Here is a 215927-nt window from a genome sequence, read left to right on the forward strand (position 1 = left end):
CTGACCCGCGTTGCTGCCGTCCGGGTCGCCGAGCAGGGCGTCACGGATGTAGGCGCGGCCGGAGGGGGACGACATCTCGTCGAGGAACTGTTCGGCCCAGGCCGTCAGGTCGGACAGCAGGTCGCCGTGGTTCTCCGGCTCGGTGTCGGGCCGCAGGCGCTCCACCGCGACGTCCGACAGCAGCTCCTGAAGGTCACCCCAGCGGCGGTAGATCGTCGAGGGGGTGACTCCGGCGCGCTGGGCGACCAGCGGGACGGTCACCGCGTCGCGGCCCCGCTCCGACAGGATTTCGCGGACAGCGGTATGCACCGAAGCCTGGACCCGTGCACTGCGCCCGCCGGGGCGCACCATCGGCTTACGACTCATGACTCCACCTTAAAGCACGGTTTTTGCGTTTAGGAGGAGCATGTCGGCCAGGGAGGACAGGCACACGGAGGCGTCGGGACCCCCATAAAAGCTAACAGTTTGCTTTAACCCGGCCAGCGGGCCTACGGTCGAGCTAAAGCGAATATGTTGCATTTACGGAAGGGGTCCTATGCCTGGCGTCATCTCCGACGCACCCGCGCACGTCGCTCACCAGGCCACCCGCACCTGTACCCGTACCCGTACCCGTATGAAGAGGCGAACGGCTTCTTTCGCCCTCGACGTGTCGATACTCGCGGCCCTCCTGGCCGCGTCCAGCGCTCCGACCCCGCTCTACCCTCTCTACCAGGACCAGTGGGGTCTCTCCGCGCTCGCCGTCACCGTGGTCTTCAGCGCGTACGCCCTGGCCCTGTTGCCGGCCCTGCTCACCACCGGAGCGCTCTCCGACCACCTGGGGCGACGCCCCGTCCTGGCAGGCGCCCTCCTCATGGCAGCCGCCTCCATGGTCCTCCTGGCCTCAGCGGACGGCGCGGGCTCCCTGACCATCGCCCGGGTCCTGCAAGGAGCGGCCACCGGCGCGGCCACCAGCGCCGCGGGTGCGGCGCTCGTCGACCTGGAGAACCCCCGGCGCCCGGGCCGGTCCGCCCTGGCCAACAGCGTCACCCCGGTCGCCGGCATGGCCACCGGCGTGCTCGTCTCCACCCTGCTCGTCCGTTTCGCCCCCGCCCCCACTGCCACCGTCTACGTACTGCTGGCGGCGTTGTTTCTCGCCCAGGCGATCGCGGCCACCTTCACCACGGAGACGGCCCACCGCCACACGGGAGCGCTGCGGTCGCTGCACCCGCGGGTCAGCGTCCCGCCCCCGGCCCGCCGCGCCCTGCTGGCCGCGGGCGCCGCTGTCGGCACCGTCTGGGCGCTGGGCGGCTTCTACTCCTCCCTCGGCCCGGCCCTCGTACACCTGGTGGCCCCCGACGCCCCGCAAGCAGCCCGCGGCATGGTCTTCTTCACCCTCAGCGCCACGGCCGCGCTCACCGTATGGGCGCTGCGGCGCAGGCCGCCCCGCGCCACGGCGATCGGCGGCTGCCTGTCCGTCCTGCCCGCCGCGGCCCTGACCCTGAGCGGTCTGCACGGCGCCGGGCTGCCCGCTGTCTACGGCGGCGCGGTGCTGGCCGGCATCGCCTTCGGCGCCGTTTCCCAGGGGGCACTGCGTATGCTCCTCGGCTCGCTCGACGAGCGGGACCGCGCCGCGACACTGGCCGCCTACTACATCCTCAGCTACCTCTCCATGAGCCTGCCCGCCGTCGCCGCGGGCGCCGCCACCCAGCGCTACGGGCTGGGGACCACCTCACACGCGTACGTCATCGCCGCCGCGCTCCTCGCCCTGGCGGCCCTGGTGGCACTCACCGCGTCACGACGAGAACAAGGGAAACGACACACCATGCACACCTCACCCGCCGCCAACCCCAACCCTTCCTGGACCGTGGGAGGCGTCACCGTCCACCGCATCGACGAAGCCGCCCTGCCGCCCGCGACCGGGCCCTGGCTGCTGCCCGACGCCACCCCCGAGGTGGTGACCGCCCAGGACTGGCTGCACCCCCACTTCGCCGGCCAGGACGGGACTCTGCACATCGACAGCCACAGCTTCGCGTTCGTCGTGAACGGGCTGCGCGTTCTCGTCGACACCGGCATCGGCAACGGCAAGGCGCGGGCCAACCCGGCCTGGCACAACCTGCGGACCGACTTCCTGGAGCACCTCACCGCCGCCGGTTTCCCCCCGGACTCCGTCGACCTGGTGATCCTCACTCACCTGCACGCCGATCACGTCGGCTGGAACACACGGCAGGTGAACGGCGAATGGGTCCCCACCTTCCCCAACGCCCGCCACCTCACCTCCCGCGCCGAGCGGGAGTTCTGGGCCACGTACGACATGGAGGAGGCACGCGAACAGATGTTCCGCGACTCCGTGATCCCGGTCGAACAGGCGGGTCTGCTGAGCACGGTCGATGTCCCGCACAAGGGGGCCGAGATCTCCCCCGGCCTGCGCCTGATCCCGACACCCGGTCACACCCCCGGCCACGTCGCCGTGGAACTGACCAGCCAGGGGGAGACGGCGCTGATCTCCGGCGACTGCGTCCACCACCCCGTCCAGCTCGCCCACCCCGTCATCGGCGCCTGCGTCGACATCGACCCGCGGCAGTCCGAAGCCACCCGCCGCGAGCTGCTCGGCTCCCTCGCGGGCACGGACACCCTCCTCCTCGGCACCCACTTCGCACCGCCCACCGCCGGCCGCGTGGTCGCGCACGGGGACGCCTACCGGCTGGAGCCCGTCCCAAGCTCGTGAGACAGCGAGAGGTGTCCCCTGAATGAGACATACGGGCGAGCGATCATGCCTGTTTGATGTGCTCCTTCATCTCTTCGAGTCGGGTCAGGACCGGATAGCCGTCCACGCTCAGCGCGTTGCCGTGCCCGGTCTGATGGATGTCGAACGCCGACTGCAACGCCGAGTAGAAGCCCTGCACATCGAGTGTCTGGTTCACCGCCCGCTTGGCCTGCCGCAGCCCGAACGCCGGCATCCGCGCGATGCGCTCCGCCAGCTCCCGCGTCGCCGCGTCCAACTCCCCCAGCGGGACCACCCTGTTCACCATCCCGACCTGCTCCGCCTCCGTCGCCGTCAGTGCCCGTCCGGTGAACAGGATCTCCTTCGCCTTGCGCGCACCCAACTCCCATGTGTGACCGTGGTACTCCACCCCACCGATCCCCATCCGCACCACCGGATCCGAGAACTCCGCGTTCTCCGCCGCGACGATCAGATCGCACGGCCAGCACAGCATCAGCCCCGCTGCTATGCACTTGCCCTGCACCGCCGCGATCGACGGCTTGGGCACGTTCCGCCACCGCAGCGAATAGCCCAAGTAGCGCCGCGCCTCGGTGTTGTTGATCCACTCCAGAGTCAGGTCCTTCGGTGCCGGCCAGCGGTCCTTGAGGTCGTGGCCGGCCGAGAAGTGCTTTCCGTTGGCGCGCAGCACGATCACCCGCACCGCGTCGTCCTCGGCAGCGCGCGTCCAGGCGGCGTCGAGTTCATCGAGCAGCGCCATCGTCTGGGCGTTGGCCGCCTCGGGGCGGTTGAGCGTGATGGCGGCGATGCCGTCGCTCACCTCGTACAGGATCTGGTCCATGGGCGTCCTCACTTCGATACGGGCGATCTCGTGGCACATGGGATTCCCCGGCATGGGGAGTGTCATCCTGGCCGTCCGGCCGCAGCCGGTGCTCGCTCAGCCGCGCGGCAGGCCGAGCACCCGCTGGGCGATGATGCCGCGCTGGATCTCGGACGTACCGCCCGCGATGGTGCCGCTGAAGCTGCGCGCGTAGCGGTGGAACCAGCCGGCGGAGGCGTCGTCGTAGCCCATGTGGTAGTACGGCGCGGTACGCGCGGGGTGGATGAGCCCCTCGGGCCCGGCTGCCTCAAGGGCCCGGTCCAGCGCCTCCTGCAAGGCCTCCGAGCCGAGCACCTTCAGCACGGACAGCGAGGGTACGTCCGTCTCACCGCGGGCGGCGCGGGCCAGTGCGGCCACCCCGAGCAGGGTCAGTGCCTGCCGGTCCATGACCAGGGTGGCGTACCAGTCCTTCTCCAGCGGTGTGGAGGGGCGGAAGTCCCGCAGCAGATCGGTCATCCGCTCGGCGTCGCCCAGCCACATCAGGGTGCGCTCGTGGCCGAGCGAGCCGTTGGCCACGCGCCAGCCCTCGTTGAGCGGGCCGACGAGGTTCTCGGCGGGAACCCGCACGTCCTCGAAGAAGACCTCGTTGAAGTCCTTGTCCTCCGGGCTGGTGTAGGAGGCGAAGGGGCGCCGGGTCACACCTGGGGTGTCGGTGGGGATCAGCAGCACGCTGATCCCTTTGTGCTTGGGGGCGTCGGGGTCGGTGCGTACGAAGGTGAGCAGGACGTCGGCGTCGTGGGCGCCGGAGGTCCACACCTTCTGACCGTTGACCTTGAAGTGGGTGCCGTCGTCGGAGAGTTGGGCGCGGGTACGCAGCGAGGCGAGGTCGCTTCCCGCGCCGGGCTCGCTCATGCCGAGGGCCGCGGTGATCTCCGCTCGCAGGATCGGCACGGCCCAGCGGTGCTGCTGCTCGCCGGTGCCGAAGGAGAGCAGGGAGGCGGCGATGATGCCGACGCCCTGCGGGTTGAAGCTGTGGAAGATACGGCGTCGGCCGAGCTCCTCCAGGTGCACGTACTGCTGCACCACGGTGGCGTTGCGCCCGCCGAACTCGGGTGGGTTTCCGGGCAGCAGCCAGCCCGCGTCGAACTGGGTTCGCTGCCAGCGGCGGGCCCACTCGGGCAGGTGGCTGGAGGAGCGGGAGCGTTCGACGGCCTCGGCCTCGGTCGGCAGATGCGCGTCCAGGAACGCCGCGAACTCGGCCCGGAAGGAGTCGACTTCGTCGTCAAAGGTCAGTCGCATGGCCGTCCCTCACGATGTCGGCGATGCGGGCCCGGTGCTCGGCCGCTCCGCCGAGCAGCAGTTCGCCGGCCTTGGCCCGCTTGAGCGCGAACTGCAGATCGTTCTCCCAGGTGCTCCCCATCGCCCCGAACAGCTGGACGCCGTGCCGGAACACCAGGGCCTGGCACTCCCCCGCCGACGCCTTGGCCATGGCCGCGGCCAGGTGGCGACGCGGGTCGTCGGCCGCGATCGTCATCATCGCGAAGTAGGCCAGCGCACGGGCCCGTTCGATCGCCACGTGCATGTCGGCCGCCTTGTGCTGGACGGCCTGGAAGGAACCGATCGGAGCGTCGAACTGGCGGCGGCCCCGGACGTGTTCAAGGGTCAGGTCGAGGATCCGGCGGCACGCGCCGACCATCGTCATCGCCAGTCCGGCGAGCGCCAGGTGGTGGGCGCGCTCCGGGTCGGCCGTGCTGCGCGCGTCCTCACCGACCCGCACTCCGTCGAACGTCACCTCGGCGACGTGCAGCAGTGGGTCGAACACCGGCAAGGGGGTGACGGTGACCCGATCGGCGGGCACCACGAAGACGCCCTCGCCGGTGACGACGGCGAACCGCTCCGCCCGGTCTCCGTCGAGCACGTACCTGCCGGTGCCGGTGAGGGTCACGGCGCCTTCGGCCCGGGAGGCGTCCACCCCGGTGAAGACCGCGGTGCCGCACTGCCCGTCTCCCGCCGCCGCAGGGGCGAGCGGGGCGAACTGGGTCATGGTCGCCAGGTACGGCGTCGGATCGACCGCGTGCCCCAACTCCTCAAGGACGATGCCGAGTTCGACGGCGTCCGACGGATCGGTGAACTCGGTCCAGCCCAGCTTCCGATAGGTGCGCCACAGCGGCGCGGGATCGATCCCGTCGTCCGAGACCGACCGGACGAGGGCGGGCGTGCACTCCTTGGAGACGGCCTCCCGGACGGTCCGTTGCCACAGTCGCTGATCCGGGTCGAACTCGAAGAGCATCTCGGCCTCCCTGCCTGCGCTCCCTCACACATCCAGGGAGAATATCATTCTCACTGAACGGAAGTAATGGTCTCGCACTGCCGATCGCCCGTTAGCCGCCCATTGGCCGCCCGCCTGCGTGTGCAAGCGGTCGCCGGCCTTCATACCCGCTTCTCCTTGCGCCTGGTGCGGGCGATACGGGGACGAAGAGCGGCCGTCGAGCGGCCCTTGAGCGCGGAGAGCCACACACCGCTGCCGTAGGCGAGGTCGTCGAGACGGCGGGCGGCGGCGTAGCGGACGGGGTCGAGCCGGGTGGGGGCCGAGCGCCGGTCGAGTGATTCCAGGGCGATGTCGGTGACCGCCGCGACGGCCGTGGCCCGGCGCAGCCGTCGCGATGCCATACAGCCCACGACCGTCAGCGGCCACCAGTGCCGGGTCAGCAGGGCCGCGCCCTGGGTGAAGGACGACACGGCGCCCAGGCCGGTGAGGCGGGCGGCGTGCCACCACGGGCGCTCGATGCCCTTCAGCCTGGCGGCGTTGCGGGCGGTGGCGACGGCTGCGACGCCCCCGGCGACCGGCAGGGACCAGCGGCGCTGCGCGAGCAGGGCGACGAGGAGCGCCGCGCTCCACGGCGCGAGCACGGCGGGGGCGATGTTGGCCGGGTGGCGCCGGGCGAGGGGGTGGGCGCCGGTGCCGTAGACGGCCTTGCGCCGGAACCAGTCGGCGAGATCGACCCGATGTTCGTGGGCGGCCCGCACGGAGGGTTCGTAGCGGATGCGTCCGCCGGCCGCGATCAGCCGCCAGCACAGATCGACGTCCTCGCCCACGCGCATCGTGGCGTCGAATCCGCCCGCGTCGGCGAGCACTTCGGTACGCAGCACCATGCAGGCGCTGGGCACCCAGGAGACGGGGGTGCCGGGGCGGACGGCGGCCGGGTGACCGCCCAGGTCGAGCGAGGAGCGGGCGTTCTCGTAGCGGCCGAGCCAGCGGTCGGAGCCGGCGCCCGGCAGTCCGGTGATCCGGGGCACGGACATCACGACGCCGGGGTCGGCGAAGTGCCGCAGCAGCGTGGGCACCGTGTCGGGCGCGAGCACGATGTCGGAGTCGACACAGGCCACGTACGGCGTGCTGACCGCGCGCAGCCCGGCGTTGCGGGCGCCCGCCGGGCCGAGGTTGTCGGCGAGCGGGATCACGCGGGCGCCGTGGCGCGCGGCGACGGCGGCGACGCGGTCGGGGTGGTGCGAGGCGTCGTCGACGACGATCACCGGGTCGTCCGTCGCGGCCCGGATGCTCGTCAGGAGCCGGTCGAGCTGCTCGGGACGGTCGCGGACCGGGATGACGTAACTGCACACCGGGGCGCCGCCGTCGACCGTGTCGGGCACGGGTGGCAGGGCGGTGACGACGGGGTGGGCGATGCCGGTGTCGAGCAGCCGGCCGGCGAGGACGGCGCCCGCCCGGCCGCGTACACGCAGTGTGCGCGCGGCCAGCAGCCGGCGGGCCCGTGGGGTCAGCCGCAGCAGGCGGGTCGGATGCCCGCCGAGGAGCGCGCGCCCGCCGTCGAGGACGCGGGTGTGCCGGTCGAGGGTGACGACATAGCCGTACGGGAGTGTCACGCCTCCCCCGCTCCCTGCCTGGCGGCCGTGCGGGACGGGTCGGCGAGGCGGCCCCGGGAGTCCGCGAGGTCGGCGGTGACGAGGCGTACGGCCCTCGACACCATCATCTCGACCAGGGCGCGCCCCTCCTCGGCGGTGGCGCCGGCCGGGTCGCCGAGGACGCCGTTCGGGGAGACGGCCCGCACGCCGTGGGCCATGAGGAGGGGCAGCAGTTCGGGCAGGGGGCGCGTGTCGCCGGGGGCCGCCTCGGACATCCGTACGTCGTCCGGGGCGAGGTGCAGCATGACGGAGGTCTCGGTGCGGCCCGCGTGGGCGTCGCCGCCGGGTGGGTCGCAGCCGAGCCAGGACACGTCGTGCCCCTCGTCGCGGAGTTGGGCGCAGGCCGCGTCCAGGGAGGCGACGTTGCCGCCGTGACCGTTGACGAACACGACACGGCCCGCCCACAGGGACAGTGACCGTACCGTCTCCACCAGGACGGCCCGCAGCGCCTCGTGGCCGATGGAGAGGGTGCCGGGGAAACCGGCGTGCTCACCGCTCGCGCCGTAGGCGATGGTGGGCGCCAACACACCTTCGCGACCGGGGAGTTGACTCAGCGTCGCGCGTGCCACGGATGCGGCGACCGTGCTGTCCGTGTGGAGGGGCAGATGCGGCCCGTGCTGTTCGGTGGAGCCGACGGGTACGAGGACCAGGGCGCTCTCGGGCACCGTCGGCCACACCCTGCGCGCCAGTTCCACCGGTTCAGCGCGGGGCACGCGGCACGCCGAGGGTGCGGGTGAAGCCGTCCGGGATCACCAGGTCGTCGGGGCCGAGGTCGTGGACGGACGCGTGTCCCAGGCCGAGCACGGCGGAGTCGAGGCCGCCGCGCAGGATGTCCAGGACGTTCTCCACGCCTGCCTGCCCGTTCGCGGCCAGACCCCACAGGTAGGCGCGGCCGACGAGGACGGCGCGGGCGCCGAGGGCGAGGGCCTTGGCGACGTCGCCGCCGCGCCGGACGCCGCCGTCCAGAAGCACCTCGATCTCATGACCGACCGCCTCGGCGATGGACGGCAGCAGCCGGATCGTCGCGGGGGTCGTGTCCAGGTTGTTGCCGCCGTGGTTGGAGACCGAGATACCGGCGACTCCCGCGTCGACGGCCCGCTTGGCGTCGTCGACCCGTGACACTCCCTTGAGCAGGAGCGGGCCGCCCCACTCCGTGCGCAGCCACTTCACATCGTCCCAGGTGGGCGGCGGCGTCTGCATCCACTCGCCGTAGGCGCCGAAGAAGGTGGGCGCGGCGCCGCCCGGCTCCTGGAGGTTGGGGGCGGTGAGGTCGGGGATGCGCCGCGCCCGGGCGAACGCCAGGAGCCAGCGCGGGTGCGGCAGCACGTCCGGCGCGAACCGCAGCGCCGTCCTGACGTCGACGCGCTCCGGGACGGGCGGGCTGCCCCAGTCACGGCCGTTGGAGAACGACCAGTCCAGGGTGACGATGAGCGCCTTGGCTCCGGCGGCCCTGGCCCGCTCCATGCGCTGGACCATGAGGTCGCGGGTGCCCATCCAGTACATCTGGTAGAAGGTGCTCGCGCCGGTCCCGACGACCTCCTCGACGGGCTTGCTCGCGAACGAGCTGAGGCCCATGACCACACCCCGGTTCGCGGCGGCGCGGGCGACGGCCACCTCGCCGTCGGGGTGGACCGCCTGCACTCCGGTGGGTGAGATGAGGACCGGCATCGAGGACTCCACGCCGAGCACGGTCGTGGACAGGTTCCGTTCGGCCTGGTGGCCCACCACCCTTGGGGCGAAGCCGAGTTCGGCGAACGCGCCGATGTTGTCGGCGATGGTGCGGCCACGCTCGGAGCCGGCCACGAGGGAGCCGTAGACCGTGCTCGGCAGATACTTCTTCGCGCGGCGCTGCGCTTCCGCGACGGTTTCGAACCAGGGGTTTCTTCCCATGAGGCGGCTCTTTCTCGATCAGGTCTTTCTCGATCAGGGGCGGCCGAGACCTACGACCGGCCGGCCGGGGCCGTACGTCGAGGCAGGGCCGTACGTCGAGGCAGGGCTCTACGTCGAGACAGCGCCCCGCGTCAGGTCCAGGCCCGCCAGGGGGTCCTCGTGGCAGTCGGCGACCGGCGGCCGGTCGAGGTCGGGGCGCCGGGTGAGGACGAGGTCGACGGGACCGGTGCCGGTGCCGGTACGGGCGGCGCGGGGCGATGTGCGGTGGGAGTGGTCGCCGGACGGTTTGGGCACGGTGTCGCCGCGCTCGGCGAGCAGCCGCTCGCCGTGGCCCTGAACACACTCCGGGTCGGGGCCGTCCAGCGGCAGTCCGGTGAAGAACTTGGCGGCCATGCAGCCGCCCTTGCAGGTGTCGTAGAACGCGCAGGAGGTGCAGGCCCCGCCCTGCTGCGGCTCGCGCAGCCGCCGGAACAGCGGTGCCTCTCGCCATACGTCCTTGAAGCCGCCGAGGTCGCGGACGCTGCCCGCGAGGAACTCGTCGTGGATGGCGAACGGGCAGGCGTACACGTCACCGACCGGGTCGATCAGGCACACCACACGGCCCGCTCCGCACAGGTTGAGCCCGGGCAGGGCCTGTCCGTAGGCGGACAGGTGGAAGAAGGAGTCGCCGGTGAGGACCTGCTCGCCGTGCGCCAACAGCCAGTCGTAGAGCTGTCGTTGCTGCTCGGGCAGTGGATGCAGGTCGTCCCACACGTCGGCGCCCCGGCCGGAGGGGCGAAGACGTGTCAGCCGCAACTGGGCGCCGTACCGGTCGGCGAGGACCTTGAAGTCGTCCAGCTGCGGGATGTTGTGCCGGGTGCAGACGACGGAGAGTTTGAAGTTCTTCATGCCCGCGTCGGCGAGGTGCCCCATGGCACGCAGCGCGATGTCGTACGAACCGTCCCCGCGCACCGCGTCGTTGACCTCGGTGGTCGCGCCGTCGAGGGAGATCTGTACGTCGACGTAGTCGTTCGCGGCGAGTCGCCGGGCCACGTCCGGGGTGATGCGCACGCCGTTGGTGGAGAACTTGACGCCGACGCGGTGGGCGGTGGCGTAGTCGAGCAGCTCGAAGAAGTCGGGGCGGACGGTGGGTTCGCCGCCGCCGATGTTGACGTAGAAGACCTGCATGGCCTCCAGTTCGTCGATGACGGCCTTGGCCTCGGCGGTCGTCAGCTCGCGCGGGTCGCGCCGTCCCGAGCTGGACAGACAGTGGCTGCAGGACAGGTTGCAGGCGTAGGTGAGTTCCCAGGTGAGGCAGATCGGGGCGTCCAGACCGAGCTCGAAGAGGTCCACGAGACGCTCAGCGGGCTTGGTCCGCACGGGAGTTGAGGTCGTTGAGGTCATGGGGTCGGTGTCCTTTCGACCAGCATCGACGACCGGGCCAGGGTCGCCAGGGACCGCGCGTAGCGCGCCGCGTCCTCGTCGTCGGCTCCGGCGGCCGTGCAGGCGGCGCGTGCGGTGGGCGCCGTCGCGAGTGCCTGGACGACCGCGAGCAGACCGCGGTCCTTGAGGAAGGACAGCTTGCGGGTGCCGAAGTGATAGAGCAGCGCGCCGAAGGGTTCCGGTCGGACCGAGACCTGCGGGTGCAGGTCCCAGGCGCGGTCCAGGTCGAGGGTAGGCATCGGGGCGGTCAGTAGACGCCGCACATGCCGTCGATCGAGACCTCCTCGACCAGTTCGTCGGCCTCGATGACGGGTTCGATGACAGGTTCGTCGGCCGCCGCCGTCTCGGTGGCGGGGCGCGCTTCGGTGGTGGTGATGGTGGGGTCGAACTCGTTCATTGCGGATCTCCCTTGTAGATGCGGGCGGTTGGGGCCCACGGGCGGAGACGCGGTCGCGAACGATGGTATTGGCATGGGATGCCAATAGGAAGATATCGGAAACGAGATTCTCAATCTGGGAGACGAGGGCTTGCGCGCAGGCCTGGAGCGGGCTTGGATCGCGGCCCATGAAGCGTCTCCAGCGCCCCGATGTCGTCGTGGTCGGCGGAGGTGGCTCCGGTGCCGTGCTCGCGGCGCGGCTGAGCGAGGACGCGGACCGCACCGTGCTGCTCCTTGAGGCGGGTGCGGTGCCCAGCGGAGCCGCCGGGTTCGGTCCGGCGCTGCTCGACGCACGCCGCGTGCCGGGCGCCCAGCCCGATCACCCCGCGACCCGCGCCCACGCCGTCCGGCTCACCCCAGGGCGTCCGTGGCAGGTCCCGCGTGGACATGTCCTCGGCGGCTCCACGACGGTCAACGGCGGCTACTTCGTCCGCGCCCGCCGGGCCGACTTCGACCGGTGGGCCGGCGCGGGCAACCCCGCCTGGGCCTACGACCGCGTACTGCCGCTGCTGCGCGCCCTGGAGACCGACCTCGACCTCGGCCCGAGCGCCGCGCACGGGGACCGTGGCCCGATGCGGGTCACGCGCGGGCGCCTCGACCATCAGGCCGCCGCCGCCTTCCGCGATGCCGCCCGCACCCTCGGCTTTCCCTCGGAGCCCGACAAGAACGGTGACGCGGCGCCCGGTTTCGGCCCCGTCCCCGGCAACACCGTCGACGGCGTCCGCCGCAACACCGGGCTCGACTATCTGTCGCCCGAGGTGCGGGAGCGCCCCAACCTGACGGTTCTGGGCGGCTGTTCGGCCCGCCGGGTGGTCGTCGAGCGCGGGCGTGCCACGGGGGTCGAGGTCGAGCGTGACGGCGCGCGGGCCACCATCAGGGCGGGCGCCGTGGTGCTCAGCGCGGGGGCGCTCGCCACGCCCCACCTCCTGCTGCTCTCCGGCATCGGGCCCCGCGCGGACCTCGAACGCTGCGGCATCCCGGTCGTCCGGGACGCCCCGGCCGTCGGCGCCCGCCTCGGCGACCATCCCCAACTCGCCCTGGACTGGCCGCTTCACGAGGACCTCCCCGCTCCCGCCGACAGCTGGCTCGGCGGCTGTCTGCACCTGTCGTCCGATGCCTCGGGCGGACCCGGTGACGTGGAGATCCTCCAGTCGCTGATCCCCATGGCCGGGCTTGGCGTCGGCGCCGTGCGCGTCCCCGGCGCTCCGCTCGCCTTCCTCGCCTCGGTGCAGACGCCCCGGCCCACCGGCCGACTGCGCCTGCGGTCGAGCGACCCGGCGGTGCCGTTGAGCGTCGACTACGACTACCTGAGCGACCCCGAGGTCCTTCGCCGGCTGCGTACGGCGGTCCGCGTCACCGCCGACCTCGTCGGCACGCCGCCCTTCACCGAACTCTCCCCCGGCCTGGCGGCGCCGCTCCGTACCGTCCTCGACGACGACCGCGCGCTCGACGACTGGATCGGCGATCACCTCGGTACGGCCCAGCACACCTGCGGCACCGTCCCGATGGGCCCCGCCGACGCCCCGGAGCCTGGCGCGGTCGATCAGTTCGGGCGGGTGCACGGGGTGCGCGGGCTGCGCGTCGCGGACACGTCCATGCTCCCCCACACACCGCACCGGGGTCCGGCGGCGACCGCCGTCCTCATCGGGGAACTCGTCGCCGACGCCATCCGGCACGACCGGCCCTGATCCGGCCGGACGCTACCCGGCCGGGGGTGCGGCGACCGCTCCGAGCCCGTCGTCGAGTCGCCGGATCGCCCGGTCGAGGAGGGCGCTCAACTCGGCGTCCTCGCAGGCCAGCCAGTGCTCGTAGGCGGTGACGGCCGCGGCGAGGACCGCGTGCCCGAAGAGCCGGGGCAGCACGTCGGACACCGGCAGGCCGAGGCGCCGCGCAACGAACTCGGTGACGATCGCGCGCCAGGACGCGTAGCGCAGGGTGGCGTCGGCCTGGAGGGTGGGCACGGTCAGGATGAGGTCCATGCGCTGGCGATGCCAGGGAACCACGGTGGCGTCGAACCGGTTGAACTCCACGACTGCCTCGCGCAGTGCCGCCATGACCGGGACGTCCGGGTCCGCGCCGTTCAACAGCGCCCGGAATCCGGTCAGTTGCTGCTCGAAGTCGCCCCACACCAGATCGGTCTTGGAGGCGAAGTAGCGGAAGAAGGTGCGTCGGCCGATGCCTGCCGCCGCGGCGATGTCGTCGACCGTGGTGGCGTCGAAGCCCTGCCGCGCGAACAGTTCGAAGCCGAACCGCTCCAGGTCGGCCCGTGACGTGGCGCGCGGGCGACCGACCCTGGCCGGCCGGGTGGCGACGTCGCTGGGCGGTGACTCCACATCCGCTCCTTCCCCCGGCGCCCCAACATACCGCCGCCCGCCGATGCCGATGCCTCGAACAGGATCCTCGCGAGAACAGGGTTCTCCTCATAGAGAAATGCAGATACCATCCAGACGTTCGCGCGCCCTCCCGCCCATCGAAGGAGAGGCCCCAGGCCATGACCGGATACATCCTCCACGTCGAGTCCCGGCCCGTCGGCGACGAGGTCCTGGACGAGTTCAACCGCTGGTACGAGGAGGTCCACCTGCCCGAGGTGGTGGCGCTCGACGGCTTCGTGTCGGCCGTCCGCTACGCCCCGGTGAAGAGGGGCGGGCCCTACATCACCCACTACGCCATCGAGGGCGACCCCGAGCTGGCGGTCAAGAACGTCACCGCCGCCGCGGCCGACGGCAGGCTGCGGATGTCCGACACCGTGAGCATGGATCCGGTGCCGCGCGTGCAGATCATGAAAGTCGCCGTCGAGTACCGCCCCTGACGCGGACTCGACCCACCGGAAACCGACTCCGCCGCAGGCAAGGGGGCAGAATGCCACGCCAACTCATAGACGGACGGCTCGTGGAGGCCGACGAGAGGTACGCCTCGCTCAACCCGGCCACCGGGGAGGTGCTCGGGCACGCGCCCGACGCCACCGACGAGCAGGCACGGGAGGCGGTCGCCGCCGCCCGCAAGGCCTTCGACACCACGGCGTGGGCCACCGACACGGACCTGCGCCGCCGGTGCCTGGACCAGCTGCACAACGCGCTGGTCGAACACCGCGAGGAATTCCGCGAGTTGACGATCGCGGACGCCGGATCACCACGCATGCTGACCTACGCCGCGCAGCTGGACGAACCGATCGAGCTGGTGCGCTACTACGCGGACCTGCTCAAGAACCACTCCTTCGTCGACGACCTGGGCGTGGTCGAGTACCAGGGGCAGCGGCACCACCGCTGGGTGGAGTGGGAGGCCGGCGGGGTCGCCGCGGCGATCATCCCGTACAACTACCCCAACCAGCTGGCCTTCGCGAAGCTCGCGCCCGCACTCGCCGCAGGGTGCACGGTGGTGCTCAAGGCCGCGCCGGACACCCCGCTGGTGACCTTGGCGCTCGGCGAACTCATCGCGGAGCACACCGACATCCCGGCGGGCGTGGTGAACGTGCTCTCGTCGTCGCGGGCCTCGGTCGGTGAGATCCTCACCACCCACCCCGACGTCGACCTGGTGACCTTCACCGGGGCCAGCCAGACCGGGCGGCGCATCATGGCGGCGGCGAGCGACACGGTCAAGCGGGTCTCCCTCGAACTCGGCGGCAAGTCCGCCCTGGTGGTGCTCGACGACGCCGACTTCAAGGGCACGGCGGTGTACGCGGCGTACATGATCTGCCTGCACTCCGGACAGGCCTGCGCGATCACCTCGCGGATGCTGGTGCCGCGCCGCCACCACGACGCCATCGTGGAGCAGGTCGCCAAGCGGATGGAGCGGGTACGCGTCGGCGACCCGAACGACCCCAAGACGTACATGGGCCCGCTCATCAGCGAGCGGCAGCGCGACAAGGTCGACGGCATGGTGCAGCGGGCCGTGGCCGCCGGTGCCACGCTCGTCACCGGCGGCCGGAAGATCGACCCCGGCTTCTTCTACGCGCCGACGCTGCTCACCGGTGTCGACCCGGACAGCGAGATCGCCCAGGAGGAGGTGTTCGGTCCGGTCCTCGCGGTGATCCCGTACGACGACGATGACGACGCGGTGCGCATCGCGAACAACTCCGTCTACGGGCTCTCCGGGGCGGTGCAGAGCGCCGACCGGGAGCGGGCCCTCGCGGTGGCGCGGCGGATCCGCACCGGCACCTTCAGCATCAACGGCGGCAACTACTTCTTCTCCGACGCCCCGTTCGGCGGCTACAAGCAGTCGGGCATCGGTCGGGAGAAGGGCGTCGCCGGGCTCGAAGAGTTCCTTGAGCGCAAGACCTTCGGCGAAGTCGTGGACTGAGACGCCGAGTTGAGGAGGCCATCGCGTGAGCTCAACCGTACGACGTACAGCACTGGTCACCGGCGGAGGCTCGGGCATAGGGCGGGCCATCGCCCTGCGGCTCGCCGCTGACGGGTTCGCCACCGCCGTCCTCGACCTCAACAAGGAGAGCGCCGCGGCGGTGGCCGAGGAGGCCCGCGCGAGCGGGCACGAGGCGATCGCCGTCGGCGGGGTCGACGTCTGCGACCGGGCGCAGGTCAATGCCGCGGTCGAGGAGGTCCGGGGCGCGCTCGGACCCGTCCTGGTGCTGGTCAACAACGCCGGGAAGACGGGCTTCAAGGATTTCCTGAACATCACCGACGACTCGTGGGACCACATGATGGCGGTGAACCTGAAAGGCCCGTTCTACTGCTGCCAGGCCGTCATCCCCGGCATGGTCGACGCCGGCTGGGGCCGCATCGTCAACATCTCGTCGTCCAGCGCGCAGTCGGGCCAGCAGTACATGACGCACTACGTCGCGTCGAAGTCGGGCCTGGTCGGCCTCACCAAGTCCCTGGCCCTGGAGTTCGGCCCGGCGGGCATCACGGTCAACACCGTCCCGCCCGGCTTCGTGGACACCCCGATGCTGCGCGGCTCGGAGAAGCGGGGGCTGCTCGGCAGCAAGGTCGAGGACATCGCGGCGGTCACTCCGGTACGGCGGGCCGGCCGCCCGGAGGACATCGCGGCGGCCTGCGCGTTCCTGGTGTCCGACGAGGCCGGGTACGTCACGGGGCAGAGCATCGGGGTCAACGGGGGCCGCAACACCTGACGCACCGCCCGCGAAGGGGCGCCGGTCTCAGGGCCGGTGCCCCTTCAGCACGTCCGGCGGCACCTGGTTGGCCCAGCCGGTGCCGGGCCAGTTGAACCAGCCCGCGGAGGCGTGCGTGCCGCCGTCCGGGTGGAGGGTGGTGCCGGTGACGTACGAGGAGAGCGCCGAGGCGAGGAAGACGACGCAGCCGGACACGTCCTGCGGGCGGCCCGCGCGTCCCGTGGGGATGGCGGCGGCGAGTGCTTCGGGGGTGGCGAGCGGCGCGTCCTCGTGGCTCGCGAGCTGTCGCAGACTCGGCGTGGGCACGTAGTCGGGGGCGACGTTGTTGACGCGGATGCCGTCGGGGGCGAGTTCGACGGCGAGGGTGCGGGCGAACTGTTCGACGGCGGCCTTCGCGGCGGCGTACACGGCGAACCCGGGGGCGGCGCGGTGCGCCTCGATGGTGGTGAGGTTGACGATGCTGCCGCCTCGGCCGCCGGCCTGGATGCGCGGCACGGCGAGGTGGCAGGCGTGCAGGACGTGGCTGAGGTTGGCGCGGATCAGCGCGTCCCATCCCTTGGGGCGGGTGGCGGTGAAGGGGGCGCGGAAGGTGCCGCCGACGACGTTGACGAGGATGTCGAGGCGGCCCCACCGCTCCTCGGCAGCCATGAACAGGCGTTCCAGGTCGGCCGGTTCACGGGCGTCGCCGATGTGTACGAGGGTGTCGTGCCCCGTGTCCTCCAGAGCGTCTCGCAGTGCGTGCGCGGCGTCCGTGTCACGGTCCAGGACGGCGGTGCGCACGCCGACGGCGGCCAGGTCGCGGACGATCGCCCCGCCGAGCGTGCCCGCGCCGCCGGTGATCACGGCGACGGTGTCGGCGAGGCCCGCCCGGCCGGTGAACCAGTCGTCCGTCATCGGACCTCCCGGGATTGATGACCCTGGCGGAATGCGGAATGTGGCCCGGTGTCAGATGACCAGGCCACCGTCGACCGGCAGGACCTGGCCGGTGACGAAGGACGCGGCGTCGGAGGCGAGGAACACGAAGGCCGGTGCCACCTCGTCCGGTTCGGCCCAGCGGCCCAGCGGAATACGGGCGAGCATGCCGGGGGCGAACTTCTCGTTGGTGCGGATGGTGCTGGTCATGGGCGTCGCCGCGAGGGGGGCGAGCGCGTTGACCAGGATGTTCCTGCGGGCCAGCTCGCGGGCCAGGGACTTGGTCAGGCCGATGATGCCGGCCTTGGCCGCGGAGTAGTTGACCTGGCCGAGGGTGCCGGTGAGGCCCGCCGACGAGGTGACGTTGATGATGCGTCCGGTGCCGTCGTCGGGGAGGTGGGCAAGTGCGGCCTGCGAGCATCGGAAGGCGCCCAGGACATGGATGTCGATCAGCTTGCGGACGCTGTCCTCGGTGAGCTTGGGGAACATGGCGGGCTCGGTGATCCCGGCGTTGTTCACCAGGATGTGCAGGGTGCCGTCCGCGAGTGCGGCAGCCTGGGCCACGGCCTCGTCCGCCGCCGCACGGTCGCGTACGTCGAGCGCCGCGCTGTCGGCCTTGCCGCCGTCCGTGCGGATCGCGGCCGCGGTGTCCGCCGCCGCGTCGCCGTCGATGTCGGTGACGAGGACGGCGGCACCGGCCACGGCCAGCGCCCGCGCCACGGCGGCACCGATGCCTCCGGCGGCGCCGGCGCCCGTGATCAGGGCCGAGCGGCCGGTCAGGTCGAACGGGCCTTTGGATGTGGGCATGCGTGATCCTTGGGGTTGGCTTCGGCTGGGATGCTCCACCGCGGGTCCACCGGTTCGGCGTGCCATGCGCCGGGAAGTCCACCGCGATCCGTGCCCGGGCGTGCCCCTCGGCGGAGCCGCTGATCGACACGGCCCCGCGCCCCTGCGGGCGCGGGGTGTGACGCGGTCACTTGGCGGCCGCGGTCGCCGCCTTCGCCCGCTGCCGGAACGACTCCAGCTTCGCCGCCGGGGCGACGACCTGCCTGCTGCGCGGCTGGACGGAGACGTCGTGGCCCGCCGCGCGCCGGCGCAGCGCGCCGACCGTGGCGTCCTCCTTCTTGATGTGCTCGAAGGGGTCGAAGGAGTACCAGCGCATGGCGTTCTGGTACGTCATCTTGTTCGTGTCCTCGTCGGACACGCCGTGGGCGGTGAGGACACCGTGCAGTTCCTCGGGGGCGTAGGGCCACATCGAGTCGCTGTGCGGGTAGTCCGCCTCCCAGCAGATGTTGTCGATGCCGATCTCGTGGCGCAGCTTCACGCCGATGGGGTCGCTGATGAAACACGTGAGGAAGTGCTCACGGAACACCTCGCTGGGCAGCTTGCCGCCGAAGTCCTGGAGGGTCCAGGTGGCGTGCATCTCGAAGGTGCGGTCGATGCGCTCCAGGAAGTAGGGGATCCAGCCGGTGCCGCCCTCGGACAGCGCGATCTTCAGCGGGTACTCCTTGACCGGACGCGACCAGATCAGGTCGGCGGCGGCCTGCACCAGGTTGAGCGGCTGCAGCGTGATCATCGTGTCCGGCGGGGAGTCCGCGGACGGGATGGCGAGCCGCCCGGACGAACCGATGTGCAGGTTCATCACCATGTCGGTGTCGCACAGGGCGGCCCACAGCGGGTTCCAGTACTCGTCGTGGAAGCTGGGGAAGCCCATGGCGGCCGGGTTCTCGGTGAAGGTCAGCGAGTGGCAGCCCTTCTCGGCGACCCGGCGGACCTCCTTGACGCAGGCGTCGACGTCCCAGATGGCGGGCAGCGCCATGGGGATGAACCGGCCGGGATAGGCCGCACACCACTCGTCGATGTGCCAGTCGTTGTAGGCGCGCACCAGCGCGTACGAGAGGTCGCTGTCCTCGGTCTCGAAGAGGCGGGCGGCGAAGCCGGGGAACGAGGGGAAGTTCATCTGGGCGAGGACTCCGCCGGCGTCCATGTCCTTGACGCGTTCGTGGACGTCGTAGCAGCCGGGCCGGATCTCGTCGAGACCCTGGGGCTCCAGGCCGTACTCCTCCTTGGGCCGCCCCGCCACGGCGTTGAGGGCGACGTTGGGCAGGACGGAGTCGCGGAACCGCCACACGTCGGTGCCGTCCTCGCGGTGCTCGATCCGGGGAGCGTCGTCCCGGTACTTGGCCGGTAGGTGGTTCACGAACATGTCGGGCGGCTCGATGATGTGGTCGTCGACGCTGATGAGTATGAGGTCGTCCTGGTGCATGGCCCGGTGCCTTCCGTCCGAGAGGTCAGTGCGTCGGTCTCAGTCCGACGCGGGCAGTGCCTTGGCCGCCTTGCGGCTCATCTGGGTGCCGTCACAGCTGAGTTCGCCGACTCCGGAGGCGGTGCAGAGCAGTTCGACCGTGCCGTCCGCGTCCACGTACCGCTTTCCGATGAGGGTGACGGGCTTGGCGGACGGGTCGCCGGACGCCGGTGCCGCGGTGTCGGCCGCGACCATGGGTTCGCCCCCGCAGGTGATCTGGGGGGTGCGGTCGGCCGGTGCTCGGACCACGATCACTCGAACTCCGCAGACGGCACTGGCCAGTTGAAGGCCGGGGCGCAGTTCCCGGACAGCTGACGTCATCGACGGCTCCTCACGGCTGGCTCCTGATGCTCTCCATCAGAATGGAAACTATCTTCTCCGATATCGGTAATCAAGATTTCATACGGAAGTGGGACGCCGGGCCCTCTACGGCGCCGGGACCTCGATCACCACGGCCGAGCCCATGCCTCCGCCCGCGCACATGGCGGCCACACCGATCCCGCCACCCCTGCGGCGCAGTTCGTGGACGAGGGTGACGAGCATGCGTCCGCCGGTGGCGGCCACGGGGTGGCCCAGGGAGCAGCCGCTGCCGTTGACGTTGACCTTGTCTGGGTCGAGGCCGAGGCGGCGGACGACGGCGACGCACATCGACGCGAACGCCTCGTTGATCTCGTACAGGTCGACGTCGTCGACGCCGAGGCCGGCACGCCCGAGGGCCTTGGGGATGGCCTGTACCGGGGCCAGTCCGGTGTCGGCGGGGTCGACCCCGACCGAGGCCCAGGCCCTCACCGTCGCCAGGGCGGGCAGGCCGAGCCGGTCGCTGACGACGGCGAGGGCCGCCGCGGCGTCGTTGCCGCCGGCCGCGTTGCCCGCGGTGATGCTGAAACCCTCGATCTCCGGGTGCAGCGGCTTGAGCCCGGCGAGCTTCTCCAACGACGTGTCGCGGCGCGGGTGTTCGTCGACGGCGAAGAGGCCGTACGGGGTCTCGACGGGCACGATCTCGTCCTTGAAGCGGCCCTCGTCGATGGCGCGGATCGCGTTGCGGTGCGAGCGCAGCGCCCAGGTGTCCATCTCCTCGCGGCCGACCCCGCCGGCCACGGCGGCGTTCCAGCCGACCGTGATCGACATGTCGGTGTTGGGGGCGTCGGGGCGGTCGGGGTGGGTGGGCGGGAACCAGGTGTCGTCCCACTCCTCGCCCTGCCGGAAGCGGAAACGGGGCGAGGTGGACGCGGAGTTGACGCCGCCCGCGATGACCACCTCGTCCATGCCGGCGCGGATGGTGGCGGCGGCGGACTGCACGGCGGCCAGCGAGGCGGCGCAGTGCCGGTTGTGGGCGAGGCCGGGCACGGTGGTCAGGCCCGCGGTGAGTGCGGCGTACCGGGCGATGACCCCGCCGCCGTACAGGCCCTCGGCGAGCATGACGTCGTCCACGCGGTCGGCCCCGACGCCGAGTTCGGCCAGCCGGTCCGCGGTGGCCCGGACGACGAGGTCGGCGAGCGCGTAGGCGTCGGTGTCGCGCAGAGTGCCCTTGCGGGCGGTGCCCACGGGGGTGCGCAGGGCGGAGACGATCACGGCTTCAGGCATGGGAACTCTCCAGGCTCTCCGGACTCTCGGGGTTTTCCGGACTCTCCGCGTCCTCCGCGTCCTCCGCGTCCTCCGGGTTCTGCAACTCGGCGACGAGGGTCCGGCGCAGCGGCTTTCCGGTGCTCGTGCGGGGCAGGTCGGCGCGGAAGACGATGATGTCGGGGGTCTTGGAGGTACGCAGGCGGCTCTTCACCCAGAGCCGGATCTCCTCCGGCTCGCCGGTCCCGACGAGCACGGCGACGATCCGCTGTCCCCACTCCTCGTCCGGGACGCCGACGACGACCGCCTCGCGTACGCCCGGGTGGGCGAGGAGGACGTCCTCGATCTCGGCGGGGGCGATGTTCTCGCCGCCTCGGATGATGGTGTCGTCGGCCCGGCCCTCGACGAAGAGATAGCCGTCGGCGTCGAGCCGGCCGAGGTCCCCGGTCGGGAACCAGCCGTCCTCGTCCAGGGCGCTGCGTCCCTTGTACTCGCCGGAGATCTGTTCACCCCTGACATGCACCAGGCCGGTGCCGTCCGGCGGGCACGGCTCGCCCGAGGTGGTGCGCAGCCGGATCTCGATGCCGGGCAGCGGCCGGCCGACGGAGGTGAGCCGGTCGCGGACGGCCGGGTCGGTGGAGGCGAGTGCGGCGCGGTGGTCGTCGGGTCCGAGCAGCGCGATCGACGAGGCGGTCTCGGTGAGGCCGTAGGCGTTGACGAAGCCGGTCTCGGGGAAGGCCCGCAGCGCCCGCTCGATGACGGTGCGCGGGGTACGGGCACCGCCGTAGGCGAGGCTGCGCAGGGTGGGCGCCTGCGCCCCCGATCCGTCGACGACGTGGTCGACGTCGTCTATGTGGTCCATGTGGTCGACGACACGGGCGAGCATCGTCGGCACCAGCATCGCGTGGGTGACCCGCTCCCGGCGCACCGTGGCGAGCCACTGCGCGGCGTCGAACGACGGGAGGTACACCACGCGGCGCCCGGTGTAGAGGTTGGACATCAGGTTGGTGAGGCCCGCGATGTGGTACGGCGGGACGACGACGAGCGCGGCGTCGTCCTCGTCCGCCGAGCCGAACTCCAGGGTGTTCAACACGTAGGCGAGCAGGTGCCGGTGGCGCAGCAGGGCCGCCTTGGGGGCTGCGGTGGTGCCGCTGGTGTACAGGATGACGGCCACCGCGTCCTCGTCCCACGGCGGCTGCGCGTCCTCGTCCGGGGCCGGTCCCGTCTCGTCGAGAAGCGCGGCCAGGCCCTCGGGGCCGAGCCGCACGGCACCGGGGTGCCGTTCCTCGATCCGCGCCAGCTGTTCGGCGCCGAGGCGGTAGTTGAGGGGGACGAAGGGCACGCCCGCGAGGGCGCAGCCGAAGAGCGCCACCGGGTAGGCGAGGTCGTTGGGCGCGCGGTAGAGCACCGCCGGCGCCCCTCGGAAGCGCTCGGCGGCGCGGCGCGCGAGGGCGAGGATCCGGGCGGCCGACAGGGAGCGGCCGTCGAGGGTGACCGAGGGCCGCTCCCCGGCCGATGCGGCCATTTCAAGAGTCATCACAATGTTCATGAGAGTGGTATTCTCGCTCCAGTAGAGCGGTACTTTCAAGAGTGGCGTCCCCTGAATACCCCTTGGAGCACGAGCCGTTCAAGAGCGGGGAGTACAGATGGAGATCACCGGGAGCTCAGCGATCGTGGTGGGCGGCACCGGCGGCCTCGGCGAGGCCACGGTGCGCCGACTGCACGCCGCGGGCGCCAAGGTCGTGGCCGCCGATGTCAACGACGAGAAGGGCAAGGCCCTGGAGGCCGAGCTCGGCGTGCGCTATGTGCGCACCGACGCGACCGACGAGGACAGCGTCAACGCGGCGATCGCCGAGGCCGAGCGCGCGGGCCCGCTGCGGATCGTGGTCGATGTGCACGGCGGCCCCGCGGGCGGCGGCCGTCTGGTCGGCAAGGACGGCAGCCCGCTGCCTCTGGACGCGTTCCGCACCACGATCGAGTACTACCTGACCTCGGTGTTCAACGTGCTGCGCCTCGGCGCCGCCGCCCTGGCCCGGCAGGAGCCGCTGGAGGAGGGTGGCCGGGGCGTCATCGTCACGACCGCGTCCATCGCCGCGTTCGAGGGACAGATCGGCCAACTCCCGTACGCCGCTGCGAAGGGCGGCGTCGCGAGCATGACGCTGGTCGCCGCGCGCGACCTGTCCCCGCTGGGCATCCGGGTCACCACCATCGCCCCCGGCACCATCAACACCCCCGCGTACGGCAAGGCCGGCGAGCAGCTGGAGGCGTACTGGGGGCCGCAGGTCCCGTTCCCCAAGCGCATGGGGCGCAGCGAGGAGTACGCGGCGCTGGTCCAGGCCCTGTGCGAGAACGACTACCTGAACGGCGAGGTCGTGCGTCTGGACGGCGCGCTGCGCTTCCCGCCCAAGTAGCGGCGCCGTACCCGACACCCTCGTCGACCTCGTCGACACGACCCCAGGGACACCGCACCAGGAGGATGCCCCCATGCCGAGCTCCCCGCTGTTCCGGCGCGCGAGCGTGACGCGGATCGTCCAGGAGACCGCCGACACCCGCACGTTCACGCTCGCCCCGCTGGAGGGACCGCTCTCGTACGAGGCCGGGCAGTACTGCATCTTCAGGATCACGGTCGACGGGCGGCCGGCGCCGCGCGCGTACTCGTTCTCCAGCGCCCCCGGCTTCGACGACGAGATCACCACGACCGTCAAGCGGGTCCCGGGCGGCGCCGCGTCCAACTGGCTGCACGATCACGTCCGTGAGGGCGACGAGCTCGAACTCACCGTGCCGCGCGGCAAGTTCGTCCTGCGCCCCGCCGACACCCCGCTCCTGGGGTTCTGCGGCGGCAGCGGGATCACGCCGGTGCTGTCCCTGGCCAAGAGCGCGCTCGCGGCAGGCGACCGCCGTGTCCGGCTGCTGTGCGCCGACCGGAACCGCGGCCAGGCGATCTTCCACGACACGCTCGACGAACTGACGGCGCGCTTCCCCGGCCGGCTTGAGGTGGTGCGTCACCTCGACGACGTACGCGGCTATCTCACCGCGACGGACGTCAAGGAGTTCGCCGGGGCCGACGCGGGCGCCGACGCGTATGTGTGCGGGCCCGAACCCTTCATGGAGCTGGTCGAGTCGGCGCTGGCCGGCACGGGGCGGGTGTTCAGCGAGCGGTTCGGGGGCGGCGAGGTTCCCGCACCCCGGGCCGAGCCCGCCCCGGCTCCCGCGCCGGCCCGGGAGCCGGGCACCGTCACGATCCTCATGAACAACCGGCGCGAGACGATCGGCCGTCGTCCCGGGGAGACCCTGCTGCAGAGCGCGCGCCGGGCCGGGTTCGCCCCGCCGTTCTCCTGCGAGGCGGGCAACTGCGCGACCTGCATGGCGATCGTGCGCGAGGGCAGCGCGACCATGCGGGCGAACGACGCGCTCATGGACGACGAAGTCGCCGAGGGGTACGTACTGACCTGCCAGGCGGTGCCGGACGAGGATCCGCCGTCCCTGGTGGTCGAGTACGAGTGAGGCGCGCGTGACACATGACTGAGGCGCCACCCTCCAGAATGGGGCGGCGCCTCAGCCGTGTTCCGGTCTTCAGTGGCTTCAGGACTGTTCGTGGCCGGGGTCGCACAGCACGACGATCGCGCGGGCGACGAGTTCGCTGCCGCTGCCGAGCTGCTCGCTGTACCGCGTGATGGTGTCCCGGACCGCTCCGGTGAACGAGGGGTCGATCCCGCGGGGCCCGGTCGGCGCCGGGAGTTCGCGCACCATGGCGCGACGACGGCGCAGCAGCTCGATGATCTCGTCGTCCAGCTGCCGCAGGTCGCCGCAGGACGGCGCCTCGGCGGGGTCCGCGAGCGGGGAGGCGAAGTTGATGTCCACGGCCGATCTCCGTTCGTCGCTGTATCGCTGAATGTGCAGAGCCTCCAAGCCCTTCACGTGGTGCCCCTCTCGTACTCGAAGCGCCGGACCACAGCACGATATCAATAATCTCCGATTACGAGAATGGCGTTTCCGTACGCGATGCCCCCGGCCTGCCCGTCACCGAGGTCCGACGCTCGTCCATCACCCCATGGGCGAGCAGATCCCACAACGCCTCGGCCTGCTCGCTCCCTTCGGCGTCGGGTCGCACGAAAGCACCGCTGATGGCGAGGGCGAACGAGTTGAACATGATGGCCTGCAGCATCGCCCCGGCCGCCGCGCGCCGGTCGAGCCCGGCACGCACCGAACCCTCGGCGGCCGCCTCGTCGAGGATCTCCTCAAGCAGCGCGAGCATCGGGGCGAAGGCCCGGGACGCCTCCTGGGGGTCGTCGGTCAGCAGCTGCTGCGCGAAGTCGGCCATGCCGAGGATCTCGACGGACCTCGGGGAGCGCGCCTCGGTCGGCGGCCGGCACAGCCGGTGGTACTCGACGGTGAAGCACCGCAGCCGGCTCAGCGCGTCCGGCTCCCGCTCGACGGTCCCGCGCAGCCGGCGTGCGGTGCCGTGGACCGACTCCTCAAGGAGAGCGAGCAGCAGCTCGTGCTTGCCGCCGAAGTTCTGGTAGAAGCTGCGCAGCGATTGCCCCGACTTCTTCACGACCTCCTGGACCGTGAAGTCCTTGCCCGATTCGCCGACGATCAGTTCGAGCGCGGCATCGAGAAACCTCTGCACCCGCTTCTCGGCCCGCGCCCGCACCGGGTCGACCGAACGGGCGACGGCCTGTTCCCGCCAACTCGCCATGCGAGTCCCCCTGTCAGCCGACCCCGCCGAGGTCGTCGTCGAGTACCACCCCGAAGGTCCTGAAGGCCATGGCGATCGTGTCGTACGCGCCGACGCTGAACACCAGGTCCATCAACTGCCGCTCGTCCAGCACCTCGGCCAGCTCCCGCCAGGTGCCGTCGGCGATCCGTGCGTCCGTGATCAGCTCGTCCACGGCCCGCAGCAGCGCGCGCTCCTCGTCGCTCCAGCCGGGGGCGTCGGGCCCCTCGGCGACCCGCGCGATCTCCTCGTCCGTCATACCGGCCTCGTGCCGTGCGATCCACACGTGCTGCTTCCACTGGTACGGGGACTCGCGCAGCGCGCTGATCCGCAGGACGAGGAGCTCGCGCTGGCGGATCTTCAGGCTGGTGGCGAAGAGCAGATGGCCGTTGAAGACGTTGAAGGCGCGGGTCAGTTCCGGGTAGCGGGCCAGGACACCGAGCGCGTTGAGGCCCTTGGGGCGGTCGGCTCCCTTGCCGGGCACCGGATGCCGGGGCGCCGGAGGGACGAGAGCGGCCAGGGCCTCGCGCATCTGCGGCGGCCACTGCCCCACCGGCAGGGGCGCGATGCGGGGCTCGGTCGGCCCGGCCTCGGGCGTGGTGGTCATGACCGTGCATCTCCTGTTTGCATGATTGGAGAATACGATTCTCTCAACTTCCGGGCAACAGGCCCAGCGGAGCGCACGGGACCACGGACGCCCCGGAGAAAGTCGCTGACGACACCTTCCGTGAACCCATGGGCGAGATTACAGTTCTCGCGAAATGAAAGGGGAATTCTTGTGGCGCGCGGCTCACCCGTGAAGCGGCTGGGGTTCATCGGTGCGGGACGTATGGGGCTGCCCATGGTGCGCCGCCTGGTGGCGGCCGGCCACGAGGTGTGTGCCCTGGGCCGCACGCCGGAGCGGCGCACCGCGCTGGCCGGTGAGGGCGTCAGCACGGCCGACCGCGCCGAGGACGCGGTGCGCGAGGCCGACGCGGCCCTGGTTTGCGTGTTCGACGACCAGCAGGTACGCACGGTCTGCCTCGACGGCGGGCTGCTCGACGCGCTGGCGGAGGGCACCGCGCTGATCGTCCACACCACCGTCGGCCCACGCACCGTCCAGGAGATCGCCGAGCGGGCCGGGGCGCGCGGCATCGCGGTGCTCGACGCGCCGGTGAGCGGCGGGCCGCACGACATCGCGGCGGGCCGGCTGACCGTCTTCGCGGGCGGCGACGAGGCCACCGTCGACCGGCTGCGGCCGGTGCTCGCGACCTACGCGGACCCGGTGCTCGCGGTGGGACCGGTGGGCGCGGGACAGAGCGTGAAGCTCGTGAACAACGCGCTGTTCGCGGCCCAGTTGGGGCTGGTCTCGGAGGCGACGCGGCTGGGCCGCGACCTCGGCGTCGAGGAGGGCGCGCTCCTGTCGGCGCTCGGTCACGGCAGCGCGGCGAGCCGGGCCCTGGCGGGGGCGGCTTCGCGCGGTTCGGCGGGCCGATTCATCACCGACGTACGGGAGTTCCTGGACAAGGACGTGGCGGTCGTCCGGCAGGTCGCGGACCGGCTCGGCGTACGGCTCGGCTCTCTTGAGCCGGCGCTCGCCGCGCTGGACCGTGCCGGGCCCCCCACCGCCACGTGACCGGAGCACACCCGGTTCCGCGGCGGCGCACAGCAACAAGATTCGCGTTCGGCACACCGCCGACGGCACGGAAAGACGACAAGGGGAAGCGGCATGGGGCGAGTCGAAGGAAAGGTCGCGTTCATCACCGGCGCGGCACGCGGCCAGGGGCGCAGTCACGCGGTGCGGCTCGCGGAGGAGGGCGCCGACATCGTCGCGATCGACCTGTGTCGCGACTACGAGACGGTCGACTATCCGATGGCGACGCCGGAGGACCTGAAGGAGACGGCGCGGCTCGTGGAGAAGCTGGGCCGCAGGGTCCTTCCGATCCAGGCCGATGTACGCAGCATCGACGCGATGCGGGACGCCGTGGATCGCACGGTGGCCGCGTTCGGCGGGATCGACATCGTCGTCGCGCAGGCCGGGATCGCGCCCCTGCACGGCTCTCCACCGTTGCAGGCGTGGGCCGACGCCGTCGATGTCGACCTGATCGGCAGCATCAACGCCATCCAGGCTGCCCTGCCGCAGCTGCGCGAGGGCGCGTCCGTGATCGCCACCGCCTCGACGGCCGCCCTCATGGAACACGGCATCGTGGACAACCCCGGCTCCAACCCGGGCGGCGCCGGCTACGCGTACGCCAAGCGGGCCCTCGCGGAGTACGTACACGAACTGGCCCGCAACCTCGCCCCGTTGAAGCAGCGCGCCAATGTCGTGCACCCCACGAACTGCAACACCCAGATGCTCCAGAGCGAGCCGATGTACAAGTCGTTCCGCCCCGACCTGGAGCACCCGACCCGGCAGGACGCCGAGCCCTCGTTCGCCACGCAGCAGGCGATGCCCATCCCGTTCGTGGAGCCCATCGACATCAGCAACGCGGTGCTGTTCCTCGCCTCCGACGAGGCCCGGTACATCACCGGCGTGCAGCTGCGCGTGGACGCGGGCGGCTATCTGAAGTGGTACGACTGGCGCCGCTGACGGGACGTCAGAAGAACGGAACGAAAGGGCTGTTCATGAAGGTCAGCGTCGACGAGGACCGCTGTCAGGGGCACACCCTCTGCGCCATGATCGCGCCGAAGGTTTTCCAGCTCAGTGAGATCGACGGGCATTCGTCGCCGGTAGGCGAGGACGTCCCGGCGGGCGAGGAGGCGGCAGCCGCCGAGGCGGTGCGCTCCTGCCCGGAACGGGCCATATCCCTCACCGAAACCAGCACCGCCGACGGGCCCACCCACACAGGGAGCAACGGAGCAACATCGTGAACGCACACGACGCGCCCGACGCCGCCGAACAGGCACGCAAGAACCGTCGGTACGAGTTCGACCGGCACGCCCCCGACTACCGCGAGCGGTTCGTCGAGATCACCGAGGAGATGCAGGGCGGCTGCCCGCTGGCCTGGTCCGACACGCACGGCGGGCACTTCGTGGCCGCCGGGCACCAGACCGTCTTCGACCTCGCCCGGTCCGCCGACAAGCTCTCCAACGACCACGACGTGACCGGCGAACGCAACGGCTACGTCGGCATCAGCATCCCCGCTCCGAACCGCAACCGGGGCTTTCGCGGCGGGTTCCTGGAGATGGACCCGCCGGAGCAGCGCTACTACCGCCAGGCCCTCAACCCGTATCTCTCACCGGCCGCGGTGCAGCGCTGGATCCCGTTCCTGGACGAACTGATCCGCGCCTGTCTCGACGAGCGGATCGAGTCGGGCCGTATCGACTTCGTGGAGGATCTCGCCAACCCGGTGCCCGCGGTGTTCACCCTGGCCATGATGGGGATCCCGCTGAAGAACTGGCAGATCTACAACGAGCCCTCGCACGCCGGGGTCTACACCCCGCCCGACTCCCCCGACATGGCGCGGGTACGTGACCTGCACCTCGCGATGATGCAGGACCTCGGGCGGCAGATGCAGACGATCCGCACCGAGCCCCGGGCCGGGCTCGTGGACGCCGTCGTCAACGCCAAGATCGGCGACACCGAGCCGTCCGACATGGACCTCATCGGGGTCCTCGCCCTGCTCATCGGGGGCGGCTTCGACACGACCACGGCACTGACCGGCCGTTCGATCGAGTGGCTGTCGCAGCACCCCGAGGAGCGCGCGCGGCTCAGCCGGGAACGCGACACGCTCCTCGACCCCGCCACGGAGGAGTTCCTGCGCTACTTCACCCCGGCCGTGGGCAACGGCCGTACCGTCTCCGTCGACTGCGAGATGGCCGGACAGGAGTTCCGGGAGGGCGACCGGCTCTGGCTGTCGTGGGCGATGGCCAACCGCGACCCGGCGGTCTTCCCCGACCCGAACAACGTCGACCTGGAACGCAAGGGCAACCGCCACCAGGCGTTCGGCCTCGGCATCCACCGCTGCATCGGCTCCAACGTGGCGCGGGTGGTGTTCAAGCGCATGATCGCCCACGTCATGGACCGGATGCCGGACTACGCGTGCGACGCGGAGGGGACCGTGTACTACGACTCCGTCGGCGTCATCAACGGCATGCGCCATCTGCCCGCCACCTTCACGCCGGGCCCACGGCTCGGCCCGGGCCTCGACGAGACCCTGGACAAGCTGCAGAAAGCCTGCGACGAGCAGGGCCTCGCCGCCCCGGTGACCACGCGCGGCGAGCGGGCCGACATCCGCTGACCCCCACGGCCCTCCCCCGCCCGCACCGGACGGGGGAGGTGCCCGTAGCGCTTCCCAAGGAGATCCTGTGGCCCGGCGCCCCCTGCCCCTGCTGACGGACGAGACCGAGTTCTTCTGGACGTCCGGCGCGGACGGCCGCCTCCGCTTCCAGCGGTGCGAGGGCTGCTCGGCGCTGATCCATCCACCCCAGCCGGTCTGCCGGTACTGCCGCGGCCACGCACTGACCGTCACCGAGGTCGCGGGCACGGCCACCCTGGTCTCCTTCACCGTCAACGAACGCTTCTCCTCGCCCGGCCTCGAACCGCCGTACGTGGTGGCCCGGGTGACCATCGACGAGGACCCGCGGGTGCGGCTCACCACCGGCATCGTCGGCTGCGAACCGTCCGAACTGCGGCTCGGCATGCGCCTGGAGGTCGCCTTCGAGCAGGTCGAGGACGTCTGGCTGCCGCTGTTCCGGCCCGCCGCCGAGCAGCCGGACGAGCCCGGCGCGCTGCCACCGGACGACCCGGCCCCCGAACGGATCCGAGCTCTCGTGCGTCCCCCGCTCGGCACCGAACGCTTCGAGCACAAGGCCGCGCTCACCGGCACCGGAGCCTCCCGCATCGGCCGCCGCCTGGGCGTGCCGCCGCTCGCGCTCGCCGTCGAGGCGTGCGAGAAGGCCGTCGCGGACGCCGGGCTGCCCCTCGACGACATCGACGGCCTGGCCACCTACCCGGGCGCCGGCGTCACCGCCGGGTTCGGCGAGGGCGGGGTCAACGCCCTGGAGAACGCCCTCGGCATCCGCCCGACCTGGCACAACGGCGGGATGGAGACCTTCGGCCCCACCGGCTCGGTGATCGCCGCGATGCTCGCCGTCGCGGGCGGTCTGGCCCGGCACGTCCTGTGCTTCCGCACCGTGTGGGAGACCACCCACACCCAGCAGCTGCGCGCGGGCAGACGGCCCGCCACCTCGCCCGACCGGGTGACGGACGGCGCCCAGTGGACCGCCCCGTTCGGCGCGGTCTCCGCCGCCCACGCCCTCGCGCAGAACGCGCAGCGCCACTTCCACGCGTACGGCACCACCCGCGAGACGCTGGGCTGGATAGCCCTCAACCAGCGTGCGGGCGCCGCCCTCAACCCCGAGGCGATCTACCGCGAGCCGCTCACCATGGACGACTATCTGTCGGCCCGCCCCATCACCAGCCCCTTCGGCCTCTACGACTGCGACGTGCCCTGCGACGCGTCGATCGCGGTGGTGGTCTCGGCCGTGGACGCCGCGCGCGAGCTGCCGAAGCCGGCCGTGCTCGTGGAGGCGGTGGGCACCCAGCTGGTCGAGCGCCTCGAATGGGACCAGTCGACCTCCACGCACGAGCCACAGGTGCTCGGGCAGGCCGCCCACCTGTGGACCCGCACCGAGCTGCGCCCCGCCGATGTCGACGTGGCGCTGCTGTACGACGGCTTCACCATGAACTGCCTTTCCTGGATAGAGGCGTTGGGCTTCTGCGGCATCGGCGAGGCCAAGGACTTCCTGGACGGCGGCAAGAACATCGCCCGCGACGGGGTGCTGCCCGTCAACCCGCACGGCGGGCAGCTCTCACACGGTCGTACCCACGGCATGGGCCTGCTCCGCGAGGCGATCACCCAGTTGCGCGGCGAGGGCGGCGCCCGGCAGATCGGCGGCGCCCGCACCGCGGTGGTCGCCACGGGCGGCCTCACACCGAGCGGTGTCATGCTGCTGCGAGCGGACGTATGACGGTGCCCGGCCGCCTGGAGGCGGCCCTCGACGGCGGTGCCACGCCGAGCGTGCACACCGCGACCGTCCGGGTGGACGGCCTCCCGCTGTCCGCCCGCGTCTGCTCGGCGCCGTCGCCCCGCGCGGTGATCCTCGCACTGCACGGCGGCGGCACCACCTCGCTGTACTTCGACTGCCCCGGCCGGCCCGAACTGTCCCTGTTGCGCGCCGGAGCCGCGCTCGGCTACGCGGTCGTCGCCATGGACCGGCCCGGCTACGGGATCTCCGCACCCCATGCCGAGCACTACCGCGATCCACAGCGCCGCGTCGACACCGCGTACGCGGCGCTCGATCGCTTCCTGGACCAGCTTCCGGGCCGCCCCGCCGTGTTCCTGGCCGCGCACTCCGCGGGCTGCGAGCTCGCGACGCGCATGGCGGCCGACCCCCGAGGGCGCCGACTGCTCGGCCTGGAGATCGCGGGCACCGGCCTGCGGCACCAGCCCGACACCATGCGCGCGCTGGACGAGGGTGATGCGGCCCATCGGCGCAACGGCCGACGTCCCGCCGGCATCCGAGCGGCGCTGTGGGGGCCGGCCGAACTGTACGCGCGGGACGTGTGGAACACCCCGTACATCGCCTCGGGCACCCCCGCCTACGAGGGAACCGCGCGCAGGTGGGTGGAGCGCGACTTCGCCCCGCTCGCCGCCGAGGTACGGATTCCGGTGCAGTTCAGCCTCGGCGACCACGAGGGGGTCTGGGAGTCGGGGCCCGCGGCACTGGCCGAGATCACCGGGCTCTTCACCGCGTCGCCCCTCGTCCGGTCCAATGAACAGGCCGGCTGCGGCCACAACCTGAGCCTGGGCTTCGCCGCCCGCAGCTATCACCTGCGGGTCCTCGCGTTCGCCGAGGAGTGCGCGGTCCGGCGCGAACGCGACGGGGCGGACGAGGCCGACAGGATCGACAAGGCTGACAGGGCCGACACGACGGAAGGAGAGGTCGCATGAGTGACGCCGAGGCGTTCGCCGTGCTCCTGCTGCGCCTGGTGATCGGCGCGACGATGGCCGTGCACGGCCTGAACCACTGGCGCGGTGGTGGGCGCATCGCGGGCACCGCGGGCTGGTTCGAGAGCCTGGGGCTGCGCAACGGGCGGCTGCAGGCGTGGATGAGCGTGATCACGGAGATCGGCGCCGGGGTGCTGCTCGCCGCCGGTTTCCTGACGCCACTGGCCTGCGCGGCGGTGATCTCCGTGATGCTCGTGGCAGGCCTGCTCGCCCATCGCGCCAACGGCTTCTTCGTCTTCAAGGACGGCTACGAGTACGTCCTCGTCCTGGGCGTGAGCTGTCTGGCCCTCGCCGTGATCGGGCCCGGCCCCTGGTCCCTCGACGAGGCGTTCGGCATCGAGGTGACCGGCTGGGCCGGCGGCGCCGTCGCTCTCGGGGTCGGCGTCGCGGCGACGGGCGGCCTGCTCGCCACCTTCTGGCGGCCCGAGAAGCCCAAGCAGCCCACGAGTCCCGAGACACCCGAGATACCCGCGATGCCTGGGAAACCTGAGCCTCAGACCTCCGAACAGGCCTGAGAAAACCCTTCCGTTGGAGGTCTTGTGACACACGCCGGGACACACGCCGGATTCATCGGCCTGGGCAGTCAGGGTGCTCCCATGGCCCAGCGCGTCCTGGACGCCGGGCTCCCCCTGACCCTGTGGGCGCGCAGCCCCGCGTCCCTGGCGGCGTTCGCGGGCACGAAGGCCGAACTCGCCGCCACACCGGCCGAGTTGGCGTCCGTCTGTGACGTGGTGGGCGTGTGCGTGGTGGCGGACGCCGATGTCGAGGAGGTGGTCCTCGGTCCGTCCGGCGTCATGGCGGGTCTGCGCCCCGGCGCCGTGCTCGCCGTGCACAGCACCGTCCACCCCGACACCTGCCGCCGGCTGGGCGCGCTCGCCGCCGAGCGGGGCGCGCAGGTCGTGGACGCCCCGGTCAGCGGCGGCGGTCCGGCGGCGGCCGCGGGAAAGCTGCTCGTCATGGTGGGCGGCGAGAGCGAGGCGGTGGAGCGCTGCCGCCCGGTCTTCGAGACGTACGGCGACCCGGTCGTGCACCTGGGGCCGCTCGGCGCGGGACAGGTCACCAAGCTCCTCAACAACACCCTGTTCACCGCCAACTTCGGGATCGCCGCCAGCGCCCTGGCACTGGGGCAGCAGCTGGGTGTCGAGCCGGAGCGCTTCGCCGAGGTCGCGGGCCACGGCAGCGCCGCCAGCTTCGCGCTCGGCCGACTCGCCGCATCGGGCTGTGATCCGGCACGCCTGGGCTCCATGGCGGGCGGGCTGCTCGGCAAGGACGTCCGGCTGATGGGCGCCCTCGTCGACGGCACCCCCGCCGAGGCGGTGCTCGCACAGGCCCGTACCGCCCTGGACCGGATGGGCACTCCGCTCGACGGACTCGACGCAGTCAACGCCGCAAAGGAGTGACCGTACCCACGGCGGCACTGCCCGTAGGGCCCGAACTCCCCTTGGCTACATGACCGTTCACTTTCGCGGCAGCTCAGTTTCGCGGCAGTTCAGTTTCGCAGGAGGCGCACAGCAGATGACCGACACAGCCCCCGACCGGCGGCTACTGATAGACGGCCGGCTCACCACCGCCACGACCACGTTCGCCTCCATCGACCCGGCCACGGGTGCCGTCGTCGGCCATGCCCCCGACGCGGGCCCCGCCGAGGCCGAGACCGCCGTCGCCGCCGCCCGCCGGGCCTTCGACACCACCAGTTGGGCCACCGACCGGGACTTCCGCGCGCACTGTCTCGACCAGCTGCACCGCACACTCGTCGCGCACACGGAGGAACTGCGGGCCCTGACCATCGCGGAGGTCGGCGCCCCGCGCCAACTCACCGCGGGCGCCCAGCTGGAGGAGCCGATCGGCGTCGTCCGCTGGTACGCCGACCTGCTGCCGGCCTACGAGTTCAGCCGCGACCTCGGGGTCGTCGAGGCCCGTGGCGCACGGCACCGCCGCTGGGTCGAGAAGGAGGCGGCCGGGGTGGTCGCGGCCATCATCCCGTACAACTACCCGAACCAGATCGCCCTGGGGAAGATCACCCCTGCCCTCGCCGCAGGCTGCACCGTCGTCCTCAAGGGCTCGCCGGACACCCCGCTGATCACCCTGGCGCTCGGTGAACTGATCGCCGAGCACACCGACATCCCGGCCGGCGTCGTCAACATCCTGTCCTCCTCGGGCGCGGCGGCCGGCGAGGTGCTGACCACCCATCCGGACGTCGACGTGGTCACGTTCACCGGCTCGACCGCCACGGGACGCCGCATCATGGCCGCCGCGTCCGGCACGGTGAAACGCGTCTTCCTCGAACTCGGCGGCAAGTCCGCCATGGTGCTGCTCGACGACGCCGACTTCCAGGCCGCGTCGATGATGGCGGCGTACATGGCCTGCAGCCACGCCGGGCAGGGCTGCGCGATCTGCACCCGCCTCCTGGTGCCACGCGAGCGGCACGACGAGGTCGTCGAGGCGGTCGCGCGGGCCATGTCCCACATCCCGGTCGGTGACCCCGCCGACCCGGGCACGTACATGGGGCCGCTCATCAGTGAGCGCCAGCGCGACAAGGTGGACGCCATGGTGCGGCGTGCCGTGGCCGACGGGGCGAAGCTGGTGTGCGGCGGCGAGCGGACGGACCCCGGCTTCTTCTACCGGCCCACGCTCCTGGCCGGGGTCGACCCGGACAGCGAGATCGCGCAGGAGGAGGTCTTCGGCCCGGTCCTGTCGGTCATCCCGTACGACGCCGAGGACAACGGCGACGGCGACGCCGCCGACGCCGTGCGCATCGCCAACAACTCCGTGTACGGCCTGTCCGGTGCCGTGTTCTCGGCGTCGGAGGAGCGCGCGGTGAACGTGGCGCGGCGCATCCGCAGCGGCACGTTCAGCATCAACGGCGGCAACTACTTCGCGCCGGACAGCCCCTTCGGCGGCTACAAGCAGTCGGGGGTCGGCCGCGAGTACGGGCTCGAAGGGCTCGCGGAATTCCTGGAGACCAAGACGTTCGGGGCGGTGGCGAAGTGAAGCCTCTTGAGGGAATCAAGGTCATCGAGGTCGCGATGTACGGTTTCGTGCCCTCGGCCGGTGCCGTGCTCGCCGACTGGGGCGCGGACGTCGTCAAGATCGAGCACGCCGTGCACGGAGACCCGCAGCGCGGTCTGCGGCGCACGGGCGCCTTCGTCGTCGAGGAGGGCGACCCGAACCCCAACATCGAGCACGCCAACCGTGGGAAGCGCAGCCTGGGCCTGGACATCTCCAAGCCGGAGGGGATGGCGGTGCTGCGTGAACTGGTCGCGGGCGCCGATGTGTTCCTGACCAGTTTCCTGCCTTCGGCGCGCATCCGCTTCGGCATCGAGCCCGAGGACATCCGCGCGATCAGGGCGGACATCGTGTACGCCCGTGGCAGCGCGTTCGGCCCCAGCGGCCCGGAGGCCGGCAAGGGCGGCTACGACATGACCGCTTTCTGGGCGCGTTCGTCGACGGCGGCCAGCATCACCCCGGAAGGCATGGAGGGCATCCTCTCGCCGCCGGTACCCGCGTACGGGGACACCATCTCCGGGACGAACCTCGCGGGCGGCGTCGCGGCGGCGCTGCTGCACCGGGAGCGTACGGGCGAGGGCTCCGTCGTGGACGTGTCCCTGCTCGGCAGCGGTGTGTGGGCCATGGGGCACGGCATCGCCCTGGCCCGCGCGCAGAAGAAGCCGTGGGTGATGGCGGCGCCGGGCGGCCCCAACGCGATGTCCAACCCGCTCAGCGGTATCTACCGCACGGCCGACGACCGGCATGTGTGCCTGGTGATGCTGCAGCCGCAGAAGTACTGGGCGGACGTGTGCCGGCACGTCGACCGGCCGGACCTCGCCGACGACCCGCGCTTCGCGACCGCCGAACTCATCGCCGAGCATGTGGAGGTGGGGGTGGAGCTGCTGCGCGAGGCCATCGCCGCCCGGCCGCTCGCGGAGTGGGCCGAACGCTTCGTCACCCTGTCCGGGCCCTGGGCCCCTGTGCAGGACTCCGTCCAGGTCGGCGAGGACGTACAGGTCCGCGCCAACAAGTACGTCACCCAGGCCGGGGAACTCGAACTGGCCGCGAGCCCCGTGCAGTTCGACACCGAACCGGTCGATCTCGAACCCGCGCCGGAGTTCGCCGCCCACACCGAACAGATCCTGCTCGAACTCGGCATGGACTGGGAGCGCATCCTCGCCCTGAAGGAGGCGGGCGCGGTCACCTGAACAATCACGCGAGAACGGAGGAGCGGGCGTGGGGGACGAGCTGGGCACGGCCGGACTGCGCTTCGAACGGGACGGCGTCATCGCCTGGTGCCGCATCGACCGGCCCAAGGCGCGCAACGCGCTGACTCCGGCGATGTACTTCGGCATCAGGCGGGCGGTGCGCGTGGTCAACGCCGATCCGGAGCTGGCCGCGCTGATCGTCACGGGCACGGGGGACGTGTTCGCTCCGGGCGGGGACCTGGGCGGACGTGACCGGGAGGGTGACGGCGTACCCCCGGACATCGGTCACGAGTTCCTGCCGTTCACCGCCATCCGGGAGAGCCGGGCCCCGGTGATCGCCGCCGTGAACGGCATCTGCCAGGCCGGCGGGCTGCTGATCGCGATGATGGCCGACATCGCGGTCGCCAGTGACCGGGCGACGTTCCGGGTGCCGGAGCTGCTGCGGGGCATCCCGGACGCCACGTTCGCCGCCGCGCTGCCCGCCCATGTGGGTGTGGCGGTCGCCCGTGACCTGCTCCTGTCTGCGCGCCGCTTCGACGCGGCCGAGGCCCTGCGCCTCGGCCTGATCGCCCGCGTGGTGCCGCACGACACGCTGCGCGCGGCGGCCCTTCAGGCGGCCCGCGAGATCCTGCGGACCGCGCCGACGGCCCGGATGCACGTCAAACGCATGCTCAACGCGCGGTACGGGGTCGTCGACCACCAGACGATGTTCTGGGCGCTGGAGGAGTCGCCCGAACCGCGCGAGGGCATGCGGGCGTTCATGGAGAAGCGGGAGCCGAACTGGGTACCTCGGGAAGGTCGGGAAGGCCCGGGTCAGATGACGTAGCCGCCGTCGACCGGCAGCGCCACCCCCGTCACGAACGACGAGGCGTCGCCCGCGAGGAAGAGCACGGCGGCGGCCAGTTCGGTCGGCAGGCCCCAGCGGTGCATGGGCTGGACCTTGAGCACCGCGTCGGGCGGCGGCAGGGGGTTGTCCGCGTCGGCGCCGGCGAGCCCGGTCCAGGTCATGCCGGGGCAGACGGCGTTGACCCGGATGCCCTGGGTCGCGTAGTCGAGGGCGGCGCACTTGGTCAGCTGGACGACGCCGCCCTTGGCCGCCGCGTACACGGAGTGCTTCTTCCAGCCGGTGAGCGCGGCGGACGAGGCGGTGTTCACGATCGAGCCGCCGCCGGTGCGAAGCATGGAGGTGATTCCGTACTTCATGCCCAGGAAGACGCCTTTGAGGTTGACCGCGATGACGTCGTCGAAGGTGGCCTCGTCCTGTTCCGCGAGGGGTTTGCGGGGGCCGCCGAAGCCGGCGTTGTTGAACAGCACGTCCAGCCGGCCGAAGTGTTCCTCGGCCGCGCCGATCATGCGCCGGACGTCGGCGGCGACCGCCACGTCGACGTCCACGGCCACGGCGGCGCCGTCCCCGATCTCCTTGGCGACGGCGTGCTGCTCGCCGCTGCGGTCGGCGCAGACGACCTTGGCGCCCTCCTCGGCGAACAGCAGGGCGGTGGCCCTGCCGATGCCCGATCCGGCGCCGGTGACGACGGCGACCTTCCCGGCGAGACTGCCGGCTGCACTGGTCATGGGACTCCTTGAGGTCAGTCGGTGGCACCCGCTCCCCGCGGAGACGTGGCGTGGACCGTGGTGCGGTGGTTGGCCTGGCCGGCGAGGTCCGGGTCCTGCTCGGCGATGATCTGGCGGACGCGGACCTCGGCGAGCGGCCCCAACGTGTCGTAGATCTGGACGAACACGGCGCGCGCCCGATGGCCCGGCCAGTCGCCGGGCAGCAGGTGGGCGGGGAGTTCCGGGTCGGTGCTGACCATCCGCAGCCACTCCTCCTTGACCTCGATCCGCGCGGTCAGGGCTTCGGCGGAGCCCACCTGCCCGGCGGCCGTCCGGCTCGCGAGGTCGCCGTACCGCGAGATGAACCCGGTGTACGAGGCTCCGATGGCGTCCAGGTCCCAGGAGGTCAGCGGGTCGCCGTCGCCCTGGGAGTGGGTGAGGGTGGAGCGCAGCACGGTGGAGCTGCGCACCCCCACGCTCTCCAGGAGTTCGGCGGTCTGTTCGTGGTCGGCGCGCGGCGACATCCATACGCCGTCGAACACGGCGGCGTAGCCGAGGAACCGCAGCCGCTGGCGGATGACGTGGCGCAGGTCGCGCTGTTCGTCGGGGACGGAGAAGACCACGGTGGTCCACAGGCCGTCCCAGGGCCGGTCCGGAGCACCGAACTCCATCATGCGCCGCTGGGTCTGTTCCAGGACGCGGGCGGTGCCCGGGGTCATCCGGTAGTACGTGCGTCGTCCGCGCTTGTCCGCCTCCAGGACCCCCCGGCGCGCAAGTCGGCCGATGGCCGCCCGTGCGCTGACCGGGGTGATGCCGAAGTCGCTCAGGAGCGCCACCAGGGCGGCGGACGGCAGGGGTTCACCGGTCGCGGACCAGTGGTCGGTGAACAGGCCGAGTACCAGATGCTGGGGGTTCGCTCCGACCTGGGCCCGCGGCAGGTCGACATCGGCCAGTGTCTGCGCGTTCATCCGCGTGAGCGTAGCCGCCCCGCTGCGGGCCCTGCTCACACGGCCGGTTCGACGAGGGTGTCGAAGAACGCCGCGCCCGCGTCGGGGATGCTGGGCTGCTCGAACACGTTGACCGCGTACGAGACGAGGATCATCGAGAACAGCAGGCGCAGCAGCCGCAGTTCGGGCTCGGGCAGGGCGTCCAGGTCCAGCGTGTCGAGGTGCGCGATGGCCTCCTCGGCACGCGGCGCGATCACGTCGTAGAACGCGCCGAGTTCCGTCATGTTCTTCGCCAGGCGCATGTCGTAGCGCTCCTGGCGGGTGGGCTTCGCCCAGTCGTCGACGTACGGTTCGAGCTCGGTGAATCCTGCGGGCAGGAGCCGTTCGGCGGTGGTCATCAGGCCTCCTCGTGGGCGGCGACGGTGTCGCGGACGGTCTTGTGGAAGTGCCGGATGAGAAGTTCCTGGTCGCTGAGGTGGAACTCCTTGTTGGCGCGGCTCTTGAGGCCGGAGTGGGTGGCCTCGATGGTGTTCACGTCCTGCATGGCGAACTCGATGGTGCTGTCGACGATGAGTTCCTGCGCCAGGCGGTCCTGGGCGTTCTTCGGCGGCACGAAGTACAGGTCGATGTCGTAGATGTGCGAGTCGACGCTCTCGGGCCAGTACGTGTACGTGATGTAGAAGCCGCGGGCCCAGATCTGCACGGAGAGGTTGGGGAAGAGCCAGAACTGGTCGTTGCCCCAGGACTTGATCCGTCCCTTGTTGAGGAACTCGGGCAGCGGGCCGAGGTCGGGCACGTCGTCGGGGCCGAACAGGCCGGCGCGGAAGAGGCGGTAGACCCACTTCTGGTCGTTGGACGCGGGGCCGAGCGCGCCGGGCTCACGGGCCGGCAGCGGCGGCGGTCCCGGCACGGAGGTGAGCATGTGCGGGGTGAACAGGTCGTAGTGGTAGGAGTCGATGGGCGGCACCATCTTCTCGGCCTTGGCGACGTCCTTGTCGATGAACCGGGCGTGCACGTACGGCGGGTGGTACCACTCGCACACCGAGTCCACGGCGAGCTTCCAGTTCCCCTTGATGTGGGCGCGGAAGCCGTAGCGCTGCGTCATCTTCTCGAACGGGTACTGCTCCAGTTCGAGGAGGCGCTCACCGAGGTAGCTGCGCAGCGGCACCGGGTCCTCGGCGAGGTTCACGAAGATGAACCCGGCGAACTCCTCGCAGTGCACGGTCGGCATCTTCAGCCGCTTCTTGTCCAGGTCGAAGAACTCCTGCTCGTTCGTGACGTGCGTGACCTGTCCGTCGAGTCCGTAGCGCCAGCCGTGGTACTTGCAGTGGAACTGGCGGCACAGGCCCGAGCTCTCCTCCTGCGGGTGCTCCTGCCAGACGACCTTGTTGCCGCGGTGCGCGCAGACGTTGTGGAACGCGTGCACCTGGTCGTCCGTGCCGCGAGTGACCACGATCGACGCGAGGCTGCCGGGAAGTTCCCGGGTGAAGTACGCGCCGCGCTTCTCCACCTGCTCGGAGCGGCCGACGTAGAGCCAGGACCGCTCGAAGACCGCCGCGCGCTCCGCCTCGAAGAACTCGGGCGATACGCAGTCCTCGTACGAGACGGGACCGGTGCCGAGCTCCGGGTAGTCCGGCGTGAACTTGCCTTTGCCGGTGGCCAGTCGTTCCTGAAGTTCCGTCATGGGCCATGTCCTCTCGTTCGATCGTCACCGTGGACCAACAGTATTCAGTTTTACGCGGATGCGCCATAAAACTGTCACCTATTTATGAACCGCTCAGGTCCACGGCTCGTCGTCGTAGGCCCGGTCGAGGGGGGCCATGCCGCCACCGAACGGGAAGAACTCCTGCTGGGCGTACGTCTCGCGGCCCAGCCCGTGGCCGAGTTCGTCGAGGAAGGCACGCTTGAGGTTCTGCGTGAAGAGCTGCCGGGTGTAGCGCAGAACCAGGTACGGGCGCTTGGCGAGCTCGCGCGCCAGCTCCCAGGCGCGGTCCAGGACCGCGTCCTTGGCGAGCACCTCGGAGACGGCGCCCCACTCCTTGGCCTCCTGCGCGCCGAGCTGCTTGCCGGTCAGCAGCAGATAGCTGGCTCGTTGACGACCGACCAGGAAGGGCCAGATGACGTGCTGCCCGTCGCCCGGGACCTGACCGCGCGGAAAGTGCGACACGTCCTGGAAGTACGCGTCCTCGGAGGCCAGCACGATGTCGCCCATCAGCGGGACCTCGGAGTGGATGTTGCACGGGCCGTTGACCACGCTGATCATCGGGACGTCGACATCGAGGACGTTCCACATCAGGTTGCGGTTGTACCAGGCCTTCTCGTCGAGTTTGAGCAGTCCGCGGACGCCCGGCATGGCGTCGTACATCGGCGTCTCGGGCAGTTCGCCGTTCGGCAGCCGGCCCCAGTCCGCGTTGTAGTTGGCGCCCGTGCCGGTGTGGATGAGCACCTTGATCTCACGGTCCCCCGCCACGTCGGCGAAGGCGTCGGCCATGTCGTCGTGTGCCTTCCAGTCCCACACCAGGCTCTCGCCCTCGGTGTGGCACTGCATCAGCAGGATCCCCTCCTCGCTCAGCTCGAAGCGGTAGTTGCGGTACCGGTCCTGGTACTCGGCGAAGCGTGCGCGCTTGACCACGGCGTCCTCCCGTTCGTCACCGCCAGGGCATGGCGCCCTAACTGCATGACAGTTATCTTGAGTTGCGTGACAAGTCTGCAGCCATTTAGGTTCGCCGTCCAGGCGACGAAGGCAACATCCGCGAAGGAATGGCGTGACACCGCGCGATCCGTGCAGGATCTCGGCTACAGCACGCTCTTTCTGGCCGACCACTATCTGGGCCCGGGTCCGGCGCAGCGCGAGGCCCGTTGGCCGGCGCAGCATCTGGCGCCCGTGGCCGCGCTGGCCACGGCCGCGGCGGTCACGGAGACGCTCCGGGTCGGCTGCCGGGTGTTCTGCGTCGACTACCACGTGCCCAACGTCCTCGCGAAGGAGGCCGCGACGATCGACCTGCTCTCCGACGGCCGCCTCGAATTCGGCATCGGCGCCGGCTGGAGCGAGCCCGAATACCGTGCCATGGGCCTGGAGTTCGCGCCCGCGGGGCGGCGCGTGGACAAGTTGTGCGAGGTCGTCGCGCTGGTCAAGGCGCAGTGGGGCGGTGAGCCGCTGGAGCTGCGGGGCGAGCATGTGACCGCGGTCGGCCACTCGGGGCTGCCGCTGCCGGCGCAGCGCCCGCGTCCGCCGATCATGATCGGCGGCTCCCGGCGCCGCGTCCTGACGCTGGCGGCACGCGAGGCCGACATCGTCAGCCTCGCGAACGTACCTTTCGACGCCCGCAACGCCGCGGGGCGCACGCCCACCGAGGAGGCCGAGCACCGCTACGGCCTGGTGCGGGACGCGGCGGGGAACCGTATCTCGGTCCTGGAGGTGGAGAGTTCACCGTTCTTCGCCAGGATCACCGACGACGCCACCTCCAGCGCCGAACGCGTCGCGCGCACCCTGGGCGTTCCGCCCGACGGCCTCCTCGACCACCCGAACGTGCTGATCGGCACGGAGGACGAGGTGGTCAACCGCCTCCGGGAACGACGCGAGCGGTTCGGGGCCAACTACATCACCGTGCAGCAGAACGAGGCGGAGCGTTTCGCGCCCGTCGTCGCTCGGCTCACCGGGAACTGAGGAGGCGACCATGACCCACGGCCCTCTGCACGGTCTGCGCGTGGTAGAGATCGCCACCCTCGCCGCGGGCCCCACCGTGGCGACGACACTCGGCGAGTTCGGCGCGGAGGTCGTCAAGGTGGAACAGCCGGGTTCCGGCGACCCGATGCGCACCTGGGGCGACCGCCGGGACGGCATCGGCCTGCTGTGGAAGAGCATCGCCCGCAACAAACGGTGCACGACACTCGACCTGCGCACCCCCGCGGGCCAGGACCTCCTGCACCGGCTCCTGGAGGTGAGCGACGTCCTGGTGGCGGGCAACAGGCCCAGCGCGCTGGCCCGTTGGGGCCTGGACTACGAGTCCGTCCACTCGGCGCACCCGCACATCGTGATGGCCCACATCACCGGTTACGGGGCCGGCGGCCCGAAGAGCGACCGCCCCGGCTACGGCACGCTCGCCGAGGCGATGAGCGGCTTCGCGCACCAGACGGGCCAGGCGGACGGGCCGCCCACGCTGCCGCCGTTCATGCTCGCCGACGGGGTGGCCGGCATCGCGGCGACGTACGCCGTGATGATGGCGCTCTACCACCGTGACGTGCACGGGGCGCAGGGACAGCTGGTCGACGTCAGCCTCGTCGAACCGCTCACCCGGCTCCTGGAGTCGGGAACGCTGGCGTACGACCAGCTCGGCGTGGTCAAGGGCAGGTCGGGCAACATGCTGCCGGCCAGCGCCCCGCGCAACACCTACCGCACCGCCGACGGCCGGTGGCTGGCGATCTCCAGCGCCTCACCCAGCATCGCCGCGCGCGTCTTCCGCGCCGTCGGCCGCGCGGACATGGCGGAGGACCCCGCGTACATGGATCCCGTACGACGTCAGGAGCGGGCCGCCGAGGTCGACGAGGCGGTGGCGGAGTGGGTCGGCCGCCACACCCTCGACGAGGCGCTGACCACGTTCGAGGCGGCCGAGGCGACCGCCGCCGCGGTGTACGACGCCCCCGCGCTGCTCGCGGACGAACACCTACGGGCCCGGGGGACGTTCCTCCAGGTCCCGGACCCCGACTTCGAGCAGGTCACCGTCCAGGCACCGGTGGCCCGCCTGAGCGAGACCCCGGGCCAGGTCAGCCACCTGGGAAGGGCGCTGGGCGCCGACAACGACGCCGTCTACGGAGGACTGCTCGGCCTCTCCCCCGACAAGCTCGACGAACTGCGCGCCGAAGGGACCATCTGATGGGTACGCACGCACACCGGCCCCGCCGCTCCGAACTGGCCACGCCCGCGAGCAGCGAGCGCATGTGCGCCAAGGCCCCGTCCTCCGGAGCCGATCTGGTCTTCCTCGACCTGGAGGACGCGTGCGCTCCCGCGGTCAAGGAATCCGCCCGCGCCATCGCCGTCGCCGCCCTCACGGGACAGGACTGGGGCACCACGCTGCGCGCGGTCCGCGTGAACGGCCTGGACACCCCCTGGTGCCACGACGACATCATCGAGGTCGTCACGGGCGCGCGGGACGCGCTGGACGTGCTGATCGTGCCGAAGGTGCGGACCGCGCGCGACGTCTGGTGGGTCGACGTGCTGCTCTCCCAGCTGGAGCAGAAACTGCGCCTGCCGCGGCCGATCGCCCTGGAGGTGCTCATCGAGGAGGCGGAAGGGCTCGCGAACGCCCTGGAGATCGCCCGCGCCAGCCCCCGCGTGGAGGCGCTGATCTTCGGTGCGGGCGACCTCTCGGTCTCCCTCCGGGCCCGTGTCGACGGCAACTTCGATCCGCTCGGCCCCTATCCCGGAGACTTCTGGCACTTCGCCCGCACCCAGGTGCTCACGGCGGCCCGGGCCGCCGGCATCGCCGCCGTCGACGCGCCGTTCCCGGCGTACGGCGATCCGGACGCCTACCGGGTGTCCGCCGAACAGGCCGCGCTGCTCGGCTTCGACGGCAAGTGGGCCATCCATCCCAGTCAGGTCCCCTTGGCCAACGAGGTGTTCACACCGACCAAGGAGGAGGTCGCCGCCGCCAAGGACCTCATCGCGCGCTACCGCAGCGCCGAGGCCGAGGGCACGGGCGCGATCGGACACGACGGCCGTCTCGTGGACGCGGCGCACATCAAGCTGGCGACGAATGTGCTCGACCGGGCGGGGTAGCACCGGCCGGCCGGGGGTGACCGGCCACGACGCCGGCCCAAGAAATGAGAACGGCGTTTACGGAAAACGGTAAGTCCATTGACACCTGTTCGGGGGGCCCATAGCGTGAGCGGCGCGCGGGTCGCAGCCACTCTGCGGTCGTCTGTGCGCCTTCCGATCAGGATTCCTGCCGAGGAGGTTTCATGGGCGGCGAGAGCCCCGTCCTGACCGTGACAGCCGAGAAGGATGTCCGTGTCGTCACACTCAACCGGCCCGATCAACTCAACGGCGTGTCCGCCGAGTTGCACCGCCGGCTCGCCGAGGTCTGGGACGAGCTCGCGGCCGACGAGGACGCCCGGGCCGTGGTCCTCACCGGCGCCGGCCGGGCGTTCAGCGCCGGCGGGGACTTCCAGCACCTGCTGCGCCACCACAGCGACGCCGCGTTGCGCGAGCGTTCCATCCGGCTCGACCGGGCGATCCAGACGGCGATGATCCGGTTCCCGCTGCCGGTGGTCGCGGCGGTCAACGGGCCCGCCGTGGGCCTCGGTTGTTCGCTCGCGCTCGGCTGCGATCTCGTACTGATGGCCGACGACGCGTATCTGGCCGACCCGCATGTGTCGGTCGGTCTGGTCGCCGGGGACGGCGGGGTCACGCTGTGGCCGCTGCTGACGAGTCTCCTGCGTGCCAAGGAGTACCTGTTCACCGGAGACCGCATCCCGGCCGCGAAGGCGGTGGAGTTCGGGCTCGCCAACCGGGTCGTACCGGCCGCCGAACTCACCGAGCAGGCCATGGCGTTGGCGCACCGGCTCGCGGCCCAGCCTCCGCAGGCACTGCGTGCGACGAAGGCGGCCCTCGCCGTGGTGGTCGAGCAGATGTCGCGCGGCGGCATGGAGGCGGCCCTCATGGCCGAGCAGTCCACCATGACCAGCCCGGACTATCTGCGGATCGTCACGGCGCTCGCCGAAAGAGGCACCGGGAACGACAGGCGCTCGCGCGGCGACCGGAAGGAGTGAGCGTGGAGGCGGAGGAGTTCCGGCTGGTCCGCGAGGCACTGGAGGCCTTCGCCGCCGACCACCGGTGTACGTCGGCCGAGCCCGCGCCGGCGCGGCGGGCCGAGGCACAGAAGGCGCTCGACGGTCTCGGACTCGCCGAACTGCGGCGCGGAGCAAGGCCGTTGGCATCGGCACAGGAGTGCGCGCTGCTCGCCGAGGACTACGGTCGGCAGCCGATGGCGGCCTCGTTCCTCGGCCCCTCGCTGCTCGCCCCGGAGGTGCTGCGCCTGGTCGAGGCGGCCGGCGCGGCCGTGTCGTACGAGGGCACGCCCACCATCGCGCTCGGCCGCGATCTGCGGTTCGCCGACGGCGGTGACGGCAACGACGAAGCGTTCGTGGCCTGGGACGCCGAGGGCGCCGACAGGGCGCTGTGCGTCCGCGCCGACGGGACCGTGCGCTCTCTCGGGCTCGGCGCTCCGGCACCCACCACGGACCTGCTGCGTACCGTCCGCACGGCCGACACGGACAGCACAGAGGGCACGGACGGCACAGACAGCACGCAGATCGTCGGCCGACTCGACCCTCAGGCCATGCGCGCCTGGCAGGCCTGGGCGTTGGTCATGGTGAGCAGCGAACTCGTGGGCGCCGCCCGGTCGTTCGTCGAGCAGAGTGCCGCCTACGCACGCGACCGCGTCCAGTACGGGCGGCCCATCGGCTCCTATCAGTCGGTCCAGCATCTGCTGGCCGACGCGACCGTTGCCGTAGAGGCGTGCACCAGCGCCACCCGTTACGCCGCCTGGTGTCTCGACCACGCCGGTCCCGACGCCGCGCTGACCGCCGCCCGCGTCGCCAAGGCCGAGGTGGACGTGTCCGCCCTGGACGCGGTGTACGCGGGAATGCAGGTGTTCGGCGGGATCGCGCAGACCTGGGAGCACATCGCGCATCTGTATCTGCGCCGGGTCCGCGTCGGCGCCACGGTCCTCACCGGCACGGCGCGGTTGCTGACCGCGCTCGCGCTGCCGGATTCCGACTCGAAGGACCGGGCGGACCGGCTGGACCGGACGGACCGGACGGAGGCAGCGTGAGCGGGTTCGACATGCCGTTGGACTTCGGTGATCCGGCCGGCCTCGAAACGCTCCGCGAGGAGCTGCGGGCCTGGCTCGCCGAGCACCCACTTCCCGAGCGCCGCCCGGACGAGGAGCCGGCCGAGTTCCTTGTCCGCTGGCACCGCATGCTGTACTCCGGCGGCTGGGTGGGGCTCGACGTACCCGAGGAGTACGGCGGCCGGGGTCTCACCGCGCTCCATCAGGTGGCGGTCAGCGACGAGCTGGGCGCCGGCCGGGCCCCCGGGGTGCCCCGGATCGGCTATCTCGCCCACGCCCTCCTGGAGTTCGCGTCCGAGGAGCAGCGGACCCGGCTGCTGCCGCCCATGCTCGCCGGTGACAACGTGTGGTGCCAGGGCTTCAGCGAGCCCGGCGCCGGCTCGGACCTGGCGGGCATGACGACGTACGCACGACGCGACGACGACGGGCGGGGCTACACCGTCAACGGGCAGAAGCTGTGGACCAGTTACGCCCAGTACTCCGACTACTGCCTGCTGCTCGCCCGCACCGACCGCGACGCCCCCGCCCACGCGTCGATCACCGCGTTCGCGCTGCCGCTCGACCGGGCCGGGGTGACCGTGCGACCGCTCAGGGCAGCCAACGGGGACGACGAGTTCTGCGAGCTGTTCCTCGACGACGTGACGCTCTCGGCACACGAGCGGATCGGCGCGGAAGGCGACGGCTGGCGGCTCGCCATGACCACCGTCAACTACGAGCGCAACGCCCTCGACACCGGCCATCTCTCCAAGTACGGGCTGCTGTTGGAACGGCTGAAGCACGAACTACGCGACCGACAGGGCGAGTTGGACGACGGACTCGTCTCCGCCGTGGGGCGGTGCGTCGTCGACTACCAGGTCCTCGTCGCACACGCCCGCCGCCGCACCGCCGAGCGACTCGCCGGACGCGCGGCGGGCCCCGAGTCCTCCGTCGACAAGCTGCTGATGACACGGGCCGAGCAACGGCTCTACGAGACCGCCCTGCGGGTGCTGCCGGACCAACTCGCGCGGGACGGCGGGGCGGTGTACGGCGAGTACCTCTACTCCCGTGCGGCGTCCGTCTACGGCGGCACCTCCCAGATCCAGCGGAACATCATCGCCAAGCGGCTGCTGCGGCTGCCGTCGGCGTCACGAACGTCGTGAAAGGAGCCCGTGATGCGATACGACCAGGAGCTTCGCAGCATCCCCCACGTCGTGCGCCGGGCCGCCGCGGCCTACGGTGACCGGCCCGCGCTCGTCGACGGCGACCTGCGCTGGAGTTTCCGCGACCTTGAGCGGCACATGACGCAGGCGGTGCGTGCCGCGATCGCGCTCGGCATCTCCCCCGGCGACCGCGTCGGCGTCTGCGCGCCCAACTGTGCCGAGTGGATCTGCGCGGCCCTCGCGGTGCAGGGCGCGGGCGGCATCGTCGTCCCCCTCAACACCCGTTTCAAGGCCGCCGAGCTCGCGTACATCCTGCGCAGGTCCGGGGCGAAGGCGCTGTTCGCGGCCCCGTTCCTCGGCACCGACTACATCGCCGAACTACGCAAACACGAACCGGAGTTGACTGCCCTGCAGTCCACTGTGTCGCTCCGCGACGAGCGCGGCGACGCGGACCTCGGCTGGGAAGACTTCCTGGCGAAGGGCGCGGCCGTCGACGAGAGCACCGCGCACGCGGCCATCGACCGGATCACACCCGACAGTGTCTCCGACATCATGTTCACCTCCGGGACCACCGGACACCCCAAGGGCGTGGTCCTCACCCACGGACAGTCGCTGCGCGCGTACGGCTGGATGGCCGAGGAGTACACGTTCCGCGCCGGGGACGTCTTCCTCGTCGTGCCGCCGTTCTTCCACTGCTTCGGGTACAAGGCGGGCTGGCTCGCCTCGTTCCTGCACGGTGTGACGGTGGTCCCGATGGCGGTGTTCGACGCGGCCCGCGCCCTGGAACTCATCGAGCGGGAGCGGGTGTCCATCATGCTGGGGCCGCCGACCATCTTCTCCGACCTGATCGCCGCCCCGGCCCGGGCCCGCCACGACACGTCGTCGCTGCGGATCTCCATGACCGGCGGCACCACGATCCCGGAACCGCTGATCCACGCGATGAAGGACGAGCTGTCGTTCGACATCGTGATGAGCGCGTACGGACTCACCGAGGCCTCCGCGCTCGCCACCACCACCCGCCTCGGCGACACCCCGGCGACCGTGGCCCGCACCAACGGGCGGCAGATCCCCGACGTGGAGGTCCGCATCGCCGACGAGGCGGGGCGCGCCCTGCCTGCGGGCGAGGCGGGCGAGATCCAGGTGCGCGGCTACACCGTCACCAGCGGCTACTGGGACGACCCCGAGGCCACCACCGCCGCGATCGGCGCCGACGGCTGGCTGCGCACCGGCGACATCGGGCACCTGGACGCCGACGGCAACCTCGCGGTCGTCGACCGCAAGAAGGACATGTTCATCGTCGGCGGGTTCAACGCCTATCCGGCCGAGATCGAACGTCTCCTCCTCGACTACGCACCGGTCGCGGAGGCCGCCGTCATCGGTGTGCCCGACGACCGACTCGGCGAGGTCGGCTGCGCCTACCTGGTACTGAAGCCGGGCGCGCAAACGACGGCACCGGACGTGATCGCCTGGTCGCGTGCCAACATGGCGAACTTCAAGGTGCCCCGGCACGTCCGCTTCGTCGACCACCTGCCGCGCAACGCCAGCCGCAAGATACTCAAGCACGAACTGCGCGCCGCGTACGAGGAGAAGACGTCCGAGCAGAAGACGTACGAGGAGCAGGCGTGAGCGGCGCAGGCGTGAGCGATGAGGACGGGAGCGGCGACGGTCCGCTGGCGGGAGTCACCGTGGTCTCGGTCGAGCAGGCGGTGTCGGCGCCGCTGTGCACCCGGGCGCTCGGCGATCTCGGTGCCCGGGTCATCAAGGTGGAGGCCCCCGGCGGCGACTTCACGCGCTACTACGACGACGTGGTGCACGGCCTCTCCGCCCACTTCGTGTGGGCCAACCGCGGCAAGGAGTCCCTGGTCCTCGACCTGAAGTCGGCGCACGGCTCGCACGTGCTGCACCGGCTCCTGGACCGGGCCGATGTCTTCGTGTCGAACCTGGCGCCGGGCGCGGCCGACAGACTCGGCATCGCCGCGGGCCAGTTGGCAGCCCGGCACCCCGAGCTGATCACCATGGAGATCGACGGCTACGGTCCCGGCGGCCCGCTCTCCCACAAGCGCGCCTACGACCTGCTCGTACAGGCGGAGGCGGGCGCGTGCTCGATCACCGGTCTGCCCGGTGAACCGGCGAAGCCGGGGCCGCCGGTGGCCGATGTGTGCACAGGCCTGTACGCGGCCCTTTCGATCACGGCGCTGCTGGCCGAGCGCGGGAGGACCGGCGGGACGAAGGGTCCTGCCGCCGTCTCGGTGAGCATGTTCGACATCATGACGGAGGTGATGGGGTACGCGCTCACGTACACCCGGCACACCGGTGTCGACCAGCAGCCGGTGGGCATGGGCTCGCCGGCGGTGGCGCCCTACGGCGCGTACGCCACCGCCGACGGCCACACGGTGGTGCTCGGCACCACCAACGACCGCGAGTGGCAGCGCTACGCCCGCGAGCTCCTCGGCCGGCCGGACCTGGCCGACGACCCGAAACTCGCCACCACGGCCGACCGGGTCGCCGCACGCGAGCGCCTGGACGCCGAGATCGCCGGCTGGTGCGCGGCACGCACCCTGCACGACATCCAGGCTGCGGCCGACAAGGCAGGCATCGGCAACGCCAAGCTCAACACCCCCAGCGAGGTGCTCACCCACCCGCAGCACACCGCCCGCGACCGCTGGCGCGAGATCGACACCCCGGGCGGTCCGACCCTGGCGCCGCTGCCGCCGCCGGTCTTCGAGGGCCGCACGGCCCCCATGGGCGACGTGCCCGCTCTCGGTCGGCACACCGAGGCCATTCTGCGTGAACTGGGGTTCGCCGACGAGGACTTGACCGAGAAGCTGACCGAGAACCCGATCAAGGAGAGGGCAGACAGTGACACGTGAGGCCGTGATCGTGGAGGCCGTCCGCACCCCCGTCGGCAAGCGTGGCGGCTCGCTCGCCGGCGTCCACCCCGGCGACCTGTCCGCGCACGTCCTGGGCCAACTCGTCGCCCGTACCGGTATCGATCCAGCCGATGTCGACGACGTGATCTGGGGCTGTGTCTCGCAGATCGGCGACCAGTCCGGAAACATCGGAAGGTACGCGGTGCTGGCGGCCGGCTGGCCGGACTCCGTTCCGGCGACGACGGTGAACCGGGCCTGCGGCTCCAGTCAGCAGGCCCTCGACTTCGCCGCGCAGGCCGTGCTGTCCGGCCAGTACGACATGGTGGTCGCGGGCGGCGTCGAGGCGATGAGCCGGGTGCCGCTGGGCGCGGCCCGCACCGGCGGCACGCCCTGGTCACCGTCCGTCCTGGAGCGCTACGACCACTTCGCCTTCAACCAGGGCGAGTCGGCGGAGAAGATCGCCCACAAGTGGGGTTTCTCCCGGCTTCAGCTCGACGAATTCGCCTCGCGCTCCCACGAGTTGGCCGCCGCCGCGCAGGACTCCGGCGCCTTCGACGCCCAGCTCGCCCCGCTGCCCGGCAACCCGCTGAAGGCGGACGAGGGGGTGCGTCGCGGTACGACACCCGAGACGCTCGCCCGTCTGAAGACGCCGTTCCAGGAGGACGGCGTGATCCACGCGGGCAACGCCTCGCAGATCTCCGACGGCGCCGCCGCCCTGCTCGTCACCACGCCGGAGCGGGCCGACGCGCTCGGTCTGAGGCCGCTGGTGCGCTACCGGGCGGGCGCGGTCACCGGCTCCGATCCGGTCCTGATGCTGACCGGCCCGATCCCCGCGACCGCACAGGTGCTGAAGCGGGCCGGGCTCGCCCTCTCCGACATCGGCGCCTACGAGGTCAACGAGGCCTTCGCGCCCGTACCGCTGGCCTGGCTCGCCGAGACCGGCGCCGACCCGGAACGCCTCAACCCGCTCGGCGGCGCGATCGCGCTCGGCCACCCGCTGGGCGCGTCCGGCGCGATCCTGATGACGCGCCTGATCCATCACATGCGCGACCAGAGTGTCCGTTACGGACTGCAGACCATGTGCGAGGGTGGCGGTACGGCCAATGCCACCGTCGTGGAACTCATCGACTGATCAGTGGAGTTGAGGGTGCGCCGAGACATCTACACCGCCGACCACGAGGCTTTCAGGGAGCTGGTGCGGGACTTCGTCCAGCGCGAGGTCGTACCCGCCTACGAGGAGTGGGAGAAGGCGGGCCGGATGCCCCGCCACATCTTCGAACAGCTCGGTGACATCGGTGTGATGGGCCTGGCGATCCCCGAGGAGTACGGCGGCGCGGGCACCGACGACTACCGCTACCAGGTGATCCTCCAGGAGGAGGCGTCCCGCGCCCTGGTCACGCTGGGCACCGTCCGCACCCAACTCGACGTGATCCTCCCGTACTTCCTCGGCTACGCGAACAAGGAGCAGCGCGAGCGCTGGTTCCCGTCGCTCGCCGCGGGCCGGCTGCTCACCGCGATCGCCATGACGGAGCCCGGCACCGGTTCCGACCTCGCGGGGATCCGCACCACGGCGGTGCGCGACGGCGACGACTACGTCCTGAACGGCGCCAAGACGTTCATCACCGGCGGGCTCCTGGCCGACCTGGTGATCGTGGTGGCACGCACTTCCTCGGCCCCGGACGACCGGCGGGCCGGCCTGACCCTGCTGGTCGTCGAGGACGGCATGCCCGGCTTCACCAAGGGCCGGGAGCTCGACAAGATCGGCATCCGCGTGCAGGACACGGTGGAGCTGGCCTTCGACGACGTACGGGTGCCGGTGGCCAACCGGCTCGGCGAGGAGGGCGAGGCGTTCTCCTACCTGGGCCGGAACCTGCCGCAGGAGCGGATGACGGTCGCGGTCGGCTCGGTGGCACAGTCCCGGGCGGCGCTCGACACGACGCTCGTGTACGCCAAGGACCGCAAGGTCTTCGGGAACACGCTGGCCTCGTTCCAGAACACCAAGTTCGAACTCGCCGCGGTGGCCACGGAGGTGGAGGCCGCGCAGGCCATGCTGGACCGGGCGATCCTGGAACTGGTGGAGGGACGGCTGTCCGGGGCGGACGCGGCCAAGGTCAAGCTGTTCTGCACGGAGGTCCAGGCCCGGTGCGTGGACCGTTGTCTCCAACTCTTCGGCGGATACGGCTATATACGCGAGTACCCGATAGCCCGCCTGTACGCGGACGCCCGGATCACCCGGATCTACGCGGGAACGAGCGAGGTCATGAAGGTGATCATCGCGAAGTCACTCGGTTTGTAAGGGAGTTGCGGCGTTGACGACGGATCGAAATCGGAATCAGGATCAGGATCAAGGTCAGGGTCAGGACTTCTCCGGCAGCAAGGGTGCCGCCCTCGTCGCGGGCGGCACCGGCGCCATCGGCGCGGCGATCGTCCGCACCCTGGCGCGGCGGGGCAGCACGGTGCTGTTCACCTACCGCTCGAACGAGACGGCGGCCGACGCGCTCACCGCCGAACTGGGCGCCGAGGGTGCGCGGGTGCACAGCGTGCGGGCCGACCTCACGGACGAGGGCGAGGCCGCGGGCGCGATCCGGGCAGCGGTCGACCGGTTCGGCGCACTGCACACACTTGTCTACGCGGCCGGTCCGCACGTGCCGATGACGCACCTGAGCCAGGTCCCGCCGACGCGGTACCGCGAGCAGCTGCACGCCGACACGCTCGCCTTCTACCACCTGGTGCATCCGGCGCTCGTCCCGCTGCGGGAGAGCGCCGGAAGCGTCGTCGCGGTCACCACCGCGGCCACCCACCGCTACCCCGTACGGGACGGTCTGTCCTCGGGGACCAAGGGCGCGGTGGAGGCGGTGGTCCGCGCCCTCGCGGCCGAGGAGGGCCGCTACGGCGTGCGGTTCAACTGCGTCGGCCCCGGCATGCTCACCGACGGGATCGCCGCCCGGCTGATCGAGGACGGGGAACTCGACGAGGCCGCCCTGCGGGTGACCCGCCGCAACATCCCGCTGCGCCGCTTCGGGAACGCGCAGGACATCGCGGAGGCGGTCGCGTTCCTCGTGTCGGGCCGGGCCGGGTTCATCACCGGGCAGCATCTGGCGGTCGACGGCGGGTACACGGTCTGAGCGTACGGACCTGGGGCGCTCGTACGTACCGGGGGCGCTGACGCGCCGCGCCCCCGTTCAGCGCCCCGGGACTGCGCCGTGGCGGTCCTCAGGGACTCGGAACCACCTTGACGCCGTCCACCTTGGCCCCGTCCACCTTGACTCCATCCACCTTCGTGCCGTCCACGAGCCGGTCCCCCAGCGCCGACAGGTCGTAGGACTGATGGGCCAGCCAGAACCGCAGGAACCCGGTGAGCGAGTAGCGCAGGTACACCACGCCGCCCACGACCGCGCACACCACTCCCGTCAGGCCGATGGCGAGCGCGTCGCGCTGGGCGAGGGGATCGTCGGTGGCGTGCGCGAGGGGGTAGGCGAGCAGGCCCAGGACGAGGCCCGCGAGGAGCAGGACGCCGCCCGTCCGCAGCCACAGGACGTGGCGGGCGGCGGCCGGGTCGGGAATCTTCAGTGCGGCCAGGTCCCGGACGAACCGGTCGGCGCGGTGAGGTGTCTCGTCGGTGGAGGTGGCGGTGGGCGTAGAGGTCGACGTGGCGGTGGACGTGGCGGATTGCGTTGTCATGCGGCACTCCCCAGGTAGTAGGAGGACAGTTCGGCGTGCAGGGAGCTGTCGGGGTGGCCCTGCCACTGGATGCTGCCGCGCACCAGCACGGCCGCATGGTCGGCGATCTTGAGGACAGCGGTGGCGAACTGCTCGACGACCAGGATCGCGACACCCTGCCGGGCCAGTTCGGCGACGTGTTCGTACAGCTGCCCGACGACCAGTGGGGCGAGCCCCATCGACAGTTCGTCCAGGAGCAGCACGGCGGGGTCGGTGGCCAGGCCGCGGGCGAGGGCGAGCATCTGCTGCTCTCCGCCGGAGAGGGTGCCGGCCGCCTGACGGGTGCGTTTGCCGAGGACCGGGAAGCGCGCGTAGGCGATCTCCTCGATCTCGGCCCGGTCGCGGCCGGTGAAGGTCATCATGCGGAGGTTGTCGCGCACGGAGAGGTTGGGGAAGACGCCCCGTCCCTCCGGGATCAGGCAGACCCCGCTCCGGGCGAGATCCCGCGGGTGGGCGCCGGTGACGTCGCGGCCGCCGAGCAGCAGGCTTCCGGCGCTGGGCCGGTGGGCTCCGGCGGCGACGTTCAGGGTTGTCGTCTTGCCGGCGCCGTTGGGTCCGAGCAGGGCGACGACCTGTCCGGCGGCGACGCTCAGGTCGACGCCGTGCAGCACGGTGATGCGGTCGTAGGCGGCTTGTACGCCGCTTAGTTCGAGCAAGGGCATGCTGCTCAGGCCTCCCCCAGATAGGCGGCCAGGACCGTCTGGTCCTGCTGGATGTCCGCGGGCGGCCCGCAGGCCACGATCTTGCCGAGGTCGAGGACGTACACCTGGTCGCAGACGCTCATCACGAGGCCCATGTCGTGTTCGACGAGGACGACCGCGCAGCCGTCGGCGGCGACGTCGCGCAGCAGGGCGGCGAAAGCGCGGGTCTCGTCGGCGTCCTGTCCCGCGGCGGGTTCGTCGAGGAGCAGGACGCGGGGCCGCCCGGCGAGGGCCCGGCCGACCTCCAGGAGGCGGGCGGCGCCGGTGGGCAGCGCGTCGGCGGCGGTGTCGGCAACGGCGGACAGGCCGATGGATTCCAGGACACGGTCGGCGGTACGGGCCGACTCGCGTCCGTGGGAGCCGAGTTCGGCTGCGACGAGGAGGTTGTCGCGGACGGTGAGCCGCCCGAACAGTTCCAGGCGCTGGAAGGTACGGGCCATGCCGCGCCGGGCACGCCGGGCGGGGGTGGCGCGGGTGATGTCCTCGCCGTCGAGGGTGACGACCCCGGACTGGGGCCTGAGCAGGCCGGAGACGACGTCGAACAGAGTGGATTTTCCTGCCCCGTTGGGGCCGATGAGGCCGGTGACGCAACCTGCCTCGGCCTCGAATCCGGCGTCGTCCAGGGCCCGGTTCCCGCCGAAGACGACGGTCACCCCGTCAGCTCGCAGCGATGCCACGGGCGATCACCTCCCGGTCCTCGGTCCGCCAGGGCCGGCGGATGCCCCACCATTCGACGGGGTCTGGTTCGAGACGCGGTCCGGCCTGCCGTGCGGCGGCCCGGACGCGCAGTGCGGTCGCGGCGACGATCAAGGTGACGAGGAACAGCGCACCGCCGATCAGGTGGGCCGCGTACAGGGCCCACAGCAGGGCGAGCACTGCTCCGGTGACGGGGAACAGCAGCCGGTCGCGCGCCAGCACGGCCCAGTCGCCGCGCAGTTGCGGCACGATGCCGCCGGGGCTCTTCGCGAGGCCCATTCCGGCGAGTGCGATCATCAGGGTGGACACGTCGTGGGCCCAGTCGCCGAAGTGGCCGAGCAGTTGGGGCGGCGCCAGGTAGGACACACCGGTGAACAGGCCGGTGCCGACCGCGCCGAGGCCGCCGATGACGGCGATCAGGAACACCGGCAGGTTCGCGACAAGACTGAACTGCTCTGCGGTGATCGTGCCTTGGACCATGCCGTACAGGGCCCCGCCGAGTCCGGCGATCGCGGCGGACAGCGCGAACACGGCGACCTTCGCACCCAGCGGTCTGCCTCCGAGCGTGGCGTAGGCGGCCTCGCTGTCACGCAGTGCGATCAGCGCGCGGCCGAACCTGCCGCGCCGCAGCCAGGCCACGCCGAGCGACATCAGGGCGAGCATGACGGCGGAGAACAGCAGGAGTTCGCGCCCCGATGAGAGCTGCCAGCCGAAGAGATCGGGCCCGTGCACCTCGACGGAGCCCTGGTCGAACAGGGCGACGCGGACACCGAGGATCTCGAAGGACGGCAGGGTGAACACCCATCGGTCGAGGACGACGGCGAACGCGGCGGTGCCCAGGGCGAGATAGATGCCGGACAGCCGCAGCGCGGGTACCGCGATGAGAGCGCCGACCGCGGCGGCGACCAGCACCGCGACCGGCAGCGCCCACAACTGCCCCTGCCCGCCCAGGTGTCCCCACACGATCGCGCCGATGCCGGCGATGCTCAGCTGGCACAGCGAGATCTGCCCCGCGTAGCCGGCCAGCGGCACGTAGGAGAGGGCGACGATGCCGAGCGCGAACAGCGGCCCGTACGAGATGAGTCCCTCGCTGTCCAGGACGGTCACCAGGAACACGGCGAACAGCAGCACGCTTCCGGCGAACACGAGCGTGCCGCGCGCGGTGGGCAGCGGCACCTGGACGAGGCGCCGCTCACGGCCCCTCAGCCGCCGGTGCGGGAAGACGATCAGCGCGAGGAGGAGCAGCAGGGCGGGGGCGGCCAGGCGCAGCCCCGGCAGATAGTCGTTCTGCGGAAGATAGCCGGTGAGGAAGCTCTCCAGACAGCCGACCACGAGCGCGCCGAGGAAGGTGAGCGGCAGGCTGCGCAGGCGGCCGAAGACGGCGGCGGTGTACGCGGAGACGATGAGGAGGGAGAGCTGCTGGGCGTCGAGGGCGACGGTCGGCGCGATCAGAATGCCGCCGATGGCGGCGAGTTGGGTACCGAGCACCCAGGCGAGCCGGGCCGCGCGCTGCGGCGACGCCCCGGTGAGCCCGGCGAGCGCACGGTCGTCCACGCAGGCCCGCATCTCGGTGCCCGCGCGGGTGTGGGCGAGAAGGAACCAGAGCCCCACCGCGACGAGCACGGCGACGACCAGAGTGAGGATCTGGTGCCAGGTGACCGCGGCGGGGCCGAAGTGGAGGGCCGGCTCGTCGACGAAGAAGGGGCGCAGCGGCCGGGCCACGCTGGGGTTCCAGATCCAGCGGGCCAGGGAGATGCAGCCGGTGAGCAGGGCCACGGCCATCACGAGCCGCTCCGCCTCCCCGAGCGACTGCACGGGACGCATCAGGACCCGCTCGACGAGCAGCCCGAAGCCGGGCGCGAGCACGAGGAGCACGAAGGCGAGGGCGAGCGGAACCGGCCACCCCCAGCCGAACGCCAACTGCCAGTAGGCGAAGGCGGAGAGCATGCCGGCCGCGCCGTGCGCGAAGTTGAACACGCCGGCGGTCGTGTACGTCAGGACGAGGCCGCTGCCGACGATCGCGTAGATCGCGGCGCTGGTCAGGCCGACCACGCCGAAGGTGAGGAACTGTTCCATCAGGCGACCGTCCCTGCTCGGACGGGCCACGCGGCGAGCCCGGCTGCGGATGACACCTGTATCGCGGGATTCATGGGATTCACGGGATTTCCTCCTCGGTGCTCTCCCCCATCCCCGCGTGAGCGGGGTGTGGTGGGCGCCTCCCAGGGGTGGAAACTAACTTCTCATTGACGGAGAATCAACCATCCGGACACGGGATGCCGCATATCCGTTCCGAACCCGCGGCACTCCGTGACAACTCGTGACACCTCGTGACACCTGAATCAGGAAGGGCGGTACCACCGTTGACCCCACAGCACTCGGATCCGGGCATCAGCACGTATGACGACCTGGCCGACATCCAGCAGCTGCTCGCCCGCTACGCCGTCGCCATGACACAGGGCGACACGGACCGCGTCCTCGCCGTCTTCACCCCGGACGGCAGCTACAGCGCGTTCGGCGACACCTACCGGCTCGACGACTTCCCGGCCCTGATCGCCGCCGCGCCCAAGGGCCTGTTCATGACGGGAACGCCGGTCGTGGAGTTCGCCGAGGACGGCGGGACGGCCACCGGCACCCAGCCCCTGTGCTTCGTCGAACACTCGGCCCACGCCATGCGCATCGGCTACTACAACGACACCTACCGGCGAACCGCGGACGGCTGGCGACTGCACACCCGCGCCATGACGTTCATCCGCCGCAGCGGCGACCACGACTCGGGCCGCCCGCACGCCTTCGAGCAGACCCGCACGTGACCCCCATGGACACCGCCACCTTCCGTACGCGACTGTCCGCGTGGCTCGACACGCATGACCTCACCCCCGACCCGGCGGACGACTCGCTCGACGCTCATGTCGCCCAACTCAACCGTGTCCGCCGGGAGTTGTGGGAGGCCGGGTGGATGCGGCACGGCTGGCCCGAGGCGGTCGGCGGGGTCGGAGGGCCGAGCGTGCTGCGGGCCGTGCTCGGCGAGGAGGTCGCCACGCGCCAACTCGCCGAGCCCGGCCCGTACTCGATGGTCGAGGTCCTCGTCCCCACCCTGATCTCGTACGCGTCCCCGGCGCTGGCCGCCGAGATGGTGCCGCGGCTGCTCGGCGGGCGCGAGCAGTGGTGCCAGGGCTTCTCCGAACCGGGCTCCGGCAGCGACCTCGCCTCCCTGTCCACCCGGGCCGTCCCGGACGCCGACGGCCGCGGCTGGGTGATCACCGGCCAGAAGGTGTGGACGAGCCTGGCCCAGTACGCGACCCGTTGCGTACTGCTCGCCCGCACCGGACCCGATCCCGGGCACGCCGGCATCAGCGCGTTCTTCCTCGACATGGACTCCCCCGGCATCACGGTCCGGCCGCTGCGCACCATGCACGGCGTCGACGAGTTCGCCGAGGTGTTCCTCGACGAGGTGCATGTGCCGGGCGACCGGCTCCTCGGCGCGGTGGGCGACGGCTGGAAGCTGGCCATGGACCTGCTGCCGCACGAGCGCTCCACCTGCTTCTGGCACCGCGTCGCCCACCTCTACACCCGCCTCGACCGCCTGATCGAGCAGCGGGAGAAGCCCGAGGACGAGGCGGCGGCGCTCGGCGAGGCGTACCTGGCGCTGCACATGGTGCGCTGCCGCTCGCACGCGACCCAGCGCAGGCTCGCGGCCTCGGGGCGGCTCGGCCCGGAGACCTCGGTGGACAAGATCCTGCTGGCCACCGCCGAGCAGCAGCTCTTCGACACGGCACGGGATCTGCTGCCGGGATCGGTCGAGCTGACGGATCCGGCCTGGCGCACCGAGTACCTGTACTCGCGGGCCGCCACCATCTACGGCGGCACCGCCGAGGTCCAGCGCAACATCGTGGCCCGGCGCCTGCTCGGCCTGGGCAAGGAGTGAGGAGCCGCCCGCATGAACGCCATGAACGCTACGGATGCCATGAACACCATGGACGACCGTGAACGGGAACTGCTCGAAGAGACGCTGCGCAAGGCGATGGCGGCACCGGCCCCCGAGCGGGGCTCCCTCGACGGCGCGCTCACCGACCTGGGCTGGCCGGAGATGCTCGCCGAGGACCCGGCCACCGCGGTCCGGTCCGTCTTCCGCCTCCTCGGCGAGACCGGCGCCCACGCCCCGGTCCTCAACGACGTCCTGCTGCACGAGACGGGCCGCCCCGTCGGCGGCACCGTGCCCATGCCGTACGCGGGCGGGTTGTGGGTGCGCTGGGAACGCGGGGCCGGGGCGGAGTCCGGCGCGATCGACCCCGACCTGCCGCTGCGCACGCTGCCCGCGCCGGGCGCCCTCGTACCACTCGCCCTGGGCAGGCAGGCGCTCGGCTGGTGGCTCGTGGGCACCGGGCACGCGATGCTGACCCTTGCCCGCCAACACGTCCTCGACCGCCACCAGTTCGGGCGCCCGCTGGCGTCCTTCCAGGCGCTGCGCCACAAGCTCGCCGAGACCCTGGTGGCCCTGGAGGGCGCCGAGGCGACCCTGATCGCCGCCGACGGCGACCTCAGCTCCCTGCTCGCCAAGGCGGCGGCGGGCCGGGCCGCGCTGACCGCCGCCCGCCACTGCCAGCAGTCCCTGGGTGGCATCGGATTCACCGCCGAACACGAACTCCACCGGCACGTCAAACGCGCACTCGCCCTCGACGGCCTGCTCGGCAGCGCCCGCGAACTCACCCGGGAAGCCGGGATGTTGATCGCGTCGCGCGGCAGCGCACCCCGTCTCGTACAGCTGTGACCCCCGCCGGGAGACAACCGCAGGAGTGGCCATGACCGATCAGTGGAACGACCTGCTCGACTGCCTCGACCCCAAACCGCTCGGCGAGGGCGTGTACGAAGCGCGCTCCCAACAGCTCGCGTACCACCGCCTGTTCGGCGGCCAGCTCCTCGCCCAGAGCGCCCGGGTCGCCGAACTCGCCTGCCCCGACAAGTCCGTGAAGTCACTGCACATGCTGTTTCCGCGAGAGGGCAGGGGCGGCGAGCCCGTGCGCTACGAGACGGACTGTGTGCAGCGCGGGCGGACCTACGCCGCCGTGCAGATCCAGGCACGGCAGGAGCACGGGATCGTCGCCGTGGCGACGGTGAGCCTGCACACCTGGGAGGGCGGACCGCAGCGGCAGACCGTCGAGGCGGTGGGCGCACCACCCGGCGAGGAGGGGCGGATCGAGCTTGAGCTGCTGCCGTGGGAGACCCGCGCCGCGATCGACCTGGACTCCCCCGGCAGCGAGCCGCCCGTCTACGAACTGTGGACGCGCACCCCGCCGGTCGCCGCGGAACTGGGCGCCGCACTGCTCGCCTACACCACCGACCTGACACTCATCGGCACCGCGCTGCGCCCGGTGGAGGGGGTGACCCAGCACGACGCGGGACAGGCCTTCGCCTCCGCCGTGACCTCGCACACCCTCTGGTTCCACCAGCCGGTGCGCAGCGACGCCTGGCTCGTGCTGCGCCAGCACAGCCCGGTCTCGGCGCACGGCCGGTGCCACGGGCGCGGCGACGTCCTCACGCAGCGGGGCGAGCTCGTCGCCTCGTACGCGCAGGACGCGCTGTTGCGGTTCGGGCGGCGGTGACACGCACCGGCCGGCGCTACCCCTTCGCCGCGGGCACCGGCGAGGGGGGCGGCGCCGGCTGGGTTCCGAGCAGCAGCACCGCCAGCGCGTCGCGCACGGTGTCCTGGTAGCGCTCGTCGTCGCAGTCGACCACCCACTGCTGCTGTATGCCTTCGAAGAGAGCCATCAGGGCGGTGGCCGCGGTGCCGGGCGTCAGACCGCTCGGCAGCCGCTCGCCGAAGCGTCCCGCAAGGTCCTTGGTGATCGTCTCGATCAGCTCGCGGTACCGTTCGCGCGCGAATCCACGGGCCGGCTCCTGCCCCGTGGCGGCCTCCGCCATCACCACGCTGTGCACCTGGGCGAGCGAGGGCATGCCCTGGTCGAAGGCGAGCGCCTCCGCCAGCCTGGCCGGCATGTCGGGGTCGTTCCAGTCGGAGTGCATGTGCTGCCGGTTGAGGTCGTCGCGCAGGTGCAGCAGGGCGAACAGCAGCCGCTTCCTGCTCGGGTAGTAGTGCAGCACACCCTGCCGGGTCAGCCCCGCACGCTCCGCCACCGCGTCGATCGACGCCCCGCGGTAGCCGCGCTCGGCGAACACCTCCAACGCCGCCCGGAGTATCTCCTCACGCCGCGCCGAGACCATCGCCCCACCCACCTTCTGCCGTAAGGAACGTTCCCGCGCTGTCACCCTACGTACGTGCCGTGCGGTGCGGGAGGGGTGCGGCCCGGCACGGAGGGGTTCGCCTCCGTGCCGGGCCGCCGGTGCGGGCGCCTCACTTGAAGTCCGACATCGACTTCCCGACATCGGCGAGCGTGACGGGCTTGGTGTACTTGCCCTTGAACTTCAGCATCGGCGCGTCACAGCGGTAGGCACCGTCGTCCGGCTCGAAGTCGGCCGGCTTCCAGCCCTTGGGGGTCGCCTCGACGATGGAGTAGCACTTGCCCGGCTGGTTCGCCTTGGACAGGTCGAACGGCGCCTGGATCCCGCCGGCCGTCCAGTCGGTGATCTTGGTGGCGTTGTCGTAGACGCACTTGCGGGTCAGCTCGGCGCAGTCGCGGGCCGAGGTGGCGAACAGCAGCCAGGCGGAGAAGGCGCGCAGCGACAGATAGCCGACCGGCGAGTCCGGCGAGTACTTGGCGTACAGCTGCTTGATCCTGTCCACGGCGGGCGACGACGTCTCCAGGGGCTGCGTGCCGAAGAGTTCGGCGTAGTTGTGCTGGGTGCCCAGGGCCGCTCCGGCGAGCTCCAGGAAGGGGGCGCCGTAGGAGTTGCTGTTGGAGTCGACCCAGTCGAGGGTGTAGTCGAGGCTGGTGAGGGACTGCTCCAGCTTGGCCAGGGAGCCGAAGTCGCCGAGGAAGACGAGGCCCTTGACCTTCTTGTTCTTGATGGACTGTGCGTACGCCGTCCAGTCCGAGACTCCGGTGGCGGGGTAGAGCTCGGTGTAGGAGACCTTGCCGCCGAGTTGGGTGATGCCCTCCTGGAACTGCTTGGAGATGGTCTTGGTGACCGGGCTGTCACCGGAGATGATGCCGACGTTCTTGGCCGACGCCGGGTACTTCTCGGTCAGCAGCCACTTGTAGAGACCGGCGTACGGGAAGTAGTCCGCGTACGGTCCCGAGGCGATCACCTGTAGGGCGGAGCCGACGGCGGGCGCCATGCTCGACTGGGCGGGGAAGGCGGGGAGCAGGCAGTTCACCCGGTCCTTGGCACCGAGACCGTCGAGCCCGGTCGCCCCGCCGACCAGCGCGAAGTCCTCCTTGCAGGCCTCCTGCATCCGCTGGCGCACCTCGACGCCCTTCGCGTCGTGGATGACGGGGGTGAGCTTGCGCCCGTTGATGCCGCCGTTGTCGTTGCACCAGGAGGTGAACACCTTGGCGGCGTTCACGAAGTCGGGGATCTTGTTCCAGCCGACGTCGGTGAAGACGCCGGTCTTGATGTCGTCGGCGGTGACGCCTTGCGCGCCCCCGGCCCCGGCCGCACCTTTGCCGCACACGTCCTTCAGCGTCCCGAAGTCCGCGCCACCGGCCATCGGCGACGTGCTCGCCGTGGCGGGCGCCGACTCCTCGGCGCCGGCGTTCTTCGAGTCCGAGCGGGTGGAACATCCTGCGAGCAGCACCGCGAACACGGTGACCACGCCGATGAGTAGCCTTCGCAACGGTCCTCCTCAGGGGGTGTACCTCCACTTCCGGCGGAAACTACATTCTCCGTTACAGCGAGGCAACTATTCAGACAGGAGAATCTAGATGGATCCATTCACATCAAATATTCACCAAAGTGGGAGAAGAATCCATTCCGCCGTATGAGATCATGGATCTCCCCTCCTGCGATGGGTGATTCGGTAGGGGGATGACACGCGCTTTTCACATGCGTGGAGTATCGTTCTGCAGATGAACGCCGTCCCCGCCGAACCCGCCCCGCCCGCCTGGCGTCAACGCGCCGTCGAGCGGTCCACCCGTGCCGCCAAGCTCCGCGCCGAGCAGCGGATCGAGCGCTTCCTGGACGGGGCCCAGGCGCTGATCACCGAGAAGGGCACCACCGACTTCACCGTGCAGGAGGTGGTCGAGCGCTCGAAGCAGTCGCTGCGCAGCTTCTACCAGCACTTCGACGGCAAACACGAGCTCCTGCTCGCCCTGTTCGAGGACTCGCTGTCGCGATGCGCCGAGGAGATCCGCACGGCCACCGCGGCCAAGAAGAAGCCGCTGGAGCGGCTCCGGGTCGCGGTGGAGCTGCTCTACAAGGAGTCGCAGCCGCGCCCGAACAAGCAGAGCGCGCTGTTCACCGACTTCGCCATGCAGCTGCTCGCGTCCCACCCCGCCCAGGTGACCGCGGCCCACATCCCGTTGCTCGACGTGTTCACCGAACTGGTCGAGCAGGCAGTCGAGTCGGGGGACGCGCACGCGGCCAAGCCGCGCCGGCTCGCCGCCCTCCTGATGCAGACCGCGATGTTCACCGCCCAGACTCCGGGCGTCCCGGCCGACAGCAACGCCACCTCCGTCACCGCCAAGGAGGTCTGGGAGTTCTGCCTGGGCGGACTGGTCGGCGCCGGCGTCAGGTAGTCCCGAGAGTCGGAACGCAGCAGTGTGGGCCGGGTGATGACCCGGCCCACACTGCTGTGCGGCCGCCCCGCCGCGCGCTCCCGAGGGGCACCCACTCCATGAACACGAGGCCGAGGCCCGGTCAGAGCGCGACTCTATTTTTACGAGAATGACACTTCCCAAAATAAATAGTGTGCCTCTACTGTGGCTACCGCCGGGCCGCCTCGGGCCGCGGCGGACGGGAGACGCTCGATGGGGAGCGAAGCGTTCGACGGAATACGCGTGATCGAACTGGCCCAGTGGGTGTTCGTGCCGGTCGCGGGCGCCCTGCTGGCCGACTGGGGCGCGGACGTCATCCGGGTCGAGCGGCCCGAGGGTGACCCCTACCGGGCACTCGCGACCCAGCGGATCGGAACCGACGGCGGCGGCGTGAACCTGTCGGTGGCGCTCGCCAACCGCGGCAAGCGATCCGTCGCGCTCGACCTGCGCCACGAGGAGGGACGTCGGCTGCTCGACCAACTCCTGGAGACGGCGGACGTGTTCCTCACCAACCTGCGGCCCGGCGCCCTGGACCGCCTCGGGCTCGGCGCCGAGGAACTCGCCCGGCGCTTCCCCCGGCTCGTCTACGCACGGGGCCACGGCTACGGCGTCCGCGGCCCCGACGCCGACCGGGCCGGGTACGACTCGTCCGCGTTCTGGGCCCAGGGCGGGATGGCCCACGTACTGACGCCGCCGGAGCGCGAGTACCCGATCAGCCAGCGCGGCGCGATGGGCGACCGCAACGGCGCCATGGCGCTCGCGTTCGGGGTGGCCGGTGCGCTGCTGCGGCGCGAGCGCACCGGCGAGGGGTCCGTGGTGGATGTGTCCCTGCTCGCCACCGCGATGTGGATGCTGTCGTCCGACGTGCTCTCGGCGCTCTCCGGCGGGCAACCGCGCGGCGTCTCCGGGCGCGGCGGTTCGGTCAACCCGCTGGTGGGCGCGTACCGGACCAGCGACGGGCGCCACATCCAGCTGGTCTTCCTCCAAGGGGACCGCTACTGGCGGGAGTTCTGCGAACTCGTCGGCCGCGGTGACCTCGCCGTGGATCCGCGCTTCGTCGATCTGCGGGCCCGCGGTGAGAACCGGGAGGCGTGCGTCGCCGAGCTGGAGGCGGAGTTCGCGCTGCGCACCTTCGCGGAGTGGAAGGACCTCCTGGCCCGGATCGACGCGCCCTGGGCGCCCGTCCAGGCCGTGGAGGAACTGCTGACGGACCCTCAGGTACTCGCCAACGACTACCTCGGCGAGGTGGAGCTGGAGGACGGCGAATCGTATGCGATGCCCACCGTCCCCGTGCAGTTCGACGAACGTCCGCCTGCCCTGCGGCGGGCGCCCGAACACGGTGAGCACACCGAGGCCGTGCTGCTCGAACTCGGCTACGAATGGGCGGACATCGTCGGCCTCAGGGACGCGGGGGCGATCACATGAGCGCGCGTCCCGTACCCGTGCCCGACGCGGCTTCGGCACCCTATTGGGAGTCGGCCGCCCGGCATGTGCTGGCCCTGGCTCGCTGCGCCCGCTGCGGCGCCTTCGCGGTGCCGCCCGACCAGACCTGCCCGCACTGCCACACCACGGACCCGGACTTCACGTACCAGCCGGTGAGCGGCCGGGGCACGGTGCGGTCCTGGACCGTGGTCCGGCAGTCGCCACTGCCCGGGCTGTCGCAGGAGGTCCCCTTCGTCCTCGTCGACGTCGAACTCGACGAGCAGGCCGGGCTGCGGATGATCGGACGGCTGCTCGACGGCCCCGACGCCGCGTGGCGGGCCGGCGATCGCGTGCGGGTGGCCTTCGAGGACGTCGGCTCGGGTGTTTCCGTGCCCGCGTTCGTGCTGGGTGACGGGTCATGAGCGGGCGGTTCGCGAGCGGTGGACAGGTGGCGATCGCCGGGTACGCGCACAGCGCCGTCCGCCGGCACGACGACCGGTCCCTGGGCGCGCTCGCCGTCTCCGTCGCCCGCGAGGCGATCGCAGACGCGGGTCTCACACCGCAGGCCGTGGACGGCTTCGTCGGCTCGGCGCTGTTCCCCACCTCCGGGGACCACACCGCCGAGGACGGCGTCAGCACCGTGACGCCCGCATGGCTGGCCGGGCATCTGGGCGCCGATCCCGGCTACGTCGCCGGGTTCCAGGGCATCGGGCAGATCCCCGGCTCGGTGGCGATGGCGGTCAACGCGATCGCGAGCGGCGCCGCCGACCACGTCCTCGTCCACCGCGCCCTGCACAATCCGCGCACCCGCTATCACGACACCACGGTGCGGGAGTTCGGCGGAGCGCAGCAGTGGACGGCGCCGCAGGGCTTCTTCGGGCCGCTGCCGATGATCGGGCTCGCGTACAACGAATACCTGCAGCGTTACGGGGCGGGCCGGGAGGCGATGGCGGCGGTCCTGGTCGAGGCGCGCAAGAACGGGGCGCGGATCCCGTGGTCGTACTGGCACGAACGGCCGCTGACCGCCGAGGAGTACCTCGCGGCGCCCATGGTCAACGACCCGATCTGCCGCTACGACTGCGACATCCCGGTCGACGGCGTCGCGGCCTTCGTGCTCACGTCGGCCGCCCGGGCGCACGACCTGCCGCACAAGCCCGTGTACGTCGCCGGGTACGCGGGCAGCGCGCCGGGCCCGCGCCGCCTGCCGCTGCACTGGCCGCTCGACGACATCATGGCCGGCGGTGCCGGGACCGTCCGGCGGCTGTGGGAGCACGCGGGCGTCAAGCCCGCCGACATCGACGTACCGCAGCTGTACGACGGGTTCTCGCCGTTCGTGTACTTCTGGCTGGAGGCCCTGGGCTACTGCCCGGTCGGCGAGGCGCACCGCTTCGTCCTGGACGGGGGCATCGACAGCGACGTCCCGGGGGCGCTGCCCGTGCTCAGCGGCGGGGGTTCCCTCGGCAACGGGCGCATGCACGGGATTCCCCAGATGCTGGAGTGCTACCTCCAGTTGTCGGGCCGGGCCGGTGAACGGCAGCGCGCACAGGCGGAGTTCGGCCTCGCGTGCCACTCCTCGCCCCATTTCGGGGGCGCCGTCGTGTACAGCGCCCAGCCCTGGTGATCCAGGGCCCGCACACCCGAACGACACGGAAAACAGCGCTGCTTCGAGGCGCGAAAGGGGCGAGAGCGTGAGTGACATCATCGCGGAACGGCGCTCGTACGTGGCCGGAAAATGGATCGAGGGCGAGGAGTGGCTCGCGGTCGAGAACCCCGCCGACGAGTCCCGCGTGGCCGACGTGTCGGTGACGCCGCTTCCCGAGATCGAGCGCGCCGTCGTCGAGGCGCGCGGCAGCTTCGAACGTGGCGTGTGGTCGGACGTACCGGCCGCCGAGCGTGCCCGGATCCTGTACGCCTTCCTCGACCATGTCGAGGCCTCCCGGGACGCCCTGGTCGCCACGATGGTCGCCGAGGCGGGGCAGCCGACCGCGTTCGCCGAACGCGCCCAGTTGCAGGGCGGGTTGGCGGTGGCACGCGGGGCGATCGACCTGTATCTGTCGATGCCGCACGAGGCGGCGACCCCGGTGCCCGTCGACGAGCTGGTGCGCGGCCGGGTCGCGCTCAGCGTCCTGCGGCACGAGCCGGTCGGCGTGGTCGCGGCCATCACGCCGTACAACGCGGCGATCGTGATGGCGCTCCAGAAGATCGTCCCGGCCCTGATCGCGGGCAACTCCGTGATCCTGCGGCCCAGCCCGCTGACGCCGCTCTCGTCCCTCGTGTTCGGCGCCGCGGCGGACGCGGCCGGACTGCCGCCCGGTGTCCTGAGCGTGGTGGTGGAGGGCGGCTCGGCGGGCGCGGAACTCCTGACCAGCCACCCGGCCGTCGACATGGTCTCGTTCACCGGGTCCACCGCGGTCGGCCGCCGCATCCTCGCGCAGGCCGCCCCGACGGTGAAGCGGGTGGCCCTGGAACTCGGCGGCAAGTCGGCGCAGATCTACCTCGACGACGCCGTGGACAGGGCCGCCGCCGGCGCGGTCGCCGTGGTGGCGGCCACCGCGGGCCAGGCCTGTGTCGCGGCCACCCGCATGCTCGTACCAGAGCACCGCAAGGCCGAAGTCCTCGACGCCGTCGGCGACGCGTACGCAGGCCTCGTCGTCGGCGACCCGACCGACCCGCGCACCACGCTGGGGCCCGTGATCAGCGCGGCCCAACTGGAGCGCTGCGAACGGTTCGTCGCGCTCGCCACCGGGTCCGGCGGCAGGGTGGTCAGCGGCGGCGTCCGCCCGGAGGGGCTCAAGGCCGGCCACTACTTCGAGCCGACCGTCCTCGACCTGCCCGGCAACGACAACCCCGCCGCCCAGGAGGAGATCTTCGGCCCCGTCATCGCGGTGCTCGGCTACCGGGACCTCGACGACGCCGTACGCATCGCCAACGACACCCCCTACGGCCTCTCCGGCCAGGTGTACGGGGCCGACACCGCGGCGGCGACCGCGGTGGCCCGCCGCCTGCGCACCGGCGCTGTCAACGTCAACACCGCGGCGTTCAGCGCCTACGCCCCCAGCGGCGGCTACAAGCAGAGCGGCCTCGGCCGCGAGCGCGGACCCGACGGCATCCGCGCGTTCCAGGAGGTCAAGCATCTGGTGATCGGCGAACTCCGCTGACACCGCCCGCCGTTGACCACTTCCCGACGCTGACCACTGCCCGACCTGTACGCGTACCACCCGACGTGAAGGAGCACTCGTGTCCACAGACATCGCACCCGCCGTCGCGCCCGACAGCGCGCCCGACCTCGCGCTCGACTGGCTGATCTCCGTCGACGACCACATCCTTGAACCGCCCCATCTGTGGGTGGACCGCGTCCCGAAGGCCGACCGCGACCGGGCTCCGCACATGGTGACCGACGACACCGGCATGGACTGCTGGGTCTACGACGGCAAGCGGTTCCCCAGCTCCGGTCTGAGCGCCGTGGTCGGCAAGTCGAAGGAGGAGTTCAGCCCCGAGCCGCTGCCCTACAGCGAGATGCGGCCCGGGTGCTACGACCCGAAGGCCCGCATCGAGGACATGAACCGGGCCGGGATCCTCGCCTCGCTGTGCTTCCCCACGGTCACCCGTTTCTGCGGGCAGCTGTTCATGGAGGCGAGCGACCGCGACTTCGGCCTCGTCTGCCTCAAGGCCTACAACGACTGGATCATCGAGGAGTGGTGCGGGGCCGCTCCCGGCCGCTACATCCCCCTGGTGCTCATCCCCCTGTGGGACCCGGCCCTCGCGGCGAAGGAGCTGGAGCGCTGCGCCGCCAAGGGCGCGACCACGTTCGCGTTCTCGGAGAACCCGGCCCCGCTGGGCCTGCCCACCATCCACGACAAGAACCGCTACTGGGACCCGGTGATGGCCACGGCGAACGACCTCGGGATGGTCGTGTCGATGCACGTCGGCTCGTCCTCGACGGTGCCGCAGATCGCACCCGACGCCCCGTTCCTCGCCAACCTCGCCTGGGGGGCGACCCGTACCTCGGGGGCCATGCTGTCCTGGCTGTTCAGCGGAATGTTCCAGCGCTACCCCAACCTCAAGATCGCGCTGTCGGAGGGCGAGATCGGCTGGATGCCGTACTTCCTGGAGCGCGCCGAGCAGGTCCTCGACACACAACGGCACTGGATCAAGCGGGGCGTCCGGTTCAACGACCACGCGGGCAGCGACGCGGTCGACCTAGACACCCTCGACATCCGCGCCACCTTCCGCGACCACATCCACGGCTGCTTCATCGACGACGTGCACGGCCTCGCCAGCATCGACGTGATCGGCGAGGACAACATCATGTGCGAGACCGACTATCCGCACTCCGACTCGACCTGGCCGGACTGCATCGGCCTCGTCAAGAGCCGTATCGCCCATCTGTCGCCCGAGCGGCAGTACAAGATCCTGCGCGGGAACGCCGAGCGCCTCTACCGCTTCACCCCGGCGGAGCCGCCTGTCCTGGCGAAGGCCTGAGATGGCCGCCTGGAAGGTCGACGTCGACCGGGACGTCTGCCTCGGCACCGGCGTCTGCGTCGTGTACGCGCCGGACACCTTCGCCCACGACGAGGAGGCGAAGGCCGTGGTCGTCGGGCCGCCCGAACCGCTCGACACCGTACGGACGGCGGTCGAGGGATGTCCGACGGGAGCCCTGCGCTGGACGGACGACGCGACCGAACCACCCGTAGCCGACCACGAAAGGCGGTGACCCCCATGCTGCTCGCCGAGAAGACCGCGATCGTCACGGGCGCGGGATCCGGAGTGGGCGCCGCGTCCGCGCTGCGCTTCGCGGAGGAGGGCGCCCACGTCCTCTGCGCCGACATCCGCGCCGACACCGCCGAGGAGACGGCGCGCAGGATCGAGAAGGCCGGCGGGTCCGCCACGCCCTTCGGCTGCGACGTCTCCCGCGAGGAGGAGGTCGTGGCGGCCGTCGCGGCGGCCGTCGACCGCTTCGGCCGGCTCGACATCGTCTTCAACAACGCGGGCATCCCGACCCCACGGCTCGGCGCGAGACTCGAAGACCACACCGCCGAGGACTTCCAGCGCCTCGTCGGCGTCAACCTCGCCGGGGTGTTCCACGGCTGCAAGCACGCCGTCCTCCAGTTCAAGCGGCAGGGGCACGGCGGAGTCGTCCTCAACACCGGCTCCGTCGCGGGCCTCGTCGCCTGGGGCGGCTCCGTGTACGGCGCCACCAAGGGCGCCGTACACCAGCTCACCCGGGCCGTCGCGATCGAGGGCGCCCCCTTCGGCATCCGCGCCAACGCCATCGGCCCCGCGGGCATGCCGCTCACCAATTTCATGGCGGCGGGCGGCCTGGACGCCGACGCCGAGGCCATGGAGAGGACGGTGCGGCAGGTCGCTTCCAGCCATCCGCTGGGCCGGGCCATCACCGCCGAGGACTGCGCGGAGGCAGCCCTGTTCCTGGTCTCGGACCGGGCCGCCAACCTCACCGGTGTCGTCCTGCCCGTCGACGGCGGATACGTGGCGAGGTGACCCCATGACGACACCCACGTCCCTCGACCGCGACCGCGTCCGCGAGCTGTTCGACCTGCGCGGCGCCTACCTGGCCCACGTCGGCGGCGGGTACAGCGGCGACCCCTACCCCGCCTGGCACCGGCTGCGCGCCGAGGCCCCCGTCCACCCGGGAACGGTGCACGAACTGACCGGCTACGACGGGCCCGCGCACTTCCAGGGGCTGCCGTATCCGGACCGCCCGCACTTCTCCGCGTTCAGCCACGCCGCGTGCGACGAGGCGTACCGCGATCCGGAGCTGTTCGCCGCCTCACCCGCCCCCATCGACCCGCGCACCGGGCAACTAGCCGTACAGAACAGCATGTTGTCCATGGGTGGCACCCAGCACCGCCGCTACCGCTCCCTCGTCCAGCCGTCGTTCGTACCCGGCAAGGCCCAGTGGTGGATCCGCAACTGGATCGAGCAGACCGTCGACCTGCTCATCGACAACTTCGCCGGGGACGGCCGCGCCGAGCTCAACGTGGACTTCTGCGCCGCCATCCCGGTGCTCACCATCACCGGCAGCTTCGGCGTCCCGGTGGAGCGGGCCCTCGACATCCGCGCCGCGCTGCGCGATCCGCAGGCCATCGCCGAGATCCTCGCGCCGATCGTGGCGGCCCGCCGCGAAACACCGGGCGACGATCTCATCAGCGTTCTCGTGACGGCCGAGACGACCGACGAGGACGGTGTCGCGCACCGGCTCTCCGACGCCGAGATCTACTCCTTCGCGGTACTGCTGCTCACCGCGGGATCCGGCACGACCTGGAAACAGATGGGCATCACGCTCACCGCGCTCCTGCAGCGGCCCCACGTGCTGGAGGCCGTGCGCGAGGACCGCGCGCTGCTGCGCCCGGCCATCGAGGAGGCGCTGCGCTGGACACCGACCGACCCGATGTTCTCCCGCTATGTGACCCGGGACGTCGACTTCCACGGCGTCCACCTGCCGAAAGGCTCCGTGCTGCACCTGTGCGTCGGCGCCGCCAACCGGGACCCGGCCCGCTGGGACCGCCCGGACGAGTTCGACATCACCCGCAGGATGCGCCCGTCGTTCGCGTTCGGCGGCGGGGCGCACGTCTGCCTCGGCATGCATGTCGCCCGCGCCGAGATGCGGGTCGGGATCGGGGCGCTCCTGGACCGGCTGCCGGGCCTGCGGCTCGATCCGGACGCCGCGCCGCCGCGCTTCATCGGCCTGTACGAGCGGGGCGCGACGGAGATCCCGGTGGTCTTCGGATGACGCGCCCCCACCCCGGACGAAAGGCTCGGACATGAGTGAACCCGGCTACCAGAAGCCCGACCTGGCGCTGGTCGGCGCCGAGCACGTGGCCCGCTACCGGGAGAGCGACGGCGAGGTCGGCTACGAGTGGAACGGCGTCCCCGTCCTTCTGCTGACCACCAAGGGGCGCAGGACGGGCGAACCCCGCACCAAGGCCCTGATCTTCGGGCGCAGCGGCGACGACTACCTGGTCGTCGCCTCGGCCGGCGGGGCGGCGAAGCATCCCTCGTGGTACCTGAACCTGTTGGCGCACCCGGAGGCGGAGATCCAGGTCAAGGGCGCGCACATCCCGGTCGTCGCGCACACCGCGAGCCTCGCCGAACGGCCGCACCTGTGGCAGACCGTTGTCGGCTACTGGCCCAACTACGACATCTACCGGACGCGTACCGAACGCGTCATCCCCGTCGTGGTGCTGACCCCCACCACGGAAACGTAGGAACCTCCACATGTCGAATCCGAACACGACCTGGGCGGACCACGCGGCCGACCGCTCCCCCTCGGTACGACGGTCGCGGGCGCGCAGCATCCAGCAGGCGCAGGTGATCATGCGAGCCGCGCACCGGCTCGTCCGGGAGAAGGGAAGCGCCTTCACGACCCAGGAGTTGGCGAGGGAGTCCGGCGTCGCGCTGCAGACCATCTACCGGCACTTCCCCAGCAAGGACCACATTCTGCTGGCACTGGTCGAGGAGATCATCGCCGAGCAGGCCACGCGCATGCGGGCCGCGGCGCAGGAGCTCCCGGATCCGGTGGCCCGCCTGCGCTACTACATCGCCAGGACCCTCGACGCGCTCCGCGACGGCGGCGACCTCACCGGGCCCCGGTTCATCACCGCCGAGCACTGGCGGCTGCACCAGCTCTTCCCCGACGAGATGGCGCGGATCGCCAAGCCGTACGACGACCTCGTCGTGCAAGAGCTCGCGGAGGCCTTCGCCCAGGGGCTGCTGCGGCCCAGGGACCCGGCCCACGACGCGTGGTTCGCCATGAAGCTGGTCACGTCCGTCTACCACCATTACGCGTTCGCGACCGCGCACGAGCCGGTCGAGGACGTCGCCGAGCGCCTGTGGGCGTTCTGTCTGGCCGCGTTCGGCGGCCCGGCCGAGTCCGAGGAGGCGGAACAAGGATGAGCGAAGCCCCTGTCTTCGCCAAGGGCCGCGATCTCGACGCCGCGGCGCGAGCGCTCGGTCCGTGGCTGGCGGCCCGGCTCGGCGTCGACGACGTACGGATCGAGAACCTGGTGTACCCGCTGGGCGCCGGCGTCTCGAACGAGACGATTCTCTTCGACGCCCGGTCCGCGGGCCGCGAGGACGAACTCGTGCTGCGGGTGGCGCCCGCGCCCGAACACCAGATGTTCTTCGAACCGAGGTTCTGGCACCAGCACGAGATGCTGCTCGCGCTCCGCCGCCTCGGCACGGTACGGGTCCCCGAGGCGCTGTGGTTCGAGGACGATCCCGCCCTGCTGGGCCGGCCGTTCTACATCATGCGCCGGATGCGCGGCCGGGTGCCGGTGAGCATGCCCGTGTACAACGCGACGGGATGGCTGACCGAGGCGACGCCCGGTGAGCGTCGGACCGTGTGGGAGGGTGCCGTACGCCAGCTCGCGGCCGTCCACGCTGCGCCCATGGAGGATTTCTCCTTCCTCCACGACCCCGGCCAGGGCGCGCCCGGTGACGAGCAACAGCTCACGTACTGGCGGCAGTTCGCGTCCTGGGCCCTGAAGGACGAGATCCCGGACACGGTGTACGAACTCTTCGACTGGGTGAGCGGGAACCGGCCGCCCGTGTCGACACCCGGCCTGTCGTGGGGCGACGCCCGGATCGGGAACATGATGTTCGGTGACGACTTCCGGATCGTCGGGGTCATGGACTGGGAGCAGTCCTCGCTCGCCGGGCCGATGGCCGATCTCGGGTGGTGGCTGCTCTTCGACGACATCCACAGCGTCGAGCACGGCGTCCCGCGGCTCGACGGGCTCGGCACCCGGCAGGAAACCCTCGGTCTCTGGCAGGAGTTGACGGGCCGTCCGGTGGAACACCTGCACTGGCACGAGGTGTTCGCCGGCCTGAAGGCGGGCCTCCTGGCGCTGCACGCCCGCCGCTCGATGCGGCTGCCCGCCGCCGGACGCCCGAACCCGTTCATCGAGCGCTCGTGCCGGCTGCTCGGCCGGACCGGATCAGTGGGGTCGTCATGAACCTTCCCGGCGGCCCCGCGCCGCACGACGAAGCGGTGGCCCTCTCGCCCTCCTGGCTCACCGCCGTACTCCGACGGCGGCACCCCGGCACCGTCGTCAGCGCCACCGACGTGACCGAGCGGATCGAGACGGTGGCCACCAAGGTGCGCTTCGACGTCTCCTACGCATCCGGGGCGGCCTCGGACGCACCGCCCGCCCTGTGCGCCAAGGCGTACTTCAACCCGGCGACGCGCCGACGCGGCTCATCGCGCGCCGAGGTCGACTTCTACCGGCTGCTCGCCGCGGCGCTTCCGGTGCGCACGCCGCCGTGCGTGCACGCCGAGGTGGACGAGGAGACCGGGCATCCGCTGCTCCTGATGCACGACCTGGTGGTGGCCGGCGCCCGGTTCGGCGATCCCCTGATGGGCTTCGGCCGTGACCAGGCGGCGGGCACGCTCGACCAGTTGGCCGCCCTGCACGCCGCGACCTGGGACGGCGCCAGGGGGCGCGAGGCCCCGGGCGCCGACCTGGCGACCGCCTTCCCGCCCCGGCTCGCCTCGCTCGCCCGCCACCTGAGCCCCGAGCAGGTGCAGACCCAGCTCGACGACGGCCGGGCACCGGACATCCCTGCGGAGATACGCCGCGCCGACCGGCTGATCGCCGCGATGGGCGCGCTCGCGGACCTCTCCCCCCGGCATCCGCGCTGTCTCGTGCACGGCGACGTGCACACCGGCAACGTCTATGCCACGGCCGACGGGGCCCCCGGCCTGATCGACTGGCAGGTGGTCCAGTACGGCGTGTGGGCACTCGACGTCTGCTACCACCTGGCGGCGGTCCTCCAGCCGGACGAACTCGCCCGCAGCGAGCGGGAGTTGCTCGACCACTACCTCGACCGCCTGGCCGCGCACGGGGTTGCACCACCCGGCCGGGACGAGGCGTGGTGGGCGTATCGGGCGCATCTGCCCTACGGCTTCTTCCTGTGGAGCATCACCCGGAACGTCGACCGGCCGATCACCGAGCGCCATACGGGGCGGCTCGCCCTCGCCGTGACCCGGCACGACAGCCTCGGCCTGCTCGGCGTCTGACGCCGCGCCCGCCACGAGAGCCCCTCGCCTTTCGAAAGCCCACTGGGCGACACCGCGGAGGAGAACGGCAATGGAGAGCGGAACGGGCATCGCCCAACTGATCAGGAAGCACGCGGCGTCGTGTTCGGGCGCGGAGGTACTGCGCCACATCGACCCGGACGGCACCGAAACCGCCTTCAGCTGGCGGGAGCTGGACCGCCGTTCGGACCAGCTGGCCGGGGCGCTCGCGGCGCGGGGTCTCGGCGCGGGCGACCTCCTCTCCCTGGCGTTGCACAACTCGCCGCAGCTGGTTCTCGGGGTGTTCGCCGCGTGGAAGCTCGGGGCGTCACCGGTGCCGGTGCGCTGGGATCTGCCCGAGTGGGAGCTGGACCGGCTGCGCGAGGTGGTAAAGGCGCCCGTGCACCTTGGCGCCGACGATCTGACGTGGATCGACGCGACGGCGGACGCTCCGATCCCCGAACTGCCGGACGTCATCTCCCCGCACGCGCACGGCATCTGCAGCAGCGGCTCCACCGGCACACCGAAGGTCATCCTCACGAGCCGGCCGGCCGTGCACGCCCCCGCGTTCAGCACACCGCTGATGCAGACGTGGACACCGGTCCCCCGGCCGCAGACGATCCTCGTGCTCGCGCCGATGTACCACGCCAACGGATTCACCACGCTCTTCGGCCTGTTCGAGGGCGACCGGCTCGTGGTCATGGAGAAGTTCGACGCCGCCCGCGTTGTGGACACCGTCGAACGCCACCGGGTCACCACGTTCACCGCCACACCCACGATGCTGCAGCGCATCGCGGACCTGCCCGGCGTCGACGACCGCGACCTGTCCTCCCTGGAGTGGATCCTCCAGGGCGCCGCGCCCATGCCGCCGACGCTCGTGCACCGGTGGGCGGGGCTGATCGGAGCCGAGCGCATCGTCATGGCGTACGGCATGACCGAGGGGCTCGGCATCACCGCGCTGCGCGCCGACGAGTGGATGACCCACCAGGGCAGTGTCGGACGGCCGCTGCGCTCCACCGAGTTGCGCATTCTGGATCCCGACGGCAAGGACCTGCCCGTCGGCGAGACCGGCGACATCTATCTGCGCTCCCCCAGCTACCACGGCTACGAGTACCTGGGCGGCGCCCCGAGCCTGCGGGCGACGGCCGACGGATTCCAGACCGCCGGGGATGTGGGATACCTCGACGAGGACGGCTATCTCCACCTCCTCGACCGCCGCGTAGACATGATCATCAGTGGCGGCGCGAACATCTTCCCGGCCGAGGTCGAGGCCGCCCTCATCGACCACCCCGGCATCGCCGACGTCGTCGTCATCGGACTGCGCGACCCCGAGTGGGGGCGCCGGGTGCACGCGCTGATCGAGCCCGCCGACCCCGTCGCGCCGCCCTCCCACGACGAGGTCGTCGCGTACGCGCGGAGCCGTCTCGCCGCGTACAAGCTGCCCAAGACGACCGAGTTCGTCGATGCCATCCCGCGCAGTGCGGCGACCAAGGTGAATCGCGGCGCGCTGGTGGCGGCACGCGGCGGCTGACCTCCGCCCGGCTCCACGCCCACGCGCATGCCCAAGGACGCATGCCCCGTCAGCCCCCGATCCGAAAGGCAGGACAATCCGTGAGGCCTCAGAGAACAATCACCACCCTGACGGTGGTCGCCGCGCTGTGCGCGGCCGGCTGCTCCACCCGCGGCGACAGCCCGGGCCGCGGCGATTCCGAGTCCGGTGAGAAGGCCGCGGCCACCGCGGGCGCGGTCGCCGCGTCAGGTGACTTCGGCGATCTCAAGAACGTGTGCGGCCCCGGTGACCCGAGCGGCTCACCGGCCCAGGGGGTCACCGGGAAGGAGATCCACGTCGGTGTCATGTCGGACGTCGGCTTCAACAAGAACACCGAATTCGGCGACGCGGCCAAGGCGTTCACGTCCTGGTGCAATGCGGCCGGTGGCATCAACGGACGCAAGATCGTGCCGACCGTCCGCGACACCAGGATGCTCGAAGTCCGCCAACGGGTCGACGAGGCCTGTCGCGACGACTTCGCGCTGGTCGGCGGGGGCGCGGGCCTCGACGGCCTGGGAGTGAAGGACCGCCTCTCCTGTCTGCTGCCGGACTTCCCCGCGCAGACCGTCCAGCACCTGAACGAGGGGTCCGAGCTTCAGTTGTCGATGCAGGCCGGCGGCCCCTCGTACTTCCGGTACGCGGGCTTCTACGACTGGCTGCTCAAGGAGGCCTATCCGGACTCGGCGGACGCCGTGGGCATCATCTCCGGAGACTCCCCCGTCACCCGGACCTCCCTCGACCAGCGCAGGGAGTACTTCAAGTCGCGGCAGGTGAAGTTCGCCTACTCCGACCTGTATCCGGCCTCCGGTGTCAGCAACTGGACGCCCTACGCCCAGGCGATCAAGGACAAGAAGGTCAAGGGCCTGGTGTTCATGGGCGACTTCACGTCGCTGGCGAAGCTGGAGCAGGAGCTCACCGCCATGAACTACAAGCTCGACTGGATTGACGCGAACAGCAATGCCTACAACCCGTCGTTCCTCGAACTCGCCGGCCCGCAGGTACTGGCCGCCCAGAACAACCTCGCCGACGTCAGCGGGATCCACCCGATGGAGAAGGCATCGTCGAGCCCCGCGACGCAACAGGTGCTCGACCTGTTCGACAAGTACGCGCACGGGGCACAGGTGACGCTGCCGGGAGTGAAGGCGTTCTCCGCCTGGCTGCTGTTCGCCAAGTCGGCCACGTCCTGCGGCGACGAGCTCACCCGCCGGTGCGTCCACGACGCGGCCCGCAAGGAGACCGCCTGGACCGGCGGCGGCATCCAGGCACCGGTGAACGTGTCCGTCCAGGACTCCCCCGTGAAGTGCATGAACATCGAGAAGGCGACACCCGACGGCTGGCAGCCCGCCGACTTCGCCCCCAACCGCGGCGCCTACCGCTGCGGCATCGCCTCGTACAAGTTCACCGGCGACTACGGCGAGCCGGGGACGCTGGCAAGCGTCGGGAAGAGCCTCAAGGATCTCAAGTAGGCCGCCTCGGACGTCCCGGGCCGCGCCGGGGACAGTGGCCCGTCAACGACGGCATCGGCCTCCGTCACCGACATGCCCGCCGCCCGGTGCGGCGGCAGGGTCTTGCCGAGTCACGGCACAGCAGACCGACGGCACATCGAAACCCCGTTGCAGGCAGACGACTTGGGAAGGCCATCTGCGTCAACGGGGTTTCGTTGCGTCAGACGCGACCACCCCGTCCTCCGACGCCACAAGATCACGCGACTCCACAACGGGCCCGCACCGGGACCTCCCATGCTGAGCAGGTTCGATTCGATCCTCACGCCTTGGAGGTTCTGATGCGTGCAGGCGTCGCCGTCGCCCGCGCAGCCCGGTGTGGAGGACCTCGCCCTGTGCCGACCGGCGAGTTGACTCGGACCGAGCACTTGTTGCCGACTGAGTCCCCGCCGGGTGGCTCACCGCAGTGCGACAGGCGTGTCACCTCGTACAGGCACCCTCATGTTGGTTGACAGTCAGGCAGATGTCAGCGTGGAGCAGGAGGTCCGACGTAAGTGATTTCTACGTTCTTGCCATTCTTACCGTTGGCATAGCGATAGTCGCCGGTGCCATGACCTACCCTGCCGTCCGCTGAGAAGGCCGCGCCGAACTCCACTACGCCTTCGTTGCAGTGCCGAGTCGAAGTCGAGGAGCACGCGGTCTTCGAGCGGATGGAGCGCGACGTCCACGCCGTCATGCGCAAGCCGCCCCGGGGGGAGCGGTCGCGGAGCGTTGCAGCAGCGTAGAGCCGGACTGTCAGTACCGGGTGGAAGACTGCCCGGCATGACCGAACCGAACCCGAAAGCGGATCTTCTCCGATACCTGCAAGAAGCGCGTGATGCCCTTCTGTGGAAACTCGATGGGCTTCCGGAGTACGACATCCGCCGTCCGCTGACCCCCACGGGTACGAACCTGTTGGGGTTGGTCAAGCATGTCGCCAGCGTGGAGCTGGGATATTTCGGCGACACGTTCGGGCGGCCGTTCTTCGATGAGGAACCACCGCCCTGGTGGTACACGCAGGACACAGAACCCAACTCGGACATGTGGGCCACCGCAGACGAGTCACGTGGGGAGATCGTCGCCCTCTATCACCAAGCGTGGGAGCACTCCGACAGCACGATCGCAGCGCTGGCACTTGACGCGATCGGTCACGTCCCGTGGTGGCCGGAGAACCGCCGAGAGGTGACACTCCACCACATCCTGGTGCGTGTGATCTCCGATACTCAGCGGCACGCCGGTCATGCCGACATCGTGCGAGAGCTCATCGACGGATCCGTCGGATATTCGCCGGGCAAGGACAACATGCCACCAGGTGATCAGGCATGGTGGGCGGACCACCGGCGCCGGTTGGAGCGCGTGGCGCGGGAAGTCGATGACACCTGATCGCGTCTTGCTGCCGCCGCCCCGCAGGCGCTGAGCGGTGTCACCACAGTGTTCAGCGGGTTCCGACTCGATCAGCGACACGTGGGGCGGACTCGGGCAAGCTGCTCCGTATGTGCGCTGCCCATGCACCACCGTCCGCACGTCTCGACACCCCGAAATGGACAAGATGACGAACAGGAACGTGGAAGTGGACCAGTTCATGGCCGCGCTCGATCATCCCCAGAGGGAGACAATCGGGTATCTGCGGGCCGTTGTCCTCGGCTCGGATCCTGGCATCACCGAACACGTGAAGTGGAAGGCACCCAGCTTTCTCCATGGAGGCGAGGACCGGGTGACCTTCCAGCTCCGGGCCAAGAAGGGCGTCCAGCTCATCTTCCATCGAGGTGCCAAGGTGAAGGACGACCGGGCGGACTTCAGGTTCACCGATGAAAGTGGTCTGCTCGACTGGATCAGCAGTGACAGGGCCACGGTCATCTTCCAGGACCTGGACGACGTCAAGGCCAAGGAGGAGGCTTTCGCGACCCTGGTCAGGAGCTGGGTCAATACCTGAGCAGTTTCGTTCGGACCAACTGGTGGGGCCTGCTCGATGGACAATAACTGCGCGTCTGCCGGGCCGAGGCTCATCGACACCTCCAAACCGCGGACGGTGGGCCGTGGACGCGGAAGGATGACCGACATGACATTGCCTGCCCTTCCCGAGGAGTCCTTCCAGCGCGTGCTCTGCGTCGTCGCGCACCCTGACGACATGGAGTACGGCACGTCCTCGGCGGTTGCTCGCTGGACCTCGCGCGGTATCGAGGTCGGTTATCTCCTGCTCACCCGCGGCGAGGCCGGTATGCCGAACCCTCCCGATGAGACGGCACGCCTGCGCCTCGCCGAACAGCAGGCCGCGTGCGCCGTCGTCGGCGTCAAGCACCTGACCGTCCTCGAACATCCGGACGGCGTGCTCGTCTACGGCCTCGACCTGCGCCGGGACATCTGCCGGGAGATCCGCCGGTTCAAGCCGGACGTCGTGCTCGGCACCGGTTACGAGATCGAGACGCCCTATGGCTTCGACCAGGCCGACCACCGCGCGACCGGACTCGCGACGCTCGACGCGGTGCGCGACGCGGGCAACCGATGGGTCTTCCCGGAACAGGTCGACGACGAGGACCTCCAACCGCACTCCGTGCGCTGGCTCATCGTCCCCGGACTCCCCGGCTCGGGCGCGACCCACGGCGTCGAGGTCACGGGTGAGCCGCTGCGCCGCGGCGTCGCCTCGCTCGAAGCGCACGCCGCGTACCTGGCAGCGCTCCCGAACCACCCCGCTCCCAAGGACTTCATCCCGAAGTTCACCGCGATGAGCGGCAAGGCCATGGGCGTCGAGCACGCCGTCCTGTTCCGCGCCCACGACCTCCAGGCACCACCGGACTTCACCGAAGCCGTGGAGGACTGACCCGAAGTCGCCCGGTGACGATGTGCCCGTAAGGCTCCTTGAGTCGCGGGCAGTCCTGCGGAGTGAGCAGGACGATCGGGATTCCACGGTCGGTCTTCTGTGCGTACTCGTCGTACGGCGGGAGGACGCGCGCCATCTGACGCCAGAGGAGCTCGCGTTCGGCCGGGGACGCGACGCGGGCGCGGGCGGCGGTGAACCGACGGCCACCGGCCTGCACCCCGCCGCTCGGGTTCGCCTGGAGGTTCAGGCACGTGCGGCGCGAAATGCCGGTCCTGCGTCCGGTCGTGGCGAGCACGAGGGTGCAGACGCCGTTCGACAGTGGTCGTGTCGCCCGGGCGACACGACCGATGACCGGTCCTGGCCGACGGCCTGGCCTGTTCGAGCCTGGCTCGATCACGTGGAGTGGTGCTTCCCTGACCGAGTGCCAGTGGCCGCTGCGAGGATAAGCAGTTGCGCGGGGACACCACGACGAGGGGGACAACATGCGTTGGGTCAAACCGTACGAGCGCTCCGACGGAACGCCGGTCCGGGGGTACTTCCGCTGGGCTCCGGGAGCGCGCCAGAACATGGCGATATTAGCCGTGGTCGCGCTGGCGGCCATCGGTATGAGCAACGGAACTCGCAGCACGGACGGGGGTAATGGCAAGAGCCCCCGGCCGCTTACAACGGTGAAGTATCCGATCAAGTTCGAGAACAGCACGACGAAGGTGAAGCGGCCGCAGCCCAGGGTGTCGTACCCGATTCCGTGGGCGTCTGGCGGCACCCGGTGACGCGTCGGAGGCCACCCGCGAGGCGGCGGACGCGACGCGGGAGCAGGCGTCAACGGCACGCGGACGCACAGCTGTTGGCGGTCCTGGTGGCGGCGGCCGTCGCCATCGGGCTGTTCGTGACGGTGGTCAACTGGCTCCTGGCCCACTGGTGGGTGCTCATCGCTGTGGTGGCGCTCGCGGCTCTGGTCGGTGTCGGCTGGGTGTATCAGCGTCGGCAGCGGGCGCGGTGGGAGCAGGTACAGGCGCGTGGTCTGCGCTACGCGCTGCCGCAGTTGGACGCCCTGCATCACCGGGAGTTCGAGCACGCGGTGCGGGAGCTGATGCGCCGGGACGGCTGCCGGGACGCGGCGCAGGTCGGCGGGGGTGGTGATCTGGGCGCCGACGTGAAGGCGACGGACCCGTTCGGGCGGCGCTGGGTGATCCAGTGCAAGCACCGCCGCGGCGGTGACCGCGGCTCAGCTGTGGGAACTCCAGACCTTCAGGTGCTCAACGGGACGGCCCGCCCGGTCCACCGCGCGGATGTGGTGGTTCTGGTGACGAACGGGCGGGTCACGAAGCCCGGCCAGGACTTCGCGAAGGCGCAGCGGCTGCACCTGGTCGACCGGCGCCTGCTCGGTACGTGGGCGGCGGGTTCACAGCCGCTGTGGGAGCTGCTGCGGGCGGTGCCACCGCCGCGCCGCCCGTCGGCTCTGTCCTGACGGGACTGCCACCGAGGTCCGAGACCGCTCAGCCTTCGACCTCGGCTGGACGTTTTCACCACCGGCCTGCTTGACGCCGACAACGCCACGCGCGAGCGCCCCGAAGCGGCGTCGTCGGAGACGGCAAGGACCTCGACTCGCCCTCACGTAGCCCTCCGGACGACGTCCCTTCGGGCCCAAGAGAGCCGTAGTCCCCGAAATGAAGGGGCCCGCGGACCCGGCCCAGGGGGCACGCCCGCACAAGCGAGGGTGCCCCCTGCCCACTCGGCGGACCGGTTCACCGGCCGCGCAGCGTCGCGCTGATGGTCCTTGCCGTCTGCTGGACGACGCCTGCGAGGCGGTCCAGGCTGTGCGCGGGATCCGTCACGATGCACAAGGACGCCAGCGGGACACCTCCCGGGCCGTGCAGCGGCGCGGCCACACAGCACACGCCCGCCACCAGCTCCTCCCGGTCGAACGCGACCCCCCGGTCCCGGATCGCCGCCGCCTCCCGGTTCCAGGACGCGGGCAGCGGACGCAGGGGAAGCTGGGGACGCGCCCCGGCCACCAGCACCTTGCCGGCCGCGGTGAACCAGGGCCAGGCCATGTCGTTGAGCAAGGGTCCGAACACCTCATCGGTCTCGCAGACCGTCCAGTCCAGGACCAGCGTCTGCCCTTCCCGCAGCACACTGAGCCCCACCACCGCCCCCGTGGCACGCGCCAGGCGGCGTGCCGGCTCCCGCGCGGCCGACCGGAGCCCGGGATGCGGCTGCCACCCCTGCCCGAGGCGGAACAGCCGCGGGCCCATCCGGTAACCCCCACCGCTTCGCTCCACGGCACCCAGCTCGACCAGTTGTTCCAGCAGCCGGTACGCCGTCGTCTTCGGCAGCCCGCACTTCGACGCCAGCTTGGTCAGTCCGGCCTCTCCGGCCCGTTCCACCGCTCCCAGCAGCTCGAAGGCACCCTCCAACACGCTCCGCCCACCGCCGTCCGGCGAAGGCGGCGATTGGACCGCGGCGTACTCGGCGGCGGGTTCGGACGGCCGATCCAGCTGCCGTACCGATAACTCATCCATCTCCATTGCTGTCGTCCCCCGTTGTTCGTTCAAGTTCATCTCCCCCACTACCGCCTGATGCGCGGCAGCTGGAGCGGACGGCCCCCGCCGTCGTGCTCGAACCGGCCCCTCTCCGCCCCGGCACCGCCGCCGCCCCATGTGCGTATTCAGACTGAAGTCCGGGTGTGGGTCGGGACGTTGTCGATAGGTTGTCGCCCAGCACCGGTATGTGCGCAACAGGTGAAGCAAATCTGCACGGGGGGTGCGGGCGTCGTGGTGGAATTGCGGCTTCTCGGTCCGGTGGAGCTGTCGGTACGGGGCCGCACGGCGGAGGTCGGACCCCCACAGCGCCGGGCCGTACTGGCGGCGCTGGCCGTGGACACCGGCCGGCCCGTCGCGGCCGACGTACTGGTCAAACGGGTCTGGGGAACGGATCCGCCGGACGGGGCACGGCGCGCGCTGCATGCCCACATCGCCCGGATCCGCAGGCTGTGCGAGCAGACCGGTGACGCGGGCGACGTCCGGTTACGACTGATGCGCCGATCGGGGGGATACGTTCTGGAGGCCCGCCCGGACCACGTGGACGTACTTCGGTTCCGGCAACTGGTCGGCCGGGCCAGAGCGGCGGGGCGGACGGACGAGGCGCGGGCGGCGGCCCTGCTGCGCGAGGCGCTAGGCCTGTGGCACGGGGAGCCACTGGCCGGACTGGGCGGGCAGTGGGCGGCGCGCGTGCGCGAGGCATGGCGGCGGCAACGCGTGGACGCCGTCGTCGGCTGGGCCCACCTGGAGTTACGCGTCGGCGATCCCGTCACCGTGCTCGGCCCACTGACCGAACTGCTCGGCGAGTACCCCCTGGTGGAACCCCTCACCGAGGCACTGATGCGGGCGCTGCACGCCACCGGACGCGGCGCGGAGGCACTGGACTGCTACGCGACCGTCCGCCAACGACTGGCTGAGGAACTGGGCGCCGACCCCGGTTCAGGGCTGCGGGAGATACACCAGGCGATCCTGCGGGGAGACCTGCCCGAGCCCTCCTCATGGCCGGCGCCCCAGACACCGGCCGCCGCGGCTCCCACCGCCTCTCCCCCGTCGTCGTCGGCAGCGACACTGTGGCACGCCGGGACTCCCGTACAACTGCCAATGGGTGTACGTGGATTCACCGGCCGCGGTGAGGAGCTCGCGCGGCTCGAGGAGATCCTCGCCTCGGCGGCCGACCAGCCGTCGGCGGTGGTGATCTCGGCCGTGTCCGGCACCGCGGGGGTGGGCAAGACCGCGCTGGCCGTGCACTGGGCACGCCGGGCTCAAAAGGCCTTTCCCGACGGGCAGTTGTACGTGAACCTGCGCGGGTTCGATCCCGGCGGAACGGTGGTGAGTCCGGCCGAGGCCGTGCGGGGGTTCCTGGACGCCTTCGGGGTGCCGGTGTCCCGTATCCCGACCGGTCTGGCGGCGCAGAGCGGTCTGTACCGCAGCCTGCTGGCGGGACGGCGGGTGCTGGTGGTGCTGGACAACGCCCGCGATGCCGAGCAGGTCCGTCCGTTGCTGCCCGGAGCGCCCGGGTGTCTGGCGCTGGTCACCAGCCGGAGCCAGCTGACCGGGCTGGCCGCGGCCGAGGGGGCCCAGCTGCTCACCGTCGGCCTCCTCGACCCCGATGAGGCCCGGAACCTGCTGGCCGGGCGGCTCGGCGCGGGCCGGTTGGCGGCCGAACCCGACGCCGTGCGGGCGATCGTCGGCCGGTGCGCCGGACTGCCGCTGGCCCTGGCCATCGTGGCCGCCCGCGCCGCCGCCCAGCCCCGTCTTCCGCTCGCCGCGCTCGCCGGGGAACTGCGCGGGGCCGACGGCCGCCTGGACGCCCTGGACGGCGGCGAAGCGACCAGTCGGGTGCGGGCGGTGTTCTCCTGGTCCTACCAGGCGCTCAGCGCCGACGCCGCCCGGCTCTTCCGGCTGCTGGGCCTGCACCCCGGGCCGGACGCCGCACTGCCGGTCGTCGCCGCCCTGGCCGACGTACCCGCGACAGGTGCCCGTGTGCTGCTGGCCGAACTGGTCCGCGGACACCTGCTCACCGAACACGCCCCGGGCCGGTACACCTTCCATGACCTGCTGCGCGCCTACGCGGCCGAGCTGGTCGCCACGTACGACAGCGACGACGTCCGACAGACCGCCGCACACCGGATGCTCGATCACTACGCGCACACCGCCCACACGGCCGATGTCCTGCTGACTCCCCGGCCCAACCCTGACCCCCTGCCGCCCGCCCGGCCGGGTGCCGCCCCCGAGGCGCTGGCGGACCACCGGCAGGCGCAGGCCTGGTTCACGGCCGAGCACCCCGTGCTCCTCTCCGCCGTGGAACACGCTGCCGCCGCCGGCTTCGACGACCACACCTGGCGGCTCGCCTCGGCGCTCACCACGTTCCTCGACCGGCACGGGTACTGGCGCGCGCTCACGACCGTCCACACCGTCGCCCTGGAGGCCGCGCTGCGCCGGAGCGACAAGGCAGGACAGGCCGACGCCCACCGAGGTCTCGGACTCGCCCAGGACCGGCTGGACCGTCCTGACCACGCCCGCGCCCACTACCTGCTCGCACTGGACCTGTTCGGCGAACTCGGCAGCCACGCCGGGCAGGCCCGCATCCACCAGCACCTGTCCCGGATGTCCGAGGCCCTGGGCCACCACGAGCAGGCACTCGGCCACGCCCACGACAGCCTCACCCACCACCGGGCGGCCGACGACCGGGCCGGACAGTCCGCCGCGCTCAACCACATCGGCTGGATCCTCGCCCAACTCGGCGACCACGAGGAGGCCCTCGCACACTGCCATCGGGCCCTCGACCTGGCCCAGGAGACCGGAGACCTCAACGGGCAGGCCCACATCCGGGACAGTCTCGGCTACATCCACCACCATCTCGGCCGGTACCCCGAGGCCGTGGACTGCTACCGGCAGGCCGTCGACCTGTTCCGCCAGACCGGCGACCGCCACAGCGAGGCCGCCGGTCTCGTCTGCCTGGGCGACACCCACCACGGCGCGGGCGCCCCCGACGCGGCCCACGGCGCCTGGACCCAGGCCCTGGCCGTCACCGGCGAGCTCGGCCTCCCCGACACGGATCCGCTGCGCACCGAACCGCTCCAGCGCCTCGGCCGCGCCGCCGCGAACGCCGGTGCGGGTGCGGGTGCGGGTGCGGAGAACCTTCGTCCGGTCCGTTGAACGGAACAGGACACGACAGACCCGATTCGGCCCGCCACGCTGTCAACCGAGCGTCCCTCCGCTGTCGGAGGGACGCCGATGCGGCAATTCGCGTCACACGCACGGACGCCGGCCGAACCGCCCTGGCAACGGGGATCCGGCGGGGCTGGGCGCCTTCGTGCCGGAGGCGATGAACGACCGCCCCGGGAGACCTTCCCCATCGAAAGGAAGCGGGAGACAGCGTGCTGTTACACGAGCGACCCGACGACCACAGGCGTCACTCCCGTCCGCACCGGTGGGTCCGGCGCCGCGGGTACGGGGGTTCCGGCGATGTCCGATGAGCGCCTGCTCGCGTTGAAGGAACGTGCCGCCGCGCGGTTGATGCGGATCCCCGCAGTCACCGGCGTCGGACTGGGCGGCCGGGAGCGTGCCGGGAGGCCCACCGGCGAGATCGTCCTCAAGGTCTTCGTCCGCCGCAAACAGCCACTCGCCGAACTCACTCCGGGTGAGACGTTGCCCCCGCAGTTCGAGGGCGTCGGCGTGGATGTGAGTGAGCTGTCCGTCGCCGTACCCGATGCGACGCCCGCGCCTGCCGACACGGATCCGCTGCCTCCCGAGGACCCGCTGACTCCGGGCGCGTCGACCACCACCAACTTCGACTGGGACACGAAACGCTATCGCCCGCTGGTCGGCGGAGGGCGTCTGCAGGCCGACGTGATCGGCGTCGGGCGGGGCACGTTGGGGTGCCTGCTGGTGCACTCCACCGACCCCAGCAAGGTGTACGCACTGACCAACTACCACGTGCTGGCGGCCATCGTCGCCGGGCAACTGCCCGTCGTGAACGTCACCAGGGTCGGTCATCCGGGCCTGACACCCAGCCCGGTCAAGAATCTCTCGGCCGGGATCGGCGTCTTCGCCGGAGGAGGTCTGGACACGATCCGGGACGCCGCGCTGGTCCAGCTCGACGCCGGGACGAAGTGGCTGGCGGAGATCATCGAGATCGGTCCGGTGACCGGCCCCTACACGGTCAACGTTCATGACGCGAAAACCCTTGCCTACCAAGTGCGCAAGCGGGGCGCCCGCACCCGGCTCACCGGCGGCATCGTCGAATCCGTCAACACGACCGTCACATCGAGGACCGACGGCGTCCTGACCACGCGCAACAACGTGCTGGTCGTGATGCCCAACCCGAATCCCACGGTTCGCGCGGGCGGGACATTGATCTTCTCCGACGGGGGCGACTCCGGCAGCGTCGTGGTCAACGACAACGCAGAGGTCGTCGCACTGCACTACGGGTCGGACGAGCCTGCCCCCGGTGTCACCGTACGCAAGGGATGCGCGCTCCCGATCGACCAGATCCTGAAGCGGTTCCAGGACCTGGAGGGGCTGACGGTCCAGCTTGCCACCGCGACCAAGAACGGCCAGGTCCACGTCGTACCCAAGGCGCAGCCGACGGCCGTGTCACCTGAACCCGGCCCGGCCGCGCCCGGCGTGCCCGCCGAGCGCTGAGGAGGCGTCATGCCCGAGACCGAACCGGGTCGTCCCGACTACGAGGCCATCGAACGGGTCAAGCAGGACGCGACGCCGCGGCTGCTCGCCGTTCCCGGCGTGACCGCCGTTGCGCTCGGCGCGAAGGTGGTCGCAGGCCGGCCGACCGACACACCCTCCATCAAGGTCTTCGTCCGCGACAAACGCCCGGCCACCGAGGTCCCGCCGGACGAACTGATCCCGCCGGACATCGACGGCGTGCCCACCGACGTGGAGACCGGCGGCGACCTGACCCCGCTGGCCGGCCCTGGCACCGGGGTGCTCAACGTGACCCGGTTGGACCCGGACTCCAAGACGTACCGACCGGTGATCGGCGGGGGGAAACTCACCACCGCGGGCAGCAGCGCTTCGGGCACGCTCGGTTGTCTGCTGTGGGACGCGGCCAACCATGACGTGGGTTACGCGCTCACCAACCAGCACGTGGCCCATGCTCCGGACATCCGGACCATGGAGAAGGACCGAACCGAGATCGGGCAGCCGGACGGCGAACACCTCAGCAAGAACTGCTGCAACGACATCATCGGCGTCTGGGCCGGTGGCGACAAGAACGCCGACCGCGACGAGGCGGTGGTCCGGTTGTCGCCGGGCATGAAGTGGAAGGCCGAGATCATCGGGATCGGGCGGGTGGCGGGCATGCACAAGCTCACCCCGGAGGAGGGCAACAGCAGGTCGTACCAGGTGCGCAAGTGGGGCGCCGTCACCGGGAAGACCGTCGGCTTCATCACCGGTTTCACCGCGACGACCCACGAGACCCAGAACCTGATCATCATCACTCCGCACCCGCACCCCGACGCCGGGCCTCGTGACACCACCTTCTTCGCCTACGACGGCGACTCGGGAAGCGTGCTGGTCAACGACGCGAACGAAGTGGTGGGGCTGCTCCACCACAAGGACGGCGGCGGACGCGGGTGGGCGACCCCGATCACCCGTGTGCTCGCCCGGCTCGCCGAGCACGAGAAACTCGACCTTCAGGTGGCCTTCTCGCCACCCGATGTCCCCATCCAGGTGCACACCGTGCCGGGTGGCTCCACGGTCGCGGTGCCGCGCGAGGTGGCCGAACAGGTCGCCGCCGATCCCGCGATGCGTGGCACGTTCCAGGGCAGCGGCGACCGGGCACCGCTCGGACGCCCGTGGTTCACCGACGTCCCGCCGCCCGCCGCCACTCTCGCCCACGTCCACGCCGACCTCGACCGGTCGTCGGCCGGCCGGCTCCTCGGCGCCCTGTGGGGGACCCATCGCGCGGAACTGACCAGGTTGGTGACCAGCAACCGGCGGGTCATGGTCGTGTGGCACCGCGGCGGTGGCGCGGCACTGGTCCAGTTGCTGCTGCGCATGCTCACCCATACGGACCGGACGCTGCCCGAGACGCTGAACGGCGAGCCTCTGATGACCTGCCTGGACCGTCTGCACAGCCAGTTGGCCCAGTACGCGTCACCTGCCCTGCGTACGGATCTGGACCGGGCGCGCGCTGTCCTGCCGGATCTGGCCGGGCTGTCCTACCGGGGGATCGTCGACGCACTCGCGGACGTCTCCCAGCGGAACGCCGACCAGCAAGGAGCTGATCAGTAATGCCTGATCAGGCCGGAAGTCTCGAACGCCTGGCCCTTCTGCTGGCCGAAGTACTGACCCAGGTCACCAACAAGTTCGGCGACAACGGAGTGCTGGACACCTTCGACCAGCTCGGGGTGCACTTTCCCGACGAGCTGCTGACCAACGCCACGATCACCACCGCCCGGCGGACGGTTTTCAACGCGGGCGCCGACCTCAAAGGGCTGACCGCGAAGCTGCTCACCGCGATCGACGGCGGGGACACCGACGGAGTCGTGGCGGCCTCGCTCGCGCTGGTCACCCAGTGCGGGCGGGTCACCGCGTCCTTCTCCCAACTGGCCGACGCGCTGGGCACGGCCGGGTCGACACTGCCCGGCGTCAGCAAGGTACAGATCGACGCGCTGGTGCAGGACCTGCCGCGCAGGATCACCGACCTGCTCCTCGCGGAGCTGGCGGAGGTGTCCGGGCCCGTGGCCGCGGCACTTGAGGTCCTGGGCGTCGTGGAGCGTGTGTTCAGCCCGGGCGACCCCGCCGATCCCACCCGGCCACCCCACGAGGCGGTCACCGTGCACCTGGACCGGTTGCTGCCCGCGATCACGGACCCGGTGCGGCAGTTGGGCCGCCTGTACGGGTGGGGTTCGGCGTCGTTCGACGCGGCCCGGCTGCTCACCGTCCTTGAGTCGGTCACGGCCCGGCTCGGCCTTCCCGTGGTCCTGGTCCCCGGGACCGCCACCACCCCGCCGGAGTTGCAGGTCTTCGCCGTCGACCTGGGACCGACCGCGGACGGCGCCGGGCTGAGGCTCGGCACGGTGCTGCCCGCCGAGGGCCAGGGCGGGTTCGACGTACCGCTCTCGCCGCCGACCTGGTCCGCGCATGTCGAGGCCACCGGCAGGGTGGTGGCCGAGAGCGCCGGCGAGATACGGCCACCGTTCGAGATCAGCATGACGCCGCCGCCCGGCGGAGCGGCCGAACTGACAGGATCGGTCGCCTTCAGTGTGCGGGCTCAACCCGCCGAGCCGTTCCTGTTGTTGGGCGCGGCGGACGGCAGCCGGCTCGACTTCGCCTCGGCGCGCGTGGACGGCGGCGTCAGGCTTCGGCTCGACCCGGTCACCGGGGAGGCCACCGCTACGCCGGAGGTCGTCGGCGAGATCACCGGTGGCCGGCTGGTCATAGACACCTCGGAGGCGGACGGCTTCGTCTCCACGGTCCTCGGCGACCAGCGGCTCCAGTCCGACTTCGGCGTCGGGTTCTCGTTCACCCCGGACACCGGGCTGCGCTTCCACGGCAGCGGCGGCCTGGAGATCCGGCTCCCGGTGCACGCCGCGCTCGGCCCCGTCGAGCTGCAGGCCGTGTATCTGCGGGTGGCGATCGCCGACGACGGGTCGGTCCCGGTCGAACTGTCCGCCGCGTTCTCCGCGGCACTGGGCCCGGTGCGGGCGAGCGTGGACCGGATCGGGGTACGGGCCGAACTGACCTTCCCCGACGGCGGCGGCAATCTCGGCCCGGCCGACCTGGCGTTCGGCTTCAAGCCACCGAGCGGTGTCGGCCTGGCGGTGGACGTCGGCGCGATCAGCGGCGGCGGTTTCCTCGACTTCCACCCCGACCGGGGTGAGTACTCGGGCACGCTGGAGCTGGAGTTCGCGGACTTCCTGGCGCTCAAGGCCGCCGGACTGATCACGACACGGCAGCCGGACGGCTCACGCGGCTTCTCGCTGCTGCTCGTGCTGACCGGCGAGTTCGGCAGCGGGATCCAGTTGGGGTACGGGTTCACCCTGCTCGCGGTCGGCGGTCTCGTCGGGCTGAACCGCGGGATGAATCTGCAGGCGCTGGTCGAGGGCGTACGTACCGGGTCCATCGAGTCCGTGGCGTTCCCGCGGGACGTGATCGCGAACGCGCCACGGATCCTGTCGGACCTCAACCGGTTCTTCCCGCCGGAGCAGGGCACGTTCCTCGTCGGCCCGATGGCGAAGATCGGCTGGGGCACGCCGACGCTGGTGAGCATCTCGCTGGGTGTGATCATCGAGATCCCCGGCAACATCGCCGTCCTCGGTGTGCTGCGGGCCGCGCTGCCCACCGCGGACCAGGCGCTGCTGGTCATCCAGGCCCAGTTCGTCGGCGCGCTGGAACTGGACAAGTCACGACTGTGGTTCTTCGCGCAGTTGTTTGAGTCGCGGATACTGACCATGACGGTCGACGGCGGCATGGGCGTACTGGTGGCCTGGGGCGACAACCCCGACCTGATCGTCACCGTCGGCGGGTTCCATCCGGCGTACCGGCCGCCGCCCCTGCCGTTCCCGATCCCGGACCGGCTGTCGGTGGACCTGCTGAACCGGCGCAACCAACTCATCCGGGTGAGCGGCTACTTCGCCATCACCAGCAACACCGTCCAATTCGGGGCCAAGGCCGAACTGAAGCTCGGCTTCAGCGCCTTCGGCGTCGAAGGCCATCTCGGCTTCGACGCGCTGTTCCAGTTCTCCCCGTTCCGGTTCGCCATCCACATCTCCGCCGACGTCACGCTGAAGGCGTTCGGGGTCGGCGCGTTCGGCATCGACCTGGACTTCCAGCTGGAGGGACCTGCGCCGTGGCGGGCGCACGGGCGAGGCTCGATCGGGTTCCTGTTCTTCTCGGTCTCCGCGAACTTCGACATCACCTGGGGCGAGGAGCGCGACACCACGCTGCCGCCGGTCGCGGTGCTGCCCCTGCTGGCGGCCGAGCTCCGCAAGACCGAGGGCTGGGAGACCCGGTTGCCCTCCGGCGGCAACCGGGCGCTGGTCACTCTCCGGCAACTGCCGGACACCGACGACCTGGTGCTGCACCCGCTCGGAACGCTGTTCGTCCGCCAGCGCGCGCTGCCGCTGAATGTCCGGCTGGACCGCATCGGCGGCCAACGGGCGAGCGACGGACGGCGGTTCAGCGTCGCACCGGTGCCGGACAGCGGGCTGGAGCGCGTGTCCGACACCGGCGACCGATTCGCGATGGCGCAGTTCCAGAACATGTCAGACGCGGCCAAGCTGTCCCGGCCGTCGTACGAGACACAGGACTCGGGCCTCGAACTGACCGCCACCTCCGGCACGTTGGCGTCGGCCCGGGTGGTGCGCCGCAGCGCCCGGTACGAGCTGCACATCATCGACAGCGGGACGGCCACCTCACCGGCGGCAGCGCAGCACCGGACCGCCGAGTCGCGCGCCACCGTCGCGGCCGGACCGAAGCGGTTCCACAGCGTCAGCGGTGCCGTGTTCGACGAGTTGCTGAGCGGCAGCAGCACCAGCCGCGCCGCGCTGTCCCGGCGACAGGCACGGCTGCGGCAGCCGTTCGCCACCACCGACACGGTCCGGGTGACCGAGCAGCGGTTCGTCGTCGCGTACGTCAAGAGCAACCGGCAGGCGTTCCCGCCCGGTTCGCTGGAGAGGCCGTCACGCGGCGCCGCGGCGACCTTCCGGAGCCTGACCACCGCGCGGGACGCGCTCGCCGACTTCGTCGAGGCCGATCCCGGGCTCACCGGCCGGCTGCACGTCATCCCGGCGTCGGAGGCCGCCGCGTCACCGGCCGTCCCCGGCACCTGGTCCGACGCCGGCCTGCTGCCGGTGCCCGCGTCCGAGGTGGACCTGATACCGCTGGCGAACGGCAGGATCCTGCTCGCCGGCGGGACCGGCCCGGCCGGTGCGCCGCTCGCCGCGACCGCGCAGTTCGATCCGACGGCCGACGCGTGGTCGCCCGGTCCGCCGCTCACCACGGGCCGGCGCCAACACACCACGACCGCGCTCGCCGACGGCCGGGTGCTCGCGCTCGGCGGGCGCACCGCCACGGCCCCGCTCGCCACCGCCGAGGTCTTCGATCCTGCCGCCGGGACCTGGACGCCGACACCCGTGTCGATGGGTACGGCCCGGTACGGGCACTCCGCGACCAGGCTGAAGGACGGACGGCTGCTGGTCGCGGGTGGCAGCGGTGTCCGGACCGGCCAGGAGGACGGGGCGCTCGCCTCCGCCGAGCTGTTCGACCCGGCCACCTCGACCTGGGCAACGGTCGCGCCGATGACCGACGCCAGGACCGGCCACCAGGCCGTACTGCTCGGTGACGGCCGGGTGTTGGTCGTCGGCGGGGCACTGCCCACCGGGCGCGGCCGGCAGAGCTCCCTCGCGTACTGCGAGCTGTACGACCCGACCACGCGCGGCTGGACGCCGACGGGCAGTCTCGCCCAGCCGCGCAAGGGTCATCAGGCGACGGCGCTGCCCGACGGCCGGGTGCTGGTCACCGGCGGCGATCCGGTGGTCGCTCGCGACGGCACCCTCGATCCGCACAGCCTGGTCGGCGCGGAGCTGTACGACCCCAAGACCGGGGTGTGGACCGCAGCGGCGAGCATGCCGGGCGGCGGCCGCAGCGGCCACCGGAATCTGTTGCTCCGGTCCGGGATCGTGCTGGCCATCGGCGGCACCGGCGCACCGGAACTCACGGCCGGCTACCGCTCCGTCGTCGGCTACAGCCCCAAGAAGGACACCTGGACCACGATCGGCGGCCTCGGCCTCGGCCGGTTCGCCCTCGGCGCGGTCGAACTGGCCGACGACCGGGTGCTGGTCGCCGGCGGTATGGCGGCGGCCGGAGCCGCTGCCGAGGGCCTCGACGCCGTCCAGCCCGCCGGCACCGGCGAGGTGCTCATCCCGTGACCAGGCCCGGCACCGACACGACCGCGACCCTGCCGAGGACGCTCGCCCCGCCGACCGTGGCCCCGGCCGCCTCGGCAGTACCGACCGACCGGACTACGACGGCCATCGTGACAACGGAGGACCCGACACCATGACCACTCCCACCGTGGCAGTCACCGGGGTATGGACGACCGCCGACGACCTGCCCACGCCCGCCGCCTGGTACGGGCAGCACGACGGTGCCGTACTGCTCGACGACGACAGCGTCCTGGTGACCGGCGGCGCGGACGCCGCCTCCGCGGCGCTGGACAAGACCTTCGTGTACGACCCGACGGCCGACGCCTGGCAGCCGGTCGACTCCCTCGGCACACCCCGGCAACTGCACACGATCACCCGGCTGGCCAACGGCAAGGTGCTCGTCGTCGGCGGGCTGAACGGCTCGTCGGCGTCCGGGACCGGCCTCAGGTCGGCCGAGCTGTACGACCCGCACACACACGCCTGGACCGCGACCGGCAGCCTGGCCACACCCCGCTGGGGCCACAGCGCCACGCTGCTGCCGGACGGCTCGGTTCTCGTCGCCGGGGGCAGCACCGTCCGCTCCGGCCGGACGACGACCGCGCTGCGCTCGGCGGAACGGTACGACCCGTCGAGCGGCAAGTGGTCTCCGGCCAAGGACATGACCGACGCCCGGACCGGGCACACCGCGGTGCCGCTGGACGGGGGTGTCGTCCTGGTGGTGGGCGGTGTCGCGCCGGTCGGCACCGCCGACGACCCCGCGCTCGCCTTCTGCGAGTTGTACGGCCCGGAGGACAAGTGGGTACCGACCGGCAGCCTGCTGCGGGCCCGCCGTCACCATCAGGCCACCCGCGTCTCCGACACCACCGTGCTGGTCACCGGCGGCACCGCGCCGGGATCGCCGGGCGCCGGTCCCTACGATCCGTTCAGTCAGCGGACCGCGGAGCGCTACGACCTGGCCGGCGGTGTCTGGACGGCGGTGACGGAGATGCCGTCCGGCCGGGCCTTCCACCGTGCGGTGCGCATCGGATCCGGGCAGGTGCTGGTGGCCGGCGGGGCGGCGAGCGACCGGGACGAGGCCGGGTACCGCAGCGCGGTGCTCCACACCACCGACCAGGACAACGCGGACGCCACTGACCAGGACAACGCCGACGTCTGGGCGCCTGCCGCGGGCCTGGCGGCCGGCCGGTGGGCGTTCGCCGCCGTCGCCCTGGCCGACGGCCGGGTGCTGGTCACCGGCGGCGCGGCCCGCTCCGGACTGGCCGCCGCCGACCCGGCCGTCACCGAACTCACCGCATCCACCGAGCTGTTCGCCACCGACGACGAGACGATCCCCGTGTCCGGGAGCGGTTCATGACCACGAACGCGTACTCCTTCCTGCCCTGGCTGCGGACCGGCATCGCCACCCGCATCACCGACGACCCGGGAACCGCCGAACGCGCCGGCGTCCCCGTCACTCTCAGGGTGACCGGGGACGCGCTCGACCGCGGCACGCTCGTCCAGGACGTGCCGCGGAAGGTCCAGCTGTACGGTCCTGGAGATGTCGTCGGGGTGGATCCGCGGGCGATATCGCGGACCGAGCCACGGCCGGGCGTCACCAACGTGGAGCCGAACTACCTGGCCCACATCGAGTTCTCCGACGAGGACTTTCTCTGGCGTTACAGCCCGGCGCCGTCCGGCAGCGGCACCAAGCGGCTGGCTCCCTGGCTGGCGCTGGTCGTACTCTCCGCCGGAGCCGGCCCGGGCGGTGGCGAGGCGGAGTTCGGCGAAGCCGCGGGCGACGGCCCGCTGCCGGCCATCACCGTGACCGACCCGGCCGGCACGCTGCCGCCCCCGGACCAGCTCGGCGCCTGGGCGCACGTCCACGTCAACGGATCGCTGGACGGCCCGGTCGCCTCGGACAGCACGGTCGCGGCACTCGCCGCGCTGGGTGAAGTACTGCGGACGAACGCGGACAACGCCTGCTCGCGGCTGATCTGCCCGCGCCGGCTGCGGCCGGACACCGCGTACGAGGCGTTCCTGGTACCGGCGTTCGAGACCGGACGGCTGGCGGGGCTCGGCCTGGACCCGGGGGTGTCGCCCGGCGCGCTGTACTCCAGCTGGGGACCGCCTTATCCGAACCGGCCCTCAGCAGGGCAGTTGCCCTACTACCACCGCTGGTCGTTCAGCACCGGGACGACCGGCGACTTCGAGTTCCTGGTCCGGCTGCTTCAGCCACAGCGGCCGGACCCCCGGGTCGGACGCCGCGACCTGGACGTACACCGGTCACCCGGCCTCGGCCTCCCGGGGATCGAGACGCCGCCGGAACTGGGCGGCGTACTGCCGCTGGGCGGCGCGCTGAAGGTGCCGGAGCTCCCCGGAGCGCCGGTGGACCCGGCGGAGAACTGGGACAACTTCCTCGACGTACCGCCACCGGTGCCGCCCTACCCGCACCCGTTCCAGCAGGCGCTGGCCGACCTGGTCAATCTGGCCGACGACTACCAGGACCGCACACCGTCGCAGGCCCACGCCGCCATCGCCCTGACCGGCCCGGCGGCGGTGCTCGCCGACGCCACGGCGACCGCGGTAGCCCCGAGGACGGACGGGGAGACTCCGGCAACCGACTGCGGGGCCGACCCGATCATCACCCCTCCGCTGTACGGGCGTTGGCACGCGCTCACCTCCCGGCTGCTCACCGACCGGGACGGCACACCGATACCGGCGCCGACGAATCACAACTGGGTTCACCGGCTCAACCTGGACCCGCGGTTCCGGGTCGCCGCGAACCTCGGCGCTCAGGTCGTCCGCGCACGCGAGGAAGAGCTGATGGCCGCCGCCTGGGCACAGATCGGCGACGTACTGGTGGCCAACGGCCGGATTCGCGCCGCTCAGCTCGCCCGGGAGGTCGGGCACGTGTTGCAGACCAGACACCTCGATCCGCCGCAGGGCGGCAGCCCGGCGGCGCTGGCGGCAGCCCCCGTGGCCTCGTCCGGGCGGTCCCTCACGCTGACCGCGCCGACCCACTCCCGGCTGACCAGCACCACGGCCGACGATCCCGACAGCCTCGCGGCCGGGCTGTCCGCGGACCTGGCTCCGAAGGTCGCGGTCGGGTTCCGGGTGGCGGCCAGCCAGGTCGCGGCCGCGCCGGTGTCGCCGGCGATGCGGCGGATCACCCGGCCCGGAGCGCGGTTGATGCGGTCCCTGCGGTTCCCCGAGGACCGGCCGCCGGCGGCGCTGCTGGCGCGGATGGACGCGGCGACCGACCCGGTCACCGCCGCCGTGGCCAAGGCGGCTCCGGGGGCGCTGGTCACGCCCGCGCGCCTGCGAGCCGTCCTGCACCCGGGCGGAGGCACCGGCGCCGACCCGGTCGGCGGCCTTCCCCGCAGCCCCGACTTCGTGCTCCGCACGCTCGACGACCCGGTCGCCCCGCACCCCGGCGCGACGGACAGCGCCGAGGCGACTCGCTTCAAGACCGCGCTGCGCGAACTGCACCAGGGGCTCGACACCGGCACGGCCGTCGGGCAGGGCGGCTTGCGGCGGCGGCTCGGCGTGGTCTCCGCCACCACCGCGGTACTCGCCGGTCTGCGCGCCGACGAGACCGTGCCGAAGACGCTGCTCGGCTCGGTCAGCCTGCCCGAGCGGCTGCGGCCGTTCGCAGCCGAGTTCACCGAGGCGATGGCCTACCCGGTCTTCGATCTGCCGACGTACCAGCCGCTGCTCGACCTCTCGGTCGACGCCCTGGTGCCGAACCTGAACCTGCTCCCGGCGAACTCCATCACCCTGCTGGCGAACAACCGGGAGTTCATCGAGTCCTATCTGGTCGGGCTCAACCACGAGATGGCCCGCGAGCTGCTCTGGCGGGAGTACCCGACCGACCAACGGGGCACGCCGTTCCGGCAGTTCTGGGATCCGGCGGCCACGCTGCCCACGCGGGGCGAGAGCGCGGAGCAGCGGCGCGAGCGGGGCTACGACGTGCCGCCCATCCACCGCTGGTCGCCGGGAACACGGCTCGGCGACAACGACAACCGGCAGACCGGCGGCCCGCCCCAGAGCGGCCCGCGCCCGGACGACCTGGTCCTCGTCATCCGCGGCGAGCTGCTGAAGAAGTACCCGACGGCGGCGATCTACACGCACAAGGCGCAGTGGCCACCCGGCTCCGACGGGCGGCCGGACCCCACCCAGCAGCGGGAGTTGGTCGAACTGGCGCAGGACGGACCGCCGTCGCCGGAGCAGATCCTGCTGCCCCTGTACGAGGCGAAGGTCGAGCCGGACATCTATCTGCTCGGGTTCGATCTGGACGCCGCGCGGGCCCTCGGCCACGCACCGGACGACGCCGGCTGGTTCTTCGTACTCAAGGAACGTCCCGGCGACCCGCGGTTCGGCGTCGACGACGGACCGCCGACCCATGTCGAGGTCTGGAACGACCTCACCTGGGACGACGTCGACCCGCACCGGCGGGGATTCCTGGAGCTGGACCCGGACGTCACCGTCGCGCTGGCGAACTTCGACGGGTCCGAGGACGACCCGGAGAAGCAGGAACAGCGCGCCGAGGACGAGAACCTGCCGCTCTGGTTCGCGGGCCTCGGCTCCGCCGACCTGGCGTACATCCTCTTCCAGGTTCCGGTCCTGGTGGCCGTACACGCACAGGAGATGTTGCCGCGATGACCGCCCAGCTCAGTGACGACTTCCCGGTGCTGCTCGGCCCGGTCCGGATCGAGACCCGGTTCACCGCGACCGAGCTGCTCGTCAGGGTGTTCCCGGACGAGTGGCAGGTCGACAAGTTCGAATCTCGGCCCACCGAGGCCGAGGTGTCCTCGCTGGACGCGTACTGGTCCGCCCGCTGGGCCGCCGGCGGGCGGTCGGACGCCCTCCAGGCCGCCTGGCAGGAACTCGTCGGGCGGGTCCCGGCGGGCAGGGCGGCCTGGCTGCTCAACACCCGTACACCAGCCAACCCCGCCGAGGAACCGGCCGGGGTGACGGCCGACACCACCGTGCTGGTCGTCCGCAGCACGGCGGCTCCGACGCCCGGCGACCGGCAGGCGGCGATCACGTACTGGACCGCGGTCTGGCGGGCGCACGGAGACCGAAGCCGGCTGCGGCAGGCGAACGACGCGCTGCTCGCCGCCGTGAACACCGACCGGGCCAAGGCCATCCGGGGCCGCCGCCCGTCCGGGATGGACGCCGCCGTGGTGAACCGGAGCGACGCGGTCACGGTCGCCTTCCTGGTGCTGCCGCCACCCGCCGCCGCCACCCTGGCGCCCGAGTCGTGGACGCAGGCGGCCCGGGCCCGGCTGCTGCCCGACCGCTTCCGGGTACTGGGCTATGTCGGCGGTGAGCAGGTGCTGTCGGCGATCGGCGCCACGGTGCCGGCCACCCTGCCGGTGAGCCCGGATCCGAGCGCCACCGACAAGATCAGCATCAACGAGCAGACCGGGGCCCTGCACGTACCGGACGAGTTGCGCTGGCTGACCGACTTCGACCGGGCCGTCGCGGTCGGCATGGGGCTGCGGATCCCGCTGAACGACCGCACCCGCAACGGGCTGGACCGGCTGATCGTGCTCGGTCTGCGCGAGCAGTCCACTCCCCAGCAGACCGGCACCGACCTGGCCGCGCTGATCACCCGGCAGCTGCGCGGCCCGGACGGGTTCGGTCTGCTGCCGCAGGGCACGCCCACGAACAACTCGGAGGAGACACCGGCCGGGCAGGACGCCGAGGAGGAGGCCGACGCGGCGCTGCGCAGCACGGACACGGCGGCCTTCGCCGCGGCCACCGGTGACTGGACCACCTATACCGACGGACAGCGGTTCGCCGAGTTGCTCGGCCTCGACCCGGGCGTACTGGCCGGGATGCCCAACGCGGACGGCACCGACCAGCGAGACGCCCGCGCCGCGAACACCGCGCTGTGGCCCGCCACTTGGGGCTATTTCCTGCAGACCGCGCTGCGTCCCGTCCTCGGCCCGGCCGCCGTCGAGGCGACCCGGGACTTCTTCCTCCGCTACGTCTCCGGCCGCGGCCCGCTGCCGGCCGTGAAGATCGGGCGGCAGCCGTACGGGATCCTGCCGACGACCGCGTTCTCCCGGCTCGCCTATCCGGCCGCAGCGACGCACCGCCGGGCGCTGCACCGGGTGCTGACCGCCGCCGGTCAGGACTGGAGTGCGGCGGCGGAGCAGATTCCGCGTCTGGGCGCCCCCGTGGGCGACGGGCAACCTCCGCCGGATCCGCACCAGTTGCTGCTGGACGTCCTCGCCCTGCACCCCACGTCGGCCGAGTACCACCAGCGGTACGCGCAGAGCGTCGAGGACCTGTTCAACCGGGAGAACCTGGGCGGCCTCGGCGGGACCGTGCTGCCCGCGCTGGACCGGCTGAATCTGCCCAGCCCGGTGCGGGCGCTGCTCGACCGCTTCGGCGCCGCCACCGGACCGGGACGGGACCCGGACCTGCTGCGGCGGCTGTTCACGGACTTCCAGCAGCCGTTGCTGGCGCCGCTGGTCGACGACCGACCGCTGTCGGAGACCGAACCGGTCCGGGACTACACCCCGGACGAGCGGAACTATCTGCGGTGGCTGGCCGACGCGGCCGGCACCGACCTGCACACGGTCCGGCTGGAGCTGGGCTTCACCGGTGACGTACGGCCGGCCGCACTGCTGTATCTGCTGCTGCGCCACGCCGTGCTGCTCGGCTGGGCGGACACCGCGCGCGGGCTCGTCGCCGCGGCGGGCGCTGCCGGTCCGGCCGATCTGTCCACCGCGGACCCGGCGTTCATCCACGTCCGTATCCCGGCGCCCGGCCAGGTGCTGGAGAGCGAGAGCCGGTTCCGGCTGCTGTACTCCCCCGCCCCGGCCGTCACCGGGAACCCCGAGCAACTGCTGGTCGACTTCATCCCGGCGCTCCTCGACCAGAACGGGACCGGAGGCGGCCCGGCCACGGCCGCGCTCGCCGAGCAGGTCGAGGCCCTGGAACAGTTGGCCGGCCTGCCGACGGCCCGGCTGGAACGGGTGCTGGCCGAGCACCTCGACCTGGCCACCTACCGGCTCGACGCCTGGCGGCTGGGCCAGGCCACCGAGCGGCTGGCCGAGCTGCGGTTCGGCACCGGCGGCACCGGGACCGCCCGGCCGGGCCTGCATCTGGGCGCGTACGGCTGGCTGGAGGACGTCCGGCCGAGCACGGCCACACTCACCCCGGTCACGCTGACCGGCCCGCTCGCGACGGTCTTCGCCGGCAACTCTCCGCTGCTGCACGATCCCGGCAACGAGGGCTTCGTACACGCCCCGTCGCCCGGTCACGCCCGGACCGCGGCCGTGCTGCGCGCCGGGTACGCCGCCAACCGCACGCCCGACAACCCGGGCGCGTTCGCGGTGAACCTCAGCTCGGAGCGGGTCCGGGGCGCGCTGACCATCCTGGACGGGCTGCGGCAGGGCCAGTCGCTCGGCGCGCTGCTCGGCTACCGGTTCGAGCGGGGCCTGCACGACCGGCACGGCCAGGCCGAGGTGGACCGGTTCATCTCTGCGCTGCGCCTGCGGTTTCCGCTGCTGGCCGGGAAGATCGCGCAGACCGCGGCCGATCCGCAGGCCGGGCCGGACGACATCGGGCAGGTCGAGGCGCGCAACGTGATCGACGGGCTCGCCCTGGTCAGGCACCTGACCCGCGAGGACGTGTCGCAGATCTACCCGTTCGACATCGCCGGGCTGCCTCCCGCCGACTCGGGGCAGATCGATGCTCTGACCGACGAGGCGGCCCTGCTGCTCGACGACAACGACGCGGTCGCCGACCTCGCCGTCGCCGAGTCCGCCCACCAGGCCCTCGCCGGCAACGTCGAGCGCGCCTCGGCCACGCTGGACGCGTACGCCAAGGAGGGGCTGCCGCCCGAGCCCGCCGTCGTCGAGACCCCGCGCAGCGGGACCACGCTGACCCACCGGTTCGGCCTGCGGTTGCGGGCGGGACGGCACCCGGACCACGGGGACCCGCCGCGGGCGCAGGCCGAACCGGCTGTCGACGACTGGCTGTCGGACCTGCTCCCGTCGCCGCGGTCCGTGTCCGCGCGGGTCACCTGGACCGATCCGGTCGGCGGCGACGTCCGCCACCGGGATGTCACCCAGGACGACCTCGACCTGGCGCCGATCGACCTGCTGTGGGCGGTGCGGTCGGCCGGGGACGCCGCGATGACCGACCTGGACGACCGGATCATCGGCGCCGTCGTCGATGACGATGACGACGACGGACCGCGTCCGGACCGCGAGTTGACCATCCGTTACACCGAGCGGATCAAGGACAAGATCACTTTCTTCGAGCTGTCCCCTCTGGTCGCCGCGCTCCGGACGCTGCTCACGACGGGCCGGCCACTGCGCCCGACCGACCTGGTGCCGGCCGCCGGCACCGCCCCGGTGGACCGGACCGCCGACGAGGCAGTGTCCCTGCCCCGGGAGCGGCCGGCCGCCGTCCGCTCCTCACTGGCGGACCTGGCGGAGGAGGTGGACGACTACCTGAAGGACCTGCGGCGGCTCTACCCCGCCGCGCCCGCGCCACCTCGCCGGGGTGACGTGCTGGACCGCATCGACACGCTCCTCGGCCGGTACGCCGGGCTGGTCTCCACCGCGGCGGGCTTCGGCATGGTCCGCAGCGGCTGGGGCGAACTGACCGCCTGGCGCCGCGGCGTCTACTCGGACGTACTCAGGGCCGTGGCGGTCACCGCGAACCGGTTGGCGAAGGCGCTCGCCGACGCCGACACGATCCTGGCGCAGTACGACGCACTGCCCCGGTCCACCCCGAACGCCGAGCGGTACCGGATACTGCGGCAGGCGGAGCGGCTGCTGACCACCACACCGGTCGCTGTGCCGCCGGAACCGCCGTCCAGGTTCCTGTCGGACCTGCAGTCCAAGCGGCGCGGCTTCGCACGTCGTCTGGAAAGCCTGCGGAAACAGGCTCAGACGAAGGAGAGGTCGCTCAGCGGCCTGCTCGACGAGGTCTCCCGCCTGCTGCCGCTGACCGACATCGACCCGGTCGGCCTGGATCTGACCGACACCCAGGACCGGGTGGTCGCGTTCGGCCGGGAGCTGCTGGACCGTGCCGGTGCGCTCCGGGGCGAGATCACCGGCCGACTGGCCGCCGGCGCCACCGCGCTGGCCGACTACGACAAGGCCGCCCCCGGGCCGGACCAGGTCCGGTCCGGGACCGAGGCGCTGCGCGCGATGCTCGGCACCGACGTCCTCGTCGTGCCCGAGTACACGCCCTCCGCCGCTCTCGCCTCCGACCTGCGCAGGGCCTTCGGTGACCGCGAGGCACTGGTCCGGCACCTGACCCGGCCGCCGGTGGCACGGGACTTCCCGGTCGACGACTGGCTGCACGGGATCGCCCGGGTGCGCGACATGCCCCGGCTGTGGGAGCGCGCCGTGCTGCTCGCCGACGCACTCCGGGGCCGCGACGGCCTGCTCGACGGCGGACCCGACGGTGACGATCCGCAACTGGTGCCCGTCCAGCTGCCGTACCGCTCCGACGACCGCTGGCTGGGCATGGAGTTCGCCACGGGAACCACGATCACCGAGGACCGGCTGCTGTTCACCGCGCACTACGCGGACCAGCCGTCGTCGGGGAACGACCCGCAGTGCGGTGTGCTGTTCGACGAGTGGACCGAGGTGATCCCGGCGGACCGCGAGACCACCGGGATCGCGGTGCACGCCGACAGCCCGGACTCCGAACCGCCGCAGGCGATGCTCCTGGTCAGCCCGCCCGTACGGACCGGCACCTGGAACGTCGACGACCTGCTGGCCGCGGTCAACGAGACCTTCGACCTGGCACGGACCCGGCTCGTGGAACCGCACCAGCTGGACGGCAGCGGGTACGCGCAACTGCTGCCGGCGACGCTGATGTCGGCGACCCGGCAGCCGATCACGATCAGCACCGATCTCGCTGTCGCCAACGAGCGCTGGAAGGCAGACCATGACTGAGACCCGCATCCAGGATCTTCCCGGCGCGATGAACCGCCGCGACCATCCGACGGTCGGGGTGTGGAACCGGCTGGAGGGCCGCCCTCGCACCACCGACTTCGGCCGCGCGCTGCGGGTGGAGGTGCGCGACCCGCTGTGGATGCTGGCCCGGCAGTGGCAGCTCGGCGAGTTCCGCGGCACGGACGGCGGGTCGCCGGTGACAGCGACGTACTCGGTCACCGCGAGCCCACCGGGACGGTTCCGGTCCGACACCGGCCAGGACGGGGTGCCTGGGCCGGCCGGGCCGCTGCCGCCCGACCGGCCGTTGGAGGCGGTCGCGGAGCGGCGGCCGCTGCCGTTCACTTTCGGCACCGAGCCGGTCTCGTTCGACCTCCGGCTGGCCCTGGGCCGACGCTGGCTGAAACTGCTGGCCCGGTCGTCCGAGCTGCGGTCGCGGCGTTTCGGCGAGCGGTACGTCGCGCTGTACCCGATAGCGCTGCCCGACCCCGCGGATCCGGCGCACGCCGCACGCGTCGCGCATCCCGAGGTGTGGGCCGCCATGCAGGCGGTGGCCGGCCGACGGCTGGACGGGTACCTGCTCTACCTGCATCTGAAGGCCGGCGGTCGCGCGTCCGACGGCGTCGACGCGCGCGGGCAGCGCGACGAGTTGAACGCGCTCGGCCCCCGGCTGACCGGCTGGTTCGACGACCTCATCGACCAGCCTTCCGGTGCCACCCCGCAACGGCCGGAGGGCGACGCGACCTGGGACCCGCGACGGCTGGAGCACCGCTTCTCGGTGTCCGCCGCCGCGCCGGCCGGGGGCGAGCGGGTGCTCACCGCTCCGGAGTACCCCGGCGGCGAGCTGGACTGGCACGCGTTCTCGGTCACCCCCGACGCCACCCTCGGCGGCACGGCCCCGGCGCCCGCGCCGATCAACCGCACGGTCTTCCCCTCCCCGGTCCGCTTCTCCGGCATGCCCCTGCCCCGGTGGTGGGCGGTGGAGGACGGGCGTACGAACTTCGCGGCGGTCACCCCGGACAGCACCGACCTGGCCCGGCTGATCTTCCTGGAGTTCGCTCTCGTCTACAGCAACGACTGGTACCAGCTCCCGTGCGACCTCCCGGCCGGCACCCTCGCCTCGATCCAGGGCCTAGCGGTGACCGACGTCTTCGGACACCGCCGCTGGATCACCCCCGCCGACGGCGGCGGCGACGGGCAGAAGCGGCAGCACTGGTCGATGTACACCCTCAACTCCCTGGACACGTTGGACTCCCGCGGTTCCCTCGGTGACGAACCGGCCGACAACGCCGGCCTGTTGCTGCCGCCCGGTACGCCGAAGGTCGCGACCGGCCCGGCGCTGGAGGACGTCGTGCTGGTCCGCGACGAGAGCGCGAACCTGGTCTGGGGAATCGAGCAGACGGTACGCGCCGCCACCGGCGAGGGCCGAAGCGGTGACGAGGCGGCGGCCGAGATGCTGGCCCTCCGCCGTCGGCTGCGTCCGCCAGACGACCCGGACGAACCCCACGCGCCCGTCGCGTACCAGGTGATGAGTTCCGTCCCGGAGAACTGGATCCCCTTCATCCCGGTGCACGTCCCGGGTGACAACCGCGCCGTCCAGTTGCAGCGCGCCGCCATGCCGAGCGAGGTCGACGCCACGGCGGTCCGCCCACGCACGGCTTTGCTCCGGGAGGGCTTGGACACCTGTCGGCCGTACTTCGTCAACGAGGAGGAGGTACCGCGCGCCGGCACCCGTCTCACCGTCGCCTACAACCGGACCCGGACCAGGACCGGCCGCGTGGTGCTCTGGCTCAGCGTCCACCGAACCGCCGGCCGCGGCGAACGCTCCAGCGGCCTGTCCTTCGACCTCCTCGCCACCCCCGCCGAACCGGGCACCTGACCGACCGGACCACAGTCTTCGGCCCGTGGCTTACGGGGCTGGTGTCGACGTCAGCGAGCCGGAGGGCGGGTATTGAAAGAGCGGAACGTGTACGTCGACGCACCAATGAGGCCACTGATCGCGGATCTGTTGTTCGAAGACGGCTACAGGCTGATCAGCTCTGCGACGGCAGCCTCACCGCGTCACTGTCCACGCCCTGCTCCCTCGCACCGTCCGCAGGGAACGGCCTGTCGGCACGGCTCATTCGGGCGGCTCGGGACGACGGGTGTGCGATGGCCCGGGTCGACGGTCCCTCCTCGGGGCCGGAGCCGCGGCGCAGTTCGTGTTCCCTGCGCATGAGCCGACGTGCGTATTCATGGTCTCCCAGCACCCATTGGATCTTGGCAAGCAGGCGGTACGCGTAGCTGAGACTGGCGGGATCGTCGACCGCCTCGAAGCGCTCAAGTGCGAGATCGGCATGGAGACGGGCCGGCGTGAGGGTTCCGTGCTTGCGGAAGGCCTCGGCCGCCGTCGCATGCGAGTGCGCCGCCCCCTCCCGGTCTCCCTGGTCGTCGAGCAGTTGGGCGGCCTGCTGGGCGAGTACCGCGGCATCGGGATACCGCCCGGTGTACATGCGCAGCGCGGCCTCCCCCGCGAGGCACTCGGCCAGCAGCCTTGCGTCCCCGGCTTCCTCGAAGCAGGCGTGCGCCTCGGCCTGGAACCGCATCGCCTCGTCGACGAGGTTGGCGGCCAAGGCCCGTTCAGCGAGGTCCATCAGATGCCGGCCGCCTTCGGCCGCGTCCTCGGGCGCCGACCGGGCCGCACGCGAGAGTTCGGCGGCCACGCCGTGCCGCGCGAGCGAGGGGTCCCGTCGCGCCAACTGCGGGTGGCCGGGGTCGAGTTCTTTCCCCACGAGTGCCAGGGCGCCACGCGCCCGCGCGATGCCCCTGCCGTAATTCCTGCCCGTCGCGTACCGGTAGGCGGCCTCGGCCTCCTCTCTGGCCATGGCGGGCCGCTGCTCCTCGCGGAGGGCGTCGGCCACGTCGCAGCTGAGCTCGGTTGCGAGGTTCCATCGGTCCTCGCGCGCCGCCCGCGCCGCCATGATCAGCTCGGGAAGTGCGGCGGCCCGCCAGGCCCTTCGAGCGCTGTCCCCGCGCGCGGCCTCCAGACAGCGGCGGAGGTGCAGGTACAGCCAGGTCCGCCGCAGGGTCTCCTGTGCGGGCGTGGTGCGCGAATAGCTGCGGTAGAGGTCGTGGAACGCGTAGCGGCCGTCGGTGCGCTGAAGGAGTCCCGCATCGACGAGTTCCTCCAGCAACAGTCCGCAGATGCCTGGCGGCATACGACACAGGGCGGCAGCCGAGTAACGGTCGAAGTCCGGGCCGGGATGGCCGGCGCAGTCGTGGAGCACCTGCCTCTGCTGCTCGCTGAGCGCCTCGTACGACACGGTGAAGGCCGTACGGACGCGGTCGTCGTCGGAGTGGAGGTGCTGCAGCGGACGGTCCGACTCCCGCATCGCGTCCAGCAGCAGGTCGGGTGGGGTGCGGCGCAGTCTGGCGGCGATGGGGCGCAGGGCGAGCGGCAAGCAGCTCAACAGCCGGGCGATCTCGGCGAGTTCGCCGTCGTGCCCGGTGAGCCCGCTGAGGTCGTGCATCATCGCCACCGCGTCGTCCACCCGGAGCGGAGCGAGCGCGTACCGGCGGGCACGCCACGGCATCAGTTCGGTGAGCGAGGTGCGACTGGTGACCACGATCAGCGCGTTGTACGGGCGCGCGTTGGCCTGGGAGACCTCGGCGACGTCCGTGACGTCGTCGAGCAGCACGACGGGGAAGTCGGCCGCCGGATACCCCTCCCGGCCACCGGTGAGCCGCTGGTACAGCTCGGCCGCCAGCGCCGACTTGCCCACGCCCGGCGGCCCGTGGATGACGAGGACGCCGGGTCCCCGAGCCGTCTCCGCGGCCAGCTCCCGCAGCTCACGGTCGCGGCCGAACAACTGCTCGGCGGGCGGCGGTCCCGGGGCGTCGGCGCTCAGGCCCGCTTCGGGCAGTTCCTGCGCAACGTACGCCGGGTTGCGGAAGACGGCGATCCGCTCGCCCGAGTTGTGCGCCCCGAGCTGGGGGTGCTGTGGGTGATCCCGAGTGCTCAGCAGCCGATGCAACTCGGCGTGCACGGTTCCGAAGTCGAGCTCGGGGCCGGCTCCGAGCACACCCGTCCGTACGAACCCGAGCATGGCGCCGGTGAAGGCGGACAACTCCTCGCCGGGCAGGGAGTAGGCGAGCTCGGTGGCCGCGCTGGACGTGAGGACGCAGACGCCGTCGATGTCGGCGGCCTGTTTCAGCAGCGTCTCGTGGGCGCTCATGCCCCCTTCGACGGCGGCGCCGCTGAAGCAGCAGTCGAGGACCACGGCGCACTTAAGGCCCCGCCGTCGGTAGGCCGATCGCACCTCGTCACGGATGTGCGCGTAGGGAAGCGCGCGCCACATCTGTTGCTCGTTGGAGTCGTGCAGGGCGAGATGGAGGTCGGTCGGCCGGTCGGGGTGCAGCAGTCCGTGTCCGGCGTAGTAGATGAGCAGCGTGTCGGTGGCTTCGTTCACGGCGGCGTCGATGGCTCGCATGACTTCGCTGCCGTCGGCCTGGGGACCGAGCACCCGGCAGCCTGCCGCGCTCAGGCCCCAGACGGCCTCGTCGCACAGCGCGTCCCGCAGCGCCGTGATGTTCCGTTCCACCGCGGGCAGTTGGGCGAGTCCGCCGCCTGCGGCATACCCGTGGATGCCGATCAGTACCGCTCTGGAGGTCAACCGGTCGGCCAGCCGTGCCGTCATGTTCCGGCCTGTTCCTGCTCCCTGCGGGCCCGCAGCACTCTCAGTACGTCCTCGGCCGTTCCCTCCAGCAGGGTCCCGTCGCTCTCGGTGACACGCACGGTGGGCGCCTGCGTTCCGCGCGGGCGGCGCCAGGCGGTGATGGCGACCAGCAGCCCGAGAAGCCCGACCGTGCTGTCCACGACAGCGGTGACCGTGTCCAGGGTCCCCATCGTGCCCGGGGGCGGTGACGACGTGTGGGGGTCGGCAGACCCGATCGTGGCGCCCGACCGTGCCACTGACGGATCACGGCGCAGCCACCCGGTCAGGGCAGTGGCACCTGCGGCGCTTCCCACACTGATCCGTACCTCGCTCATCCACGCTCCCCCGAAATCGCGCGTTCACCACCTGAAAAGCCAGGGTCCCATCTTCCCCGTGGACTGGGAGAGTTCTGCATCCGCTTCACCCTGCCGACTGGCGACATCACGCCACTGCTGTGCCAATGCCGCTAACAGCGCCGGGCCAGCCGGCATGTTGACGGGTCTTCGGCGGCCTGTCTCCACTTCCGGAAACTCTTCGAAACATTCGAATCCCCAGCCACACATATCTGATCTTCAATCGGCAGAAGACATTTCCGAGGCGCCATTGGAAAACCCAAAGTGCGCTACTAGCTGGCATTATCGCGCTCACAGATCTCAAGCCAATCACGAATGTTTCGTAATCAAGGACGAAACTCTTGACGCTTGACGGGTGCAGGTCAACACTGTTCGACCAAACCCCCTCCCATGGATGACGGAGGAAACCCGCACATGAACCTCATACCTGCACAGCCGAGCCGCAGGCAGACCTGCGCCATGCTGCTGGGCGCCACGACCGCACTGGCGCTGCCCGGCACGGCCCGCGCCGACACGGTCGTCACCACGAACCAGACCGGAACCAACAACGGCTACTACTACTCGTTCTGGACCGACGCGCAGGGCACGGTCTCCATGAACCTGGGCTCCGGCGGCAACTACGGCACCACCTGGCGGAACACCGGGAACTTCGTCGCCGGCAAGGGCTGGAGCAACGGCAGCCGCAGGACCGTGTCCTACTCGGGCTCCTTCAGCCCCTCCGGCAACGCCTACCTGTGCCTCTACGGGTGGACGTCCAACCCGCTGGTCGAGTACTACGTCGTCGACAACTGGGGCACCTACCGGCCCACGGGAACGTACAAGGGCACCGTCACCAGCGACGGCGGCACGTACGACATCTACCAGACGACGCGGTACAACGCCCCGTCCGTCGAAGGCACGAAGACCTTCAACCAGTACTGGAGTGTCCGGCAGTCGAAGCGGACCGGCGGCGCCATCACCACCGGCAACCACTTCGACGCCTGGGCGCGAGCGGGAATGCGCCTCGGCAGCTTCAGCTACTACATGATCCTGGCGACCGAGGGATACCAGAGCAGCGGCAGCTCCAACATCGCGGTGGCGGCATGAGCACCCGCGCACGTCTCGCGTTACGTCCTCTGCCGACGGCGCTCGCCGCCGTCGCGCTGGTCGCCGCGGGCACCCTCACCGTCGACGCCGCTCCGGCGCAGGCCGCCGCCTGCAACGGATACGTCGGGCTCACCTTCGACGACGGCCCGTCCGGCAGCACACCGGCCCTGCTCAACGCACTCACGCAGAACGGGCTGCGGGCCACGATGTTCAACCAGGGCCAGTACGCCGCCGCCAATCCGTCCCAGGTACGGGCGCAGGTCAACGCCGGTATGTGGGTCGGCAACCACAGCTACACCCATCCGCATCTGCCCCAGCTCGGCCAGGCACAGGTCGACTCGGAGATCTCCCGGACCCAGCAGGCGCTCGCGGCCGCGGGCGGCGGTACGCCGAAGCTGTTCCGACCGCCGTACGGCGAGACCAACTCGACGGTGAAGGCAGTCGAGGCCAAGTACGGTCTCACCGAGATCATCTGGGACGTGGACTCACAGGACTGGAACGGCGCCGGCACGGATGCCATCGTGCAGGCCGCCGGGCGGCTCGGCAACGGCCAGATCATCCTCATGCACGACTGGTCCGCCAACACGCGGGCCGCGATCCCCCGTATCGCGCAGGGGTTGACCGCCATCGGCCTGTGCGCCGGCAGGATCTCCCCGCAGACCGGCCGCGCCGTGGCCCCCTGACAGATCGGGCCGGCGTTCCCCGTACGGCCTCTGCGCGTACGGTCCTTTGAACTGGCGGCACCGCGTCTTCGCCCCGCTCACGCCGGTGAGCGGGGCGAAGTCATGAGGGTGCCGGTCGTGGATCCGGCGCGAACCTCGACGACTGATCGTCCGGCGGGCCCGCTCAGCCGTTGACCTCTGGCCTCGAAGCACGGAGTCACCTTCAGACCTGGTTCCGAGTCGCGTCGAGACACGGCACGCGGCCCGTCCTCTCCCTGAGAGGACGGGCCGCGTGCCGTGTGCGGTCAGCAGGTCGGTTCAGCAGCGGTGGGTACCGGCGAAGTCCCAGAACTCGGACCTGGTCGCCGGCCCGGCGATCCCGTCTTCAACGAGGTTGGCGCCGTGGAGGTTCAGGTACATCTGCAGCGCCCTGATCGTGTTGGGTCCGACGATTCCGTCGATGGAATCGTCGTAGTAGCCCATGGCCTTGAATTTCGTCTGCGCCGCCTTCCAGCTGTTGGTGCCCAGCTGCCCGTCGATCGTGCCGGGGTCGTAGCCCGTGGTGCGCAGCCAGCACTGCCAGCTCTTCGCATGTGCGGTGTCCAGTCCCAGGTTGACCACCGCGAGCGGTGCGACGGCCTCGGCACTCACCGTCTGCTGCAGCGCCGGTGCGGGAGCCGCCACGGCCGTGCCCGCGGTGGCCAGGCCGCCGGCGGCGATCCCGAACGCGGCGGTGACACCGACGAGTGCCTTCGTGAGAACTCGCATGCTGTTTCCCTCCGTTGACGTACGACGAGCGGAGCCGACCGCACCGGCCGGCTCCGCAACGAGACTGCGGGTTCGACGCGCCGGTCCGCCACAGTTGACGCACAAGTGGCGGTGTCCCGGGACGTCCCACTCGCTGACCTGCTGGGACGTCGCCCGCCCAGTCGGTACAGCGGGACGACCACGGACGGGGGTTGGCTGATTCTGCAGGAGAGTGGGACTCCTGTTCCGTGAGAGCCGTGACGGCTGATGCAGAATGAGGCCGGGACAGGGGGGCCGGACCAGCGGTCCCGAACGCGAGTCGGGGGAGACATGTCGCGTTGGAAAGAGTTGCCCGCTGAACTGCACCCGGATATCCACCAGTTGATCGTGCGACTGCGAAGGCTGAAGGACCGCAGCGAACTGAGCACGCGTCAACTGGCCGCAAAGACCGGCTACAGCGCGAGGTCGTGGCAGCGGTATCTGACTTGCAGGTCACTGCCGCCAGGGGAGGCCGTCGAGGCGTTGGCCCGCATCGGCGGTGACGATCCGACCCGGCTGCTGGTGCTGCACGAGATCGCCGCCGAACGCTGGGCGGAGGGACGGGTGGTCACCGCCGGTGTCCCCGAGAGCGCCCCGGCGACGGCAGTACCCACACCCATCCGCCAGCAGCCGCACGGGCGTTACCTGCGCGCCGCGGTCATGGCGGGTGTGGTGGCCCTGGTGCTGTCCGTCTCCGTGGCGCTCCTGCTGGCCGTGCGGCTCGCCGAAGCCCGAGCCCAACTCGCGGACGACCGGGCCGATCCGGTCGCGGCGACCCCGGCCATCGTGTCGGAGTCCACGGTACCGGTCATCTACACCTGTCGGCTGGAGCAGAGTGACGGCCGCTGGTACGCGGGCCTGAGCCGCACCTCGGACACCATCCTGGCGTACACCTACATGGGGCCGGAAGTGGCCGAGGCGCAGTGTCTGCTGCGCCGGGCGGGCGTCTCACCGGGGGACATCGACGGCGTCTTCGGCCCGAAGACGCAACGTGCGGTCCAGCGCGTCCAGACACGGAACGGGCTGGTCGTGGACGGTGTCATCGGCCCGCACACCTGGAAGGCCCTACGGGAGGCGGTGGCGAAGTGACCGGGGAACACACCCGGCTGACCGCGGCACTGCGGGAGCTGCGGGCCCGTACGGGGCTGAGCCTGGCGGCGCTGTCGGAGCGGACGGCGTACAGCAAATCCTCGTGGGAGCGCTACCTCAACGGCAAGAACCTGCCCCCGCGTCAGGCCGTACAGGAACTGTGCAGGGTCGCGAACGAACCGGACGGGCGGCTGCTGGCCCTGTGGGAGATCACCGAGTCGCAGTGGAGCGAACGGGCGGCAGTCGCCGCCGACGAACCACGTCCACAGCCGCTGGAACCGCCCCGGCCGCCCGAGACCCTGCGGCCACGCCGCCGCCCTGGCACTCTCATAGTGGTGCTGGTCTCGGCGTACACCGTGTTCGTCGGTGGTGTGGCACTGGTGCTCTTCCTGTTGCTGGACCGGGAGGCCCCGGGGAACGAACCGCTGTCGGCCTCCGCCCCGTACTCCCTCGCTCCCCAATGCCAGAAGGCCGCCTGCGAGGGCCGGGACCCGATGCGTATGGTCTGCGGATTCGCTCCCGACAACCTCACCACGTACCGCACCGCCGGCGGAGCCCATGTGGAGCTGCGCTACAGCGAGAAGTGCGGGGCGAGTTGGGCTCGGGTGTGGGGGGCGCGGATCGGCGACCGGGTGGAGGTCACGGCGGGCGGCCCGACCCACGAGGTGCGCATCGACGACAGGGCCGACGCGGAAACCTACGTCTACACCGAGATGACCGCGGCCCGTCCCGGCAGCACGGTCCGCGCCTGCTTCCGGCCCGCGTCGGCCGACGGCGAACGGGAGTGCGTCGAGGCCCGCGTGGGCGGGGCAGACGCCCGGCCCACGACCACAGCGGCCCGGCGGCCTCACTTCAGCAGCGTCCAGGCGCTGCTCGACCCCAGGCACTCCCTGCTGGTTCAGCCCGACCCGGGGTGGGGGCCGAGGGCGACGTCGTCACCCCACACCACGACGGCGGCTCCGGCCGTGGACACCGAGCCGATCCCGAACAGGACGACGACGTCGCCCGGCTTGATCCTGCCCGTGCTGGCCGCTTCGAACAGGTTGGCGGTCGTGAGGACCGGGCCGATGTTCGCATAGGTGCTGAAGGTGCTCACGGTCTTCGCCGGATCGACGCCCAATGCCCTGGCGCAGAACGCGGCGAACCAGGCGACCGGCGTGTTGACGACAAGGAAATCGACGTCGTCGATCGTGTACCCGGCTTTGTCGAGTGCGCCGCGAACGCAGGTGGTGAGCTGTTGCTCGGCGCGGTCTCGCATGATCCTGCCGGCAGCGGCGTTCTCCATCCGCATCCTGATCCTCGGCGTCGGGATGCGGTCGACGGCCTCCGTGTCGTCGGCCTCCATCAGGAACTCCGCGACGCCGCACGTCTCCTGCGTGCCGATCACCTTCGACGAGATGATCCCCCGGCCGGTCGAGCAGCGCTCGATGAGCAGCGCGCCGCACCCGTCGCCCAGGAACCACGACAGGGTGCTGTTCGGGTCGACGTTTCTGGACGACGTGATCGAAGTGACGAGGGCGATCCGCTCGTAGTCGCCGACGCGCACCAGCGCCGCGGCGGTCTGCAGGCCGACCATCGCGGAGTTGCACGCGGACTCGAAGTTCCATGCGGGCACGCGGAGTCCCAGCCGTGCGGTCAGGTGGGCTGCGTTCTGCGGTCCAAGGGTGTCGGGCAGCCATGAGTGGACCATGACCGCGTCCAGTTCGGCGGGGTCGATCCCCCGGGCACGGCAGAGCCCCTGTAGCGCCCTCTGCTCCAGATCGATGGCGGTCTCCCCCGCCGCGATCACCCGCCGTTCCCCGTGCGCCGCGGAACGTGTCGGACAGGTACGGTCTGCGCTCGATCTCGAACGCGTTGTCCGCCTCGGCCCCGTCGCTGGAGGCGACCACACGGAGGTAGGTCCCGTTGTCCTTGTCGGCCACGAGTTCGGGGTGGTTCCGCTCCCAGAAGTCGTTGCGGCGGACATGGGTCGGAAACTCCAGGGCGATCGCCGAGATACCGGCTCCGGTGCTGGTCAAGGATGCACTCCTCACCTGGTGCTGACGGGGAAGACGGTCGGGGCGTATCGAGGGCTCAGGTGGTGGTCAGTGAGGCGCTCGGAAGGAAAGGCCGACTGCTTCGTTGCGGTCCCGGAAGGGACCCGGCTCGTCCCGGTCGACGCTCACGCAGATCACCTGCGGGCCCGGGTCCTGTTCAGCGGCGTGTCTCGCCCCGTCGAGAGCGATCGGGATCTCGTCGGGGACACGGACTCGCCAGGCTCGCGCACCCAGGCTCTCGGCCAGCCCTGCCAGGTTCGGGCCGCCCAGCCCGAAGTCCTCGTCGGTGGTGCGCATGGTGTCGGGAAATGAATGGTCCATGCCTTGTCGCACCATGTTGAAGGCGTTGTCGTCGAGCACCACCCAGATGGCCCCGACCATCAGCCGGGCCGCGGTGGCGATCTCCGTGGCGTTCATCAGGAACCCGCCGTCGCCGGTGACCGTCACACAGGTCGCCTCCGGCCGGGCGAGCTTGGCGCCGATCACGGCGGCGCTGGCCCAGCCCATGCTCGCCATGCCGAGCGGGCAGTGCACCTGCGACGGTGGATCGACCGCCACCCGTTGCGTGAACCATCCGGTGCTGTTCCCGATGTCGACGAACACCAGCGCCTCCGGGATACCGGCCGTCCACCGCTGGAGGTGGTGCATCAGGGCCTGCGGTGTGACCGGCACGGCACCGAGTTCGGCGACCGAGGCCTCGGCGACGACCCCCGGCAGGTCCTTGAGCGCATCACGTCGAAGGCGTAACGGCTCCTGGTGGGGTCCGTGGGCGGCACACGCGTCCGCCGCCGTCGGCACAGCGCGCAGGAATGCCCCCGCGTCGGCGTGCAGCGCGTGGTCCACCGGGTAGGCACGGCCGATCTTCGCCGGGTCGATGTCGACCTGCACCAGTGCCCGCGTTCCCCGCAGCGCGGGAGACCAGTTCGCGCTCGCCCATTCCCCGAGGCCGCTGCCGACCACTACCACCACGTCGGGTGGGTTCCGCGTCAGGTAGGCGTGCGCTCGGCGGGCACCACCGACGCCCATCACGCCCAGGGCCTGCGGATGTGTTTCCGGGAAGAGCCCTTTGGCCTTCATGGTGGTCGCGGTCGGTACGGCGAACCGCTCGACGAACCCCGCGAGCGCCTTGCCCAGGCCCGGATCGGATCTGAGGGCTTCGCGTGCCCCGTTTCCCAGCACCAGCATGGGGCGTTCGGCAGCCAGCAGCGCCCGCGCGACCTCGGCGACTCCGGCGACTCCGGCGACTCCGGCGACTCCGGCGACTCCGGCGACTCCGGCGAGGAGGAACGTGTCGGATACCGACAACGGTTTCCCGCCGACTTCACCGGACTCGACTTCCTCGGTGAACATGTCGACGGGAACGCTGAGGTGCGCGGCTCCGCGAGGGGCGGTCAACGCCTGACGCACAGCGTTGTCGACCAGTTGCGGGGCGGAGTGGCAGTTGCCGATCTCCCTGCTGTACTTGGCGCACCGTCCCAACGCGCCCAACACGTCCACCCCGTCCTCGGCCCCCTCCTGAAATCCTCCGCGCCCGTGACGACTTCGGGCCACCGCGCCGCTGATCAGGAGTACCGGTGAACCGTCCGCCTGAGCGACCGCCAGGTGGGGCAGGGCGTTCAACGCTCCGGGTCCGCTGGTCACCAAGGCGACGCCCAGCCTGCCGGTGACGCGCGCGTACCCGTCCGCCATGGCCACCGCGCCCGACTCGTGCCGCGCCACAACAAGCCGCAGGTCCACGTCGCTCAAGGTGCGATCCAGCAAGGGGCCGATGGCGCTTCCGGGGACACAGAACAACGTGTCGACGCCACTGTGTTTCAACACCCTGAGCAAGTGGTCGGAGAATGACCGTCTGCCACTTCCGTCCGGAGGTGAGCCGACCTCGGAGAGCACGGTGTGACACCAACTCTCCATTCGGACAGGCCGAATCAGCACTGTTCCACAGGAATACGGCCGTTTCAACAAGAACGCCGGGCCTGGATCCGATACCGGGCGATGGGTTCCACGGCCCAGGTCATCCGGCCGGCATCCGTGCCCATAGGGTGCCACCGTGACTGCCACCCTGAGTTCCACGAAGGCCCGCGCCGCGCTCCGCACATCGGCGCGTTTTTCCGCGGAGTTGCTGCTGATATTCGCGATGCTCGCAGTGTCTCTGTGGCTTCTGGGCCGGATGTGGTCGGTGGTGTGGCCGCTCGTCGTCGGCCTGCTGCTGACCACCCTGACCTGGCCCCTGGCTCGTTTCCTGCGTCGTCACGGGTGGAGGCCCGCCCTCGCCGCGTCGGCCGTGACCGTGCTGTTCCTCCTCGTCACAGTCGGCGTCGTGGCGCTGATCGCCGTGCCGGTGGCGTCCCAGTCCGGTGAGCTGACCGACGGCGTGGTCGACGGCATCCAGAAGCTGCGTGACTGGGCCTCCGGGCCGCCGTTGAACATCGGCGACGACGACATCACCAAGGCCATGGACAGCGCGGTCGCCCGTGCTCAGGACGGCCTCGGCAGCATGGTGACCACTGTGATCACGGGTGTGAGCACCATCGTCAACGGCGTGGTCACCGCCGTGCTGGCGCTCTTCCTGATGTTCTTCTTCCTCAAGGACGGCCCGCGTTTCCTGCCGTGGCTCGCCCGTCAGCTGCCCGGCCGGCTCGCCACCGACATCCCCACCGTGGCCGCGCGCGGCTGGGCAACCCTGGGCTCCTTCGTACGTTCCCAGGCGGCCGTCGGCCTGCTCGACGCCGTCCTGATCGGTCTGGGCCTGTGGGTTGTGGGGGTGCCGCTGGTGCTCCCGTTGGCGGTGCTGACCTTCGTCTCCGCGTTCGTGCCGATCATCGGCGCCCTGTTCGCCGGTTTCGTCGCCGTCCTCATCGCGTTGGTCTTCAACGGCCTGACGGACGCGCTGATCGTGCTGGCCATCATCATCGGGGTGCAGCAGCTCGAGGGGAACGTGTTCCAGCCCATGATCCAGAGTCGTGGGCTCGGCCTTCACGCGGCCGTGATCCTGTTGGCGGTGACACTCGGCGGCAGTCTGGCCGGCATCGTGGGCAGTCTGCTCGCCGTACCGATCGCGGCACTGATCGCGGTGGTATGGAACTACGTGCGCGAGCAGCTCAGCGAGCCGTCACCGGAGCCGGTGCCGGTGCCCGAAGGGTGACCCGCCGGTCGGGCTGACGGGCGTGGCCGGGCGCGCGAACGGCCCCTCCCAGGTCGCGGTGCTCCACCTCGCTTGCGAATCTGCAAGCGAAAGGAGTTCACTCCCATGGTTCCTGTCACCGCTTCGCCCGTACGTATCGAGGCATCCGTCGATGCCCCGCTGTCCAGATGGCTGTGGCTGGTGAAGTGGCTCCTCGCCGTCCCGCACTACATCGTGCTGTTCTTCCTGTGGATCGGGTTCGTCCTCGTCACGGTGATCGCATTCTTCGCCATCCTGTTCACCGGTCGGTATCCCCGGTCCCTCTTCGACTTCAGCGTCGGCGTACTGCGATGGAACTGGCGGGTCAGCTACTACGCCCACACCGCGCTCGGCACCGACCGGTACCCGCCGTTCACTCTCGCGGATGTGCCCGACTACCCGGCGCGGTTCGACATCGCCTACCCCGCGCGTCTCTCACGTGGTCTGGTCCTGGTGAAGTGGTGGCTGCTGGCGATCCCGCAGTACATCGTCGTCGCGATGTTCGCGGGTGGCTGGGGATGGGGCGGGCACTGGGGCGACGGCGGCGGCTGGCGGGGCGGCGGGCTGATGCCCTTCCTCTCCCTCGTGGCCGTGGTCATCCTGCTGTTCACCGCCCGGTACCCGCTGCACCTCTTCGACTTCCTGATCGGCCTCGCCCGGTGGGTCGCGCGGGTGATCGCCTATACGGCGCTGATGACCGACCAGTACCCGCCGTTCCGTCTCGACATGGGCGGACAGGAGTCCACACCGCTCCCCCGGCCGGACTCACCGCCGACCACGCCTCCGGCCTCCCCCATGACGAAGGGCTGAATCCGCACCCGGCCCCTGAGTCCCGACGTGTGGACCGCTTACTCGGTGGCAGCCCGGGCGCGTGCGGCCTCGCGGACCGCGGCCGCGTTCTTCTTGCCCTGCCGCGAACCGTTCAGCTTGGCCCTGATGTGCTCCCGGACCGTGACGGGTTCGTAGGCCAGACCGTGGTCCGCGTCGAGAAGGGCGGGCAGTGTCTCGATGACCGCGTCCGGGTTCCCGTCGTGGAAGAAGGCGGCCGAGCGGCGCCGCAGGATCGTCCCGTCGACGACGGGAGGCTTGACCCGGTGCAGCGTCGACATCCACCGGTCGTTGGTCAGCCGGGCCGTGAGATCGCCGAGGTTGACGAGCAGAGCGCCGTCCGCGGGCGCCACGTCGTGCCAGGTGCCGTGTCGGTCGAGCACCTGGAGCCCGGGGACCTGGTCGGCCCACAGCACGGTGACGATCCCGTAGTCGGTGTGCTCGCCCATCCCCATCGGCTCGCCGTCCAGGTCCACGGCGCCTTCCGGCAGGGCGTAGTTGTTCATTCGGAGCACGTCGATGGAATGGCCGGTGAGCGCCTCGAAGAAGCCCGGCGTCAGGCCGAGGGCGTCCGCGAAGATCCGCGTCAGCGTGCGTGCCACCCGCGAGGCGTGAGCGAAGTAGGCATCCACCCGCGGCGTGAACCCCTCGATGTCCGGCCACACGTTGATCCCGAAGTCGTCCTCGGAAAGGCCGAGTTCGGGCGGAAAGGAACGCGCCTCGACACCGACGTTGAAGGCCTCGAAGAAATCGTTCATCCGTGATGCCGACTCGAGGCCCAGGCTCAGGCTCAGCGACTCGCTGTTCGGCGGGCTGTACCCGCGGTTGGCGCCGCCGTCGACGCGGTACGCCTTCTTTGCCTCCAGCGACAGCGTGAAGAACGCGTCCAGTGCCCCCTTCAGACCGTCGATCGCGCTCTGCGGAATGCCGTGCCCGAGGACCTGGATGAACCCCACCTCGGCACACGCGGCATCGACCAGTCGTGCCACATGACTCCGCTCCTCGTCCGTACCGTCTCCGGCGTAGGGGGAGATGTCGACGGTCGGCACGGTGAACATGGGTGTCGAGGTGGCGATGTGAGACTTCACTGTCCTGTGTCCTTCCAGACTGTGGTCATCGGGCGAAACCGTGGTCATCGGGCGGAGGGCCGCCGACCGGCCCGTGTTCCCTGCCCAGTTTCGGGGCGGAGCAGGTCGCGCGGCATCCGCTACCCGCGTGAGCCACTCCTGAGAGCGACGGCCGACCGACTCGGCCGCCTCTCTCCCCTCCCAAGTGGGATGTGGCAGGAGCCGGGGCGCAGCCACACATGGGTCCCACAGTCCGGGCCCGCGACCGAGGCGTCAGCGGGAGGTGAGCGGGGTTTCCGACTCGACGCGGGTGAGTTTTTCGGGGTTGCGGACGTAGTAGAGGCCGGTGACGCGGGTGTTCTCCACCGAGAAGGCCAGCACGCCGTCGATCACGCCGCCCAGGCGCAGGATGAGGCCGGGGTTGCCGTTGACCGTCGTGGGCTCGCTGGTGAAGGTCCCGCCTGCCTTGTCGAGACTGCCCGCCATGTAGCGGAGCACCTTGTCGGCGCCGACGACCGGCCGCAGGGCCGCCAGCCTGAGACCGCCGCCGTCGCTGACGAAGACGACGTCCGGGGCCAGTACGTCGAGCAGCCCCTGCAAGTCACCGGTTTCGAGCGCGCGCCGGAACGAGTCCGACGCCGCCCGGGCCTCCTCCGAGGAAGCCGGTGTGCCCGGTCGGCGGGCGTCGACGTGCTGACGGGCGCGGTAGGCGATCTGCCGTGCGGCGGCGGGGCTCTTGCCGATCGCGGCCGCGATGTCGTCGTAGCCGAACTCGAAGACCTCGCGCAGTACAAAGACGGCGCGTTCGGTCGGTGAGAGGGTTTCGAAGACGTACATGAGCGCCAGCGACAGGTTCTCGGACAGTTCGACGTCCTCGGCCACGTCCGGCGTGGTGAGCAGGGGCTCGGGCAGCCAGGGGCCCACGTAGGCCTCCTTGCGCCGTTTGAGGGTGCGCAGCCGGTTGAGTGCCTGCCGGGTCGTGATCCGCACCAGGTAGGCACGCGGGTCCCGCACCTGCGCCAGGTCGGCCTTGACCCACCGCAGCCAGGTCTCCTGGAGAACGTCCTCGGCGTCCGCCGCGGAACCGAGCATCTCGTAGGCGACGGTGAACAGCAGGTTGCGGTGGGCGACGAATGCCTCGGTCGCGGGATCGGTCACGTGGTCGGTCATGTCGTGCGCTTCGCTCTCTCGCGGTCGGCCCCACCTACTTGAGGCAGGCCGTGGATGTGTACCCGGTCCGAAGACGGGTTATCGCCGGCAGGCTCCCCCGCTCGGCCGGACCGGTCGGTCCGGCCGAAGGAGGAGAAGGCTCGGCGGCTCGGCGGCTAGGCCGCGCGTCCGGTGTCGGACGGTGTCGTGCCGTGTTCCGGCCGGGGCGCCTCCAGGCGGCCGTTGTCGTCGCCGCGGGCTGTGCTGGGACCGGCCTTGCGTGCCCCGGACACCAGCTTGTCGAGGGTGAACTTGCAGGCGATCTCCTTGACGCCGGCACCAGGCCGCCCGCCGATGTGGAGCGCGTTCACCCTGTCGTTCGGGTAGGAGAACTGGGTGACGCCCTCGTCGCGGCCGAGGCTGAGGCACTGCCCGGCGAACCACATCCGGACGGGAGCGGGCGTCTTCCCCGCGATCCGGCGCAGAATCGTGGCGGCGGCTGCCGGGCCCAGCTGTACAGCGGCCTGGCAGCTCATCCGGAACGGCCGGTCCGCCATCGCCGCCGCGTCCCCGGCGGCGACGATGCGTACGTCGTCCATGCTGGTCAGCGTCGCGTCGGTGAGCAGGCGGCCCTCGGTGTCGGTGCGCAGCCCGCTGCGGGCCGCCAGGTCCGGGACGCGGAATCCCGCGGTCCAGATCGTCACAGCGCTGGGCAGCTCGCGGCCGTCGTCGAGCCGTACGGCGTCCTGCGTCACTTCCGCCACCCGCGTACGGGGACCTTCGAGGACGGTCACGCCCAGCCTGGCGAGCCGACGGGCGACCGGGCGGCGGCCCCGGGCATGCAGGGAGGGGCCGAGCACGTCACCGCAGACCAGGGTGACTCTGCGGCCCTGTTCCGCCAGCTCGGCGGCGGTCTCCAGGCCGGTCGGGCCCGCCCCGACCACGGTCAGCGGAGCCGTCACGGGCATCGCGGCCAGCGCGGACCGCAGCCGTTCCGCCCCCTCGATGTCCGACACCGAATGAGCGAACTCGGCCGCTCCGGGCGCACCAGGATCCGCGGCACCGCTACCCACGGCGTAGACGAGGTAGTCGTACGAGACCGTGCCGCCGCCCGCCAGCGACACCCGGCGCTCGGCGGCGTCGATCCGGGTCGCGGTGTCGACCACCAGCCGGACGTTCCCGCCCAGAACCTCGCCGAAGCTCTCGACAGCGTCGTCGGAGTCGGTCACGAGCTGGTGCAGACGGATTCGCTCGACGAAGTGAGGACGCGGATTGACCAGGGTCACCGACACGCCATCGCGCCGAGCCAGGCGATTGGCCGCCGTCACGCCTCCGTACCCGCCGCCGACCACGACCACCTGAACATTCCCGTTCATCATGTCTCCCTGTGTCTCCCTCGAGTGATGGACTCGGCATGGAGACACCGGCCGCGCATCCCGTGTCACGGCCTGCGGATGAGACGTAGCACACATCGGACGCGGCGCGGACGCCACAGGGGCTTTCCGTGCCGTCCCGCATCACCTGCGATTTCGTCGCAGCCTCGGCGATGAGTTCACCGATCGGATCCGGCGGCAGCCCGGCGACCCGGAACTCCGCCACGATCAACTCACGCGGCCCAGCCCCGTCACGCCCGAATTCAACGAGCAACCGGGGCGCTGGAAGGCTCTTCCCTCTCGCGCGGAGCACATGATCTACTCGATCAGGGCCATCGCGTACTCGGCCCGACCCGTTCACCTGGAGCGACGGACACGACGGAGTCGTCATGCCGACCGGCCCACAACGGTTCCCACGGATCGTCACCGACAAGGCGCATCCCGCGCGGGTCTACGACTGGCTGCTGGGTGGCAAGGACAACTATCCGGTCGACGAGGCCGTGGGGGAAAAACTACCGCCCGAGGCCAAGGACGCCGCGCGGCAGAACCGCCAGTTCATGCACCGGGCGGCCGCCTGGCTGGCCACGCAGGGCATCGACCAGTTCCTGGACATCGGGACGGGGATCCCCACCGAGCCGAACCTCCATCAGATCGTTCAGGGCATCGTGCCGACGGCGAAGGTTGTCTATGCCGACAACGATCCGATCGTCCTGCGTCATGCCGAGGCGTTGCTGGTCAGCCGGCCCGGAGGTGTCACCGACTACATCGAGGCCAATGTCCGACAGCCGGAGGGGATCGTCGAGCATGCCCGGCGCGTCCTGGACTTCAGCCGCCCGATCGCGCTGTCGCTGATCGCGCTGATGCACTTCGTCCCCGACGAGCAGGACGCGCACACCGTCGTCCGCGATCTGGTCGCCACCCTGCCGTACGAAGCCGTCGGGCTGGGGTACAGGTGCGGGTGCCCAGCCGCCGTCGGTCAACCGGGCGGACGCCGACGGGCGACGCCACCTGGACGCGTCCCTGCGGAGCTCCTCCGACGTCGTCCCGGTCGGCGACACGGCTCAGACCGCGCACCTGACCCTGGACGTCCTCGGCCAGGCCCCTGGCGAGCTGCGGGCGTCGGTGCCGGCCAAGGCACCCACCGGTTGGCAGGTGACGACAACTCCGCGCTCGCCGTTGCGGATCCGGTCCCTGCGCCTGCCCGTACAGAAGACGGTGTCCGTGCAGGTGACCGTGCCTCCCGGCACCGCCGCCGGGTCCTACCCGGTGCGCCTCATGGTCGAGGCCGACGGAGCGGGCCAAGTCACCCTGGACGCCACCGTCGAGGTACGCCCGGCCGCGAAGTGTGCGACAGCCACGGACAAGCAGTGCGCGGTGGACCTGAGCCGGGACATGGCGCACGACGGGACGGCCAGCACAGACAATCCCGGCCAGGGTGACTTCGACGGATCCGGCTGGAGTTACGACGCCGGTCTCCTTCCGGCCGCCGGTCCTGTCACCTGGGACGGCATCAGGTACGAGGCACCGGATCCGACCGGGACCGCGGCGAACTTCGTCGAGGCCGGCAGCCAGACGCTGTTGCTGCCCGCCCGCAGCCACGGCACCCTGCACCTGGTGGCGGCATCGCGCAACGGGCCGGTGACGACCGCGCTGACCGTCCGATACACCGACGGCAGCAGCTCCGAGGTCCCGCTCAAGGTCGGCAACTGGGCCGACCAGGCCCCCGACGGCACCACCGTCGTCCTCGACATGCCCCACCGGATCAAGGCCGGCCAGGGCGTCGACGGGCCGCCGGTACGGCTGTTCGGCAGTTCCGTCGAGCTGGACAGCACCAAGGAGATGCGCTCGTTGACACTGCCGAACGATCGGCGGATCGAGGTGTACGCGATCACGCTGTCGTAGACGGCCTGCGCAGGCAGCCGTCGGAATCCCTCCTCAGCCCTCCAGCGGTCGACACCAGAGGATCGGGAGCCCCGAACTCAGGGCCATGACAAGGGTGTCGGGGCAGTTGAGTAATGGTTACTCATGCCATGCCACAGCCGCACAAGCCACTCTCTGAGAACCGCCGCGATCCACACCCCACCGGGCCCGGACCACGAGAAGAGGCGCAGTGGGAAGCCGGGCCGCGCGGCGAGTTCATGGGGGGTCTGACTGTCGGCTCGGCTCGTCGGGCCTGGCAGAACCTTCCGGTAGGAGCGAGGGGTTCACGTGCATGCTCAGCGGAGCAGTGCGCGGTCGGCATTGATCAGGAGGCTGGTATGAGAGGTAAGTTACGACGCCGAGGTGCCATGGCCGCGGTGATCGCGGCACTGAGTGCCGGTGGGATGGTTCTGTCGACGGCGTCAGCTTCGGCCGCCGCGTCGGCGTCCGCGCTGATCAGGGTGGAGGTCGGGGCGGCTGTCTTCAACGGCCGCAACCTGGCCTCCGGCACGGTCGGGGTCCCGGACCTCTGGTCCGGGGATGTACTCATCGCCACCTGCTGGAACACCGGCGAGGACCTCGGCGGGGGTAACCGTTGGTACCTCACCGTCTACGAGCGCTACAACCACCTCAACGGACTCGAACTGACCGTGACCGGGTGGACGTACGCGCCGTACGTGGACAACAGTGCCGCGTCCAAGGGCACCATCACACACTGCTGACCGGAGCGGCATTGCGCCTTCTCCGACTTGAAGTTGCTGGTCGGGGGTTCAGCGCACCTTCGTTGCGCGCCGCGGGAGTGGTAAGTCCCGTGGCGCGCACCGGAGGTGCTTCTGTCTGCCCGACGACCGGACGCGCGACGCCTGGAAGGACAGGGTGTACGTCCTCACCGGTGGCACGCGCGGGCTGGGTTACGCGTCGCGCGAACTCGTCACCGACGGGGCCAACGTGGCCGGAGTCGCCATGGACAACTCCGCCCCGCAGTCGCCGCAGCAACTGATCGCCACCGCACGGGAGTTGATCGGCGGCTTCGACGGCATCCTCGTCAGCGTCGGCGGACCGCCCGCGGGCAACGTGGCTCACAACACCGACGAGCGGTGACAGACGGACTTCGAGTCGGTGTTCCTGGGCGCGGTACGGCTGGCCCGAGCGGCCGCCGCGGAACTTCGGGACGGGGGTTCCATCGGGTTCGTCCGGACCCGAGCGGAGTCCGCGTCTTCGGGCTGCTGCCGGGGCGGATCGGTACGGACCGCATGTGTGAACTGGACGGGCTGTCCCCCGCCCCCGAGACCAGGCGGACCACCGACGAGTCCGGGATTCCGCTGCCGCGGTATGGGGCGCCGGAGGAGTTCGGACGTGTCGGCGCGTTCATGCCGTCACCAGCGGCTGCCTACGGGGCTTGGGTGATGCTGTCGGTGGACGGCGTTCGCCACCACTCCCCCGGCCGTCGGTCAGCGGGTGTGGCGGCGGACCGCGTCCAGGAGTTGGTCGATGTCGTCGGCGCTGTGGGAGAAGGCGGTGACGAACCGGACGATGCCCGGTTCCCAGCGGTCGTGGTAGAAGGCGTAGCCCTCCGCGAGGAGTCCTTCGGTGACTTGCTGGGGCAGGCGGCAGAAGAGGATGTTGGCCTGCGGCGTGGCCAGCAGGCCGACGGCGGGGATGGCCTTGAGGCCGTCGCCGAGCCGGGTGGCCATCGTGTTGGCCCGGCGGGCGTTGCGCAGCCACAGACCGTCGGTGAGGTACGCGTCGATCTGGGCCGTGTGGAAGCGCATCTTCGAGGCGAGCTGGCCGGCGCGCTTGGCGCGGAAGGCGAGCTCGGCGGCGAGTGCGGGGTCGAAGGAGACGATGGCGTCGGCGGTCATCGCGCCGTTCTTGGTGGCGCCGAAGGACAGCACGTCGATGCCGGCCTTCCAGGTCATCTCGGCCGGGGTGGCGCCAAGATGGTCCAGGGCGTTGGCGAAGCGCGCGCCGTCCATGTGGACGCGCAGTCCCGCGTCCTTGGCGACGGCGGACAGGCGGCGGATCTCCTCCAGGCTGTAGACGCTGCCGCTCTCCGTGGCCTGGCTGATGCTCACCGCGGACGGCTGCACGCTGTGGACGTCACCGGCCCGGCGACGCACCGCCGTCTGCAACGCAGCGGGGTCGATCTTGCTGTCGGGGCCGGGCACACCGACGAGCTTGGCGCCGTTGGTGAAGAACTCCGGGGCGCCGCATTCGTCGGTGTTGACGTGGCTGTCGGGGTGGCAGAGCACGCTGCCCCACGGCGGGGTGAGGGCGGCCAGGCTCAGGCCGTTGGCGGCGGACCCGGTGGAGACCGGGAAGACGTCGACATCCCGCTCGAAGATCTCGCCGAGCCTGCGGCGGGCACTGTCGGTGTAGGGGTCGTTGCCGTACGGCAGAACCTGTCCGGCGGCGGCGTCGGCGACGGCCTGGGCTATCTGCGGGGAGGCCCCGGCCATGTTGTCGCTGCTGAAGGCACGGCTGGAGGGGGTGATGGCGGTGGTGGTACTCATGAGGGGGCTTCCTTGGTCTCAAGTGCTGAGGTCTCAGGCGCGGGATCGCAGGTGCTGGGGTGCCAGGCGATGGGTCTCAGGTGCTGATGGGCGAGGCGAAGACGACGGTGATGTCCACTTCCTCGGTGCCGGTGCGGTAGAAGTGCGGAGCGTCCCCGGCGAAGGCGAGCATGTCGCCGGGACCCAGTTCCTGCGGGGCGTCGACGGGGCCGGCGGTGACGTACCCGGTGGCGACGAGCAGGTGCTCGATCGTGCCGGTGGCGTGCGGGACCCCGGGCAGCTCCGTCTCGGGCGGGATACGCAGCCGCCAGATCTCAAGGCTGTTGCCGCTGCTGACGCGGCGCAGCAGTTCCCGCGAGACCTCGCCGGGCTCGATGTCCGTGCCCGGCCGGAAGACCGGCCCGGTGTCGGAGTCACGCGCCAGCAGGTCGGCGATCGGAATGCGCAGGGCGATCGCGATCGCGTCCAGGGTGTCGATCGTCGGATTGCCGTTTCCGGCCTCCAACTGCGACAGCGTGGCCTTGCTCAGCCCGGCGCGCCGGGCCATCTCCGCGGCGCTCATACCCCGCTGCTGACGGCGCAGACGGATCTTCGTGCCGACCGCGGCTGCCGTACTGCTCACCGGCCGACGGCCGGACGGCGGCGGCGTCATCGATTGTTCCTGTGGGTTGCGGTGCCCGACGCGTGGGGTGCGGTGTACGACGCGTGCGTCGCGGTGCAGGACACACGGATGCGGCGCCTCGTGACCTTCAGCGTCGGTGGAACTGCTTCGGCCGTACGCAACAGCAGCGTGCGCTGTCCGGGTCTGAAGGTCGATCCGGGCGCGCGCCTGCTGTCCCTCTCGCCTACCCCAAGAACCTCGATCGAGTGAACCATACGTTCACTATACCGAACCACTTGAATGCAGTGAACCCCGCGTTCGTTCTAGTGAACAACTCTGGTCGGCCAATCACTGGATCAGTGACCTGTGTCGGGCCGACGAGGTTCAGGCGTACTCCGGTGGTGGTCGCGGATGAGCGCGACCACGGTGTCGGCGGTGCGGTCGAGGTGGCTGCGGCCATCGGGCAGTTGAGCCGTCGGGCTCACGTAGCTGGACGGCCCGACGTGGGTGGCCGGGTCGAGCCGGTGCACGGTGATCTTCCCGGCTCGGTTGGCCCGGTTCCACGCACTCCCCCGGAACAGCGGCCAGCGCTGCGGGAAGATCCACGTACCGACTCGCTCGATCCGGTCGCTCGCGCTGGTCAGCCGATGCAGGTGCACGGCACGGGTGAGGTCGTTGGCGCCGTTGTGGAAGCCACCGAGTGTGATCAGCAGGAGTGGGCAGCGCAGTTGGGTGTGCAGTTCGTCGACCGCGCCGCCGGCGACCTGGGCGCCACCGCTGTAGCTGAGCAGGACCACGGGGATACCGCTGTCGGGCCGGTAGCCGGCGAGCGTGAGCTGAGTGGCGATCTGGGAGCCGACGGCCCTGTTGTAGAGGGGGCGGTATCGCTGGTCGGCGGCGACGAAGACCTGCATGACGTTGTGCAGGAACAGCAGCAGACCGATGCGGCGGCGCAGCCACTTCCACACCGGTCGCTCGGCGAGCGGGGCGGCCAGTGGCGAGTAGGGCTGCACCTGACCCAGTACCCGCAGCTCCGGAGCCCTGGCGAGCAACGCCTTGACCAGCTGGCCGCCGTCCCGGCTGTCGCGGACGCGGCGCTTGCCGATGCCGTCCAGGTAGACCAGGTAGGCATCCGGGGAGCTGTCGGGCGCCGCACCCCGGGCGTAGGGCACGCCCTCCGGGAGCTTGGTGACGGGGGCCCGCCAGCCGGCGCCGTAGGCCAGCACCTCGTAGCGCGCGAGCAGACCTTCGGCGATGAGGACCGGCCCGATCGCGAAGACCCAGAGCAGGTACGCGTTCATGTGGCCGGCCCCCGTGTCTCGGCGGCGCTGATTCTCACGACGAGACGTCGGACGGCCTCCACGGCGATACCGAGCCCGGCCCCGGCAATGGCCACGCATCCGGCGGCGCCCCACCAGCCCAGGTCGGTCGCCCCGTCGAGCGGGCCGGCCAGACCGGCTCCGACCGCCACGAAGAGCAGCAGGTGGAGGAATGGCCCGAGCAAGGGGAACGCGAGAACGGCGGCGAGTACCAGTGGGGCGACCAGATCAGGTGTCCAGACCAGCCCGTCGCCCTCCGGCGTGGAGGACAGCACCAGTTCGGCCAGGGTCCACGCGGTCAGCGGCCACAACGCGAACACGGCAGCCTCCACGAAGCCACCGGCGCAGAGCAGTCCCGCCACCCGGGTCCGCGACATGCCAGGTCGGCCCACTGCCACGGGCAGGATGCGCCCGGCGGCTTCCGACACCCCGGCGAGCAGCAACAGGACGACGAGTGCCATGACTCAGCCTCGCCGGGACGGATCCACGGGAGCCGACCGACCGGCCACGGCGTTCGTGTGCAGGTACCGCTCGCATTCGTCGGCGGCACGCCGGTATCCGCCCGCCTCGTGCTGAGCACCCTGGAGGGTGGCCGCGGCCGCCCGGAATCGGGGTTCGTTGAGCAGACGCGCGGCGAGGGCACTTACGGCGTCCTCGGTGGCGTCCTGGGTACGGATCGACAGGCCGGCGCCGAGTTCCGCGACACGACGGGCCACCATCGGCTGGTCGGCGCCCTGTGGGACCACCAGCATCGGAACGCCCGCGTACATGGCCTCGTTGACGCTGTTCATGCCGCCATGGGTGATGAACAGCGCCGCGCGGGCCAGTACCTCCGGTTGCGGGACGAAGCGGCGGGCGAGCACGTTGGCCGGCAACGGGCCCAGCGCGGCGGGGTCGGTCTGCCCGGTGGAGACGACGACGGTGCCGCCCAGCGGGGCGAGCGCCGTGGCGAAACCGCGCAATAGCTGCGGGTCGGCGTTGAAGACCGTGCCGAGCGAGGCGTAGAGGACCGGGTCCCGCAGCTGATCGGCCGGGAACGACGGGTCGGCGGGACGGGCGCCGATGCTCGCGCCCACGAACTGGTAGGACCGGTCGAACTCCTCGACGGCGGGCTGGAACTCCCGTGAGGTGTAGACCAGGTTGAGCGGCTGGCGGATGTTCCCCAGGTCGAGCAGGGGCAGCCTCCTCGTGTCGAAACGGCGCAGTCCCCGGCGTGCCCGCAGGTAACCCTGGAGGCTGGCCCGCCGCGTCGCCGCCTCGGCCAGCAGGGCCCACGAACCGCGGGTAGGGCTGGGCACGTGCCGGTTGAAGGCGAACGTGGTGAACGACGATGCCGCCGGCACTCCGAGTTCGCGGGCGGCGATCGCGCCCCACAGACAGGCGCTGTCGTGCACGATCAGGTCGGGCCGGATCCGGGCCAGGTCGGTCAGCACCGGAGGCAGCAGACGGACGGCTGTGCTCGCGAGCCCCTCCATCAACGTGACCGGCGTCGGCGGATCAGGGAGCGGCTGGTCACCCCCGGGGTAGAGACGCACCGTCGCGCCGACAGCCTCGATCTCCTCACGGAACGCGGGCGAGGTGTGGTACGTGACGGAGTGGCCGCGGCGAACGAGCTCGGCCGCCACCGGCAGCGTCGGGTTGACGTGCCCGTGCATGGCGATGTTCAGGAACGCGATGGTGCTCACAGCGCCACCCTCGATTCTGAGGAAGTCGATGCTTCGCCCGGGCCGCGCGACGGCGCCGGAGGGTCGTCGGCCCGATACAGGCCCGGCCCGCTGACGTGCAGGCCGTCGAGAAAGCGTCCCGCCGTGCGGGAAGCGGTGCTGATGAGCCGCTGGGAGTGGCCGAAGTCCCACGGGGCGGGCCATTCCTCGATGCCGGTCGGCAGCACGACGGTCGGGATGTGCCCGGCCACCTCGTGCAGATCGCGCTCGATCTGATGGTGCATCAGCAGCAGCCCGGCCCTCGCGGCGATCGCGGCAGCCCTCCTGCGTGGGACGGTCGGGCTCAACGGTGAGCATTCCGGTCCGGTCGAGAGTACGACCACGCTGGCCGCTCCGGCCTGCAGTGCCGCCAGCACCGGGACGTAGGCGATCACGCCGCCGTCGACCAGCGTCCTGCCCTCCCGATCCACCGGGGGCAGCATGCCGGGCACGGCCGCACTGGCCAGCAGCGCCGACTCGAGGTCTCCGTGGTCGAGCAGTGCCGGGGCACCGGTGGCCAGGTCCATCGCCACCGCGGTGAACGGGACCGCCAGTTGCTCGATCCGAGACGGCAGCCCCGCTCCGGCGATCAGTCGGCGCAGGCCGCGGTCGGTGAAGACACTCGCCCGCGAGGCCGGCAAGCCGAGCGGATACACCTCGCGGCGGCTCAACCGGGTCCACACGTGGTCCAGCCAGGGTGCGGCCGTGTCCGGACGGGCGGCTGCGATGGCGCCGTTGAGAGCGCCCACCGAGGTGCCGATGATCATGTCCGGGACGAACCCGCGCTGCTCCAGAGCACTCCCGACTCCGACGTGCGCCGCCCCGAGCACGCCTCCGGCACCCACTACGACAGCCACAGGACGGGGAAGGGCGTGCAGGCCCGCCGATGCGGGGCTCTCGGCGAGTCGGCTCTGCCGGCTCGACGGCAGGGGATGTGTCCCCTCGTCGGCCGTCAGGGCTCGACGCTCCCCACGGCCACGACCACTCGTGGAGTCACCCCGGCCGAAACCCGAGGGAGCCCATGAGACCGGACTCCGACCACAAGTAATCATCAAGATCAACTCTCCCAGTGCCGCGCGGAATCGTTTTTGGTTCCTCACTCACGTCAGGGCGGGAGGCCTACTTGTGACATTATCCGCCGAATTCTTCCTACAAGTACGTCATTGAGGCGTGCGACAACGCGAGGCACCCGCCGGCCGCAGTACGCATGGCGCCCACCAGGATCCAAGGCTCCGACATCCGCACTGCGGAGCGCCGAGGTCGAGCGGGTCGCCGCCGCCTCTGCGGCCTCCGTCGACCCCATCACCTCCGCCGGGGCGCGAACTCGGCGCACAAGGTCCATCGCGTCGACGACCGTGACGGTCGCATCGTGGGCCACTCGGCCCGTCCGGCCGTCACTCACCGTGGCGTCCTCGAACCCGATCGACAGGCCACAGAAGAGGGCCAGCTCGTCCGGAGGCGACAGGACCTCCGCGACGGTCCGGTGGTACTTCGCCCACGCCATCCGCGTACAGCTGTGCAGCCCCTCGGCGCGGAGCAGCAGCATGACGGTCTGCAGATACATGCCGACGTCGGACCACTGGGCCGGGCCCAGGCCGCGGTCGACATAGCAGAACAGGACGGCGGGAGCACCGAGGGCGGACCCGCGCTCGTGGTACGGGGGCTTCGGTGCGGCCGGATACGGCGTGCACCCCGAATCACCCCAGGGGTCGCCCGCTGCATCACGTTCACCGACCAGCTTCTCCAGCTCAGCCAGCGGCCGTTCGGTCAGCACATATACGCGCCGCGGCTGGAAGTCCGGCGCGGACGACGTCCGGGCGGCAGCGGACAGCACCCGCTCCAGCACCTCCCGCGGGACCGGCCGGTCGGTGAATCCGCACACGGACCGTCGGCTCGCAACCGCTTCGTACATGTCCAAGACCACCACCCCATCCGCTCAGCGTCCCGCCTGGCCATCCCCACGATAGTATCATTCACTACCATCTCGTACGCGACTAACTGTGTATGTCCGTGGTCGTTACCGCGCGGCTCCAGGAGAGCGGCCACCTCCGCGCCAAGCAGCTACAGGAAGAGCCGGTCATGCGGCCGGGCGCCGTCTCGTTGTCCGCAACGGGCACGCCCCACCGCGGAGCTCGCGATGGTGTTCAAGCTCGTCGAGTCCGCCCAGAGCCGCTGGCGTGCGATCACCGGCGCCTGTCTCGTTGCCTGGTCCGCTCCGGCGCCAGGTTCGAGAACGGTGCCCTGGCCGAACGCGAACAGCTCGACGCGGCGCGAGCACCCCGCCCCAGCTACAGCACGGGCTCCAACCCGTCGTGCGCGACGGTCACCTACAGGTGCAAGGCGTGCTCCAGCATGTCGGCCGACATGGCGGTAGCGGCCCGTTTGGCGAACGTGCAGGCCTCCCAGACGAACACATCCGCGTCCCGGGAAACGTCCGCCAGGTCATCGGTCCACTCGGGGTCGCAGCGTCTTGCCGCCGAGCTCGACCCGAAGCGCCGGCGGTGGGGCTCCACCTCGGCCGGGTCCAGGCCTGCTGTCGCATGGCTACCAGACTCGTCGCCCCACAGTCCACCAGCAGCGTCATGCCGACGCCACACTCCTGCACGCACGCCTGGAACAGTCCGCCACTGCCAGATCGAGATCGAGGAGTGGAAGTGTCTCGTTGAATTGATCGTCAATTCCTTTGACGCCTTCAACGAGACCTTGATCCCATCATGCTGGAAGCAGCCGCGCGACAATGTCGATTCCCACTGTGCGCCAACATCGCCTCCGCACCCGAGCTCAATTCCTCCGCCATTCCCGTGGCCGCATGCTCCCTGTTGGCACTGCTGTTTTCAGTCGGACTGCTCAATCGTGCTTTGAAACGGTATCGATTCCGAGCTGCCACATTTCGTAGTTCCCGCATTCTGCCGTGATCTCGGCCGTCGCCTGAGCCGCGGTGACGAAGTCATCGACCACCGGCGAGGTGCGCGATGCCGCCACCGCGAGGCACACCTGCTCGGGCGCCAGATCCGGGATGGGCACATAGACGATGTCCGGATGTGAGTAGAACACGGTCGCCGAACGGGCCAGGAACGAGATGCCCCGGCCGGCCGCGACATGCTCGAACGTCTCGTCCACCCCGCGCACCAGGTACCCGGCGTTGGGGTGCGGGCGCCTGGTGGGCTGCGTGCTCGGGTCGGCATGCCAGACCAGTGGTTCGCCGGCCAGGTCGGCCTCGGTGACCTCCTCCTTGCCGGCCAACCGGTGGCCGGCGGGCAGTACCGCCACCCGCGGCTCGGTGTACAGAGGGGTCACGCGCAGGCCGGCCTCGTCGATGGGCAGCCGCACATAGCCGACATCGATGCGGCCGTCGAGCAGCATCGGGGCCTGGTCGTCCCATTCGATCCGCTGCACGTCCACGACCACGTCCGGGTGCTGGGCCTCGAACGCCCGCGCCGCCGGGATGACCGGGATGCCCGCCCGGAAACCGACCATCAGCCGCCGGCTGCCGAGGGCGGCCATGGACACCCGGCGGCGGACCGCGTGCGCGGAGGCGAGCAGCGGACCGGCGTCGGTCAGCAGCTGTCGGCCCGCGTCGGTCAGCTCTACGCCGTGGCGATCCCTGGTGAACAGCGAGGCGCCGAGATCCTGTTCGAGCGCGCGGATCTGCCGGCTGAGCACCGGCTGCGCGATATGCAGCTCTTCAGCGGCGCGGCCGAAGTGCAACAGGTCGGCCACGGCGACGAAGTAACGCAGTTTGCGCATGTCCAGATCCATGGCGCCTCCCGGTCCGGTGATGCCTTCAGGGTATCACCACGACTTAAAGAGGTCTTGGACACCCACTCAGGTCAATGGCAACCTGAATAAGTACCTAATGAGTCCGAAGCGAATTCGGCACAAGAATTCGGCATCGGAACTCGGCAGCAGGGTCCAGGACCAGACTGAGCGCACCAGGAATTGTGCGCCATCCGTCGCGCCATTCGTCGGAATCGACGACACAACCGTTAACGACGACGGGTGGGCATGGCGTCCTATTCAGCTCCAGAAAGCAGGCACACCAATGAGCGGCATCAGCATTATCGGCCTGGGGAACATGGCCAGCGCCCTGGCCGGGGACATCGTCATCCTCGCCGTGCCGTACGCCGGCGCCGCGGCGGTGGTGAGCGAGTACGGGGACGCACTACAGGGCAAGATCATCATCGACCTCACCAACCCCGTCTCCCCCGATCTCCAGGGCTTTGTCACTCCCGACGGCAGTTCCGGCGCGCAGGAGATCGCCAAGGCCGCCCCCGCCGGCGCGCACGTCGTCAAGGCGTTCAACACCCTGTTCTCCCATGTTCTGGCGGCCGGCCCGGCCGAGGGTCGCCGGCTGGACGTGTTCATCGCCGGCGACGACGCGCGGGCAAAGGCACGCGTGTCGGCGTTCATCGAGAGCCTGGGACTGCGCCCGATGGACACCGGGCAGCTGGCAATGGCGCGGGCACTGGAGAACGTCGGCCTGCTGGAGCTGGGCCTCGCCACCCACACCTTCGAGCACGCCAACTTCTCCCTCGGCGTCAGCATTCTCGGCTGAGCCCACCCGCACCACCACTTCTCGCGCCACGTCACGCCAGTCGATCCACGGCACGAGGAGAACAGCTCCCAGAACCGCCCCTCCACCTACGCTCACAAGGAGCAGTAGCATGCGCGTTTTCGTCACTGGCGGGACCGGCCATTCCGGTTCGTACATCATCCCCGAGCTCATCGCCGCCGGGCACGAGGTCACCGGCCTGGCCCGGTCGGACACGGCCGCGGCGGCGGTGTCCGCGCTCGGCGCGAAGGTGCGTCGCGGCGACCTCGAGGATCTCGACGGGCTCAAGGAGGCGGCCGCGGACTCCGACGGCGTCATCCACGTCGCGCACAGGCAGGACCTGCTCCCCTCCGGCGGCATCGACGCCGTGACCGCCGCGGAGCTCCCGATCATGCTCGCGTACGGCGAGGCACTGGCGGGAACCGGAAAGCCGCTGGTCGCGGCGGGGAGCATAGGTTCGCCAGGGAACCTGGGCCGGCCGGCCACCGAGGAGGACCCGACCCTTCCCGGCGGGGATGAGTACAAGGGCACCCTGCGGGTTCGTAACGTCGTGGAGACCGCCGTGGTCGGCCTCGCTGAGCGCGGAGTGCGGTCTTCGGTCGTGCGGATTGCCAACATCGCGCACAGCACGACCGATCGTGCCGGCTTCCTCGTGCAGCTGATCGCGCTCGCGAAGGAGAAGGGTTTCGTCGGCTACCCCGGAGACGGCGCGAACCTGTGGAACGCCGTGCACGCCCGCGATGTCGCCTCCTTGTTCCGCTCGGCGCTGGAGAAGGGGCCGGCCGGCAAGTACTGGCACGCGGTCGGGGACGGGGCCATCCGGCTCCGCGAGATCGCCGAGGCCATCGGCAGCCGTCTGGGCCTGCCCGTCGTGAGCGTTCCCTCGGACGTCCTGATGGTGCCGGGATACTTCGGGTTCCTCGCGAACATAGTCACGCAGAGCTACCCGGCGTCCAACCTCATCACCCGCCGGACCCTCGGCTGGGAACCCGCTCAGCCCGGCCTGCTCGCCGATCTGGACAACGGCCATTACTTCCCCGCCAGTTGACGGCGGGGAACCGAATCTCAACGAGTCCGGCAAAAGGCAAGCGTACGACTCTTCTGGAGGGGTCTGAGAACATGACGACGACTGTGGGATTCATCGGAAGCGGCAACATCGGCATCACCGTCGCGCGGCTCGCCATCGAGGCCGGGCATCAGGTCGTGCTCAGCAACTCGCGCGGTCCGGAAACTCTCGCGGACACGGTCGCGGAACTGGGGCCGCGGGCATCCGCGGCGACGAGCGGGGAGGCCGCGGCGGCCGGTGACATCGTCGTGGTCACGGTGCCGGTCACGGCGTTCCCCGACTTGCCCGCCGCGCCACTGGCCGGGAAGACGGTCATCGACACGTGCAACTACGGCCCCGAGCGTGACGGGAACATCCCCGAACTCGACAGCAAGTCACTCACGTCGAGCGAACTGCTGCTGCGGTACATCCCGGACGCCATGCTCGTGAAGGCGTTCAACAACATCTTCTTCAAGCACCTGCTGTCACTCCCCCGCCCGGCGGGGGCGGCCGACCGCTCGTACCTGCCGATCGCCGGGGACTCCGGGCCGGCGAAGGCGGCGGTGACCGAATTCATCGAATCCATCGGGTACGGCGTAGTGGATGCTGGACCGCTGGCCGATGGCTGGCGGCAGGCGACGGGCACTCCGGTGTGGGGGACCCCGTACGGGCCGTTCTCGAACGAGAAGGGCCGGCCGGTCGACGAGCACGCCATCCGCGCGGCACTGGCCACCGCAACGCGGTAACCGCAGGTTGGCGCGGGCCGCGGTGTGGTCCGGTCGTGTCATGGCCCCGTTCAGCAGGTGCCGGGCGGGGCCATGACGCAGGACTCGTTGCCGTCCTGATCCGCCAGGATGTGCCGTGTCCTGCCGTTCTCGCGGACCGGACGCCGGTGAGCACGGCCGTTCCCACCTCGGTGACCGGCGGACTTCGGGGGTTGGGTCCCGGGTACGCAAGTCCAGGGGAAGACGGTTCTCCGCGACCAGCGATCGGTAGGACGCCCCTTGGGACGACCGGATAAAGTGCGCCCGTCGGCAGTCTGGCTATTTGAGGAGGGGAAGCGTGACCGCCACCAGCGAGGCACGATCCGCGGACGGTGCAGCGCATGCGACCCGGCAGAGCCGACTGCACCGTCTGATGCGCTACATCCCTTTGATCGCCCCCGTCCTGCTGTGGACCGTGCCCTGCTGGGTGCTGCTGCACGCCGGTCAGCACTGGCCGCTCCCCGTGGCGCTGGCCGGTACCGCCCTGTTCGTCCTCGGTCTGATCGCCATGCCCCTCGCGATGATGCGCGGCCACGGCCGACGGCAGCAGGACTGGGCAGCGATCGTCGGGGACACCCTCCTTGGAGCCAGCTGGGTACTGTTCAGCTGGTCAGTCCTGCTCGGCGTCCTGCTGCGCCTCGCCCTGACCGTGGCCGGCGTGGGCGACGGCCAGGACCGGGCCCGGATCGTCACCTGGGCGGTCCTCGGAGCAGCCTCCGTACTGCTCGCCTGGGGGTACGCCGAGGCCCGCCGGGTGCCACGGGTGCGCCGGCTCGACGTACAACTCCCCCGCCTGGGCGCCGGGTTGGACGGCACGCGCGTCGTCCTCATCACCGACACCCACTACGGCCCGCTCAACCGCGCCCGCTGGTCGGCGCGGGTCTGCGAGAGGGTGAACGCCCTGGAAGCCGACCTGGTCTGCCACACCGGCGACATCGCGGACGGCACGGCCGAACGCCGCCGTGCCCAGGCCACCCCGCTCGGCACCGTGCGGGCCACCCGGGCCCGGGTCTACGTCACCGGAAACCACGAGTACTACAGCGAGGCCCAGGGCTGGGTCGACCTGATGGACGAGCTGGGCTGGGAGCCGCTGCGCAACCGCCACCTGCTGCTCGAACGCGGTGGCGACACGCTCGTGGTCGCCGGCGTGGACGACGTCACCGCCGAGGCCTCCGGCCTCGCCGGCCACCGCGCCCACCTCGCCGGAGCCCTGGACGGCGCCGACCCCGACCGGCCCGTCCTGCTCCTGGCGCACCAGCCCAAGTTCGTCGACAAGGCGGCGGCCGGCGGCGTCGACCTCCAGCTCTCTGGCCACACCCACGGCGGCCAGATCTGGCCCTTCCACCACCTGGTCCGCATCGACCAGCCCGCCCTCGCCGGCCTCAGCCGCCACGGCGACCGCACCCTCCTCTACACCAGCCGAGGCACCGGCTTCTGGGGCCCGCCGTTCCGCGTCTTCGCCCCCAGCGAGATCACCCTGCTCGTACTCCGCTCCCCGCAGCGGCCTCCCACACAGCCCCTATGAGCGGGGGTCCTCGCTGTAGCCATCCGCAGCTCGGGTGGTGGCGGTGACGGGGCTGCTGAATCTGCGGTTGCCCCGGGTGGTCGGCTGAGACGAGGGGGCTCGGCCGAGAGGTGAGCGGGACCGGCCACACCCGGTAGGGCAGCAGGGCCCGGACCGCGCGTCGCGGTCCGGGCCCTGCCCCGTGCGGTGCCGCCCTGCGGCGGCGGTGCGTCAGCTCTGTGCGGTGTCGTCGCTCGTCTGCCCGGCGCCCTCGGCTCCGCTCACCTTCTCGCGCATCTTGCGCACCAGCTCCGCCTTCAGCTCGGCGGCACTCTGGCGGTCGAGGTTGCGGTGCGGACCGTGGTTCTGCCGTTCGGCGCGGGACAGCTTCTTGCGCTGGCCGCCGCCCATGCCCACGGGGTTGTTGATGTTCTTGCTCACGGTCACGGGTTCTCCCGGTAATGGTGTGAAGTGATCTACGGATTCGTCGGTGGGGGATGGGCGGCGACGTCGAAGGACGTCAGCGGGCCCATCACGCTCTCACTCGTAAATCGGCGTCTGGAAGAACATGGCAAAGACGTTACCCGGTCCCGTGGGCCCCGCGCACCAACCTTTTCGCCGCCCCAGTGTCGGCCGGGCCCTCGGCCCCTGCAAGGCAACTTGACGAACACCTTCCGCCACGACCTCTTCGACCCGGCCCACGACGCCCGTACGGCAGAACGGCCCGCGGCCTACGGCTGGAGAAGCCCGTAGTGCGTAGGCACCAGGACAGGTGAGCGGCTGGTCCGGGTGCACCAGGGGAAGACGGCGACGGAGGACGATGCCCGGTGCGGCGCCGGAGGGAAGTGTGGGAGGCGCGCGAATCTCGCGCATTCCCCTTTCCCAGCGGTGTCTGGAGTGATCAACAGGTGTTGAAAGGGACGTCTACGTCCGATACATCCGACGCGCCCGAAGCCGTGGCTTCCCCGGTCCGCGTCGGGAGGCTGTCGATCGGTGCCCTAGGCATCCTGGCACTGGCCCTCGGCACCCTGCAGTCAGTGGTGGAGCCCGCGCTCCCGTTGCTGCAGGGCGAGTTGGGGGTCAGCCCTGCCGAAGGAGCGTTGATCGGCAACGCGTTGCTCGTCACCGGCGCGGTCGTCGCACCCGTCGCGGGCAAACTCGGCGACCGCTACGGCGGAAAACGGGTGCTGGTCCGGCTGATGGCCGTGGTATCGGCCGGTGGTCTGCTGGCCGCCCTGGCGCCGAACCTGCCGGTGCTGTTGCTCGGTCAGGTGCTGCAGGGCGTCATGGTGGGCGCGCTGCCCCTCTCCTTCATCCTGGTCCGCAAACACCTCTCGGCTGGAGAGTCACAGGTGGCGATCGGGCTGGTCGTCGCACTGTTCACGGGCGGCGGCATGGTGGGAATGCTGTTCGCCGGGCCGATCGCGGAAGGACTGTCCTGGCACTGGATGTTCGCACTGCCGACGATCGCGATCATCGCGACGACCTTGGCCGTGGCTCGGCTGATGCCGCATGATCCGCCGATCCCGTCGGACCACGGCATCGACTGGCCCGGCGTCGTTCTGCTGAGCGGCACGTTGCTCGCGTTCATGCTCGGGCTCGTGACGGTGACGAGGGACGGCGGCCTGCCGCCGCTCGCGGTCGGTGCCATCGCGGTGGTCGTGGCCGGCCTCGCGACCGCATGGGTCTTCGTCGAGCGCGGGGCGGCCTCGCCGATGGTCGATCTGCGCATGCTGGCCAAGCCCGCGATGTGGCAGGCGTGCGTGCTCACCCTCGTCATCACCACCAGTTCGGGGATGGTGCTCCTTCTGCTCCCGCAGCTGTTCGCGGCACCGGCCGACGGGTACGGCTTCGGAGCCGACACCACCGACATCGGACTGTTCCTGCTGCCCGGCGCCGTCGCCGGAGCGGTGAGCGACTCGGTCGGCGGGATCGCGGCACGACGTTTCGGTCCGCGTGCCGTGGTCGTCGTGGGGACCGTCGTCACGGTGGCCACGCTCATCGCCCTGGCGTCGCTGCACACCGAGGAATGGCAGCTCGTCCTCGCGAAGGTGCTGACCGCGTTCGCCGCGGGTGTCGGTACGACGGCACTGCTCGCCGGCGTCGCCACCGCCGTCGATGCCAAGGACACCGGCATCGCCACCAGCCTGCTCGTGGTGACACGCGTGGTCGGCGTCGCCCTGGGTGCCCAGGTCGGCGGCGCGATCCTCGCCGCCGGGCCCGACCCCATGACGGGCCGGCCGACCGAGTCGGCCTTCGTCACAGGGTTCGCCGTCGCCGGCCTCGTCGCCGCCCTGTCACTGCTCGTTGTCCGGATCACGAAACTCGTTGCCCGTATCACCAAGAAGGAAGCCCAGGCATGACAACCACCGGTCTGTCGACGGACGTGAGTTCCACCGCGAAGCGCAGTGTTCTGATCTCCGGGGCCGGCATCTCCGGACCCGCGCTGGCGTACTGGCTGCACCGGTCCGGATTCGCGGTCACCGTGGTGGAAAAGGCAGGCGCACTGCGCGGCGGTGGCTACCCGATCGACATCCGCGGTACGGCGACAGAAGTGGTCCGGCGGATGGGGATACTGCCGCAACTACGGGACGCGCACATCGACTCGCGTCGCTGCACCTTCCTCGCCGCCGACGGCAGCGAAGTGGCCTCGCTCAACCCGAGCGTCGTCGCCGGCGGTGTCGAGGGACAGGACCTTGAGGTGCGTCGCGGGGACCTGACCGCGATCCTCTACGCGATGGTCCGCGACGACGTGGAGTTCCTGTTCGACGACTCCATCGACACCCTCGACCAGTCCGGACAAGGGGTCGACGTCGCCTTCCGAAGTGGGGCACGGCGCACCTTCGACCTGGTGGTCGGCGCCGACGGTATGCACTCACACACCCGGGAGTCGCTGTTCGGCCCCGAAGAACAGTTCCGCCGCTACCTCGGCCACTGCTTCGCCATATTCACGATGCCGAACACCTTCGGGCTCTCCCGCGAGGTCGTGCTGTGGAACACCCCGGGGAAGGCAGCGGCCCTCTACGCCGTCGGGGGCAACGACGAGTTGCACGCCTTCCTGAACTTTCACCTGCCGGAACCGCCGCTCGGCGCCCTCCGGAGTCCCGGCGGCCGGCGTGACCTGGTCGCCGCGACCTTCGCGGGCTCGGGATGGGAGGTCCCCAGCATGGTCGACGCCATGCGCGACGCGGACGACCTGTTCTTCGACACGGCCGGTCAGATCCGTATGCCACGCTGGTCCAGCGGCCGTGTCGCACTCGTCGGCGACGCCGCGTACGCACCCTCGTTCCTCACCGGCCAAGGCTCGAGCCTCGCGCTGGTCGGCGCCTACATGCTCGCCAACTCCCTTGCCACGAACGGGGATCACACCGAGGCCTACGCCGCCTACGAACGTGACGCCCGTGAGTTCGTAGGCATGAATCAGGCACTGGTCGACAACGGCGCGGCCACTCTCTTCCCCACCACGGTGCGGGCCCTGGAACAACGCAACGCCAGGCTGCGTGACCTCGAAACCATGCCTGCCGTGACAGCACGACCAGCCCACTCGGCGCTTACGCTGCCCGAATTCGCGCCGCTGCGGTGAACGCATGGACTACGGCAGCTGGTCGGTGCCGCCGTCGGAGGCGGCCCGGGCCAGGCCCGTCCGGTAGGCGATGACGACGAGTTGGGCCCGGTCGCGGGCCTCCAGCTTCGTCATGGCGCGCTGCACGTGGGCGCGTACGGTGAAGGGGCTGAGGAACATCCGCTCGGCGATCTCCTGGTTGGACAGGCCGGTCGCGACGAGGGCCACCATCTCGCGTTCGCGCGGGGTGAGCACCGCGAGCCGTTCGGGGTGGTGCGGGGCGTCTTCCGGTGTGGCCAGGAAACGGGTGACCAGGGAGCGGGTCGCGGCAGGGGACAGCAGGGTGTCGCCGTCTGCGATCGTACGCACGGCGTTCAACAGGTCCTCGGCCCCGATGCCCTTGCCGATGAAGCCGCCGGCCCCCGCGCGCAGCGCCTGAGCGACGTACTCGTCGGTCTCGTACGTGGTGAGGATCAGGATGCGGCTGGCACGCAGTTCAGGATCCGCGCAGATCTCCGACGTGGCGGTGAGACCGTCCACCTCGGGCATACGGATGTCCATGATCACCACGTCCGGGCGCAGCTCCCGGGTAAGCCGCACCGCCTCCCTGCCGTCGGCGGCCTCTCCGACCACGGTGATGTCGTCGGCGGAGTCGAGAAGCAGCCGGAAGGCACCGCGGAGCAAAGCCTGGTCGTCGGCGAGCAGTACGCGCAACGTCACGGCGCATCCCCGGTCTCTCGGTGGCCTGTACGTCCGTCGATGGTTGTTGTTCCTTCGGTCCTGCGCGTCGTGTCCTTGGCGGCAGGGAGGGGCAGTTGGGCGGAGACGAGGAAGCCGCCCTCCGGGCGTCTGCCCGCCCGGAGATGTCCGCCGACCGCGGTGGCGCGTTCACGCATCCCGATCACCCCGTAGCCTGGCGGACGGTCCGGCGCCGTTCCCCTGGACGCGTACGGCCCCGTGGATGTGGTCGGCTCCGTACGGGCGTCCCCTCCGTCGTCGGCGACGGTGATGGTCACGCGGTCGCGGTTCCAGGCGAGCCCCACCCGGGCGCTGCCGGTACCGGCGTGCTTGGTCACGTTGGTCAGCGACTCCTGGACTATGCGGTAGGCGGTGAGGTCCAGTCCCGGCGGCAGCGGCCTGGCCATGCCCTCCTGATGCACCGACACCTCCAGACCCGCGCGGCGGAAGGACGCGAGGAGCGTGGGAAGCCGGGACAGCCCGGGCGCCGGGTCGGCGGGCCCAGCCGCGTCCCCGGTCTGACGCAGCAGACCGACCGTGGCCCGCAGGTCGTCGAGCGCGTCGCTGGTGGTCGCGACGAGTTCCTTGAGGCTCTTACGGGTCTGCTCCGGGCGGGCGTCGAAGAGGTGGGCGGCGACCGTGGCCTGCGCGTTGGCCAGGGTGATCTGATGGGCCACCAGGTCGTGCAGTTCCCGGGCGATGCGCACTCGTTCCTCGGCCACTCTCCGGTGCGCCTCCCTGTCCCGGCTCTGCTCGGCCCGCTGGGCCCGCTCCTCCACGGCCGCCAGGTAGGCCCGTCGGTTGTGCACCGAGTGACCGAGTACGCCGGCCACCAGCGGGAACGCCGCCACCGCTCCCATCCTGCTCGCGTCCTGCCACGAGAGGGCCCCGAACAAGGGGGTGAAGGCGACCAGCAGCGCCGCGGAGGTGAGCAACAACGCGCTCGCCGCGTGCCGTTCGGTGCGCAGGGTGAGCGAGTAGGCGGTGATCACGGCGGGGGCCACGATGAGCGGGCTCAGGAGGAGGTCCAGGTACGGCACCAGCACGCCGGCCGCGGTCGTGACCGCCATGGCGGCCAGGGGCGCCCGGTGCCGCCCCGGCAGCACGGCACAGGACACCACGGCGATGAAGTAGGCGGCGGCAGGCGGCGCGGTCAGCGTGCTGGCGTCGTCCCGCAGCACGCCGCCGAGCAGACAGAGCGCGAACGCCGTCGCCGTGATCGCTCCCTCCCGCCACCACGTACCGCGTGGTCGCGGGCCACCGCCACCCGAGTTCATCATGACCGGCTCAGTGCCGGTGCCGGCCGACGGGGAGCGGCGCCACCACGGCGTCCGACCCGGTCGCGTTCGGCCCGGTCGGGGAGGCCGGGTCACGCCTGCTCAGCTTCTCGCCCTCGATATCCACATTCGGCAGCACACGGTTCAGGATACGAGGCAGCCACCAGGCCCGGTGGCCGAGCAGTGCCAGGACCGCGGGTGCGATCGCCATCCGGACGACGAAGGCGTCGAAGGCGACGGCGGAGGCCAGACCGACGCCCATGGTCTGGATGGTCGGCATGTGTATCCCGATGAACCCGGCGAACACGCTGACCATGATGATCGCCGCCGCGGCCACCACGCGTCCGCTGTGCCGGAACCCGTTGACGATCGCATCGCCGGGGGACGCGCCGTGGACGTAGGCCTCTCGCATCCGGGTCAGGAGGAAGACCTCGTAGTCCATGGCGAGGCCGAACACGATACCGATGATGAGAATCGGCATCAGCGACATGACCGGTCCGGTCTGCTCGACGCCGATCAGGTCCGCCGCCCAACCCCACTGGAAGACGACGACGAGGACACCGAAGGCGGCCCCCACCGACAACAGGAAGCCGAGCGCGGCCTTGACCGGGACCAGGACCGAGCGGAAGACCACCATCAGCAGGAGCACCGCCAGGCCGATGACCACGCTCAGATAGGGGACGAGGGCGTCGGACATGGCTTCGGAGATGTCGATGTTCAGCGCGGTGGTGCCGGTCACGTGGACGGCGGCACCCGTGTCGGCCTCGATGCCCGAGACCGCGCCCCGGATCGCCTGCACCAGGTCCTTGGTCTCGCCGCTGGTCGGCGCGGTTCGCGGGACGGCGGTGAGGATGGCCGTGTCCTTGGTCCGGCTCAGAACCGGATCACCGACCGACGCGACCCCGTCCACTCTCCGTACGGTCCTGACGACCAGATCCGTGGTGGCCCGGGCGTCCGCGGACCCGGAGGATGCCGATGTGTCCACGACCACGGTCAACGGGCCGTTGAAGCCAGGGCCGAAGCCTTCCGACAGCAGGTCGTAGGCACGGCGCTGGGTGGTCTCCACCGACTTGGACTCGTCTCCGGGCAGCCCGAGTTCGAGGCTCAGCGCCGGCAGGGCGAAGGCGCCGAGACCGAGTCCGGCGATCATCAGCACGGGCACCGGGCGGCGCAGCACGAACCGTGCCCAGCGGGTGCCGAGCCCGGGCCGGCCGGCCGCGGTGGACACCGGGTGCGGGCGATCGCCTCCCGGCCGGGCGGCCCTGCGGACGCCTCGGGACAGTACCCGTCGGCCGAAGTAGCCGAACAGCGCGGGGACCAGGGTCAGTGCGACGAGCACGGCAAGGGCAACGGCACCCGCGCCGCCCATGCCTATCCTGGTGAGTTCGGGGATGCCGACGACCCCGAGGCCGACCAGCGCGATGACGACGGTCGCGCCGGCGAAGACGACGGCGGATCCGGCCGTGCCCACCGCCAGGCCGGCGGCCTCCTCCGGCTCGCTGCCCTGGGCTAGTTCGTCGCGGAAGCGGGACGTGATGAAGAGCGCGTAGTCGATCCCGACCGCCAGCCCCAGCATCAGCGCGAGGATGCCGACGGTGGACGTCAGGCCCAGTGGCACGGCCAGCGCGGTGACCAGGCCGAAGGCGATGGCCACGCCCACGAAGGCGGTCAGCAGCGACAGTCCGGCCGCGGCCAGCGACCCGAGGGCGAGGATCAGCACGAGCGCCGCCACCGCCACGCCGATCATCTCCGTCGTACCGCCCGGTTCCTCTTCCGCCTCCAGGGCCGAGCCGCCGATCTCCACGGTCAGCCCCGCGTCCCGGGCCCGGCTCGCGGCGTCCTCCAGGGCGCTCTTCGTCGGTTCGGTCAGGTCGACGGCGTCCACGCTGTAGGTGATCGTGGAGTAGGCGATCGTGCCGTCCTTACTCACAGCGCCGGTCTCATAGGGGTCGGTGGTCGACGCGACCTGATCGCCCCCGTCCAGCGAGCCGAGCGTGTCCTCGACGGCCGCCCTGTTCTCACTGGCCGTCACCCGCTGCCCGTCCGGGGCCCGGAACACCAGACGGGCCTCGGCACCCTGGGAGTTGCTCTCGGGGAACCGCTCGTCCAGCAGGTCGAAGGCCTTCTGCGACTCGGTGCCGGGCATCGAGAGGTCCTCTTCCTCCGCGGCCGGCGCCACGGCGGCGCCGACCACGGCCAGTACGAGGGCAGCCAGCCACAGACGAAGCACGCGCCGACGCCGTCGGAAGGCCCACCGCCCGATCCGGTACAGAGAAGTCGCCACCGTTTGATCACTCCAGACACCGCTAGGGCAAGGGGAATGCGTGAGATTCGCGCGCCTCCCACACTTCCCTCCGGCGCCACGCCCGGCATCGTCCTCCATCGCCGTCTTCCCCTGGTGCACCCGGACCAGCCGCTCACGTGTCCTGGTGCCTACGCACTACGTGGCGCTCCGAGGGTGGATCTCCGGGAACCAGAGGGCCCAGCCTTGGCCAGCCGCCCGGGGAGTCGTACGGGCGTCCGGACAGTGGGGCAAGTCCATGCATGGGGTCCGACCCATGAACCGTCGCCGCTTGTTCATGGGACGGGCCGTCCGCGTGCTCGCCGCGGCATCAGCGCCGGTGGCCGCCCTGCCGAGCAGTGCCTTCGCCGCACCCGGTCACCCGGTCATCCGGATCCCGCTTCGGCGGCGGCCGGGTGCCCACCTTCGCCGGCGGCGCGAAGGGGGATCCACCGGCCGGACGCGTGACGGACCGATGGCTCGGCGCACGCGCGACAGCGCGCAGGGGCGGGGCCGGTGCGAAAATAGTGGGACGCGAGGTGGCGCGGTGGGAGTGGGCATGCCGCGCGGATGGGGCAGAAACGCCTGATCAGGTGCGGGAGTCATGGGCCCGATGTCACAAACGGCGGGATCGACCGGTCGTACTCAGTGACGAACCAAGTGATCGGAGCGGAACGTGGCTATCACCGAGCAACGCCTGTCCACCATGGTGTTGGTGATCGGAACGGGCGGAGCGGGCCTGCGTGCGGCGATCGAGCTGGCCGAGGCGGGCATGGACGTACTCGCCGTCGGCAAGCGTCCCAAGGAGGACGCGCACACGGCCCTGGCGGCAGGCGGCATCAACGCGGCCCTGGCGACCATGGACCCCGAGGACAGCTGGCAGCAGCACGCCGCGGACACGCTCAAGGAGAGCTATCTCCTCGCCGATCCCCGCACCGTCGAGATCGTCACCCGGGGCGCCGCGCTGGGCATCGACGACCTGGAGCGCTACGGCATGGCTTTCGCCCGGGAGGAGGACGGCCGCATCTCCCAGCGCTTCTTCGGCGCGCACAAGTTCCGGCGCACCGCGTTCGCGGGTGACTACACCGGTCTGGAAATCCAGCGCACGCTGGTCAGACGCGCGAGCCAGTTGCAGGTCCGCATGCTCGACAGCGTCTACGTCACCCGGCTCCTGGTGCACGACGGTGCGGTGTTCGGCGCCTACGGCTTCGATCTCAACGACGGGACGCGCTACCTGATCCACGCCGACGCCGTCATTCTCGCGGCGGGCGGCCACACCCGTATCTGGCGGCGTACGTCCTCGCGGCGCGACGAGAACACCGGGGACTCGTTCCGGCTGGCGGTGGAGGCCGGTGGCCGGCTGCGCGACCCCGAGCTGGTGCAGTTCCACCCTTCGGGAATCATCGAGCCCGAGAACGCGGCCGGCACCTTGGTCAGCGAGGCAGCCCGCGGTGAGGGCGGCATCCTGCGCAACGCGCTCCGTGAGCGGTTCATGTCCCGGTACGACCCCGAGCGCATGGAACTGTCCACGCGTGACCGCGTCGCCCTCGCCTCCTACACGGAGATCAGGGAAGGCCGCGGCACGTCCAAGGGCGGTGTGTGGCTCGACGTGTCCCATCTGCCCCGGCAGACGATCATGAGCCGTCTGCCGAGGGTCTACCAGACGCTTCTGGACCTGCAGATGCTGGACATCACCCGCGATCCGATCGAGATCGCGCCGACCGCTCACTACTCGATGGGCGGGGTGTGGGTCAGTCCCGACGACCACAGCACCGACGTACGCGGTCTGTACGCCATCGGCGAGGCCTCCAGCGGCCTGCACGGCGCCAATCGCCTCGGTGGCAACAGCCTCATCGAACTGCTGGTCTTCGGCCGCATCGCAGGACAGGCCGCGGCCGCCTACTCGAAGGGGCTGACGGCACAGCCGCGGTCGGCCGTCGCGGAGGCCGAGGCCCGGTTCGAGATCGACGGCCTGCTCGCCGCGGACGGCCCCGAGAACGTACGTGCCCTGCAGCGCGCCATCCGCAACACCATGACCGAGCACGCGGGTGTCGTCCGCGACGAGGACGGACTGCGCGCCGGTCTGGCGGAACTGGCCGAGATCGACGCGCGTATGAAGAACGTCGGTATCCACCCGGACATCGCCGGCTTCCAGGATCTCGCGCACGCCTTCGACCTCAAGTCCGCGGCCCTCGCCGCTCGCGCCACGCTCGAAGCGGCGATCGAGCGCCGCGAGACCCGCGGCTGCCACAACCGCAGCGACTACCCGGCCATGGATCCCGCACTGCAGGTCAACCTCGTCTGGTCCCCGAAGACGGGAATCACGCGCGAGAGCATCGCCCCCGTTCCGGACGAGATCGCAGCCGCGATGGAAGAGGTGTCCACCGAAGGAAAACTCGTGGAGTGACCGACGATCGCGGCGGTCGCCTGATCTGCTCGACGAACGGCGGCATCTGCTGAACGTCGCGCACGGCATGCTGGGCAGCCGCTGTGAGGCGGAGGATGTCGTCCCCGAGACCTACCGGCGGTGGTAAAAGCTGTCCAGCGCGGCGCGGGCGCGGATGACGACCCCTTGGGCCTGGATCGAGGAGGTCGTCCCTCGGGCCTGGCTCGAGGAGGTCGTGGGCAGTATCTGCATGCGCCACCGAGGACGCGCCGCTTCCGGCCCCTCTGCTGGCACCCGACGCCATGGCGTTCTTCGTCGTCGGCCGGAGCCGCGCAGGACCGAACAGGACCGTCCGCACGGCGTCAGCGCGGGCTGATCGCCGCTTCGGCCGCCGACTTGATCCGGGAACCGAACCCGTCGGCGTCCTTGCGGGCGGCGACCAACGCCAGGGCGACAAGGAGCTTGCCCAGCCCGTGGCCCTCCAGGACGTTGAAGATACGGACCCGGGTCCTGCCGTCCGCCAGCGACTCCAGGTCGTAGCCGCCTTCGCGTGCGGTCACGCTGTTCTTCGTCACCTCGGCCCACCGGATCTTCACTGGGGCTTCGAGGGTGGTGATGCGGAACTCCCTCGCGGTCTTCATCCCGGCGTCCTTGACGGTGCTCCGGAAGACGGTGCCCACGGCCGTGGGGGTGTCGGGGATCCGCTCGATCTTGAGCACCCGGGGGCTGAACTGCGGGTCATTGCGTCCGTCGGCGAGGTAGGCGAACACCTCTTCAACGGGCCGATCGACCTCGACCGTCGCTTCGAACTGTCCTGACATCGGCACTCCTGATCGGTCGAGCCGCTCCGCGCCGACGCGCCCTTCGGCTGATGTCCGCCGGACCACCATGCCGCCTGGAAACTGCCTCGCGCACACGCGAAGGAACGCGGGGGTCGCGCCGTACCGCCCGTCCTGTCGTGACGGCACCGCGACCCTACGGGACCACCGGACATCTCGCGCGGTAAGCGGCACAACTACGAGGACGAGGGAGCAGGCCTCGCCTCGGGTGGCGTGGCCGGAGCCCCGGATGCCGCTCGTCCAAAGGGGGGAGGTGTCGAAGCCCGTCCTCCCACGGCAGTCCACCCTTCGTCGACTCTCTGCGCCGCGCACTTCAACAGAAGGTTGAGAGAGCCATACCGCAGGAGTCGACCGGACATGGAACCGGGAGTAGATCCAGCTGCTGGTCACGCGGGCGGTCAAGCGGTCAAGCGGTCAAGCCACGGTGTCGGGCGGACTCGGTCGGCTCGTCCATCCGCGCGACCCCCTCGATGGCCGACCGCGTCAAGGCACTCATCGGCACCGGCATGCGCCGCATCGAAGCCCTTCTCCCGCATCAGGGGCGTGGCCACCTCGCTGACCAGGCCTTCCAGGCCGGCCAGCCAGATTACCGAACCGTAACCTACGCAGTGCTACCACGAGTAACTTACTGAAGAGTAAGGTCTTGGTGAACTGCTTCCCAGCGGCGTGGGCCGGCCCGTGGGACGGCCGCACACCCGTGCCGCGCTCGCTTGTGCACCTCTCTGCCAGCCGCTTCACAGGAGGTTCGCCATGCCCGCACGCAGCCGGCTCCTGGCCGCAGCAGTCACCGCTGCCGCCTGTCTCGGCGCTCAGGCCCTCTCGGTCGACTCCGCCACAGCAGCGGACGAGGTCGTCTCCCGAGGCGTCACCATCCCCGCGTTCTACAACCCACCCACCAGCCTGCCCGCGGCCAACGGCACGCTCATCCGCAGCGAGCCCCTCCCCCTGGCTCTCAGCCTGCCCGGACTCGACGGGCCTCTCCCCGGCCGCGCCACCCGCCTGATGTACAAGTCCACCGACTCGAACGGTCAGCCGGTGGCCGTCACGGGTGCCTACATCGAACCGAACGCGGCGTGGCAGGGCGACGGACCGCGCCCCTTGGTGGCGGTGGCACCCGGCACCATGGGACAGGGCGACCAGTGCGCCGCGTCCATGGGCCTGGAGCACCCGCTGACGCTCAACGGCCAGACGGTGTCCGTCGGTTACGAGGACCTGTCGATCTACCGCCTCCTCGCGACGGGCGCGGCAGTGGTCGTCACCGACTACGCCGGCCTCGGCGCGACCGACCGTCTCCACACCTATGTCAACCGGGTCGACGAGGGACACGCGGTGCTGGACGCCGTCCGCGCCGCCCGCTCGGTCGGCGGTGCCTCCGTCACCGCCGCTTCCCGGGTGGGGCTGTTCGGATACAGCCAGGGCGGCGGAGCGACCGCCGCGGCGGCCGAACTCCGGTCCCCCTACGCCCCCGACATCACGCTCGCCGGTACGTACGCGGGCGCGCCGCCCGCCGATCTGACCTCGGTCACCAGGGCCATCGACGGCAGCGAACTGGCCGGAGCACTGGGCTGGTCGCTCAACGGCTTCCTCCAGTCCGACCCTTCGCTCAAACCCATAGCCGAGGCGCATCTGAACGCCGTCGGCGAAGCCGCCCTCGCCGACCTGTCGACCATGTGCGTGGGGGACGCGCTGCTCGGCTACGGCTACGCGAAGAGCACCGAGTGGACGACCGACGGACGGTCCGTCAGCGACATCATCGCCGCCACACCCGCGTTGCGGTCGTTCCTGGACAGCCAGCGCATCGGCACGCTGAAACCGTCCGGGCCCGTACGGCTTGCGACGGGAGTCAGCGACAACCTCGTCCCGCACGCCCAGGCACGCCGACTCGCGTCCGACTGGTGCCGCAAAGGAGCCGACGTCACGTACAAGGCTGTCGTACTGCCCAATGTCGGCAGCGCCCTCCTCAACCACTTCGCTCCGCTGCTCACCGACCAGGGCGACGCCGTCACCTGGCTCACCGACCGGCTGTCGGGCAAGCAAGCCGTCTCCAACTGCTGGAGCATGCCGGTTCAGCCCTGACCGGCCGAACACCGGAGTTGAGCCCACGGCCCACGGCCGATGGTCAGTGGTCAGTGGTCAGTGGTCAGTGGTCAGTGACTGGACGGTGCCAGATGCGCCCGCTCTCCCTGCGCGCCGAACAGGGCGAGCAGCTCCGCGGGCCGGCTGTCGGCGCTGCCGATCCAGTGCGGTGTGCGGGTGTCGAACTCCGCGGCCTCTCCGACGCCGAGCCGGAACTCCTTCTCGCCCAGCGCGAACCTGACGTGTCCGTTCAGGACGTAGAACCACTCGTATCCGTCGTGGGTCTGCAGGTTCATCGTGGGTGCTTGGCCGGCCGGCGGATAGATCACCTTGTAGGCCTGGATGCCGCCGGCCCGCCTGGTCAGTGGCACCATCACCAGCCCGGATCGTCGCACTGGCCGCAGGTGGACGCGCGGGTCGCCGGTGGGCGGCGCCGCGACGAGGTCGTCGAGCGGGACGCCATGCGCTCGGGCCAAGGGAAGCAACTGCTCCAGCGTGGGGCGCAGCTTGCCGTTCTCGAGGCGGGAGAGCGTGCTCGCCGTGAGGCCGGTTTCGTCTGCCAGCGCCGCCAGCGTGGCGCCCCGCGCCCGGCGCAGGGCACGCAGTCGCGGCCCGACTCCGGCCAGGACGCCTTCCGCGGGGTTGTCCATGTCATCCATGCCCCGATGATGCGGATTCGCAATTTTTCTTGCAAGAGAGAAACGGCCGTGTCGATGCTGTCCGTACATCACCGGCGTCCGATGTGCGGATCGGAGCACGCTCAGCACGTCGGCCGACGAAGGGCAGACCCAGATGGATTCCACCCGACACCGACGGCCCACCGCAGACGCCGCGGGCGACCGGGATACGTCGGACGAGGACGCCGTGCTGTTCTGGGAGCGGCACTACCGCACCCGGCACGCCTGGGACGCACGCGTCAACCCACTGCTCGCCGAGACCGCCACACCGTTGCATCCCGGCGCGGCCCTGGACCTGGGCTGCGGCGTCGGCGGCGATGCCGGCTGGCTCGCCCGGCGGGGCTGGCACGTCACCGCCGTGGACATCTCCAGCACCGCCGTCGAGCGGGTAGCGGAACGGGCCCGCGAGCTGGGCGTCGCGGAGCGGGTCGTCACCGCACAGCACGATCTGGCCAGAACCTTCCCGGCCGGCCGGTTCGATCTCGTCTCCGCCCAGTACTTCCAGACCCCGCTCCCGTTGCTCCGTAGCCGAGTTCTGCGCACGGCCGCACGGGCTCTGCGCCCCGGCGGTCTCCTGCTGATCGTCGACCACGGCTCCACCGCGCCCTGGTCGTGGAACCAGGACCCCGACATCCACTACCCCACACCCACCGAGACCGGTGCGGAACTCGATCTCGACCCCGCGCGCTGGTCCGTCCTGCGCGCCGACATGCCCCGTCGCCGGGCCACCGGACCCGCCGGTGAGACGGCCACCGTCGTCGACAACGTCCTGCTCGTCCAGTTCATCGCCGGATGACCTCCCGAACCACACGACATCACCTCGGAACGGAGTGACTCGATGCCAGGAAATGGAGCGCAGCAACCCGGATCTCGATCTCGGGCGAAGGACACCGGACCTCCACTGACCGGCGCCGACGAGAAGGCAACCCTGCGGGGCTTCCTCGACCATCTACGGGACTCGGTCGCGGACAAGGTCGCGGGCGTGCCGGAACCGCAGGTCCGAACCGGCCAAGTGCCCTCGGGCACCAGCCTTCTGGGGCTGGCCAAGCACCTGGCGTTCGTCGAACGGTTCTACTTCCTCGGTGAGGATGTCGGCCGCTGGAGTACGACCATGCGGCCGTCCACGGAGGACACCGTGGACAGTGTGCTCGCCGACTACCGGAAGACCGTCGAGCGGGCGAACCAGGTCATCGACGCCTGCCCCGATCTGGCTCTTCCCTCCCCGCGGCCCCCGCGCCGAGGGCAGGCGCCATCGATGCGCTGGGTCCTGGTGCACATGATCGAAGAGACCGGCCGGCACGCCGGCCACGCCGACATCCTCCGCGAGCAGATCGACGGATCCACCGGCCGCTGACCAGCCGGCCGCTACTCAGGACCCATGTCCGGCACATCCTGACCGCCTCGGCCCGCAACCTGAATGGCTTCGATCAGCGCCTTGGTTGCCGGTGGGTCGGGTGGCTCGCCGTAGGTGACGGTGTAGATCTGGCGGGGGAAGTCGGGGATCTCGGTGGTGTGGACGTCGGGCAGGCAGTGGGCGCGGAGCGCGAGTCCGGGCAGGGTGGTGACGCCGATACCGGCGGCGACGAGGGCCTGCACGACGACCATGTCGTCGCAGACGGACTCGATGCGTGGGCTGAAGCCATGGTGCTGGCAGACGGCGGTCAGCTCGCTCTGGCACCGTTCGCAACCGCCGATCCAGGCGGAGTGGCGATGGTTCGCGACGCTGTCGTCGGGGCTCCGGCTCACCAGGTAGATGGGGTCGTCGGCCACATGGACCATGCGGAATCCTTCGTCCTCCAGCGGAGCGTGGGCGTACCGGAAGACGAGGGCTACGTCGATCTCGCCGTGTCGCAGCATCTGCAGTGCTTCGACCGGATGACGGTCGATCACGCTCAGCGTGAGGCCCGGGTGCGCCTCGGTCAGCAGGACGGCCGCCTTCGGCACGATCGTGCTCAGTACGGACGCGTTGGCGGCGAGGCGCACCCGGCCTGTCCGCAGACCGACCTGCGCGGACAGTTCGTTGGCCGCCGCGTCGACCCGTCCCACGATCTCGGTGGCCCGGTTGGCCAGCAGCTCTCCCTCGGGGGTCAGCCGGATCCCACGGCCCACCCGCTGGACAAGCTTGACACCGGTGGCCGCTTCCAGGCGGGACAGGTGATGACTCACCGACGGCTGCGAGTAGTGCAGCTCCCTCGCCGCTTCGGTCACGGACCCGTGCCGCGCCACCGCGGCCAGCACTTTGAGATGGACCAGGTTCAGCACGTATCAAGGATATCGATGTGATCTTCGAGGGACTGGCATTAGACGTCATCTGTGCATCGGCCCATGCTCGTTGGTGAGGGCGCCGACGGCCGCGCCGAGCCGACGGAGGAGGCACGATGAGCAGGCTCAGGTGTCATATCTCGATCTCGCTGGACGGTTTCGTCGCCGGCCCGAACCAGAGCGACGAGAACCCGCTCGGCGAGGGTGGCGAGGGGCTTCACGACTGGGTGGTTCCGCTGGCCGCCTTTCGCCGGGCCCAACATGTTCGGCCCCATCGGCGGCGGCGCCTGGGGCGACCAGCAGTGGACCGGCTGGTGGGGCGACAATCCGCCCTACCACTACCCCGTGTTCGTCGTGACCCATCGCCCGCGCAAGGCGGTGGAGATGGAGGGAGGGACCACGTTCCACTTCGTCACCGACGGAATCGAGTCCGCGCTGGAGCAGGCGAAGAAAGCCGCCGACGGCAGTACCTGGCCTCGGGACTGCTGGACGAGCTCGAACTGCGCGTCGTTCCGGTGTTGCTCGGTGGCGGCTCCCGTCTCCTCGACAGCCGCGGCGACGCGAATGTGCGCCTCGAACAGGTCCGTGCCGTCGAGGCGCCCGGCGTCACCCACCTCAAGTACCGGATCCTGCCCGGCGCCCCTTCATGACCGGCTCAGCGATCCTGGGCCGGCGCACCCGGCCGCGACCCACTCATGGGCAGCGAAAATCGTCTCGCTCGACGCACACCCACCCCACCCTGCTGGACCGGTTCATCGCCTGAGGCGCCGCGCCGAAGGCACTGTGCAGAGGAGAGCACCATGCAGCTCGATCGCCTGAGGACTTTCATCGACGACGTGGGACTCGTGGTGCGCAGCACCGACGACGAGCACGAGATCACGGCCCGGGTCGCCGAGCGGCTGTCCGCTCTGCTGGCCGGCGGCTACCGGCTTCCGCCGGAGGCCACGCGATCATCGTGCGAGCGTCACCTGACGTATCCGCTCCACATCGCTCCCGACGACAGCTGGTCGATGGCGTCCGTGGTCTGGGACGTGGGCCAGCGGACCCAGGTGCATTCGCACGAGACGTGGGGTGTCGCCGGCATCTACGCGGGAGTCGAACACGAGATCCGGTACCTCAAGCCGACGGCGTCCACCGCGAGCGCGCCACTGACACCGGCCGGCGAAACGCGGTGGACGCCGGGGCAGGTGACCGTCTGCTGCACCACCGACGACGATGTCCACGCCGTCGCGGCCGTCGGCAGCGAACCCACCGTCGGGATCCACGTCTACGGCGGCAACATCGGCACGATCAGACGACGGTCGTACGACCCGGCCACCGGCGAAGCCGACTGGTTCGTCTCCGGCTGGGACAGCGCCGAGGACGTGTCCCGGGCGACGGCATCGAGCTGAGAACGGGCTACAGGTCGAGCACCGCCCGGAGCGCGTCGTCGACCAGGGCCTGCTGCTCGGGGCCGATGTTGCCGAGACAGGTGCCCGTCTCGAAGCGGACCGCGGAGAGCTGGAGCAGGTTGACGGCCACGACGGAGGCGTCGACCGGAGTCGCCAGGCGCACGCTCATCGCCGTATCGGGATGCGCCGCGGGGGCGTGCAGCACCAGGGCGACCACGGCCCCGTACCGGTCGGCAAGCCCGTCGAGGCTGGCGATCAGCACGGTCCGGTTGCCCTTGCCGGTGTCGACGTCCCACACGTCGCCCTTGCGGATCGTCACAGAGTGTCGCCCTCGCCATCGAGGTCGAGGCGCTCCAGGGAGGCGAGCCGACCGGCGGCATCTAGGGTCATCTGACGGCGCACGGCCTTGACGATGTACTCGTTCAGCGACGCGGCGCCGGCTGCGGCATCGCGCAACGGCTTGTCCATGGAGTCGGGAATCCGAACGGTGATGGCAGTCATGCCACCAAATCTAGTGCCAAGTCTGCCATCACCGCACCCCCTGCCCCGATACGAGGAGGCCGGTTCGTCCAAGGCCTGGCGTCGAGCGGAAGCCCCGTACGTGCATACTCAGGCTTTGCGCGCGCACCGGCGTTCGCGAGAAGCAGGAGGTGGGCGATGGTGTCGGCATCGGGGGCGGAGTCCCGGAAGGTCACGATCAACGACGTCGCCAGGTCCGCGGGGGTGTCCCGGCAGACCGTGTCGCGGGCGCTCAACGACAAGGACGAGATCGACAGCGACACCAAACAGCGCGTGCTGGACACCGCTCGCGCGCTCGGTTACCGGCCGAGCCGGTTCGCCCGGGGCCTGGTCCGCCAGGACACCATGACCATCGGCCTGGTCATCCCCGACCTGCTCAACCCGTACTTCACCGAGGTCGCGGCCTCCGCCCTGGAGGCCGCCCGGACCCATGGCTGGCATGTCGTCGTGTACGACACCACCGACCGGGCGGAGGAGGAGCTCGGCACGCTCCAGGTGATCAGTTCGCAGGTCGACGCGGTCATCGGCTACTTCAGCTGCTCCGACGGCGAACTCGAGGCGTTCACCCGTGGCATGCCGGTGGTGCTCATCGGCCGTGAGGGCAGATCCACCCGGTTCAGCTCGATCCGGATCGACGGCCGGGAGGGCGTCCACGCCGCGGTCGCGCACCTGGTCGCGAAGGGGCACACGCGGATCGGCATGGTCGACCACCAGGCCCGGGCCGAGCCGAGCATCCGGCACACGTGGTTCACGGCGGCCGCGGCGGCGCACGGGATCGACGCGGGCATGGTGGTCGGTGCTGATCAGACGGCCGACGGTGGTGGCAAGGCGCTCAGGGAGTTGCTCACCGCTCACCCCGACGTCACCGCGGTCTTCACGTTCAACGACATCATCGCGATCGGTGCTCTCCGGGAGGCCCGCCGACTGGGCAGGAGCGTGCCGCGGGAGCTGGCGGTCATCGGCTTCGACGGACTTCAGCTCGGGGCGCTCATGGAGCCCCCGCTCACCAGCGTCGCCCTCGACACGCGGCAGCTCGGCGTGCTCGCCATCGAGCAGGTCGCACGGCTGCTGTCCGACCCGCGCACGCTCGCGGTGGAGGACCTGGTCGTACATGCCGAGCTGCGGCTGAGCGGATCCGCGTAACCCGCCGGAAGCGCATCCGACTCGCATGTCTTGACATTGAACGGCGCCGAAGCACAAACTTCGAGCACTTCGCATTGCACCTCACGAGGTACTTTCCAGTACTACGTGAACGCTCCCGTGAGCGTTCACGGGACCGCTCACAAGCATCCATACCCAATGTTCTCCCCACCTCGCCACGGCGCCCGGCGCTTGAACCGACACCGTTCCCTCCTGTCCCTTCCACTCAGAGGGCGCTCCGTCCGAGGGATCAGCATCGAGCCGCCTGGCACTGTCGCCAGCCGTTGTCTGGAACGGAAACGTATGAGCAGCACAATCACGCCCATCCGCTTCGCCGCCGTCGCCGCGAGTTCCGCAACGACGCGCTCGTCGCGCGCGGAACCGCGCCCGCGAGGTGCCGACTGCCGCCCGGAACTGCCGGGTTGCACGTTGCAGGCCGTGATGAACGACAGCGCGTCCGTCCGCGTGACGGGCACGTTCTCCGAGGCCACCACCGTGGACCTGCTCGGCCGACCGATCTCCGGCACTCCGGCCCCGGACGAACTCGAACTCGCCCTCGGTCCCTGGGAGATCCGCACGGTCGTACTCCGATAGCGCCCCGCCGTATCAGCGTCATACGTGACACACAGAAAGAGTTGTGACCTCTTGTCCACCGAGCTCTCCTCCCATGTCTCCGACATCGCGCCAGGCCGTGGCGCACTGCGCCCGGCACGCTCGTGGCTGCACTCCGACGCACCCTCGCGTTCACTGAACGGATCCTGGCGGTTCCGGCTGTCCCCCACGGCGTCGGTGACGGAGGATTTCGCGTCCGACGGATTCGACGACGACGGCTGGGACAGCATCCCCGTGCCCTCCCACTGGGTGCTGGAGGGTGACGGAGCCTACGGCCGGCCTATCTACACGAACATCCAGTTCCCCTTCCCGATCGACCCGCCCCACGTCCCGGACGAGAACCCGACCGGCGACTACCGCCGCCACTTCGACGTCCCCGCCGACTGGTCGGACGCCGAACGCGTGGTGCTGCGCTTCGACGGCGTCGAGTCGCTGTTCCGGGTATGGGTCAACGGTGTTGAGATCGGCAGCGCGAGCGGGAGCCGGCTCGCCCACGAATTCGACGTGACCTCCGCGGTGCGCACAGGCGACAACGTCGTCGCCGTACGGGTCCATCAGTGGTCGGCGGCCAGCTATGTCGAGGACCAGGACCAGTGGTGGCTGCCGGGAATCTTCCGCGACGTCACTCTGATCGCCCGTCCCGCCGGAGGCATCGAGGACGTCTGGCTGCGGACCGGCTTCGACCACGGGCGCGGTCGCGTCGAAGCGGAGATCACGGCCGACGCGGCCGCGTTCCCGGTCACCCTGCGCATCCCCGAACTCGGAGTCGAGCACCTCTGGGCGGCGCCGGCCGACGTGGCCCCCCTCGACGTCACCGGCGTGGAGCCCTGGTCGGCGGAACGGCCTCGCCTGTACGACGCCACCGTGTCCACGGCCGCGGAGAGCATCGCGCTGCGGGTGGGCTTCCGTACGGTCGAGATCCGCGGCGACCGGTTCCTGGTCAACGGCAGCCGCGTCGTCTTCCACGGGGTGAACCGTCATGAGACGCATCCCGAGCATGGCCGCGTCTTCGACGAGGAGCACGCCCGCGAGGACCTGGCCCTCATGAAGCGGTTCAACGTCAACGCCATCCGCACCAGCCACTACCCGCCGCATCCCCGGCTGCTCGACCTGGCCGACGAACTCGGCTTCTGGGTGGTCCTCGAATGCGATCTGGAGACGCACGGTTTCGACAAGATCGGCTGGGTCGGCAATCCCAGTGACGACCCGGCGTGGCGCGAGGCGTATCTGGACCGCATCCGCCGCACCGTCGAACGGGACAAGAACCATCCCAGCATCGTGATCTGGTCGCTCGGCAACGAATCGGGGACCGGCGGCAACCTGGCCGCCATGTCGGCGTGGGTCCACGCCCGCGACACCGAACGCCCCGTGCACTACGAAGGCGACTACACCGGCGAGTACACCGACATCTACTCGCGCATGTACGCGTCGGTGCCGGAGACCGAGCAGATCGGAGCCGACGGCGCACGCTCCGCACTGCTGAACTGCACTCCCGCGCAGAGCGCCCGGCAGCGCACCAAGCCGTTCCTGCAGTGCGAGTACGCGCACGCGATGGGCAACGGGCCGGGCGCGTTCGACCAGTACGAGGCACTCGTGCGCCAGTATCCGCGGCTGCACGGCGGTTTCGTATGGGAGTGGCGCGATCACGGCATCCTCGCCACCGCCCCGGACGGGACGCCGTACTACGCCTACGGCGGCGACTTCGGAGAGGTCGTGCACGACAGCAACTTCGTGATGGACGGCATGCTGTTGAGCAACGACGTCCCCACCCCCAGCCTCCACGAGTTCAAGGCGGTGGTGCAGCCCGTCGAGTTCGTCTTCGACGGCGGGAAGGTCGCGGTCACGAACCTGCGGCATTCTGCCGACACGTCCGACCTGCGCTTCCGCTGGCGCGTGGAGCACGACGGACTCCCCGTCGCCTCGGGGGACTTGGAGATCCCCGTCGTCGCCGTGGGCGAGTCGCAGCGTGCGTCACTGCCACCGATCGCCGTCGCTCCCGACGCCGAGACGTGGCTCACGATCGACGCGACGCTGGCAGCCCCAACTCCTTGGGCACCTGAAGGACATGTGCTCGCGACGGCCCAACTGGACTGCTCGACACGGCTTCCCGTGCCCGCGGTCCGGCCACAGGCCGATTGGCGGCCGGGCGACGGAACCCTGTCCCTCGGAATCGCCGAGTTCGCCGGTGGATCCCTCGTCCGCCTGGCCGGCCGCGCCGTGGCCGGGCCGCGGCTGGAGCTGTTCCGCGCGCCGACCGACAACGACGAAAGCCCGTCCGACGGGGTCGAGGACAGCGACGACAGCATCGCCGGGGTGTCCAGCGCCGACCTGTGGCGTCGTGACGGCCTCGACCGGCTGACCACACGTCGCGTCTCCGTGGAGCACACCGCGGACGCACTGCGCACCCTCGACAAGGTCTCCGCCGCGAACTCCGCGCTGTACGTGCTGGTGGAGTCCGCCTGGTCGATCCAGGACGGCGAGCTGGAACTGCGCGTGGAGATCGAGCCCTCGCGCGGCTGGCGGACGGTGTGGCCCCGGATCGGGGTCCGCTTCGACCTGCCCGACGGCGTGGCTCCCGTCGACGGGGCCCAGTGGTTCGGCCTGGGCCCGCTGGAGTCCTACCCCGACAGTCTCCGCGCGGCCCGTACAGGCCGTTTCTCCGCCTCGGTCGACGACCTCTCGGTCGACTACGCACGCCCCCAGGAGACCGGACACCGCTCCGAACTGCGTCGGCTGACACTGACGAGCGGCTCCACCGAGGTACTGCGCATCGAGGCCCTGCCCGACAGCCGGGGGCGTCGCCCCGGCTTCACTCTCGGCCGCCACACCCCCCAGCAGATCGCCCGAGCCGCACATCCCTTCGAGCTCGACGACTCGACGACGAGCCACCTGATCGTCGACGCGGCCCAGCACGGTCTCGGCTCGCGGACGTGCGGACCGGACGTCTGGCCCGAGTTCGCACTTAGGCCCGAGGCCCGCACGATCAGGTTGCGCATCTCTGCGGGATAAGGATCCGCGCCGGTGCCTGCGGCGTGGTGCGCGGCCTGCAGTCAGCGGGCCGCGCGCGCCGCGGGCCCGGGTGCTGAGCTGGTTCTGGTCCGGTCTGGTCTGGTCTGCCGCATCCGGATCAGACGTCGATCGGGGTCAACCCGGGGTAGATGGCGTGCCAGCGGTAGCGGCGGCAGTGGAAGTGCCAGTACGCATAGGCGGTCATGTACCGGTCGAGGTGCGGGCGTTGCTCGTCGTCGGCGAGCTCCAGGACGCGGCGGTAGGCGGCCAGTCCGCTGTCGAGGCTCCGGCGGTAGGCGGCGAGGTAGGGGATGTTCTCGCTCACCGAGCGACGGTAGATCCGGCTGGCGAGGAAGTCCTCGCCGTGAACCGCCTCCTTGTAGAAGGACAGGACGTCGTTGATGTCGTTGAGAAACGCGACGCACGGGCTCAGCGCCGCCGACCAGAACGGCCGATTGCGGTGGGCACTCAAGCAGGGATCGGTGAACTGAAGTGCGGTGAACCAGAACTGGGAGAAGCCGTTGAAGACACGGACGAAGTCACTGTCGCCCCCGTCGGACGCCTCCGGAGTGAACTCCGCCTCCATGAGGACTCCGGTAATCGCGTTGTAGAAAAAGGTCTTGAAGACGGCGAGGAACGTCGGATCGCAGAAAGGCGCGACCTCGTTGAACATGTGCCGGATGTATCGGGTGTTCGGCGATGACGCGCCGTGCTCGTGCAGCATGCCGGCCCGCAGGACGGCTTCGGCCTCTGCGGGGTCGTGGCAGCACACGTCATCCATGTTGGTGGTGAACACCCAGATGCGGTCGAGTGCGAGGGCGAGCGCGTCGTCGGCGATGGGCACCATGAAGGCACGCATCAGCGTGATGTTGTGGGTGGTGGCGGTGGGGACGGTGACGCCGAACGCCTCGAACTCGGCCGTGAGCACGCCGGCGTCGGCGCGGGCCTGAGCGAGGTCGACGGGCGGATCGAAGGCCTCGGTGAGGGCGATCATCTCGTCGACAAGGCCGGAGGCCACGACACCGGCGACCATGGTGCGATGGCGGGGATCGGGGACCGCCTCCAGGCCGCTCCGCGCGGTGCAGTGGAGAGTGTCCACGCCAGGCGGTCGGGGGTGCCTGATCATGCGGCGACCTGTCGAGTCCACACCGCGTCCTTCCGTACGTCGTTTCCGGTCAAAGGCACGTACCTCGCCCCGAGGCTGCCCTGACAAGAACCGCAATTCGGTCGAATCTCGTGAACATCACCCGACCGGGATCGGAGCACCTCCCAAACCCGCCTTTGCGCCTGCGCGCAGGCAGCTGCCTGGGCGCAGCCCGGCGGTTCGTCCTCGGTCGGTACGAACTGCATCGTGGGCATCCCCGCCGCGTCGAAGTTGGCGGTGTCCGGGCCGATCAGAGTCATGTAGCCGGCGAGCCTCTGGATGTTCCGCGAGGGTGGCTCGCCCTTGACCTGCTCGGGCCCGGGGAGCACGTGGTCGAGGACCCACCAACGGCCGCCGAGCTTCACCCAGGAACATGACGACAGCTTGGCGCGGTGCTTTCATGCACCTCAGGCGCTGCGGGTACGTGTTCCGTTCGATCCCTGCCGTCCACGGAGAGTTCTGAGGTGCACGCGTCGCAGCCCGTGTTCCCGGGCCGTGTCCCTATGGGCCCGGGGTGAGACGTATCAGCAGGACAGCGGGCGTGCGTGGCAGTGACACCCGCAGTCCGTCCCCGTCCCAGAGCGCCGTTCCGGCTGTCCGGGAGGGGGACGGGTGCAGGATCTCCGTGTGGACCCTCCGGCCCGCCAAGTGCCCTACCGGCAGCTGGAGTTCGGGCTCCCCGCCACGGCGCCAGACCGAGAGGTACGACGTACTGTCTCCGGGCACCCGCATGCCCAGGGCCAGCCATTCGTCCGTCCAGCCCGGCAGGCCGAGCGGCCAGAAGGGCACGGCCTCCGCCAGCTCCCCGCGGATCGACTTGTACGTGGTCACCGCGTCCCGTACGAGGGCGAGCTGACGCTCCGACATCCGGTTCAGGTGGCCCGACAGGTGGATGCGCCCGAGCAGCGCCCCACCCAGGGTGAAGGTGATCAGGTCGTCGTCGTACCCAGGCTGCGGGTAGGCCCAGACGGCGCCCTGCTCGGGCGGGACCGCCGTCGGTGCGGCGGCCGCGATCAGCGGGAGGCGCAGCGGGTCCTGCTGGTCGCTGGTGGACTGCAGCTGGGCGACGGCCAGCGTCGCTCCGTCCATCCGCATCCCGCCCGAGGCGCAGTTCTCGATCACCAGTCCCGGGTACCGGTCCAGCACCCCGGACAGCCAGTCCAGGTACGCCTCGGCGTGGCCGAGCAGTCCGGCTCCCGGCGCGATGTCCCCGGGCGCGCAGGTCCCCGGGTCGACCACGATGTTGTAGTCCAGTTTGAGGTAGCCCACCCCCCAGTCGCCGACGATCCGGTCCACCGTCTTGTCCAGGTGCGCACGGGCGGCGGGGTGTCGCAGATCGAGCTGGTGGCGGCCCTGCTCGGTGATGCGCAGGCCGTCGCGCTGGAAGAAGGCGTCGGGCGGCAGTGAGTCCGCGACAGGACTGCGCACGCCCACGACCTCCGGCTCCAGCCACAGCCCGGGCACCATGCCACGCTCCCGGATCCGGCCCAGGACCTCCTGGATTCCGCCGTCGGGGAAGCGGCGCGACGCGGGCAGCCACTCGCCGACGCTGTCCCACCAGCCCTCGGTGCCGTCGTCGTACCAGCCGGAATCGATGCAGAAGTACTCCGACCCGGCCTCGGCGGCCGCGTCGATGAGCGGCAGCAGTTTCTCCGTCGTCGGGTCACCCATCAGCGTGTTCATGTAGTCGTTGAAGACGACCGGCAGCGTGGTGTGGTCCGGGTGCGGGCGGCGTACGGCACGGCGGTACGAGGTCAGGGCGCCGAAGGCGTCGTCCAGCCCGGAACCGAGGGCCAGGACGCCGTGCACGGTGGTGAGTTCGGAGCCGGGTGCCAGTCGGACCCGCCACTGGTGCTCCGCGTCCATGGGCCCGTTCAGCGCCAAATACGTGCCGTGGTCGCGCTCGCCGAGGTCCCATCGCCAGCCCGCCGGGGATTCGACCTGCCACAACCAGGCCCGGTCGCCCCCGCGTTCGGTGAGGGCGCCCATCGGAAGGTGTCCGTCGGTGGGCCAGCTGCCGCGTCCGGCCAGGGTCAGTGCTGCCCGGCTGTCGTGCTGGTGGACGTCGACATGGATGTCGGTGACGGTGTCCCGCAGCGGCTCGGCGCACCAACGGCACTCCGCCAGCCAGTCGTTGCGCGCGCGGTGGACGTCGAGGCCGTCGGGGGAAGGAAGGGCGCCGAGCAGCAGACTGCTGACGGACTGGACGACGAGGGGTTCCTCTCCGTCGTTGCGGAGGCGGACGCGGGAGCGGAGCACGGGCAGTCCGATGGGCGAGGACAACTCGACGAATGCGGTCAACCGGGTGCCGGGGTCGTGGAGTTCGACAGTCAGGCGGGTCCAGCCGTCGCGTTCCTCGGTGACGTGACCGCAGTAGCGCAGGCGCGAACCGAGGGCCGTACCGGTGAAGCGCGGGCCGGACCAGCCGCTTCCGTGACCGAGGGCAGTGAGCTCCACAAGGTGGAGAGGGGCATCGGAACCGGACTCGGACACCGGGTCACCGACGGGGGCCACCCCGCTCGAACGAGGTTGAGGGCAGGGGCGTGCCAGCCGGACCAACCGCGGAACCCCGTCGGCGCCGGTGACGAACTCCGCCTCCAGCGCCCGGTGCCCCCAAGTCACCTTCTGATGCGTGCCGTTGGGGGCCGCGCCCGCCGCGTCCGAAGTAACGGTCAACGTCTTCCCCTCCCGCTGACCGCCACTGACGGCGGTCCGAGTCTGTCGCGTGAATTCATGATTACGGTCTCTTGACGAGCCTCATGTGACCGGTCACAATCCTGGCATGAATGTGACCGGTCACACAAGGCGCTCGGTGAGTATCAGGGATGTCGCGACCGCGGCCGGGGTCTCGTACCAGACCGTCTCCCGGGTGATCAACGACCATCCCAGCGTCAAGCCGTCCACCCGGGAGCGGGTGCTCTCCGCCATCGACGAACTGGGGTTCAGGCGCAACTCCACCGCGCTCGCCCTCGCCAGCGGACGCAGCCGCGCCGTGACCGTGCTCACCTCCAACACCACGCACTACGGCTACGCCTCGGTCCTCCAGGGCATCGAGGAGGCGGCACGGGCGGCCTCCTACACCGTGGGGATCGGCGTACTCGAATCAGCCGACGGGGCCGACGAGGCAGCCGTCGCCGCGCAGGTGCAGCGGTCGGCGGACGCCGGCGGCGGTCTGATCGTGATCGCCTACGATCCGGCCGGTGTACGGGCCCTGGGCGCGGTGCCCGCCGATCTGCCGGTCGTCGGCGTGGTGGAGACCCCGGCGAGCCCGCCCGGCGACGACCGCCCCTGGGTGTGGGCCGACGACCGCGAGGCCGCCTACAAGGCGACCCGCCATCTGCTCGCCCTCGGCCACGAGACCGTGCACTACGTCGCCATCCCGTCCAGCACCCGGCGCACCAGTGCCCGTACCACCGGCTGGCAGCAGGCACTCAAGGAGGCTGGAGCGCCTAAGCCCCGCCCGCTGCAAGGGAGTTGGGGACCTGCGGGCGGCCACGCGGCGGGCCTCGAACTCGCAGGGAACCCTGACGTCACCGCGATTCTGTGCGGCAACGACGACCTCGCGCTCGGGGTCATCCGCGCCCTCCACGAGACGGGCCGGGCAATCCCCGGCGACGTCAGCGTGGCCGGGTTCGACGACGCCCCGCACTCCGCCTATCTCACCCCGTCGCTGACGACCGTACGCCTGGACTTCACCGGTCTCGGCCGGTCCGCGTTCGCCCTGCTGCACGGCGTGCTGGAGGAGTCCGCGCAGATCGCCCCGCACCCCGTCTCCGTACCGGAACTGATCGTGCGGGAGAGCTCGGGACCGCCGCCCGAACGCGGGTGAACCGGCCCCGCTCCCCCTGTCCTGCTGCACCCGAACTGCCCGCTCCCACCTCCTCAGTTGGACCGCTTTCCGATCCGCCGACCTGAGCCCGTTCGCGAAAGGCACACCATGAAGAGAAGAGCCCTGCCTGCGCTGGCCTTCATATGCGCCGCCGCTCTGTCCGCCACCGCGTGCAGTGACCCCACCGCCGACGGCTCCGGTTCCTCCTCCGACTCGGGCGGAAAGCAGACGAGGGTCGACCCGACCGCCCGACTGGACGGCGTGAAGCTGACCATGTGGACCGCACAGAACACCGTCAACGCGCCGAAGCAGGTCATCGACGCCTTCGAGAAGGCCACCGGCGCCGAGGTCGAGGCACAGGCCATCCCCGACCCGTACGAGCAGAACGTGCCGACCAAGCTCGCCTCCGGCGACAAGCCGGACCTGATGTTCTGGCAGCCGTCCATCTCGACGCTGCCGTTCATCCAGCCGAGGCAGAACCTCCTCCCTCTCGACGGGGAGGAGTGGGAGTCCAGGCTCGGCGACACCGAGAGGTCGCTCGGCGTGATCGACGGCAAGCGGTACGCGGCGATCGTCACCAGCCCCTCCATGCTCGGCGTCTACTACAACAAGGACGTCTTCAAGAAGGCCGGACTCACCGAGAAGGACTTCCCCAAGTCGTACGACGAACTGCTGGCACTGGGCAGCACCGTCACGGACAGGACCGACGCGGCCGGCTTCTACGAGGCGGGCGGCGACAAGTGGCCGCTGCAGTGGCAGACGCAGGTCCAGCTCACCGACCTCGACAAGCAGTGGTGGGCCGACCTCAACCAGAACAAGGAGAAGTGGACCGACCCGGTCGTCGTCGGCGCCATCAAGAAGTACAAGGAGAAGCTGCTCGACGCCGGGCTCGCGCAGAAGAACTACAGGACCGGCACCTTCACCGGGCAGGCCGACTCCCTCTGGAAGGGTGAGTCCGGCATGGTCCTCAACGTCACCTCCTTCCAGAGCCAGTTGCAGGCCAAGTACTCCACAGCCGAGATCGACAAGAGGATCGGCTGGTTCCCGATCGCCAACTCCTCCGCGACCGGGATGTACTCCCCCGACCAGACCAACGGCGTGGTCGCGTTCAGGACCGGTGACGAGAAGCGGCAGAACGCCGCCCGTCAGTTCATGGCCTTCTGGCTCGGGCCGGACTACCCCGACTACATCCAGGCGATGAAGATCCCCTCCGTGCAGCCGTCCGTGCCGACCCCCGACGGCCTTCCCCAGGCGTCGAAGGACCAGGTCGCCGCGCTGCCCACGGCCATCGGCGTCTTCCAGGCCAAGGCGATCGTCGCGCCGGACACCCACCTGTACCTCGCCGACATGCTCTACGGGAAGAAGAGCCCGCAGCAGGTCGCGCAGGCGATCCAGGACCAGTTCGCGCAGGTGGCCAAAGCCCAGGCCGCGCCCGGCTTCTAGATCGGCTTCTGGCCCGACCGACCCGACCGGCAAGGACCTTCCGATGGCGGACACGGCCATACGCACGCGTACGCAGAAACCGTCGCCCGCCAAGAGCCGGGCGGGAAAGGTGGGGCGGCTGCCCCGCGCCGCCGTCCACCACCCCTGGTGGTTCGCGCTCCCCGCGATCGCCGTCTTCGCGGCCTTCTTCCTGGTGCCGAACCTGCTCAACTTCTACTACCCGTTCACCAATTGGTCCTCGTACCACCCGGACATCGCCTTCACCGGCCTCGACAACTTCAAGACCATCGCCGACGACGGATCCCTGCTGCGGGCCATCCGTACGACCCTGGTGTACGCCCTGCTGGCGGCGGTCTTCCAGAACGGCTTCGGGCTTGTGCTGGCGCTGCTGCTGGAGTCGGACTCCCGGTTCAACCGGTTCTTCCGCGCCGTCTTCTTCCTGCCGGTGCTCATCTCGGCACTCGCCACCGGTTACGTCTTCCAGGCGCTGCTGAACCAGGACGGCGCCGTGAACGGACTCCTCGGCACCGACATCCCCTGGCTCGGCTCGACGACGTGGACGCTGGTCCTGGTCACCGTCATCCACGGCTGGAAGTGGATGGGCCTGTCCATGCTGATCTATCTCGCCGGCCTCAAGGGCATCCCCGGCGAGATGCTGGAGGCCGCGAAGTGCGACGGCGCCGGGCCGTGGCGGACCTTCTGGTCGGTGCGCTGGCCGATGCTGGCGCCCGCCCTCACCTTCAACGTCACCACGGCGCTGATCGGTTCGATGAACACCTTCGACATCGTGCAGGCCACGACGGGCGGCGGGCCCGCGGCCTCCACCGAGGTCTTCAACATCTACATGTTCCGCATCTTCGGACAGGGCCTGTACGCCCAGGCCTCCGCGATGAGCCTCGTCCTCTTCCTGGTCGTCGTCGCCGTCGCGATCCCCCTCGTCATCGGACTGCGCCGAAGGGAGCAACTCCTGTGAGCACCACCGCGATTCCCGCATCCGCTGTGCGTCCCGCGCCCGCCGTGCACCCCGCCTGGCGTTACGGCCGTCCGGTCATCGTCCTGCTGATCGCCGGGCTCGCCGTCGGCGTACCGCTGTGGCTGGTCGCCGTCACCTCCGCCAAGCCGCAGGCCGAAGCGATCACGCCCAACCTGGACCTGCCGCACCAGTGGCAGCCGGGCAGCAACTACGAGGACGCCGTCGGCCAGGGCGAGATGCTGCGCGGCTTCCTCAACTCCCTGCTCGTCGTGGTGCCTTCGGTCGCTCTCGTGCTGATCCTGGGGGCAGGTGCCGCGTGGGTCTTCGCGCGTCGCAGGTCGAAGCTGGTCTCGGCGGCGTACGCGCTCTGCATCAGCGGACTGCTGCTGCCACCCGCCGTCATCACCATCGTCATGGAACTGCGGCAGCTGGGTCTCGCGGGCACCCGGCCCGGAATGATCGCCGTCTACACCGGGATGTACCTCTCCACGTCGATCTTCTTCATGACGGGCTTCATCCGGGCCATCCCCGTGGAGCTGGAGGAGGCCGCGCGGATGGACGGCGCGACGCCGCTGCGGATCTTCCGGCAGATCATCCTGCCGCTGCTCAGGCCGGTCATCGCCACCGCGACGATCATGGTGATGCTCTACGCCTGGAGCGACATCTTCTACGCCTTCTTCGTCCTCGGCGGCGGAGAGAAGGCGACCCTGCCGCTCAACCTCTACAAGGTCGCCAGCGCCCAGCTCTACCTCAACAACTGGCATCTCGTCTTCGCGTACGTCGTGGTGATGAGCCTGCCCATGGTCGCCATCTTCCTGGTGGCCCAGCGAAAGATCGTGTCCGGAATCACCAGTGGAGCCGTCAAATGACTGGAGGTCCAACAGCGTGAGCACCCCCACCCGTTCGAGATCCCGCACCAGGTCCCGTACCAGAACCGCCCTTGTCACAGCCGCACTTGGAGTCACCGCCATGGCAGGCACCCTCCCCGCGGCGGGAACCGCGACCGCCGCCGCCGACCCGCAGCGCGTCACCGTCGACCTGGCCGCCTCCGAGGGCCCGGTGATGCATGGCGCCAACGGCACCCTGTACGGGCTCAGCGACGACGGCGTGCCCAGCGACGCCGCACTGGCACCCTTGAAGATCACCAGCGTCTCCCAGAAGCCGGAGGGCGGCGCCCAGCATCCCAACGGCGACGCGCTCACCGTCTCCAAGTCGTTCTTCCGCAACGGCGGCGGCGAGATCCTGGTGATGATGCAGGACATCTACTCCAAGTGGCCGTACGAAGACCTCGGCATCGACGACTACCTGCCCAAGGTCGACAAGATCGTGAAGGAGGTCTCGGCCGACCCGAACAGCGACCGTTTCGTCTACATCCCCTTCAACGAGCCCGACCAGATCTGGTACAACCTCGGCACCTCCAACCAGGCGCAGTACGAGATCAACCGCGACCGGTTCTTCAAGGACTGGAAGACGGTGTACCAGCGGATCCGCGCGATCGACCCCGACGCCAGGATCGCCGGCCCGAACGAATCCGGCTACCACACACGCCTGTTGACCGACTTCCTCACCTTCGCCAAGCGGGAGAACGTTCTCCCCCAGATCATGACCTGGCACGAGCTGGACTCCAGCTCACTGCGCAACTTCCAGGGCAACTACGACAGTTACCGCGCGATCGAGGAGAACCTCGGCATCCCGCCGCTGAAGATCAACATCGACGAGTACGCCAACCGCCGCGATCTGTCCGTTCCGGGCCAACTCGCGCAGTGGGTCTCGATGTTCGAGCGGAACAAGGTGTACGCCAACCAGGCCTACTGGGACGCGGCAGGCAACCTCGACGGCAACGTGGTGCGTTCCAACATCCCCAACGGCGGCTGGTGGTTCTTCCGTTGGTACGCCGGGCTGACCGGCGACACCGTCATGGTGACCCCGCCTCAGGCAAACACCGTCGACACGCTGCAGGGTCTGGCCTCGTACGACAAGAAGCGGCGCCAGGCGCAGGTCCTGCTCGGCGGCTCGGCCGGTGACTCCGACGTCGTCGTCCAGAACGTCTCCCGGTCCGTCTTCGGCCGCACGGTCACCGCGACCGTCGCCGAGTCCGCCTGGTCGGGGTACGAGGGCCAGCACGCGGCGCCGCGTGTCCTCGCACGGACGAAGGTCAAGGTCGCGGCCGACGGTTCGGTGACCGTCCCGCTGCGCGGCATGCACAAGATGTCCGCCTACCGGATCGCCCTCACCCCCGGCGGCTCGGGCACCCCGTCCACCGCTTCCGTCCCGTGGGCCGCTTCGTACGAGGCCGAGGACGCGGCCATCACCGGAGGCAAGGTCTACACCCAGGGCACGGTCAGCAACGCCAACGGCTACGCGGCCTCCGGGACGAAGGACGTCGGCTCGCTCAACACGGCCTCCAGCAAGGTCGACTTCACGGTGACGGTGCCCAGAGCCGGCACGTACGACCTGGAGATCCTGTACGGCAACCAGTCCGGGGCACCCGCCACGCAGAAGCTCTCGGTCGACGGCAAGGATCCAGTCACGGTCTCCTACCCCTCGACCGAGAACTGGACCTACCGCGCCAAGAAGCACGTCACCGTCGAACTCCCGGCCGGCCAACACGTGCTGACGCTGGCCAAGGGCGACGCCGAGGTCACCCTCGACCGCATCGACCTCACCGCCCGTACCACCGCCGCGCCTTCCGCGTCGTACGAGGCCACGCTGGCGGACATCAGCGGCAGGCCGTCCTACGACTACTCCTCGTCGGCAGGGGTTGGCACAGGCGCCCTGGTCCTGCGCTCCGGTGACAAGGCGGTCTTCGACGCCTACGCCCCGCGCGACGGCTACTACACGGTGGTGTCGCACGCCTCTGCTGCGGTGAAGCTGGAGTTGCACGGTGAAAAGGTGACGGCGGCACCCGGCCAGGCCCTGCGGCTCTACCTCGTGGCGGGCAACAACCGTATCGCGATGACGGCCAAGAACGCCTCCGTCCGCTCCCTCGACGTCTCGGGCGCCGGCTCGACGTCAGGCACCCTCGTCTACGAGGGCGCCTCGGCCACCCTCGCGGGCGGCGCCAAGCTCGTCGACTCCGCCCACGCCTCCGCCGGTTCCTACATCGGCCGGCTCGGCAACAGCCCTTCCAGCACCGCCGAGTTCACGGTGGACGCGCCCAAGTCCGGCCGCTACATGCTCGTCATCCACTACGCGCACAACGACCGTCGCGACAACGGCCACTCCTACAACACCGACATCATGTCCCGTACGGCGGACATCACGGTGGGCACCGCCGCCCCCCGGAAGGCCACCTTCAAGAACACCTGGAGCTGGGACGACTACTGGACCCTGGGCGTCCCCGTCGACCTCAAGAAGGGCTCCAACAAGGTCACGTTCGGGAACGCGAGCGCGTGGGCTCCCAACATCGACCGGATCGAACTGGGGCGAGTGATCGGCTAGGACGGGCCTGTCCGGTCGATCATGTAAGTGGTGGTGCCAGGTGAGTCCGTGGTGGCCATCGGAAGAGGTCACGATGATTCAGAGTGGAGGCATGTCTGAATCGTCATTGCCGGGTGGCTTCGTCAATCACGTCGTGCGGGTCGGTGCCACGGTGCGCCGCCCCGCTTCGGCCAGGACAGGGTTCGTCGCCGAACTGCTGAGGTTCCTTGAGGTCCGTGGCTGGCCCGGTGCGCCGCGGTACCTTGGTCTCGACGAGGACGGGCGCGAGATCCTCACCTACCTTGACGGGCACGTGGCCTGGGAACGAGAACAGCCGTCAGCCGTGTGCTCCGAGGCGAGTCTGTTGCTGGTCACCAGGCTCGTGCGGGAGTTCCATGATCTGACGGCGGGCACCGAGCTGGCCGGATCCCAGGAGGTCGTCTGTCACAACGATCTCTCGCCCAGGAACACGGTCTACCGATCAGTAGGCGGCGCCTTGCGCCCGGTGGCGTTCATCGACTGGGACTTGGCGGCCCCGGGCTCACGTATTCACGATGTCGCCCATGTGTGCTGGCAGTACATCGGTCTCGGGCCAGGGGTGAGAGACATCGACGAAAGCGCGCGGCGGTTGCGGCTGGTCGCCGACACCTATGAGCTGGCCGATCGGGATGACCTCGTCGCCACGATCTTGTGGTGGCAGGACAGGTGCTGGCGCGGCATCGAGGCAGCGGCCCAGGCAGGAGACCGGGCGATGATCCGTCTTCGAGACACCGGCGCGGTCACGGAGGTCCGGGCTGCCTGGCAGTGGGTCCTGGACCACCGGGGTGCCCTGGCTCGCGCACTGCGATGACGTGCTTGGTGACGGACATCGTGACTACCGACGACGAGGAGGAGCGGCCCGAAGGGAACCTGCCGCGCACTCGACGCCCGGTCCGCCCTGTAACGCTTTTCGCCCCTCGGCCCAAGAAACAGGTGAAGTGCCTTTGAAGAACTCCGGTGCACCTCCGACGACGAGGAGGATCGCCGGGGAGTCTCCGACGAGAGGGAGTCGCCTGTGGACGGCGCGGAACGGTTACGGGGTGGACCCGCGGCGGCGGCACGTGACCCGCAGCTCTTCGAAGAGTTCTATCGGCGTCATGTGGACGCGGTGACGCGTTTCGTGGCCCGGCGTGTCGACGATCCGCACACCGCGGCCGACCTGACGGCCGAGATCTTCCTCGCCGTCCTCGACTCGGCCCACTCCTACCGGCCGCGCCTCGGCAGCGAGACGGCCTGGCTGTTCGGCATCGCGCGCAACGTCGTGTCGTCGGAGCGGCGCCGCGTCGCGCGGGAGGCCGAACGTGATCTGCGCTTCTCCGGCCGGAGGTTGTTGGAGCCCGACGACATCGTCCGCCTTGAGGACAAGCTCGACGCGCCTACAAGCAGCGCAACAACGTAGAGCGGTGCATCAACCCTCAGAAGCAACATCAAGTCGACGACGCACCTGCCGGACACGTTCTTCGGGGACAATCGCAACGACACCGCTTGGACGTGGATAAAGCAGGTCTACGGCCATCGAGAGGTCCAGCACGTCAACTCCAGCCAGGCCGCAACGGTAACTACCCCGTGGGGCTCACAATGGAGCTTCAACGTATCGGCGGATGAGGGTCGACCGTCTGACTGGAGTCTGATCAGTTCACAGCCCGAGGGCACGCCGAGCACGTCCGGGGAGTTCCGCGAGGTGGGTATCGAATGCCTCCTGGTACGCGGCGCAGACGCGGTCGCCTGCGAATTGATCAGGTTGGGGCGTGTATTGGGAAGGATATCGGCAGTCGGCGCAGGTCTGTCCGGCGTTCTCGAGGATTGCAGCGAATCCGGGGAACAGGACTCCGTCTTGGTTGGCGATGATGTCCTGGTAGTGGTTGTTGTGCTGTGGGGTCGAGCTGAGGCGGTACCAGAGTTTGACGTTCTGGCGTGCCTGGTCGACGGTCTGGGATGTTTCAGGATTGCCGATGGTGAGGCCGTCCTCGACGAAGCGGTAGCGGCGCGTGGTCATGTGGATGGGGCCGTCAATATTTCGGAGAAAGTTGACTACGGGAGTACGTTCGGGAGTGTCGGCCCAGCGGGCGTCGATATTCCACAGTGTTTCTCGATAGGTGCAATAGGTGTTCTGGCGAAGGCTGGGGTCAGCGTAGGCGAAGGTGTTGCAGATTTCGCCCTCGGCCCGGTGCTTGTGGTAGGCCACCGCGTCGTACATCGCGTCGCAGATTTCAGTGAGGATCTGGTTCTGCTCTTCGGTTGGCCAAGCGTCTTCGATGTTGTTGCAGGCGAGGGAGGCGGCGATGAAGAGACGGGCCTGGGCATCGCAGTCACGAATTCGAAACCACTGAGCGGGGCTGTGGGCGATCGCTGCCGTGTAGCGGCTCAGGAGTTCGGCGTTCCCGCGCGGGGAGGATTTTTCAGCGGTGATCAGGATCGAGAAGTAGTACTCGCGGGCCATGGCCTCGTGAACGGAAGTTCCAGCGAAGAGGGTGGCCAGCAGTTCACCGGTGTCATATCCCGCAATGATCGGGGAAGCCAGGGGAGAAATATGTCCGCCTCGGAATTCCGTCACGGTGGAGATTGCCGTGAGACGTGCGAGCGCCAATGTATCGCGCACGGTCCGTGTAGGCGGGAACGATCGTTCGCACATATTCCCAGGCGCAGGCGAGCGCTTCATCGGCCTGCCGGGTGGTGAGGCCTTCAGGTTCGAAGATGCCCCTGAGGTCGCGGGGAAAATGCCAGGTCTCATTGGTCACGGGGGCCTTCCCGAAGACGGATACGACTTTATGGATGGGAACGGACACCACCGAGGATCGGTTCGCCGGTCGCGGATTCGCATACTCCAGTGATTCGGATCCATACGCGTGTGTGCCTGTCTGCCGATGGACCATCGCCGTCCCACCTGTACTTGACGACTCCGCGGTAGTCCTCAGGGCGTGCCCGATGAGGCGAGGTCGGCGGTCGGCGGTCGGCGGTCGGCGGTCGGCGGTCGGACGAATCTGTCCGAGACCACGTTCGTACTGCCCTCCACCGTGGCGGAGGCCGACTACCGGCTGCAGATCTTCACCCCTGGCGGTGAACTCCCGTTCGCCGGGCACCCCACACTTGGGTCCGCGTACGCCTGGCTGGAGAACGGCGGCACACCGCAGCACTCAGACCGCATCGTGCAGGAGTAGCAGGAGTACCTGCGGGACAACCGCCAGGGGCCCCGCCCGCCACGCCGCCGCCTACCAGAGGTAGCCGACGCGGGCCGTCGGCACAAGGGACGCGAGATCTTCTCCGTCACACCCGGCGTACGGCTCTCCCACGGCAACCTCCACCGCCTCCACCGCACGCTGTCCCGTCAGCTGCCGGCGCCGCCCCGCACCCCCTCGGACCGCCTCGGCCGCGCCGCGCAGAACCGGCTCGTTGGGCAGGCAGTGGATCACCTCGGCGGACTCTCCGGTAACGTCAGAATATGAGCCATCCGCATCCTGAACTCAAAGCCGCCCCTCCCCTGCCTGAAGGAGGGCTCAGGGTCGTCGCCCTGGGCGGCCTGGGTGAGATCGGCCGCAACATGACCGTCTTCGAGCATGCCGGCAAGCTGCTCATCGTCGACTGCGGCGTGCTGTTCCCCGAAGAGACCCAGCCCGGCGTGGACGTGATCCTGCCGGACTTCACCTCGATCCGTGACCGCCTGGACGACATCGTGGCCGTGGTACTCACCCATGGCCACGAGGACCACATCGGTGCCGTGCCGTACCTCCTGCGCGAGCGCTCCGACATCCCTGTCGTGGGCTCGAAGCTGACGCTGGCGTTCCTGGAGGCCAAACTCAAGGAGCACGGCATCCGGCCGCGCACGGTACGGGTACGCGAGGGCGACCGGCGCGGCTTCGGCCCCTTCAACTGCGAATTCGTGGCCGTCAACCACTCCATCCCTGACAGCCTCGCGGTCGCGATCCGCACCGGGGCCGGGATGGTGCTGCACACCGGTGACTTCAAGATGGACCAGTTCCCGCTGGACGACCGCATCACCGACCTGCGCGCCTTCGCCCGCCTCGGCGAGGAAGGCGTCGATCTCTTCCTCACCGACTCCACCAACGCCGAGGTCCCCGGCTTCACCACCTCCGAGCGCGAACTGAACCCGGCGATCGAACAGGTGATGCGTACGGCCCCGCGCCGCGTGATCGTCTCCAGCTTCGCCAGCCATGTGCACCGTATCCAGCAGGTATTGGACGCCGCGCACCAGCACGGTCGCAAGGTCGCCTTCGTGGGCCGCTCCATGGTCCGCAACATGGGCATCGCTCGCGACCTCGGGTACCTGAAGGTTCCCAGCGGCCTGGTCGTGAGCACCAAGGAAATGGAGAAGCTGGCCGACCACAAGATCACTCTGGTGTGCACCGGATCCCAGGGCGAGCCGATGGCGGCTCTGTCCCGGATGGCCAACCGCGACCACGTGATCCGCATCGGCAAGGGCGACACCGTCCTGCTCGCCAGTTCCCTGATCCCCGGCAACGAGAACGCCATCTATCGGGTGATCAACGGGCTGACCCGTTGGGGCGCCCATGTCGTCCACAAGGGCAACGCCAAGGTGCACGTCTCCGGGCACGCCAGCGCCGGTGAGCTCGTCTACTGCTACAACATCGTCAAGCCCCGCAACGTCATGCCCGTGCACGGCGAATGGCGCCATCTCCGGGCCAACGCCGACCTCGCCATCCGTACGGGGGTCGATCCCGAGCGGGTGGTCATCGCCGAGGACGGCGTCGTCGTCGACCTTGTCGACGGTCGTGCGTCGATCACCGGCAAGGTGCCCGCGGGCAACGTGTACGTGGACGGCATGGAGGTCGGCGGCGCCACCGAGGCGTCCCTGAAGGACCGCCTCACCCTCGCGGAGGAGGGCGTGGTCACCGTGGTGGCGATCGTCGACGCCGACACGGGCGCCCTTGCCGAGACCCCCGACTTCCTGGCCCGCGGCTTCGTCCACGACGACTCCACCTTCGAACCGGTCATCCCTGTCATCGAGAAGACTCTGGCGACCGCGGCCCAGGAAGGCGTCGGCGACGCACACCAGTTGGAGCAGCTCATCGCCCGCGCCGTGGCGAACTGGGCCTTCCGCACCCACCGCCGCAGGCCTCTCATCATCCCCGTCATCATCGACGCCTGACCGGCCGTCCGTCTCCTCTCCCTGCTCTGCCCTCTCGGCAGGGCAGGGACGGTTCCGCGCCTGCGTCCGTGCCGGCGCAGAGCGACGTTCCAGGCACCGACTTCCGGCACCGACGGTGCCTCAGAAAGGCATACGGATGAGCGCGCGTTTCGAGGAGATCGACTGGCGTCCGACAGCGATGGGCGACATCAGTCTGCGGCGCCGACGCGACCCGTCATCGGGCACCGACGTGTACGAGGTGAAGCTCGGCGACGAGTTCTTGATGTCCAGCCTCTTCACAGCCGGCGAGATCGCGCTCACGGAACTCGGACTGGCGAAACTGCCGGACGCCGAACTCGACGTCGTCGTCGGCGGACTCGGACTCGGGTACACCGCCGCCGCTGCGCTGGACGACCCCCGGGTGCGCTCGCTGGCCGTGATCGAGACGCTCGCCGAGGTCATCGACTGGCATCAGCGGGGCCTGGTCCCGCTCGGCGCCCGGCTGGCCTCGGACCCCCGCTGCCGCCTGGTCCAGGGCGACTTCTTCGCGATGGCGGCCGATTCGCTCGGTCTGGACCCGGAGGAGCCGGGCCGCCGCTTCCACGCCATCCTGCTGGATGTCGACCACTCGCCGCGCCATGTCCTCCACCCGCGCCACGCGGCGCTCTACCAGCCCGCCGGGCTCCGCGCTCTCTCCGAACACCTCCACCCCGACGGGGTCTTCGCCCTGTGGTCGAACGACCCCCCGGACAAGCTCTTCACCTCCGTACTCGCAGAGGTCTTCCCACAAGCAGCGGCCCATGTCGTCGACTTCGACAATCCCCTGCAAGGCGGCACCTCGACCAACACCGTCTACGTGGCCAGGACAGCACCGGGCTCGCCGTAGGCAGACAGTTCGGCTCGTCGCCCGGGGCACGACCTTCGGCGGCTGGAGCCGGCGATACGACCTTGCGCCGCTCGGTCCTTCCGAGACTGAGGTCACGCTCACCTACGACTGGTCGGCGGTGCCCCAGTACATCCGGGATCGCGGCATCCAGTTCCGCCGTTCGAACGGCGTCCGGCGGTCATACTGTCGGCCCCGTTCCCGAGGAGGACTTCTGATGCGCAGCGTGACGTATTCGATGAGCGTCTCGCTCGACGGCTACATCGTCGGGCCGGACGGCAACTTCGACTGGACGGCCCCCGACCCGGAGGTCTTTCGTTTCTGGATCGACGAGATTCGACAGGTCGGCGTCCACCTGCTGGGACGACGGCTGTACGAGACGATGTTGTACTGGGAGACCGCCGACCAGGATCAAACGCTCGACGACGCGGATCGCGAGTGGATCGCGCTCTGGAACCCGCTCCCCAAGGTGGTGTTCTCCACGACGCTGTCGGCTGTGCAGGGCAATGCCCGCCTGGCCTCCGGCGGCCTGGCGGAGGAGATCGAGCGGTTGCGAGCCGAGCCGGGTGAGGGCGACATCGCGATCGGCGGCGCGACTCTCGCCGCCGAGGCGGCGGCGTCGGGCTTGATCGACGAGTACCAGGTCATCGTCTACCCGGTGCTGGTCGGCGGTGGCACTCCGTTCTTTCCCCAGGACGAGCGCCGGGTGGATCTCGAACTCGTCGAGACACGCGCCCTCAGCTCGAAAGTCGTCTACCTCCGTTACCGCGTGGTGCGTTAGCCGGCTCGTCCGAGGCAACAGATGCCGACTGGGGTGCTCCCACCCTGACCATGCGCGGAGACAGCGAGATCAGGGTCCGGATCCGGGTCCGGTCGTGCCGGGCAGTAGATGGTCGCGAATGAACTCCGTCGGGTCTATCTCCTCGTTGGCGCCGTTGTTGCTTGTGTTCTCGCTGATCACGAGCACGATGTCCGCGCTGGGGATCACGTAGATGAACTGCCCGCCGAATCCCCAGGCGAAGTACATCGAGCGTTCGGAGATGGTCTGCAGCCACCAACCCTCGGAGTAGGCGAATACGTCGTCGACCTGGGTGGTCCGGGTTTGGGCCGCCCGCACCGCACCAGGTGGCACGAGTTGTCGGCCACCCCACTTGCCGTCGTGCAGGTACAGCAGGCCGAACTTGGCCATTTCCCGTGACGTCAGATAGACGTTGTATCCGCCGGAGAAGACGCCTTGCGGGTCACGGCCCCAATGCTCGGCCGTGATGCCCATCGGTCCGAACAGGTACTGGTGGGCGAACTGGCAGGTGCTCATGCGGGTGGCCTTCTGCAGCACGGCCGAGACGATGTGCGTATTACCGCTGCTGTAGTTGTACGTCGTGCCAGGGACGGACACGAGATCACGGCCGAGAATCGCCCGGATCCAGTTCGACGTCTCCTCGACCTGGCTCTCGGTCGAATCCTCTGTCCAGTCGAGACCTGACCTCATGGTCAGCATGTGCCGGATGGTGATCTTCTTCTTGTCCGGCGTCGCATTGCCGAAGTACTCCGGCAGGTAGTCGGCCACCGGGTCGTCCAGACTTCCGATGTCGCCCTTCGCTACGGCGATGTGAACCAGCGCCTGCAGGACGCTCTTCGACGCCGAGTGGACGTTGTTGCTCCGCTGTGCGCCACTACCGTGGTAGTACCGCTCGGCCACGAGACGGTCGTGCCGGATGACCAACACGCTCGACAACGACGCGTTGTTCCCGAGCTTGGCCAGCCCCCTGCGCAACTTGGTGGAATCCAGTCCCTGCGCCTCCGGCGCGGTCGACGACCAGTCCTCACCATCGTCCCGGGGATCCGTGTACGTCGGACTGCTCTCGTAGAACGTCCGGCCGTTGCCTGCGATCCGGCCGCAGTCGACGGCCGCCGCCGTAGCGGCAGCCGTTGCTGTCGACTTCGACGACGGCGCCTCGGCGCACCCGGCCAACGCCAGGAGCGACAGCATCGGCACTGCCCAGGCGATCCGCCGCGCTCCACGCCGCCTTCGTCTCATTGGCCTGCCGATACCGATAAGCGGCTGCGGTAACCGACCATCCACTACAGCATCGTATAGACAGATTTCGTCTTCATATAGGCCTCGATACCGTCGATCCCGTATTCAGCTCCCCAGCCGGACTGCTTGTGGCCGCCGATGGGCAGGGCAGGGTCCCAGACCATCTGACAGTTCAGCGTGACCATCCCCGCGTCCAGGCGTTTCGCCAGGCGGTGGGCACGGCCGACGTCGCGTGTCCAGGCAGTCGCCGCGAGGCCGTAGACCGAGTCGTTCGCCAGAGCGAGCGCTTCGTCATCGTCGTCGAACGGCGTGACCGCGACGACGGGACCGAAGATTTCCTCCTGGACCAGCCGCATGTCGGGCCGCACCTGAGTGAGGACGGTTGGCTCGACGAAGTATCCGGGCCGGTCGCGGCGGTTTCCGCCGGCGATCACTTCGGCGCCGTCCCTCTTGCCTTCCTCGATGTATCCCGTGACGCGGTCGAGCTGCTTCTGGCTGACAACGGGACCGATATCGATGTTGTCGTCGTGGCTGCCGCCCTGGCGCAATCCCCTAGCGATCTGGGCGATTCCGTCGACCACCTGGTCATAGATTCCGCGCTGCACGTAAACGCGCGATCCGCAGATGCAGCCTTGTCCCGAGTGAACGAAGATCCCCATGGCGGCTGCCGGAATGGCCTGCGCCAGGTCGGCGTCGTCGTAGATGAGCACCGGTGATTTTCCGCCGAGCTCAAGCATGACCTTCTTCAGGTTGCCGGCCGCCGCATGGACAATCTTCTTGCCCACCTCGGTCGATCCCGTGAAGGAGATTTTGTCGACGTCGGGGTGTTCCGCCAGAGCGGCACCGGCGGTGTGGCCGTGACCGACAACGATATTGACAACCCCGTCGGGCACTCCGGCCTCGGCCAGGATCTTCTCCATCACCAGCGCGGAGAGCGGCGTCTGCTCCGCGGGCTTCAGCACACAGCTGCAGCCCGCGGCGAGTGCCGGCGCCAGCTTGATGGCCGCGACGTGGAAAGGCCCGTTCCACGGGGTGATGAGCCCGGCCACACCGACAGGCTCCTTGAGCGTGTAGCCATGGATCTCCGCGGATTTCCCGGAGAGCCCCCCGGCCATGTTTATGTCATGCGCGATGCCGTTGATCTTCGTGCACCAGCCGGCGCAGTAGCGGAAGAACTCCGCCGAAGCGAACATGATGCCGCGGGCCTGCGACACGGGCATGCCGCCGTTGCGCGCGTCGAGCTCCGCGAGTTCATCCACGCGCTCCTCGATCAGGTCGGCGACGCGCCACAGGATCCGGGAGCGTTCGCTGCCGGTCTTGCCGCGCCAGACCCCGGACTCGAACGTCGCACGGGCCCGCGCAACCGCTTCATCGATTGCGGCCGCGCCGCCATCGGCGAATTCGCCGATCTGTTCCCCGACCGATGGATTGAAGATCGGGACCATCTCGGAAGTCCCCGGCCGTTTTGCGATTTCTTCCAACACTGCCGAAAGCGTCATTACGGAGCCCCTTCGATCTGAACGGAGATAGCTGCGAACGCGCCGAACAACCTCGGGTCGAGGTGGCCGCCGTCGGGGTGATCGGGCGCCCGGCCGGCACGATCCCCGACCTGTGGACCCAGGCGGCGTCGATCGCCTCTGTCGGGACGTCGAGGAGGCAGGCAGGCACCTTCACGAACAGACCGACGTCGCGCCGCCGCGCTGATCACAGCCGACCGATCTCACTGCGGGCGTACCGGGTTTGTGTCATCGGCCTGGACCTTGTTCCCCTCGGATCTGACGGTTATGGAAGAAGCACCTGCCGGCAGGGGGTGCATCTCGTCAACTCGCCCGACGCGGGCTCTGGTCGTGACCGGTACGTACTGTCTGCGGAACGAAGTGCCGAGACCGTGCTCGCTGCGAGATTCACGTTCACCCACACGCCCGCTGAACAGGTGTTCAGCATCGCGCTGTACACTGTTTAGCATGGGCTCTCAAACACCGTCAAGAACAATGACGGCGGGACCGCCCCCCTGGAATCCGGCGAACCACTGCGGGGTCTCTGGGAGCCCAGAGCCCAACCGGGTGCCGTGATCGGGGAGTTCATGGCCCTGTCCAACCACCCGCCCGGCCATGGCGTTCTCCATCACCAGGGTGCGAACTCCGCGCGGATTCCGAGAGGCGGAGTTCGGTGGTGGGCGGCAGCGGTTCGGCGATCACCGGGCTGCCGGCTGTGCCGAGGTGGAGGCCTTCGCCTGCGAGCGCTAGCTTCTGCCGCCCACCCTAAAAGCGCACGGATGAGTCGTGGTTCTCATGGGGATGCTCTACCACCGCTGTACCGGTGTCTCCTTCAGGCTCAGCGGGCGGGCGTAGGAAGGGTCTTCCCGGTCCCAACTGCCCTGGATGAAGCCGGTGAAGGCACCAGAGGTGAGGAGTGCGGTGTCGCCGCGGGACGTCCACTCGACGGTGCAGCGTCGCAGAGCGATCCGCCACTGCCCGTCCCGCCGCTCCAGGCGGTCGAGATAGCGGCCGCCGATGAGGTGCACGCCCTTGCCGTCGCGGGCGCGCATCGCGCCGATCACGTAGCTCTCGCAGTGCGCCTCGTCGCCGTCGATCTCGCAGGTGTGCGTGGTGATGTTGTGCAGGTGGTCGGCGAAGACGGAAGCGTGTGCCTCGTTGGCGTACGCCCCGTACACGGGGCCGGTCTTCACGACGGGACCGTGCTCGTCCGTACCGTCCTGGTGGTACACGCTCGCCATCAGTTCCTCGTCGTGCCGGTCGTGGCCGCGTGCGTGGTTCATGACGCAGTCGAGCACCGCGAGACGGTCCCTGACGTACCTGAGCTCGCTGCGGAGCTCGGCGAGTTCGTCCTCGACGGACATTTCGTTCCTCCATGCCTTGTCGGGCGGCGGATCGGCCACGCCCCGGCCACGCCCCGGCCTGCCGGATCCGGGCGGCGCGGGTGACGGCCTCGTCGCGGAACGTCTCCGCGCCGCCCATGTCGATGAAGGCCGACGGAAGATTCCCCAGGTCGGTGACACGGGCGCGGGCGGCCGGCCGCCGCCCGCGCTGCCGCCCGCCACGAGGATGCTGTCCCTCCAAGCCGGTCTGTCAGCCGGTCAGTTGCCGCAGGAAGCCGCGGGTGCGCTGCATCGACCCGCGTTTGTCCTCGCCGACCGGGACGATGCTCGCGTGGATGTCGGTGGCCCCCGCGTCGAGGAGCGCGCGCAGTTGGGTCTCGACGGATTTCTCGTCACCGACGATGGCGGCGTCGGCCGGGCTGTCGGCGCCACCGATCGCCATGATCCGGCGGTAGGCAGGGGAGTTCGCGTACATGACCGAACTCGCCGCCACCGCTTCCCGGGCCTCCTGCTCGTCATCGTGCACGGCCACCGGCAGCCCGGCCACGATGCGCGGTGACGGCCTGCCCGCCGCCTCGGCCGCAGCCGTCAGCTGGGGGACGACATGTCGCTCGACCGCCGCCGCCGGGGCCATCCACAGCACCACACCGTCCGCGTACTCGCCCGCCACGCGCAGCAATCGCGGGGAGAGCGCGGCCAGCAGTACGGGGACGTTCTCGGCGCCGCGCACGATGCCCGCGGGTGCGTGGGCGGTCCACTCCTCGCCCGCGAAGTCGACCGCCTCGCCGCGCCGTACGGCTGTGAGAATACGGAGGTACTCCTCGGTGTTGCGGCCGGGCCGCGCGTAGGACATGCCGTACATGCCCTCGACGACGGCCGCGTGCGAAGGGCCGAGCCCAAGGGTGAACCCGGGGCGGCCCATGGCGGTCGCGACCGAGGCCGCTCGCTGGGCCTGGAGCAGCGGGTGGCACGGGTAGGTCTGCAGCACCGCCGTGCCCAGCTCGATGGTCGAGGTCTCCCGTCCCGCCAGTGCCAGCGCGACGAGCGGATCGCCCTGGACGATGCTGGCGTACCAGAGGGAGTGGAAGCCGTCGGCCTCCGCCTGTCGCGCTTGCGCGATGAGTTTCTCCGGCGTCGAGGCGCCGCCGGTCAGTCCGATACGCATGAGGGGTTCACGCTCCTGGCTCTCGGGTCGGGACAGGGATGTGGCCCGCCAGCAGCCGCTCGGGGATCACGGTCCTGAGTTCGTCCACCGTCCAGGGAGCGCCGTCCTTGGTGACCTCGGAGATCGTGCTCATCTCGGAGTAGAGGGAGATGCGTCCGCCGGCGGTGACGGTGAACACGGCGCCGTTGATGTACGCGGCTTCGTCGGTGGCGAGATAGGCGAGGAACGGGCCCAGCTTCTCCGGGGCCTGGTGGTCCTTCTCCTCCTCGTCGAGCAGCTTCTTCAAGGCCTCGATCTCGGGGCCGCCGCCGGCCAGCCGTTCACGCATCGAGGCACGCCAGTTGATGTGGTTCCGGGACAGGGAGCGCGGGCAGAAGGCGTTGCAGGTGATACCGCTTCCGTCGAGCTCTCCGGCCACCGCCCTGGTCAACGCGGCGATGCCCGCGCAGGCGGCGCTGTAGGGCGCGAGCATCGGCTTGCCGGGCAGCGCGTCCGACGACGCGTTGAGAACCCGGCCGAACCCCTGCCGTCGCATGATCGGCAGCACGTGGTGCATGACGTTGTACGTGCCGGTGAGCTTGGTGTGGGTCTGCAGCAGCCAGTCCTCCGGCGTCACCTTGTGGAAGGGGCCGAAGCCCGAGCCGGCGGCGCCGTTGACGACGATGTCGACCCTGCCCCACTCGTCCATGGCCGCCTGGACCATGTCCCCGGCCACCTCGAAGTCGCCGGGGTCACCGAAGAACGGGATCGCCTCGCCGCCCTCCGCGATGATGGCGTCCGCGGTCGTACGGGCGTCACCGCTGATCGACGCGATCAGCTCTCGGTCCTCGTCCGTCAGCAGTTTCTCCGTGGCGTCGGCGTCGGACCAGGCCGTCATGCCGACCGACCCGGGCTTGCGGTTGTTCGTGACGACCTTCGCGCCCTCGCGGGCCAGGCCGACCGCGATGCCCTTGATCGCACCCATTCCGGAGCCCGTGACCACGGCCACCTTGCCGTCCAGCCTCGTACTCATCCGTTCGCCTCCTCTGACGGGGCCTGCGTGTCCAGGCCTAGCGAGCGGGCGAACCAGCTCACCGTTTCGTAGCAGCCGGCCGTGAAGAGCACGTCCAGGAGCTGGCGCCGGTCGAGTGCGACCGACAGGGTGTCCCAGGTCGGTTGCGCGACGACACCGTCCTCGACCAGTTCGTCGACGGCCCGGACGAGCGCGCCTTCCAGCGGGTCGGGGAACGTCGCTTCGGGCCCGAAAGCGACGCGGGCGATGTCGGCGTCGGTCAGGCCGGCGGCGCGGGCGCCGAAGAGATGGTGGTCCCAGAGGTACGCGCAGGCGCGGCGGGCCGCGATCCGCAGGGCGATGATCTCGACCTGCCGGGGTGTCAGGGTGGTGTCGAAGAGGACGTGCCCGTTGAACTCGAAGAACCCGCGGGCGAGTTGGGGGTGGTGGGCGAAGGAGCCCAGGATGCCGTCGGTCGGCGGGCGGTCTTCTGGCGGGCGCGGTGGCAGGCCGTGTTTCCTGGGGTCCAGCGCGTGCAGGGCCTGGTACATGTCACCCGGCCAGGAGGCCGGTGGAAGCGGTGCTATCCGGGCGTTCAACGCCGTCTCCTCGCAGATGCTCCGATGGGGGTGTTCCGGGACGGGGGTCGTGCCGGGACCGGGATCCCGGACGACGGTGATGACGATGAAGAGGTCGGACGACGAACAGGTCGGACGATGTAGTAGTCGGAAGGTGGAGAGGTCAGACGATGACCCGGCCGCCGTTCACTCCGACGATCTGGCCGGTGATGAAGCCTGCCTCGTCGCGTGCCAGGTAGACGCAGGCCGAGGCGATGTCCTCCGGACGTCCCACCCGGCGTACGGGAGTGCTCTTTACATGCGACTCCACGCCCGACCCGAGGTATCCGGCTTCCGCGCTGCCACGCAGGGCGGGTGTGTCGATGAAGCTGGGCGGGACGATGTTGACCGTGATGCCCTTGGGGCCCAGTTCCTGGGCCAGCGACCGGCTGAGCCCGATGACGCCGGCCTTGGAGGCGGCGTAGTGCGCCTGGCGGACGTTTCCGGTCTGCGCGCTGGAGGAGGAGATGTTCACGATCCGCCCCCAGCCGGCCGCGATCATGTCCGGTGCGACCGCCTGGCAGCAGTGGAAGGTGCCGGCCAGGTTGACGGCCATGACGCGTGCGAAGTCCTCGGCGGTGATGTCGAGGAAGCGCTTGAACGGGGAGATGCCGGCGTTGTTGACCAGGATCGTCGCGGGCCCGAGGAGCGAGCGGACTTCGGCGACGGCCTCGTCGATCTGGCTCCGGTCGGCGATGTCGACCTGCAGACCGACCGCCGTGCCGCCGGCCTCGGTGATCTGTGCCGCGGCTGCCTTGGCGGAGTCACCGTCGATGTCCCATACCGCGACTGCGGCGCCTTCGGCCGCGAGCCGCATCCCTGTCGCCAGGCCGATGCCGGAGCCGGATCCTGTAACGATCGCTGTGCGTGGTTCTGACCATGCTGGAAGACCGCTCATGCTGAACGACCGTATAAGGCCGCCGTGATCCTGACAAGGGTCGTGCGTACGAAGGGTTACGCCTGCGGGGCCCGGTCGGCCCTGTTGTCGTCGAAGCGCGACAGCAGTTGTTCCACGAGTGCCCGGGTCTCGGCGTGGCCTTCCGTGATGCCGAGTTCGTCCTCCATCACCAGGCCCCGCGACAGGCAGCTGAGGACGACCAGCAGGGCGGGCAGCGGCACGTCCTGCCCGGTTGGCTCCGACTGCCCCCAGCGTCGGCTCTCCAGGAGCGCCAGTTGCAGTCGACGGAACCGCATCGCGTACTCGGCGATCTCGCTCCGGATGCTCTTGCGATGGTTGGCCAGCGCCATGAACTCCGTGAGCAGCGCTGTTCCCGAGGGTTCGATGCTGAACTCCCACAGCGCGTGCAGCGGTTGCGGGGATTCCAGCACCCTGGCGTGCCTGCTCAGGTTCTTCTCCGCACCCTCACGGAAGACGGCGAGGAACAGATCGTCGAGGGTGGCGAAGTAGTAGTGGACCAACGCGGGTGTCACCCCGGCCTCGCGGCCCACCCGGCGCGAGCTCACCGCCGCGTAGCCCTCTTCCCGCATCAGGCGCGCGGTCACGTCGAGCAGCACCTTGCGCGTCTCGGAGTTGTCGGTCGCGCTGCGGCGTGTGCCACTCACCGTCATCATCTCCTTGACGCTCTTGGACCATTGTGTTGAACTCCTGTTCAGTGCTGAGCCTAGCGGACCGATGGCCGGCCATGCCAACCGGTCGACGACAGCGAGGAGCCCGCGATGGACGTCAAGGCAGAGACCGGCATCGGAGCACTGACGGGGCGCCTGGGCGCGAGCCTGTTCCAGCAGGCGTGGGTGGTGTCCGACCTGAAGGCCGGTGAAGAGGCCATGCGCACGGCGCTCGGCTGCGGCGAGTTCACCGAGTTCCGGATGGAACAGAAGTGGACCCTGCGCGGCGAGACCGTCCCGGGCGGGCTCGCGCTCGGTTACGGCCGCAGCGGCAACATGCAGATCGAGCTGATGCAGCCGTTGGCGGGCACCAGCATCCAGCACGAGTTCTTCGCGGAACACGGTGCCGGACCACACCACTTCGGATATCTCGTCGCCGACCTCGACGCTTCTCTGGCGGCGGCCCGGCGCGACGGCTTCGACGTGGCGATGTCCGGCCGGTTCGGCAGTGTCCGAGTCGCCTTCCTCGACACCTACGCCGAGCTCGGCCTCTATCTGGAACTCATCGAGGACCCCGACGATCTGTACTGGGCCACCCGGGCGTGGCGGGATGCCCGCGATCAGGTCCACGTCGCCTGAAGCCGACTACGCGGGGGCCTGTCCTGTGCAGTGGCATCAACTACTCGGCTTCGTAGCCGCGGTCACTCCCCTCACCTTGATTCCCGGCACGAGCTTCACGCTTGTCACCCAGCAGGTGATCGTGGGCACGCGGTCCGACGGGGTGCGCGCCGCCTTCGGCTCAGCGTGCGGGCTCCTGGTGCACGCGACGTTTGCCGCGGTCGGCCTGTCGGCCCTGGTGATGTCGTCGGCTCAGGCGTTGACAGTGGTGAAGCTCCTGGGTGGCATCTACCTCATCTGGTTGGGCGTCACAACGTGGCGCTCGACGTGTCGAGATGCCGAACCAACGGCACGGCGGCGGTGGCGCTCGCCGTGGGCTCGACTCGGGGGCTTTGGCCAGGGGTTGTGGTCCAATGTCCTCAATCCGAAGGCGGCGTCGGTCTATCTCACCCTCGTGCCGCAGTTCCTGACGTCCAGCCACCCCATCGCGCCGCAGATCGCGACGCTCGCGATCACGCATGTGGCCATGGTCCTGATCTGGCTGCTGTTCTGGACGTACGTGGTCGCCACCGCACGCACGGCGATCGACACACCGCGGTTCCGACGCGGGGTGAGTCGCCTGGCGGGAGCCGTGCTGGTAGCCCTGGGAATTCGAACAGCAACGGCGGGATGAGCCCGCGCTCCTCGGCCGTCCCGTAAACACCACTCTGTTCCACGGCACTTCTGTTCCACCTCTTGACCCGCTGGGCCGGTAGGTGCGACCTCTCGTTCATGCGCATTAGGTAATACGCATGAACGCGGCCGTCGCCGATAGACCCAGGCCCTGCCCCGGAGGAGAGAAGCACTGTGGAACCCAGGAAACGGCCCGGACGTGCGCCCGCTCCGGCCGGTCGGACATCGCGGCCCCGGCAGGCCGAGGTGGCTCGGCTGGCGGGGGTGTCGCAGGCGACCGTGTCCCTGGTGCTGTCCCCGAAGCCCGACGGCAAGGGGCGCATCATCTCCGAGGAGACCCGCCGACGGGTCCTGGAGGCGGCCCGCAGCCTCGGTTACGTGCCCGACCCGGCCGCCCGGCGGCTGGCCGCCGCCCGCAACAACCTCCTCGGCGTCTTCAGCTTCACCGCCACGTTCCCCACCGATGTACAGCACTCGTACTACCCCTTCCTGGTCGGCGTGGAGCGCGAGGCCGCGGCGCTCGGCTACGACCTGGTGCTGTTCACCGGGTCGAGCACCGGCGGCGCGGGGGCCGCGGGTCCCGAGGCCCTGAGCAGGGTCCGGCTCGCCGACGGCTGCCTCTTCCTCGGTCGGCACACACCCCGGGCGGAGCTCAAGCGGCTGGTCGAGGACGGCTTCCCGGTCGTACACCTGGACCGCCGCGAGGAGCTGGAGGGTGTGGCATGGGTGGGCGCGGACTGTGTCGAAGCCACGCGTGAAGTCGTGGGCCAGCTGGCCGAGTTGGGGCATCGGCGGATCATGCTCGTCCGCGAGGACGACGACGCGCCCGCCTCGGCGGACCGTCAGCGCGGCTTCCTGGAAGGACTGGAGGCAGCGGGTCTGCCCTCCGGGCCCACGGCCGTCTTCCGGTCCGCGGATCCGCAGCGGGACCTCACACCTGAACGGCTGCGCTCCTGGGCCGATGAAGGAGTGACGGCCTTCGTCGCGGAGGAGACCGACACCGGGGCGGCCTGGCGAAGCCTGCTCTCCGCCGTGCGCGAGGCGGGCCTCGACTGCCCCGCAGAGGTGTCTCTCGCCCTGCTCGGCAGCCCGCCCGCAGACCTGGCGGGTGAGCCCGAGCCCACCGGATTCGACATCCCCCGGCCTCAGTTGGGCGCCGCGGCCGTACGTCTGCTGGCCGCGCTCGTCGCGGGCGAGGAGGCGCGAGAACCGCTCGTCACCTGTGTCTTCCGCCCGGGCCCGACGACGGGGACCACCGCGTGCCCGGCCCTGAGCGCGATCTCCGCAGCCCCTCCATGCCCCCGATCAACCCGATCCAGCAGCAAGGAGAAGCGTGATACCCGAAGCGGACATCCTCGTCGTGGGCGGCGGCCTCGGTGACGTGGCAGCCGCACTCGCCGCCTGCCGGGCAGGACGCAGCCTCGTGCTCACCGAGGAGACGGACTGGATCGGCGGCCAGCTCACCAGCCAGGCCGTACCGCCCGACGAGCACCCCTGGGTCGAGCGGTTCGGTACGACCGCCTCGTACCGGCGGCTGCGCGAGGGTCTTCTACAACTCGCGTGCCACTACTCCGGAGAACGGTCGCGCCGCGGCGCCCTCCTTCGGCACCGACGGCGGCGTCCCGTACATGATCTACGAGGCGGGAGAGCGGCTCTCGGGCGCCATCGCGCTCGCCCGGGGCTGACCCGGCAGGCCGACCCCCGCTGGCCCGCGCTCCGCGTTCTCGACCGAGACGGTTCCGCTCAGAGGTCCGTACGGGTGAACGTCACATGCGTGACCCCCGTGGGCGAGGAGGTCGCCTCGACCTCGTAGCCCTTCTCGATGCCCTCCAGTCCGTCCAAGAGGCGTACGCCTCGGCCGAGCAGGATCGGGACCACCACGACGTGCAGGCGGTCGACGAGCCCGGCGGCAAGGAAGTCGCGGACCACGGTGGGCCCTCCGCCGATGCGCACGTCCTGGCCGCCGGCCGCTTCGCGGGCCGTCCCGAGTGCCTCGGCGGGCGAAGTCTCCAGGAAGTGGAACGTCGTGCCGCCCTCCATCTCGATCGACGGGCGAGGGTGATGAGTGAGGACGAAGGTCGGTGTGTGGAACGGCGGGTTCGGCCCCCACCACCCCTTCCACTCCGGGTCCTCGTGCCAGCCGGGCGGACCGAACTTCCCGGCGCCCATGATCTCGGCGCCGATCCCTGGCTCGAACTGCCGCGCGAAGGCGTCGTCGAGGCCGCCGGTCCCCCCGGGCCGGCCGGTCATCTCGTGCCAGAACCGGGTGGTGAACATCCACTCGTGCAGCCTTTCGCCGGCGTGGCCGAACGGCTCGTCGTGGCTCTGGACCTCACCGGTGCCGAAGCCGTCGAGCGAGATGGAGAAGTTGTGGACGCGGACGAGTGACATGGCTGGCGTTCCCTTCCGTCTGCCGATCGAGCTTCGTCGTCTCAGCTCATCATGAAGCGATGATGGCCAATCCGATGTCATGACGTCTAATGCCATTTCGCCCCAGGTCTCATAGATAAACTTGATCCATGCCGAACCTGACGCACCTCAGTGCTGGAGGCGGTCGACCCCCATGGATCGGTGACCGAAGCCGCCGAGGACCACCCGAGCCAGGCGCCTCCAAAGCACGTATATCGCGTTGTGGGTCCAGGTGCGCCGCCGTAAGGTCACCGGCATGTCTGTACGTCTTCGTATGCGTCAAGCACTGCCGGAAGCGATGCGCGCCCGCGACAAGGCCGCGGTGAGCGCCCTGCGCACCACACTTGCCGCGCTGGACAACGCCGAGGCGGTGCCCGTTGACGAAGCCGACCTCCGTGGTGTGGCCCTTGAGCATTCGCCGGTCGGTGTCGGCGCCACCGAAGCGGCGCGGCGTGAGCTGAGCGAGCGCAGTGTGGTGGATGTCGTGCGCGCCGAGGCGGCCGAACGGCTGGAGGCCGCGGCACAGTTGACTGCGCCCGCGCACGCTGACCGAGCCACACGGCTGCGCGCGGAGGCCGCCGTGCTGCTTCGCTTCGTCGACGGGCCCGGCGGCGAATAGGACACGGCGGGACGACTCGTCGACAGTCACCCGTACTGCCCCAACTGCCGTACGCCGACGGGGTGTTCCAGCCGGGGCGCCATTCACCGCTCTCAAGCGGCCGGCCGCCCAGGAGCTCCAACTGGCTGGCTCCGAGAGGTTCCCGGCCAACACCAGGCCCAGGCAGTCACCTGCCTCACCCTGCGCCAAGTCCGGTGGAACGAGGTTCCCGCACAAGGGCTCCGCCCGACGGTGGTCATGTCACGAGTCGCCGACATCGTGTGAGTTCGTCGCCAGGTGAACGGCTGCGTCGACCAGCACGTCCACCGCTGAGGACGAGTGCGGCCAGCCCTCGTACCGCACCAGCAGTTCGCGGTCTCCGGTCTCCACCGAGTCCACACCCTGCGGCAGATCCAGCCGACGTATCTCCCGGCGACTCAGCCGTGCGGGCGGCCGCTGCCCGCGCAGGCGGACCAGTACCGCCGTGACCGCCGTTCCCGCCTCGCCCACGTCCTCGACGCAGCAGGCGACGCCCACCTCAACGCCCTGCGGGCGGCCCACGGCGAGCAACTCACCGCGGAACCGGGGACTTGCCGGCGACTCCCACCCCTGCGCATCGCCGGTGAACGCCGCCACGGTGGTGCCGAAGGACCCCCCGTTGCGGCCGGCCCACGTGGTGAGAGCTCCGTGAGTCAGCGCCTTCCGACGTGCGGCGCTTCGCACATCGGCCAGCGTCATACCGGAGATCAGGCCACCGATCGCGACCGAGACAACCACAAGCAGCAGCAACGCCTGCCATGGAAATCCCCAGAAGAGCCCGACCACCACGAGCAGTGCCGACGAGAACACAGCAATGAAAACACCGGACTTCAGCACTTCCCGTTCTTCGTCAATGGACGGCATGTAATGCAGTACACCACCGGCCACGCCACACCGGCCCACCCTTGCACCCGGCCACGCATCAGGGGGCGGAGGCGATGGATTCGACGAGGTGCTGCAACCGATGACGTGGTCGAGCGCACGGTCACCGTCAGCACCGGCACCTACACCTGCGCCTGCGCCTGCGACGACGGCCAGGCGGCTGGACCTATCGTGGTCACGATGAACAGCACAGGAACAGGGTCCGACGGGAAGCCCGGCCACGATCGCCGACTTCCGGGTCAGGAGCCGTGTCACCAAGGTGCATGACGTGGCCATCACCGACGTCCACGGAGTGTCGGCCATCCGAACCGCGGGGACTCCGGGCGGCGTTGAGGATCAGGTGCGGTTGTACGTGGTGCGGCGCGGGGCATGGACGTTGGGTGGCTCCCGCGATCGTGGCGAGCACACCGTTCCGGGCGGGCGGTTCCTCCTCCGGCACGTCGGGCGGCCGTCGCACCGGCCGGACTCAGGTCGGCCATCGTTGTGTGGATCATGTTCGAGTGGGCCGCCAGAACCTGACGGACAGCCAACTCGCCGATCCCGACTCTTCTCCACCGATGCCAGCGCGTGAACTCAACGTCTCCGTACGCACCCTGCAACGGGCCTCGCCACGACGGGAGAGTCGGCGACCGCCTACATCCGCCACCGGCGTCTGGAGGAGGCCCGGCTCGCTCTCACCACACCCTCCGGCCGGCTCAGCGTCTCGGAACTCGCAGCCCACTGGCAGTTCGCGGACAGCAGACACTTCATCCGGGCCTTCAGGAAACGCTACGGCCGGACGCCCGCCGAGTACGCCCGCTCCACCGGGCCGACCGGGAGCTGAACCGACTCCGACAGCCAGCCGCCGACCGCCGGTGGCAGGCCGCCAGTAGCAGGCCGGTTCCGCCGTCAGGTCTCGCCGAAGGTTCGTCGGCGGGCGCCGGGTGTGGTGTCGGGGTGTGCCCGGAAACGGCGGCGCGGGTCGACCGCCGAGGCGAGTCCGGCCCGGGACCGGCATCGCCGCCCGAAGATCACGGCGCGTACGCTCACGTACATGGTTGAGCATCGAATGATTGATGTGAACGGCGTTCGGCTGCACATCGCGGAGCACGGCGAGGGTCCCCTGGTAGTGCTTCTGCACGGCTTCCCCGAGTCATGGCACTCCTGGCACCACCAGTTCGGCCCGCTGGCCGACGCGGGCTTCCGAGTGGTGGCCCCCGACCAGCGTGGCTACGGGCGCAGCGACCGTCCCGACGACGTCAACGCGTACACCATCCTCCACCTGGTCGGCGATGTCGTCGCACTGATCCACGCCCTGGGCGAGGAGAAGGCGTACGTCGTCGGGCACGACTGGGGCGCGCCGGTCGCCTGGCACACCGCGCTGCTGCGGCCGGACGTGGTGCTCGGAGTGGCCGGTCTGAGCGTGCCACCCCCGTTCCGGGGGACGCAGCTTCCGCTGGCGGCCATGGACGAGAGGTTCGACGGCCGCTTCTACTGGAACTACTTCAACCGCCCCGGCGTCGCCGACGCCGAGTTCGGCAAGGAAACCCGCACCACTCTCAGGAAGTTCTTCTACGCCCTTTCCGGCGACGCTCCCGGCGCCGGTGAGGGGAACCAGCCGCTGGTCGACCCCGAGCAGGGCTGGCTCGCGGGCATGCCGGACCCCGAGGTACTGCCCGAGTGGCTCACGGAGAACGATCTCGACGTACTCACCGAGAGCTTCTCCCAGGGCTTCACCGGGGCCCTCAACTGGTACCGCAACATCGACCGCAACTGGGAACTGACCGCTCCTTGGCACGGCGCCGTCGTCACCCCGCCCGCCCTGTACATCTACGGTGACCGCGACGCCGTCCCCGCCTTCCCCGGTACCCCCGAACTCATCGAGCGCCTCCCGGACATCATGCCCAACCTCTTGCGCAAACCCCTCGAACTGACCGGCTGCGGGCACTGGACTCAGCAGGAGCGCCCGGCCGAGGTGAACACGGCCCTCATCGAATTCCTCAGGGCCTGTTCGAGCTCCACACAGGCCACGTAGACGAGTGCTGGTGCGGCCTTCTGCCCGAGTCGCATCGGCCAGGGCTCGGAACGCCGCCAACGGCCGACACCGAGTCCCGCCCACTCCGGAGAGTCGCGAGAACACGGCTTCCACCCCATCCGGCCGAAAGATCACTCTCGTGACGCCGTCGACTCGGCCGAAAGTCCTTTGCGTGTGGCGTCGTCCGGATGATGGGGTGGCACGGTGACCGACCACGATGAGGCGGCGGGTGTCCGGCCGTTGACCCTGGCTTGGGTCAGCCGGCATCTGGAGGCCGGCGAACGGATCGTCGGAACCGAGGCGCTGCACGGCGGCGCCACGGCCGAAATGCGGCGGCTGACCATCAGCGCGCGCGACGGAGGCACCCGTCACCTGGTGCTGCGGAGCTTCGTCGACCCGTTCTTCTTGGAGCACGCCGAGGACGCGCTGAACCGGGAGGCCGGCGCCCTGACCATCCTCCCGGGGACCGGTGTGCGGGCTCCCGGACTGGTCGCGGTCGATCGGACCGCCGCGCAGTGCGAGTATCCGTCACTCCTGATGACACATCTGACGGGCCGAACGGTCCTCGACGACGAGGGACTGGAGACGCGCGTCCCGCTGTTGGCCCGGCAACTCATGGCGATCCACGCGTTGCGACCCGCCGAGCGGCCCCCGACATACGTGACGTTGACGACCGCCGACACCGTCGTGACTCCGAAGGGCGCCGACGCGGCGGCATGGGCCGCGGCGATCGACGTGATCCGCAGGCCCGCGCCGCCCTATGAGGGGCGGTTCCTGCACCGGGACTTCCACCCCGGCAACGTGCTGTTCGACGTGCCGCCCGCACGCCTGTCAGGCGCCCGGATCACCGGCGTCGTCGACTGGGCGGCGACCTCCTGGGGCCCGGCGGATCTCGATGTGGCGCACTCCTCCACCAATCTCGCGCTGCTGCACGGCCCGGCGTGGGGTCTGCGGTTCGCCGAGGCGTACGAGGAGGCCGGCGGAGTGCTGGCCGCGGCTCCGAGCGAGCGGCTGTACTGGCTGGTGCGGGACGGGCTGGCGTTCTCGGAAGAGGTGCGGTTGGTGGCGCGGCCATGGCGGGAGGCGGGCCGGACGGAGCTGACGACGCGAGTCGTGGAGGAGCGGCTGGATGCCTATGTCACCGCCCTGATGGACGCGCTGGGCTGAGCCAGGGCGGTCCGGAGCTCGGGCACGGCCGCGAGCGCCGGGGCCGTCTTCCACGTCCGGCGGCGAGCGCCGGAACCGCCTTGCCCGTCCGGCAGCGGAGCCGATCGCACACCCGTACCCGGTCGCCCCGAGTACGAGCCGGCTCCCGGCCGACCGCTCTGCGGCGCCCTGATTCGTCCAGGGCGCCATCACTCGCCGTGACTGCTCCCCGTGGTCTGCGGCAGCTCCGCTCTCTGGCCCTGCGCGGCATGCTCTGGGGTGGACAAGTGCGTCCTCTTGGGCAGTAGGAGCGGGGTCGCGAGCAGGAGTACGCCGGACATGGTGATGGCGGCGATCGGGCTGGTGAGTGTGGCGAGAAGGCCCCAGACAACCATCAGGGCGGCTTGCAGGAGTTTGCTGGTGGCGCTCCAGGTGCTGAGGACCTGGGCGGTGCGATCCACAGGGGTCCGCCGCAGGCGTTCTGTCGCGTAGATCGGGTTGAAGATGCCCATGCAGGTGATCAGCAGGCCCTCGACGATGATCACGGTGAGGAGTCCGGGTATGCCGGGTTGGACGAACGCGAGACCGAGCGGGAAGAGTGATCGCAGCCAGCCGGAGACGATCATGACCCGGTGTCGGCCGTAGCGGGTCACGAGGCGCGCGGAGAGACGGGCGCCGACGAAGCCGCCCAGGGCCGGGATGCCGAAGGCGAGACCGTATTGCCAGGCCGGGAAGTGGTACTGGCCCAGCAGGAGGACGGACAGGAGCGGGGCGGTGGCCATGATGAGACCGCCGACCAGGATCGAGTTGAGGAACAGGCGTCTCAGTGCGCGGTCGCTGAGGATGAACCGCCAGCCGCCGAGAAGGTCGCCCACGCGCAGCCTGGTGGCCCGGTCGCGGGGTGCCGCGATGTCGCCTCCGCGGATGCGGAGAACGCCGAGCGCGGACAGCAGGTAACTGAGGGCGTCGGCCATGACCGTGATGACCGGGCCGAGCAACCCGATGAGTGCGCCACCGAGGGGCGGGCCCGCCGCGGTCGCCGCCCAGCTCGTGCCCTCGAACCTCCCGTTCGCCACCAGGAGGTGATCACCACGGACGAGATACTTCAGATACGCGCCGGACGCGGCGGAGAAGGCGATGCTCGCTGTCCCGGAGATGACCGAGACAACCAGCAGTTGCCCGTAGGAAAGCAGGCCGAGGACGTACGCGATCGGGATACTCGCCACCGCGACGAACCGGACCAGGTCCATCGCGATCATCACCGGACGCTTGGCCCGGTGCTCGACCCACGGCCCGAGCGAGAACGCGACGATCGCCGCGACGGCGAGCCCGGCCGCCTCCAGCAGCGACACGGCGAATGCCGAGGAGTGCAGCACTTGGACCGCGATCAGCGGGAACGCGCCGAAGGCAAGCCACGTACCGTACGTACTGACGGCGTAGGCCGACCACAGCCAACCGAAACCGCGCCCCAACTCCACGCGCATGCGACTCCCTCGCGACAACCGATGTTCGGGTCGCCGAATCACACCGGACGCACCCTCGCGGGATCAAACAACCGGCTCCGGGCGAGCCACAACCATCAGTTGGGCACGTCTATGCTCGATCGATGGATACCGAGGCGGTGCGATCGTTCGTCCGTGCGGCCGAACTCGGCCAGCTGCAACACGCGGCCGACGAGCTCGGCGTAACGCAACAGGCGGTGTCGAAGCGGATCGCGACCCTTGAGCGCGAACTCGACGTCCGGTTGTTCACCCGCACCGCCCGGGGGGTCGAGCTGACACTCGACGGCCAGGCCTTCCTCCCGCACGCCCGGAGCATCATCACGGGTGTCGATCGCGCCGTCACCGCGATCAGACCGGGCTCGCGGGCCCTACGGATCGACGTACTCGGCCTGCGATCCGCGCAGGCCGTCGTCCTGCACGACTACTGGCGGTCACATCCCGAGACCGACCTCGATGTGGTGACCCTCAAGGTCAACGACCCGCGTCTGGCGGTCACCGCCGTCCAAGCAGGCGATATCGACGCCTCGTTCCGCTCGGTCACCGATCCGGCCACACTGCCGCGCGACGTGCAGATGATCCACGCCTTCGACTCCCCGCTGGAACTCCTCGTCGGCCCGAGGCACCCGCTCGCCTCCGCACGGACACTGACACCGTCCCAGCTGCGCCGGCACCGGATCTGGGTGCCGGGTATCGCGCCGCGAAGCGAATGGGCGGAGTTCTACGATCAGCTCGCCACCGACTTCGACCTCCGCGTCGACGCCGCGGGCCCGAACTTCGGCAACGAGGTACTCCTCGACATCCTCGCGGACTCCGCGGACGTGGCGACCCTCGTGGGCTCGCGCGACCGGTACATCTGGCCGACGAACCACGACCTGCGCCGCATCCCGATCGTGAATCCGACGCTCGCGTACCCGCTCTCGCTCATCCTCCCCCGCGAGAATCCGCACCCAGGGCTCCGGGCGATCATCAACCACTTCGCAGGCCTGACACCGCTTCCCGAGGCGGTCTGGCTCCCCTCCTGGGCAAAGACAACACGCCGCAGTGATGGAGTCAGGCGCCCGTAGAACCGGAGGGGGGCCTGCGCAGCAGCCACTGTCCGAACGTCCGGCGTCCAGGCCGCACCACCACGCGGCCGAAGGACTTCTGGCCCACCAGTTCCACTCGCAGAGTGACCGGCAGGGCCGGATTCGTGGAAGTCTGACGGTACTTGACCCTGCTGTGTACCAGCTGCAGACCATCGGTATCGACGACGATGCCCGGCCTCGTGATCAGCGTGAGAGTCTTCCCCGTCATCACCACGTCGATCCGCAAGGTGTCGTGTGTGATCACCGCGTCGGTGAAGTCGAGCGTCACCTCGCAGAACGTCACCGCGAGTTCCATCCTCCGCGGTACCACCCAGCGTCCCACGCGCTCGATCGCGCCGCTGTGGACCTGTTCGATCCGGACCACGTCCTTGACCTCTGCCACGGACGTGCCGGACGTGGCCGATACGGGCGGCAAGTCTGCGGTGAGCGTGGTCAGTTCGCTCAGAGTCCGTGCCGACAGGGCGGCTTCCAGACGCTCGTCCAACTCGTCCGCGGTCAGCAGGCCGTCGCCCGCCGCGATACGCAGCACATCAACCACCCGGTCCCGGTCCGCGTGAGAGGCTCGCAGCTCGGGCGACGAGCCGGAGTGCTTCCCGGTGGGCGAAATCTCTCCCGACATGCTTCCGTCCTGGTCGAGTCGAACGTCTCCGCGCGACGCGGGCAGCGGCGCGAGTAGAACACTAACGCTATATCGCGACACGGATCCCGGTTGGGCTCCATCACTGAGAGGCGATGGCCAGCGTCGATTCACGGCATACGGCATCCATCCTGCCGAGGCCCTGTCGCGACAACAACCGCACCCCAGGGGCCAGTTCACACCATTCCCTGGGCTGCTGAACAACGCACGTATGCCGACCCCCGGCGCACGCCGACCGGCATCCACTGGGTGACCGGGCGCCGTGAGGACGCCCCGGATCCACTCGTAGCCCACGGCATCGAAGTCCTTGCCCACGGCACCGAGACAGTGTGCGCCGTCCGGAACGCAGTCATCCGGCGTGCGAAAGACCCGACCCGCCACTACGGGGGGAAGTGACGGGCCGGGCCTAGGGTCCACGGTGCCACATTCGCCCCCGGCGCGCGCGGTCTCCGGGGGAAGTGCCTGGACCCAAGGGGGCCGTCTCTTCCTCACGGCTTGATTCAGGGCGGCGCTCATCCGAGCGCGGTTACCGTAGGACGCCATGAAGGTCCTGATCATCGGTGGCAGCGGATTTCTCGGGACGGAACTGGTGCGCCTGGCGACGGCCGCGGGCTGGGAGACGGCCGCGACGTACTGTTCCCGCCCCTGCGTCGGTGCCGGAGCCTCATGGTTCCGGCTCGACCTCCGCTCCCCCGGACACGTCGACGAGCTACTGGCCGCGGTGGCCCCCAGCGCCGTCATCAACGCAACGAGCGGAGGAAGCGACTGGGCGGTCACCGCCGACGGCTCGATCCGCGTGGCGATGGCCGCGATGCAACGCGGTTGCCGCCTGGTCCACGTCTCCAGCGACGCGGTGTTCTCCGGTTCCCGGATGCGCTACGACGAGACCTGCCTGCCCGACCCGGTCACCGCGTACGGCGCGGCCAAGGCCACCGCCGAGACCGCCGTGCGGCTCCTGGCGCCGACCGCCGCGGTCGCCCGTACGTCGTTGATCATCGGACACGGCGGATCCGTACACGAGCGCCTGGTCCACGCCCTGGCCGCGGGCACACGCGAGGGCGTCCTGTTCACCGACGACATCCGCTGCCCGGTCCATGTCGAAGACCTGGCTTCCGCGCTGCTGGAGCTCGCCGTGTCGGACCGGGCCGGGATGTTCCACCTCGCCGGAGCGGACGCCGTCAGCCGCCATGAACTGGGCGTACTCATCGCCCGGCGCGACGGGCTGGACGCGGCCCGACTTCCTGCCGGGCGCCGGGCCGACACCCTCATGCCCGGCGCCCTGGACGTCCGTCTCGACAGCCGCGCCACCCAGGAACGCGTACGCACACGGCTGCGTGGAGCCGGAGAGTTCCTCCACACGCACCACACGTGAACAGCCGACTGAACACACGGAAACGCACGACGCACTACAGGACCGGCGGGCCCTGTTCGATGCGGTGCAGCACCGGGGCGAGACGGTCCAGTGTTTCGCTGGTCTGGATCTGGCGTTCGTCCCACCAGGTGGCTCCCGCCTCGGCCAACGGGCCGATCAGATCGCGGGCCCCGGCCGCGTCGTCACCTGGTGTGGCACCGCCGAGGACGATCTCGAACGGGGTGCCGGACCGGTCTTCGCGCTGCTTACGGACGTATGCGACCAGGTCGCGGACCTGCTCGACAGGCGGTACGTGGCCGTGCCTGGCCTCGGTGAACAGCGGGACCACGCCGTCCCAGCGGGCGGCCCGGCGCATGGGTGGGCGGTTCGGCCAGAAGCCGGCGACCCAGACCGGTGGCCGCGGGCGTTGCACCGTGGCGGGCAGCAAGGTCACGTCCCGTACCTGGTAGTGCCGTCCGTCGTGGTTCACCGGCTTGCCGGACCAGAAGCGCTGGAGCAGGTCCAGGCCCTCGTCCAGCCGCTCGGCCAGTACCTTCGGGTCGGTGATGTCGCCGAAACTCGCGTACTCGTCCTCGACGGGCCCGCCCAGCCCCGCGGCGAAGGTGACCCGGCCGCCGCTCAAGGCGTCCAAGGTGGCCACCTGACGGGCCAGTTGCTGCGGACGCCGCCGGGCGACGGGGGTGACCAGCGTGCCCAGTCTGATCCGGGACGTCGCCAGCGCCGCGGCGGTCAGCAGCATCCAGGGGTCCCCGAAGGGCCTGCCCCCGTGTTTGCGGTGCAGCACGTGATCCCAGACGAACAGCCCGTCCCACCCTGCCTGTTCGGCCGCCACGGCCACCTTCGCCACGGTCCTGGGATCGGCGAAGTCACCGAAGTTCGGAATGTTCACCGAGAAGCGCATCCACGCATCGTGCTTCACGGCACAGGGACCGGCAACCGAAATTCCTGGCGGGCCCCGGTGCGCCTTGTCCCCCGAGAGAGCTACGCGCAGGTGTCCACCGCGCGGTGACGATTCCGGGGCGCCTGATCCCTAGCTTTCTACTCAGCCCGCGACACCCCGGTCGCGGCTCTGACGCAGGAGTTCTCATGAGGCTGGTCCGCCAACTCGTGGCCGTCGCGGCGGTCGCTTTCATCGGCGGCCAAGCGCTTGCCGCGCTGGAAGACCGTCCGTGGCTCCAACTGGCCGTCGGCGTCCCGACAGCCGTGCTCGCGGTGCTCGTCTACGGGTGGGTCGTACGGCGGACCGAGCACCGCCCGTCCACGGAGGTGGCCCTGGAAGGCTCCCCGGTCGCGACAGGCCGCGGAGCACTGATCGGCGCCGCGCTGTTCGGCGCCGTCATGGTGAACCTCTTCGTCTCCGGGCACTACGAGGTCGACGGCGTGGGCTCGGTGTCGGGCGCGGCGGGGCTGTTCGGCTTCATGGCCGCCGCCGCGGTGACGGAGGAACTGCTGTTCCGCGGCGTCCTGTTCCGCATCACCGAGGAACGCGTCGGCACCTGGATCGCCCTGGTGCTGACCGGTGCGCTGTTCGGCCTGTCGCATCTGCTCAACCCGCACGCCAGCGTGTGGGGTGCCACCGCGATCGCCATCGAGGCCGGCGGCATGCTCACCGCCGCGTACGTCGCCACCCGCAGGCTGTGGGTGCCGATCGGTCTGCACTTCGGCTGGAACTTCGCCGCGTCCGGCGTCTTCAGCACCGAGGTCTCGGGCAACGACACACCCCAGGGACTGCTGGACTCCGCGATGTCGGGCCCGAAGCTGCTCACCGGGGGCGACTTCGGCCCGGAGGGAAGCGTGTACTCGGTGCTGTTCTGCGTACTGGCGACGATCGTGTTCATGTGGTTGGCCCATCGGCGCGGCCATGTGGTGCCCCGCCGTCGGCACGCCGAGCGGATCGACACCGCCGCTACCCTCCCCCGATGATCAGTCCTCCGAGGGCCCCGGAGTGGTGGCACCGGTCCGACGTGACTGTCCGGGATCTCCCGATCGGGTTGCTGTGCCTCGCCGGGTCGTTCATGCCGGGGTTCTACGGCACGCAGATCGGCGACCTGCCGCACCGCCCCTTCGACGCACTGGCCATCGTGGCGATCGCCCTCGAATGCTTCCCGCTCGCCGTGCGCCGGCGGTGGCCGGTCGTCTGTCTCGCCCTGGTGTCGGTCGGCTTCGCCATCGACCAGCTCCGCGGCTACCACTCGTTCGCGGGCACCGCGCTGCCCATCGCGCTGCTGAGCGTGGGTGCCCATCTGGAACGGCACCGGCGTACCGCCGCGGTCGTCTTCTCCGTGGCGTACGTGCCGCTGGCGGTCGCGCTCATCCGGCTCGATTCGGGCGAGCCGCCGAGCGGATTCGTGACGTTCTATCTTGTGATGGTCCTCGCGTGGGGTTTCGGGGCGTGGCTGCGCTCCACGCGCGTCGCGGATGCCGAACGCCGGAGCCGTATCGCCGAGGACACCCGCACCGCCGAACGCACCCGCATCGCAAGCGAGTTGCACGACGTCGTGACCCATCACGTGACGGCGATGGTCGTGCAGGCCGAGGCGGCCCGCTATCTCACCGCCTCGCCCGATCGCCTCGACCAGGCCCTGACCACCGTCTCCGACACCGGCCGGCGGGCCATCACCGACCTGCGGCATCTGCTCGACCTGCTCAACCCCGACCACGGCACCGACGCCAGAACACCGTCCGTCGGCAGACTGCTCACACTCGTGGAGCAGACGCGCCGGGCCGGTCAGCCGGTGGAGTTCACCGAGGAGGGCACACCGGCGGAGTCGACCGGCAGCGCCGAACTCGTGGCCTACCGGGTCGTGCAGGAGGCCCTGACCAACGCCCTCAAATACGCTCACGGCAACCGCACTTCGGTTCAGGTGCGCCATGCCGAAAGGGAGATCACCGTGGAGGTCAGTACGGACGGTTCCGGCTCGCGGGCGGGCTCCCCCGGCGGGAGCGGGCGGGGCCTCTCCGGTCTCCGCGAACGGGTCGACGTCCTGGGCGGCGACTTCAGCGCGGGCCGGCAGCAGACCGGTGGCTTCGTCGTACGGGCGCGGATACCCGCGGGGAGCCCGTCGTGACCGCTCCGATCCGGGTCCTGGTCTGCGACGACCAAGTGCTCATCCGTACCGGGCTGGTGACGAACATCGGCGCCCAGCCCGACATGGAGGTGGCCGGCGAGTGCGGAGACGGACAGGCCGCGGTCGACCTCGCCGCCCAAGTGCACCCGGACGTCGTGGTGATGGACGTGCGCATGCCGGTGCTGGACGGCATCGAGGCCACCCGCCTGCTGGCCGGGGCCGGGGTGCCGCATCCCGTCAAGGTGCTCGTGGTGACCACGTTCAACCTGGACGAGTACGTCTACGAGGTGCTGCGCGCGGGGGCCAGCGGGTTCCTGCTCAAGGACGCCCCGCCGGCCCAACTGCTGCACGGGATCCGGACCGTGGGCACGGGCGCGGCACTGCTGGACCCCGAGGTGACGCGGCGGCTCGTCGGCAGGTACGCCGCCCGCATCCGGCCCGCCGAGAGCGCCCAGCACGACATCCCGCTGACCCCTCGCGAACTGGAGGTCCTTCGCCTGATCGCCAACGGCCTCTCCAACAGCGAGATCGCCGCGACCCTCGTGATCAGCCCGGAGACGGTCAAGACCTTCGTCTCCCGCATCCTCGCCAAACTCAACCTCCGCGACCGCGTCCAAGCTGTCGTCTACGCCTACCGCCGGGGCCTGGTGACCTGACAAACGGCACCCACGTCGGCGCGGGTCGACGGGGACCTCAAGCCGACCGCTTGAGCGGCATTGCGTGGAGAGGACGAACGGTCATCGGGCCTGTTCGGTCATCGGGCCGGCGACGGGACGCGCACCGCTCCCGCGTCCGACCAGTCCGGCAAGGGAGAAGGCACCGGGGCCGGAGAACACGATGAGCAGGAATCCCCAGCAGAAGAGCACCGGTGCAAGTCCCCCGTTCTGCAAGGGGAAGAGGCCGTCCTGCTGGTGCTCAGTGAAGTACGCGAACGCCATGACGCCCGAGCTGATGAAAGCCGCGCTGCGGGTGGCGAACCCGAGGAGAACCAGAACACCGCACACCAACTCGATCACCCCGGCATACCAGAAAGGCCAGTCGCCCGTCGGGCTGGCCTTCCGGTCCAGCACCCCGAAGACCGTGGCAGCGCCCTCGCTGGCGAACAACAGGCCAAGGACCATACGGAACAGGCCGAGCACGAACGGCTGGCGCGTCGTCAGCCAGTCTCCGAGGCGCGGAGTGGTGGTCATCGGTACTCCTCGAGTGTCACTACGGAATCAGGGGGCCATGATGGGCCATGAACCACAGCACACAGACAGGAGCCCCTAGTTGACCGTACGTGTCCGGAACGCTCCGGGTTCAAACGGGTTTCGGTGTCCCTGCGCATCGTGATCGCCGTCGCTCGCATCGAGGTCCCCACCGGCCCCATCCCGCACTGGCACTCACCAAGTGGCAGACGGCATCATGACCATCCAGAGCCCATAGGGAGTAGACATGAGATCGCGCCTGCAGTGGAACCACGGCCGCGGAGAGCATGTCACCGTCGGCCGCAAGCAGACGTTCACAGCCGAGGTCTTGGTCAAGTTCTTTGTCCTGGCCGGCCTCCTGTACATGCCGGTTCTCATCTTCAACTGGGGTGAGTGGGTTCCGTTCGCCGGAGCCAGCGTCTACCTGCTGTGGGAACTCGGCCGCTTCAACACCGCGCTCGGCGAACTCGCCGACCTCTGGAACGCGCGACACGATCAGCACGATCAGCGGCAGGAGTCGGCTCGCAGCGACTCCCTCCAGTGACACGGCCCGTCGTGGAATAGGTGAGGAATACGCGGTCGCCGTCGCGCGGGAGGCAGGCGCCGGGCAGCATCGATCGCGTCGCCCTCACGGGTGCCACGGTCAGCCCGGTTGGCGTAGGCCTGCGACGAGGAGCTCGACCAGTCGGCGTGCGTCGTAGCGGGAATCGCTGTCGGCGCCGATGCAGAGGTTTCCGACGCCGCGCATGAGCTGGTAGGCGGTGAGGTCGGTGCGGATCTCGCCGGAGGCGGCTGCAGCGTCGAGGAGCTGGGTGCACACCGGCACGAGGCGGTCGAGGAAGTAGGCGTGCAGCGTTTCGAAACCGGCGTTGTCGGTCTGCAGCGCCGCCGCGAGTCCGTGCTTGGTGACCAGGAAGTCGACGAAGAGGTCGACCCACTGTCCGAGTGCGGCGTGAGGTGTCGGGCTGCTCGCCAGCAGGGCCGGGCCGGCCTCGGCGCAGGCGTCGACCTGGTGGCGGTAGACGGCGATGACGAGATCCGCCCGTGTCGGGAAGTGACGGTAGATCGTGCCCAGCCCGACGCCGGCCTTGGCCGCGATGTCACGTACCGGCGCTTCCACGCCCGACGTGACGAAGACCGCGGCGGCCGCATCGAGCAAGGTCTCCTTGTTGCGCCGGGCGTCCTTCCGCTTGGACTGGGCCGCGCGCCCCGCGCCCTCGCCGCTGTCGTCCACCGCGCCACCCTCCGCCGTCGAGCTCGCCAAACGGAACAACGTTCCGCGTCGTTCCGGAACGAGGTTCCGTTTGCCCATGATGCCAGAGCAGGGGCCCGACAACCAAGCGATGCCCCGACAACCGAGCCATGCGGTAACACCACGCTTCACCCGCAACGAAGGATCACGGTGGTCGGCAAGGCCATAGTCGGCCGACGCGACGACATCGTGCTGGCCACGAAGGCGACCCTGCCGATGGGCGACGAGCGCAACCATCAGGGCAGCTCGCGCCGCCGGCTGGTCACCGAGTTCGACGCCAGCCTGCGCCGTCTCGGTGTCGATCACGTCGATCTCTACCAGATCCACCGGTGGGACCCGAAGACCAGCGACGAGGAGACGCTGTCGGCCCTGACCGACCTGCAACGCGCGGGAAAGATCCGCTACTTCGGCTCCTCGACCTTCCCGGCGTACCGCATCGTGCAGGCACAGTGGGCCGCGCGCGAGCACCACCTGGGCCGCTATGTCACCGAACAGCCCAGCTACTCGATCCTGCAGCACGGGATCGAGACCCATGTCCTGCCCGTGACCGAGGAGTACGGGCTCGGAGTGCTGGCGTGGAGCGCGCTGGCCTCGGGCTGGCTGTCGGGGGCGATCCGCGAGGGCCGGGACATCACCACAAGCCGCTCGACGTTCATGCCGCAGCGCTTCGACACCGCGATCCCCGCCAACCGGGCCAGGCTCGACGCCGTCGAGCAGCTGGCCGAAGTCGCCGACGAGGCCGGCCTGACCATGATCCAGCTCGCGCTCGGATTCGTGACCGCGCACCCCGCCGTGACGAGCGCGCTCATCGGTTTCCGCACGCTGGACCACCTCCACTCACAGCTCGCCCCCCGGTGTCGACCTGGCCGCGTACGAGAAGAACGACACTCCACCCGCCCTGCTCGACCCGGCACCACGACGCCGCTGACCACCCGGCCGCCGCCCGCCACGGCGCGGCCACGTCCATTTCAAAGCCGGTACTCGTTCCGGCTCCTCGATACGCCCGCCCGGTGGCCCTTGTTCTCGTCGGCCCGGTCCGGAGTCTCGTCCGTTTCGTCGGCCGACGTCCGGAGTCTCATCCGCGCTCGCGGAGGTACGCCTCCAGCTCGGCGGCCCCGGTCAGCATCGCTCGCCCGCGGGCCGACACCCTGCCTCGCCAGTCGGACAATGCGGCCTCCAACGGCTCCAGCCCGCCGGCCGACCGCACCTGGGCGATCAGCGGGGCGATCTGCTCCAACAGGTAGCCGCCACGCCTGAGTTGGTGGGCCAGCCGGGCGTCCCGTACGTCGGACTCGTCGTAGACGCGGTACCCGGTCAGCGGGTCGCGGCGCGGGCGCACCAGCCCGGCGTGCTCCCATTTGCGCAGCGTCGCGGGCCGGATCCCAAGCTGTTCCGCCAGCGGCCCGATGAACCTCTCGACAGGCCCAGAACTCGCGTCGGGCCCAGAAGCCGCATCGAGCCCGGCCGCCGTCGTGGACTCCAGGTCGCGGAGGGCGCTCTCCACGGCCTGGAGGGTCCGCCGATCGTCGAGGAGTTGGGCGTGGCTCTCGTCGATGAGGAGGAACGCCTCATCGACCGCGCCCTGGTTCACGGCCCGCATGATCGACGTCGCCGTCCGGTGGCCGTGCCCGGGCACCAGGGCCAGAAAGGCACGCAAGGCCCCCGCGTGCAGCGACGTATAGATGCGGTAGCCGTGGGGTGTGCGACCGGCGGCCGGAAGGATGCCGGCCTCCTCGTAGTTCCTGACCGCCTGTGCGGACAGACCGTGCCCACGCGCCAGATCAACCGGCCTGAGCCGTTCACCGCTTTGAAGGTTTCGCCCCATACTCCTGCCGATGCCACGGGAAAGTTTCAACCGAAGGTTCAACGATACCGTTGACGGCATGGCTACTGACATCAAGGACGCCGTCCATGCCTTCGACGCTGCCGCTGTCATGAGGCTGCTTCCGGCCCGGCCACGGCTGCTCGCGCTGGGCGAGCCCACCCACCGCGAGGACACACTGCTCGACCTGCGCAACGAGCTTTTCCGGCAGCTTGCCGAGCAGGAGGGCTACAGGACGATCGCGATCGAGAGTGACTGCATGATGGGCCTGGTCGTGGACGACTACGTCACCTCGGGCACGGGCACGCTCGACGAGGTCATGGAGCACGGATTCAGCCACGAGTGGGGCACGTCCGCGGCCAACCGCGAGCTAGTGCGCTGGATGCGCGCCTACAACGTGGACCGGCCCGCGTCCGAGCGGCTCCGCTTCGCCGGTATCGACGGCCCACTTGAGATCACCAGCGCGGCGAGCCCCCGGCAGGCTCTCACCGCGCTCCACGGCTACCTGTCGACCTGGGTGGACGCGGACCTGCTGCCCTGCACCGCGGAGACACTCGACCGCCTGCTCGGCGCCGACGACCGGTGGACCGATCCCGCCGCGATGCTGGACCCGTCCCAGTCCGTGGGGCAGTCGGCCGAGGCCGGTCAACTGCGGCTGCTCACCGACGATCTGGTGGCCCTGCTGGACACACAGACGCCGCACCTGATCACGGCGACCTCACGGGACGACCTGGACCGGGCACGCCTGTACGCGCGCACCGCGACCGGCCTCCTGCGATACCACCACTGGATGGCCGACACCTCCCCGGCCCGCATGACGCGGCTGTGCGCGACGCGAGATCTGATGATGGCTCACAACCTCCTCGCCGCCACCGCTCGGGGGCCCGCATTCGTCCACGCCCACAACTCCCATCTCCAGCGGGAGCAGAGCACCATGCAGCTGTGGCAGGGGCCGGTGGAGTGGTGGAGCGCCGGTGCGCTGGTGAGCTCCCGACTCGGCGAGGAGTACGCCTTCGTGGCCACGGCCCTCGGCACGATCCACCACCAAGGAGTGGACACCCCGCCGCCGAACACCGTCGAGGGCCTCCTGTACGAACTCCCGGAGGACCGCTACGTCATCGCCGCCCCGCAGCTGGCCACGGCCCTCGGCGACACACTCCCCGCCCCCCGCGTCTCCCCCTGGTTCGGCTACGCGCCGTTCGACCCGGCCCACCTGGCGGACAGCGACGGCATCGTGTTCGTCAAGGACGTCCCGCTGCGGCGTCACAGGTAGACACGCAGACCACGAGAGCCGCACGCCTTCCGTGCTCGCTACCCCAGAGAGCGGCAGTACGACAGGTGTCCCGAACAGGCTCGCAGTCGTGGTCTGGAGCTGCATGGAGACGGCGTGTCCTTGTCCCACGGGGATGTGGGGGTACGTCAGGTGAGGGCGCCGAGGGTGAAGCCGCCGTCGGCGACGATTTCGGAGCCGGTTGCGAAGCGGGCCTGGTCCGAGGCGGCGAAGAGGATGAAGTCGGCGACTTCGTCGGGGGTGGCGTTGCGGGGGACGGCGAAGTCGTCGACGGGGACGATGACGGTGCCGTCGGGGCCTTAGGCGAGGGGGGTTTCGATGATGCCGGGATGGACTGAGTTGACGCGGATGTTGTCGCGGGCCAGTCCCTTGGCGGCTGCGCGCATGAGGCCGCACAGTGCCCACTTGCTGCTGCTGTAGGCGACGAGTTCGCCACGTACGGCCTGGCCGGCGCTCGGATCGACCGCATCGCCGAGACCGCCGCGGCCAACAAGCGGTCGATCTATGTGCACTTCGGAACCAAGGAGGAACTGTTCGACATCGTCGTCGCCGACAGCATGGTCAAACTGGCACAGTCGATCTCGTTCGAGGACGAGTACCGCAAGCGAATCTCCGCCATCGAGTCCGCTCAGCAACCGACAAGGTCCGCGCCGACATCCCCGCGGCGGAACTCATGACCATGGTCATCTCACTCGTGATCAGCTGGGACACCACCACCTGGTCACTCAAGGCGCTGCAACCGGAGAACCGTCAGAGGACCGGCCCCGACCACAGGACCAGGATCACAACCGCCGTAGCCGCACTCACCGAACCCCCTCACACCCCTCTGCCGCGCCACTCCCGCTAGGGCCTGCGCGATGTCGTGATCGGTCGGCTTCCTGCGAGGGATCGCCGAGTCAGACCATCGAGGCACGGGGTTCCGGGCCGGCGAGGTACCTCTCGGGCTTCTTGTCGAAGCGAGTGGCGATGCCACGCCAGTCCTTCAGCCGGTTGATCAGGCGCGGTCGTGGAGGGTGACGTGGTAGCCGTCGGGGTCGGCGAAGGTGAATGTCCGGCCGAAGGGGCCGTCGATCGGTGCGGAGACGATGGTGTGACCGTCGGCGACGAGAGCATCGTGGATGGCCTGGACGTCGGTGGCGTGGAGCCAGATCGCGGCACCGATGCCAGGCTGGGCGACGGATGCGAGGTCGGTGCCGGGAACGACGTCGCGGAGTGCGAACGCGATCGGCTTCGTCTCGAAGACGACGGCGTGCGGAGGTCCTGCCTGCGAGCGGACGAGGCCGAGGTACTGCTCGTAGAACGCCTGCGAAGCGGCGAGGTCGCGCGCCTGGAGCGAGATGAAGTCGGGACCGGTGGCGGACATGACGGTGCTCCTTCTTTTCGTGTCAGCTTTCTGACACAGGTCAACGTATGTCAGAATCCTGACATGAATCAAGACGGTGTCGGCGTCGACCTGGAGACCTCTCTGGGATACCTGCTGAAAGAGGCGTCGAGCGCCCTGCGCGCAGCCATGGAGGAGGTACTGCGGCCGCTCGGGATGAGCGTGACGCACTACTCCTGCCTCGAACTGCTGGCTCAACGACCGGGCTTGTCGAACTCCGAGCTCGCGCGGGGCGCGTTCGTGACACGGCAGACGATGAACGTGCTGCTCCAGGCCCTGGAACGAGACGGCTACGTGACCAGGCCCGCGGAGGCACCCGTCGGGAAAGTTCTTCCCACGCGGCTCACGCCTCGCGGCCGACGGAGCCTGGAGAAGGCGACCGTAGCGGTCCGGTCCGTCGAGATCAGAATGCTGGCGGGCATGACCGAGACCGAGCAGTCAGGCGCGTTCCGGATCCTGCAGAGCATGATCCATTCCCTGCGCGACGGCAGCGACGGTGCATAGCCCGTTCCCCGGCGCACGCCTCGCCGCACCCGGACGGGAGTGCAGCCGAGCGTGAAGATCCGTGCCGGCGACCTCGAAACCCGACAGCCTCCGACTACACCCTCTTCTGCCATAAGCCCGCTTGCCCTGCTTGTTATGTGACGCGCCGTCCAGCTGCTGTGACGGACGGCGCGTGCGCGTCAATCTCTTCGGGCGGCGGAACGTCCGCCACGTGATCATTCCCGTCCGGCCCACCACGTTGGGAACCATCCACGCGGCAAGCCGTCACGACGCAGGCGTTGCCTGATCCGGCACCAGCTCGCCTCATCAGGTCATCAGGCCCTGGGAATCGACCATCTAGGCTGACGCGGTGACTGATGAGCAAGTGCGGGTGGAGCCGTCGGGAGTGTGGGCCACGGCGGTGGGGGTGGCCAGGGTGCGGGCGCTGGAGACCGAGCGGGAGAACGCGCTGTTCCGCGACGCACTGGCACAGGCCTTCGCGACCGCCGGCGGCCTGTGGCCCTCCTCGCCGCCGCTGCCCGATGACGAGGCCGCGCGACGCCGCCGGCTGGCCGTGTCGTTCTCCATCGTCATCAGGACGAAATTCCTCGACGACCTGTTGCAGCAGGCCTCCGCGTCCGGGGTCCGGCAGGTCGTGCTGCTCGGCGCCGGCATGGACAGCCGGGCCTTCCGGATGGACTGGCCCGAGGGCACCCGGCTGTTCGAGGTCGACACGGCAGCGCCACTGGACTTCAAGGCTTCGGTGCTGCGCCAGGAACGGGCCGTCGCGCGCTGCGAGCGGATCACCGTCGCAGTGGATCTGCGTGAGAACTGGCCGGGCGCGCTGGCCGCCGCAGGGCACGACCCGGGCGTGCCGACCGTGTGGATCGCCGAAGGACTGCTGATCTATCTGCCCGAGGATGCGGTGGAGCTGCTGCTGGCCCGGATCAGCACGCAGTCGGCGGCAGGCAGTCGGCTGGGGCTGACATTGGGCTCGCGCGGCGTGATCGAGCGCTTCGGCGCGGACGCCGCGCCGGGATCGGCGGCGTCCATGTGGATCTCGGAGATGCCCGACGACCCGGTGGGCTGGCTGGCCGGGCACGGCTGGGAGGCCGACAGCCACACCCTGCGCGAGCGCGCTGCCGCCTACGGCCGCCCGATCAGCACCCCGCCGCAACGCGAGGAGCGGCCCGGCGGACTGATCTCGGCCGTCCGTCGGTAGAACCGGCTTCCAGCTCGTACGAAATCGCGTCCTGCTCACTCCGTGACGGTGTTTCGGGCGCAACCGGATGCCACCCACACGGATCGGCAAACCGTTCGGCCAAGAACGCGAGAAGCTCGAGCCATGGACATCGCAAAGGACGAAGTGCCACTGTCCGGAGGGCGGATCACACAGGGCGTCGTCCGTGTCGGCGACACCGTCCGGCGACCCGTCACAGCCAGGTCGGCCTTCGTTGCCGAATTGCTGAATTGCTGAACTATCTTCAACAACGCGGGTTCAACGGCGCACCGCGATATCTCGGGCTCGACGACACCGGCCGTGACACGTTCACCTACGTGCCAAGTCGAGTGCCGGCCAGATTCCAGCTGTGGAGCGACGATCAGGTGGTAGCTGCCGGAACACTCCTGCGCTCGTTTCACGAGGCCACCCGCGGCAGCCGCCTTGCCGCGACTCATCCGGTCGTCTGCCACCACGATCCCGGCCCGAACAACACTGTCCTCCACCAGGGCCGGCCGATGGCCTTCACCGACTTCGATACCGCCGCTCCCGGCGACCCTCTCGAAGACCTCGGATACCTGTTATGCAAGCGGAACATGTGTCCCAGTGTTCTGTGTCCCAATGTTCTGCGTCGCAGCGATTGACCGGCGAGCCAGCTGCCTGCGCCAGAAGCTTCGGTGGGCCCAGCCCATCTGCAGGTCGGGTCCACCGTGCTGCCGTTCACGATGCTGCGGTTCTGGTGCCAGGCCATTGATGGCTACCTCGCCGGCCTTCACCTGCGCGCCTCGATGATCTGGATCAAAGATCTCACCCGGACAACCCATTGATCACGACCCGATATGCGCCCTAGCTGTCGGTGCACGAGGGCCAGTGGTCTACCGCCCACTCCGACCAGCCCGGCCAGCCCGGCCAGCCCGTCGGCGGGCTCGGAATCTCGCCGCCATCGAGTTCGGCGGCGTCAGGCACCTGGAACTGCTCCCGCCATTGGTCTACGTCGGCCTCGCTCATCGGAAACGTCTGATGCGGTGTCGTCGCCTGACGGTGCGCGATGCGGGCGAGCTGGACGTCCTTGTCCACGGACACGTAGACCACCTGGCATTCTGCCCCGGCCGACCGCGCCAGCCAGCGCAGTGCCGACCGTTCATCGCGGCCCCAGAGCCCATAGTCGAGCACGACGCTGGCCCCCAGCCGCAGCGCCTGCAGAGCGACCGAGATGAGCCGCCCTTCGAGCACCCAACGCTTGCCGTCGGCCATCGAATCGCCAAACAGCGGGATCATCCAGTGATCTGGGGTCAGCCGCAACGCCCGGTGCGTTGCGGCGATCTCTTTGGCCCGGGTGGTTTTCCCGCTTCCGGGGAGCCCGACCATCAGGAACAGGGTGGCGACACGCGGGTCCTGCGTGACGAAGGGCCCGGCTGCATTCGGGCATGGGAATGGGTTTTCGCACTGTGAACGGAAACGCTGCGGCTGAGACATGACTCCCCTGATCAGGCAGGATGGCCCGGCAGCACAGAAATAAGCGAGTGGCTGCCGACAGGACACTGATCCGGCGGTACGTCTTGGCGCTGGCCCCGGCAAGGGGCAGCAATGAGGCCGCGGTTACAGCAACCTCGGATACCGCCGCTAAGCGGCGGTCCGGGTAGTCATGGGGCAGCACATGCCTTCACCATAGTCGACAGCGTCGGCGGAGTCGGCAGCCGACCCTGCCAGGGACGGATATCCGTTCTGGGCGAGGCTGTCAGCACCGGACCCAGCGTTCGTACTGTTCAGCGGGCATAACGGACTCCGTCACGGGTCGGCTGGCGGTGCTGCCCGCTGTACACAAAAACGATCTTGGACACCTTCGTTCTCGTCTCCGCAGGCACCTTTTGGACCACACCACCAGGAGGAACCGGTGTCATACCCGAAACTGCTCACCCCCGATGAGAGGCTCGCCGACGCGAAGAAGCTGTTGGGCCTCCCGCGTATCGTCGTGATCTGCGGCTCCACCCGCTTCATGACCGAGATGACCGAGGCCGATCTGCGGGAGACCAAAGCCGGAAAGATTGTCGTCAAACCGGGCTGTGACATGAAGTCGCCGCACGAGCTTTGGTCCGATCCTGTCGAGGCCGAGGCGCTGAAGGTTCGACTCGACGATCTGCACCGGGCGAAGATCCGGCTCGCTGATGAGGTGCTCGTAGTCGGCGACTACATCGGAGACAGCACCCGAGCCGAAATCGGCTACGCCCGGTCGCTGGGCAAGCCCGTGCGGTTCACGCACCCCGAAGTCGACCCTGACGCCTGACCGCCCGCTGCCACCTCGACAACCAGGGCCGGCAGTCCGTCGCCTGACCGTCTCGCGGTGGCTTCGGCCGCCGCCCACCCCACACCCTCCGCAGGCATCCCTTGGAATTGATCATCTAGTGCTGTGGCCGCGTTGGTTCGCCGGGTCGGCGGTCGTGGCGGTTGGATGTGCGGTGACGTCCGATCCGATCGCTGGAGGAGCGGTGGCCGA

The 215927-nt window shown here is 70.3% G+C and carries 189 protein-coding genes and 10 pseudogenes (1 of these 199 running past the window's edge); 118 read left to right on the top strand and 81 right to left on the bottom strand.

The window, feature by feature from the left end:
- A protein-coding gene (locus tag ACH4YP_RS29575; RefSeq protein ID WP_398493588.1) for a TetR/AcrR family transcriptional regulator crosses the window boundary here: on the bottom strand, nt 1-366 show its 5' portion. Its footprint begins 213 nt before the window's first position; the window shows 366 of its 579 coding nt (coding positions 1-366); the start codon lies at nt 364-366; its stop codon lies off the left edge, out of view.
- 247 nt (nt 367-613) lie between these two features.
- On the opposite strand from ACH4YP_RS29575, the pseudogene ACH4YP_RS29580 reads away from it, so the two are divergent.
- Both ACH4YP_RS29580 and ACH4YP_RS29585 read left to right on the top strand, forming a co-directional pair.
- Nucleotides 614-1459 (top strand): annotated as a pseudogene (locus ACH4YP_RS29580) (MFS transporter); the annotation flags it as partial.
- A 342-nt stretch (nt 1460-1801) separates the two neighbouring features.
- Complete coding sequence (locus ACH4YP_RS29585) at nt 1802-2704, top strand: MBL fold metallo-hydrolase (protein ID WP_361069296.1); 903 nt, start codon at nt 1802-1804, stop codon at nt 2702-2704.
- 43 nt (nt 2705-2747) lie between these two features.
- Here the strand turns inward: ACH4YP_RS29585 and ACH4YP_RS29590 are convergent, their stop codons facing one another.
- From ACH4YP_RS29590 to mftA, 9 genes are all read right to left on the bottom strand, one after another.
- Nucleotides 2748-3593 (bottom strand): enoyl-CoA hydratase, encoded by an 846-nt coding sequence (locus ACH4YP_RS29590; protein ID WP_361069293.1) that lies wholly within the window; start codon nt 3591-3593, stop codon nt 2748-2750.
- Between the two features lie 42 nt (nt 3594-3635).
- Nucleotides 3636-4817 carry an acyl-CoA dehydrogenase family protein gene (locus tag ACH4YP_RS29595; protein ID WP_361069290.1) on the bottom strand — a complete coding sequence of 394 codons (1182 nt, stop codon included), beginning with the start codon at nt 4815-4817 and terminating at the stop codon, nt 3636-3638.
- On the bottom strand, nt 4801-5808 hold the full coding sequence (locus ACH4YP_RS29600) for an acyl-CoA dehydrogenase family protein (protein WP_398493590.1): 1008 nt from the start codon (nt 5806-5808) through the stop codon (nt 4801-4803). Before ACH4YP_RS29600 ends, ACH4YP_RS29595 begins: the two co-directional genes overlap by 17 nt.
- Before the next feature lie 140 nt (nt 5809-5948).
- A complete protein-coding gene (gene mftF / locus ACH4YP_RS29605; protein ID WP_398493592.1) occupies nt 5949-7400 on the bottom strand; it encodes a mycofactocin biosynthesis glycosyltransferase MftF in 1452 nt (483 codons plus the stop codon).
- Entirely contained in the window at nt 7397-8152 is a 756-nt protein-coding gene (mftE, locus tag ACH4YP_RS29610) for a mycofactocin biosynthesis peptidyl-dipeptidase MftE (RefSeq protein ID WP_398493594.1), read from the bottom strand. The genes mftF and mftE overlap by 4 nt, the downstream gene beginning before the upstream one ends.
- On the bottom strand, nt 8139-9329 hold the full coding sequence (gene mftD, locus ACH4YP_RS29615; RefSeq protein ID WP_398493596.1) for a pre-mycofactocin synthase MftD: 1191 nt from the start codon (nt 9327-9329) through the stop codon (nt 8139-8141). The genes mftE and mftD overlap by 14 nt, the downstream gene beginning before the upstream one ends.
- 108 nt (nt 9330-9437) lie before the next feature.
- Nucleotides 9438-10712 (bottom strand): mycofactocin radical SAM maturase, encoded by a 1275-nt coding sequence (gene mftC / locus ACH4YP_RS29620; protein ID WP_398493598.1) that lies wholly within the window; start codon nt 10710-10712, stop codon nt 9438-9440.
- Nucleotides 10709-10990 carry a mycofactocin biosynthesis chaperone MftB gene (mftB, locus tag ACH4YP_RS29625; protein WP_361069271.1) on the bottom strand — a complete coding sequence of 94 codons (282 nt, stop codon included), beginning with the start codon at nt 10988-10990 and terminating at the stop codon, nt 10709-10711. Before mftB ends, mftC begins: the two co-directional genes overlap by 4 nt.
- An 8-nt stretch (nt 10991-10998) precedes the next feature.
- Nucleotides 10999-11148 (bottom strand): mycofactocin precursor MftA, encoded by a 150-nt coding sequence (mftA, locus tag ACH4YP_RS29630; protein WP_361069268.1) that lies wholly within the window; start codon nt 11146-11148, stop codon nt 10999-11001.
- Nucleotides 11149-11315: 167 nt separating this feature from the next.
- Here mftA and mftG point away from each other — a divergent pair, with 167 nt between their 5' ends.
- Complete coding sequence (gene mftG, locus ACH4YP_RS29635; RefSeq protein WP_398493601.1) at nt 11316-12875, top strand: mycofactocin system GMC family oxidoreductase MftG; 1560 nt, start codon at nt 11316-11318, stop codon at nt 12873-12875.
- A gap of 12 nt (nt 12876-12887) precedes the next feature.
- On the opposite strand, the gene mftR is transcribed toward mftG, so the two are convergent.
- Complete coding sequence (mftR, locus tag ACH4YP_RS29640; RefSeq protein WP_361069262.1) at nt 12888-13520, bottom strand: mycofactocin system transcriptional regulator; 633 nt, start codon at nt 13518-13520, stop codon at nt 12888-12890.
- A gap of 158 nt (nt 13521-13678) precedes the next feature.
- Between mftR and ACH4YP_RS29645 the strand changes: the two genes are divergently transcribed.
- The 3 genes from ACH4YP_RS29645 to ACH4YP_RS29655 are packed head-to-tail and all read left to right on the top strand — an operon-like array spanning nt 13679 to nt 16270.
- Complete coding sequence (locus ACH4YP_RS29645) at nt 13679-13996, top strand: hypothetical protein (RefSeq protein WP_361069259.1); 318 nt, start codon at nt 13679-13681, stop codon at nt 13994-13996.
- Between the two features lie 50 nt (nt 13997-14046).
- Nucleotides 14047-15483 (top strand): aldehyde dehydrogenase family protein, encoded by a 1437-nt coding sequence (locus ACH4YP_RS29650; RefSeq protein ID WP_361069256.1) that lies wholly within the window; start codon nt 14047-14049, stop codon nt 15481-15483.
- Between the two features lie 25 nt (nt 15484-15508).
- Complete coding sequence (locus ACH4YP_RS29655) at nt 15509-16270, top strand: SDR family NAD(P)-dependent oxidoreductase (RefSeq protein WP_398493604.1); 762 nt, start codon at nt 15509-15511, stop codon at nt 16268-16270.
- A 27-nt stretch (nt 16271-16297) separates the two neighbouring features.
- Here the strand turns inward: ACH4YP_RS29655 and ACH4YP_RS29660 are convergent, their stop codons facing one another.
- The 6 genes from ACH4YP_RS29660 to ACH4YP_RS29685 form a co-directional block, all read right to left on the bottom strand.
- Complete coding sequence (locus tag ACH4YP_RS29660; protein WP_398493606.1) at nt 16298-17164, bottom strand: SDR family NAD(P)-dependent oxidoreductase; 867 nt, start codon at nt 17162-17164, stop codon at nt 16298-16300.
- 51 nt (nt 17165-17215) lie between these two features.
- On the bottom strand, nt 17216-17989 hold the full coding sequence (locus ACH4YP_RS29665; RefSeq protein WP_361069246.1) for an SDR family NAD(P)-dependent oxidoreductase: 774 nt from the start codon (nt 17987-17989) through the stop codon (nt 17216-17218).
- A 166-nt stretch (nt 17990-18155) separates the two neighbouring features.
- Complete coding sequence (locus ACH4YP_RS29670) at nt 18156-19448, bottom strand: amidohydrolase family protein (RefSeq protein WP_361069243.1); 1293 nt, start codon at nt 19446-19448, stop codon at nt 18156-18158.
- 39 nt (nt 19449-19487) lie between these two features.
- On the bottom strand, nt 19488-19808 hold the full coding sequence (locus tag ACH4YP_RS29675) for a hypothetical protein (protein WP_398493608.1): 321 nt from the start codon (nt 19806-19808) through the stop codon (nt 19488-19490).
- Nucleotides 19809-19913: 105 nt separating this feature from the next.
- The gene (locus ACH4YP_RS29680) at nt 19914-21071 is read right to left on the bottom strand and encodes a thiolase family protein (protein ID WP_398493610.1); all 1158 of its coding nucleotides are present in this window, start codon (nt 21069-21071) and stop codon (nt 19914-19916) included.
- Nucleotides 21064-22587 (bottom strand): class I adenylate-forming enzyme family protein, encoded by a 1524-nt coding sequence (locus ACH4YP_RS29685; RefSeq protein ID WP_398493612.1) that lies wholly within the window; start codon nt 22585-22587, stop codon nt 21064-21066. The genes ACH4YP_RS29680 and ACH4YP_RS29685 overlap by 8 nt, the downstream gene beginning before the upstream one ends.
- A gap of 109 nt (nt 22588-22696) precedes the next feature.
- On the opposite strand from ACH4YP_RS29685, the gene ACH4YP_RS29690 reads away from it, so the two are divergent.
- Together ACH4YP_RS29690 and ACH4YP_RS29695 are read left to right on the top strand one after the other, a co-directional pair.
- On the top strand, nt 22697-23461 hold the full coding sequence (locus ACH4YP_RS29690) for an SDR family NAD(P)-dependent oxidoreductase (protein WP_398493613.1): 765 nt from the start codon (nt 22697-22699) through the stop codon (nt 23459-23461).
- Nucleotides 23462-23534: 73 nt separating this feature from the next.
- Complete coding sequence (locus ACH4YP_RS29695; protein WP_361061809.1) at nt 23535-24554, top strand: ferredoxin--NADP reductase; 1020 nt, start codon at nt 23535-23537, stop codon at nt 24552-24554.
- A gap of 78 nt (nt 24555-24632) precedes the next feature.
- Here ACH4YP_RS29695 and ACH4YP_RS29700 read toward each other — a convergent pair whose 3' ends face one another.
- The 3 genes from ACH4YP_RS29700 to ACH4YP_RS29710 form a co-directional block, all read right to left on the bottom strand.
- Complete coding sequence (locus tag ACH4YP_RS29700) at nt 24633-24911, bottom strand: hypothetical protein (RefSeq protein WP_361061806.1); 279 nt, start codon at nt 24909-24911, stop codon at nt 24633-24635.
- Between the two features lie 115 nt (nt 24912-25026).
- Nucleotides 25027-25749: a TetR/AcrR family transcriptional regulator gene (locus ACH4YP_RS29705; RefSeq protein ID WP_361061803.1), complete on the bottom strand. Its 723-nt coding sequence runs from the start codon at nt 25747-25749 to the stop codon at nt 25027-25029.
- A 13-nt stretch (nt 25750-25762) separates the two neighbouring features.
- Complete coding sequence (locus tag ACH4YP_RS29710; protein ID WP_398493616.1) at nt 25763-26374, bottom strand: carboxymuconolactone decarboxylase family protein; 612 nt, start codon at nt 26372-26374, stop codon at nt 25763-25765.
- A 21-nt stretch (nt 26375-26395) separates the two neighbouring features.
- Here ACH4YP_RS29710 and ACH4YP_RS29715 point away from each other — a divergent pair, with 21 nt between their 5' ends.
- The 11 genes from ACH4YP_RS29715 (at nt 26396) to ACH4YP_RS29765 (ending at nt 37781) form a co-directional block, all read left to right on the top strand.
- Nucleotides 26396-27382 (top strand): NAD(P)-dependent oxidoreductase, encoded by a 987-nt coding sequence (locus ACH4YP_RS29715; RefSeq protein WP_398493618.1) that lies wholly within the window; start codon nt 26396-26398, stop codon nt 27380-27382.
- A 93-nt stretch (nt 27383-27475) separates the two neighbouring features.
- The gene (locus ACH4YP_RS29720; RefSeq protein ID WP_398493620.1) at nt 27476-28336 is read left to right on the top strand and encodes a mycofactocin-coupled SDR family oxidoreductase; all 861 of its coding nucleotides are present in this window, start codon (nt 27476-27478) and stop codon (nt 28334-28336) included.
- A gap of 35 nt (nt 28337-28371) precedes the next feature.
- On the top strand, nt 28372-28617 hold the full coding sequence (locus ACH4YP_RS29725; RefSeq protein ID WP_398493622.1) for a ferredoxin: 246 nt from the start codon (nt 28372-28374) through the stop codon (nt 28615-28617).
- Nucleotides 28614-29987, top strand: a complete 1374-nt coding sequence (locus ACH4YP_RS29730) for a cytochrome P450 (RefSeq protein WP_398493624.1) — start codon at nt 28614-28616, stop codon at nt 29985-29987. The genes ACH4YP_RS29725 and ACH4YP_RS29730 overlap by 4 nt, the downstream gene beginning before the upstream one ends.
- A gap of 67 nt (nt 29988-30054) precedes the next feature.
- On the top strand, nt 30055-31719 hold the full coding sequence (locus ACH4YP_RS29735; RefSeq protein WP_398493626.1) for a thiolase C-terminal domain-containing protein: 1665 nt from the start codon (nt 30055-30057) through the stop codon (nt 31717-31719).
- Entirely contained in the window at nt 31716-32702 is a 987-nt protein-coding gene (locus tag ACH4YP_RS29740; protein ID WP_361061782.1) for an alpha/beta fold hydrolase, read from the top strand. The genes ACH4YP_RS29735 and ACH4YP_RS29740 overlap by 4 nt, the downstream gene beginning before the upstream one ends.
- The gene (locus ACH4YP_RS29745) at nt 32699-33274 is read left to right on the top strand and encodes a DoxX family protein (protein ID WP_398493628.1); all 576 of its coding nucleotides are present in this window, start codon (nt 32699-32701) and stop codon (nt 33272-33274) included. The genes ACH4YP_RS29740 and ACH4YP_RS29745 overlap by 4 nt, the downstream gene beginning before the upstream one ends.
- A 24-nt stretch (nt 33275-33298) precedes the next feature.
- Entirely contained in the window at nt 33299-34159 is an 861-nt protein-coding gene (locus tag ACH4YP_RS29750; protein ID WP_398493630.1) for an NAD(P)-dependent oxidoreductase, read from the top strand.
- 115 nt (nt 34160-34274) lie between these two features.
- Nucleotides 34275-35750, top strand: coding sequence for an aldehyde dehydrogenase family protein (locus ACH4YP_RS29755; protein ID WP_361061773.1), 1476 nt, complete (start codon nt 34275-34277; stop codon nt 35748-35750).
- Nucleotides 35747-36955, top strand: coding sequence for a CaiB/BaiF CoA transferase family protein (locus ACH4YP_RS29760; RefSeq protein ID WP_398493632.1), 1209 nt, complete (start codon nt 35747-35749; stop codon nt 36953-36955). The genes ACH4YP_RS29755 and ACH4YP_RS29760 overlap by 4 nt, the downstream gene beginning before the upstream one ends.
- Before the next feature lie 28 nt (nt 36956-36983).
- Nucleotides 36984-37781 carry an enoyl-CoA hydratase/isomerase family protein gene (locus ACH4YP_RS29765; RefSeq protein ID WP_361061767.1) on the top strand — a complete coding sequence of 266 codons (798 nt, stop codon included), beginning with the start codon at nt 36984-36986 and terminating at the stop codon, nt 37779-37781.
- Here the strand turns inward: ACH4YP_RS29765 and ACH4YP_RS29770 are convergent.
- The 5 genes from ACH4YP_RS29770 to ACH4YP_RS29790 form a co-directional block, all read right to left on the bottom strand.
- Nucleotides 37769-38527 (bottom strand): SDR family NAD(P)-dependent oxidoreductase, encoded by a 759-nt coding sequence (locus ACH4YP_RS29770; protein WP_398493634.1) that lies wholly within the window; start codon nt 38525-38527, stop codon nt 37769-37771. The genes ACH4YP_RS29765 and ACH4YP_RS29770 overlap by 13 nt on opposite strands.
- 14 nt (nt 38528-38541) lie before the next feature.
- Nucleotides 38542-39474 (bottom strand): PaaX family transcriptional regulator C-terminal domain-containing protein, encoded by a 933-nt coding sequence (locus ACH4YP_RS29775; protein WP_361061761.1) that lies wholly within the window; start codon nt 39472-39474, stop codon nt 38542-38544.
- Nucleotides 39475-39509: 35 nt separating this feature from the next.
- Nucleotides 39510-39851 carry a hypothetical protein gene (locus tag ACH4YP_RS29780; RefSeq protein ID WP_361061758.1) on the bottom strand — a complete coding sequence of 114 codons (342 nt, stop codon included), beginning with the start codon at nt 39849-39851 and terminating at the stop codon, nt 39510-39512.
- Nucleotides 39851-41137 (bottom strand): SRPBCC family protein, encoded by a 1287-nt coding sequence (locus tag ACH4YP_RS29785; RefSeq protein ID WP_361061755.1) that lies wholly within the window; start codon nt 41135-41137, stop codon nt 39851-39853. Before ACH4YP_RS29785 ends, ACH4YP_RS29780 begins: the two co-directional genes overlap by 1 nt.
- 93 nt (nt 41138-41230) lie before the next feature.
- On the bottom strand, nt 41231-42085 hold the full coding sequence (locus ACH4YP_RS29790) for an enoyl-CoA hydratase/isomerase family protein (RefSeq protein WP_398493637.1): 855 nt from the start codon (nt 42083-42085) through the stop codon (nt 41231-41233).
- 66 nt (nt 42086-42151) lie between these two features.
- Between ACH4YP_RS29790 and ACH4YP_RS29795 the strand changes: the two genes are divergently transcribed.
- From ACH4YP_RS29795 to ACH4YP_RS29845, 11 genes are all read left to right on the top strand, one after another.
- Nucleotides 42152-43120 (top strand): TIGR03621 family F420-dependent LLM class oxidoreductase, encoded by a 969-nt coding sequence (locus ACH4YP_RS29795; protein WP_361061749.1) that lies wholly within the window; start codon nt 42152-42154, stop codon nt 43118-43120.
- 10 nt (nt 43121-43130) lie between these two features.
- Complete coding sequence (locus ACH4YP_RS29800; RefSeq protein ID WP_398493639.1) at nt 43131-44327, top strand: CaiB/BaiF CoA transferase family protein; 1197 nt, start codon at nt 43131-43133, stop codon at nt 44325-44327.
- Nucleotides 44327-45229, top strand: a complete 903-nt coding sequence (locus ACH4YP_RS29805; protein WP_398493640.1) for an HpcH/HpaI aldolase/citrate lyase family protein — start codon at nt 44327-44329, stop codon at nt 45227-45229. Before ACH4YP_RS29800 ends, ACH4YP_RS29805 begins: the two co-directional genes overlap by 1 nt.
- A gap of 182 nt (nt 45230-45411) precedes the next feature.
- A complete protein-coding gene (locus tag ACH4YP_RS29810; RefSeq protein ID WP_361061741.1) occupies nt 45412-46221 on the top strand; it encodes an enoyl-CoA hydratase/isomerase family protein in 810 nt (269 codons plus the stop codon).
- A gap of 2 nt (nt 46222-46223) precedes the next feature.
- On the top strand, nt 46224-47285 hold the full coding sequence (locus tag ACH4YP_RS29815; RefSeq protein ID WP_398493642.1) for an acyl-CoA dehydrogenase family protein: 1062 nt from the start codon (nt 46224-46226) through the stop codon (nt 47283-47285).
- A complete protein-coding gene (locus ACH4YP_RS29820) occupies nt 47282-48442 on the top strand; it encodes an acyl-CoA dehydrogenase family protein (RefSeq protein WP_398493644.1) in 1161 nt (386 codons plus the stop codon). Before ACH4YP_RS29815 ends, ACH4YP_RS29820 begins: the two co-directional genes overlap by 4 nt.
- A 12-nt stretch (nt 48443-48454) precedes the next feature.
- Nucleotides 48455-50068 carry a FadD3 family acyl-CoA ligase gene (locus tag ACH4YP_RS29825; RefSeq protein ID WP_398493646.1) on the top strand — a complete coding sequence of 538 codons (1614 nt, stop codon included), beginning with the start codon at nt 48455-48457 and terminating at the stop codon, nt 50066-50068.
- A complete protein-coding gene (locus tag ACH4YP_RS29830) occupies nt 50065-51312 on the top strand; it encodes a CaiB/BaiF CoA transferase family protein (protein WP_398493648.1) in 1248 nt (415 codons plus the stop codon). Before ACH4YP_RS29825 ends, ACH4YP_RS29830 begins: the two co-directional genes overlap by 4 nt.
- Complete coding sequence (locus ACH4YP_RS29835; protein ID WP_398493650.1) at nt 51302-52444, top strand: thiolase family protein; 1143 nt, start codon at nt 51302-51304, stop codon at nt 52442-52444. Before ACH4YP_RS29830 ends, ACH4YP_RS29835 begins: the two co-directional genes overlap by 11 nt.
- Nucleotides 52445-52459: 15 nt before the next feature.
- A complete protein-coding gene (locus tag ACH4YP_RS29840; protein ID WP_361061723.1) occupies nt 52460-53608 on the top strand; it encodes an acyl-CoA dehydrogenase family protein in 1149 nt (382 codons plus the stop codon).
- A 13-nt stretch (nt 53609-53621) separates the two neighbouring features.
- Nucleotides 53622-54437 carry an SDR family NAD(P)-dependent oxidoreductase gene (locus ACH4YP_RS29845; RefSeq protein WP_398493652.1) on the top strand — a complete coding sequence of 272 codons (816 nt, stop codon included), beginning with the start codon at nt 53622-53624 and terminating at the stop codon, nt 54435-54437.
- An 88-nt stretch (nt 54438-54525) separates the two neighbouring features.
- Here the strand turns inward: ACH4YP_RS29845 and ACH4YP_RS29850 are convergent, their stop codons facing one another.
- From ACH4YP_RS29850 to ACH4YP_RS29865, 4 genes are read right to left on the bottom strand one after another with little or no spacing between them, the layout of a single operon-like run.
- Nucleotides 54526-54993 carry a hypothetical protein gene (locus ACH4YP_RS29850; RefSeq protein WP_361061717.1) on the bottom strand — a complete coding sequence of 156 codons (468 nt, stop codon included), beginning with the start codon at nt 54991-54993 and terminating at the stop codon, nt 54526-54528.
- Nucleotides 54990-55694 (bottom strand): ABC transporter ATP-binding protein, encoded by a 705-nt coding sequence (locus tag ACH4YP_RS29855; protein ID WP_361061714.1) that lies wholly within the window; start codon nt 55692-55694, stop codon nt 54990-54992. Before ACH4YP_RS29855 ends, ACH4YP_RS29850 begins: the two co-directional genes overlap by 4 nt.
- 5 nt (nt 55695-55699) lie before the next feature.
- Entirely contained in the window at nt 55700-56410 is a 711-nt protein-coding gene (locus ACH4YP_RS29860; RefSeq protein ID WP_361061711.1) for an ATP-binding cassette domain-containing protein, read from the bottom strand.
- Nucleotides 56391-58505: an ABC transporter permease gene (locus ACH4YP_RS29865; protein ID WP_361061708.1), complete on the bottom strand. Its 2115-nt coding sequence runs from the start codon at nt 58503-58505 to the stop codon at nt 56391-56393. The genes ACH4YP_RS29860 and ACH4YP_RS29865 overlap by 20 nt, the downstream gene beginning before the upstream one ends.
- A gap of 284 nt (nt 58506-58789) precedes the next feature.
- Between ACH4YP_RS29865 and ACH4YP_RS29870 the strand changes: the two genes are divergently transcribed.
- From ACH4YP_RS29870 to ACH4YP_RS29885, 4 genes are read left to right on the top strand one after another with little or no spacing between them, the layout of a single operon-like run.
- Nucleotides 58790-59239, top strand: coding sequence for a nuclear transport factor 2 family protein (locus ACH4YP_RS29870; RefSeq protein WP_361061705.1), 450 nt, complete (start codon nt 58790-58792; stop codon nt 59237-59239).
- A 5-nt stretch (nt 59240-59244) separates the two neighbouring features.
- On the top strand, nt 59245-60354 hold the full coding sequence (locus ACH4YP_RS29875; protein WP_361061815.1) for an acyl-CoA dehydrogenase family protein: 1110 nt from the start codon (nt 59245-59247) through the stop codon (nt 60352-60354).
- A 12-nt stretch (nt 60355-60366) separates the two neighbouring features.
- Nucleotides 60367-61197, top strand: a complete 831-nt coding sequence (locus ACH4YP_RS29880; protein ID WP_361061702.1) for an acyl-CoA dehydrogenase family protein — start codon at nt 60367-60369, stop codon at nt 61195-61197.
- A gap of 31 nt (nt 61198-61228) precedes the next feature.
- Nucleotides 61229-62029, top strand: a complete 801-nt coding sequence (locus ACH4YP_RS29885) for an acyl-CoA thioesterase domain-containing protein (protein WP_361061699.1) — start codon at nt 61229-61231, stop codon at nt 62027-62029.
- 16 nt (nt 62030-62045) lie between these two features.
- Here the strand turns inward: ACH4YP_RS29885 and ACH4YP_RS29890 are convergent, their stop codons facing one another.
- Both ACH4YP_RS29890 and ACH4YP_RS29895 read right to left on the bottom strand, forming a co-directional pair.
- Nucleotides 62046-62648 (bottom strand): TetR/AcrR family transcriptional regulator, encoded by a 603-nt coding sequence (locus ACH4YP_RS29890; protein ID WP_398493656.1) that lies wholly within the window; start codon nt 62646-62648, stop codon nt 62046-62048.
- A gap of 130 nt (nt 62649-62778) precedes the next feature.
- Complete coding sequence (locus tag ACH4YP_RS29895) at nt 62779-64161, bottom strand: ABC transporter substrate-binding protein (RefSeq protein WP_361061693.1); 1383 nt, start codon at nt 64159-64161, stop codon at nt 62779-62781.
- A 232-nt stretch (nt 64162-64393) separates the two neighbouring features.
- Here ACH4YP_RS29895 and ACH4YP_RS29900 point away from each other — a divergent pair, with 232 nt between their 5' ends.
- The 18 genes from ACH4YP_RS29900 (at nt 64394) to ACH4YP_RS29985 (ending at nt 82386) form a co-directional block, all read left to right on the top strand.
- The gene (locus tag ACH4YP_RS29900) at nt 64394-65062 is read left to right on the top strand and encodes a TetR/AcrR family transcriptional regulator (RefSeq protein WP_398493658.1); all 669 of its coding nucleotides are present in this window, start codon (nt 64394-64396) and stop codon (nt 65060-65062) included.
- A gap of 231 nt (nt 65063-65293) precedes the next feature.
- A complete protein-coding gene (locus ACH4YP_RS29905) occupies nt 65294-66505 on the top strand; it encodes a CaiB/BaiF CoA transferase family protein (protein WP_398493660.1) in 1212 nt (403 codons plus the stop codon).
- Nucleotides 66502-66924, top strand: a complete 423-nt coding sequence (locus ACH4YP_RS29910) for a Zn-ribbon domain-containing OB-fold protein (protein WP_398493662.1) — start codon at nt 66502-66504, stop codon at nt 66922-66924. Before ACH4YP_RS29905 ends, ACH4YP_RS29910 begins: the two co-directional genes overlap by 4 nt.
- On the top strand, nt 66921-68123 hold the full coding sequence (locus ACH4YP_RS29915; protein WP_398493663.1) for a thiolase family protein: 1203 nt from the start codon (nt 66921-66923) through the stop codon (nt 68121-68123). The genes ACH4YP_RS29910 and ACH4YP_RS29915 overlap by 4 nt, the downstream gene beginning before the upstream one ends.
- A 67-nt stretch (nt 68124-68190) precedes the next feature.
- Entirely contained in the window at nt 68191-69660 is a 1470-nt protein-coding gene (locus ACH4YP_RS29920) for an aldehyde dehydrogenase family protein (RefSeq protein ID WP_361061678.1), read from the top strand.
- A gap of 79 nt (nt 69661-69739) precedes the next feature.
- Nucleotides 69740-70984: an amidohydrolase family protein gene (locus ACH4YP_RS29925; protein WP_361061675.1), complete on the top strand. Its 1245-nt coding sequence runs from the start codon at nt 69740-69742 to the stop codon at nt 70982-70984.
- A gap of 1 nt (nt 70985) precedes the next feature.
- Complete coding sequence (locus ACH4YP_RS29930) at nt 70986-71216, top strand: ferredoxin (RefSeq protein WP_361061672.1); 231 nt, start codon at nt 70986-70988, stop codon at nt 71214-71216.
- A 5-nt stretch (nt 71217-71221) separates the two neighbouring features.
- The gene (locus ACH4YP_RS29935; RefSeq protein ID WP_398493666.1) at nt 71222-72001 is read left to right on the top strand and encodes an SDR family NAD(P)-dependent oxidoreductase; all 780 of its coding nucleotides are present in this window, start codon (nt 71222-71224) and stop codon (nt 71999-72001) included.
- Between the two features lie 4 nt (nt 72002-72005).
- Nucleotides 72006-73253 carry a cytochrome P450 gene (locus tag ACH4YP_RS29940; protein ID WP_398493668.1) on the top strand — a complete coding sequence of 416 codons (1248 nt, stop codon included), beginning with the start codon at nt 72006-72008 and terminating at the stop codon, nt 73251-73253.
- A gap of 31 nt (nt 73254-73284) precedes the next feature.
- Complete coding sequence (locus ACH4YP_RS29945) at nt 73285-73728, top strand: nitroreductase family deazaflavin-dependent oxidoreductase (protein ID WP_398493669.1); 444 nt, start codon at nt 73285-73287, stop codon at nt 73726-73728.
- Between the two features lie 10 nt (nt 73729-73738).
- A complete protein-coding gene (locus ACH4YP_RS29950) occupies nt 73739-74416 on the top strand; it encodes a TetR/AcrR family transcriptional regulator (protein ID WP_398493671.1) in 678 nt (225 codons plus the stop codon).
- Nucleotides 74413-75477, top strand: coding sequence for a phosphotransferase family protein (locus ACH4YP_RS29955; protein ID WP_398493673.1), 1065 nt, complete (start codon nt 74413-74415; stop codon nt 75475-75477). Before ACH4YP_RS29950 ends, ACH4YP_RS29955 begins: the two co-directional genes overlap by 4 nt.
- The gene (locus ACH4YP_RS29960) at nt 75474-76541 is read left to right on the top strand and encodes a phosphotransferase family protein (RefSeq protein ID WP_398493675.1); all 1068 of its coding nucleotides are present in this window, start codon (nt 75474-75476) and stop codon (nt 76539-76541) included. Before ACH4YP_RS29955 ends, ACH4YP_RS29960 begins: the two co-directional genes overlap by 4 nt.
- A gap of 70 nt (nt 76542-76611) precedes the next feature.
- Nucleotides 76612-78069, top strand: coding sequence for a class I adenylate-forming enzyme family protein (locus ACH4YP_RS29965; RefSeq protein WP_398493677.1), 1458 nt, complete (start codon nt 76612-76614; stop codon nt 78067-78069).
- 80 nt (nt 78070-78149) lie between these two features.
- Complete coding sequence (locus ACH4YP_RS29970; RefSeq protein ID WP_361050356.1) at nt 78150-79553, top strand: ABC transporter substrate-binding protein; 1404 nt, start codon at nt 78150-78152, stop codon at nt 79551-79553.
- 798 nt (nt 79554-80351) lie between these two features.
- Entirely contained in the window at nt 80352-80951 is a 600-nt protein-coding gene (locus tag ACH4YP_RS29975; protein ID WP_361050359.1) for a DinB family protein, read from the top strand.
- A 166-nt stretch (nt 80952-81117) separates the two neighbouring features.
- Nucleotides 81118-81501, top strand: a complete 384-nt coding sequence (locus ACH4YP_RS29980; RefSeq protein WP_361050362.1) for a DUF1801 domain-containing protein — start codon at nt 81118-81120, stop codon at nt 81499-81501.
- Nucleotides 81502-81627: 126 nt separating this feature from the next.
- The gene (locus tag ACH4YP_RS29985) at nt 81628-82386 is read left to right on the top strand and encodes a PIG-L deacetylase family protein (RefSeq protein WP_398493679.1); all 759 of its coding nucleotides are present in this window, start codon (nt 81628-81630) and stop codon (nt 82384-82386) included.
- Here the strand turns inward: ACH4YP_RS29985 and ACH4YP_RS29990 are convergent.
- Complete coding sequence (locus ACH4YP_RS29990; RefSeq protein WP_398493681.1) at nt 82364-82681, bottom strand: nitroreductase/quinone reductase family protein; 318 nt, start codon at nt 82679-82681, stop codon at nt 82364-82366. The two genes, ACH4YP_RS29985 and ACH4YP_RS29990, sit on opposite strands and share 23 nt — an antisense overlap.
- A gap of 471 nt (nt 82682-83152) precedes the next feature.
- Between ACH4YP_RS29990 and ACH4YP_RS29995 the strand changes: the two genes are divergently transcribed.
- A complete protein-coding gene (locus ACH4YP_RS29995; protein ID WP_398493683.1) occupies nt 83153-83854 on the top strand; it encodes a restriction endonuclease in 702 nt (233 codons plus the stop codon).
- Between the two features lie 277 nt (nt 83855-84131).
- Here ACH4YP_RS29995 and ACH4YP_RS30000 read toward each other — a convergent pair whose 3' ends face one another.
- Complete coding sequence (locus ACH4YP_RS30000; RefSeq protein WP_398493685.1) at nt 84132-84908, bottom strand: IclR family transcriptional regulator; 777 nt, start codon at nt 84906-84908, stop codon at nt 84132-84134.
- 252 nt (nt 84909-85160) lie between these two features.
- On the opposite strand from ACH4YP_RS30000, the gene ACH4YP_RS30005 reads away from it, so the two are divergent.
- From ACH4YP_RS30005 to ACH4YP_RS30040, 8 genes are all read left to right on the top strand, one after another.
- On the top strand, nt 85161-88085 hold the full coding sequence (locus tag ACH4YP_RS30005) for an AfsR/SARP family transcriptional regulator (protein ID WP_398493686.1): 2925 nt from the start codon (nt 85161-85163) through the stop codon (nt 88083-88085).
- Between the two features lie 309 nt (nt 88086-88394).
- The gene (locus ACH4YP_RS30010) at nt 88395-89573 is read left to right on the top strand and encodes a hypothetical protein (protein WP_398493688.1); all 1179 of its coding nucleotides are present in this window, start codon (nt 88395-88397) and stop codon (nt 89571-89573) included.
- 9 nt (nt 89574-89582) lie between these two features.
- Nucleotides 89583-91181 carry a hypothetical protein gene (locus ACH4YP_RS30015; RefSeq protein WP_361050384.1) on the top strand — a complete coding sequence of 533 codons (1599 nt, stop codon included), beginning with the start codon at nt 89583-89585 and terminating at the stop codon, nt 91179-91181.
- A complete protein-coding gene (locus tag ACH4YP_RS30020) occupies nt 91181-95821 on the top strand; it encodes a DUF6603 domain-containing protein (RefSeq protein WP_398493690.1) in 4641 nt (1546 codons plus the stop codon). Before ACH4YP_RS30015 ends, ACH4YP_RS30020 begins: the two co-directional genes overlap by 1 nt.
- A gap of 130 nt (nt 95822-95951) precedes the next feature.
- Nucleotides 95952-97172 (top strand): Kelch repeat-containing protein, encoded by a 1221-nt coding sequence (locus tag ACH4YP_RS30025; RefSeq protein ID WP_398493692.1) that lies wholly within the window; start codon nt 95952-95954, stop codon nt 97170-97172.
- Nucleotides 97169-100459 (top strand): hypothetical protein, encoded by a 3291-nt coding sequence (locus ACH4YP_RS30030; protein ID WP_398493694.1) that lies wholly within the window; start codon nt 97169-97171, stop codon nt 100457-100459. The genes ACH4YP_RS30025 and ACH4YP_RS30030 overlap by 4 nt, the downstream gene beginning before the upstream one ends.
- Nucleotides 100456-105735: a hypothetical protein gene (locus tag ACH4YP_RS30035; protein WP_398493695.1), complete on the top strand. Its 5280-nt coding sequence runs from the start codon at nt 100456-100458 to the stop codon at nt 105733-105735. Before ACH4YP_RS30030 ends, ACH4YP_RS30035 begins: the two co-directional genes overlap by 4 nt.
- Nucleotides 105728-107611, top strand: a complete 1884-nt coding sequence (locus tag ACH4YP_RS30040) for a hypothetical protein (protein ID WP_398493697.1) — start codon at nt 105728-105730, stop codon at nt 107609-107611. Before ACH4YP_RS30035 ends, ACH4YP_RS30040 begins: the two co-directional genes overlap by 8 nt.
- Nucleotides 107612-107765: 154 nt before the next feature.
- Here ACH4YP_RS30040 and ACH4YP_RS30045 read toward each other — a convergent pair whose 3' ends face one another.
- Nucleotides 107766-110408 carry an AAA family ATPase gene (locus tag ACH4YP_RS30045; RefSeq protein ID WP_398493699.1) on the bottom strand — a complete coding sequence of 881 codons (2643 nt, stop codon included), beginning with the start codon at nt 110406-110408 and terminating at the stop codon, nt 107766-107768.
- Entirely contained in the window at nt 110405-110761 is a 357-nt protein-coding gene (locus tag ACH4YP_RS30050) for a hypothetical protein (protein ID WP_361050404.1), read from the bottom strand. The genes ACH4YP_RS30045 and ACH4YP_RS30050 overlap by 4 nt, the downstream gene beginning before the upstream one ends.
- A gap of 432 nt (nt 110762-111193) precedes the next feature.
- On the opposite strand from ACH4YP_RS30050, the gene ACH4YP_RS30055 reads away from it, so the two are divergent.
- A complete protein-coding gene (locus tag ACH4YP_RS30055) occupies nt 111194-111865 on the top strand; it encodes a glycoside hydrolase family 11 protein (RefSeq protein ID WP_361050407.1) in 672 nt (223 codons plus the stop codon).
- A pseudogene (locus ACH4YP_RS30060) lies at nt 111862-112545 on the top strand (polysaccharide deacetylase family protein); the annotation flags it as partial. The gene ACH4YP_RS30055 and the pseudogene ACH4YP_RS30060, both read left to right, overlap by 4 nt.
- A 300-nt stretch (nt 112546-112845) precedes the next feature.
- Here the strand turns inward: ACH4YP_RS30060 and ACH4YP_RS30065 are convergent.
- A complete protein-coding gene (locus ACH4YP_RS30065; protein WP_361050413.1) occupies nt 112846-113295 on the bottom strand; it encodes a peptidoglycan-binding domain-containing protein in 450 nt (149 codons plus the stop codon).
- Nucleotides 113296-113604: 309 nt separating this feature from the next.
- Between ACH4YP_RS30065 and ACH4YP_RS30070 the strand changes: the two genes are divergently transcribed.
- Entirely contained in the window at nt 113605-114402 is a 798-nt protein-coding gene (locus ACH4YP_RS30070; protein WP_398493702.1) for a peptidoglycan-binding protein, read from the top strand.
- A pseudogene (locus ACH4YP_RS30075) lies at nt 114399-115142 on the top strand (DUF2690 domain-containing protein); the annotation flags it as partial. The gene ACH4YP_RS30070 and the pseudogene ACH4YP_RS30075, both read left to right, overlap by 4 nt.
- A gap of 158 nt (nt 115143-115300) precedes the next feature.
- Here ACH4YP_RS30075 and ACH4YP_RS30080 read toward each other — a convergent pair.
- The gene (locus ACH4YP_RS30080) at nt 115301-116191 is read right to left on the bottom strand and encodes a 3-oxoacyl-ACP synthase III family protein (RefSeq protein ID WP_398493704.1); all 891 of its coding nucleotides are present in this window, start codon (nt 116189-116191) and stop codon (nt 115301-115303) included.
- 295 nt (nt 116192-116486) lie between these two features.
- Nucleotides 116487-118349, bottom strand: coding sequence for a thiamine pyrophosphate-binding protein (locus ACH4YP_RS30085; RefSeq protein WP_398493706.1), 1863 nt, complete (start codon nt 118347-118349; stop codon nt 116487-116489).
- Between the two features lie 148 nt (nt 118350-118497).
- On the opposite strand from ACH4YP_RS30085, the gene ACH4YP_RS30090 reads away from it, so the two are divergent.
- Together ACH4YP_RS30090 and ACH4YP_RS30095 are read left to right on the top strand one after the other, a co-directional pair.
- Nucleotides 118498-119580, top strand: coding sequence for an AI-2E family transporter (locus ACH4YP_RS30090; RefSeq protein WP_398493823.1), 1083 nt, complete (start codon nt 118498-118500; stop codon nt 119578-119580).
- 105 nt (nt 119581-119685) lie between these two features.
- Nucleotides 119686-120408, top strand: coding sequence for a DUF4389 domain-containing protein (locus tag ACH4YP_RS30095; RefSeq protein WP_361050430.1), 723 nt, complete (start codon nt 119686-119688; stop codon nt 120406-120408).
- A 38-nt stretch (nt 120409-120446) separates the two neighbouring features.
- On the opposite strand, the gene ACH4YP_RS30100 is transcribed toward ACH4YP_RS30095, so the two are convergent.
- From ACH4YP_RS30100 to ACH4YP_RS30110, 3 genes are all read right to left on the bottom strand, one after another.
- Complete coding sequence (locus ACH4YP_RS30100; RefSeq protein WP_398493708.1) at nt 120447-121514, bottom strand: isopenicillin N synthase family dioxygenase; 1068 nt, start codon at nt 121512-121514, stop codon at nt 120447-120449.
- Nucleotides 121515-121766: 252 nt separating this feature from the next.
- Complete coding sequence (locus ACH4YP_RS30105) at nt 121767-122663, bottom strand: RNA polymerase sigma-70 factor (protein ID WP_398493710.1); 897 nt, start codon at nt 122661-122663, stop codon at nt 121767-121769.
- A gap of 155 nt (nt 122664-122818) precedes the next feature.
- Nucleotides 122819-124018: an NAD(P)/FAD-dependent oxidoreductase gene (locus tag ACH4YP_RS30110; RefSeq protein ID WP_398493712.1), complete on the bottom strand. Its 1200-nt coding sequence runs from the start codon at nt 124016-124018 to the stop codon at nt 122819-122821.
- 386 nt (nt 124019-124404) lie between these two features.
- Between ACH4YP_RS30110 and ACH4YP_RS30115 the strand changes: the two are divergent.
- The 4 genes and pseudogenes from ACH4YP_RS30115 to ACH4YP_RS30130 all read left to right on the top strand — a co-directional run.
- A pseudogene (locus tag ACH4YP_RS30115) lies at nt 124405-124941 on the top strand (SAM-dependent methyltransferase); the annotation flags it as partial.
- 148 nt (nt 124942-125089) lie between these two features.
- Nucleotides 125090-125917: an NEW3 domain-containing protein gene (locus ACH4YP_RS30120; RefSeq protein ID WP_398493824.1), complete on the top strand. Its 828-nt coding sequence runs from the start codon at nt 125090-125092 to the stop codon at nt 125915-125917.
- 386 nt (nt 125918-126303) lie between these two features.
- Complete coding sequence (locus tag ACH4YP_RS30125) at nt 126304-126657, top strand: hypothetical protein (protein ID WP_361050439.1); 354 nt, start codon at nt 126304-126306, stop codon at nt 126655-126657.
- 115 nt (nt 126658-126772) lie between these two features.
- Nucleotides 126773-127371: pseudogene (locus ACH4YP_RS30130) on the top strand (oxidoreductase); the annotation flags it as partial.
- A 15-nt stretch (nt 127372-127386) separates the two neighbouring features.
- On the opposite strand, the gene ACH4YP_RS30135 reads toward ACH4YP_RS30130, so the two are convergent.
- From ACH4YP_RS30135 to ACH4YP_RS30170, 8 genes are all read right to left on the bottom strand, one after another.
- Complete coding sequence (locus ACH4YP_RS30135; RefSeq protein ID WP_398493714.1) at nt 127387-128448, bottom strand: threonine aldolase family protein; 1062 nt, start codon at nt 128446-128448, stop codon at nt 127387-127389.
- Between the two features lie 76 nt (nt 128449-128524).
- A complete protein-coding gene (locus ACH4YP_RS30140; RefSeq protein WP_361050445.1) occupies nt 128525-129100 on the bottom strand; it encodes an XRE family transcriptional regulator in 576 nt (191 codons plus the stop codon).
- Nucleotides 129101-129405: 305 nt separating this feature from the next.
- Complete coding sequence (locus ACH4YP_RS30145; RefSeq protein ID WP_361050448.1) at nt 129406-130350, bottom strand: hypothetical protein; 945 nt, start codon at nt 130348-130350, stop codon at nt 129406-129408.
- Entirely contained in the window at nt 130347-130829 is a 483-nt protein-coding gene (locus ACH4YP_RS30150; protein WP_398493716.1) for a hypothetical protein, read from the bottom strand. Before ACH4YP_RS30150 ends, ACH4YP_RS30145 begins: the two co-directional genes overlap by 4 nt.
- 3 nt (nt 130830-130832) lie before the next feature.
- On the bottom strand, nt 130833-132053 hold the full coding sequence (locus ACH4YP_RS30155) for a macrolide family glycosyltransferase (protein ID WP_398493718.1): 1221 nt from the start codon (nt 132051-132053) through the stop codon (nt 130833-130835).
- Nucleotides 132050-132928: a patatin-like phospholipase family protein gene (locus tag ACH4YP_RS30160; protein ID WP_361050457.1), complete on the bottom strand. Its 879-nt coding sequence runs from the start codon at nt 132926-132928 to the stop codon at nt 132050-132052. Before ACH4YP_RS30160 ends, ACH4YP_RS30155 begins: the two co-directional genes overlap by 4 nt.
- A gap of 248 nt (nt 132929-133176) precedes the next feature.
- Nucleotides 133177-133983, bottom strand: coding sequence for a nitroreductase (locus tag ACH4YP_RS30165; RefSeq protein ID WP_398493720.1), 807 nt, complete (start codon nt 133981-133983; stop codon nt 133177-133179).
- A gap of 935 nt (nt 133984-134918) precedes the next feature.
- Nucleotides 134919-135830 (bottom strand): LysR family transcriptional regulator, encoded by a 912-nt coding sequence (locus ACH4YP_RS30170; RefSeq protein ID WP_398493722.1) that lies wholly within the window; start codon nt 135828-135830, stop codon nt 134919-134921.
- 283 nt (nt 135831-136113) lie between these two features.
- Between ACH4YP_RS30170 and ACH4YP_RS30175 the strand changes: the two genes are divergently transcribed.
- The 4 genes from ACH4YP_RS30175 to ACH4YP_RS30190 all read left to right on the top strand — a co-directional run bounded on the left by ACH4YP_RS30175 (nt 136114) and on the right by ACH4YP_RS30190 (nt 139957).
- Nucleotides 136114-136626 (top strand): NADPH-dependent F420 reductase, encoded by a 513-nt coding sequence (locus tag ACH4YP_RS30175; RefSeq protein ID WP_398493724.1) that lies wholly within the window; start codon nt 136114-136116, stop codon nt 136624-136626.
- Nucleotides 136627-136735: 109 nt separating this feature from the next.
- On the top strand, nt 136736-137671 hold the full coding sequence (locus ACH4YP_RS30180) for an SDR family oxidoreductase (RefSeq protein WP_361050469.1): 936 nt from the start codon (nt 136736-136738) through the stop codon (nt 137669-137671).
- A gap of 53 nt (nt 137672-137724) precedes the next feature.
- The gene (locus tag ACH4YP_RS30185) at nt 137725-138414 is read left to right on the top strand and encodes an NAD(P)-binding domain-containing protein (RefSeq protein WP_361050736.1); all 690 of its coding nucleotides are present in this window, start codon (nt 137725-137727) and stop codon (nt 138412-138414) included.
- A gap of 316 nt (nt 138415-138730) precedes the next feature.
- A complete protein-coding gene (locus ACH4YP_RS30190) occupies nt 138731-139957 on the top strand; it encodes a metallophosphoesterase (protein WP_361050472.1) in 1227 nt (408 codons plus the stop codon).
- Nucleotides 139958-140167: 210 nt separating this feature from the next.
- Here the strand turns inward: ACH4YP_RS30190 and ACH4YP_RS30195 are convergent, their stop codons facing one another.
- On the bottom strand, nt 140168-140383 hold the full coding sequence (locus ACH4YP_RS30195; RefSeq protein ID WP_361050475.1) for a DUF6243 family protein: 216 nt from the start codon (nt 140381-140383) through the stop codon (nt 140168-140170).
- A 509-nt stretch (nt 140384-140892) separates the two neighbouring features.
- Between ACH4YP_RS30195 and ACH4YP_RS30200 the strand changes: the two genes are divergently transcribed.
- Both ACH4YP_RS30200 and ACH4YP_RS30205 read left to right on the top strand, forming a co-directional pair.
- Entirely contained in the window at nt 140893-142299 is a 1407-nt protein-coding gene (locus tag ACH4YP_RS30200; protein WP_361050478.1) for an MFS transporter, read from the top strand.
- Nucleotides 142296-143519, top strand: coding sequence for an FAD-dependent monooxygenase (locus ACH4YP_RS30205; protein WP_398493727.1), 1224 nt, complete (start codon nt 142296-142298; stop codon nt 143517-143519). The genes ACH4YP_RS30200 and ACH4YP_RS30205 overlap by 4 nt, the downstream gene beginning before the upstream one ends.
- Nucleotides 143520-143528: 9 nt before the next feature.
- Here ACH4YP_RS30205 and ACH4YP_RS30210 read toward each other — a convergent pair whose 3' ends face one another.
- From ACH4YP_RS30210 to ACH4YP_RS30220, 3 genes are read right to left on the bottom strand one after another with little or no spacing between them, the layout of a single operon-like run.
- A complete protein-coding gene (locus ACH4YP_RS30210; protein WP_398493729.1) occupies nt 143529-144218 on the bottom strand; it encodes a response regulator in 690 nt (229 codons plus the stop codon).
- On the bottom strand, nt 144215-145516 hold the full coding sequence (locus tag ACH4YP_RS30215) for a sensor histidine kinase (RefSeq protein ID WP_398493731.1): 1302 nt from the start codon (nt 145514-145516) through the stop codon (nt 144215-144217). Before ACH4YP_RS30215 ends, ACH4YP_RS30210 begins: the two co-directional genes overlap by 4 nt.
- 7 nt (nt 145517-145523) lie before the next feature.
- Entirely contained in the window at nt 145524-147797 is a 2274-nt protein-coding gene (locus ACH4YP_RS30220) for an MMPL family transporter (protein WP_398493732.1), read from the bottom strand.
- A gap of 703 nt (nt 147798-148500) precedes the next feature.
- Between ACH4YP_RS30220 and ACH4YP_RS30225 the strand changes: the two genes are divergently transcribed.
- Nucleotides 148501-150201, top strand: a complete 1701-nt coding sequence (locus tag ACH4YP_RS30225) for an FAD-dependent oxidoreductase (protein ID WP_398493826.1) — start codon at nt 148501-148503, stop codon at nt 150199-150201.
- A gap of 341 nt (nt 150202-150542) precedes the next feature.
- Here ACH4YP_RS30225 and ACH4YP_RS30230 read toward each other — a convergent pair whose 3' ends face one another.
- Nucleotides 150543-151001: an SRPBCC family protein gene (locus ACH4YP_RS30230; protein WP_398493734.1), complete on the bottom strand. Its 459-nt coding sequence runs from the start codon at nt 150999-151001 to the stop codon at nt 150543-150545.
- Between the two features lie 768 nt (nt 151002-151769).
- Between ACH4YP_RS30230 and ACH4YP_RS30235 the strand changes: the two genes are divergently transcribed.
- A complete protein-coding gene (locus tag ACH4YP_RS30235) occupies nt 151770-153095 on the top strand; it encodes a lipase family protein (RefSeq protein WP_398493735.1) in 1326 nt (441 codons plus the stop codon).
- 71 nt (nt 153096-153166) lie between these two features.
- On the opposite strand, the gene ACH4YP_RS30240 is transcribed toward ACH4YP_RS30235, so the two are convergent.
- Nucleotides 153167-153754 carry an XRE family transcriptional regulator gene (locus ACH4YP_RS30240; RefSeq protein WP_361050499.1) on the bottom strand — a complete coding sequence of 196 codons (588 nt, stop codon included), beginning with the start codon at nt 153752-153754 and terminating at the stop codon, nt 153167-153169.
- 133 nt (nt 153755-153887) lie between these two features.
- Here ACH4YP_RS30240 and ACH4YP_RS30245 point away from each other — a divergent pair, with 133 nt between their 5' ends.
- Together ACH4YP_RS30245 and ACH4YP_RS30250 are read left to right on the top strand one after the other, a co-directional pair.
- Nucleotides 153888-154568, top strand: a complete 681-nt coding sequence (locus ACH4YP_RS30245; protein ID WP_398493737.1) for a class I SAM-dependent methyltransferase — start codon at nt 153888-153890, stop codon at nt 154566-154568.
- Nucleotides 154569-154610: 42 nt separating this feature from the next.
- Nucleotides 154611-155126, top strand: coding sequence for a DinB family protein (locus ACH4YP_RS30250; RefSeq protein ID WP_398493739.1), 516 nt, complete (start codon nt 154611-154613; stop codon nt 155124-155126).
- A gap of 11 nt (nt 155127-155137) precedes the next feature.
- On the opposite strand, the gene ACH4YP_RS30255 is transcribed toward ACH4YP_RS30250, so the two are convergent.
- Nucleotides 155138-156034, bottom strand: a complete 897-nt coding sequence (locus ACH4YP_RS30255; protein WP_398493741.1) for a LysR family transcriptional regulator — start codon at nt 156032-156034, stop codon at nt 155138-155140.
- A gap of 116 nt (nt 156035-156150) precedes the next feature.
- Here ACH4YP_RS30255 and ACH4YP_RS30260 point away from each other — a divergent pair.
- Together ACH4YP_RS30260 and ACH4YP_RS30265 are read left to right on the top strand one after the other, a co-directional pair.
- Nucleotides 156151-156684 (top strand): annotated as a pseudogene (locus tag ACH4YP_RS30260) (dihydrofolate reductase family protein).
- Nucleotides 156685-156834: 150 nt separating this feature from the next.
- Nucleotides 156835-157425, top strand: coding sequence for a hypothetical protein (locus ACH4YP_RS30265; RefSeq protein ID WP_361050515.1), 591 nt, complete (start codon nt 156835-156837; stop codon nt 157423-157425).
- Between the two features lie 7 nt (nt 157426-157432).
- Here ACH4YP_RS30265 and ACH4YP_RS30270 read toward each other — a convergent pair whose 3' ends face one another.
- Both ACH4YP_RS30270 and ACH4YP_RS30275 read right to left on the bottom strand, forming a co-directional pair.
- The gene (locus ACH4YP_RS30270; protein ID WP_361050518.1) at nt 157433-157744 is read right to left on the bottom strand and encodes a hypothetical protein; all 312 of its coding nucleotides are present in this window, start codon (nt 157742-157744) and stop codon (nt 157433-157435) included.
- On the bottom strand, nt 157741-157926 hold the full coding sequence (locus tag ACH4YP_RS30275) for a hypothetical protein (protein WP_143642668.1): 186 nt from the start codon (nt 157924-157926) through the stop codon (nt 157741-157743). Before ACH4YP_RS30275 ends, ACH4YP_RS30270 begins: the two co-directional genes overlap by 4 nt.
- A 156-nt stretch (nt 157927-158082) precedes the next feature.
- Here ACH4YP_RS30275 and ACH4YP_RS30280 point away from each other — a divergent pair, with 156 nt between their 5' ends.
- The 3 genes from ACH4YP_RS30280 (at nt 158083) to ACH4YP_RS30290 (ending at nt 162705) form a co-directional block, all read left to right on the top strand.
- On the top strand, nt 158083-159087 hold the full coding sequence (locus ACH4YP_RS30280; protein ID WP_361050521.1) for a LacI family DNA-binding transcriptional regulator: 1005 nt from the start codon (nt 158083-158085) through the stop codon (nt 159085-159087).
- A gap of 300 nt (nt 159088-159387) precedes the next feature.
- Nucleotides 159388-159678: a hypothetical protein gene (locus tag ACH4YP_RS30285; RefSeq protein ID WP_398493744.1), complete on the top strand. Its 291-nt coding sequence runs from the start codon at nt 159388-159390 to the stop codon at nt 159676-159678.
- 51 nt (nt 159679-159729) lie between these two features.
- A complete protein-coding gene (locus ACH4YP_RS30290) occupies nt 159730-162705 on the top strand; it encodes a glycoside hydrolase family 2 TIM barrel-domain containing protein (protein WP_398493746.1) in 2976 nt (991 codons plus the stop codon).
- A 118-nt stretch (nt 162706-162823) separates the two neighbouring features.
- Here ACH4YP_RS30290 and ACH4YP_RS30295 read toward each other — a convergent pair whose 3' ends face one another.
- Both ACH4YP_RS30295 and ACH4YP_RS30300 read right to left on the bottom strand, forming a co-directional pair.
- Nucleotides 162824-163804, bottom strand: coding sequence for a hypothetical protein (locus tag ACH4YP_RS30295; RefSeq protein WP_398493748.1), 981 nt, complete (start codon nt 163802-163804; stop codon nt 162824-162826).
- A gap of 546 nt (nt 163805-164350) precedes the next feature.
- Nucleotides 164351-166525 (bottom strand): glycoside hydrolase family 36 protein, encoded by a 2175-nt coding sequence (locus ACH4YP_RS30300; RefSeq protein WP_398493750.1) that lies wholly within the window; start codon nt 166523-166525, stop codon nt 164351-164353.
- 85 nt (nt 166526-166610) lie between these two features.
- Between ACH4YP_RS30300 and ACH4YP_RS30305 the strand changes: the two genes are divergently transcribed.
- The 7 genes and pseudogenes from ACH4YP_RS30305 to ACH4YP_RS30335 all read left to right on the top strand — a co-directional run.
- Nucleotides 166611-167678: a LacI family DNA-binding transcriptional regulator gene (locus ACH4YP_RS30305; RefSeq protein ID WP_398493751.1), complete on the top strand. Its 1068-nt coding sequence runs from the start codon at nt 166611-166613 to the stop codon at nt 167676-167678.
- 108 nt (nt 167679-167786) lie between these two features.
- A complete protein-coding gene (locus ACH4YP_RS30310; RefSeq protein ID WP_398493752.1) occupies nt 167787-169121 on the top strand; it encodes an ABC transporter substrate-binding protein in 1335 nt (444 codons plus the stop codon).
- Nucleotides 169122-169164: 43 nt separating this feature from the next.
- Nucleotides 169165-170094, top strand: coding sequence for a sugar ABC transporter permease (locus ACH4YP_RS30315; RefSeq protein WP_361050542.1), 930 nt, complete (start codon nt 169165-169167; stop codon nt 170092-170094).
- A 44-nt stretch (nt 170095-170138) separates the two neighbouring features.
- Nucleotides 170139-170963, top strand: coding sequence for a carbohydrate ABC transporter permease (locus tag ACH4YP_RS30320; protein WP_398493828.1), 825 nt, complete (start codon nt 170139-170141; stop codon nt 170961-170963).
- 100 nt (nt 170964-171063) lie between these two features.
- On the top strand, nt 171064-173535 hold the full coding sequence (locus tag ACH4YP_RS30325) for a CBM35 domain-containing protein (RefSeq protein WP_398493754.1): 2472 nt from the start codon (nt 171064-171066) through the stop codon (nt 173533-173535).
- A gap of 91 nt (nt 173536-173626) precedes the next feature.
- Entirely contained in the window at nt 173627-174364 is a 738-nt protein-coding gene (locus ACH4YP_RS30330) for a phosphotransferase (protein WP_398493756.1), read from the top strand.
- A 204-nt stretch (nt 174365-174568) separates the two neighbouring features.
- Nucleotides 174569-174928, top strand: a pseudogene (locus tag ACH4YP_RS30335) (RNA polymerase sigma factor); the annotation flags it as partial.
- Nucleotides 174929-175189: 261 nt separating this feature from the next.
- On the opposite strand, the gene ACH4YP_RS30340 reads toward ACH4YP_RS30335, so the two are convergent.
- Entirely contained in the window at nt 175190-176152 is a 963-nt protein-coding gene (locus ACH4YP_RS30340) for a hypothetical protein (protein WP_398493758.1), read from the bottom strand.
- Between the two features lie 319 nt (nt 176153-176471).
- Between ACH4YP_RS30340 and ACH4YP_RS30345 the strand changes: the two genes are divergently transcribed.
- The 4 genes from ACH4YP_RS30345 to ACH4YP_RS30360 all read left to right on the top strand — a co-directional run bounded on the left by ACH4YP_RS30345 (nt 176472) and on the right by ACH4YP_RS30360 (nt 180321).
- Nucleotides 176472-176711, top strand: a complete 240-nt coding sequence (locus tag ACH4YP_RS30345) for a PhzF family phenazine biosynthesis protein (protein ID WP_398493760.1) — start codon at nt 176472-176474, stop codon at nt 176709-176711.
- Between the two features lie 281 nt (nt 176712-176992).
- Complete coding sequence (locus ACH4YP_RS30350; protein WP_361050554.1) at nt 176993-178678, top strand: ribonuclease J; 1686 nt, start codon at nt 176993-176995, stop codon at nt 178676-178678.
- A gap of 136 nt (nt 178679-178814) precedes the next feature.
- Entirely contained in the window at nt 178815-179543 is a 729-nt protein-coding gene (locus tag ACH4YP_RS30355; RefSeq protein ID WP_361050557.1) for a spermidine synthase, read from the top strand.
- Between the two features lie 214 nt (nt 179544-179757).
- Entirely contained in the window at nt 179758-180321 is a 564-nt protein-coding gene (locus ACH4YP_RS30360) for a dihydrofolate reductase family protein (protein ID WP_361050560.1), read from the top strand.
- 69 nt (nt 180322-180390) lie between these two features.
- On the opposite strand, the gene ACH4YP_RS30365 is transcribed toward ACH4YP_RS30360, so the two are convergent.
- From ACH4YP_RS30365 to ACH4YP_RS30400, 8 genes are all read right to left on the bottom strand, one after another.
- The gene (locus ACH4YP_RS30365; RefSeq protein ID WP_398493763.1) at nt 180391-181578 is read right to left on the bottom strand and encodes a serine hydrolase domain-containing protein; all 1188 of its coding nucleotides are present in this window, start codon (nt 181576-181578) and stop codon (nt 180391-180393) included.
- 44 nt (nt 181579-181622) lie between these two features.
- Entirely contained in the window at nt 181623-183077 is a 1455-nt protein-coding gene (locus ACH4YP_RS30370; RefSeq protein WP_398493765.1) for an aldehyde dehydrogenase family protein, read from the bottom strand.
- An 803-nt stretch (nt 183078-183880) separates the two neighbouring features.
- Complete coding sequence (locus ACH4YP_RS30375; protein WP_361050569.1) at nt 183881-184438, bottom strand: nuclear transport factor 2 family protein; 558 nt, start codon at nt 184436-184438, stop codon at nt 183881-183883.
- A gap of 229 nt (nt 184439-184667) precedes the next feature.
- Complete coding sequence (locus ACH4YP_RS30380) at nt 184668-185582, bottom strand: TIGR03564 family F420-dependent LLM class oxidoreductase (protein ID WP_361050572.1); 915 nt, start codon at nt 185580-185582, stop codon at nt 184668-184670.
- A gap of 7 nt (nt 185583-185589) precedes the next feature.
- Nucleotides 185590-186594 carry an SDR family NAD(P)-dependent oxidoreductase gene (locus ACH4YP_RS30385; RefSeq protein ID WP_361050575.1) on the bottom strand — a complete coding sequence of 335 codons (1005 nt, stop codon included), beginning with the start codon at nt 186592-186594 and terminating at the stop codon, nt 185590-185592.
- Nucleotides 186591-187172, bottom strand: coding sequence for a carboxymuconolactone decarboxylase family protein (locus tag ACH4YP_RS30390; protein WP_361050578.1), 582 nt, complete (start codon nt 187170-187172; stop codon nt 186591-186593). The genes ACH4YP_RS30385 and ACH4YP_RS30390 overlap by 4 nt, the downstream gene beginning before the upstream one ends.
- A gap of 142 nt (nt 187173-187314) precedes the next feature.
- Nucleotides 187315-188088 (bottom strand): SDR family NAD(P)-dependent oxidoreductase, encoded by a 774-nt coding sequence (locus ACH4YP_RS30395; protein WP_361050580.1) that lies wholly within the window; start codon nt 188086-188088, stop codon nt 187315-187317.
- A gap of 56 nt (nt 188089-188144) precedes the next feature.
- Nucleotides 188145-188753: a TetR/AcrR family transcriptional regulator gene (locus tag ACH4YP_RS30400; protein WP_398493768.1), complete on the bottom strand. Its 609-nt coding sequence runs from the start codon at nt 188751-188753 to the stop codon at nt 188145-188147.
- A gap of 114 nt (nt 188754-188867) precedes the next feature.
- Between ACH4YP_RS30400 and ACH4YP_RS30405 the strand changes: the two genes are divergently transcribed.
- The 4 genes and pseudogenes from ACH4YP_RS30405 to ACH4YP_RS30420 all read left to right on the top strand — a co-directional run.
- On the top strand, nt 188868-189395 hold the full coding sequence (locus tag ACH4YP_RS30405) for a VOC family protein (RefSeq protein ID WP_361050586.1): 528 nt from the start codon (nt 188868-188870) through the stop codon (nt 189393-189395).
- Nucleotides 189396-189420: 25 nt separating this feature from the next.
- Complete coding sequence (locus ACH4YP_RS30410; protein ID WP_361050589.1) at nt 189421-190047, top strand: LysE family translocator; 627 nt, start codon at nt 189421-189423, stop codon at nt 190045-190047.
- Between the two features lie 245 nt (nt 190048-190292).
- Entirely contained in the window at nt 190293-191426 is a 1134-nt protein-coding gene (locus ACH4YP_RS30415; protein WP_398493830.1) for a LacI family DNA-binding transcriptional regulator, read from the top strand.
- A pseudogene (locus ACH4YP_RS30420) lies at nt 191380-191595 on the top strand (FAD-dependent oxidoreductase); the annotation flags it as partial. The gene ACH4YP_RS30415 and the pseudogene ACH4YP_RS30420, both read left to right, overlap by 47 nt.
- Before the next feature lie 194 nt (nt 191596-191789).
- On the opposite strand, the gene ACH4YP_RS30425 reads toward ACH4YP_RS30420, so the two are convergent.
- The gene (locus ACH4YP_RS30425) at nt 191790-192437 is read right to left on the bottom strand and encodes a dihydrofolate reductase family protein (protein ID WP_398493771.1); all 648 of its coding nucleotides are present in this window, start codon (nt 192435-192437) and stop codon (nt 191790-191792) included.
- A gap of 316 nt (nt 192438-192753) precedes the next feature.
- Between ACH4YP_RS30425 and ACH4YP_RS30430 the strand changes: the two genes are divergently transcribed.
- Nucleotides 192754-193074: a hypothetical protein gene (locus ACH4YP_RS30430; protein WP_398493832.1), complete on the top strand. Its 321-nt coding sequence runs from the start codon at nt 192754-192756 to the stop codon at nt 193072-193074.
- Between the two features lie 240 nt (nt 193075-193314).
- Here the strand turns inward: ACH4YP_RS30430 and ACH4YP_RS30435 are convergent, their stop codons facing one another.
- A complete protein-coding gene (locus tag ACH4YP_RS30435) occupies nt 193315-193956 on the bottom strand; it encodes a hypothetical protein (protein ID WP_398493772.1) in 642 nt (213 codons plus the stop codon).
- 670 nt (nt 193957-194626) lie between these two features.
- Here ACH4YP_RS30435 and ACH4YP_RS30440 point away from each other — a divergent pair.
- Entirely contained in the window at nt 194627-194797 is a 171-nt protein-coding gene (locus ACH4YP_RS30440; RefSeq protein WP_398493834.1) for a helix-turn-helix domain-containing protein, read from the top strand.
- A 65-nt stretch (nt 194798-194862) separates the two neighbouring features.
- Here the strand turns inward: ACH4YP_RS30440 and ACH4YP_RS30445 are convergent, their stop codons facing one another.
- Nucleotides 194863-195003: a hypothetical protein gene (locus tag ACH4YP_RS30445; protein WP_398493774.1), complete on the bottom strand. Its 141-nt coding sequence runs from the start codon at nt 195001-195003 to the stop codon at nt 194863-194865.
- 4 nt (nt 195004-195007) lie between these two features.
- Here ACH4YP_RS30445 and ACH4YP_RS30450 point away from each other — a divergent pair, with 4 nt between their 5' ends.
- The gene (locus tag ACH4YP_RS30450; RefSeq protein WP_398493776.1) at nt 195008-195988 is read left to right on the top strand and encodes an alpha/beta fold hydrolase; all 981 of its coding nucleotides are present in this window, start codon (nt 195008-195010) and stop codon (nt 195986-195988) included.
- Between the two features lie 204 nt (nt 195989-196192).
- Nucleotides 196193-197155 carry an aminoglycoside phosphotransferase family protein gene (locus ACH4YP_RS30455; RefSeq protein ID WP_361050603.1) on the top strand — a complete coding sequence of 321 codons (963 nt, stop codon included), beginning with the start codon at nt 196193-196195 and terminating at the stop codon, nt 197153-197155.
- Between the two features lie 188 nt (nt 197156-197343).
- On the opposite strand, the gene ACH4YP_RS30460 is transcribed toward ACH4YP_RS30455, so the two are convergent.
- On the bottom strand, nt 197344-198618 hold the full coding sequence (locus ACH4YP_RS30460) for an MFS transporter (protein ID WP_398493778.1): 1275 nt from the start codon (nt 198616-198618) through the stop codon (nt 197344-197346).
- A 122-nt stretch (nt 198619-198740) separates the two neighbouring features.
- Here ACH4YP_RS30460 and ACH4YP_RS30465 point away from each other — a divergent pair, with 122 nt between their 5' ends.
- Nucleotides 198741-199700 (top strand): LysR family transcriptional regulator, encoded by a 960-nt coding sequence (locus ACH4YP_RS30465; protein ID WP_398493780.1) that lies wholly within the window; start codon nt 198741-198743, stop codon nt 199698-199700.
- On the opposite strand, the gene ACH4YP_RS30470 is transcribed toward ACH4YP_RS30465, so the two are convergent.
- Nucleotides 199687-200340 (bottom strand): DUF1707 domain-containing protein, encoded by a 654-nt coding sequence (locus ACH4YP_RS30470; RefSeq protein WP_398493782.1) that lies wholly within the window; start codon nt 200338-200340, stop codon nt 199687-199689. The genes ACH4YP_RS30465 and ACH4YP_RS30470 overlap by 14 nt on opposite strands.
- A 559-nt stretch (nt 200341-200899) precedes the next feature.
- Between ACH4YP_RS30470 and ACH4YP_RS30475 the strand changes: the two genes are divergently transcribed.
- On the top strand, nt 200900-201730 hold the full coding sequence (locus ACH4YP_RS30475) for an SDR family oxidoreductase (protein WP_398493784.1): 831 nt from the start codon (nt 200900-200902) through the stop codon (nt 201728-201730).
- A 34-nt stretch (nt 201731-201764) separates the two neighbouring features.
- Here ACH4YP_RS30475 and ACH4YP_RS30480 read toward each other — a convergent pair whose 3' ends face one another.
- The gene (locus ACH4YP_RS30480; protein ID WP_361050618.1) at nt 201765-202631 is read right to left on the bottom strand and encodes an LLM class flavin-dependent oxidoreductase; all 867 of its coding nucleotides are present in this window, start codon (nt 202629-202631) and stop codon (nt 201765-201767) included.
- A gap of 185 nt (nt 202632-202816) precedes the next feature.
- On the opposite strand from ACH4YP_RS30480, the gene ACH4YP_RS30485 reads away from it, so the two are divergent.
- Genes ACH4YP_RS30485 through ACH4YP_RS30495 form a run of 3 tightly spaced genes read left to right on the top strand, consistent with a single transcriptional unit; the run spans nt 202817 to nt 205454 of the window.
- Nucleotides 202817-203653, top strand: coding sequence for a CPBP family intramembrane glutamic endopeptidase (locus ACH4YP_RS30485; RefSeq protein WP_361050621.1), 837 nt, complete (start codon nt 202817-202819; stop codon nt 203651-203653).
- On the top strand, nt 203650-204798 hold the full coding sequence (locus ACH4YP_RS30490; protein ID WP_398493787.1) for a sensor histidine kinase: 1149 nt from the start codon (nt 203650-203652) through the stop codon (nt 204796-204798). The genes ACH4YP_RS30485 and ACH4YP_RS30490 overlap by 4 nt, the downstream gene beginning before the upstream one ends.
- Nucleotides 204795-205454 (top strand): response regulator, encoded by a 660-nt coding sequence (locus ACH4YP_RS30495; protein ID WP_398493789.1) that lies wholly within the window; start codon nt 204795-204797, stop codon nt 205452-205454. Before ACH4YP_RS30490 ends, ACH4YP_RS30495 begins: the two co-directional genes overlap by 4 nt.
- Before the next feature lie 81 nt (nt 205455-205535).
- Here ACH4YP_RS30495 and ACH4YP_RS30500 read toward each other — a convergent pair whose 3' ends face one another.
- Nucleotides 205536-205988 carry a DoxX family protein gene (locus ACH4YP_RS30500; protein WP_361050630.1) on the bottom strand — a complete coding sequence of 151 codons (453 nt, stop codon included), beginning with the start codon at nt 205986-205988 and terminating at the stop codon, nt 205536-205538.
- Nucleotides 205989-206232: 244 nt separating this feature from the next.
- Here ACH4YP_RS30500 and ACH4YP_RS30505 point away from each other — a divergent pair, with 244 nt between their 5' ends.
- The gene (locus ACH4YP_RS30505; protein ID WP_398493792.1) at nt 206233-206529 is read left to right on the top strand and encodes a hypothetical protein; all 297 of its coding nucleotides are present in this window, start codon (nt 206233-206235) and stop codon (nt 206527-206529) included.
- A 99-nt stretch (nt 206530-206628) separates the two neighbouring features.
- Here ACH4YP_RS30505 and ACH4YP_RS30510 read toward each other — a convergent pair whose 3' ends face one another.
- On the bottom strand, nt 206629-207219 hold the full coding sequence (locus ACH4YP_RS30510; protein ID WP_398493835.1) for a TetR/AcrR family transcriptional regulator: 591 nt from the start codon (nt 207217-207219) through the stop codon (nt 206629-206631).
- A gap of 168 nt (nt 207220-207387) precedes the next feature.
- On the opposite strand from ACH4YP_RS30510, the pseudogene ACH4YP_RS30515 reads away from it, so the two are divergent.
- A pseudogene (locus tag ACH4YP_RS30515) lies at nt 207388-208165 on the top strand (aldo/keto reductase); the annotation flags it as partial.
- Nucleotides 208166-208312: 147 nt separating this feature from the next.
- On the opposite strand, the gene ACH4YP_RS30520 reads toward ACH4YP_RS30515, so the two are convergent.
- Nucleotides 208313-209062, bottom strand: coding sequence for a TioE family transcriptional regulator (locus ACH4YP_RS30520; protein WP_398493794.1), 750 nt, complete (start codon nt 209060-209062; stop codon nt 208313-208315).
- Nucleotides 209063-209120: 58 nt separating this feature from the next.
- On the opposite strand from ACH4YP_RS30520, the gene ACH4YP_RS30525 reads away from it, so the two are divergent.
- Nucleotides 209121-210332, top strand: a complete 1212-nt coding sequence (locus ACH4YP_RS30525) for an erythromycin esterase family protein (RefSeq protein ID WP_398493796.1) — start codon at nt 209121-209123, stop codon at nt 210330-210332.
- A gap of 146 nt (nt 210333-210478) precedes the next feature.
- Here ACH4YP_RS30525 and ACH4YP_RS30530 read toward each other — a convergent pair.
- A pseudogene (locus ACH4YP_RS30530) lies at nt 210479-210862 on the bottom strand (SDR family NAD(P)-dependent oxidoreductase).
- Between ACH4YP_RS30530 and ACH4YP_RS30535 the strand changes: the two are divergent.
- Nucleotides 210818-211027, top strand: a complete 210-nt coding sequence (locus ACH4YP_RS30535; RefSeq protein ID WP_398493837.1) for a TetR family transcriptional regulator — start codon at nt 210818-210820, stop codon at nt 211025-211027. The pseudogene ACH4YP_RS30530 and the gene ACH4YP_RS30535 sit on opposite strands and share 45 nt — an antisense overlap.
- A 317-nt stretch (nt 211028-211344) precedes the next feature.
- On the opposite strand, the gene ACH4YP_RS30540 is transcribed toward ACH4YP_RS30535, so the two are convergent.
- Complete coding sequence (locus tag ACH4YP_RS30540) at nt 211345-211713, bottom strand: VOC family protein (protein ID WP_398493798.1); 369 nt, start codon at nt 211711-211713, stop codon at nt 211345-211347.
- A gap of 63 nt (nt 211714-211776) precedes the next feature.
- On the opposite strand from ACH4YP_RS30540, the gene ACH4YP_RS30545 reads away from it, so the two are divergent.
- The 3 genes from ACH4YP_RS30545 to ACH4YP_RS30555 all read left to right on the top strand — a co-directional run bounded on the left by ACH4YP_RS30545 (nt 211777) and on the right by ACH4YP_RS30555 (nt 214077).
- Complete coding sequence (locus tag ACH4YP_RS30545) at nt 211777-212235, top strand: MarR family winged helix-turn-helix transcriptional regulator (protein WP_398493800.1); 459 nt, start codon at nt 211777-211779, stop codon at nt 212233-212235.
- Between the two features lie 385 nt (nt 212236-212620).
- Nucleotides 212621-213436 carry a class I SAM-dependent methyltransferase gene (locus ACH4YP_RS30550; RefSeq protein ID WP_361050758.1) on the top strand — a complete coding sequence of 272 codons (816 nt, stop codon included), beginning with the start codon at nt 212621-212623 and terminating at the stop codon, nt 213434-213436.
- 248 nt (nt 213437-213684) lie between these two features.
- Nucleotides 213685-214077, top strand: coding sequence for a phosphotransferase (locus ACH4YP_RS30555; protein ID WP_398493802.1), 393 nt, complete (start codon nt 213685-213687; stop codon nt 214075-214077).
- A 202-nt stretch (nt 214078-214279) separates the two neighbouring features.
- Here the strand turns inward: ACH4YP_RS30555 and ACH4YP_RS30560 are convergent, their stop codons facing one another.
- Nucleotides 214280-214801: an AAA family ATPase gene (locus tag ACH4YP_RS30560; RefSeq protein WP_398493839.1), complete on the bottom strand. Its 522-nt coding sequence runs from the start codon at nt 214799-214801 to the stop codon at nt 214280-214282.
- Nucleotides 214802-215327: 526 nt separating this feature from the next.
- On the opposite strand from ACH4YP_RS30560, the gene ACH4YP_RS30565 reads away from it, so the two are divergent.
- Entirely contained in the window at nt 215328-215717 is a 390-nt protein-coding gene (locus ACH4YP_RS30565) for a hypothetical protein (RefSeq protein WP_398493804.1), read from the top strand.
- Nucleotides 215718-215927 lie beyond the last annotated feature (210 nt).

This window comes from Streptomyces sp. NPDC020747 (assembly GCF_044334695.1).
In the GTDB taxonomy this organism is placed as follows: domain Bacteria; phylum Actinomycetota; class Actinomycetes; order Streptomycetales; family Streptomycetaceae; genus Streptomyces.

Coding starts and splice junctions, on each gene's coding strand:
- ACH4YP_RS30065 (WP_361050413.1), bottom strand. CDS start 113,295: ATGCGAGTTCTCACGAAGGCACTCGTCGGTGTCACCGCCGCGTTCGGG.
- ACH4YP_RS29780 (WP_361061758.1), bottom strand. CDS start 39,851: ATGACCACCGCCGAACGGCTCCTGCCCGCAGGATTCACCGAGCTCGAA.
- ACH4YP_RS29675 (WP_398493608.1), bottom strand. CDS start 19,808: ATGACGTCAGCTGTCCGGGAACTGCGCCCCGGCCTTCAACTGGCCAGT.
- ACH4YP_RS30430 (WP_398493832.1), top strand. CDS start 192,754: ATGCGCGCCCGCGACAAGGCCGCGGTGAGCGCCCTGCGCACCACACTT.
- ACH4YP_RS29935 (WP_398493666.1), top strand. CDS start 71,222: ATGCTGCTCGCCGAGAAGACCGCGATCGTCACGGGCGCGGGATCCGGA.
- ACH4YP_RS29715 (WP_398493618.1), top strand. CDS start 26,396: ATGATTGGAGAATACGATTCTCTCAACTTCCGGGCAACAGGCCCAGCG.
- ACH4YP_RS30480 (WP_361050618.1), bottom strand. CDS start 202,631: ATGCGCTTCTCGGTGAACATTCCGAACTTCGGTGACTTCGCCGATCCC.
- ACH4YP_RS29695 (WP_361061809.1), top strand. CDS start 23,535: ATGCCGAGCTCCCCGCTGTTCCGGCGCGCGAGCGTGACGCGGATCGTC.
- ACH4YP_RS30015 (WP_361050384.1), top strand. CDS start 89,583: ATGCCCGAGACCGAACCGGGTCGTCCCGACTACGAGGCCATCGAACGG.
- ACH4YP_RS29665 (WP_361069246.1), bottom strand. CDS start 17,989: ATGCCCACATCCAAAGGCCCGTTCGACCTGACCGGCCGCTCGGCCCTG.
- ACH4YP_RS30070 (WP_398493702.1), top strand. CDS start 113,605: ATGTCGCGTTGGAAAGAGTTGCCCGCTGAACTGCACCCGGATATCCAC.
- ACH4YP_RS30205 (WP_398493727.1), top strand. CDS start 142,296: ATGACAACCACCGGTCTGTCGACGGACGTGAGTTCCACCGCGAAGCGC.
- ACH4YP_RS30405 (WP_361050586.1), top strand. CDS start 188,868: ATGGACGTCAAGGCAGAGACCGGCATCGGAGCACTGACGGGGCGCCTG.
- ACH4YP_RS30360 (WP_361050560.1), top strand. CDS start 179,758: ATGCGCAGCGTGACGTATTCGATGAGCGTCTCGCTCGACGGCTACATC.
- ACH4YP_RS30375 (WP_361050569.1), bottom strand. CDS start 184,438: ATGTCCGTCGAGGACGAACTCGCCGAGCTCCGCAGCGAGCTCAGGTAC.
- ACH4YP_RS29775 (WP_361061761.1), bottom strand. CDS start 39,474: ATGAACGCGCAGACACTGGCCGATGTCGACCTGCCGCGGGCCCAGGTC.
- ACH4YP_RS30545 (WP_398493800.1), top strand. CDS start 211,777: ATGAATCAAGACGGTGTCGGCGTCGACCTGGAGACCTCTCTGGGATAC.
- ACH4YP_RS30105 (WP_398493710.1), bottom strand. CDS start 122,663: ATGACCGACCACGTGACCGATCCCGCGACCGAGGCATTCGTCGCCCAC.
- ACH4YP_RS29915 (WP_398493663.1), top strand. CDS start 66,921: ATGAGCGGGCGGTTCGCGAGCGGTGGACAGGTGGCGATCGCCGGGTAC.
- ACH4YP_RS29940 (WP_398493668.1), top strand. CDS start 72,006: ATGACGACACCCACGTCCCTCGACCGCGACCGCGTCCGCGAGCTGTTC.
- ACH4YP_RS30500 (WP_361050630.1), bottom strand. CDS start 205,988: ATGACCACCACTCCGCGCCTCGGAGACTGGCTGACGACGCGCCAGCCG.
- ACH4YP_RS29975 (WP_361050359.1), top strand. CDS start 80,352: ATGACCGAACCGAACCCGAAAGCGGATCTTCTCCGATACCTGCAAGAA.
- ACH4YP_RS29590 (WP_361069293.1), bottom strand. CDS start 3,593: ATGCCGGGGAATCCCATGTGCCACGAGATCGCCCGTATCGAAGTGAGG.
- ACH4YP_RS30140 (WP_361050445.1), bottom strand. CDS start 129,100: ATGACGCCGCCGCCGTCCGGCCGTCGGCCGGTGAGCAGTACGGCAGCC.
- ACH4YP_RS30475 (WP_398493784.1), top strand. CDS start 200,900: ATGAAGGTCCTGATCATCGGTGGCAGCGGATTTCTCGGGACGGAACTG.
- ACH4YP_RS29755 (WP_361061773.1), top strand. CDS start 34,275: ATGACCGACACAGCCCCCGACCGGCGGCTACTGATAGACGGCCGGCTC.
- ACH4YP_RS30135 (WP_398493714.1), bottom strand. CDS start 128,448: ATGAGTACCACCACCGCCATCACCCCCTCCAGCCGTGCCTTCAGCAGC.
- ACH4YP_RS30275 (WP_143642668.1), bottom strand. CDS start 157,926: ATGACTGCCATCACCGTTCGGATTCCCGACTCCATGGACAAGCCGTTG.
- ACH4YP_RS30285 (WP_398493744.1), top strand. CDS start 159,388: ATGAGCAGCACAATCACGCCCATCCGCTTCGCCGCCGTCGCCGCGAGT.
- ACH4YP_RS30235 (WP_398493735.1), top strand. CDS start 151,770: ATGCCCGCACGCAGCCGGCTCCTGGCCGCAGCAGTCACCGCTGCCGCC.
- ACH4YP_RS30380 (WP_361050572.1), bottom strand. CDS start 185,582: ATGCGTATCGGACTGACCGGCGGCGCCTCGACGCCGGAGAAACTCATC.
- ACH4YP_RS30250 (WP_398493739.1), top strand. CDS start 154,611: ATGCCAGGAAATGGAGCGCAGCAACCCGGATCTCGATCTCGGGCGAAG.
- ACH4YP_RS30370 (WP_398493765.1), bottom strand. CDS start 183,077: ATGACGCTTTCGGCAGTGTTGGAAGAAATCGCAAAACGGCCGGGGACT.
- ACH4YP_RS29740 (WP_361061782.1), top strand. CDS start 31,716: ATGACGGTGCCCGGCCGCCTGGAGGCGGCCCTCGACGGCGGTGCCACG.
- mftB (WP_361069271.1), bottom strand. CDS start 10,990: ATGCCTACCCTCGACCTGGACCGCGCCTGGGACCTGCACCCGCAGGTC.
- ACH4YP_RS30165 (WP_398493720.1), bottom strand. CDS start 133,983: ATGTACGAAGCGGTTGCGAGCCGACGGTCCGTGTGCGGATTCACCGAC.
- ACH4YP_RS30035 (WP_398493695.1), top strand. CDS start 100,456: ATGACCGCCCAGCTCAGTGACGACTTCCCGGTGCTGCTCGGCCCGGTC.
- ACH4YP_RS30490 (WP_398493787.1), top strand. CDS start 203,650: ATGATCAGTCCTCCGAGGGCCCCGGAGTGGTGGCACCGGTCCGACGTG.
- ACH4YP_RS29910 (WP_398493662.1), top strand. CDS start 66,502: ATGAGCGCGCGTCCCGTACCCGTGCCCGACGCGGCTTCGGCACCCTAT.
- ACH4YP_RS29905 (WP_398493660.1), top strand. CDS start 65,294: ATGGGGAGCGAAGCGTTCGACGGAATACGCGTGATCGAACTGGCCCAG.
- ACH4YP_RS30145 (WP_361050448.1), bottom strand. CDS start 130,350: ATGAACGCGTACCTGCTCTGGGTCTTCGCGATCGGGCCGGTCCTCATC.
- ACH4YP_RS30020 (WP_398493690.1), top strand. CDS start 91,181: ATGCCTGATCAGGCCGGAAGTCTCGAACGCCTGGCCCTTCTGCTGGCC.
- ACH4YP_RS29600 (WP_398493590.1), bottom strand. CDS start 5,808: ATGCTCTTCGAGTTCGACCCGGATCAGCGACTGTGGCAACGGACCGTC.
- ACH4YP_RS29865 (WP_361061708.1), bottom strand. CDS start 58,505: ATGGAACAGTTCCTCACCTTCGGCGTGGTCGGCCTGACCAGCGCCGCG.
- ACH4YP_RS29930 (WP_361061672.1), top strand. CDS start 70,986: ATGGCCGCCTGGAAGGTCGACGTCGACCGGGACGTCTGCCTCGGCACC.
- ACH4YP_RS30485 (WP_361050621.1), top strand. CDS start 202,817: ATGAGGCTGGTCCGCCAACTCGTGGCCGTCGCGGCGGTCGCTTTCATC.
- ACH4YP_RS29705 (WP_361061803.1), bottom strand. CDS start 25,749: ATGGCGAGTTGGCGGGAACAGGCCGTCGCCCGTTCGGTCGACCCGGTG.
- ACH4YP_RS29965 (WP_398493677.1), top strand. CDS start 76,612: ATGGAGAGCGGAACGGGCATCGCCCAACTGATCAGGAAGCACGCGGCG.
- ACH4YP_RS30315 (WP_361050542.1), top strand. CDS start 169,165: ATGGCGGACACGGCCATACGCACGCGTACGCAGAAACCGTCGCCCGCC.
- ACH4YP_RS30010 (WP_398493688.1), top strand. CDS start 88,395: ATGTCCGATGAGCGCCTGCTCGCGTTGAAGGAACGTGCCGCCGCGCGG.
- ACH4YP_RS29650 (WP_361069256.1), top strand. CDS start 14,047: ATGCCACGCCAACTCATAGACGGACGGCTCGTGGAGGCCGACGAGAGG.
- ACH4YP_RS30245 (WP_398493737.1), top strand. CDS start 153,888: ATGGATTCCACCCGACACCGACGGCCCACCGCAGACGCCGCGGGCGAC.
- ACH4YP_RS29745 (WP_398493628.1), top strand. CDS start 32,699: ATGAGTGACGCCGAGGCGTTCGCCGTGCTCCTGCTGCGCCTGGTGATC.
- ACH4YP_RS29660 (WP_398493606.1), bottom strand. CDS start 17,164: ATGACGGACGACTGGTTCACCGGCCGGGCGGGCCTCGCCGACACCGTC.
- ACH4YP_RS30170 (WP_398493722.1), bottom strand. CDS start 135,830: ATGGATCTGGACATGCGCAAACTGCGTTACTTCGTCGCCGTGGCCGAC.
- mftD (WP_398493596.1), bottom strand. CDS start 9,329: ATGGGAAGAAACCCCTGGTTCGAAACCGTCGCGGAAGCGCAGCGCCGC.
- ACH4YP_RS30055 (WP_361050407.1), top strand. CDS start 111,194: ATGAACCTCATACCTGCACAGCCGAGCCGCAGGCAGACCTGCGCCATG.
- ACH4YP_RS29710 (WP_398493616.1), bottom strand. CDS start 26,374: ATGACCACCACGCCCGAGGCCGGGCCGACCGAGCCCCGCATCGCGCCC.
- ACH4YP_RS29985 (WP_398493679.1), top strand. CDS start 81,628: ATGACATTGCCTGCCCTTCCCGAGGAGTCCTTCCAGCGCGTGCTCTGC.
- ACH4YP_RS29770 (WP_398493634.1), bottom strand. CDS start 38,527: ATGACCAGTGCAGCCGGCAGTCTCGCCGGGAAGGTCGCCGTCGTCACC.
- ACH4YP_RS30110 (WP_398493712.1), bottom strand. CDS start 124,018: ATGAACGGGAATGTTCAGGTGGTCGTGGTCGGCGGCGGGTACGGAGGC.
- mftA (WP_361069268.1), bottom strand. CDS start 11,148: ATGAACGAGTTCGACCCCACCATCACCACCACCGAAGCGCGCCCCGCC.
- ACH4YP_RS30050 (WP_361050404.1), bottom strand. CDS start 110,761: ATGAGCGAGGTACGGATCAGTGTGGGAAGCGCCGCAGGTGCCACTGCC.
- ACH4YP_RS30350 (WP_361050554.1), top strand. CDS start 176,993: ATGAGCCATCCGCATCCTGAACTCAAAGCCGCCCCTCCCCTGCCTGAA.
- ACH4YP_RS30150 (WP_398493716.1), bottom strand. CDS start 130,829: ATGGCACTCGTCGTCCTGTTGCTGCTCGCCGGGGTGTCGGAAGCCGCC.
- ACH4YP_RS30450 (WP_398493776.1), top strand. CDS start 195,008: ATGGTTGAGCATCGAATGATTGATGTGAACGGCGTTCGGCTGCACATC.
- ACH4YP_RS29825 (WP_398493646.1), top strand. CDS start 48,455: ATGCGATACGACCAGGAGCTTCGCAGCATCCCCCACGTCGTGCGCCGG.
- ACH4YP_RS29950 (WP_398493671.1), top strand. CDS start 73,739: ATGTCGAATCCGAACACGACCTGGGCGGACCACGCGGCCGACCGCTCC.
- ACH4YP_RS29900 (WP_398493658.1), top strand. CDS start 64,394: ATGAACGCCGTCCCCGCCGAACCCGCCCCGCCCGCCTGGCGTCAACGC.
- ACH4YP_RS30310 (WP_398493752.1), top strand. CDS start 167,787: ATGAAGAGAAGAGCCCTGCCTGCGCTGGCCTTCATATGCGCCGCCGCT.
- ACH4YP_RS30230 (WP_398493734.1), bottom strand. CDS start 151,001: ATGTCAGGACAGTTCGAAGCGACGGTCGAGGTCGATCGGCCCGTTGAA.
- ACH4YP_RS30225 (WP_398493826.1), top strand. CDS start 148,501: ATGGTGTTGGTGATCGGAACGGGCGGAGCGGGCCTGCGTGCGGCGATC.
- mftG (WP_398493601.1), top strand. CDS start 11,316: ATGAAGCGTCTCCAGCGCCCCGATGTCGTCGTGGTCGGCGGAGGTGGC.
- ACH4YP_RS29885 (WP_361061699.1), top strand. CDS start 61,229: ATGACCGATCAGTGGAACGACCTGCTCGACTGCCTCGACCCCAAACCG.
- ACH4YP_RS29645 (WP_361069259.1), top strand. CDS start 13,679: ATGACCGGATACATCCTCCACGTCGAGTCCCGGCCCGTCGGCGACGAG.
- ACH4YP_RS29875 (WP_361061815.1), top strand. CDS start 59,245: ATGGACACCGCCACCTTCCGTACGCGACTGTCCGCGTGGCTCGACACG.
- ACH4YP_RS30325 (WP_398493754.1), top strand. CDS start 171,064: ATGGCAGGCACCCTCCCCGCGGCGGGAACCGCGACCGCCGCCGCCGAC.
- ACH4YP_RS29690 (WP_398493613.1), top strand. CDS start 22,697: ATGGAGATCACCGGGAGCTCAGCGATCGTGGTGGGCGGCACCGGCGGC.
- ACH4YP_RS29880 (WP_361061702.1), top strand. CDS start 60,367: ATGAACGCCATGAACGCTACGGATGCCATGAACACCATGGACGACCGT.
- ACH4YP_RS30180 (WP_361050469.1), top strand. CDS start 136,736: ATGCGCGTTTTCGTCACTGGCGGGACCGGCCATTCCGGTTCGTACATC.
- ACH4YP_RS29670 (WP_361069243.1), bottom strand. CDS start 19,448: ATGCACCAGGACGACCTCATACTCATCAGCGTCGACGACCACATCATC.
- ACH4YP_RS30425 (WP_398493771.1), bottom strand. CDS start 192,437: ATGTCACTCGTCCGCGTCCACAACTTCTCCATCTCGCTCGACGGCTTC.
- ACH4YP_RS30385 (WP_361050575.1), bottom strand. CDS start 186,594: ATGAGTACGAGGCTGGACGGCAAGGTGGCCGTGGTCACGGGCTCCGGA.
- ACH4YP_RS30030 (WP_398493694.1), top strand. CDS start 97,169: ATGACCACGAACGCGTACTCCTTCCTGCCCTGGCTGCGGACCGGCATC.
- ACH4YP_RS30280 (WP_361050521.1), top strand. CDS start 158,083: ATGGTGTCGGCATCGGGGGCGGAGTCCCGGAAGGTCACGATCAACGAC.
- ACH4YP_RS30125 (WP_361050439.1), top strand. CDS start 126,304: ATGGCCGCGGTGATCGCGGCACTGAGTGCCGGTGGGATGGTTCTGTCG.
- ACH4YP_RS29855 (WP_361061714.1), bottom strand. CDS start 55,694: ATGCCCTTGCTCGAACTAAGCGGCGTACAAGCCGCCTACGACCGCATC.
- ACH4YP_RS29785 (WP_361061755.1), bottom strand. CDS start 41,137: ATGACGGAACTTCAGGAACGACTGGCCACCGGCAAAGGCAAGTTCACG.
- ACH4YP_RS29680 (WP_398493610.1), bottom strand. CDS start 21,071: ATGCCTGAAGCCGTGATCGTCTCCGCCCTGCGCACCCCCGTGGGCACC.
- ACH4YP_RS29890 (WP_398493656.1), bottom strand. CDS start 62,648: ATGGTCTCGGCGCGGCGTGAGGAGATACTCCGGGCGGCGTTGGAGGTG.
- ACH4YP_RS29980 (WP_361050362.1), top strand. CDS start 81,118: ATGACGAACAGGAACGTGGAAGTGGACCAGTTCATGGCCGCGCTCGAT.
- ACH4YP_RS30540 (WP_398493798.1), bottom strand. CDS start 211,713: ATGTCCGCCACCGGTCCCGACTTCATCTCGCTCCAGGCGCGCGACCTC.
- ACH4YP_RS29720 (WP_398493620.1), top strand. CDS start 27,476: ATGGGGCGAGTCGAAGGAAAGGTCGCGTTCATCACCGGCGCGGCACGC.
- ACH4YP_RS29955 (WP_398493673.1), top strand. CDS start 74,413: ATGAGCGAAGCCCCTGTCTTCGCCAAGGGCCGCGATCTCGACGCCGCG.
- mftC (WP_398493598.1), bottom strand. CDS start 10,712: ATGACCTCAACGACCTCAACTCCCGTGCGGACCAAGCCCGCTGAGCGT.
- ACH4YP_RS29725 (WP_398493622.1), top strand. CDS start 28,372: ATGAAGGTCAGCGTCGACGAGGACCGCTGTCAGGGGCACACCCTCTGC.
- ACH4YP_RS30215 (WP_398493731.1), bottom strand. CDS start 145,516: ATGATGAACTCGGGTGGCGGTGGCCCGCGACCACGCGGTACGTGGTGG.
- ACH4YP_RS30395 (WP_361050580.1), bottom strand. CDS start 188,088: ATGAGCGGTCTTCCAGCATGGTCAGAACCACGCACAGCGATCGTTACA.
- ACH4YP_RS30365 (WP_398493763.1), bottom strand. CDS start 181,578: ATGAGACGAAGGCGGCGTGGAGCGCGGCGGATCGCCTGGGCAGTGCCG.
- ACH4YP_RS30175 (WP_398493724.1), top strand. CDS start 136,114: ATGAGCGGCATCAGCATTATCGGCCTGGGGAACATGGCCAGCGCCCTG.
- ACH4YP_RS30095 (WP_361050430.1), top strand. CDS start 119,686: ATGGTTCCTGTCACCGCTTCGCCCGTACGTATCGAGGCATCCGTCGAT.
- ACH4YP_RS30045 (WP_398493699.1), bottom strand. CDS start 110,408: ATGACGGCACGGCTGGCCGACCGGTTGACCTCCAGAGCGGTACTGATC.
- ACH4YP_RS29960 (WP_398493675.1), top strand. CDS start 75,474: ATGAACCTTCCCGGCGGCCCCGCGCCGCACGACGAAGCGGTGGCCCTC.
- ACH4YP_RS29850 (WP_361061717.1), bottom strand. CDS start 54,993: ATGACAACGCAATCCGCCACGTCCACCGCCACGTCGACCTCTACGCCC.
- ACH4YP_RS30000 (WP_398493685.1), bottom strand. CDS start 84,908: ATGGATGAGTTATCGGTACGGCAGCTGGATCGGCCGTCCGAACCCGCC.
- ACH4YP_RS29595 (WP_361069290.1), bottom strand. CDS start 4,817: ATGCGACTGACCTTTGACGACGAAGTCGACTCCTTCCGGGCCGAGTTC.
- ACH4YP_RS30330 (WP_398493756.1), top strand. CDS start 173,627: ATGTCTGAATCGTCATTGCCGGGTGGCTTCGTCAATCACGTCGTGCGG.
- ACH4YP_RS30505 (WP_398493792.1), top strand. CDS start 206,233: ATGAGATCGCGCCTGCAGTGGAACCACGGCCGCGGAGAGCATGTCACC.
- ACH4YP_RS30085 (WP_398493706.1), bottom strand. CDS start 118,349: ATGGAGAGTTGGTGTCACACCGTGCTCTCCGAGGTCGGCTCACCTCCG.
- ACH4YP_RS30525 (WP_398493796.1), top strand. CDS start 209,121: ATGGCTACTGACATCAAGGACGCCGTCCATGCCTTCGACGCTGCCGCT.
- ACH4YP_RS30265 (WP_361050515.1), top strand. CDS start 156,835: ATGCAGCTCGATCGCCTGAGGACTTTCATCGACGACGTGGGACTCGTG.
- ACH4YP_RS29810 (WP_361061741.1), top strand. CDS start 45,412: ATGGGCGGCGAGAGCCCCGTCCTGACCGTGACAGCCGAGAAGGATGTC.
- ACH4YP_RS30470 (WP_398493782.1), bottom strand. CDS start 200,340: ATGTCGGGAGAGATTTCGCCCACCGGGAAGCACTCCGGCTCGTCGCCC.
- ACH4YP_RS30520 (WP_398493794.1), bottom strand. CDS start 209,062: ATGGGGCGAAACCTTCAAAGCGGTGAACGGCTCAGGCCGGTTGATCTG.
- ACH4YP_RS29805 (WP_398493640.1), top strand. CDS start 44,327: ATGGGTACGCACGCACACCGGCCCCGCCGCTCCGAACTGGCCACGCCC.
- ACH4YP_RS30355 (WP_361050557.1), top strand. CDS start 178,815: ATGAGCGCGCGTTTCGAGGAGATCGACTGGCGTCCGACAGCGATGGGC.
- ACH4YP_RS30040 (WP_398493697.1), top strand. CDS start 105,728: ATGACTGAGACCCGCATCCAGGATCTTCCCGGCGCGATGAACCGCCGC.
- ACH4YP_RS30460 (WP_398493778.1), bottom strand. CDS start 198,618: ATGCGCGTGGAGTTGGGGCGCGGTTTCGGTTGGCTGTGGTCGGCCTAC.
- ACH4YP_RS30025 (WP_398493692.1), top strand. CDS start 95,952: ATGACCACTCCCACCGTGGCAGTCACCGGGGTATGGACGACCGCCGAC.
- ACH4YP_RS29685 (WP_398493612.1), bottom strand. CDS start 22,587: ATGACTCTTGAAATGGCCGCATCGGCCGGGGAGCGGCCCTCGGTCACC.
- ACH4YP_RS30240 (WP_361050499.1), bottom strand. CDS start 153,754: ATGGATGACATGGACAACCCCGCGGAAGGCGTCCTGGCCGGAGTCGGG.
- ACH4YP_RS29945 (WP_398493669.1), top strand. CDS start 73,285: ATGAGTGAACCCGGCTACCAGAAGCCCGACCTGGCGCTGGTCGGCGCC.
- ACH4YP_RS29800 (WP_398493639.1), top strand. CDS start 43,131: ATGACCCACGGCCCTCTGCACGGTCTGCGCGTGGTAGAGATCGCCACC.
- ACH4YP_RS30435 (WP_398493772.1), bottom strand. CDS start 193,956: ATGCCGTCCATTGACGAAGAACGGGAAGTGCTGAAGTCCGGTGTTTTC.
- ACH4YP_RS29585 (WP_361069296.1), top strand. CDS start 1,802: ATGCACACCTCACCCGCCGCCAACCCCAACCCTTCCTGGACCGTGGGA.
- ACH4YP_RS30560 (WP_398493839.1), bottom strand. CDS start 214,801: ATGGTCGGGCTCCCCGGAAGCGGGAAAACCACCCGGGCCAAAGAGATC.
- ACH4YP_RS30465 (WP_398493780.1), top strand. CDS start 198,741: ATGGATACCGAGGCGGTGCGATCGTTCGTCCGTGCGGCCGAACTCGGC.